Raw genomic sequence first — 227,295 nt, 5'->3', positions numbered from 1 at the left:
CGCCGACCAGTCGAAGCTCGTCGACACGCTCGGGCGCTTCCCGCTGCCCATCGAGGTCAACCGGTTCGGCCTCAAGGCCACCGAAATCGCCATCGCCAAGGCCGCCGCAAGGCTCGGCCTCAACGGTCCGCTCACGCTGCGTATGGCGGGCGGAACGCCCTTCGTGACGGACGGTGGACATTTCATCATCGATGCATCTTTTGGCCGTATTCCGGATACAAGAGCGCTGTCGGATGTGCTGCACGCCATACCCGGCGTCGTGGAACACGGTCTCTTTCTGGGTCTGGCTACCGTTGCCGTCATTGCTGGTGCCGACGGTGTCAGAACCGTCCACCCGGCCCGCTAAACAGGAGTTCTACTCATCATGATTTTGACAAACCGGCTTCGCCGCTTCTCCGTCATGGTGGCGGCTTCGGCATTCATGGCCACGGCATTTTCGGCGCAGGCCCAGGAGATCGCCGCTTCCCACCTCAAGGCTGCGCATGCCGCGATCTCTGCGATCCATGCGACGGATTCCTTCGATTCGATCCTGCCGCAGGCGGCCGCGGCGCTGAAGCAGCAGCTGATCCAGCAGAATCCCGACATGCAGGAGCTGATCACCCAGACCGTCGACGAAAAGACGCTTGAGCTCGCCTCGCGCCGCGCCGACCTGGAGAAGGAATCCGCGCTCGCCTATGCCCGCGCGTTCACCGAGCAGGAGCTCACCGAGATCGCTACCTTCTACAATTCGGAAGCCGGCAAGAAGCTGATCGAGAGCGGCCCGATCGCGACCCGCGAATTGGTCAAGGCCGCCGACATCTGGCAGAACGGCATCGCGCGCGATCTCGCCCAGCAGGTCGGCGAAAAGCTCAAGGCTGTCGCTGGGACCAAGGCTCCGACGGCCGAGGGCGCGGCTCCGGCGGAAGCGCCGAAGAACTGAGCGACCGCGACCATAGGTCACTTGAGCAAAGCCCGGCATCGCCGGGCTTTTCTTTTGGCACGGCTGCCACTACCTGTGGCGCACCACGCAGCCGCCAGCGGCTTGAGTGCCGGGCGCGATGCCGCCCGACCGTCCGGTTCAAAGCAGGAACGAAATAATGCCTCAGTACGACTACGATCTCTTTGTCATCGGCGGCGGTTCCGGCGGGGTGCGCGCGGCGCGCGTCGCGGCGGCGATGGGCAAGCGCGTGGCGCTGGCGGAGGAGTTCCGGTTCGGGGGCACATGCGTCATCCGCGGTTGCGTGCCGAAGAAGCTCTATGTCTATGCCTCGCAGTTCCCGGAGCATTTCGAGGATGCGGCCGGCTATGGCTGGACGGTGGGCGAGAGCAGCTTCGACTGGAAGACGCTCGTCGCCAACAAGGAGCGCGAAATCTCGCGGCTCGAGGCCATCTACAAGCGCAACGTCGACAATTCGGGCGGCGAGACGATCCATTCGCGCGCGACCCTGGTCGACAGGCACACGGTCCGCATCGAGGCGGACGGGCGCACGGTGACCGCCGACCAGATACTGATCGCGACGGGCGGCCGGCCGAGCACGCATCCGGCGCTGCCGGGGCACGAGCATTGCATCTATTCCAACGAGGTGTTCGACCTTCCCGAACTGCCCAAGGCGATCATGATCGAGGGTGGCGGCTACATCGCCGTGGAGTTCGCCAACATCTTCCACGGCCTCGGCGTGGAAACGACGCTCGTCTACCGCGGCAAGGAAATCCTGAGCCGCTTCGATATGGATCTCAGGCGCACGCTTCACGAGACGATGGAACAGAAAGGCATCAGGATCCTGCTGCATTCCGTGTCGCAGGAGGTCAGCAAGCGCGACGACGACCGGCTCGAGGTCAAGTTGAACACCGGTCGGTCGCTGACCGTCGACCAGGTGCTGCTCGCCATCGGCCGCACGCCGAATACCGAAAATCTCGGCCTCGAGGCGGCCGGCGTCGAGCTGGACAAGGCGGGTGCCGTCGTCGTCGACGCCTATTCGCGCACCAGCGCGGAAAACATCTGGGCCGTGGGTGACGTCACCAACCGCGTGCAGCTGACGCCGGTCGCGATCCACGAGGCGATGTGCTTCATCGAGACGGCGTTCAGGGGCAATCCAACCACGCCGGATCACGACACGATCGCGACCGCGGTGTTCTCGCAGCCCGAGATCGGCACCGTCGGCTTGTCGGAGGACGACGCCACCAAGCGTTACAAGAATCTCGAAATCTATCGGGCCAGCTTCCGTCCGATGCGCCACACGCTGTCGGGACGCCAGGAAAAGATGCTGATGAAGCTCGTGGTCGATGCCGACACGCGGATTGTCGTCGGCGCCCATATCCTTGGCCCGGATGCCGGCGAGATGGCGCAGCTTCTCGGCATTCCGCTCAAGGCACGGCTCACCAAGGAAGATTTCGACCGTACCATGGCGGTGCATCCCACGGCAGCCGAAGAACTGGTGACGATGTACAAGCCGAGCTATCTCGTGAAGGACGGCGTTCGCCTCGACGGATAGGCGCGCATCGATCGCGGCGCCCCTGGCTTCGTCGAACGGATCGGCGCGCCGGTTGTCGTTGCGGCAACAGATTGGTTGGCGAAGCCGGCGAACTTCGATTCGCTGGCAATCCGGGGTAGAATGCACGCCCTTCTTCGTGTAAGGAGCCCCGTTCCCGTAATAGGCGGGTCATAACGCGGGTGAGGTGCCCGCTGGCGAAACTTTTGGGTGCGAACATGACGAAATGGTCACCGAATTCCTGGAGAAGCATGCCGATCCAGCAGGTGCCGGCTTATCCGGACGCTGCGGCTCTCGCAGAAACGGAAGCTCGTCTCGCCACCTTTCCGCCGTTGGTTTTTGCAGGTGAAGCGCGAAAGCTGAAGAAGCAGCTGGCGGCGGTCGCCAATGGCGAGGCCTTCCTGCTCCAGGGCGGCGACTGCGCCGAAAGCTTCGTCGAGCATGGCGCCGATAACATCCGCGATTTCTTCCGCGTCTTCCTTCAGATGTCGGTCGTGCTGACCTTCGCCGGCGCACAGCCGGTGGTGAAGGTAGGCCGCATTGCCGGCCAGTTCGCCAAGCCGCGTTCGGCCGACAACGAGACCAAGGGCGACGTGACGCTGCCGAGCTACCGCGGCGATATCATCAACGGTCCGGCCTTCGACGAGAAGTCGCGCGTGCCGGATCCGGCCCGACAGGAGATGGCGTACCGCCAGTCGGCGGCGACGCTCAACCTTCTGCGCGCCTTCGCCCAGGGCGGCTATGCCAGCCTTGAGAACGTGCACAAGTGGATGCTCGGCTTCGTCTCCAACAGCCCGCAGGGCGAGCGCTACGAAGCGCTGGCCAACCGCATCACCGAGACGATGGACTTCATGAAGGCCGTTGGCATCACCTCGGAGACCAACTACGCGCTGCGCGAGACCGATTTCTACACCAGCCACGAGGCACTGCTGCTCGGCTACGAGCAGGCGCTGACCCGCATCGACTCGACGTCGGGCGACTGGTACGCGACCTCGGGCCACATGATCTGGATCGGCGACCGCACGCGCCAGGTCGACCATGCGCATGTCGAGTACTGCCGTGGCGTGAAGAACCCGCTCGGCCTCAAGTGCGGCCCGTCGCTGACGCCGGACGGCTTGCTGAGGCTGATCGACCTGCTCAACCCGGAGAACGAGGCGGGTCGCCTGACACTGATCGCGCGCTTCGGCCACGACAAGGTCGGCGAACACCTGCCGAAGCTGATCCGCGCCGTCGAGAAGGAAGGTCGCAAGGTCGTCTGGTCGTGCGATCCGATGCACGGCAACACCATCACCGCTGCCGGCTACAAGACGCGTCCGTTCGACCGCATCCTGAGCGAAGTTCAGAGCTTCTTCGACATCCACCGCTCCGAGGGCTCGCACCCGGGCGGCATCCATGTCGAGATGACCGGCAAGAACGTCACCGAGTGCACCGGCGGCGCCCGCGCCATCACGGCCGAGGAACTGCAGGATCGCTACCACACGCATTGCGACCCGCGCCTCAACGCCGACCAGGCCATCGAACTGGCATTCCTGGTTTCGGAGCTGCTGCGCAAGGGTACCGCGACCGAGCAGAAGCAGGCCGTCAACGCCTGATCCGCAGATCGGCGGTTCTTTCGAAGGCGCCGGTTTCGACCGGCGCCTTTTTCATTGGCGGATCCAGCGCATGTCCCGAAGGCGTGGATCGGCGGCGAAGCTTTCGCGGTCGAAGCCGATACGGAGTTCGGGGAACTCGCAGATGGCGTGAACGCCCGACGGGCCGAGGCGGATGCGCCAGGTCTGGCGGTCGACGGGGGCTGGCTTGGCGAAGACGGTGCAGGTGAGCAGCGCCAGATTGGCGCCGCCGGCCGGATCGCGCACGGAGCGGTAGCGGATCGCCTCGATGCCTCCGCTGCGCGCGTCGTCGGTCAACTGCTGGCATGCGGCATAGTCGGTCGGATGCGTCCAGCTCTCGGCATCTCGCGACAACGGCGGCATGGTCAGGTCGATCGCGTGTGCCGCTTTGAATGACGCCGCGAATGCCGTGTACTCGGCTGCGTCGCTCGGCCATGGCGTGCCGGGCGACTCCGAAAAGAACAGCAGCCGGTAGAAGGCCATCTCGGCCACCGCCGTCTGAACCCGCTGGGCGGCATAGTAGACGCCGAGCGACCTTCCGGCGCGCCGGAATCGCGAGCCGGTCGGATAGTTGGAGCCATAGCGAAAGGGCGTTGCCAGCAGATAGTGCAGATGGCTGCACTCCACTGGAATATTCGGCTTGGTGGTCTCGATCAACTGCTCCAGCAGCGCCTGCTCTTCGAGGCTGTCCACGAGCTTCAGCGTAGAGACGCGATGCTGGGCCTCCACCAGCCGCCAGCAGCGCCCTTCGAGCGGGCGGGCCTCAGACGAGAGCTCTGCGGGCGTCCAGATAGGCGATGACATCGACGAGCCCGGCTATGGTGATGATCCTGTCCACGGGGGCCGCGCCGAGCGCGGTGTTGCCGTTGCGCAGCCAGGCACGGGCGACGGGCGCTTCGCCGCCCACGATGGCGTCAAGGGCACGGAACATGCGGACGAACAGGACGGCGAGTTCGAACGGCTTGCCGCCGGCCTCGAGCACGAATTCCTGCTTGCGCATCCGCGAAACGGTAGCTTCCGAAACGCCGATGACCGCGGCAAGCACCTTGGCGGTGATGCCGAGCAGGTCGGCGGCGCGCAGCGTTGCCTTGGTTATGACGGCGCCGGGCTCCGCCGCCGCGGCCGGATGAGAGCGACTCCGCATGGCAGCTCCTTTCTCTGGCAAATATAGGCCAGAGAAATTTACATGGAAAGACCCGAGATCGCGGTTTGAGCGATCAGTCCTTCTTGTAGAGCAGCCAGTTCTTTCCCTGTCGCTCGGCGATGGTCGAGTAGCGCGTGACGCGGTTGCGGCCGATCAGCTTGGAGCGGTAGAGCGCCCGGTCCGCCTTGGCATAGAGGTCGTCGGCGCTGTCGGCGTCCGCCGCCATGCAGACCCCCATCGAGATGGTGACCTGGCCGCAGCCGGGCTGAACGTCCTTAAGCGAGGTTTGCGCCACCAGCATCCTGATGCGGTCGGCGATCTCGAAGGTTGCTTCCTCCGTCGTGCCCTCGACGATGAGGGCGAACTCTTCGCCGCCGGTGCGGGCAACGAAGATGTCCTGATGCACGCTGCTCTGGAAGATGTCGGCAATGATGCGCAGGATCTGGTCGCCGGCCGGATGGCCGTGGCGATCGTTGATCTCCTTGAAGCGGTCGATGTCGGCAAGGATCAGCGCGCTGAACAGAACACCGCGGTTGTCGTTGTAGATCTTCGCGATCCGCCTGTCGAAGGCGCGGCGGTTCCAGACGTGGGTGAGGGGATCGGTGTCGGCGAGCTTCTTGTATTCCTCGAGCTTCGACTTGACGGTCTCGAGTTCGGCGGACTTGTCGCCGAGCGTACTCGCCACCTGCTTGCCGTGATCGATGGTCGAAGCGGTCGCGACCGACATGACGCCGACGATCTTCTGCAGCAGCTCCTGCGACATGGCGGTTCGGCTGTTCAAGCCGCTCGACGTCTCGTCGAGGACCTTGCCGTAGCGCTCGATGTAGTTGCGCTCGCTGCGCAGCAGGGTCGCGACGCCCTCCAGTTCGCGGGCGATGATTTCGCGCGCCTGTTCGACGATGCCCTGCTCGTGGTTCTGCGCAAAGAACTTGCGGCCGATTTCGTCCAGCTGTTCCTGGGTCGGGCGATTGCCGAGCGCGATGACCTCCAGGCTGAGGGCGGGATTGGAGCCCGTCAGAGCCTCGTAGAAGATCTCGTAGTTTCGCGGCAGGCCGATGACGCCCATCTGGCCCATCGTCGCCACCACGGTGCTCGCAATGTCATTGCCCCGATCTGTCGGGGCTTGTGCGGTTTGCATCTATGTCCCGTTTCGATTGGCCAGCCGTCAGCCGGCACGCCGGCATTGTGCTGGCGGGCGACCGTTCGGGGGCGCGAGCGGTAAAAGTATGAATGCTTGCAACGCCGCAGGTCCCCTCTGCATCCGTCGCCTGTCTCCCGGCTTAATTTAGGCAGGCTAAAGTTTCCTTAATTTCCACGGTCGTGCGGCCGATTTTTCTACCAGAGGGTGTATTCTCCGACGCAACGGAAGCCTATCGGGGGCGCAGCAGTGTATCGGACGTCGCATTCGAGGGTTCGTCTTGCAGGGCGGCAGTCTATCTTGCAGCCTGGCGAGCAACGGAGGTGAGCCATGAGCCAATCACATCAAGGAGCCTGTCTCTGCGGCACCATACGCTTCAAGGCGCATGGTGAACTGCGCGGCGTCATCTATTGCCACTGCACGCAGTGCCGCAGGCAGAGCGGACATTACTATGCGGCCACCAACGTCGCCGACGACAGGATCGAGATCGAAGGCGGCGAGCACCTTACCTGGTATGCGGCATCCGATCTCGCCCGCCGCGGCTTCTGCAGCCGGTGCGGCTCGGTGATGTTCTGGAAGCCGAACGACAGGCCCTACGTCTCCATCATGGCTGGAGCCTTCGAGGACTCTTCGTCGCTGACGGGGCTGTGCCACATCTTCGTGGCCGAGAAGGGGGCCTACTACGACATCGACGACGAGTTGCCGCAGTTCGAGGGATCTTCCGCATCGACGGCATTGCCTGCATGCTGAACGAATATCCGAGCCTCGTTCATTTAAATTGAACGCTTCGTCGCAAAGCGGTGCACTGCCGCGCCAAGAGGAGCAGGCGTATATTCAGGGGCAAGGAGAAAGAACATGACTTCGCTGCCCACACTCTTCGTTTCCCATGGCGGTCCCGACATCGTGCTGGCCGACACGCCGGCGCGGCATTATCTCGAGACCGTATCGGAACTCATGCCCCGGCCGAAGGCCATCGTCATCGTCTCGGCTCATTTCGAGACCGACGGCGTTGCGGTCGTCACCGATCCGAAGCCGGGCATGATCTATGATTTCGGCGGCTTCGCGCCTGAACTCTACAAGATGGTCTATCCGGCCAAGGGCGAGCCGGCGCTGGCGGACAAGGTCTTCGCCATGCTCGAGGCGGCCGGGCTCAATCCGCACACCTATGAGAAACGCGGTTACGATCACGGAACCTGGACCCCGCTCAAGCTGGCGTTTCCGGACGCCGGCATCCCCATCGTGCAGGTGTCGATCGACCCCGGCCGCGACGCGGCCTGGCACTACGCCATCGGCAAGGCGCTGGCGCCGTTGCGCGACGAAGGCATCCTTTTGATCGGCTCGGGTCATATCACGCACAATCTGCGAGCCTATTTCACCACCGTGCGGCGCGGTGCCGCACTGGATCCGGTGCTCGCGGGCAAGGTGCATGCCTTCACCGAGTGGTTCGAGGAAAAGCTCTCCGCCGGCGATGCCGACGCGCTGATGCACTGGAAGGAGAGGGCGCCTTACCCGTCGGAGAACCACCCGACCGACGAGCATCTGATGCCGATCTTCTTCGCCTATGGCGCCGCTGGCGAAGGTGCGAAGGGCCGCCGGGTCCACAATTCAGTCGACTACGGGTTCTTCGCCAACGATTCCTATCTGTTCGATTGATCGCCGAGCCGCTACATGATGCCCCTCGATCGAACTCAAGGGGATTTTCATGGAGCGGCTGGTCAAGGCTTTCCAGAACTCGGTGCGCGCCTTCTCCAGGCTGATCCGCACCGAGGCGGCATTCCAGCAGGAAGTCATGCTGCTGATCGCGGCACTCCCCATCGGCTGGTTCGTCGCCGAAAGCTGGAGCGGCTACGCGCTGCTGATCGGCGCCATCCTGTTCCTGATAACCGTGGAAGTGCTCAACACCGGCATCGAGGCCGCCTGCGACGCCGTCAGCCGCGAATTCAACATCGACATCCAGCTCGCCAAGGATTGCGGCTCGCTCGCGGTGCTGATTTCGATCGTCATCGTGCTCGGCGTCTGGGGCTTTGCCATTGCCGAGCGTTTCTTCGGTCTTCCGATCTGAACGGGCATACCTATATGTCGGTTACCAAAGGAGACCGACATGGCTGAAAGGGCCCACCCCAATCACCACCTTGAAACCCGTAGCGGGTTGCCGGACGACCTGCGCTGGCTCGTCGAAAAGTACCCGCGCGAGGATTGGCTCGGCCACGACAACGTCCACGGCATGGCGTCGATGTGGCTCAAGCGGCACGACATGTTCCGCGAACTCGGCGGCATGCTGACCGAAGGTATCGGCGACTACCGCGAGGCGCGGCTGGATGCGCAGGGCTTCGCCCGCTGGTTCGCGCCTCGCCTCAGCTTCTTCCTCGGCAATCTCGACGGCCACCATAATGTCGAGGACCAGCATTATTTCCCGGTCTTCGCCGATGCGGAGAAGCGCCTCAAGCGCGGGTTCGAAATCCTCGATGCCGACCATCACCTCATCCACGAGGCGTTGGCACGCAACGCGGAGGCTGCGAACGCCTTCATCCGCGCGCTTGGCGAGGATGCCGACAGGCAGCGTTTCGCGGCAGATTCCTATGCAGACGAGAATGCACGCCTGATCGCCATGCTGACCAGGCATCTCGCCGACGAGGAGGATCTGATCATCCCGCTCATCCTGGACCGCGGCGAACGGGACCTCGGTATCGGCTGACGGCTACTCTTGCGGCTCTTTCCTGGCGACGTGGCGGGCAAGCAGCCATGCGCCGGCCGCGGCCACCAGGCCGATCCCGAGCGCGATGAACAGGCGCTGGTGGGCCTTCAGCGCTTCGCCCAGTATCTGCTCGGCGCCGACGCCGAAGACATAGCCGAGGCTCGTGAAAATGCCGGCCCACACGAGCGCCGACAGCGCATTGAGCGCAAGGAAGAGTGTAACGGGTATGCCCGATAGGCCCGCTGCGATGCCGCCCGCGAGCCGCATGCCGTAGATGTAGCGGTTGCCGAGCACAAAAAGCTTCGGATGCGTCTGCACCATCCTGTAGGCGTGGCTGAATCCGGGCCGCCGGCGCATCAGCCGCACCCATTTGTTGCCGGAAAAGCGTCGTCCGAGTACGAAGAACAGCGTGTCGCCGAAAAATGCACCCAGAAAGGCCGCTGCAAACGCCTGCCATGCGGCGAAAACCTGCTGGTGGGCGAAGAAACCGCCGAGAATGGCCACGCTCTCGCCTTCGGCCATGCAGCCGATGAACACGGCCAGCAGGCCGTAGCGCTCGACGAGATAGTGGATCGTGTCGGTCATCTGGCGGAGGCTTCGCCCGTGGGCTTGGCATCGGCAATCCGACCGATCTGCGCGGCAAGTGCATCGATGCGTTCGCGCAGCAGGATGATCTCCTGGAAGCGGATCTCGTCGAGCTTCTCGTGCAGCGCCATGATCTCGATCTCGGCCTTGAGGTTCACTGCGTAGTCGTGGGCGGCATCGATGCGGTCGCGCTCGGCCTGGCGGTTCTGCGACATCATGATGATCGGGGCCTGGATGGCCGCAAGCATGGACAGAACGAGGTTGAGGAAGATGAACGGGTAAGGATCGAAAGCCTCGCGCCCCAGCAACCAGGCATTGAGACCGGCCCAGGCCACCAGGAAGGCCAGGAAGCTGAGGATGAAGGTCCACGAGCCGCCAACGCGCGCGATCGAGTCTGCCAGGCGGTCGCCGCCGCTCTCGCGGCTCGCGACGCTTTCGTTGACGTTCCGGGCGACGGGCTTTCGGTCGATTGCGCTCTGCAGCACCTTGTGCTCGAGCTCGCTCAGGGCGTCGGCCTTGTGGGTCAGCCAGCGTCCGGCCAGTTCCGCGACGGTCTTGTTCATGTCCTGCTCCGAAATGGGCGGCTGTCTTGGCAGCGCAAGTTCCTTATACGAAGATAGTGCGAGGCTTTGCCACGGTGGCGGCAAGAGGAGGGCATATGCCGGATTTCGGTAAGATCAGGGTGCGGGCGGCAGAGCGCAAGGGCGGCGAAGCCGTGCTCGGGTCGTTGCTTGGGCCGGCGCCCGACAATGCAGCGCTCGCCAAGGTCACTGACGACAGGATTCTCTCGACCATGGCGGAACGCGTCTTCGCCGCCGGTTTCGTCTGGCGCGTCATCGAACAGAAATGGCCGGGCTTCGAGGAGGCCTTCCTCGGCTTCGAGCCCAGGCGGCTTTTGTTCCAGCCCGACGATTTCTGGCACGACCTTGCCTCCGACAGCCGCATCGTGCGCAATCCGCAGAAGATCAGGTCGGTGCGAGACAACGCCGCCTTCGTCGACAGCGTGTCGAAGGAGCACGGCAGCTTCGGCAAATTCCTGGCCGAATGGCCGGCGGATGACCAGGTCGGGCTCACGGCCTATCTCGGCAAGCACGGCAGCCGGCTCGGTGGCAACACCGGCCAGTACCTGCTGCGCTGGCTCGGCTGGGACACCTTCATCCTGTCGCAGGACATGATCCTGGCGCTGCGCGATGCCGGGCTCGACATCGGCGAGGCTGCCTCGTCGAAGAAGGACCTCGCCAGGGTGCAGATGCAGATCAACGACTGGGCGGCGGCAACCGGACTGCCCAGGGCGCACATCTCGCGCATCCTGTCGAAGTCGATCGGGGTCAACCATCCGGCCGACGAACTTCGCGCCTACATGGGCGAATGATGGCCCGATCGAACGGCATTGCCCGTCTTCAATACGCAGGCTAAACCGCTGACATGACGAAAAGATCTCCCGACATCCTGCGCATCGCAGTCGCCCAGCTCAATCCGACGGTGGGCGACATTCAGGGCAATCTCGCCAAGGCACGCGAGGCGCGGGCTGATGCTGCGCGCCAGGGCGCCGACCTCGTGCTGTTCACCGAGCTGTTCATCGCCGGCTATCCGCCGGAAGACCTGGTGCTGAAGCCGGCCTTCGTCACCGCCTGCGAGCGCGCCGCAGAGGAGTTCGCCGCCGAAACCGCCGATGGCGGCCCTGGCGTCATCATCGGCGTGCCGCTTAAGCGCAAGAGCGGCCTGCACAATTCGATCATCGTCGCCGATGGCGGCAAGATCATCGCCGAACGCTTCAAGGTGGACCTGCCCAACTATGGCGAGTTTGATGAAAAGCGCGTCTTCCAGGCCGGCCCCGACATGCCGGGGCCGATCAACTTCCGCGGCGTGCGGCTCGGCATCCCGATCTGCGAGGACATCTGGGGCGAGCTCGGCGTCTGCGAGACGCTGGCCGAGAGCGGAGCGGAAATCCTGCTCGTGCCCAACGGCTCGCCCTACTACCGCGCCAAGATGGACATACGCCATCAGGTGGCGATCCGCCAGGTGATCGAGAGCGGCCTGCCGCTGCTCTACGCCAACCAGCTCGGCGGCCAGGACGAGCTCGTCTTCGACGGCGCCTCCTTCGCCATCAACGCCGACCACTCGCTGGCCTTCCAGATGAGCCAGTTCGAGGAGACGGTGGCGATCACCACCTGGAAGCGTGGCCGCGACGCTGCAGGTGTGCAAGATCAAGGGCACGAGGGCTGGGCCTGCGTCGAAGGCCCGATGTCCAAGATCCCTGAGCGCGAGGAGGCCGACTACCGCGCCTGCCTGCTAGGCCTGCGCGACTACGTCAACAAGAACGGTTTCAAGAACGTCGTCCTCGGGCTGTCAGGCGGCATCGATTCGGCGATCTGCGCGGCGCTCGCCGTCGACGCGCTCGGCGAGGAACGGCTCAGGGCGATCATGATGCCTTATCGCTATACCTCCGCCGACTCGCTCAAGGATGCCGAGGATTGCGCCCGCGCACTCGGCTGCCGCTACGACATCGTGCCGATCCACGAGCCGGTCGAAGGCTTCCTGCATGCGCTGACGCAGCTGTTCGAGGGCACCAAGGAGGGCATCACCGAGGAGAATTTGCAGAGCCGTGCCCGCGGTACGATCCTGATGGCGGTGTCCAACAAGTTCGGCTCGATGGTTGTCACCACCGGCAACAAGAGCGAGATGTCGGTCGGCTACGCCACGCTCTATGGCGACATGAACGGCGGCTTCAACCCGATCAAGGACCTCTACAAGATGCAGGTCTATGCGCTGTCGCGCTGGCGCAACACGCATGTGCCGCCGGGCGCGCTCGGCCCGTCCGGCATCGTCATCCCGCAGAACATCATCGACAAGGCGCCGTCGGCGGAACTCAGGCCCAACCAGACCGACCAGGATTCGCTGCCGCCCTATCCAGTGCTCGACGACATCCTCGAATGCCTGGTCGAGAACGAGATGGGCGTGGACGAGATCGTCGCGCGCGGCCATGATCGGGACATCGTGCACAAGGTGGAGCACATGCTCTACATCGCCGAATACAAGCGGCGGCAGGCAGCGCCGGGCGTGAAGATCACCAGGAAGAATTTTGGCCGAGATCGCCGCTATCCGATCACGAACCGATTCAGGGATCGGGAATAAGCCCCTGAATCGAAATGAAATCTGTCAATCGGAGGAGCCTGTGGCCGAGGTCGAGGTCAGCTTTGATGTGTCCAGGATCGACTTCGACAAGACATCCGAGGTCATCAAGGCGAGCTATTGGGGTGACGACCGCAGCGACGACATCCATCGCCGCGCCTTCGCCAATTCCCTGTGCGTCGGCGCCTATCTCGACGGCGAGCAGGTGGGGTTCGCCCGCGTCATCACCGACTACGCCTGTTTCGCCTATGTCGCCGACGTCATCGTCTGGCCGGAGCGGCGCGGCCTCGGCATCGGCAAGAAGCTGATCCAGGCGCTGCTCGACCATCCTGAACTCGCGAGCGTGACCGGATTCTCGCTGCGGACGGCCGACGCGCACGGCCTTTACGAGAAATTTGGCTTCGTGACGGCCACGGACGGTTTGTATATGCGGCTGTCTCGGAAGCGCTTGCAGGCGGGATAGCATGTCTTACCTGACTTTCGTGCGCGACAATGCGCGCTGGCTTGCCGGCGGCCTTCTGCTCACGGGCTTCTCTACCTTCGGCCAGACGTCCTTCATCTCGCTGTCCGCGGGCCACATCCGCGCCGAATATGGGCTGTCGCACGGCACCTTCGGCACGCTCTACATGGCCGCGACCCTGGCGAGCGCGTTCACGCTGCCGTATCTGGGCCAGCTCGTCGACCGCCACAGCGTGCGCAAGGTCAGCCTCTTCGTCGTGCCGATGCTGGCTGTCGCCGCGATGGGCATGGCCTTTTCGCATCATCTCGCGCTGCTTTTCGCCAGCATCTACCTGCTTCGGCTGTTCGGGCAGGGCATGATGGTCCACGCTGCCTACACGGCCGCCGCGCGCTGGTTCTCGGCGCAGCGGGGGCGGGCGCTTTCCACCATCATTCTCGGGCACAATGCCGGCGATGCGGTGCTGCCCATCGCCTTCGTCACGGTCGCCGGCGCGCTCGGCTGGCGGCAGGGCTGGCTGATTGCGGCCTTCGCGCTGCTGCTCGTGGCGCTGCCTGCAATTGCCGTGCTCGTTTCCGTCGACAGGCACCCGCGTGCTTCCGATCCGTCGCCGCGCATCGTCGATGCCCGCGACTGGACCCGCGCCGAGGTGGTCCGCGATCCTGTCTTCTACCTGCTGATGCTCGGGGTGATGGCGCCCGCCTTCATCGTCACGTCGGTGTTCTTCCACCAGGTCCATCTGGTGGAAACGCGCGGCTGGTCGCTCGGCGTGTTCGCATCCTCCTTCGCCGTGGCGGCGGTCATCAACAGCATCTTCACGCTGGTGGTCGGGCAATTGATCGACAGGTATTCCGGCGTGGCGCTGCTGCCGGTCGTGCTGTTGCCTCTCGGCTTTGCCTGCCTGCTGCTCGGCAGCGTCGAGGCGCAGTGGAGCGCCTTTGGCTTCATGGCGCTGCTGGGCCTGTCCAACGGCTTGTCGACCACGCTGTTCGGCGCCGTCTGGCCCGAGGTCTACGGACTCAGGCACCTCGGTGCGATCCGGGCGCTGATCGTATCGGCCGGCGTCTTCGCCTCGGCGATCGGGCCGGGCCTCACCGGCTACCTCATCGACGGCGGCGTCAGTTTTCCGAGCCAGATTCTCGCCATGGGCGCCTATTGCTTCGCCGTATCGCTGCTGCTCCAAAGGGTGTCCCGGCGGGTACGCGACCGAAACCAGCCAGTGCCGCATCCGGCCACCGCCTGAGGCGGGCTACTTCACCGGAAGTCCCTCGACGATTTCGCGCCTGTCGTAGACATGGTCGACGATGCCCCAGTCGCGGGCTTCCTCCGCGGTGAAGAAGAAGTCGCGGTCGAGCACGCGCGCCACTTCCTCTTCAGTGCGGCCGCAATGCTCGGCGTAGAGGCGAGTCATCCGGCGCTTCAGCTTGAGGATGTCCTCGGCGTGGCGTTCGATGTCGGAAGCCTGGCCGCGGAAGCCGCCGGATGGCTGGTGCAGGATCACGCTCGAATTGGGCAGGGCGATGCGCCGGCCCGGCGCGCCGGCCGCCAGCAAGAAGGAGCCCATCGATCCCGCCGTGCCCATGCACAGCGTCGACACCGGGCAACGGATGAAGCGCATGGTGTCGTAGATGGCGAAGCCGCTGGTGACCACGCCGCCGGGCGAGTTGATGTAGAAGGAGATCTCCCGGTTCGGGTTTTCCGATTCCAGAAACAGCAATTGCGCGCAGATCAGCGAAGCCGACTGGTCGTTGACCTCGCCGTTGAGGAAGACGATCCGTTCGCGCAGCAGACGTGAAAAGATGTCGAACGAACGTTCGCCGCGGGGCGATTGCTCAACGACAATAGGGACGAGCTGCATCGTGTCGCGCATGCGCGAGTTCCTTTCCATGGTTTGGATCTGTCTGGGCTAGGCGGCGCGCGCCATGATCGGCGGGCTGTTCGAATTGGCCGCCGTGCCCTCTGTCCTTCGGCTGTTTTCGGCGCTGTGGGTCAGGCGGAACCATGTCCCGCCGCCCGGCTGCGCTTCGAGATCGAAGGTCACGTAGGTCTCAGGCGCGTTCGCCGCGGCGTCGTTCCAGGCGTAGCGGACGCGCGAGAAGGGCAGGGCCTCGACGATGCGGTAGGCCGGACCGGCCGTGTCCGCGGCCGCATCGCCCGCCGCCGGCACGTCGAGCCAGGCCGACACCAGTTCCGGCACGGTCAGCGCACGCCAGACCTTCTCCGGTTCCGCCTCGAGTTCGCATTCGACCACGATCGCGTCGCTCTTCTCGTCGGCTTCGAGACTGTCCGTCATTGGTCCATCTCCTTGAGCAGGGCCTTCAGCCGTTCGACGCGGTCCGGCCAGAAGGCGCGGTAGCGGGTGAGCCAGTCGAACAGCGGTTTCAGCCCGTCGGGGTTGACGCTGTAGTTCACGTGCCGGCCGGCCCGTTCTTCGTTGATCAGCCCGGCGCCGCGCAGCACGGCTAAATGCTGCGAAACGGCCGGCTGGGAGATTTCGAGCCCTTCGCGCAGCTCGGTCGCGTTCTTCTCGCCGGCCAGCAGCCGGTCGAGCACGGCGCGGCGCGTCGGGTCTGAGAGGGCACGGAAGACGTCGGATTCGTTCATGCGATTGAGATAAGCATAGGCTTATCTGATGCGCAAGCCGGCTGCCGGGAAAGCTGCCTTTCTGGCACAACCGGCTTCGGTCCAGCGCGGGGCTTGGCGAAGTACAAATGCTCGGTTATAAGCACATCTTTCGCGGCCACTAGCAGGGAGGTCTCAATGCCAGCATATGACATGTCCTCCCGGGGTTCGAACCGAGGTCGTTGACCTCGCGAGCCACCTTCGGCGTCCCTATTTCCTGACGCCGCCGTATCGCGACTTCCTGGTTCCGCAAGAATTATTCGTCGCGCCTTTGGACATTCTTTATTCGAGGATGGCGTCGGTTCCGGCGCCTCAATGACATCATGACTCGTTTTCGTATCGACCTGCGCGGCGGGGCGTTCCGCAGCGTTCTCGGATTCACCTTCCGGCACTGGCAACGTCAGCCGACGCGGCTCGCCATCATTTCGGCCGCCGTGCTGGTCTCGACCATGGCCGACGTGCTGACCCCGCTCTATTCCGGGCGCCTGATCGACGCCGTCGCCAGCGGCGCGGCCAGCGATGCCGTCGCCTGGAACGCCGCGATGGCTGCGTTCTTCACGCTCTTGGCGCTGGCTGGCGGCTCGCTGGTGTTCCGCCATATCGCCTTCAGCGGCATCATCGAGCTCACCTTGAAGATGATGTCGGACATCGCGTCCGATGCGTTCCACCGCGTTCAGCGCTTCTCCACCGACTGGCATGCCAACAGCTTCGCCGGTTCGACGGTGCGCAAGGTCACGCGCGGCATGTGGGCGCTCGACCTACTCAACGACACGCTGCTGGTGGCATTGCTGCCGTCGGTGGTCATGCTGGTCGGCTCGACCGTCCTGCTCGGATGGCACTGGCCGATGATGGGGCTCATCATCGCCGTCGGCTCGCTCCTGTTCATCGGCCAGACGGTGATGATGTCGCTCGGCTTCGTCGCGCCGGCCGCCAGCCTGGCCAACAGCTGGGACACGCGGCTCGGCGGCTCGTTGGCCGATGCCGTCAGCTGCAACTCGGTGGTCAAGGCATTCGGCGCCGAAGAGCGCGAGGAGGCGCGGCTGGCCAGAGTGGTCGGCAAGTGGCGGCACCGGACGGCCCGCACCTGGATGCGCGGCACCTTCAACGGAACGGCGCAGAACTTCACCCTGGCGGTGCTTCGTGCAGCGATCATCGGCTTTGCGCTCCATCTCTGGTCGAGCGGACAGGCGAGCGCGGGCGACCTGGCCTTCGTGCTGACCTCGTTCTTCCTGCTGCAGGGCTACCTGCGCGATGTCGGCATGCACATCCGCAACCTGCAGCGTTCGGTCAACGACATGGAGGAACTGGTCGACATCCAGGCGCAGCCGCTGGGCGTCGCCGATCGCTCTGATGCGGAGCCGATCAACATCCGCGACGGCAGCATCGAGTTCCAGCGCGTGACGTTCCACTACGGGACGCATGCGCAGCCGCTGTACCGCGACTTCTCGGTCAAGATCCGGCCGGGCGAGCGCGTCGGCCTGGTGGGGCACTCGGGCTCGGGCAAGACGACCTTCGTCAAGCTCGTCCAGCGCCTCTACGACGTGAGCGAGGGGCGGATCCTGATCGACGGGCAGGACGTCGCCCAGGCCGGGCAGTCGTCGCTGCGTTCTCAGATCGCGATCGTGCAGCAGGAGCCGATCCTGTTCCATCGCTCGCTGGCCGAGAACATCGCCTATGGCCGGCCCGGCGCGTCCCAGGCTCAGATCGAGCACGCGGCGAAGCTTGCCAGCGCGCATGATTTCATCCAGCGCCTGCCCAAGGGCTACGGCACGCTGGTGGGCGAGCGCGGCGTCAAGCTGTCGGGCGGCGAGCGCCAGCGCGTGGCGATCGCCCGAGCCTTCCTGGCCGATGCGCCGATCCTGATCCTGGACGAGGCTACCTCGAGCCTCGATTCGGAATCGGAGGTGCTGATCCAGGAGGCGATGGAGCGTCTGATGGTGGGGCGCACGACGCTGATCATCGCGCACCGGCTGTCGACGGTGCGGGCACTCGACCGGCTGCTCGTCTTCGACCGCGGCGAGATCGTGGAAGAAGGCCGGCACGAGGCGCTCGTCCGCCTCGACGGCGGCATCTATCGCCGCCTGTTCGAGCGCCAGGCTCTGGAACTCACCAAGGGGCTGGTCTGAGATCTCGTGGGCCGCGAGCGATCGCGGCCCATTTGTTGTTTCGCCGGTTATATTTAGCCCCTTTGGTCAGCTTCCATTCGGTAAGGCCTTGCTTTATCTCTGAACGCATGCGGCGGGGGTGCTGCTTGTCAACGTGGGAGCCATCCGCTACGCCCCGAACATGACAGTCACCGTTCGCTTTGCTCCTTCGCCCACCGGCCGCATCCACATCGGCAATGCGCGCACGGCCCTTTTCAACTGGCTGTTCGCCCTCAAGAACCGTGGCCGCTTCATCCAGCGCTTCGACGACACGGACACGGAGCGCTCGCGCCAGGAATTCGCGGATTCGATCCTCTACGACCTGCATTGGCTCGGCATCTTCCCCGATCAGACCGAGTATCAGTCGCGCCGGTTTGCGAGCTACGATGCCGCCGTCGAGAAGCTGAAGGCCGTGGGGCTGCTCTATCCCTGCTACGAGACGGCGGAGGAACTCGACCTGCGCCGCAAGGTGCGGCGCACGCGCGGTCTGCCGCCCGTCTACGGGCGCGAGGCGCTGAAACTGACCGAGGATGAGCGCGCTGCCCTGGAGCAGGATGGGCGCAGGCCGCATTGGCGCTTCCTGCTGCCCAACTTCGTCTCGGATCCGTTCGAGACCGACCGGACGGAAGTCCATTGGCAAGACCTCGTGCGCGGCGAGGAGACGGTCGACCTGGCGTCGCTGTCGGATCCCGTTCTGGTGCGCGAGGACGGTACCTACCTCTACACGCTGCCTTCGGTGGTGGACGATATCGAGATGGGTGTCACGCACATCATCCGGGGCGACGACCACGTCACCAACACGGGCGTCCAGATCGCGCTGTTCAAGGCGCTTGGCGCCGAGCCGCCGGTCTTCGGGCACCACAACCTTCTGACGACGACGTCGGGCGAGGGGCTGTCCAAGCGAACCGGCGCGCTGTCGATCGAGAGCCTGCGCGACGGCGGCATCGAGCCGATGTCGGTGGCGTCGCTCGCGGTGCTGGTGGGCACGTCCGAGAACGTGGCGGCAGCACCCCACCTTTCGGAACTCGCCGAGAAGTTCGATCCGGCAGCGACCTCCAAGTCCGCCGCCAAGTTCGACCCCGACGAACTCATCGTACTCAACCGGTCGCTGCTGCATCACATGCCGTTCGCCGAGGTGCGTGACCGGCTGATGCTGCTCGGCATCAGCGGCGAGCATGCGGAGACGTTCTGGATGGCCGTGCGCGGCAATCTCGACAGGCTCACCGACGCGGGCGCGTGGTGGCGCATCCTGCGCGACGGGCCGCAGCAGGCGGCGGATCTGCCTGAGGAGGACCGCGAATTCGTCGGCCAGGCGTTCGATCTTCTGCCTGAGGAGCCGTGGGACGGCAATGTCTGGAAGGACTGGACCGCCAAGGTGAGAAAGGCGACGGGGCGCAAGGGCAAGGCCCTGTTCATGCCGCTGCGGCTGGCGCTTACCGGGCTGGAGTCGGGCCCGGAACTCGCAGATCTGTTGCCCCTGGTGGGTCGGGAAGGAACTTTGGCCCGACGACCCTGACCTTGCGGTCCGGATCGGGCTTGGCTGCCGGCGTCGCCGGCGCCGGCATTTCGGTGGCAGCCGGCTCCTTGTTCGATTGCGGGATCGGCCTGCCTTCGCCCGCGAGGATCGAGAAGTTGCTGTCCTGCTTGGCGTTGCAGCCGCAATCCGGCGTGCGCGGCAGGTCTGTCCGCTTGTACCGATAGGCCGACGGCAGCTCGCGGTAAGGTTCGGCCGTGCGTGCGGACACCATGTCTTCCTGCGCTTCGCCGTCGGCAAGATGATAGTACAGCTCCGTGCCCGGGCAGGCCGCCTCGCAGTTCTTCTGGTCGCGCTCGAAGTCGGAAAGCGCTGCGCCGTTCGACATCGGGAAAAAATAACCGTCGCAGGTCCGGACGCAGAGCGTGCGGAATTCGCCGCCGCCCGATCCTTCGCCCTTGCCGATGACGATGCGCTTGGGATAGCGGCCGTCATCCGACGCTTCCTCGCTTGCCCCGCCGCGGATGATCGTGCCGCCCAAGACCTCCTCGAACAGGTCCTGGTCGCTCGCACCAGCCTCGGCCGGTTCCGGCCGGGGGCAGCCATTGGCGTCGAGCGCGTCCAGGAGCCTTGCCCGTTCGCGCGTCTCGGAAAGCTCGGCCAGCCGGCTCTCCAGGTCTTCGAGATTGCGGGCCATCTCGCCGATCTTGGCATTCAGGCCCGCGCATTCGGCGATCATCTCGCCGGCGATCGCCCGGTCGCAGCCGAAATCGGCGGCCTCGCCGCGCGCCAGCTCGATCTCGCTGCGTTGGATTTCCGCCGCTTCCTGGTATCGCGCCGCCTCCGGTGAGCCTTCCGCGGCGAGACGCGCCAGATCTGCCTGCAATTGTCGGCAAAGACGCGATGCCGCGGCCGCTCCGTCGGCCGCCAGCAGGGCCATTGTCACGCCGGCAAAGGCCGCCAACAGGCGGCCGCCGGAGCGTCCCTCATTGCCGCATCGCCAAAACATCCACCAGCCGCTCCTGCGGCGAAAGGCTAGCCTCGACCCGTTAACCGTTCCTTGGGGCCGCCGACGCCCTACGCCTGGGCCCGCTGCGAGGCCTCGACCACGGCCAGCGCTGTCATGTTGACGATGCCGCGCGAGGTGACGGAAGGCGTCAGGATGTGTGCCGGCTGGGCCGTTCCGAGCAGGATCGGGCCGACATGGAGCGCGTCCATCATCGTCTTGACCGTGGTCAGCGCGATGTTCGCGGCGTCGAGGTTCGGGAACACCAGGAGGTTGGCTTCGCCCTTCAGGCTCGAATGCGGATAGACGCGCTGGCGCAGCGCTTCGGAAAGTGCCGAATCGCCGTGCATTTCGCCGTCGCTGGCAAGCTCCGGGGCGAGGCGCTTCAGGATCGCCGCGGCCTCCCGCATCTTGAGTGCGCTGGCCGATTCGCGCGAGCCGAAATTCGAATGCGACAGCAATGCCGCCTTCGGTTCGATGCCGAAGCGGCGGATCTCGTCGGCCGCCAGCATGGTCATTTCGGCGATCTCCTCCGCAGTGGGATCGATCGTCACGTAGGTGTCGGTGAAGAACAGCACGCCGCGCTGGGTGATCAGCATCGACAGGGCAGAGAGGTCGCGGTCCTTGACGCCGTCGCGCACGCCGACGATCAGCTGGACGTTGCGGAGGTGGCGCTCGAAGCGGCCCTCCAGCCCGCAGATCATGGCGTCGGCGTCGCCGCGCTTGAGCGCAATCGCGGCGATCACCGTGTTATTGGTACGCACCATGGTGCGAGCGGCCTCAGGCGTGATGCCCCGCCGGCCGCCGAGTTCGATCAGGTGGTCGACATAGTGGCGGTAGCGCGGATCGTCCTCGGGATTGATAACCTCGAAGTCGATGCCCGGGCGGATGCGCAGGCCGTAGCGCTTCGACCGCACTTCGATGACGTGCGGGCGCCCGATGAGGATGGGTTTGGCCAGATTCTCCTCGATCACGACCTGGGCCGCGCGCAGCACGCGCTCGTCCTCGCCGTCGGCATAGATGACCCGCTTGGCCGCCGCCTGCTTGGCGTTGGAGAAGATCGGCTTCATCACCAGGCCTGAGCGGAAGACGAAGCGGTTGAGCTTGTCGACATAGGCGGCGAAATCGGTGATCGGCCGGCTGGCCACGCCGCTGTCGCAGGCCGCCTGGGCGACGGCAGGCGCGATACGCAGGATGAGCCTCGGGTCGAAGGGCGAGGGGATGAGGAAATCGGGCCCGAAGGTCGGCGTCTCGCCGGAATAGGCGCGGGCGGCGACGTCGGACGGCTCTTCGCGGGCAAGGGCTGCGATCGCCCGCACCGCCGCCATCTTCATCTCCTCGTTGATCGCCCGTGCACCGCAGTCGAGCGCGCCGCGGAAGATGTAGGGGAAGCAGAGGACGTTGTTGACCTGGTTCGGAAAATCCGAACGGCCGGTGCAGATCATCGCGTCGGGACGCGCCGCGCGCGCCTCTTCCGGCATGATCTCCGGCTTCGGGTTGGCGAGTGCCAGGATCAGCGGCCTTTCCGCCATCTCCGCCAGAAGTTCCGGCTTCAGCACACCCGCCGCGGACAGGCCGAGGAACACGTCGGCGCCGCCTATGACGTCGGCCAGCACGCGCGCGTTGGTGTCCTTGACGTAGGGGTCCTTCCAGCGGTCCATCTCCTCTGTCCGCCCCTTGTAGGCGACGCCGAAGCGGTCGGTGACCCAGATGTTCTCGACCTTGGCTCCGAGCGAGACCAGAAGATTGAGGCAGGCGAGCGCAGCCGCGCCCGCGCCCGACGTCACGATCTTGACGTCCTCGATCTTCTTGCCGGCGAGTTCGAGGCCGTTGAGGACGGCGGCCGCGACGATGATGGCCGTTCCGTGCTGGTCGTCGTGGAAGACCGGGATGTCCATCCTGGCCTTGAGCTGGGCTTCGACCTCGAAGCACTCGGGCGCCTTGATGTCCTCGAGATTGATGCCGCCGAAGGTCGGCTCGAGCGCGGCGATGGTCTCGACCATCTGGTCGATCTCGGGCGCGTCGATCTCGATGTCGAAGACGTCGATGCCGGCGAACTTCTTGAACAGGACCGCCTTGCCTTCCATGACCGGCTTGGAGGCCAGCGGGCCGATGTTGCCGAGGCCGAGCACGGCGGTGCCGTTGGAGATCACTGCGACCAGGTTGGCGCGGCCGGTATAGTCGGCGGCGGTCGCCGGGTCGTCCTTGATGGCGAGGCAGGGAGCGGCGACGCCGGGCGAATAGGCGAGAGCCAGGTCACGCTGGTTGCCGAGCGGCTTCGTGGCCTGGATCTCCAGCTTTCCCGGGACGGGGCTCTTGTGGAAGAAGAGCGCGGCCTGGTCGAGGTCCGACAGCGGCTCCTTCTTCTTGTCGTCCCCGGCCATGTCCTGCTCCTTCAAAATTAGTTTCAAAGGCCGTTATTAGCACGGCCGGCGCAATTTTCGAGGCATCAACGGCCAAACGGACGTTTAATCACTTTCAATTGCCGGAAGTGCAATCATTCCAGCCACTTGTGGGCGGCGGTTGAAATGCCGATTCGGTCTTTTGTGAGGCTGGGCGAGCGCAGCGCGTCCTTAGGACGCGCCGTCTGATCCGATGGCGGGGTGCCCCGGCCGTCGCCGCGGCTAGAAGGAGCTAACATAGAGGCCGCCGTCGACCGGTATGTTCTGCCCGGTCATGTAACCCGCGTGGACAGAACACAGGAAGGCGCAGATCTGGCCGAATTCTTCTGGCGTGCCGAGCCGGCCTGCGGGGATGCCGGCGCAGAGGCGGGCGCGCCTCGCCGCACCTTCCGCCGGGTCCTCGATGCTGCCGGGCTCGTGCGGGCCGCGCAGGCGGTCGGTATCCAGCTTTCCCGGAAGCATGTTGTTGATGGTCACGTTCCTGTCGGCGACCGTGCGCGCCACCCCGGCGAGGAAGGCCGTCAGGCCGGCCCGCGCGCCGGACGACAGGTCGAGCCCCGGAATTGGTGTGTAGACCGACAGCGAGGTGATGTTGACGATGCGGCCGAAGCCGCGCGCCGCCATGCCGTCGATCACGGCTTTGATGAGTTCGATCGGGGTGACCATATTGTTGGTGACGCCGGCCAGGATCTTCTCGCGATCGAGTTCGCGGAAATCGCGATAGGGCGGACCGCCGTTGTTGTTGACCAGGATGTCCGGCTCGGGGCAGGCGGCAAGCAGCGCGTTCTGCACCGCCGGATTGGAGATGTCGCCGACGATCTCGGTCACCTGTACCCCGTAGCGCTGGCGGATTTCGGTGGCGGTGCGGCTCAGGACGCCGGCGTCGCGTCCATTGAGGAAAAGCTCGCAGCCGGCCTCCGCCAGGGCCATGGCGCAGCCCTTGCCGAGACCCTTGCTCGAAGCGCAGACGATTGCCTTCTTCCCGCGGATGCCGAGATCCATGATGCGTTCTCCTGTCGGTGATGGCCCAGCCTAGAACCGCTGGGCCCGAGCCGCAACCGTCATACGCCTGTTGCATGAATCTGGGCATAGCCACGGCAAAAGCAACGGGTCGAATGCCATGTCCGGCACGAGCACACGCAATTTTCGCACGCTGTTCATCTCCGACGTGCACCTGGGGTCGAAGGCGGCGAAGGCCGAATTTCTCATCGACTTCCTGCGCCACCACGAGGCCGAGAAGATCTTCCTGGTCGGCGACATCGTCGACGGTTGGCGCCTGCGCCGGCAGTGGCACTGGCCGCAAATTCACAACGACGTGGTCCAGAAGCTGCTGCGCCAGGCGCGCAAGGGAACCGAGATCACCTACATCGCCGGCAATCACGACGAATTCGCCCGCAATTTCCAGGGCGTGCATTTCGGCGGCATCGTCGTCGCCGACCGCGTCATCCACGAGGCAGCCGACGGCAAGCGCTTCCTGGTCATCCATGGCGACCAGTTCGACGCCGTCGTCCAGAATGCCCGCTGGCTCGCCTATCTCGGCGATTTCGCCTATGACGCGGCGATGGCGACGAACCGCGTGATCGCCCGCTTCCGCCGTACCTTCGGCATGCCCTATTGGTCGTTCTCGTCTTGGGCCAAGGTTAAGGTGAAGAAGGCGGTGAACTTCATCGGCGCCTTCCAGCAGGTCCTGACCGAGGAAGCCCGCCGCTCGGAGGTGGAGGGCGTCATCTGCGGCCACATCCATCATCCTGCGATCGAGGATTTCGACGGCATCCAGTACATCAACACCGGCGACTGGGTGGAAAACTGCACCGCGGTCGCCGAGAATTTCGACGGTAGCTTCGTCATCCTGCGCTGGCCGCATGTGATGGCGGGTAGGCTGGTGAACGAACCCTTCGTGCCGGTGGCGATCGATCAGGCGGTAGGCAGGGCGGCCTGATCGGACCCTTCCATGTGCGATTCAACCCATAGGTCGCCCTGCTGGCGCGAGGGGCCTGGCCATGCCGCAATCGAGGCGGCACCGGTCGGTCTGCTGGTGCGACGGCACTCGGCTCGCCTAGGCGCCTGCGAACGACCGTCCGGCGAGATGACGAGCCCGCGGCGCAGGGCGCGTGGCCCAATCCTTGCGCTCCAGTCGAGAGCTTCCGCGCGACGGGCACCCGTGATAATGGATCGGGCAAATCGGTGAGGCTTGCATGGTTCGGGTCTGCACCCGGACCGAATGCCCGCCATGACCCTTCCGCCGCTCACGCCCGAACAGCAGATCAAGCCGCGCCGCTTCGAGTTGCGCATCTCGCTGCTCTTCGCCGCGCTTTTCGTGCCCATGGGCGTGCATCTGCCCTATTTCCCGCTGTGGCTCGAGGCCAAGGGGTTCGATCCGGAACAGATAGCCGTCATTTTGTCGGCGCCGATGTTCCTTCGCGTCATCACCACGCCGCTCATCGCCGCGATGGCCGATCGGGCGAAGGACCGCGCCAACGTGTTCCTGGTCCTGGCCGTCTCGTCGCTGTTGATTTCGCTCGGCTATTTCCTCGAGCCGACCTATTTCGTCGTGCTCGCGGTCTCGCTGGCATTGTCCGTCGTCTGGACGCCGCATGCGCCGATCGCCGATTCGCTGGCCCTGTCGGGCGTGCGCCGCTACGGCTCGGACTATGCGGCGATGCGCATCTGGGGCTCCATCGCCTTTCTCGGCGGCAGCCTCGGGGCGGGGTTCATCCTGTCGTTGACCGGAGCGGATGCCGTTCCCGCCATCATCTCCATCGGGCTGGTCGGCTGTTTCCTGATGTCGTTCGTCACGCCGCGCCTCGGCAGGCCTCGCCGGGCCTCGCCGCTGTCGGCCACCGACTTGCAGCAGCAGGCGCCCAAGTTGTTCAACCGCTATTTCCTGCTCATGGCTGGCGGCACCGGCGTCATCATCGCCAGCCACGGTTTTCTGTACGGATTCGTATCGATCTACTGGAAGTCGCTCGGCATCAACGAGACCGTGGTCGGGCTGCTGTGGAGCTGGGGCGTCGCTGCCGAGATCGTCATGTTCATGCTCTTCGCCCGGCTGTTCGGCGGACGCTCGACCGCGTTCGTGCTCGTGCTGGCCGGCGTGGGCGCAATATTGCGCTGGCTTGCCTATCCGCTGATCTGGCCGTTGGGGCTCGGCGTTGCAGGCTTCTTCGCCGTGCAAAGCCTGCATGCGCTGTCCACCGCCCTGGTGCTGATCGGCGTGCAGAAGCTGATCGCCGAGTCCGTGCCCGAGGAAAAGACGGGTGCCGCGCAGGGCGTCGCCTATTTCACCAACGGCATGTCGATGGCGGTGGTGACCTTGATTTCCGGACCGCTCTACGATCGCTTCGGCGCCAACGGCTTCTTCTTCATGGCAGGCGTCGCCGCCTTCGCCATCGGCCTGGTCCTGCTCGGCTCGCGTTCAACCCCACAGCTCGGGCGAGGGCGGAGCCACCATTGAGCCCTCGTAGGCGAGGCCGGGCTGGCGGTCCCGCGCCAGCAGCAGCGGCCCGTCGAGGTCGACGAATTCCGCGTCCTGGGCGAGCAGCACCGCGGGCGCCATGGCGAGCGACGTGCCCACCATGCAGCCGACCATCAGCTGGAAGCCGAGCGCGCGGGCGCGGTCGCGCAATTCGAGCGCCGCGGTCAGCCCACCCGCCTTGTCGAGCTTGATGTTGATGGCGTCGTAGCGGTCGCGCAGGGCATCGAGGTCCTTGGCGACATGCACGCTTTCATCGGCGCAGATCGGCACGGGATGGGGTATCCGGGCCAGGATCGAATCGGCGCCGGCGGGCAGGGGCTGCTCGATCAGGGCGATGCCCAGTTCGGCGGCGAGCGCGAGGTTCCCGGCGACATTGGCTTCGGTCCAGCCCTCGTTGGCGTCGAGGATGATCCGGCTGTTCGGAGCGGCCTGGGTGACCGCGCGCATGCGGGCGATGTCGTTGTCGCCGCCGATCTTGACCTTGAGCAGCGGCCGGGCGGCGTTGGCGCGTGCCTGCGCCGCCATCGCCTCCGGCTCCCCGAGCGACAGCGTGTAGGCGGTCTCCAACGCCTTCGGCTCCGTCGAGCCGAGCTTTGCGGAGGCACGGACGCCGCTCGCCTTCGCTTCCAGGTCCCAGAGAGCGCAGTCGACCGCGTTGCGGGCTGCACCGGCCGGCATGAGCTCGAGCAGGCCGGCGCGGGAGGCGCCGGCCTCGATCGCCCGTCGGGCCCGTTCGATCGCCGCGCGCACGCTCTCCATCGTTTCGCCATAACGCTTGTAGGGCACGCATTCGCCGCGGCCGACGCGGCCTGATTCGGCGATCGTGCAGGTGATTACCTCGGCTTCGGTCTTCGATCCGCGGGAAATGGTGAAAGTTCCAGCAATGGGGAAGCTCTCTGAAACAACCGAAAGGACACGAGACATGAAAAACTGCTCCGCAGGGATGCCGGTTCTGAGGTGCATAAATCGACATGCCGCAGCCGACGCGTTAAGTAGTGTGCCATGTTGACCATCGGCAAACGGGAAGCAAGCGGCGGGGCCGCCGGGGACGGCAACCACCGACCGCAGGTTGCGGCGGCGGAGCGCGACGGCGTGCTGGCTTGCGTGTTTACCGGCATCTGGACGACCCGTACCGTGGCCTTCGTCGACGCCGAGATGCGCAAGATCGAGGCGCGCACCGGATTTCGAGCGTTGGCGCTCGATCTCGCCGGTATCGAAAAGATGGACACCGCCGGTGCCTGGATCATCGACAGGCTGGTCAGCGCCAACGAAAAGAAGGGCGTGCGTATCAGCGTCGAAGGCCGCAGCGAAGCGGCTGATATCCTTCTGGGCGCGGTCGGCGAGGCGGCGCGCCGCGAGGCCGCCAGGGCCGAGGCGGAAAACCCCAACATCGCCATCCGCTTCCTGGAGACCATCGGACGACGCGTCTACGAGATGCGCGACGATTTTTTCGCTGCGATGAACATCCTGGGCGCAACCATCCGCGGCGCCCAGATGAAGCTTGGCCGGGGCCATGCGGTCAATCCCGCGGCGATCTTCCACCAGGTCGACCGCATGGGCGTCGGCGCCATCCCCGTCGTCCTGCTGATGTCGACGATCGTCGGTGCGATCGTCGCCCAGCAGGGCGCGTTCCAGCTCAGCTATTTCGGCGCCGACATCTTCGTCGTCGACCTCATCGGCGTGCTGGTGCTGCGCGAACTGGGCGTGCTGATGACGGCGATCATGATCGCCGGCCGTTCCGGCAGCGCGATCACCGCCGAGATCGGCTCGATGAAGATGCGCGAGGAGGTGGACGCGCTCACCGTCATCGGCCTCAATCCCATCGGCGTGCTGGTCTTCCCGCGCCTGGTCGCCCTAGTCGTCGCCCTTCCTTGCCTTTCCATCCTCGCCAACTTTGCAGCGCTCGGCGGCGGCATGGCCACGGCCTGGTTCTATTCGGACATTCCTCCAGCCGCCTTCATCGAACGCCTGCGCGTCGCCATCGACCTCAGCACCATCTTCGCAGGCCTGATCAAGGCGCCGTTCATGGCGCTGATCATCGGTACGATCGCTTCGGTCGAGGGCCTGAAGGTCGGCGGCAGCGCCGAGTCGCTCGGGCGCCACGTCACCGCCTCGGTGGTGAAGGCCATCTTCGTCGTCATCATCCTCGATGGCCTGTTTGCCATGTTCTACGCAGCGATCGACTTCTGATATGGGCAGCAGGACCAAGACCATCCAAGCCGAGATCCAGGATCCCGGAAGCAAGGGAGAGGTGCTGCTTTCGGTGCGCGACCTTACGGTCGCGTTCGGCGACAACGTCATCCTCGACGAGCTGTCGCTCGATATCCGGAGGGGCGAAATCCTCGGCTTCGTGGGCGCGTCCGGATCAGGCAAGTCGGTGCTTTTGCGCACCATCCTGGGCCTGATCCGCAAGCGGTCAGGAACGATCAGGCTGTTCGGCGTCGATCTGGAGAAGGCAAACGAGCTGGAGAGGCTCCGGATCGACATGCGGCTCGGGGTCCTGTTCCAGCACGGAGCGCTGTTTTCCGCGCTGACCGTGCTCGAAAATGTACAGGTTCCGATGCGCGAGTATCTAGACCTGCCGCGAAAGCTGATGGACGAACTCGCCAGGCTCAAGATCGACCTGGTCGGGCTGCCGCCGGATGCCGCGGACAAATATCCGTCGGAGCTGTCGGGCGGCATGATCAAGCGCGCCGCGCTGGCCCGGGCACTGGCGCTCGACCCCGACATCGTGTTCCTCGACGAGCCGACTTCGGGTCTCGACCCGATCGGCGCTGCCGAGTTCGACGAGCTGGTCGCCAAGATGCGCGACACCATGGGGCTCACCGTCTACATGGTCACCCACGACCTAGACAGCCTGTTTTCGGTGTGCGACCGCGTCGCCGTGCTCGGCAACAAGAAGGTGCTCGTCGAAGGAACGATCGACGACATGCTGAAGAGCGACGAGCCGTGGGTTAAGTCGTACTTCCGTGGAAAGCGTGCCCGCCAGCTTGATCTTGCGGCCAGGGTAGAGATGGAATGATGTGATGGAGACTCGGGCCAACTACGTCATCGTGGGCATCTTCACGCTGGTCGCGATCCTGGCTGCCTTTGCCTTCGTCTACTGGACGGCTGCCATCGGCGAGCGCGGCGAGACGGCGATGCTGCGCGTGCGCATTCCCGGTTCCGCCTCCGGCCTCAGCCGCGGCAGCTTCGTGCTGTTCAACGGCGTCAAGGTCGGCGACGTCAGGCGGGTCTATCTCGACGTCACCAATCCGCGCGTGGCGATCGCCGATGCCGAGATCGACAGGCTGACGCCGATCACGCAGTCGACGCAGGCAGACATCGGCCTGGCCGGCCTCACCGGCCAGGCCAACATCGAACTCAAGGGTGCCGACGTCAACGAGCCGAACCTGCTCGACCAGGCGGAGGCCGAAGGCAAAACCGCCGAGATCGTCGCCAACCCCTCGGCCGTCACCAACCTGCTGCAGACCGCCCAGGACATCTTCAAGCGCGCGGACACGGTGCTGACCAATCTCGAAGGGTTCACCAACGATGTCCGCGGCCCGCTGACCGAGACGGTCGCCAACGCGCAGAAATTCTCGCAGTCGCTGGCGCGAAATTCGGAAGGCGTCGACAAGTTTCTGGCGAGCGTGAGCGCGCTGTCTGAGGAACTGGCGGGCGTGTCGGGCAAGCTCGACGGCACCATCGAGGCCGCCGAAGGCATCCTCAAGTCGGTCGACCGGGACAAGGTCAAGAACATCGTCGCCAACGTCGACACCTTCACCACCAGGCTCGGCGAGCAGAGCGACCAGATCGACGACGTGGTCAAGGGTGTGAACACAGCCGTCGCGTCGATCAACGACTTCGCTCAGAAAACCCAGCAGACGCTCACCAAGCTCGATGGAGCGCTGGCAGGCGTCGATGCGGCCACCGTGCGCGAGTCGCTCGAAAATGTCCGCAAGGCCAGCGAGAACGCCAACAAGGTGGCGGCCGACATCGCCAAGGTCACCGACAAATTCGGCAACCGGGCTGAAGACATCGACCAGATCGTCACAGACGCCAAGGAACTGGCCTCGCGGCTCAACCAGGCCTCCACGCGGGTCGACGGCGTGCTGGCCAAGGTCGACAAGCTCCTCGGCACCGGCGAGGCCGAGGGCGTCATGTCCGATGCGAGCGAAACGCTCAAGGCCTTCAAGCAGGTCGCAGACACGCTCAATGCCCGGCTCGGCACGATCACCGATGGCCTCGCCCGCTTCTCCGGCCAGGGCTTGCGCGACGTCGAGGCGCTGGTCCAGGACAGCCGGCGTTCGGTCACCCGCATCGAAGAGGCGATCACCGAGCTGCAGCGCAATCCGCAACGCATCATCACCGGAGGCGAAGGCACGGTACGCGAATTCGACGGACGGGTGCGTCGTTGACATCGCCGGCCCGTCGCAGCATGACACGTCTGGAGGGTGGTTCGCGCATTACGCGAGTGAGTCGTGTCCGGGGACAACACGTGAAAGCTGGTGGAACTTCAACGCTGCTTGCTGTGGTCATGCTGGCGCTGTCGGGTTGCGCCTCGCTTCTCGTCAGCACGCCGCCGCCGCTCGACACCTTTGAGCTTTCCGCGCCGGCCGTCGACGGCCGTGACGGCCAGAGCCGCCGCCAGATCCTCATTGCCGAACCGTCGGCGCTGAAGGCGCTCGACGGCGAGCGTATCGTCATCAAGCCGGCACCCGGCTCCATCCAGTTCCTCAAGGGCGCGCAGTGGTCCGACCGACTGCCGCGCATCGTCCAGGCCCGGCTGGCGGAGACGTTCCAGCGCGCCGGCGGCTTCATAGGCATCGGCAAGCCCGGCGAAGGGCTGGCGATCGACTACCAGGTCATCGTGGAGATCCGCAGCTTCGAAATACGGGTCGGCGGTGGCGAGCGCGCCGATGTCGAACTGTTCGTCCGGCTGCTCAACGACCGCAACGGCCAGGTGCGCGCATCGCGCGTGTTCACGGCCGGCGTCCCGGTTTCGGGGGCGGGCAACGACGCCTATGTCGCCGCCCTCGACGCCGCCTTCGGGCAGGCCGCCGCCGAAATCGTCAAATGGACGGAATCCCTGATCTGAACAGGTCAGCAAGGGCATAGGGCGGTAAGGCAGCGGTGCCAGACGCCGAATTCCGCTCTCCTTGCATCAAGCCGCTACGTACCGTGCCTGATCGCGGGTCGGTCCATGCCGGCTGCCTGCAAGGGCAGCAAGTGCATGTGGCGAGGTAAACGTCGGCACTGCAGAACACGCAACCCAGATAGCGGAAAGGGCAGCAGGTGCCGAACCTGCTGCCCCATTGCCTTGGTGCCCTACTGCCTTCCGGCAGCCGCCTTACTTCAGACGGCCGGCCGCGTGGGCGAGCATCGTGTAGACCTTGCCCGTATCCGAGGTCAGGTAGGTCTGGGTCATCATGTTGTCGCGGTCGTTGCGCGACACGTCCTTGAGCAGCTTCTCGAAATCGTCGCAGTAGCGGTCGACGGCGGAGCGGAACTCGGCGTCGCCCTGATATTTGCGGCGGATCTCGTCGAATGTCTGCTGGCCCTTCAGAGTGTAGAGCCTGCGGGTGAAGACGTCACGCTCGCCACGACGATAGCGGTTCCACAGCTCTATGGAGGCGTCGTGGTCGATCGCGCGGGCGATGTCGACCGACAGCGAGTTGAGCGATTCGACCACATGCAGCGGCGAGCGTTGCGCCGGCACAGCGCGCGGCTCGGGCTGCATCGCCTGACGGGCCGGCTCCTGCTCGCGCGAGGCCCCGGTCAGGAGGTCGCGCACCCATCCACCCTGCTGGGCGCGGCTGGCCGGCTCACGCGCCGGCTGGGCCTGCTGGGTCGGAGCCGCCGGGCGCTCGATGTCGAGCGTGCCGCGCAGGCCGCTGCCGCTGAGCGGGACGTGCGGCTCACCGCGTTCCGGCTGGGGGGCAGGGCGGCGCGGCGCCTGCGGCGGCGTGCGCAGCGATGCGTCGGACACATCCACCGTGCGACCCGACTTGGCGACGATGGCCGAGAGCTCCTTGAGCGCGTTGATCTGCTCGGAGACCGCGCGGCGGATGGCCGTGGTCGATTCCTTGGCCTCCTGCGGCATGTCGAGCACGCCCTTCTTGAGCTCGGCGCGGGTGCTTTCGAGCTCGGTCTTGATCGATCCCGCGGTGCGGCGCATGTCGTCGGTCGCATCGGCGAAGCGCTTGGTGGCGGTCTCGACGACGTCGGCGATGGTGCTGCGGATCTTCTCTGCCGATTCCATCGTCTTGCCCTCGGCGCTTTCCAGCGTCTGGCCGACAAGGCGCTCGAACGACTGCATGACGCGCTCGAGCTCTTCCGACTTCTTGACCAGGCCGACGGCCAGGTCCTCCAGCGACGACTGCCGCTCGAGCGTGTGTTCGAGGTTGCTCTGGGCCGAGGCGAGCAGGTTGGAGGCGCTCGACAAAAGACGGCTGTGCTCATCGAACTTGGTGGCGATGGAGGCCACCTCGCGCAGCGTGCTCGACGACAGGTCGGTCAGGCGGTTCGTGTTCGAATCGACGAGGCGGGCAGCGCTTGCGAAGGTCTGCGCCGCCTTGTCGGTGGTCGCCGAGAAGGCCGTGGTGCTGCTCGTCAGGCGGTCGTCGACGGTCGCCAGGTTCTGCGCCGCGCGTTCGATCAGCTCGCCGAGCTGGTTGCTCGACGTCGACATGCGGCCGATGAGATCGGCGACGTTTTCGGCCAGCGTCGAACGGGCGCCCTCGACCGCCGACAGCGTTTCGGCGGTGCGGCTGGAAATGGCGTCGACAAGGGCCGCATTCTCGATGCGCAGCTTCTCGGTGGCGCGGGCGGTGGCTTCCTCCATGCTCCGCTGCAGCTCCGAGCCGCCCTCGGCGAAGCGCTCGACCAGCGGACGGGCGGTATCGTCGAGGATCTTGGCGATCTCGTTCGAGCGCTCGGTCAGCATGGCGTTGAGCTCGCGGGTGTTGGTGCCGATCGTGCGCGCGGCTTCGTTGGTGCTCTGGCCGATGTGCTGGCCGACGGCCGTGAAGGTCTCGGCGATCACGTTGGCGCGGGCGACCAGTTGAGCCTCCGCCTGGGCAACCTGCTCCGCAAGCTTCTCGCCCATCGTCTCGGCACCGTAGGCGAGGCGGTTCTGGGCGCTCGACAGGTGTTCGTCGATGCGCGCGCCGACGCCTTCCGCACCGCGGGCGAGGCGATCGTCGACATTGGCGAGCGTTTCCTCGATCGCCTTGGCGCGGGCGTCGAGTTCGGCTGCCGTGCGGTGGGCGCGTGCCACCACGCGCTGCTCCGTCTCGGTGAAGGCGTTGGCGATCTGCGCCGCGTGCTCGCCGATGCCCGAGGTGCTTTCGGCAATGCGGGCGGCAAGCTGCTGGCCGGCTTCGTCGAAGGCCTGGCCGACTTCGGTCGCCCGCCCCAGCAGGGACTGCGAGGTCAGGTCGATGCGTGCGGCGATGCGGCCGTCGGCCTCGTCGAAGGCGCGGCTGATCTCGGCAGCGCGTCCGAGCAGCGTATCGGCCGACTGTTCGACGCGCGCGGCGATCCGGCTGTCGGCGTTCTCGAAGGCGCTTCCGATCTCGGCCGCGCGGGTCGCCAGCACGTCGGCGGTCTGCGACACGCGGGCAGCGAGCCTTTCGTCGGCCTGCTCGAAGTTGCGGACGATTTCGCCGGCACGGCTGCCGAGCGTCGCCGAGCTGTCGGCGACACGGGCCGCGATGCGCTCGTCGGCGGCATCGAAGATGCGGCTGAGTTCGCCGGCACGGTCGCCAAGCGAATCCGCGCCTTCGGCGATGCGCGCCGCAAGCTTCTCGTCGGCGGTGTCGAAGATCCGGCCGAGTTCGGCGGCGCGTGCCGCCAGCGCGTCGGCCGATTCGCCGATGCGCAGGGCGAGCCGTTCATCGGCGGAGTCGAAGTTGCGCAGGATGTCGCCGGCACGCGACGACAGCGATTCCGCCGTCTCGATGGCACGTGCGATGAGCGAGCGGTCCGCCGAATCGAAGGTCCGGGCGATTTCGCCGGCCTTGGCCGACAGCGTGTCGGCGGTTTCCTCGGCGCGGGCGAGCAGCGAGCTCGACGTCTCCTCAGCGCGGGCGGCAAGCCTGCGATCCGCGTCCTCGAAGGCGCGGGCGATGTCCTCGGCGCGGGAGAGCAGTGCGCTCGACGTCTGCTCGGCACGCTCGGCGATCACCCGGTCGGCATCGGTGAAGGCCCTGCCAGCCTCCTCGTTGAGGGCGGCAGTGACTTCCATCACCTTGTCACGCAGCGCGCCGGCCACGTACACTGCGCTCTTTTCGAGCACGCCGCGGACATTGTCGATGCCGAGCGAAAGCGCCCGCTCCATGGTGCCCGTGCGCTCCTCGATGACGCCGGTCTGGCGCCGGAATGCATCCTCGATCTTCTCGATGTCGCCGGCGAGGGCGTCGGAGATGTCGGAGCGGCGGGCGGCGATCTGGTCGATATGTCCGGCGATTGCCAGGTCGACCTCGCGCCGCGCATCGGCGAGCTTGCCGAGGTCCTGTTCCAGTGCGCGGGCCAACGTGTCGCGGCCCTCGGCCAGCTTGCCGACGTGGCCGGTGACGATGCCGTCAATGGTGGCGCGGCTTTCGCTGAGCATGGCGAGGTCGGCTTCGAGCGCCTTGGTGAGCGTGTCGCGGCCGGCTGCTAGCTTGTCGACCTGGCCGAGCATCATGCCGTCGATCTTGGTGATATCGGCTTCGAGCGCGCGGCGCAGTATGTCGCGGCCCTCCGCCAGCTTCTCGACCTGGGCGGCGACCAGCCCGTCGATGCCCGATCGGCTCTCTGCCAGCTTGGCGAGGTCGTCCTCCAGCGCCCTGGAGAGTGCACCGCGTTCGGCCACCAGCCGATCGGCGTGACCCGACATCAGGCCCCGCACGTTGTCGAGGTCGGCTTCGAGCGCGCGGGCCATCGCTGCGCGGTCTTCGGCGAGCTTGTCCGACTGCGCCGACATCGAGCCGCGGATGGCGTTGAGGTCGGCCTCGAGCGCACGCTTGAGGATGTCGCGGCCCTCGGCCAGCTTTTCGACCTGGCCGGCGACGAGGCCGTCGATGCCGGCACGGCTCTCTGCCAGCTTGGCGAGGTCGTCCTCCAGCGCCTTGGACAGCGCGCCGCGTTCCGAAGCCAGGTTTTCGGCGTGGCTCGACACCAGGCCGCGGACCTTATCGAGGTCGGCTTCGAGCGAGCGGGAAAGCATGGCTCGATTCTCGCCGAGCTGCTCGGCCTGGGCCGACATGGTCGAGCGGATCGTGTTGAGGTCGGATTCGAGCGCCCGCTTGAGGATGTCGCGGCCCTCGGCCAGCTTCTCCACCTGGCCGGCGACGAGGCCGTCGATGCCCGCACGGCTCTCGGCCAGCTTGGCAAGGTCGGATTCCAGCGTCTTGGACAGGAGCGCACGCTCTTCCGACAGACGGCCGGCATGGGCCTCGATCAGGTTGTGGACGCCCGAGATGTCGGCTTCGAGGCTGCGCGTCAGTTCGGCGCGGTCGGCAACCAGCTTCGAGGAGTGACCATCGACCAGGGCCTTGATGCCGTCGAGGTCGGTCTCCAGCGCCTTGGCCAGGACTGCGCGGCCTTCGGCGATCTTCTCGACCTGGCCGGCGACAAGTCCGTCGATGCTGCTGCGGCTGTCTGCCAGCTTGTTGAGATCGGCCTCCAAGGCGCGCGACAGGATGTTGCGGCCCTCAGCCAGTTTCCCGACATGGCCGGCGACCATTTCGTCAATGTTCGTACGGGCTTGGACCAGCCGCTCAGAGTCTTCCATGAGCGCCTGGGCGAGTTGTTCGCGGCCCTGGGCGAGCTGCTTGAACTGGCTGCTGAGGGTGTCGTCGATGGATTGGCGCGACTGCTCGAGCTTGCGCATGTCGTCGTCAAGCGCTCGCGAGATCAGGCTGCGGCCTTCGGCCAGCTTCTGCACCTGGAAACCGACGGCGGCCTCGATGCTGGCGCGGCCCTCGGCGAACTTGCTGAGGTCGTCCTTGAGGGCCGCGGCCATGCGGTCGCGTGCTTCCGACAGCTTGCGGGTGTGATCCTCGACCGCCTGCTCGATGCCGACGCGAGCGTCCGAAAGGCGCTGGATGTCGCCGTCGAAGGCGCGCGACACATGCTGGCGTGCGGCCTCCATGCGGCCGGCGAAGTCGCTGGCGCGGGATTCCAGCATGGTCGAGGTCGAGGTGATGATGTCGGCGAGGTCGGTGCCGATCTGGGTCTTGCCCTGGTCGATCATGGCCGACAGCGAGTCGCGGCCCTCGACGAAGGTCGTGGCGATCTCGCGGGCGCGCTCGACCAGCGTTTCGTTGATCTGGCGGGCACGCGCTTCGAGTGCCGCGTTGAGCTTGGCGGTGCCGGTGTCCAGCGCCTCGGCGCGGGTCTGGAATTCGCCGATGAGCGCCTGGCCGCGCTCCGCCAGCGTCCGCTCGATGTTGTGCAGGCTGGTCTCGAACTCCGAATTGATCGTCCTGGCGGCACCGCCCAGCAGCGAAACCATGCCAGAAGTGCGGTCGTCGAGCAGTTCGGTCAGCGAACGGGTGACGTGATCGGTGCTCTGGGTCAGCTTTGCGATGCGCGTGTCGAGCAGGCTGGCGAAGGCTTCGCCGGAAGTCGACAGCCGGTCGCTGATCGAATCCAGGCGGCCGTCGATCGCCTCGAACAGGCCCATGCCGCCTTCGTTCAGGCGGTCGATCAGCGCGTCGCCGGAATTCGTGATGGTCATCGACAGCTTGGTCGACGCATTCATGATGCTGTCGCGGATGATGTCGCTGGCCGATCCGAGTTCGTCGCGCAGGGTCTCGTGAGCGCCGGCGATCGAGGCGCGGACGCGCTCTGCGTGGGAGACGACGGCTTCGCGCTCGCTGCCGAGCCCGTCGACGAGCGAACGGATGCGCGCGGCATTCTCCGAGTAGGAGCGTTCGATCTGGCTGACTTCGGTATGGACGAGCGTCTCGAGTTCGACGGCGCGCGCAAGCGTGCGCTCGATGCCTTCGCCCATGGCCGCGACTTCGCGGCGCACGGCCTGGCTGACCATCATGACGCGGTCCTGGGCCATGTTCTCCGGCTCCGTGAGCCGGAAGGCGACTTCGGTCATGGACTGCGCTGCCAGGCGCATCTCCTGGGCGCGGCGGACCATCGAGGCAAAGGCCCAGAACAGCGCTATCGGCACGGCCGTCGCGGTCGCGAATGCGAGCAGGCTGGGACGCGCGAGGATGTCGTCGAGCGACCTGATGTCCCAGATGCTGGGCGTGACGAAGCGGTCGGCCAGCGCAACGCCGCCGGCCGCCCATGCGACCGAAACGAACCCGACCGCCCAGTATACGGTGCTGGACGCACGCCGGTTGAGGCTGTGCAGCAGGTTCTTGTAATCCTTCTGGCGCTCGTCGTTGGCGGGCTTGAAGCCTTCTGGCTGAAGTGGCTGGCTGCTGCGCGTCTCGACGGGGCGCAACACGGTCGGCGGCTCCGCGACGACGCTTGCGGCCCGTGCCGGAGCCGGTTCGCTCTTCGGCTGCGCGGGCTTCTGCATATTGCTTTCGCGCGCGAGTTCTTCCGCCGCCTGCGAGATCTGTGCTTCCAGGTCTTCCATCGAGGCAGCCATGTCCAACCCGCCGTCATCGGCACCGGTCAGATCGAAGTCGAGGGCCTCTTCGAGCTCCTTGGCTACGTCAATATCGATGTTCTTGGTCGGAGTGGACTTCTTCGCCATGCCTTCGCTACCCTGTACTAACGACGCGGAATTGCTGGACTTTTTGTCCTATTTTTGTCCGCGTACGAGGCTCATTATGGACCGCCCGTATCGTAGTGACACAAACCGGTAAAGAAAACCTGCATTCGCCCGGATACGTAAAAGTTTAAATATAAGGTTAACACTGGAGTGATTATGAGCCCCGTTTCCGCGGGATTCCTGGCTTTGCGGGGTTAACTGGTTATCCACATGCGGCCCCTAGTCTACCAACCCATGGGCGAGTGGACGGACAGGGCTTCAATGGCAGCGCGCGAAACGGATTCCGTGGCCTTCGGCAAACCGGGCGGCGAATCTTCGGGCAGCGCAGGCGGGCGTCCGATCGACCTCGATCACCTCGGGCGGCAGTCGATGGGCGACCGCGAGATAGAGCGCGAAGTGCTCGATCTGTTCGTTCATCATGCGCTTTCGGTGCGCGACAGCCTGGCCTCGGCGGACCTTGCCGAGAAGCTCAGGCTGGCTCACGCGCTCAAGGGGTCGGCGCGCGGCGTGGGCGCTTTCGCCATCGCCGATTGCGTCGCCGAGATCGAAAGCCGGCCGGACGATCCGGCACCGGTGCAGCGCCTTTCGCGACTGATCGACGAAGCCCGCGACTACATCGCCGCCATCAATCGCTAGCGGTGTCCGCAAATCGACAGGACGCGGCGAAATCGCGCGGCTGTTGACTTGCCCGGTGGAGTGATTATCTGCCGGGTGACTTCTCTCAGGAACGAGCATGACCAAGCTTAGCTACATTGCCCATGACGGGACGCGTTTCGACGTCGAGGCGGAGAACGGTTCGACCGTGATGGAAAACGCGATCCGCAACGCCGTCCCCGGCATCGAGGCCGAGTGCGGCGGCGCCTGCGCCTGCGCGACCTGCCACGTCTATGTCGACGAAGAATGGATGCCGGTCGTCGGCGAACCCGAGGCCATGGAAGAAGACATGCTCGACTTCGCCTACGAGGTGCGGCCGAATTCGCGCCTGTCGTGCCAGATCAAGGTCCGGGACGAACTCGACGGGCTGGTCGTCACCGTGCCCGAGCGCCAGGGCTGACGGCGAGGCGACATTCGCTTCGCTTGGCATGAGCGGTCGCGTCATGCACAGTCCCGGTTGCGTGCGTGCGAGGCGAGGGTGGCCGTGAGCGAAATCACCAGGACCGACGTTCTCATCATCGGTGCGGGGCCCGTCGGGCTCTTCGCGGTGTTCGAACTCGGCCTGTTCGACATGCGCTGCCATCTGATCGACATTCTCGACCGGCCCGGCGGCCAGTGCGCCGAGCTCTATCCGGAAAAGCCGATCTATGACATTCCTGGCTATCCTGCGATCAATGCCCAGGAACTGGTCGATAGGCTGCTGCTGCAGATCGCGCCGTTCAAGCCTGATTTTACCTTCAACCGCATGGTCAGCGCCCTGCAGCGCCTGGAGGGCGGTGGCTTTCGCCTGACGACCGACGAGGGCGAGGTGTTCGAGGCGAAGGTGGTGGTGATCGCCGCCGGCGGCGGCTCGTTCCAGCCGAAGCGACCGCCGATCCCAGGCATCGAGGCCTTCGAAGGCGCAAGCGTCCAGTATGCGGTGCGGCGCATGGAGGACCTGCGCGGGCACGACGTGGTGGTGGTGGGCGGCGGCGACTCGGCGCTCGATTGGACCCTCAACCTCCAGCCCGTCGCCAGGCGGGTCACGCTGATACACCGCCGGCCGGAATTCCGTGCCGCGCCCGACAGCGTCAACAAGATGCATGCGCTTGCCGATTCAGGCGCGATCGACCTTGTCATCGGCCAGGTCTCGGGGCTCGACGGCGAAACCGGTCAACTGCGCTCGATCAAGGTCAAGGGATCGGACGGCGAGGTCGAGGTCGCGTGCACGCGGCTGCTGCCGTTCTTCGGGCTGACGATGAAGCTGGGGCCCGTCGCCGACTGGGGGCTGAACCTTCACGAGAACCAGATCCCGGTCGATACCGAGAAGTTCGAGACCTCCGTTCCGGGGATCTTCGCAATCGGAGATATCAACTGGTACCCGGGAAAGCTCAAGCTGATCCTGTCGGGCTTCCACGAGGCGGCGCTCATGGCCCAGGCGGCCAAGCACGTCGTCAGCCCCAAGGAGCGGATCGTCTTCCAGTACACGACCTCGTCGACCAGCCTGCACAGGAAGCTCGGCGTTCCCGACTGAGCTTCAGCCCTTGAGCTTGCCCGCGTCGATCCGCTCCAGCCTGTAGCGCAGCAGCCGCATGATCCGGCTTTCGAAGTTGATGCCTTCGATGCGGTCGAATTCCGCCTGGGCGCGGTCGTGCCGGCTGAGGATGCGCTCGCTCGTCGCCTTGGCCTCGGCTGCCGCGGCCTGGCAGGTCTTGTTCTTGCCGATGGCGCGCAACGCCTGTTCGAGTTCGCGCGCGTGGTTCTTGGCGATCACCACGTGGCTCTCCTCGTGGCGCTTGATGTCGGCCGACAGCGTGTCCCAGATCAGCCTGACCTCCTGGGCCGTCTTGCCGCTCTGCCGCCATCGCGGCAGGATGACCTTGGCCTTGACGGTGACGTGGGCCGACACGATGGCGCAGCCGCCCTTGACCTCGGAGTAGCCGATGCGGGTGGTGAACTCCATCTGCGTCGCCCCGGGGTGCCGCCCTCCGGTGCTCTTCACCTCGGGCCCGCGGGTCATGAGCTGGCTTTCGATCTCGTCGAGCGTTTTGCCGGTGATGGTAAAGTAGCTGTAGCTCTTCGATACATTGGCAGCCTGGGCCGGAAGGCCGGTGCCGACGGCAAGGATGGCGGCGAGGAGGAGATGCTTCATTAGTTGCCTCTTGGCCTACCTTGCGTTAGGGGCGGTGGCGGCGCAACGGAATTCAGGGCGCGCCGCAAAAAGTGACCGTCCGCGAATTGACGTGCGAAGCGTTGATAATTCGTGACGCGATCGATGCTTTGGATTTCTTTTGTGGCGACGACATGACCGGCAAACGATGGCAAATGGCGCACGGGCGCCACGTCGAGTTGGGCGACAAGGCGCTCGTCATGGGCATCCTCAACGTCACGCCGGACAGCTTTTCCGACGGCGGCCGCTTCGAAGGCTTCGGCCACGCCCTCGACCAGGCACGCCGCATGCGCGACGAAGGCGCGTCGATCATCGATGTCGGCGGCGAGTCGACAAGGCCCGGTGCGGCGCCCGTATCTGCGGCCGAGGAGCAGGACAGGGTCCTGCCGGTGATCGCAGCACTGGCCGCGGCCGGCGACACCCTGATCTCGATCGACACCTATCGCGAGGAGACCGCGCGGCTCGCGGTCGAGGCCGGCGCGCACATCGTCAACGACGTGTGGGGCCTGCAGCGCGAGCCGGGCATCGCCCGGGTCGCGGCGGAAACCGGGGCGGGGCTGGTGATCATGCATACCGGCCGCGAACGCGAGAAGCTGGCGGATGTGATCGACGACCAGTTGCTGTTCCTGCGGCGTTCACTGGAGATTGCCAGCCAGGCGGGCGTAAGCGAGGCGCAGATCGTGCTCGATCCGGGCTTCGGCTTCGCCAAGGAGGCCGACGAGAACCTCGACCTGATGGCGCGTTTCGAGGAGCTTTCGCAGCTGGGCTACCCGCTGCTCGCCGGCACCTCGCGCAAGCGGTTCGTCGGCAATGTCACCGGGCGTGAACCCGCCGACCGGGATGCCGGAACCGCAGCCACCAGTGTCATACTCCGCATGAAAGGGGCGCGTATATTTCGCGTCCACAATGTCGCAATCAACGTCGACGCGCTCGCCTTTGCCGATGCTATGCTGGCGCGCCAGACCAATCCTCGGGGAAGCTGACCGCCGATGTACCTGATCCGTATGAAGAACTGCGCCTTCTTTGCCAGGCACGGCGTGCTGGACGAGGAGGAGACGCTCGGCCAGCGCTTTTATGTCGACGCCGAGCTGACCGTCGATCCGGACCGTCCTCTCGACGAGGATTCCATGCAGAGCACCGTCGATTACGGCATCGCCTTCGAGGTGATCGAGAAGATCGTCACGGGCCAGCGGCGCTTCCTCATCGAGGCGCTGGCGCAGGAGGTCGGCAAGGCGCTCTGCGACAGGTTCTCGCAGATCAAGAAGGCGGAGATTACCGTCCGCAAGCCCAATGCGCCGGTGCGCGGCGTGCTGGACCACGTAGAGGTGACCGTTGTCTGGCCACGTTGAGGAGCGCGCCTTTCTCAGCCTGGGAGGCAATCTCGGCGACCCGGCGAAGACGATGGCTACGGCGCTGCACTTGCTCGACGCCAGCGGCAGTACGCGGGTGGTCTCCGTCTCGTCGCTGCACCGGACACTGCCCTGGGGCAAGGTCGACCAGCCCGACTTCCTGAACGTGACGGCGGAAGTGGCGACCTCGCTCGCGCCGCTCGAACTGCTCGAACTCTGCCTCGACGTCGAGCGCCGCCTCAAGCGCGTCCGCGTCGAGCGCTGGGGTCCGCGCCTGATCGACATCGACGTGCTCCTGCACGGCGACACGAATGTCAGCGACGTCGGGCTGGAGATTCCGCACCCGCGCATGCTCGACAGGGCTTTCGTGATGGTGCCGCTGGCCGAAATCGCGCCGGACCTCGTGCTGGCCGGCAAGACTGCCGCCGAATGGGCGCTCGGGCTCGACAGTTCCGGCATCGAAAAGCTCGACAGCGGGCGCGACTGGTGGCGCGCCTAGGGCCACGTGCCTGAAGTTCGCCGCTCTGGAGGCAACATCAACATGTCGCTCCAAGTGATTGTATTTTATCCTCGTTGAGTGATCGGAGGGCGGCCTCGCCCGGGGCGTCCTAGAGGCCGAGAGCCGCTGCTATCTTCACGGCGGCTTCGTCCCAATCGTCGGTCACGACGATGCCCTCGGGGAGCGGGGGCAGCAGCCGGCGCATGTCCCTAAAGGCCATCAGGTTGAACAGGTGCGCGTCGGCGACCGCCTCGCGCACCGACACCAGGTTGTGGGGAATGTCGTCGACAAAGGCGACGGGCCGGCCGCTGTCGCCCCTCAGCAACTTCAGCGCGGGGCACTTGGCGGTCTCGGTCGTCAGTAGCGGGTAGGGGAATCCCAGCGCGTCGAGATGGAGCCGCCGGACGTCGCGATACCGGTGCGGCATGGCCGTGAGCATCACGATCTCCGCCCCCGCCGCCAGCATCGCCACCGCCTCGGGGGCGCCTCGCGTCGCCGTCTGCCATTCGCGCTGGGCATGGAAGAATTCGTCGATCAGCGACCTGACCGCATCCTGGTCCAGTTCGCTGCCGCTCCGGCGGTCGACGATGTTGCCGGTCAGCCTGAACGACCTCAGCAACAGTTCGCACCCCTGCGCCTCGAGGAAGCGCATGAAAGGTGCGGTGAATTCGAGCAGCACCTCGTCCACGTCCAGCACCAGCAGCGGGCGGCTGTCTCGGGCGAGTTCGGCGATCTGGCGTGCGGTCTCGGGGTCGTCGCTCATGTCGAACGGTCGTAGTCGTCGTTTCCAAGCGGCAGGGCGCGCAGGGCCTTGGCGACCTCGCCCGGGGCGACGCCCGCCTCTTCCGCAAAGCGCAGCAGCGTCGGTTCATGCGCAAGCACGAAGTTCAGCACGCCCGCCATGAAACCCGGCTCGGTCGCGACGCGGCGGATCTGGTGCGGCTCTATGCCGGTGATGGCCAGGAAACGCGGCAGCAGCTCGGCATCTGATGCAACGAAGCCGAGCGCCCGGATGGCCAGGGCTTCGGCGTTTTCGCGCTGCTTGTCATCCTTGAACATGTGCGCTCCGACCGTTGCTACCCCTCACGGAGTAGCGGCAAGGCGGTCGCACGGCAACCCGCAAAGCGTGGTTCAACCTGCCGTGGGTTGGCAGCGGCGTTTTACGTTTCGTAATGTTCTTGAGTTAATGTCGGATTCGGGCTTGGTGTGCGCGGTCGCCGCGCAAGATGATTGCTGTCGAATCGCGGCGCGCAATCCGGACGGAAATTCGATGGCTAAGAAGGTGATGATCGTCGAGGATAACGAGCTCAACATGAAGCTCTTCCGCGACCTCATCGAAGCAAGCGGCTACGAGACCGTGCGCACGCGCAACGGCCTGGAGGCGCTCGACCTCGCCCGCAAGCATCGGCCCGACCTCATCCTGATGGATATCCAGTTGCCCGAAGTGTCGGGGCTGGAGGTCACCAAATGGCTCAAGGAGGATGACGACCTTCACACGATCCCGGTGATCGCCGTCACCGCCTTCGCCATGAAGGGCGACGAGGAGCGCATCCGCCAGGGAGGATGCGAGGCCTACATCTCCAAGCCGATCTCGGTGCCTCGTTTCATCGAGACGATAAAATCCTATCTCGGCGACGCCTGACATGCTCGCCGGTTGTCACAGGGTATCGGCATGACCGCTCGCATCCTCGTTGTCGACGATATTGCGGCAAACGCAAAACTGCTCCAGGCCCGGCTGCTCGCCGAATATTTCGAAGTCTCGACGGCGTCGAACGGTCCTGACGCCATTTCCGCGTGCGAGAACGGCAACGTCGATGTCGTGCTCCTCGACGTCATGATGCCGGGCATGGACGGGTTCGAAGTTTGCCGCCGGCTGAAGGCCGAGCCGGCCACCTCCCACATCCCCGTCGTCATGGTGACGGCGCTCGACCAGGCAGCGGACCGGGTGCGCGGGCTGGACGCAGGCGCGGACGATTTCCTCACCAAGCCGGTCAACGACCTGCAACTGGTGACGCGGGTCAGGAGTCTGGTGCGCCTCAAGATGCTGACCGACGAATTGCGCCTGCGCGCGTCGTCCACCCACAGGATCGGCGTCGAAGGTCTGCTGTCGCATTCCGGCCTGCTGCAGGATTCGCTGCCACGGGTGCTGTTGATCGACGAGCAGACTTCGTCCGCCTCCCACATATGCGCATTGCTCGACGGGGCTGCCGAAGTGGACCTTGCTCTGGACCCGCAGGCCGGCCTCTTCCAGGCTGCCGAGGGCGGCTATGAGTGCGTCATGGTCTCGACCGGCTTCGCTGCGTTCGACCCGCTGCGGCTGTGCTCGCAGCTGCGCTCGCTCGAACGCACGCGCTCGCTGCCGATCGTGCTCTTGGCCGGGACCAAGGAGGACGAGCGTATCATCAGGGGGCTTGAGCTGGGCATCAACGACTATCTCGTTCGCCCCCTCGACCCGCAGGAACTGATTGCACGCCTGCGTACGCAGGTGCGGCGCAAGCGCTACAACGACGAACTGCGCCAGAGCGTCAGCCAGACCATCGAGATGGCCGTCACCGACGGGCTGACCGGCCTGCACAACCGCCGCTATCTCGACGGTCACCTGCCGAAGCTGTTCGAGCGTGCCGTCGCCCGGCGGCGGCCGCTCTCGGTGATGATCACCGATCTCGACCGCTTCAAGCAGGTCAACGACACCTATGGCCACGACGGTGGCGACGAGGTGCTTCGCGAATTTGCGCGCCGATTGAGGAAAAGCGTCCGGGGCATCGACCTTGCATGCCGATTTGGCGGCGAGGAGTTCGTGATCGTGATGCCCGACACGGACGGAGCTCTTGCCGAGGTCGTGGCCGAGCGGATCCGCAAGGAGGTTGCCCAGACGCCGTTTGCAGTCAGCGGCGCGGCCAAGCCGATACCGGTCACCGTCAGCGTAGGTGTGTCGTCGCTGCGGCAGGAGGGCGACAGCGTCGCCGGCTTGATGAAGCGTGCCGACCTTGCGCTCTACGACGCCAAGACCGCTGGCCGAAATCGGGTGGTTGCAAGCGCTGCGTAGGGCTGCAACCTCCGAATGGCCAATAGAGCTAAGCTCAATTGTTTACCTTGTTCCGCGTGATTCGCAGCCGTGGTTAAGAAAGTGTTGATTTCCAAGTAATCTTGCGCGACTGTGGAAACGAGAAAACGAACGGACGTCGGCACGAGGAGCTAGGCCGGCAAGTTCGCTCGATACCCCATGATGCTCAGGTCCGCCGCATCTCCTGGGTCCGTGGGGTCGGCCGGCCGGCACTGGCACATAGTGGCCTCCTCGTACCGCTGCCAGATAGCCGACCGGCCCCCTTTATCTTCCAATTTGAGCGAATGTCGCAGCAAAGGGGCTCGGACGCTTGGCTGTGTGATGGCGTTTGGCTGCAGTGCCAAAAACAAAAACGCCGCCCGGGGGGCGGCGTTCGGCAATCGGATCTGGATCCGAATTACTTGATCTTCGTTTCCTTGAACTCGACGTGCTTCTTGGCGACCGGGTCGTACTTGCGGAACGACAGCTTCTCCGTCTTCGTGCGGCTGTTCTTGCTCGTCACGTAGAAGAAACCGGTGTCGGCGGTCGACAGAAGCTTGATCTTGATGTTTGCAGCCTTGGCCATGATTCTCGTCCGTTAGATGTCTGGTGTTGCAACCGCCTCATGACGGGAAACGACCCCGGACGCGGAAAACTTGGCGCGACACATAAAGATCGCGCCTGGAAAGTCAAGCCTCGGAGCGCGAAAGCCTCGATTTCACGGCGATCCGCCCCAGTCCGAGGGCCATGTAACCGGCGAAGAACACAGCCAGAGCCCAGCCGAATCCGTTGGGGCCGAACACGTCCATGAAGATGCCGATCGCCTGGGGGCCGAGGATCATGCCCAGGCCGTAGCAGAAGATGAAGGCGGCATTGGCGGAGGCAAGGTCGCGGCCGGACAGCTGCGCCCCCAGATGGGCGAGGCCAACGGTGTAGAGGGCGGCGACCACGCCGCCCCACACGAACAGCATGCCGGCCATGACGTGCCAGTTGCCGGCGATCCAGGGCATCGCGAGGGTTCCGGCCAGGCCGGTCGCGGCGCAGATGAGCAGCAGCGTGCGGCGATCGCGCACGCGGTCGCTGATCATGCCGATCGGAATCTGCAGGATGACGTTGCCGAGGCCGATCATGGTGAGCAGCATCGCCGCGTCGCCCTCGCTGTAGCCGATGCGCTGGCCGTAGACCGGAAACAGCGCGAAGCCGCCGGTTTCCACCGCGCCGAACACGAGCACGGCCGCCGTCGCGGTGGGCACGATCCAGATGTAGCGGAAGAAGCCGCCGCTGCCGCCTTCGGCCACGATCCGGGGGCTTTCGGCACGCGCGAGCAGCACCGGGATCGAAGCCAGCGTCACCAGTCCGAAAGCCAATCCAAAGGGCAGGAAGCCGTCGCTGCCGATCTGGGAAAAGATCCACGGGCCGGCGGCGAAGCCGAGCGATAGAACGGTGGCGTAGATGCCGAGCACGAGGCCGCGGCGGTGGGGCGGCGCGCAGGCACTGATCCAGAACTCCGACAGGATGAACAGCACGGTGAGCGCGAAGTGAAGGATGGCCCTGAGCGGAAACCACATCCAGAATGCGTCGACGAAGTAGAAGCCGACGAAGGCGAGGGCGCCCGCAAAGATCATTGCGAGCATGGTCCAGACCACACCGAAGCGCATGGCGATCGGCGTGGCGACAGGTGCCGCGGCGATCGAGGCGATGCCCGCGACGGCGGTGTTGAGCCCGATCATCGACGACGAATAGCCGCGCGATTCGAGAATCACGCTGAGCAGGGGAATGCCGAGCCCGATGGCTATGCCGACGACGCTGATCGAGCCGATGGCGGCTGAAATCGATCGCCAATGCACGCGCTCGTCGCTCTCGGCCTCCCGGATGGTCTCGTTCATAACAGGGCGGCCTACAGAATGACGCGCCGGAAGCGCTTGTTGAGCATGCGGTAGAAAGGCACCCGGCCACCGGGGCTGAGGTCCGGATCGCCCTCCAGCCGCTGCCTGAGATCGGCGAGCACCGACCGCGTGATCTCGGGAATGTCGGCCTGCATCGCCTGTTCGAGCGGCAGCCATACCAGTTCCTCGAGTTCGTTGGTCGGCCCGCCTTCCGGCAGTTCGACAGCCACGTCGCTGCGCCAGGCCGAAAGGAAGCGCGTGTCGAAGCGCCTGACGCGCCCCGGGGGCGTGATCGCGCGGGCGATGAAGCGCAGCGGGGCGAGGGCGGGCTCCACCCCCTGTTCGGCGAATCCCTGCCAGTCGGGCTTGGTGGTGGCGAAGGTGCTGCGCCGCCCGATCAGCAGGCCGGCCTCCTCATAGGTCTCGCGGATGGCCGACAGGGCGATTGCGCGGGCGCGGGCCTCGCTGACGCGTCCGATGCCGGCGCACAGTTTTTCCAGCTCGGCGGGATGCAGTTCATCGGCGACGCGGATGCGGCTGTCGGCCGGATCGGTGCGGCCGCCGGGGAAGACGAATTTTCCGGGCATGAAGGCGTGCTTCATGTGACGGCGTCCCATCAGCACCAGCACATCGCCGCCCTTGCGGTCGAGGAGGATGAGCGTCGCCGCGTCGCGCGGCCTGAGCGGAGCGGGGCCGTTCGCCATCTCGCGCGCCTCGATCCGGTCGAGTTCTGCTTTACTGATGCCATCCATCGCGGCTGTCCTAACGGAATGTCGGGGTGGAGGGAAGCGCTTGGCCGCAGGCGGGCATTGCGCCAGCGGGAGGTTCAGGCCTCGGGATGACCCTCGATCTCGTCGTCCTCGCCGCCGAAACCGTGCATGTAGAGCGCCCACTGCATGCCCACGACCCCTCCCTTGACGGGGCGCAGCAGGGCGAGGGCCGAAATGATGGTCAGCGGCACCCAGATCGCCAGGTGCTGCCAGGTGGAGAGCGAGGTCGTCGCCTCCACCGCCATGAAGGTCCCGACGACGATGTGACCGACGATCACCACGACGAGATAGGCCGGCAGGTCGTCGGCGCGGTGGTGGAAGATCTCCTCGCCGCAAACGGCGCAGCGGTCGACGGTCTTGACGAAGGATGCAAACAGCTTGCCTTCACCGCAGTTCGGGCACTTGCCCAACAGGCCCCGCTTGATCGCCGGCCACAGCGGGCGCGCCTGCCGGTCGACCTGCTGGTGTCCGCCGCCGAAAACCTGTTCTTCCATAGTCATCTCCTGCCGCGCGGTCCTCGTCTCGGCTGGGAGGCGCGGGCACGCGTTCGTTGCCCCTTCGCCTTGTGGAACGACCGCTTCGAGCCGGGCAGGGGCTTCGGTTCGGTCAGCATCTCGAAGCGCATGGCGCCGGCGAGCGGGGCGATTTCGACCAGCCTGACCTGAACGCGGTCGGCCAGCTGATATCCCTTGCCGGTGCGCTCCCCGAACAGCGAGCGGGCAGCTTCATCGAAATGATAATAATCGTCACCCAAGGATGACACGGGGATGAAACCATCCGCGCCATATTGCGGCAATTGGACAAATAGTCCCGCCTTGACGACGCCGGAGATGCGGGCATCGAAGGTCTCGTCGACACGCTCGGCCAGGAAGCCTGCGATCAGCCGGTCGACGGTGTCGCGCTCGGCCGCCATGGCGCGGCGTTCGGTCTGCGAGATCAGCCCGGCGATTTCTTCCAGCCGCGCCTCCTCGGAGGGCGTCAACCCGCCGGGGCCGAGGCCGAGCGAGCCGATCAGCGCGCGGTGGACGATGAGGTCGGCATAGCGGCGGATCGGCGAGGTGAAGTGCGCGTAGCGGCGCAGGTTGAGTCCGAAATGCCCGATGTTGTCGGGGTTGTATTCGGCCTGGCTCTGCGAACGCAGCACCACCTCGTTGACCAGTTGCTCGTTGTCTTCGCCGCGAACGCGCTCGAGGATGCCGTTGAACTGGCTCGGCCGCATCTGGGCGCCGCGGGCCAGCGACAGCCCGATCGTCTGCAGGAATTCGCGCAGCGATTCCTGCTTGGCGAGCGAGGGGCCGTCGTGGATGCGGTACACCAGCTTCTGCTTCTTGTTCTCCAGCGTCTCGGCGGCGGAGACGTTGGCCTGGATCATGAACTCCTCGATCAGCTTGTGGGCGTCGAGGCGGTCGGGCACGACGACGCTGTCCACGGTGCCATCCGGCTTGAGCAGGATCTTGCGCTCCGGCAGGTCGAGCTCCAGCGGCTGGCGCGCGTCGCGGCCGCGCTTGAGAACGTCATATGCCGCCCAGAGCGGCTTGAGGACGGTTTCCAGGATCGGCGTCGTCTTGTCGTCCGGCGTGCCGTCGACGGCGGCCTGGGCCTGCGGATAGGCGAGGCGGGCGGCCGACCGCATCATGACGCGGTGGAAGGAATGCCTGACCTTGCGGCCCTCGGCCGAGAAGGTCATGCGGACGGCGAGTGCCGGCCGGTCGACGCCTTCGCGCAGCGAGCACAGGTCGTTCGAGATCCGTTCCGGCAGCATCGGCACGACCCGGTCCGGGAAATAGACGGAGTTGCCGCGCTTCAGCGCCTCGCTGTCGAGCGCCGTGCCCGGCCGCACATAGGCCGCAACGTCGGCGATGGCGACGGTGACGATCACGCCGCCCTGGTTCTTCTCGTCAGTGTCCGGCTCCGCATAGACGGCGTCGTCATGGTCCTTGGCGTCGGCCGGGTCGATGGTGACGAGCGGCAGTTCGCGCCAGTCCTCGCGGCCGTCGAGCGTGGCCGGCCGGATGGCCTCGGCCTCGGCAATGACCTCCTGCGGGAAGATATGCGGAATTTCGTGGGCGTGGATGGCGATCATCGAGACCGCCTTCTCGTTGGTCAGCGAGCCCAGCACCGAGATGACCTTGGCGCGCGGCAGGCCGTAGCGGCTCGCGCGGGCCGGCTCGACCTCGACCAGGTCGCCCGGCCTGGCGCCGTTCTGGAATTCCTTGTCGACCACCAGCTCGGGCTGGCGGCGCTCGACCGGCTCGATGCGGAAGGTGCCGTCGGCGAGGATGCGGAAGATGCCGAGAACCGTGTCGGTTCGCTTCTCGAAGACCTTCATCACGCGCGCGGTGTAGGCCGGCTCGTTCTCGGGTTCGATGTGGTCCTCGATCGGAAAGGTCTTGGCGAGCACGCGGTCGCCGACGCCGGGCGTTGGCCCGTTGCCGCCACGCGGCAGCCTGATCTGGACGACGGGGCCATCCGGCTGCTCCGACGGGCGGGCCAGAAGCGCGCCTTCCTCGTCGCGGCCGAAAATGTCGAGCACCGCGACATGCGCGAGTTGCCCGACCCGGTGCAGGCGCTTGCGGCTCTTCTCGAGCAGCCCCTCGTCCTGCAAGTCGCGCAGCAGGCCCTTCAGCCAGATGCGGTCGTCGTTCTTGAGCGCGAAGGCCTTGGCGATGTCGCGCTTGCCGCTGTGATCCGGGTTCTCCGCGATGTAGCGGAGAACCTCGTCGCGCGAGGGGCGGTAGACATCCTTGCCCCTGACCTCGTCGCTTGCGGCGCGTCTGGAGCCGGCGTTTCGTCCGGAAATCTTGCGCGCCAAGGTGGGTCAGTCCTTCTTTTTGGCTTTGCTGGCCGGCTTTTTGGCCCCGCCGCGAGCCGGCTTCTTGGCCCCCCCGCCTTTCGCCTCTCGCTCGGCGATCAGGACGAGGGCTTCCTCCAGCGTCACCGAGGCGGGGTCCTTGCCCTTCGGCAAGGTAGCATTGACCTTGCCGAAATTGACATAGGGTCCGTAGCGCCCGTCGCGGACGGTGACGTTGCCGCCGCCGCCGGGGTGCGCTCCGAGGTCCTTGAGCGCTGCCGGCGTGCCGCCACCGCGCGCGCCCTTGCCCTTGGACTGCTTCTCGGCGAGCACGGTCACGGCCCGGTTCAGGCCGATCGAGAACACGTCCTCGATGCTCTCGAGATTGGCATAGGTGCCGTCGTGGAGCACGAAGGGTCCGTAGCGGCCGAGGCCGGCGGAAATCATCTTGCCGGTTTCGGGGTGCTGGCCGACGTCGCGCGGCAGCGCCAGCAGCGCCAGCGCCTTCTCGTGGTCGATGGTTGCCGGTGTCCACCCCTTGGGCAGGCTGGAGCGCTTGGCGTCCTTGCCGTCGCCGCGCTGGATGTAGGGGCCGAACCGGCCGCTGCGCAGCGTGATCTCCTCGCTGGTGTAGGGATCGGTGCCGAGAACCTTGGTTCCGTCTTCCAGGCCGCCGTTCTCGCCATTGCCGTTCGGGCCGTCGAGCTGGCGGGTGTAGCCGCATTCGGGATAGTTCGAGCAGCCGACGAAGGCGCCGAACTTGCCGAGCTTGAGCGACAGGTTGCCGGTGCCGCATTTCGGGCAGATGCGCGGGTTCGAGCCGTCCTCGCGCTCCGGGAAGACCAGCGGCGCCAGTTCCTCGTTGAGCGCGTCGAGCACGTCGGTGACACGCAGTTCCTTGATCTCGTCGACGGCGCCCGAAAAGTCCTTCCAGAAGTCGCGCAGCACGTCGCGCCAGGCGAGCTTGCCGTCCGAGACTTCGTCGAGCTTCTCCTCCAGCGAGGCGGTGAAGTCGTACTCGACATAGTGCTCGAAGAAGCTCTCCATGAAGGCTGTCACCAGCCGCCCCTTGGGCTGGGGTACCAGCTTGCGGTTGTCGATCTTCACGTAGTCGCGGTCTTCGAGCGTCTTCAGCGTCGCGACATAGGTCGACGGACGGCCGATGCCGAGCTCCTCCATCTTCTTGATGAAGCTCGCCTCGGAGTAGCGGGGCGGCGGCTCGGTCGTATGCTGGGTGGCGTTGATGGTTTCGCGCTTCAGCGTCTCGTCGGCGCGGATCTCGGGCAGCCGGCGGTTTTCCTCGTCCTCCGAATCCTCGTCACGCTGGTCGGTGTAGGCTGCGATGAAGCCGTCGAAGCGGGTGACCGAACCGATGGCGCGCAGGCCCGCGAGCTTGGCGCCGTTGCGCGCCTCGATCTCGACGGTCGTGCGCTCGATCTCGGCCGGCTGCATCTGGCTGGCGATGGCGCGCTTCCAGATCAGCTCGTAGAGCCGTGCCTGGTCGGCGTCGAGATATTTGCGCATCTCGGCCGGGCTGCGGTTGAAGTCGGTCGGCCGGATCGCTTCGTGGGCTTCCTGCGCGTTCTTGGCCTTGGTCGTGTAGAAGCGCGGCTTCTCAGGCAGGTACTTCGCGCCGAACATCTTGCCGATGGCGTCGCGGGCGGCACCGATCGCCTCGGGCGCCATCTGCACGCCGTCGGTACGCATGTAGGTGATCAGGCCGGTGGTCTCGCCGCCGAGGTCCATGCCTTCGTAGAGGCGCTGGGCAACCTGCATGGTCCGGGTCGCCGAGAATCCGAGGCGCGAGGAGGCCGCCTGCTGCAGCGTCGAGGTGGTGAAGGGCGGCGCGGGATTGCGCTTGGTCGGCTTCGCCTCGACCGAAAGCGCCTTGAACGATGCGCCTTCCAGCATGGCCTTGATGTCGTCGGCCTGGCCCTGCGAGGAGATGTCGAGCTTCTGCAGCTTCTTGCCGTCGTAGGCGACGAGCCTGGCTTCGAAGCTCTCGCTGCGCGGCGTGCCCAGGATCGCGGCGATCTGCCAGTACTCTTCGCGCACGAAGCGCTCGATCTCGGCCTCGCGGTCGCAGACGAAGCGCAGCGCCACCGATTGCACGCGGCCGGCCGAGCGTGCGCCGGGCAGTTTTCGCCAGAGCACCGGAGAGAGCGTGAAGCCGACGAGGTAGTCGAGCGCGCGGCGCGCCAGATAAGCATCCACCAGCGGCGGGTCGATCTCGCGCGGGTTGGCGATGGCGTCGAGCACGGCCTGCTTGGTGATCGAGTTGAAGGCGACCCGCTTGATCGACTTGTCCTTCAGCACTCGCTTTTGCTTGAGCACTTCGAGCACGTGCCAGGCAATGGCTTCGCCCTCGCGATCCGGGTCGGTTGCGAGGATGAGCCCGTCGGCATCCTTGACCGCCTTGGCGATGTCGGAAAGCCGCTTGGCAGACGCCGTGTCGACCGACCAGGACATGGCGAAGTCGTCATCCGGCTTCACCGATCCGTCCTTGGCCGGCAGGTCGCGGACGTGGCCGAACGAGGCCAGAACCTTGTAGTTCCGGCCCAGGTACTTGTTGATGCTCTTCACCTTGTTGGGTGACTCGACGACGACGACGTCCATATGCGGCTGATTTTCCACTGAAGCGCCTGACAACGGCTAGGGCGCGTGACGGACAGATTTCAATTCGCACGTCAAATGGCCGCCCTTTTTCGTCCGGTCAAGGGGAGGGGGGCAAAAACGGGCAGTTTGCCGAGTAATGCAACCTAGGGTTATTGATATGACAATGTTGCAATCTGTAGTCGTTTTGCTATATTTCCGCCATTGCCGGTTGAGCAACTCTCGCCGGCGGATGCCGTGGCGCGTACTGGGACCCGTCAGGCACTTTCGAAGGACAGTGATGCCATGCATCAGAGTGCGCCCGTCCGACGGCGGGCCGAAACCTTGGACTATATGCAGTCGATGCTCGGTCAGCTGCGGCAGATGGCCGAAGCCGAGCGTTGCCACATGCTCGCCTACCTCATCGAGATGGCATACATCGAGACGGGCGACATCCTGCGCGGCGAGCGCCCGTCAGTCGTCCGGCGTGACGAGCGAAACCCGTCCGCCTGAGTGGCGTTCGAGACGGCCGGCCAGGTCGAGCTCCAGCAACACCATGAATATCTGCGCCGGGTGCAGTCCGGTATGGCGAATGAGTTCGTCGACTTCGACCGGGACCGGACCCAGGGCTTCGACGATGCGCGCTCGGTCGCCTTCGGCGGGCGGCGGTGCCGCGGCGAAATCCGGGGGCTCCTCGACCTTCGGCGGCGTCGCCGGCAACTCGCCGCCGGCGAGTGGGGCAAGTGCCTCGATCACGTCCGAGGCATCCGTCACCAGCGTCGCCCCCTCCTTGAGCAGGCCGTTGGTCCCGGCCGCGCGCGGATCGAGCGGCGATCCGGGAACGGCGAATACCAGGCGGCCAAGTTCCGCCGCGAGCCGCGCGCTTATCAGCGAACCGGAGCGCGTCGCCGCCTCGACCACCACCAGCCCGAGCGCCAGGCCGGCGACGATTCGGTTGCGCCGGGGAAAATCCTGCGCCCGCGGCTCCCAGCCGAACGGCATTTCGGAGACGATCGCGCCGCGGCTGGCGATCTCGTCGCACAGGTCGCTGTTTTCCGGCGGATAGGGTCGGTCCAGGCCGCCGGCCAGCACCCCCACGGTCCCGGTGTCGAGGCTGCCATGGTGGGCGGCCGTGTCGATGCCGCGCGCCAGGCCCGAGATCACGGCATAGCCGTTGCGGCCGAGCTCGGCGGCCAGCGTGCGCGCCATCTTGATGCCGGCGAGCGAGGCGTTGCGGGCGCCGACGATGGCCACCGGCGGCAGGTGCAGGACGGCGGCCGTTCCCTTCAGCGCGAGGAGGGGAGGCGGGTGGTCCATCCGCCTGAGCATCGGCGGGTAGTCGGCCTCGCCGATGGCGACGAACCGGGCGCCGAATCGGCGGGCCGCTTCCAGTTCGGCCTCGGCTTCGGCCACGGAGGGGATGCGCACGCTGCGCTGGGTGCCGCCCGCGCGCATGACCTCGGGCAGCATCTCGATCGCCGTCTCGGCCGAGCCGAATCGGTTGACGAGGTCGCGGAAACTCGCCGGACCCACATTGGGCGTGCGGATGAGGCGCAGCCAGTGAAGCCGCTGCCGGTCGCTCAGTTGCGGCCCGGCGGCGGCTTGGCTCATCCCTTGGCTCCGATCCGCGATTCGGTGCCGGAAAGCAGCCGCGCGATATTGGCGCGGTGGCGAATGAACACGATCACGCTCATCAGCGCGAGCAGGCCCGCGGCCTTGGGAAGGTCCATCACGTAGAGGGCGACGGGGATGACCACCGCCGCGGCGAGGGCGGCGAGCGAGGAGTAGCGGCTGACGAGTGCAACCAGCAGCCAGGTGGCGGCGAAGATCAGCGCGCCGAGATAGGAGAGGCCGAGCAGGACGCCGAGATAGGTGGCGACGCCCTTGCCGCCCTTGAAGCCGAGCCAGATCGGATAAAGGTGACCGATGAAGGCGCCGAAGCCCGCGAAGATCGCGGCGTCGTGGCTCCAGCGGCTGGCGATCATGACCGCGACGGTGCCCTTGAGCGCATCGAGCAGCAAGGTCGCGGCAGCCAGCTTCTTGTTGCCGGTACGCAGCACGTTGGTGGCGCCGATATTGCCGGAGCCGATCTTGCGCACGTCGCCGAGGCCGGCCGCGCGCGTCAAGATCAGGCCGAACGGGATCGAGCCGAGCAGGTAGCCGAAAACGGCAGCCGCGATCAGCACGCTCACCGCCGTCGGAAAAATGTCGTCCGGCATCAAGATACTTATTCTCCCCCGTGGCCGTCAGGCCGCGAATACTGTGCGACCGGCGACCATGGTTTGCAAGACCTTGCCCTGGAGCCGAGCGCCTTCGAAGCAGGTGTTCTTGGAGCGCGAGCGGATGTCCGTTTCGCGCACGATCCACGGCTCGTCGAGGTCGACGAGCGCGAGGTCGGCTGAGGCGCCCGGCCGCAGCGTGCCCCCGGGCAGGCCGAACAGCCTGGCGGGTGCCGTCGACAGCGCCTCGATGATTCGGATGAGCGGTACGTCGCCGTTGTGATGCAGACGCAGCGCCACCGCGAGCAGCGTCTCGAGCCCGATCGCACCCACGGCTGCGTCGGCGAAGGGCAGGCGCTTGGTGTCGACGTCCTGCGGGTCGTGCGAGGAGACGATGATGTCGACGACGCCGTCCCTCAGCGCCTCGATCATGGCCAACCGGTCCTCCTCGGCGCGCAGCGGCGGCGCCAGGCGGAAGAAGGTGCGGTACTCGCCGACGTCGTTCTCGTTGAGCGACAGGCTGTTGATCGACACGCCCGCGGTGACCTTTGCGCCATCGGCCTTGGCGCGCGCGACCGCGCCCGCCGCCATCGCCGTCGAGATCTTGGCGGCATGGTAGTTGCCGCGCGTCAGCCGGGCCAGCGCCAGGTCGCGCTCGAGCGGGATGGTTTCGGCTTCGCGCGGGATGCCGGACAGGCCGAGCCAGCTGGCGTAGAGGCCTTCGTTCATCACGCCCGACGAGGCAAGGTCCGCATCCTGCGTCTCGTGGGCGATGACGGCGCCGAAGTCGCGCGCATAGGTCAGCGCCCGGCGCATCATCAGCGAATTGGCGATGGTGTGGCGCCCGTCGGTGAAGGCGACGGCACCCGCCTCGCGCAACAGGCCGAATTCGGTCATCTCGTGGCCGTCGAGGCCCTTGGTGATCGCGGCTGCCGGGAAGACGTTGATCGACGCCGTTTCCTTGGCGGTGCGCAGCACGAACTCGACGAGTGCGACATTGTCGATCACCGGGTCGGTGTCGGGCATCATCACGATGGACGTCACGCCGCCCGTGGCTGCGGCAACGCTTGCCGATGCGATGGTCTCGCGATGTTCGGCACCAGGTTCGCCTATGAAGACGCGTCCGTCGACGAGGCCCGGGACGATCGCCTTGCCGGCGCAGTCGATGACCTCGGCGCCCTCGGGCACACCCTGGTTCAGGGCCGCCGCACCAGCCGCCGCGATCTTCTTGCCGTCGACGATGACCGAGCCGGTCTCGTCGATGCCGCGCGAGGGATCGACGACGCGGGCGCGCTGGAAAACCGTGATGCTCATGCGTTCATTCCGTCGCGATTGCGGCGCGGGTCGAGCAGCGCCTCCATCACCGCCATGCGCACGGCGACGCCCATCTCCACCTGTTCCTGGATGACGCTCTGCGGGCCGTCGGCGATTTCGGAGGCAATCTCGACGCCGCGATTCATCGGGCCGGGATGCATGACGAGCGCGTCTTCCTTGGCCGCCTTCAGCTTCTCTGCATCGAGGCCCCAGTAGCGGAAATATTCGCGTACCGACGGCACGAAGGCGCCGGCCATGCGCTCGCGCTGCAGGCGCAGCATCATCACCACGTCGGCGTCCTTGAGGCCCTCGGCCATCGACTGGGTCACCTCGACGCCCATCTGGGCGATGCCCGAGGGCAAGAGCGTCGAAGGGGCGACGACGCGGACGCGGGCGCCGAGCGCGTTGAGCAGGAGAATGTTGGAACGGGCGACGCGCGAATGCAGGATGTCGCCGCAGATCGCCACGGTGAGGCGTCCGATCCTGCCCTTGGCGCGGCGGATGGTGAGGGCGTCGAGCAGCGCCTGGGTCGGATGCTCATGCGCGCCGTCGCCGGCATTGACCACCGAACAGCCGACCTTCTGGGCGAGCAGGGCGGCAGCACCCGCCGACTGGTGGCGGATGATGAGGATGTCGGGCCGCATCGCGTTCAGCGTCATCGCCGTATCGATCAGCGTCTCGCCCTTCTTCACCGACGAGCTTGCCACCGACATGTTCATGACGTCGGCGCCCAGCCGCTTGCCGGCGAGCTCGAAGGACGATTGCGTGCGCGTCGAGGCTTCGTAGAAGAGGTTGATCTGGGTGCGCCCCCTCAAGGTCGAGGTCTTCTTCTCGGACTGGCGCGAGATTGACACGGCTGCGTCGGCACGATCGAGCAGCAAGTCTATGTCGGAGGGGGAAAGGTCGCGTATGCCAAGAAGATGGCGGTGCGGGTAGAGCGGCAGGTGCGGAGCGTCGGTCATCTCAAGCCGCTGCTATAGGCTGTGCTTAAGTGACCCGCAAGCCGACTTTTGGATGCCGAAAGTTGTCCCCCGGGATTTTCGTCGCAAGAAAGCTGCGCCATAAGCTATCGATAAGCATTTCGGCTATAAAGCCGGCCAAGGGCAGCGGATTCGTGCCGTCGCCAGACCGATGAAGGACAAGCGTGACGCAGGACGTGCCGAACCAGCCCCCACCGCTGACGGGCAGCAATGCCTGGCGCGGCGACCCGCTGCTGATCCAGATCGCGGAGAATTTTTCGGAGCCGGTCCGGCGCGATCTGGACGGGCTGGGACGCTTCGTCTTCACCCACGAGGCGCAGGATCTGGCGCGGCTCGCCAACAGCGAGGTGCCGAAGCTCAAGACCCATGACCGGCAGGGACGCCGCATCGACCAGGTCGAGTTCCACCCGGCCTACCATGCCCTGATGCGGCGTTCGATCGCCGGTGGCCTGCACTCGTCGGTGTGGGAAAACGGCGAGGCTGAGACGGGCCGCAGGCACCAGGTCCGCGCGGCGCGCTTCTATCTCACCGCCCAGCTCGAATGCGGCCATCTCTGCCCGATCACCATGACGAGCGCTTCGCTGGCCGCGCTGATGGCGAGCCCGAAGCTGTTCCGCGAATGGGCACCGCGGGTGACCACGCGCAAATACGACCAGGCGCAGAAGCCGCCGGTGGAAAAGACCGGCCTGACGCTCGGCATGGGCATGACCGAGAAGCAGGGCGGCACCGACGTGCGCGCCAACACCACCAGGGCCGAGCGCGCCGGCGGCAGCTTCTATCGGCTCAACGGCCACAAATGGTTCATGTCGGCGCCGATGTCCGACGCCTTCCTGATGCTGGCGCAGGCGCCCGAGGGGCTTTCCTGTTTCCTGGTGCCGCGCATCCTGAGCGACGGTTCCGCCAACGGGCTGCAGTTCCAGCGCCTCAAGGACAAGCTCGGCAACCGCTCAAACGCTTCGTCGGAAGTCGAGATCCAGGATGCCATCGGCGACCTGGTGGGCGAACCCGGCGGCGGCGTGAAGACGATCATGGACATGGTGACGCTGACGCGCCTCGACTGCGCGGTGGCGTCATCGGCCATCATGCGGGCGGGGCTTGCCGAGGCGGTTCATCACACGCGCCATCGCCAGGTGTTCGGCAAGAACCTGATCGACCAGCCGCTGATGCAGCGGGTGCTCGCCGACATGGCGCTCGACGTCGCCGGCGCGACCGCGCTCGCCTTCCGCCTGGCGCGTTCCTTCGACGAAGCCGCCAGCGACCGCAGCGAGGCAGCGTTCGCGCGCGCCATGACGCCGGTGGTGAAATACTGGGTGTGCAAGATCTCGCCGGCGCTGCTCTACGAGGCCATGGAGTGCCTGGGCGGCAACGGCTACGTCGAGGAGATGGCGATTGCGCGCCATTATCGCGAGGCGCCGGTCAACGCCATCTGGGAAGGTTCCGGCAACGTCATGGCGCTCGACGTCCTGCGCGTCCTCGGCAGGGCTCCGGGCCTGTTCGACGACGTTCTGGCCAGCATCGAGCGCGATCTCGGCGCGGGCGGGCGCAGCATCCTGGGCGTGCTCCGCGCGGCCATGCAGGTGGCCAATTCCGACGAGGGCTCGGCCCGCATCCTGACCGAGCAGCTGGCCATCTCGGCGGCGGCCGCGGAGTTGCGCCGCATGGGGGCAGGGCGCATCGCCGACGCCTTCATCGAGACGAGGCTCGCCGGCCAGTGGCGCGGCACCTACGGCATGCTCGACGCGCGCCACGATTCCCGCCTGATCATCGACACGCTCTATCCCCAGTCGAACTGAGCTCGCCGGGGGAAGCCGCCGCGACGCAACCTTGTATCCTCCGTCGCGCCGTTAACCTTAACGAATGGTTTACGTTGCGCGGCGGGGACGCAAGGGTCACAGTCTTCCGCGAACAGGCGGTATTCCCCCATGCGCGTTTCAAGGCACCAGCCGGACATCGGCGAACTCCAGGGCTCCCAGGCCCGGGACGGCATGTGATGCGCTATATTTTCGCGGCCTGGGCCACGCCACTGGTGCTCTTCTGGGGCTGGTACTTCCTGTCGATCAACGACATCAACTTCGGCACCCCGTGGTTCAGCCGGGCGCTGAACCTCGCGATCTTCGACCTCTACGGCGAGGTGCTGGGCGTCGACCCGGCCGCGATCCCGTGGATGATCGCCAAAGCCTGCGTCATCGACTCGCTGATCCTGCTGGCTATCTGGGCGTTCCGCCGCCGCAAGGCCATCTCGGTGAAGTTGCGGTCGTTGCGGGCGCGCTATTTTCCGGCGGAATCCGCCCCCAGCGCCTGAAGCCGGTCCAGCACGCCCTGGAGGATGAAGGCGGCGGCGGCCGAATCGATCCGCTCGTCGCGCTTCCGGCGCGAGACGTCCATTTCGATAAGGACCCGCTCCGCCGCCACCGTCGACAACCGTTCGTCCCAGAAGGCGAAGGGAAGTTCGGTCAACGTCGAGATGTTGCGCACGAAGGCGCGCGACTTCTGGGCGCGGGGGCCCTCGGAGCCATCCATGTTGATGGGAAGCCCGATCACGACGGCTGCGACATTCTCCTTGGTCAGGAGCCCGATAAGGGCGCCGGCATCCAGCGTGAACTTCTTGCGCATGATGACCGGACGCGGGTGCGCGAAGGACAGCCCGCGGTCCGAAACGGCCACGCCGATCGTCTTGTCGCCGAGGTCGAGGCCGGCGAGCGTCTTGCCGCCGGCGAGCAGGGCTGGAAGCTGTTCAATGGTGACGACGGCCACGCGGCTTTCCTTTTGACATGCGATCGCGGCGTTCTATCCTCTGGCCGGACAAATAGCGAGGAGTGCCGGACGAATGAAACTGACCTGGTACGGACATTCGGCGTTCCGCATCGAGGCGGCGGGCGCGAAGATCCTGATCGACCCGTTCCTGACCGGCAATCCGTCCTGGGGCAAGTCGTGGGAGCAGGCGGCCGAGGGCGTCACCCACGTGCTCATCACCCATGGGCATGACGACCACATCGGCGACGCCGTGGCGGTCCTGAAGAAGACGGGCGCCATGCTGGTCGCCAACTTCGAGATCTGCATGTACCTCGTCGGCAAGGGCGTCAGCGACAGGAAGATCAATCCGGGCAATCTCGGCGGCACCGTCGATTGCGGCGGGTTCACCACCACCTTCGTCAACGCGCTGCATTCGTCCTCCGCCGGTGGCGCGGGCGGGTCCAACACCTATCTGGGTAACCCCGCTGGGCTGATCCTGCACTTCCCGGACGAGCGCACGCTCTATCACATGGGCGACACCGACATCTTCTCCGACATGGCGCTGATCAACGAGTTGCACGAGCCCAAGGTCGGCATCGTGCCGATCGGCGACCGCTTCACCATGGGCGGGGCCGTGGCGGCACTAGCCTGCCGGCGCTTCTTCAATTTCGAGACCGTGCTGCCCAGCCACTACGGCAGCTTCCCGATCATCGACCAGACGGCAGACAGATTCGTCGCCGGGCTCGAGGGCTCGGGCGTCGAGGTGGTGCTGCCGAAGGTGGGCGAGGCGAGGGAAATCTGAAAGCGGCGGCCTGCCGCTGCGCCAAGGGGGGGCTTCGATGCGTGATTGGCGACTGCTTGCAGCCGTTGCGGCGCTTTTCCTGGGTGTCCAGATCGCGGCGGCCGAGGAATTCGTCAAGGGCGTCTACCTGCAATCCGAGGAGCTCTGCGCCAAGGCCAAGAAGGAGACGCTGCAAGCGGTCATCGACGACGGCAACCTGGTACTGTCGGCCAACGGCATCGAAAGCGTCGAGTACAATTGCGAGTTCCTGAACATCGCAAGGGGAGCGCGCTCGCCGGCATGGGCTGTCACCGCGCTCTGCCAGGAGCCGGGTCACCTGTTTCCGGACGTGTTGTCGATCCTCGAACTCAGCCCGACGCAGCTCGATCTGGTATCGGTGCGGACCGTCGATGCCGAAAGCGGCCAGACCAGCAATGCCGGCACCTACTACCTCTGCGACGGCGTCACCATGCCGTGAGTGCGATCATGCGTGTTGCGCCGCGCGCGCCGCGCCGTTATAGCCGCCAATGATCCTTTCCCCCGGTCTGCCGGAGTTTTTCGATGTCCGTTGATCTCAAGACAGTCAAGCGCGTCGCGCATCTCGCCCGCATTGCGGTGAGCGAGGAGGATGCCGAGCGCATGACCGGCGAACTGAACGCCATCCTCGGCTTCGTCGAGCAGCTCAACGAGGTCGATGTTTCCGGTGTCGAGCCGATGACCTCGGTGACGCCCATGGAGATGAAGAAGCGCGTCGACACCGTCACCGACGGCAACAAGGCCGCCGACATCGTCGCCAACGCACCGGCGACCGACGAGAACTTCTTCCTGGTGCCCAAGGTGGTGGAGTAAGCCCCGGTGGCCATCGATATCGCGGTCGAAAGCCCGTTGCAGGATGAGGTTCGCGGCCTGATCGCCGAGCTCAACGCGACCCTGCTCGAGCTGACGCCGCCGGAATTCTGCTTCCATATGACGGCCGAGCAGATGGCCGAGCCGGATACCACGGTTTTCATTGCCCGCGACAACGGCGAGGCGGTCGCCTGCGGCGCCCTGAAGCGCCACGACGATTGCGTTGGCGAGGTCAAGCGCATGTACACGCGCCCGCCCCACCGCGGCAAAAGGATCGGCGCCGACATCGTCGGCCGGATCGAGGCAATGGCGCGCGAGGAAGGCATTACCCGCCTGGTGCTGGAGACGGGCGACCGTCATCCGGCCGCCTGGGCGGTCTATGAGGGCGCCGGCTTCAGCCGCTGCGGCCCGGTACTCGACTATCCCGACTCGCAATGGTCGGTTTTCTACGAAAAGAATCTTTCGAGCTGAGCACATGACCGATCTGACCAGACTGACGATTGCCGAAGCGCGCGGGAAGCTGCGCGGCAAGGAGATCACCGCTTCGGAGCTGACCGAGGCCTATGTGTCGGCCGTCGAGCAGGCCAATCCGACCTTCAACGCCTATGTCGCGACGACGCCCGACAAGGCGCGCGAGATGGCCAAGGCATCGGATGCCAGGCTCGCCAGGGGCGAGGGCGGGGCGCTCGAAGGCATTCCGCTCGGCATCAAGGATCTGTTCGCCACCGAAGGCGTCCACACGCAGGCCTGCAGCCACGTGCTCGACGGCTTCAAGCCGCGCTACGAATCGACCGTCACGGCCAATCTCTGGGCCGACGGCGCGGTCATGCTGGGCAAGCTCAACATGGACGAGTTCGCCATGGGCTCGTCCAACGAAACCTCCTACTACGGCCCGGTGGTCAACCCGTGGCGCCGCTCGCGCCTCGACCAGGTCGTGACGCCGACCACCCATCAGGGCGACGGCGGCTTCGTTTCCGCGGGCGGCGCCAGGACGGCGCGCACGCTCGACAACGCCCAGCTGGTGCCGGGCGGCTCTTCCGGCGGCTCGGCCGCTGCCGTTGCCGCCTGGCTCTGCGCCGGTGCCACGGCCACCGACACCGGCGGCTCGATCCGCCAGCCGGCCGCCTTCACCGGCACCGTCGGCATCAAGCCGACCTACGGCCGCGTGTCGCGCTGGGGCACCGTCGCCTTCGCCTCGTCGCTCGACCAGGCCGGTCCGATCGCCCGCGACGTGCGCGACGCCGCCATCCTGCTCAAGTCGATGGCTTCGGTCGATCCAAAGGACACGACATCCGTCGACCTGCCGGTGCCGGACTACGAGGCGGCCATCGGCAAGTCGCTCAAGGGCATGAAGGTCGGCATCCCGAGGGAATACCGCGTCGACGGCATGCCGGACGATATCGAGGCGTTGTGGCAGAAGGGCATTGCCTGGCTCAAGGACGCCGGTGCCGAGATCGTCGACATCTCGCTGCCGCACACCAAATACGCGCTACCCGCCTACTACATCGTGGCGCCTGCCGAAGCCTCGTCCAACCTCGCCCGCTATGACGGCGTCCGCTACGGCCTGCGCGTGCCGGGCAAGGACATCGTCGAGATGTACGAGAACACGCGCGCCGCCGGCTTCGGCCGCGAGGTCAAGCGCCGCATCATGATCGGCACCTATGTGCTGTCGGCCGGCTACTACGACGCCTACTACCTGCAGGCGCAGAAGGTGCGCACGCTGATCAAGCGCGACTTCGAGCAGGTCTTCGCCGCCGGCGTTGACGTCATCCTCACCCCCGCAACGCCTTCGGCCGCCTTCGGCATCGCCGACCAGGACATGGCCTCCGATCCGGTCAAGATGTACCTCAACGACATCTTCACCGTCACGGTGAACATGGCCGGCCTTCCGGGCATCGCCGTGCCTGCCGGCCTCGACGGCCATGGCCTGCCGCTCGGCCTGCAGCTGATCGGGCGGCCGTTCGACGAGGAGACGCTGTTCCAGACCGCGCATGCGGTCGAGCAGGCGGCCGGACGCTTCGCGCCGGAGAAGTGGTGGTAGGCGCTTCGCGCCTGCCTTGAGGCGATGTTCTTCTACCTCTCCAAAATCTTCTGGTTCTTCGCCCAGCCGCTCAATTTCGCGATCCTCCTGCTGGCGTTCGGGCTCGCCGCCAGCTTCTTCAGGCGGCGCCGCCTTCTCCGAACGGCGTCGTTCCTGGCCTTCCTGATCCTTGCGATCGCGGCCTGGACCTCGCTCGGCGCCGCCCTGCTGACCCCGCTCGAAGAGCGCTACCCGCGGCCAGCCGCACCGGACAACGTCGCCGGCATCGTCGTGCTCGGCGGCGGCTTCGAGGGTGCGATCAACCTCGCCCGCGGCGGCTACGAGCTCAACAGCGGCGGCGATCGCTTCGTCGAAACGGCCGTTCTGGCGCGCCGTTACCCGCAGGCGAAGATCGTCGTCTCGGGCGGCACCGGCACGCTGGTCCTCGACGGCGAGGGCGATGCCGATACGGCGCCGCGCCTGCTCGAGGCGCTCGGGGTCTCGCGCGACCGGCTGATCCTCGAGAACCGCTCCCGCAACACCTACGAGAACGCGCTCTATTCGAAGCAACTGGTGTCGCCGAAGCCGGGCGAGACCTGGCTGCTCGTCACCTCGGCCTTCCACATGCCGCGCTCGATGGCGCTGTTTGCGAAGGCTGGGTTTGCCGTCGTTGCGTGGCCCGTCGACTACCGCACGTCCGGCCAGGAGGGTATCGGCCTGTTCGCCGACAACCCGGCCGATTCGCTGCAGAACACGACGATGGCCTTGCGCGAATGGACCGGGCTGCTCGCCTACTGGCTGTCCGGGCGTATCGACGAGCCTTTCCCCGGTCCCTGAAGCAGGACGGCCCGCCGGGCTTCGGAGAAGAACTGGCGCCGGACCAGCACCGCCAGCAGCACCATGGTGGTGACGAAGAAGACGCTGGCGTCGACGAACCAGCCGAGGTAGCCGAGCGAGAAGAACACGCCGCGCAGCCCGGCGTTGAAATGCTTGCCGCCAAGCACGTTCATGCGCGTGGCCCGCATCACCGCCAGGCCGATCTCGTCATCGGGCTCGCCGCCGGCGCGAAGCTGCGGCACCGCGCCGATCAGGATCGAGCAGTAGTTGAACAGGCGATAGGCCCAGCCGAACTTGAAGAACGAATAGGCGAGCACGACGATCAGGCCGAAGACCTTGATCTCGAACAGCGGCCGCGCCGTATCGCCCGCCAGCGGCACGTCGCTCAGCACCGCCAGCACGCGGTCGGACGCACCCAGCAGGGCGAAGCAGCCGCCGATGGCGATCAGCGAGCTCGACGCGAAGAAGGCCGTGCCCTGCTGCAGGCCGTTCATGATCGAGGTGTCGACGATGCGGACCTCGCGGCGCGCCATGGTCGCCATCCAGGCGGCCCGCTGGGCATTCATCGCCCGCGTGAGCGACATGCGCTTGACGATATAGCCCTCGGCCGCCGCGGCGTGAAACACCCAGCCGGCGACGAAGAACGCCAGCGCGGCCACGTCGAGTGTGCTCATCAGGCCGAGGATCGAGAAGGAATCGCCGTTCATCCGCTAGAGATAGCACGGCGGGAAGCGCGTTTTCGAGAGCGCCTGTCTGCCACGCCGTCGCCGCACATGCTGATGATTTATGAACCAATACGTCGGCTTAAATCTATGAATCCATTAAGGTGATGGCCTCGATGGGCGGCGGCGTACGCATGCTTGCCATGGTTTCGCCATCTTTGGCCGTTGCGAAATCCCCGGCAAGGGCGTATCCAGCAGTCCCACTCGGGACAGGCTGCATGGCCGGCGAAATCGCCGGCCCGCCCAACGACAAGGGTCTTGCGACACATCATGGACGACGGCGTTCAGAAATCCTGCTGGGGCTTGACGGCCAAGGCAGTGCTCGGTTTTGCGGTTTTTCTCCTCCTCGCCTGGCTCGTCAGCGGCAATGCCGAAAAGGTGGCGGCCGTGACTGCCGGATGATCCAATCATAGAGAAAAATGGATACAGAAAGCGCGGCGGAGCCGCGCTTTTTTGCTATGTGGCAAATGTCGCGCGATGATCAGGCGGCGTCGGAGCGTGCCAAGCATTGGTGTAGAATGGGCGGGAAGATCGCATGGATACGCGACCGTCGCCGCAGGGGAGTGAAACTTGTTCCTATCGGTATTTGACCTGTTCAAGATCGGCATCGGTCCGTCGAGTTCGCACACGATGGGGCCGATGACGGCGGCGGCGCGCTTCCTCGACGAGGTTCTCAACGGCGACTGGCCCCGCCCGGCCGGCGCCAGGGTCGACAGGCTGGCGGCCAGCCTGCACGGCTCGCTTGCCTACACCGGCGTCGGCCACGGCACCGACAGGGCCGTCATCCTCGGCCTGACCGGATTGACGCCCGTGACGGTCGATCCGGACAAGACCGACGCGATCATCGACGAGGTCTCGGAGGACAAGAGGGTCTCTCCCCCCGGCCATCCGTCCTATCGATTCGACCCCGCCGTCGACCTCGTGCTCGACAAGAAGACGCCGCTGCTCGGCCACGCCAACGGCATGGCCTTCTATGCCTATGATTCCGGCGACCGGCTGCTGCTCAAGCGCATCTACTATTCGATCGGCGGCGGCTTCGTCGTCTCCGAGGAACAACTGCAGCGCATGAAGGCCAAGACCGCGGCGCCCGCCCAGGGCAAGCGCGTGCCATATCCGTTCTCCAACGCCGTCGAGATGCTGGCCATGGCGGCGCGGAGCGGGCTCTCCATCGCCGAGATGAAGCGGGCCAACGAGGAAGTTCACATGCCGCGGGGCGACCTCGACGCCGGCCTCGACGCGATCTGGGACGCCATGAGCCGCTGCATCGACCGCGGCTTGTCGCAGGACGGCATCATGCCGGGCGGGCTGAAGGTGCGCCGCCGGGCGCGCCAGCTGCACGAAAAGCTGCAGGAGCAGTGGAGCCAGAACCGGCCCAATCCGCTGCTCGCCAACGACTGGCTGTCGATCTACGCCATGGCGGTCAACGAAGAGAACGCGGCCGGCGGGCGCGTCGTCACCGCGCCGACCAACGGGGCGGCCGGCACGCTGCCGGCGGTACTGCGCTACTGGCTGCACTTCCATGTCGAGGCCGACAAGGAAAGCATCCGCGACTTCCTGCTGACCGCAGCCGCCGTCGGCGGCATCATCAAGACCAACGCGTCGATCTCGGGCGCCGAGGTCGGCTGCCAGGGCGAGGTGGGGTCCGCTTCGGCGATGGCCGCCGCCGGGCTGTGCGCCGTCATGGGCGGCACGCCGGAGCAGGTGGAGAACGCGGCCGAGATCGCGCTCGAGCACCATCTCGGCATGACCTGCGATCCTGTCGCCGGCCTCGTCCAGGTGCCGTGCATCGAGCGCAACGCGCTCGGCGCGGTGAAGGCCGTCACCGCCGCATCGCTGGCGATCAAGGGCGACGGCAAGCATTTCGTTCCGCTCGACGCCGCAATCGAGACCATGCGCCAGACCGGCATGGACATGAGCGAGAAGTACAAGGAAACCAGTCTCGGCGGCCTCGCGGTCAACGTCGTGGAGTGCTGAAGCTTTCCTTCTCCCCGTTCACGGGGAGAAGGTGGCCCGAAGGGCCGGATGAGGGGCGGCGCATCGATCTGCGAGGGTGGCTCAGTCCGTCTTCCGCCTGCCCGTCGCGGTGATGGTTGCCGGAGCCGAAAGCAAAAGCCTGGACGAACGGCTGTCGGAGGCGATCGAGCGCGCCGCAGGCGCTGCCTGAGCTGTGGGCGAGAGCCTGTTCGTTGTTGACCGCAGCACTTGTCGCGCCCATGTTCGAAACATGTCACTCAACCTGATTAAGCTCTGCGTCGGCTGCGACAGCGTCGAGGATCTCGAGGAATGGATCGCCTTCCGCCTCGACGAACGGCGCCGTGCCGGCGAGCCGGTGGAGCAGTACCACACCACCCGGATGGTGCCGACGCGAGGCACGGAACTTACCGACGGTGGTTCGCTCTACTGGGTGATCAAGGGCTCCGTGCAGTGCCGCCAGCGCCTGCTGGAAATCCGCCCGTTCATCGATTCCGAAGGCATCTCGCGTTGCCACCTGGTGCTCGAGCCGACGGTCGTGCGTACCGAATGGCAGCCGCGCCGCGCCTTCCAGGGCTGGCGCTATCTCAAGCCCGAAGACGCCCCGGCCGATCTTGGCCAGGGCAACGCCGCGCTCGCAGAAATGCCGCCCAAGCTCAGGCTGGAATTGGCCGAACTCGGCCTGCTCTGACGGCGCCGCGCCGCCGTATCGACGGGCTTGCAAGCCGGCGCGCGCCGCCACATCTTGATGGGTGATGAGCGACGACCGAAAGCCACTCGCACCGTCCGCGAACCGCCCTCCGGCGGAGCGCCGTTCAGATGCTGTGGAGATCGATGCATTCGTGCGCCAGGCGCGCGCGCTGGCGGGGGCCAAGGCCAACGGCCGTCTGATCCTCGCGCTCGATGCCACCATGAGCCGCCAGCCGACCTGGGACCTTGCCTGCGAATTGCAGGGCCAGATGTTCGACGCCGTCGGCAAGGCCGGCAAGCTCAACGTGCAGCTCGTCTATTTTCGCGGACTGGGCGAATGCCGGGCTTCGAAGTTCGTCGCCGATACAACTGCCCTGAAGGGCCTGATGACCTCGATCCAGTGCCGCAGCGGCCAGACCCAGATCGGCAAGGTGCTCAGCCACGCCCTCAACGAGACGGCGGTCGCCAAGGTGGATGCACTCGTCTATATCGGCGACGCGATGGAGGAAAATGTCGACGAGCTCGCCGAGAAGGCCGGCCGGCTGGGCCTGCGCGGTGTTCCGGCCTTCGTCTTCCAGGAAGGGCACGATGCCGAGGCCGAACGCGCGTTCAAGGAGATCGCGCGGTTGTCCAAGGGGGCATGGTTCCGCTTCGACCGCAAGGCTGCGGCAACGCTGTCCAGGCTGCTTTCGGCGGTCGCCGTCTTTGCGACGGGCGGCATCAAGGCTCTGGAGGCGAGGGGGCGGCCGGAGGACGTGCTGATGATCGAGCACCTGAGAGGGCGCAGTTCGTCATGACCGCGTTCGCCGTCATCGCCTTCATCCTGCTGACCTCGGCTGCGCTGATCGCCCTGCTTGTGCGGGCCGATGCGGCCAAGCTCGCCCGGGCGCTGAAAATGGCCGGTCCGATCGCGCTGGGCAGCGTCGGTCTCGTCCTGCTGCTCCTGGGCCGCGCCGCAGTCGGCGGCGGGCTCATCTCGGCCGCGCTGGCCTGGTATGCGGCGGGCCGGAGAGCCGGCTCGTCAGTCAGGACGCCGGGGCGCCGATCCACCGTTCGGACGGCGGCCCTCGAAATGGAACTCGATCACGACAGCGGTGTTCTGACCGGGATCGTCCTGGCCGGTCGCCAGGAGGGGAAGTCGCTTGCCTCGCTCGGTCTCACCGAACTGAAGGGACTTCTCGCCGAGCTCTCCGGCGATCCGGAGAGCCGGCAGCTACTTGAGACCTACCTTGACGGCAGGTTTCCCGTTTGGCGCGAAGACGCGAAGCCTGACGGTCACGAGGGGCTGGGTGTTCCGCCAGGTTCTGGCGCCATGACTAAGGAGGAGGCCTACAAGATCCTTGGTCTTGAAGCGGGGGCTGCCGCGGCGGATGTCCGCAAGGCCCACCGCCGACTGATTCAGCGCCTGCATCCCGATCTCGGCGGATCGTCTTTCCTGGCGGCGCGGATCAACGAAGCCAAGGACGTCCTTCTCTCCGATCATCACTAACTCTCCTTCGACTCGATACAATTCAGGAGATTGGCGACCGCCTATTGCGCGATGGCGTAGCAGGCGATCTTCTTCTTCTTCAGCGCGCTGCAGGCGCTCCAGGCGGCGTCCTTCGAATCGAAGCCGGCGAAGCGGGCGCGGAAATAGGTCACGCCGCCCTTCTCGAAAGGCACCGTGAATGCGGATGCGTCGGCAAGGACCTGCGGAACCTGCTTGGCGGCCTTGTCGAGGATGGTGCGGGCTTCCGCGTCACTCGGCGACGAGGCGATCTGGACGGCCCAGCCGGTCGGCACGGAGGCGGTCTTGAAGGCGTCCACGGCCGGAGCCTCGGACGGCTCCGCGAATGCCTGCTCGACGGCCTCGGCGGCGTTGCTCGGCACGGCTTCCTTGGACTTGCGGATCTGGAACGGGATGTTGCCGCCGAAGCGCTCGGCCGAGGCCATCGCGATCTTGGGCTTGGCGGCGAGGCCGATGGTCGGCTTGGGCGCAGGCACTGCCGCCGGAGCGACTTCGGCCGCTGCGGCCGGCGCGTCGTCGGAAACGGCTGCGACCTCGACCGGCTGCTCCACCTGCGGACGGCGATCGGGCGTCGGCACTTCCTGCTTGGGCAGCGCGACTTTGGCGATGACCGGCTCGGGGGCGCTCACGTCGGCCTTGGCGATCAGATCGCCGCCACCGCCGCGCCTGGACGCCTGCGGAAGATAGGTCTTGATCAGTTCGGCCATGCGGCTGTCGCGGCCGGCGCCGCTGGCACCGCCCATGACGACGGCGACCAGGCTGCGGTTGCCGTCCTGCACCGAGGAAACCAGGTTGAAGCCGGAGGCGCGGGTATAGCCGGTCTTGATGCCGTCGACGCCCTTGACGCGGCCGAGCAGGCGGTTGTGGTTGGCGATCCGCTGGCGGCCGAAGGCGAAGGAGCGGGTCGAGAAATAGCCGTAGTACTGCGGGAAATGCTCGCGCAGCGCGATGCCGAGCGTCGCCATGTCGCGCGCGGTGGTGAATTGCGCGGTGTTGGGCAGGCCGTTGGCGTTGCGGAAGACGGTGCCCTTCATGCCGAGGCTGCGCGCCCTGGCGGTCATCATGCGGGTGAAGTTCTCCTCGGAACCGCCAATCATCTCGCCAAGCGCGGTCGCTGCGTCATTGGCCGAGCGCGTCACGAGCGAAAGGATCGCGGCCTCGACCGTGATCGAGCCGCCGGCCTTGACGCCGATCTTGGTCGGCGGCTCGGACGCTGCGTTCTGGGAGAAGACGACCGGCGTATCCTTGCGGATCTTGCCCTTCGCGAGTGCTTCGAAGGTCATGTAGAGCGTCATCATCTTGGTGAGCGAAGCCGGATAGCGCCGGGAATCGGCACTCGTCGAATGCAGCACCTTGCCGGTGTTGGCGTCGATGACGATGGCTGCGTATCTGCTGTCCTTCGCTGCCGAAGTGGGGGCGACCGACGACAGCCCGATCGCTGCCGCGAGCGTGTAAACCATCATGGATTTTAATGAGATAGCCGCCTTGAAGAGCTTACCCGGCAACGCCTGACGCACTGTTTCACCCTTGGATTATCGTTGCGTTCGGGGCGGCAAAGGTTCCTGCCCCATATCCGCGCACTCTAAGGGCGGCAGCGTTACCAATCCGTTTATGGTAACTGCCCCGTTCACACTTTTGCTCGGGCTTAAATCGAAATTTAGGGAATGGCGGGGGCCCGCAAATGACGCAGGGTCAGTTGACAATTTGTGCGGTGCACAATATGTAGGCTGCATCGCACAATCGCATAGCGCAGCGCTCCCAACCCGAAAGGATGCAGCGATGACTCAGACCTATGAAGATTTCAGCAAGTACGGCAAGGAATTCGTGGACACCGGCCTGAAGAGCTACGCCTCGCTCTCCAAGGGTGCCCAGGCGATCGCCACCGAGGCGACCGACTACACCAAGAAGAGCTTCGAGACGGGCGCTGCCGCCTTCGAGAAACTGCTCGGCGTCAAGTCGTTCGACAAGGCCGTCGAGATCCAGGCCGACTACGTCAAGCAGGCCTACGAGGGCTTCGTCGCCGAGGCGACCAAGCTCGGCGAGCTCTACGCCGAGCTGGCCAAGGACGCCTACAAGCCCTTCGAGTCGCTCGTCGCCAAGGCGAAGTGACCGACCCCAACTAGTGGGGGGCGGATCTCAGCATCCGCCAAGAAAGACCCGGCTGCGCCTCCGCAGCCGGGTTTTTTGTTGCAAGAGCGGTCGGCCGCTTCACGAAAGAGGCAAAACGCTCTGGGTAGTCCCATGGCCATATTGTCAGCACGTTAGAAGGGCTTAAAATCCTCCCGGTGACACCTACATGACGAGGTGGGTCGGAATTGACGAAGGGCAGGACCACGGTGACTATCGGCTTGGAGGCCACACGGCTTGATGTGGCGCGGATGCAGAACGGTGACGAGGGCGGCAACGGCCCCGGCCGCGGAACGGCAGTCATCACCCGCAGCAAGACCAAGACCAAGCGGCCGAGCCTCTACCGGGTTCTCATTCTCAACGACGACTACACCCCGATGGAGTTCGTCGTGCATGTGCTCGAACGCTTCTTCCAGAAGGACCGGGAGGCCGCGACCCGCATCATGCTGCACGTCCACAACCATGGCGTCGGCGAGTGCGGGATCTACACCTACGAGGTGGCCGAGACCAAGGTGTCTCAGGTCATGGATTTTGCCAGACAGAACCAGCATCCGCTACAATGCGTGATGGAGAAGAAGTGAGGTATTGAATGCCGGCTTTCTCCCAAGGCCTTGAAAAGGCGCTGCACCAGGCGCTGACGCTCGCCAACGAGCGTCACCACGAATACGCGACGCTAGAACATCTGCTGCTCGCATTGATCGACGACACCGAGGCTGCCGCCGTCATGCGCGCCTGCAACGTCGATCTCGACGAACTGCGCCAGACGGTGCTGACCTACATCGACACCGAGCTCGACAACCTCGTTACCGGCTATGACGAGGACTCCAAGCCGACGGCCGGATTCCAGCGCGTCATCCAGCGCGCGGTCATCCATGTGCAGTCGTCCGGCCGCGAGGAAGTGTCGGGCGCCAACGTGCTCGTGGCGATTTTCGCCGAGCGCGAGAGCCACGCCGCCTACTTCCTGCAGGAACAGCAGATGACCCGTTACGACGCGGTCAACTACATCTCGCACGGCATCGCCAAGCGTCCCGGCGCCTCCGAGGGCCGCACGCCGCGCGGCGCCGATGAGGAACAGCACGGCCCCGGCAACGAGGCGGGCGAGGAAAGCGCCAAGACCAAGAAGCAGCAGGACGCGCTGACGGCCTATTGCGTCAACCTCAACGCCAAGGCGCGCGCCGGCAAGATCGATCCGCTGATCGGCCGCGAGGCCGAGATCAACCGCACCATCCAGGTGCTGTGCCGACGGTCGAAGAACAATCCGCTCTATGTCGGCGATCCCGGTGTCGGCAAGACGGCGATCGCCGAGGGCCTGGCCAAGCGCATCGTCGAAGGCGACGTGCCGGAAGTGCTCGAGGATGCCACCATCTTCGCCCTCGATATGGGCACGCTGCTCGCCGGCACGCGCTATCGCGGCGACTTCGAGGAGCGGCTGAAGCAAGTCGTCAAGGAACTCGAGGAGTATGCCGGCGCGGTGCTGTTCATCGACGAGATCCACACGGTGATCGGCGCCGGCGCCACCTCGGGCGGGGCGATGGATGCTTCCAACCTGCTCAAGCCGGCCCTGTCGTCGGGCGCCATCCGCTGCATCGGTTCAACGACTTACAAGGAGTTCCGGCAGTTCTTCGAGAAGGACCGGGCGCTTGTCCGCCGATTCCAGAAGATCGACGTCAACGAGCCGACGGTCGCCGATGCCATCGAGATCATGAAGGGCCTGAAGCCCTATTATGAAGACTTCCACAAGGTGAAGTTCACCAACGAGGCGATCAAGGCCGCGGTGGAACTGTCGGCGCGCTACATCAACGACCGCAAGCTGCCGGACAAGGCGATCGACGTCATCGACGAGACCGGCGCCTCGCAGATGCTCCTGCCCGAGGGCAAGCGCAAGAAGACCATCGGCATCAGGGAGATCGAGGCGACCATCGCCACCATGGCGCGGATCCCGCCGAAAACCGTCTCCGCCGACGACGAAAAGGTGCTTGCCGGCCTCGAGACCGAGCTCAAGCGCGTCGTCTACGGCCAGGACACGGCGATCGAGGCCCTGGCTGCATCGATCAAGCTGGCGCGTGCCGGGCTGCGCGAACCGGAGAAGCCGATCGGCTCCTACCTGTTCTCCGGCCCGACCGGCGTCGGCAAGACCGAGGTCGCCAAGCAGCTCGCAGCCTCGCTCGGCGTCGAACTGCTGCGCTTCGACATGTCCGAATACATGGAACGCCACACGGTCAGCCGCCTGATCGGCGCGCCGCCCGGCTATGTCGGCTTCGACCAGGGCGGCCTGCTCACCGACGGCGTCGACCAGCATCCGCACTGCGTGCTGCTGCTCGACGAGGTCGAGAAGGCACATCCCGACCTGTTCAACATCCTGTTGCAGGTCATGGACCACGGCAAGCTGACCGACCACAACGGCAAGCAGATCGACTTCCGCAACGTGATCCTGATCATGACCACGAATGCGGGCGCCTCCGACATGGCCAGGGCGGCCATCGGTTTCGGCTCGTCCAAGCGCGAAGGCGACGACATGGAGGCGATCAACCGGCTGTTCTCGCCGGAGTTCCGTAACCGTCTCGATGCCATCATCCCGTTTGGCTCGCTGCCGGTGCCGGTCGTTCACCAGGTGGTGCAGAAGTTCGTCATGCAGCTGGAGACCCAGCTCTCCGAACGCGGCGTCACCTTCGACCTGTCGGAAGAGGCCGTCGCCTGGCTGGCCGACAAGGGCTACGACGAGCGCATGGGCGCGCGTCCGCTCGCCCGTGTCATCCAGGAGCACATCAAGAAGCCGCTGGCCGAAGAGGTCCTGTTCGGCAAGCTCAAGAAGGGCGGAACGGTTCGCGTCACCGTGGAGAAGAAGGAGACCGGCGAAACCGGCCTCAAGCTCGAAACCGTGGCCGACGACGTGCCGGTCAAGCCGAAGAAGGAAGAGCCCGCCGACCGGCCCAAGACCAAGCGGACTGCCGCCAAGAAGCCCGCGGCCAGGAAGGTCGTGGCCGCCAAGCCGAAGTCCGACCCCAAGGGCAAGGACGGAGGCAAGCGGAGCCTGGTTCCGCAACTGCCCAGAAAGGGTTGAAATCAGACGAGAAAGCCCCGGCAACGGGGCTTTCTTTTTTGGCATTCCACCAGCGATCAGTCCAGGATTGCGCTCTCGACGCGGTTGCGCCCCCGCCGCTTGGCCTCGTAGAGCCACTTGTCGGCGTCCTTGGTCATCTCCTCGACGGTCGCCGGACCGCCCTCGACAGTGGTGATGCCGACGCTGACGGTGGCGCGCATGCCGAGATCGGTGACGCTGGCCGACGCGACCGCGGCGCGCAGGCGTTCGCCCATGACCGCGGCATCGCCCGCGTGCAGGTCCTGGCAGATCGCGGCAAATTCCTCTCCGCCGTAGCGGAAGAGGTAGTCGCCGCTGCGCAGTGAGCCCGCCAGCGCATGCGCCACGTCCTTCAGCACCTTGTCGCCGGTCACGTGACCGAACTGGTCGTTGATGTTCTTGAAATGATCGATGTCGATCATCAGCAGGCTCACGGGCTTGCCGGCGCCAATGGCCCGGTCGACCAGCGACTGCGCCATCGATTCGAACTGGCCGCGGTCGCGCGCGCCGGTCAGCGAATCGATGCCTGTGCGCTGCAGCAGGTCTTCGTAGCGGTGCCGAAAGGTGAGCCTGTCGAAGACCTTGAGCAGCGGCTCTGGACTGGCAGGCGTTGGGCGGGTCTCAACATAGCGCAGATAGCCGACGAGCAGCAGGCTGTAGAGCGCGGCCGCGCCCATCTTGGCAATCCATCCGCCGTAGAGCGCGCTCATCGGCACGCCCGTGACCAGTCGCAGGCCGGCGAAGAAGAGCAACTGGTCGAAGGTCAGCACCACCGCAAGGCTCAGGAATGCCCGCTTGAAAAGCGTGCCGGCTATGCGCTGGCCGAGCTTTTCGTAAAGCAGGATGAGGGCGATGCTGTCGAAGAACAACAAAAGCGTGCCCCACACCATCAGCAGGCCCATCTGGCCGAGGAAGGTGAGGTCCGGCTGGTAGCCGGGCAGTTGGGCGACGCTGGCGTAGAGGCGCAGGACCAGGGCGAGCGCCACCATCAGGCAGTTGCCGATCAGCAGGCCGTAGATCGGCTGGCGGACGGTCTCGGCGTCCTCCTTGATGTAGAGGAGCAGGAACATCACCAGCTTGCCCGAGAACATGACGGTCGAGCCCGGCGAGATGAGGCCGAAGGGCAGTGATAGGAAGAAGACCGCGGCCAGATAGGTTTCGAGGAAATGCATCACGCCCAGCACGCAGAGGAAGATGCCGATGCCGAACCTGTGCCGGGCGTGGAACACGGCCGCCATGGTCGCGAAATAGATCAGCGCCTGCACCACTAGCAGAATCGTGCCGGACATGACTTCCTCGCTTCCCCGGAAGACTTCTCTACATGTTGACGCCGCGTAAGTTGTCAATACGCCGTCGCCGCGTTCTGCAATTTTGACATGGCTTGGGGACCGAGGGCCTATCGGCAGGTAGAACCGTCACATGGGTCGGGCGGCGGCGCTGACTTGGCGCAATGCCCGTGCTATCGGCTTGGCATGGCTACCGCGACCCACCACCGCCCGTGCCGAGCATGACCTCACGCCGTCTCTGGTATCTGCGCGGCGCTCGAACGGCGGTTTCCATCCCGGGCCTCATCCTGGCCAGCGCCTTCGTCGGCTTCGCCGGCCTCGCCAAGGAAGCGGGGCTGACTCTGGCAGAGACCGTGTTCATGGTCGGCATGGTCTGGGCCTTGCCCGCCAAGGTCGTGCTCGTCGGCGCCATCCTGTCCGGGGCCTCGCTGCCCGCCGCCGCCTTTGCGGTGGCGCTTTCGTCCATTCGCCTCGCACCGATGGTGGTTGCCCTGGTTCCCGAACTGCGCGGGCCGAAAACCCCGCGCTGGGTGCTCTACGTGCTTTCGCATTTCGTCGCGGTCACCTCGTGGGTGCTGGCCATGGAGCGGCTGCGCGGCATCCCGCGCGACATGCGCACCAGCTACTATGCCGGGCTCGGCTCGACTCTGGTGCTGGTCAACATGGGCGTGGTGGCGATCATGTTCCTGGTGGCCGACAGCTTGCCGCCGGCGGTTTCGGCAGCCCTTTTCCTGCTGACGCCGATGTATTTCCTCACCTCGCTGTGGGGCTCGGCGCGCGAGCGCGCAGGGCACGTGGCCATGGTCATCGGGCTGGTCGTCGGCCCCTTGCTCCACCTCGTGGTGCCGGGATTCGACCTTCTGGGGGCAGGGCTGATCGGCGGTGGCGCCGCATTCATGTTCCACAAGCTGTCGCGTCGGCGGGCGCCGGCGTGACGTTTCAATCGCTCGACGCCTGGTGGTGGCCGTTCCTGTTCATCCTGGTGGGCGGCTGGCTGGCCACTGACGTCTGGCGCTTCCTCGGCGTCTATCTGGGAGACCGCCTCTCGGAGGCTTCCGACCTGCTCGTGCTGGTCCGGGCGCTTGCAACCGCCCTTGTCGCCGCCGTCATCGGCAACCTCATTGCCGTTCCCAGCGGAGCATTGGCCGAAACATCGCTTGCTCTGCGCTTGGCCGCCGTCGCGGCAGGCTTCGCCGCCTACATGCTGTTGGGGCGCAAGGTCATCGTCGGCATCATCGCGTCGGAAGCCGTGCTGCTCGGGGGGATCCTGGCGACCTGACCTGAATATCCGCCGGCCTGGCGCAAGTCGGCATGAGAGGTTCACGCCCCCTTAACGGCGTTCTGGCATACCGGAGCGGGTTGGAGTATACGGGATGCGTCTGTACGCAGCCGAAAAGCTCAGTGCAGTCGTGACTGGGCTGTTGTTCCTGATCGACGGCACGATCATCGTCTTAGGCCAGCGGTCCGTCGATGTGAAAGCCTATGCCGGCATGGTCGCCATCGGCGTTGGCGTCGTCCTCGTCGGACAATTCTACCGTCGCTACCGCCCGAACGAACGCATTGCCTCGGCCCTGACGGCGACCGGCGCCTTCGTGCTGTTCACGCTTGCCGCCTCGCTCTTCAACTATCTGCTCCTGCCGGTGGGTGGTGATAGGTGGGTCGATGCTCTGTTCATCGATATCGACGCACGCGTGGGCTACAGATGGGCCGATCTCGTCGATTTCGCCGCGCAGTTCCCGGTCGTCAGCGCACTCTTGCGCGCAATTTATCTCAGTTCCCTGCCGCAGATCGTCATGGTCATCATTTTCCTTGGCTTTTCCCGTCGATTTGCCGACCTCCACTTGTTTCTGCTGACCGGGATTTTCGCGGCGCTCGCGACAATCCTGATCTGGTACGCTCTGCCGAGTTCGGGGCCTTCGGCCTATCAGGTCGTCGCCCCGGATGTCGCGGCGCGTGCCAGGCTGGTGGTGGACTCGGGCTATGGCGCGGAACTGACCAGGCTGATGCTCGAAGGTCCGACCTTCATTACCCCTCGGGATACCCTCGGTCTCATCGCCTTTCCCTCGTTCCACACCGTCATGGCCTGCCTTTCGGTCTGGTTCATGGCCGGGTTTCGCAGGGTCTTTCCGCTGGTGCTTGTCGTCAACGCGCTGATGCTGCCTGCCATCCTGGTGCATGGCGGCCATCATCTGGTGGATGTCGCAGGCGGGCTGGCCGTCTTCGCGCTCGCGTTTTGCGGTGCGAAGGCATTGCTTGGGTCGGCGCGTTTTGCACACATGCCGGAAACAACCGCTGCGACGGGGCAGGCGGAGATGAGCCGCCTGCGTTCCGCCCGGTTGCCAACGTGACCTCGGATACGATGGCGACGAGCGCCGTGCCGAAAGCGATGGTCTAAGATCAGACGGAAAGCGCCGCCCTGATCCTCTCGGCGTTGGCCGCGAGGATTTCCGGCTTTTCCATCGGCCCGCCCGGGGCCTTGAGCGCCACGCCGTCGAATCGCGGGATCACATGCACATGCAGGTGGAAGACCACCTGGCCGCCGGCGCTTTCGTTGAACTGGTGCACCGTGACGCCTTCGGCGTCGAAAGCCTTCTTCACCGCGCGCGCCAGCTTCTGCGCCGTGCGCATCACCGCCGCCAGGCTCTCCGACTCCACGTCGAGGATGTTGCGCGCCGGCTGCTTTGGAAGCACCAGGCAGTGGCCTTCGCCGCGCGGCATGATGTCCATGATGGCGACCGTGTCGGCGTCCTCGTAGAGCTTGTGCGACGGCAATTCGCCACGCAGGATCTTGGCAAAGACGTTGTTTGGATCGTAAGCGACGCTCGACATGGCCTATCCCGTTCGATGCTGATACGTGGTGGATGTTTCGGCGCTGGCGCCGACCGCGTCAAGCCGCGAGAGGCCGAGAGGAGCGAAGTTGAACTACGTCTATTTGATTGTTGCGATTGCCTTCGAGGTCGTCGCCACCTCGGCGCTGAAGGAAACCCAAGGCTTTACCAAGCTGATACCGTCGGTCATAGCGCTCGCGGGCTACGGCTTCGCCTTCTACTACCTGTCCCTGGTGCTGAAGGTCGTCCCGGTCGGCATCGTCTACGCGCTGTGGTCGGGGGCGGGCATCGTCTTCATCACAGGGATCGCCTGGGTGTGGTTCCGCCAGGCGCTCGACCTGCCGGCGCTGCTCGGAATCGGCCTCATCATGGCAGGCGTGGTGGTCATCAACCTGTTCTCGAAATCGGTCGCGCACTGAAGGTCAGCCGCGCCGGAACGGGCCGTGGTCTTCCAGATACGCGCCGATTTCGGCGACCTCTTGCCGCTCGCGCTCGAGATATTCGGCCACGGCCCGGCGCAGGCCGGGATGCACGATGTAATGGGCTGACTGGGTGGTGGCGGGGCGATAGCCGCGCGCCAGCTTGTGCTCGCCCTGGGCGCCGGCCTCGACGACCTTGAGCTTGCGCTCGATGGCGAAGTCGATGGCCTGGTGGTAGCAGACCTCGAAATGCAGGAACGGGTGGTCCTCGATGCAGCCCCAGTTGCGGCCGAAGAGCGTATCCGATCCGATGAAATTGATCGCACCGGCGACATAGCGCCCGCCGCGGCGGGCCATGACGAGCAGCACGTCGTCGGCCATGCGTTCGCCGATCAGCGAGAAGAACGTCCGGTTGAGATAGGGCCGGCCCCATTTGCGGCCGCCCGTGTCCATGTAGAAGGCGAAGAAGTCGTCCCAGACCGCTTCAGTCAGGTCGCGGCCGGTCAGCCATTCGATCGAGATGCCCGGGGCCAGCGCCTCGCGCCGCTCCTTCTTCAGCGCCTTGCGCTTGCGCGAGGCCAGCGTGGCCAGGAAGTCGTCGTAGCAGGCAAAGCCTTCGTTGATGAAGTGGAACTGCTGGTCGGTGCGGCGCAGGAAGCCGGCCGCCTCGAGGACTTCGACCTCGTCCGGCGGGGCGAATGTCACATGCGCCGAGGAGACGCCCAATCCCTCGGCGACGCTGCGCAAGGCGGTCGCCAGCGCCGATCTCCCTCTCGCGCTATCGGTCTCGGCCACCGTGAGCAGGCGCGGGCCGGTGGCCGGCGTGAACGGAACCGAGCACTGCAGCTTGGGATAGTAGCGTCCGCCGGCGCGCTCGAAGGCGTCGGCCCAGCCATGGTCGAACACATACTCGCCCTGGCTGTGGGATTTGGCGTAGCAGGGAAGGGCGCCGAGAAAGGTGCCGTCCGAGGCTTCCAGCCGCAGATGATGCCCCTGCCAGCCGGTTTTGCGGACGGCGCAGCCGGACTCTTCCAGGATGTTCAGGAAATCGAATGAAACGAAGGGGTTGTAAGGCGTTCCTGACTGGCCCTTGGCCGCGCCCGACAGCCTGCTCCATTCGTCGCGGCTGAACTCTGCGATCGAGGCGGCGACGCGGACGGCGTATCCGCCATCCGCCAATTTCGCCCCGGCGTCGCTCGCATTGGTCATTGGCCTTACTTACGCTCGAAAGCCGCCGTTGCAAGAGGCTAGGCGACCGGCGCCTCGTCGGGCAGGAACCCTTCGAAGGTCATCTGGTCGGCATGGGCGAAAGTCCTCTCGACCGCGTTGCGGTCGCGCACCGTCCAGGTGATGACCGGCATGCCGAGACGCCCGCGCACGAAGCCGATGAAACGGTTGGGCAGATGATCGACCGCGTAGGAAACGAATGAGATTCCGTGCGCGAGCATGGAGAAATGCGCCTCGAGTTCGTGATCCTTCTCGCCCCATGCGGTCAGTCCGCCGGGAATGCCCGGGGCATATCTGGCGAAATCCCGGATCAGCCAGTGGTCGAAGGACATGATCGCCGCCTTGCCGTGGTAGCCGCGCAGGGCTGCGCCTACTTTGGCGACGAGGCCGTCGTCCTTGCCCGGAATGCCCTTGAGTTCGATCACCAGCGGCACGCGGCCGTCGACGAGCCTGAGCAGTTCATGGAGCGTGGGCACGTGGTCGGCGGTGCCGCCGATGCGGAGCGCGCCCAATTCGGCGGCCGTCCGCTGCCAGACATAGCCTTCCGTGCCGGTGAGGCGGTCGAGCGCATTGTCGTGGAAGACGACCACGTCGCCGTCCGCCGTCAGATGCACGTCGCATTCGATCGCGTAGCCGCGCTGGGCGGCCCTTTCGAATGCCGACAGCGTGTTTTCCCAGCACTGCTTGTTGAGGTCGTGCAGGCCGCGGTGGGCGATGGGGCGGGCCGTGAGCCAGGCAAAGTCGGTCATCGGAACTATCCGTTCACTCGGTTTCGACGATCGCTTCGATCTCGACCGCTGCATTGAGCGGCAGCGAGGCCACGCCGACCGCCGACCGCGCATGCTTGCCGCGCTCGCCGAGCACGGCAACGAGGAAATCGGAGGCGCCGTTGGCGACCAGGTGCTGCTCGGTGAAGTCGGGCGTGGAGGCCACGAAGACGGTGATCTTGACGATGCGGCGGATCTTCTCGAGGTCGCCGAGGGCTGCCTTCACCTGGGCCAGGATGTTGACGGCGCACTGCTTGGCTGCGTCCTTGGCGCCCGCCGTGTCTACGTCGCGGCCGACCAGGCCGGAGGCGATGAGCTTGCCATCCTTGAGCGGCAGTTGTCCGGCGGTGAAGACGTAGCTGCCGGTCTGCATGAACGGCACGTAGTTGGCCGCAGGTGCCGCGGCGGCGGGCAGCGCGACGCCGAGATCGCTTAGCCGCTTTTCGATTGTTTCGCCCATTGTCTTTCCTTATCTCTGAGTCTGGCGTGGAAGGTGAGTTGGCGCCGAAACTGCTATTTTTGCCTCGCTTCCGCCACGACTTTTTTTAAGGTGGACCATCATTCCCAGCGGTCTGTCAGGCCGCGCCGACCGGAGCCTCATATATGCGCGCAGCGCGCCTTGCCCTACTTGCCATCCTGTCCGCCCCGGCCTTCGGCGCAATACCTGCCTTTGCCGCCCCCGTGGCGCTCGCTCCGCACCGCGCGGTCTATGACCTCGTGCTCGACCAGGCCTCCGACCGGTCGGGAATCACCGGCCTGACGGGCCGCATGGTCTATGAATTCAACGGCTCGCCCTGCGAGGGCTATACGGTCAAGTTCCGTTTCGTCACGCAGATCGCGACGCGCGAAAATACCCGCCTGACCGACCAGCAGACGACGACCTTCGAGGATGCGGAAGGAAAAACCTTCTCCTTCGTCACCAAGTCCTTCGTCGACCAGGCCCTCGACCGGGAGGTGAAGGGCACTGCGACGCTCGAGCCCAACGGCGTGAAGGTCGAGCTGGAGAAGCCGCAGGCCGGCGTGGTGGACCTGGCGAAGACGCAGTTCCCCACCCAGCACCTGGTCGAACTCATCGGCAAGGCGGAGAAGGGCGAGACCTTCTACGAGACCAGCCTGTTCGACGGTTCCGAAGACGCCGACAAGGTGATGACCACCACCGTCATCGTCGGCAAGAAGAGCCAGGCGCCGAGCGGCGATCCGGAGCTGCCGGTGCTGGCGGGGCTCGCCAAGGACCAATATTGGCCGGTCGACATCGCCTATTTCGACCTGAGCAAGGGCAGCGGCGAGGAAGTGCCGGAGTACCGCATCAGCTTCAAGCTGCACGAGAACGGGCTGACCCGCGACCTCGTCATGGACTACGGCGATTTCTCGATGACCGGCAAGCTGGTCAATCTCTCCCTGTTCCCCACGCCCAAGGGCGAGTGCAAGCGGTAAGCGGGCGCCGGTGGCGGTCTATGTCGACGCGGCTATCTGGAAGTGGGTGGGCCACCGCTGGTGCCACCTGCTCGCCGACGACACGGCGGAGCTGCATCGTTTCGCCGCGCAGCTGGGCCTGAAGCAGTCCTCCTATCAGGGGCCGCCCAAGACGTCGGCGCCGCACTACGACATCACCGGTTTCGAACGTGACCGCGCCGTCAGGCTCGGCGCGGTCGAATGCAGCCGCGAGGAGATCGTGGCGGTGTTCCGGCGGGTCCGCATCCGCAACTTCAAGCGGCGCGATCCGAAGCCCTCGGAGAAGATGGCGCCGCACGAGCCGACGCTTTCCCGATGGGCCGCCGGCAGCTGAACGGCCCGGGCGGAGCGGGCAGGGCAGGCGATGCGGTCCGCGGGGTTGCCTTCGCAGCGCAACACGTCTATATGCCGCCGCATTCCACACACGGACTTTGGTTTCCGACCGGGAGAAATCCGGCTGAGACCTCCGGTGGCGTTTAGAGCATCCAGCGAAAGCGTCATGGTCCGTGGAGGCTAACCGGAAAGGAAAATGACAGATGGCATTGCCTGATTTCAGCATGCGCCAGCTTCTCGAAGCTGGTTCTCACTTCGGCCACCAGACCCACCGCTGGAACCCGAAGATGGCGCCCTACATCTATGGCGCCCGCAACAACATCCACATCATCGACCTGTCGCAGACGGTTCCGCTGCTGCACCAGGCGCTGAAGCAGGTCTCGGACGTCGTGTCGCGCGGCGGCCGCGTGCTGTTCGTCGGCACCAAGCGCCAGGCTTCGGACATCGTTGCCGACGCCGCGCAGCGCTCGGCCCAGTACTACGTCAATTCGCGTTGGCTCGGCGGCATGCTGACCAACTGGAAGACGATCTCGAATTCGATCCAGCGTCTGCGCAAGCTCGACGAGATGCTCGCCGGCGAAGCCCAGGGCTTCACCAAGAAGGAGCGCCTGAACCTCGACCGTGAGCGCGAGAAGCTCAACAAGGCCCTCGGCGGCATCAAGGACATGGGCTCGACCCCGGACCTGATGTTCGTGATCGACACCAACAAGGAAGCGATCGCCATCCAGGAAGCCAAGCGTCTCGGCATCCCGGTCGTCGCGATCATCGATTCGAACTGCGACCCGGACAAGATCGACTTCCCGATCCCGGGCAACGACGACGCCGCCCGTGCGATCCAGCTGTACTGCGACCTGGTCGCCAAGGCTGCCATCGACGGTATCGCCCGCCAGCAGGGCGCGCTGGGCGTCGACACCGGCGCTGCGGCCGAAGCTCCGGTCGAGCCGGCTCTCGACAATTCCGCTTCGGGCGAAGCCGAGGCGTAATCGCGAAGGCCGGGTGACCGGCCTTCCTTTCAGGATTTGGCGCATACCTCGCGCCGGCGTACGGCGCATCATCGAACCCTCGGTGGTGCGCCAGCGCATTTAGAAACAAAGAGGCCACAATGAGCATTTCGGCAGCACAGGTTAAGGAACTCCGCGAACTCACCGGCGCGGGCATGATGGATTGCAAGGCGGCGCTGGCCGAGACCGGCGGCGACATGGAGGCCGCGGTCGACTGGCTGCGCAAGAAGGGCATCTCCAAGGCCGACAAGAAGGCCGGCCGCACGGCGGCCGAAGGCCTGATCGGCGTCGACGCCGGCGTCCGCGAAGCCGTCGTCGTCGAGGTCAACTCCGAGACCGACTTCGTCGCCCGCAACGCCGCCTTCCAGGAGATCGTCGCCAACGTCGCCAAGGTCGCGCTCGCCTACGGCACGACCGAGGCCGTCGCCGCGGCCAAGTATCCGGGCTCCGACAAGTCGGTCTCCGACACGATCAAGGACGCCGTCGGCACCATCGGCGAGAACATGAGTTTCCGTCGTTCGGCCAAGCTCTCGGTTTCGGAAGGCGTGGTTGCGACCTACGTCCACAACGCCGTCGCCGACAACCTCGGCAAGCTCGGCGTCCTGGTCGCGATCGAGACCGCCGGCAACCATGATGCGGCCCGCGCCTTCGCGCGTCAGGTCGCCATGCACGTCGCCGCGACCAACCCGCTCGCCCTGACCCCCGACGAGGTCGACGCCGCTCACGTCGAGCGCGAAAAGGCGATCTTCGCCGACCAGGCCCGCCAGTCGGGCAAGCCGGAGAACATCATCGAGAAGATGGTCGAAGGCCGCATGCGCAAGTTCTACGAGGAAGTCGTGCTGCTGAAGCAGGCTTTCGTGCTCAACCCCGATCTGACGGTCGAGGCAGCACTGAAGGACGCCGAGAAGCAGATCGGCGCGCCGGCCAAGATCACCGGCTACATCCGCTTCGCGCTCGGCGAGGGCATCGAGAAGGAAGAGAGCGACTTCGCAGCCGAAGTCGCAGCCGCCGTTAAGGGCTAAAAAGCAGCGCTGCATCAAGCGCTTCCTGAGGATAGCCGAAGGGCGCCGCGTGACATCGCGGCGCCCTTCGTGTATCGGAACTCCCGATCTTTCAACCGCCGCGAGGAATTCATGACCGCCAAGCCGCTCTACAGGCGTGTTCTGCTCAAGGCCTCCGGCGAAGCCCTGATGGGCGACCAGCATTTCGGTATCGACGTGTCGGTGGTGGACCGCATCGCGTCCGACATCGCAGAGGCAAGGGCGCTCGGCGTCGAGGTCGGCGTGGTCATCGGCGGCGGCAACATCTTCCGCGGCGTGGCCGTTGCGTCGAAGGGCGGCGACCGCGTCACCGGCGACCACATGGGCATGCTCGCCACCGTCATCAACTCGCTGGCGCTGCGCACGTCGCTGGTCAAGATCGGCGTGGATGCCGTCGTGCTGTCGGCCATCGCCATGCCGGAACTCTGCGAGAGCTTCTCCCAGCGCCAGGCGACCGCCTATATGAACGCCGGCAAGGTGGTTATCTTCGCGGGTGGCACCGGCAACCCGTTCTTCACCACGGATTCGGCCGCGGCCTTGCGCGCCGCCGAGATCGGCGCGGATGCGCTGTTCAAGGGGACGCAGGTCGACGGCGTCTATTCCGCAGATCCCAAGAAGGACCCGAGCGCCACGCGCTTCGAGCGCATCACCCATGCCGAAGTGATAAACCGGGGCCTGACCATCATGGATACGGCGGCGATTGCGCTTGCGCGGGAAAACAACATTCCGATAATCGTCTATTCGATCCACGAAAAAGGCGGTTTCGGCGAAATATTGAAGGGTGGCGGCCACTGCACGGTTGTTGCGGACGTCTGAGGATATGAACGGTGGCCCCGGGCTTCGGGACCAAGGAGACTGCTATGAGCCTTGACTACAACGATCTTCAGCGGCGCATGGACGGCGCCATCAGCGCTTTCAAGCACGACCTTGCTTCGCTGCGCACGGGTCGCGCCTCGAGCAACCTCCTCGATCCGATCCACGTCCAGGCCTACGGCTCGGCGATGCCCATCAACCAGGTCGCCACGGTTTCCGTGCCGGAGCCGCGCATGATCTCGGTCTCCGTCTGGGACAAGTCGATGGTGGGCGCGGTCGACCGCGCCATCCGCGAGGCCAATCTCGGCTTCAATCCGATCGTCGACGGCACCAATCTGCGCATCCCGCTGCCGGAGCTCAACGAGCAGCGCCGCAAGGAACTGGTGAAGATCGCGCATGGCTATGCCGAGAATGCCAAGGTTGCGGCCCGCCACGTGCGCCGCGACGGCATGGAGGCGCTCAAGAAGGCTGAGAAGGACGGCGACATCAGCCAGGACGACCATCGTGTCAGGTCCGAAAAGGTGCAGAAGCTGACCGACGACACCATCAGCCAGATCGACAGCCTGCTCGCCGGCAAGGAAGCCGAGATCATGCAAGTCTGAGCCGACGAAGAGCCGGCCCGAAAGCGAACTGATGACTACGCCCGCGCATGTCGCGATCATCATGGACGGCAATGGCCGCTGGGCAAAAGCCCGTGGCCTGCCGCGCGTTGCGGGGCATCGCGCTGGCGTGGAAGCGTTACGCAAAACGGTCCGCGCCGCCAGCGATCTCGGGATTTCCTGGCTGACCGTCTACGCCTTTTCGTCGGAGAACTGGTCGCGCCCGAAGTCGGAAGTCACCGATCTGCTGGGTCTGCTGAAGCTGTTCATCCGCCGCGACCTTGCCGAATTGCACAACGCCGGCGTCAGGGTTCGCGTCATCGGCGACCGCCAGACGCTGCAGTCGGACATCCGGAGCCTGCTGGAAGAGGCCGAGACACTGACGGCCGGCAACTCGGCGCTGAATCTGGTCATCGCTTTCAACTACGGTGGACGCGACGAGATCGCGCGCGCCGCGCGACAGCTCGCCGAGGCCGTCCAGAGAGGCGAGCTCTCGAGCGACGAGATCACGCCCGAGCTGTTTGCCGAGCGTCTCGATACCGCGGGCATCCCGGATCCGGATCTGGTGATCAGGACCAGTGGCGAGGTCAGGCTTTCGAATTTCCTGCCCTGGCAGTCGGCCTACAGCGAACTGGTCTTCCTGCCCTGCTACTGGCCCGATTTCACGCGCGAGCATTTGGCCGAGGCGGTGCGCGAGTTCACCGGCCGCGAGCGTCGCTTCGGCGGGCTTGCGGCCCGCGACATCGCCTTGTGAGGCGGCAGCATGAGCAATCTTCAGCTCCGGACCATTTCAGCGGTCGTCCTGGCCATCGCCGCGCTCGTGCTGACCTGGGCCGGCGGCCTGCCTTTCAGGCTGCTTTCTGCGGGTATCGCGCTCGGCATCTTCTACGAATGGTCGCGCATGTCGCGGACCCGGGCGGAGGGCGCATGGGCACCGGGCCAGCTCGGTTTCGTGCCGGAGGCATTGATTCTTGTCTTCGCGGTTGCCCTGGCGCTGGGTGCGCCGGCCATCGTGCTCATCGGGCTGGCGGTCCTGGCTACGGCCGTGCTGTGGCTGCTCGGACGGATTCGCGAGGCCGGCGCGTGGGACGCCGCGGGATTCGCCTATGCCGCCCTTTCGGGACTCTCGCTCGCGCTACTGCGCGGTAATGACGCAGCCGGCCTTGCCGCCATCCTGTTCCTCTTTGCAGTGGTGTGGTCGACCGACATCTTCGCCTATTTCGTCGGCCGCAGCGTCGGCGGGCCGAAGCTCGCGCCCGCCATTTCTCCCGGCAAGACGCGCAGCGGTGCCGTCGGCGGTGCCGTCGGCGGTGTCGTGGCGGGCGTTCTGCTCGGGCTCGCGGTCGGCGCCGGCAACGTCGCGATGCTCGCCGGGGTGGCGTTGCTCCTGTCGGTGATCTCGCAGGCGGGCGATCTTTACGAGTCCTGGGTCAAGCGGCGGCATGGCTACAAGGATTCAGGTTCGATCATCCCCGGTCACGGCGGCGTGATGGACAGGGTGGACGGGCTTGTCGCGGCGGCATTTGCCCTATACGTCATCGGGTGGCTGTCTGGTTCGGCCGATCATCCGGCACAAGTCCTGTTTCCGGCCTGACCTGCCGGCGGTGGCCGGTGCCCCAAGGGTGCCAGGCGGAAGGGTGATGCGGCGGTTCGTGGTTGAGGGCATGACTTGAGCGAGTATCTTCCCGCATTCCTGAGCACGGATGGCCTGCTGCTCGGCACGATCGTTCCCTTCCTGTTCGTGCTGATGATCGTCGTGTTCGTGCACGAGATGGGGCACTACCTCGTCGGCCGCTGGTGCGGCATCGGTGTGAAGGCTTTCGCGGTTGGTTTCGGGCCGGAGCTGATCGGCTTCAACGACCGGCGCGGCACGCGCTGGAAGCTCTGTGCCATTCCACTCGGCGGCTACGTCAAATTCGTCGGCGACATGAACGTCACCAGCTCGCCCGAGGGTGGCGAGGCGGAAAGGCTGAGTGCAGCCGAACGCAAGGTTGCCTTCCACACCCAGCCCGTCTGGAAGCGCGCCGCAACGGTGTTTGCCGGGCCGCTGTTCAACTTCCTGCTCACGATCGCCGTCTTCACCGTGCTGTTCACGGCCTATGGCCGCTACGTCATGGAGCCGACGGTGGCCGAGGTGCGCGCCGAAAGCCCGGCGGCCAGGGCCGGCATCCAGCCGGGCGACCGATTCGTCAGCGTCGACGGCAGGCAGGTCGAGACCTTCTCCGACGTCCAGCGCCTGGTGTCGGGCCGCGGTGGCGATCCGATCGCCTTCGTCATGATGCGGGACGGCAAGGAGGTTTCCGTCACCGCCGTGCCGGAACTCATGGAGCAGCAAGACGCCCTTGGGAACAAGGTCAAGGTCGCCGTCATCGGGGTGGTCAACAACGAGGAGCTGGGGCAGCCGCGGCTCATCACCTACGGCCCGGGCGGAGCCTTCGTTCAGGCCGTCACCGAGACCGGCCAGATCATCGCCCGGACTGGCCAGTTCCTGAAGCGTTTCGTCTTCGGGCGCGAGGACAAGTGCCAGCTCGGCGGACCGGTCAAGATCGCCGACATGGCCGGCAAGGCCGCCAAGCTGGGCTTCGGCTGGCTGGTGCAGCTGGTTGCATTGCTGTCGGTTGGAATCGGGTTCCTGAACCTGCTGCCGATTCCGCCGCTCGATGGCGGCCACCTGGCCTTCTACGCGGTCGAGGCGGTCATCCGTCGCCCTGTTTCCGAACGGGCCATGGAGGCTGTATACCGGGTGGGAATGATTCTGGTTCTTGCGTTCATGGGGTTCGTTTTCTGGAACGACCTATTTGGATGTTGAATTCATGAAGAAAATCGACGCGGAGAGGGCGTCTGTTGAGGGACCATTTACCATCCCGGTCGGTATGAGTGACGCGAAAGTCACGCTCGCTGGGTAAGTAAGTGCAAATTAACCAGAACCCTTGCGTGTAGGGAAAATCCGGTTATTACGGTACGGGAAAATTTACCGCGACGTCCGGTTTTCTCGCCGTGGGGACTTCGAGAAAAGGTTGTAAAGGCCGATGAAGGCAGCATTTAAGTTTGCGAGCGCCGCGTCCGCGGTGGCTCTGTCCGCCGCTCTGGCTGTGCCTGGCGCGGTCGTTGTTCAGTTTGCCGCCGTTTCGGCGGCGGAAGCTGCCGTCGTCAACCGGATCGAGGTGCGCGGCAATCAGCGCGTCGACGCCGAGACGATTCGCAACTACATCACCATCAAGCCCGGCAAGACGTTCTCGAATGCCGACATTGACGAGGCGGTGAAGTCGCTGTTCGGCAGCGGCCTGTTCTCCGACGTCCGCATCAACCAGGTCGGGTCGACGCTCGTCGTCCAGGTCTCCGAATACCAGGTCGTCAACAACGTCCTGTTCCAGGGCAACAAGAAGCTGAAGGACGCCCAGCTGGGCGCCGCCGTCCAGCTCAAGCCGCGCGGCGCCTTCTCGCAGGCGACGATGGAGGCCGACGCCGAGGCGATCAAGGAAGCCTACAAGCGCGTCGGCCGCGACGACGTGACCGTCAAGACCCAGGTCATGGATCTCGGCGAAAACCGCGTCAACGTGGTCTACGAGATCAACGAAGGCGGCCGCACCAAGATCGCCGCGATCAATTTCGTCGGCAACAACGCCTATGGCGATCGCCGTCTGGCGGACGTGATTTCTACCAAGCGCTCGTCGTTCCTGTCGTTCATGCTGCGCGACGACATCTATGACGAGGATCGTCTGCGCGCCGACGAGGAAGCGCTGCGCCGCTTCTACTTCAACCGCGGTTATGCCGACTTCCAGGTTGTCTCCGCCTTCGGCGAGCTCGACGAGGCGACCAACCAGTACACGATCACCATCACGGTGGACGAGGGCCAGCGCTACACCTTCGGCGACGTGTCGGTGGAAAGCACCATCCCCGAGATCGACGGCGCCACGCTGCAGTCGCTGGTCGAGACCCGCAAGGGCGACGTCTACAACGCCAAGAACGTCGAAGATTCGATCATCGCGATCACCGAGAACGTCGCCGGCAAGGGCTATGCCTTCGCCAAGGTGACCCCGCGCGGCGACCGCAACTTCGAGACCCGCACGATCAACGTCGTCTACACGGTCGACCAGGGCGCCAAGGCCTATGTCGAGCGCATCGAGATCCGCGGCAACGAGCGCACGCGTGATTTCGTCATTCGTCGCGAGTTCGACGTCAGCGAAGGCGATGCCTTCAACCAGGTTCTTATCCAGCGCGCGAAGAAGCGGCTCGAAGCTCTTAATTTCTTTGAGCGTGTCGAGATTTCGACGGCGCCCGGCTCGCAGCCCGACCAGGTCGTGCTGGTGGTCGATCTGGTCGAGAAGTCGACCGGCGAGTTCTCGATCGGCGCTGGCTATTCGACGGGTGGCGACAATGCCGGTCCGTCGGTGGAAGGCTCGATCACCGAGCGCAACTTCCTCGGCCGCGGCCAGTTCATCAAGTTCTCCGCCGGCGGCGGCAAGAACTCGCGTGACTACAGCTTCTCGTTCACCGAGCCGTATTTCCTCGGCCGCCGTATCGCTGCGGGCTTCGACATCTATCGTCAGACCCGCAAGTATGACGAGTACGAGAGCGACATCACCGGCGGCACGGTCCGCTTCGGCCTGCCGATCACGGACAACATCTCGACGCAGCTGGCGTACAACATCTCGCAGGAGGAATATTCCTTCACGGATAGTTGCGACGGCGCAACGGATCCCAACAGCCCGGATCTTGATTGCGACGTGTCGCCTGCGATCATAGATGGCGTCGAGCGCAGCCCGTGGATCAAGTCGTCGGTCAGCGGCACGCTGGTCTACAACACCATCGACGACATGAAGAACCCGCGTAACGGCATCTACGCCAACTTCACGACCGAAGTTGCCGGCCTCGGTGGCGATGCGAAGTTCGTCAAGTTCACGGGCCGCGGCAGCTACTACCAGACGATCTCCGAGGAGATGGACATCGTCGGTCTGGTTTCGGTCGGTGGCGGTCACATCCAGGGCTTTGGCGACGACGGCCTGCGCGTGTTCGACCACTTCAAGAACAACGACCGCATGATCCGCGGCTTCAAGTACAACGGCATCGGTCCGTTCGATAAGAATGGCGAGGATCACCTCGGCGGCACGACCTATTTCAATGCGTCCGCCGAAGCACAGTTCCCGATCCCGGTCGTTCCCGAGAGCTTCGGCCTGCGTGGTGCGGTGTTCGCGGATGCCGCCACGCTCTACGGCAACAAGGTCGATGTCGCGGATACCGATATCGTTTCGACGGGCATGGAGTGGCGTGCCTCGGTCGGTATCGGCCTGCTCTGGGCGTCGCCCTTCGGCCCGCTGCGTATCGACTACGCGGTGCCGGTCAAGAAGGAAGACACCGACGACACCCAGGAATTCAACTTCGGCATTTCGACCCGCTTCTAATCGCGTGGAACGATGCTTCCGGGCCGCAACGGCCCGGAAGCCCGCCCGGCTCAGCTGGAAAAGCACTTCATGACGGACCCGGTGTTCTTTGTGCCGTCACGCCGCTTGACCGCGGGCGAGGTGGCCGAATTGACCGGCGCCGTGCTCGCAGATCCCGGCCATTCCCAGATCATCATCACGACCATCGCCTCTGCCGTCGAAGGCGGCGAGGGCGCGTTGGTGTTCGTCGACGGCAAGCGCAATGCCGCCCCCCTGGCGACGCTCAAGGCGGCGGCGGTGCTGTGCACGGCGGACGTCGTCGGCCTTGTCCCCGCCGGCATCGCCGCACTCGTCACGCCCAGGGCCCAGCAGGCCTTCGCCCGTATCGGCCGCATGCTTTACCCGGCAGCCGAGCGCCCCGTGGGATCGACCGGCGAGACCGGCATCTCGCCACATGCCCATATCGACCCGACGGCCCATGTCGAGGCGGGTGCGATCGTCGAGGCCGGCGCCGTCATCGGTCCTCATGCCGCAGTGGGCGCGGGTACCGTGGTTGCAGCCAACGCGGTCATCGGCCGTTCCGCGCAGGTCGGCCGCGACTGCTACATCGGGCCGCACAGCTCGATCCAGTATGCGCTGCTCGGCAACGGCGTCATCGTCCATGCCGGTGCGCGGATCGGCCAGGACGGCTTCGGGTTTGCCGGCGGCCCCAAGGGGCCTGAGCGGGTGCCGCAGATCGGCCGGGTCATCATCCAGGACAATGTCGAGATCGGCGCCAACACCACCGTCGACCGTGGTGCGCTGGCGGACACGGTCATCGGCGAAAACACCAAGATCGACAATCTCGTCCAGATTGCCCACAACGTGCGCATCGGTCGCAATTGCGTCATCGCCGGCCTCACGGGTATTTCGGGCTCCTGCGTGATCGGCGACAACGTGATGATGGGCGGCGGCGTCGGGCTGGCCGACCATCTTACCGTCGGCGACGGCGCCAAGCTGGCGGCGCGCAGCGGCTTCATGAACAACGTGCCGGCAGGCGAGGTCTGGGGTGGTTTCCCTGGCAAGCCGATGAAGGAAATGATGCGCGAGTTCGCGGTGCTCAGGAAGCTGGCCAGGGCCAGGACCAAAGAGGGTGGGAGCAATGACTGACCAGGCAACAACGATGCTCGAGGCCGTTGATATCCTCGGCCTGTTCGAGCTGCTGCCGCATCGCTATCCGTTCCTGCTGATCGACCGCATCGTCGAGATAGACGGCGACGACTCTGCCGTCGGCATCAAGAACGTCACCTTCAACGAACCGCATTTCCAGGGACATTTTCCCGGCCAGCCGGTGATGCCAGGCGTGCTCATCATCGAGGCGATGGCGCAGACCGCGGGCGCGATCTGCCTGCGCCAGGTGGTCGATGAAAGCCCGTCGCTGGTCTACCTGATGACCGTCGATGCGGCGAAGTTCCGCAAGCCGGTCGTGCCGGGCGACCAGTTGCGAATCCACGTCAAGAAGATCAAGAAGCGCGGCAACATCCTGAAATTCGCCTGCGACGCGCGGGTGGACGGCGCGACCGTGGCGGAGGCCGAGGTTGCCGCGATGATGGTGCCCAAGGAATAGTACCTATCGTCATGCAGACCGAGACATTCATCCATCCTGCAGCCGTCGTCGAAGCCGGTGCCAAGCTGGGCGCGGGCGTTCGCGTCGGGCCCTTCTGTCACATCAGCGCCGATGCCGTGATCGGCGACCGGGTCGAACTGGTCAGCCATGTCGCGGTCATGGGGGCGACGACGCTCGGCGAAGGGTGCAGGGTTTTCCCGCAGGCCACGCTGGGGGCTGCGCCGCAGAACAACAAGCATAAGGGCGGGCGCACCACGCTGGTGGTCGGCAGGAACTGCACGATCCGCGAAGGCGTGACCATGCATCTCGGCAGCGACAGCAGCCGCGGCGAGACGACGGTCGGCGACAACGGCCACTTCCTCGCCTATTCGCATATCGCGCATGACTGCGTCGTCGGCGACAACGTCACCATGGCCAATGTCGCCACCCTCGGCGGCCATGTCGAGGTCGGCAACAACGTCACGCTCGGCGGCCTCGTCGCCGTGCACCAGATGACGCGCATCGGCCATCACGCCTTCGCCGGCGGTGCCGCGATCATCGACGGCGACATCATTCCCTACGGCATGGTCATGGGCAATCGCGCTCGCCTGCGCGGGCTCAATGTCATCGGCATGAAGCGCTCCGGCGTTGCGCGCGCCGAAATCTTCGCGCTGCGCAAGGCCTACAAGATGATCTTCGACCCGTCCCGGGCGGTGGCCGAGAACATCCCCGAGGTCGAGAAGCTGTTCGGCACGTCGCCGATCGTCCGCGACATGCTTGATTTCATCCAGGCGCGCGGCAAGCGCCACTTCACCGTCCCGCCGCTGCGCAACGCCGTCTCCGACGACGCCGCCGATGACGAAAGCTGAGGCTGGACGGAAGGTAGTCCTTGCCGCGGCCGACAAGGTCGCCATAGTCGCCGGCAGCGGCCGGCTGCCCGTCAATGTCGCCGAGAGCCTTGCCCTGGCCGGGCATGCGCCTTTCATCGTGCGCATCGCCGGCGAGACCGACGCCGGCACCAGCCTCGATACCTATCCTGGCTCGACGCTTGCAGTGGAGCAGTTCGCCGGGCTTCTGCCGCTGCTCAGGCGCCGGGACATCACCCATGTCGTGCTTGCGGGCGGGGTGAGCCGGCGGCCGATGTGGCGCGCCATACGCCCCAGCCTGTCGCTGCTGTCGATCCTGCCGCGCGCCATCCTGGCCCTGCGGCGCGGCGACGACGGGCTCCTGCGCACTCTGGTCGACCTCATCGAGGACAACGGCATCAAGGTGGTCGGTGCCCACCAGCTCGTGCCGGAATTGCTCGCGGTCGAGGGGCGCATGGGCGCGCATGCACCGATCGCGGCCGATTGGGACGACCTGCGGGCAGGCCTGGAAGCTGCCCGTGCCATCGGTGCGCTCGATATCGGGCAAGCGGCCGTCGCCATCGGCGGCCGCGCGATTGCGCTCGAGGGCATCGAAGGAACGGATCTTCTGCTCGAACGTGTGCGTGACCTGCGCGATAACGGCCGCATCGCCGGGCGAAGGCGTGGCGTGCTGGTCAAATGCGCGAAACCCGGCCAGGAACTGCGCGCCGACCTGCCGACGATCGGTCCCGCGACCGTCGATGCCGCACATGCAGCCGGGCTTGCCGGCATCGGCGTCGAGGCCGGACGTTCGCTCATGCTGGATTTCGGCGAACTCGTGGAGCGCGCCGACCGCCTCGGCCTGTTCGTCGTCGGCCTCACCGGCAAGGAGACGGCACAATGACCCAGCCGCCGCTCAAGATCGCGATCGTGGCGGGCGAGGAATCGGGCGACCTGCTCGGGGCCGATCTCGTGCGGGCGCTGCGCCAGATGAGCGGGCGCGACGTGCGGCTGGTTGGTTTGGGCGGCAGGCATCTCCAGGGCCTGGGGCTTTCGCCGCTCTTCAATGCCGGCGAAATCGCCCTGATGGGCCTGTCGGCGATCCTGCGCGACCTGCCGCGCCTCATCCGGCGGATCGGCGAGACGGCGCGTTTCGTCGCGGCCGAGAAGCCGGATTGCCTGATCACCATCGACAGTCCCGATTTCTCCCTCCGCGTCGCCAGGAAAGTGCGCGCGCTGGCCCCCGGCATCCCGATCGTCCACTATGTCTGCCCGAGTGTCTGGGCGTGGCGACCCGGCCGCGCCAAGGCCATGCGGCCGCATGTCGACGAAGTGCTCTGCATCCTGCCGTTCGAGCCGAAGGAACTTGCCAGGCTGGACGGACCGCCCGGCACCTACGTCGGCCATCGGCTGACCAGCGATCCCGGCGTGCTGATTGCGGCTGCAATGCAGGAGCACGGCAGCGGTCCGGCGGAACAAGGCGGCGAGAAGACCCTCCTGCTGCTGCCGGGCTCGCGCCGCAGCGAGGTCCGCGCGTTGCTGGGGCCGTTCGGCGAGACGGTTTCGATCCTCAAGGCGCGCGGGCATCGCCTGCGCCTCCTGCTGCCCACGGTCCCGCATGTCGCCAACATGGTCACGTCGATCACGGGCCAATGGCCCGACAAGCCGGAAATCATCCTCGACGCGCAGAAGAAATGGCAGGCCTTCGGCGAGGCCGACGCTGCCCTGATCGCCTCGGGCACGGTGTCGCTCGAACTGGCGCTCGCCGGCGTGCCGATGATGTCGTGCTACAAGCTCGATGCGGTGATGCGCATGGCCCAGCGCCTGATCACGGTGTGGAGCGCCTCGCTGCCCAACCTCGTCGCCGACCGCACGGTGGTCATCGAGGCCTACAACGAGTATGTGCGGCCGCAGTGGATGGCCCGCCATCTCGAGGGGCTCCTGACCGACAGCGCGCTGCGGCAGTGGCAGAAGGACGGCTTCGCCGAAGTCAGGCGCCGGTTCGCGACCGAGCGCCCCTCCGGCGAGTTGGCCGCCCAGGTTGTCCTCAAGCATATCCGCAAATGAAAACGCCCGCCGAAGGGCGGGCGTTTCACATTGATGTCGTACCGGCTCAGCGCTTGGCGATCGGCACGTAGTCGCGCTCGGGCGCGCCGGTGTAGAGCTGGCGCGGGCGCCCGATCTTCTGGCGCGGATCCTCGATCATCTCCTTCCACTGCGCGATCCAGCCGACCGTGCGGGCGAGAGCGAACAGCACGGTGAACATGGTGGTGGGGAAGCCCAGCGCCTTCAGCGTGATGCCCGAGTAGAAGTCGATGTTCGGGTAGAGCTTCTTCTCGATGAAATATTCGTCGGTCAGCGCGATGCGCTCGAGCTCCATCGCCACGTCGAGCATCGGATCGTCCTTGATGCCGAGTTCGCCGAGCACCTCATGCGTGGTCTTCTGCATGATCTTGGCGCGCGGATCGTAGTGCTTGTAGACGCGGTGGCCGAAGCCCATGAGGCGGAACGGGTCGTTCTTGTCCTTGGCGCGGTTGATGAATTCCGGGATGCGGTCGACCGAGCCGATCTCGGAGAGCATGTTGAGCGCGGCCTCGTTGGCGCCGCCGTGAGCCGGGCCCCAGAGGCAGGCGATGCCCGCCGCGATGCAGGCGAACGGGTTGGCGCCCGACGAGCCGGCGAGGCGCACGGTCGAGGTCGAGGCATTCTGCTCGTGGTCGGCGTGCAGGATGAAGATGCGGTCCATGGCACGTGCCAGCACCGGATTGACCTTGTACTCCTCGCACGGCACGGCAAAGCACATGTGCAGGAAGTTGGCGGCGAAGTTCAGCTCGTTCTTCGGGTAAATGAAGGGCTGGCCGATGTGGTACTTGTAGGCCATCGCGGCGATCGTCGGCATCTTGGCGATCAGGCGGATCGAGGCGACCATCCGCTGGTGCGGATCGGAGATGTCGGTCGAGTCGTGGTAGAAGGCCGACAGCGCGCCGACCACGCCGCACATGACCGCCATCGGGTGGGCGTCGCGGCGGAAGCCGGTGAAGAAGCGCGACATCTGCTCATGCACCATGGTGTGGCGCGTGACGCGATAGTCGAAGTCGTCCTTCTGGGCCTTGGTCGGCAGTTCGCCGTAGAGCAGCAGGTAGCAGACCTCGAGGAAGTCGCCGTGCTCGGCGAGCTGGTCGATCGGGTAGCCGCGGTGCAGCAGCACGCCGGCGTCGCCGTCGATGAAGGTGATCTGCGACTCGCAGCTTGCCGTCGAGGTGAAGCCGGGATCGTAGGTGAACGCGCCTGTGGTGGAGTAGAGCGAGGCGATGTCGATGACATCCGGCCCGACCGTCCCGCCTCGGACCTTGAACTCGTGGGTCTGGCCGCGGAACTCCAGTTTGGCGGTTGAATCTGTCATCGCATACTCCTTAGTGCTGAGTTGCCGCTGGGCGGCGCAATCTTGTTAACAAGCAACCCGATAGGTCCGGAACGCTCGGTCTCGCCCTCCAGCTTTCCCGCTGCTGTCAAATTGGCCTGTTGCCGCAATGTTGCACCGCAAAAGCCTCATTACAATGCAAAATTAGGAAAGCACTGCTGACCTAATCGATTTGATCGGAAATGCGGGCCAGACTTTCGTCGCGGCCCAGAACGGCCAACACATCGAACACCCCGGGAGAGGTGCTTTTGCCTGTCAAAGCGGCACGCAAAGGCTGGGCGACCCCGCCCAATTTCACATTTTCGCGACCGGCGAACTCGCGGACCGCAGCCTCGGCGGAGGCCGCGTTCCAGTCTGCGCCCGCCACCGTCGAGAGGGCTGCATGCGCACCCTTGAGGATGTCCTTGGCCGGACCAGCCAGCAGACCGGCTGCCTTCTCATCGACGGCCAGCGGGCGCTGGGCGAACAGGAAGGCGGCACCGTCTGCCAGCTCGACCAGCGTCTTGGCACGCTCCTTCAGGCCGGGCATTGCCGCCAGCAGTTGCACCTTCGTGCGGTCGCTGAGGCCCTCGGCGACGATTGCGCCATTGGGCAGGTAGGGCAGGGTGGCGATGAAAATGTCGAGCAGCCTGGCATCGTCCATCTGACGCATGTGGATGCCGTTCAGCGCTTCGAGCTTGGCGAAGTCGAAGCGCGCGGCGCCCTTGTTGACGTCCTCGATCTCGAACCAGCTGATCATGTCGGAAATGCTCATCACCTCGTCGTCGCCATGGCTCCAGCCGAGGCGGGCGAGATAGTTGAGCAGTGCCTCCGGCAGGTAGCCCATGGCGCGATAGGCGTCGACGCCGAGCGCGCCGTGGCGCTTCGACAGCTTGGCGCCGTCGGCGCCGTGGATCAGCGGGATGTGCGACATCACGGGCACGTCCCAGCCCATGGCATCGTAGATCACCGTCTGGCGCGCGGCGTTGGTCAAATGGTCGTCGCCGCGGATGATGTGGGTGACGCCCATGTCGTGGTCGTCGACGACCACGGCATGCATGTAGGTCGGCACGCCGTCCGAACGCAGGATGATGAAATCGTCGAGATCCTTGTTGGGGAAACGCACGTCGCCCTGCACGCGGTCGCGCACCAGCGTCTCGCCCTCGGTCGGCGCCTTGATGCGGATGACCGGCTTGACGCCCTCCGGCGCCTCGGACGGATCGCGGTCGCGCCAGCGGCCGTCATAGCGGGGCGGCCGGCCCTCGGCGCGGGCCTTCTCGCGCATCTCGTCGAGTTCGGCCGGCGTCGTGTAGCAATAATAGGCCTTGCCCAGGCGCACGAGCTCCTCGGCCACCTCGCGGTGGCGCGGCGCGCGCTCGAACTGCGAGATCGGCTCGCCTTCCCAGGTGAGTCCCAGCCAGGTCAGTCCATCGAGGATCGCCGCGGTCGCCGCGTCGGTCGAACGCTCGCGGTCGGTGTCCTCGATGCGCAGCAGCATCTTGCCGTCGGTATGGCGGGCGTAGAGCCAGTTGAAGAGCGCGGTGCGGGCCCCGCCGATATGCAGGTAGCCGGTGGGCGAGGGGGCGAAGCGGGTGACGACGGGCATGGCGAATTCCAAGGCAGGCATGGCGTCGCCCGGCCGGAGACCGGCGGCGCATGGCGTTTCGGTGGCGTTGATGTAGCATAGAAGGTCTGGGGCGCAAGGGGCATGCCCGATGGGCGACCACGTGCGGGAGGGGCGAGCCGGCGAAAGACCGGTCGCGGAAACGGCCGAGCGCGTCCTGCTCGCCGGCGGCGAGTTGTCGTCCCCGCTCGTCTGGGGGCGCCGGGGCGACCTGCAACCATCGCCCGCAAGCGAACGTCACGTCTCGCCGGCGAGCCTGCGATCGCGGCTCCGGGTCCCCATGGCCGTCGTCCAAGCACGGTTCACGGTCCGCACATTGGCCGCGGCCGTCGAGACCGAGCTCGACCGCGGCGCGGCGTTCCTGCTCGTTCCGGTGTTCCTGGCGATCGGGGTGCTGGTCTATTTCGGCCTCGCCGAAGAACCGGCCTCGCTGCCGATCGCGTCGGCGGCCCTGGCCATGGCGGCGGTGGCGTTTGCCGCGCGCACGAGCAGGTGGCTTCACTATGGGCTGGCTGCTGCGGCCTTCTGCCTGGTCGGCATGGCCGCGGCAAAGCTCGAAACCGCCCGGCTGGGCACGAAGATGCTCGGCGCCGAGATCTCGACGCAATTGAAGGGCCGGGTCGTGGAGATCGACCGGCTCGACAAAGGGCGCGTCCGCCTGACCATCGATGTCGTCGCCACCGTGCGGCCAACGCTCCGCTACGCGCCGGATCGCGTGCGCCTGACGGCACGCCGGGCGCCGGCGGGGCTCGCGGCGGGATCACTGGTCGGCGGCTATGTCCGCCTGATGCCGCCCTCCGGCCCGATCCGGCCCGACAGCTACGACTTTTCCTTCGAAAGCTATTTCGACGGCATCGGCGCCAGCGGGTTCTTCATGAAGGGACCGGAACTGGTCGCGGACGCGCAGCCTGTTCCGCTCGCCCTTGCGATCGAGGCCTGGCTTGGAAACCTGCGCGACCGCATTGCCCAGCGCGTCCGCGACCGGATCGGCGGCGTGGAGGGCGAAATCGCCGCGGCACTCATGGTCGGCGTGCGCGGCGGCATTCCGGAGGAGGTCAACGAAGCGCTGCGGCGGACGGGCCTCTACCACATCATCTCCATTTCCGGCCTGCACATGGCCATGGTCGCCGGAACCGTCATGCTGGGCCTGCGGCTCGGTTTCGCGGCCTTTCCGGCCTTCGCGTCCCGGCATCCGGTCAAGAAATACGCCGCCCTGGCGGCCCTGGCCTCTTCAGGCGGCTACCTTTCCATCTCCGGCGCCGAAGTGGCGGCGCAGCGCAGCTTCATCATGCTTGCGGTGATGCTGACGGCCGTGCTGTTCGACCGCGTCGCCCTGACCATGCGCAACCTTGCGATCTCGGCCATCATCGTCATTCTCGTATCCCCGCACGAGGTGGTCGGTCCGAGCTTCCAGATGTCGTTTGCGGCCACCGCGGCGCTGGTCGGCGCTTACGGCTGGTGGTCGGACAGGCAGGCCGAGCGGGTGCAGCCGGCGATCCAGCGTTCGCTTGCGGGCAATTTGTGGCGCAAGCTCTGGACGCTGGCGGTCGGGCTTCTTGCGACCTCGCTGATCGCCGGGCTGGCGACCAGCGTGTTCGGGGCCTGGAATTTCCAGCGCATCTCGCCGCTCAGCCTTTTCGCCAACCTGGCCGTGATGCCCATCGTCTCGGTGCTGGTGATGCCCTTCGCGGTTGCTGCCGGCGTGCTGATGCCGCTCGGCCTGGACGGCCTGTTCCTCGACACGATGGGGCGCGGCCTGGCCACCATGGTCGCCCTGGCGCAATGGTTCTCCGAGCGGTCGCCGGTCGACGCCGTCGGCCTGATCTCCGCCCGCGCGGTGATCCTGGTGTCGGTCGCGCTCTGCATCGCCTCGATGGCGACCACCTGGCTCAGATTCGCAGCCCTGCCATTCGCCGCAAGCGGATTGCTGCTGCTCGGCGAGGCAAGGATCCCAGACATACTGATCTCCGAAGACGGCCGGCTGGTCGGGGTGCCGACGGCGGGCGGCAGGCTGGCGGTCAACCGCGCACGTCCGAGCGACTTCATCACCGACAGCTGGAAGAGGGCCCTGGTTGCGGAGGAACTGGTCGGCCCGGTTGGCGCGGGCGGCAAGCCTTCGACCGTAACGGCCGCAATCGCAAAGTCGGATGCTTCGACGCCGCGCGAGCCAGCCTTGCCCCAGGAAGGAGGAGAAAAAGCGGACCGCAGGGAAGCCTTCGTTTGCGACGGTGGCCTCTGCACCATCGAGCACCCTTCAGGCGCCGTGATCGCCCATGCCGGCAATGCGGCGGCAGCCAAGCGTGCCTGCGCCGTGGCGAGCCTGATCGTGATCGACGATGCGACGGCGCGGGCTCCCTGCGCGAATTCGGCGGCGACCGTCGTCAGCAAGCGCGACCTGGCGCGTTTAGGCAGCGTCGCCGCGTACCTGCCTGAAAAAGGAGAGGCGGCGGTCCGTCAAATCGAAATCCAGAAGGCGATAGCCGCGCCCTACCGGCCGTGGCATGAGCACCGGGCATTCTCGCGCGAAGCACGCGGACTGCCGCCATTCCGCCGGGACCGTGCAAAGCCGCCGCCGGAGAAGGCCGCGCCATGAAGCATCTCGCAGCCCGACGGAATCGTCGGGCGTCGCATGAACAAGGCCAAGAAAAAGCAGCGGGAGCCATTCCCGGAAAAATGCGAGGCGGTTTGCCGTCGGAGTTGCTCGGACCAAAGAGATAGGCCGTTTTGGCTTTTCGATCAAAAGCGGCAACGCTCTTGGCTGCGGAATTGCATTCGTCGGAATGCCCGCCGCTCTGGCCCGGCCTCGCTGCAACCCAGAAAGATGACGATCCCGACCGGCCCGAGGCGGGATCAGGGCATTTCCTCCATTCATCGGACCGCGAAGACGCTCCATCTCTTTGGTCCGAGCAATTCCGGACGGAAACCGCTGCGCACTTTTCCTGGAATTGCCCTAGTAGCGCCGGATCAGCCCGACCAGCTTGCCCTGTACCTTGACCCGGTCGGGGCCGAAGATGCGGGTTTCATAGGCGGGATTGGCGGCCTCGAGCGCGATCGAGGCGCCCTTGCGGCGGAAGCGCTTGAGCGTCGCCTCCTCGTCGTCCACCAAGGCAACGACGATCTCGCCCGGATTGGCGCTATTGGCATTGCGGATGATGACCGTGTCGCCGTCGAAGATGCCGGCCTCGATCATCGAATCGCCCTTGACCTCGAGCGCATAGTGCTCGCCGCCCGAAATCATGTCCGGCGGCACCGAGATCGAATGCGTCCTGTGCTGGATGGCGTCGATCGGCACGCCGGCGGCGATGCGTCCCATCACCGGGATGGCGACCGCCGCGCCTGCATCGTCGTCATTGCCGGCCGAAAGCGCGCGTGACGGCTCGGGCTTGCGCCCCAGGCTGCCTTCGATGACGCTGGGCGAAAACTTCCTGGCGGCGTTGAGGCCCGGCGCGATCGAGTCGGGCAGGCGGATGACTTCCAGCGCGCGCGCGCGGTTCGGCAGGCGCCGGATGAAGCCGCGCTCCTCGAGCGCGGTGATCAGGCGATGGATGCCCGATTTGGAAGCGAGGTCCAGCGCCTCCTTCATCTCGTCGAAGGACGGGGGGATGCCCGCCTCCTTCAGCCGCTCATGGATGAACAGCAGAAGCTCGTGTTGTTTGCGCGTCAGCATCGCTGCCCCCAAGGGAATCGAAAGAAAAACAAACCCGGAACAAACACTATATGTTCCAGTTGTGTTCCGCAACCGATTAAATTTTGGTGAAGGCGCCGAGGGGCGCTCAGCGCAGCATCAGCACCAGGCAGCCAGTGCCAGATTCGGCGGCCGCTGCGAAGGGCTCGCGGATGATGACGCAATTGGCGTCGGCCAGTGTCCGCAGCATCGACGAGTCCTGGACCCCGAAGGGCACGGCGACGAGGCCGGCGTCGGTCTTGCGCACCACGCCGCGCACGTAGTCCTGGCGCAGGTCGTTTTCCTTCATGGGCGCCCCGAGCACGGCCTCGCGGATGTCCGGCGCATAGGGCCGCCCGCCGAGCTTCGCCAGAACCGGTTTCAGGAAGAGGTGCGAGCAGATGAGGCTCGCCACCGGGTTGCCGGGCAGGCCGATGCAGCGGGTGTCACCGAGCCGTCCGAACATCAGCGGCTTGCCCGGGCGCATGGCGATCTTCCAGAAATCGAGCTTCATGCCGAGGCCGGTCAGCACGCCGTGCACCAGGTCATGGTCGCCGACCGAGGCGCCGCCGAGGGTGACGATCACCTCGGCTCCGGCGTCGAGCGCCTGCCGGACGAGTGCCGAGATCGATCCGGTCTTGTCGGCCGCTATGCCGAGATCGAGGACGCGGGCGCCGACCGAGCGGGCAATGGCCGCCACGCCGTAGGCGTTGGACGAGATGATCTGGTCGGGGCCGGGCGAGCTTCCTGGCGGCAGCAGTTCGTCGCCGGTGGCGATGATCGCGACCAGCGGCGCGCGCTGCACCTCGAGCGTCGGATGGTTGGCGGCCGCCGCGAGCGACAGCGCGGCGGGGTCCATCAGGCGGCCGGCGTCGAGGATCAGGTCGCCTTCGCTGAAGTCGAGGCCCTTGAGGCGGATGTTGCGGCCGGGCGCGGTCGGCTCGACCACCTCGACCTCGCCGTTGCCGAGATCGCGCACGTTTTCCTGGATGACCACCGTGTCCGCGCCGGCCGGCACCGGCGCGCCGGTGAAGATGCGCACGGCCTGGCCGCGCGCGATTTTCCCTGCGAACTGCCGCCCGGCAGCCGCCTCGCCGATCACCGCAAGCCGGGCGGGCAGGTCGGCGATGTCCTGCGCGATCACCGCATAGCCGTCCATGGCCGAGGCATCGAAGGGGGGCTGGGTGCGCAAGGCGCGGAGCGGCGCGCCAAGCACACGTCCGGAAGCCTCGTCGAGGCCGATACGTTCGGTACCCGCCGGGGCAGCGCCTTCGAGCAAGCGTTCAAGCGCGTCGGCGACCGGCAGCAGCGCCATCTAGTCGACAGCCTTGTAGTCGCCCGACTTGCCGCCCGTCTTCTCGATCAGGCGGATGCCGGAAATCACCATGCCGCGGTCGGCGGCCTTGGCCATGTCGTAGATGGTCAGGCATGCGACGGAGGCTGCGGTCAGCGCCTCCATCTCGACGCCGGTCTTGCCGGTCACGCGCGCCAGCGCGGTCACCCTGAGGCCGGGCAGCGCTTCGTCCGGCTCGATCTCGACCGACACCTTGGTCAAGAGGATCGGATGGCACAGGGGCACCAGCTCGTGCGTGCGCTTGGCGGCCATGATGCCGGCAATGCGCGCCGTGCCCAGCACGTCGCCCTTCTTGGCGTTGCCGGACAGGATCAGCGCCAGCGTCTCGGGGCGCATCGTGACGGTGCCCTCGGCGACCGCCGTGCGGGTCGTCTCGGCCTTGTCGCCCACGTCGACCATGTTGGCCTCGCCGGTGGCGCCGATATGGGTGAGGGTTGCCATGTCAGGCGCTCGCCGCGAGCGGGCTGCCTTCGAGCAGCGCCCGCGTGGCGGCAGCCACGTCGGCCTGACGCATCAGGCTCTCGCCGACGAGGAAGCTGCCGATGCCCGACTTTTCCAGCCGCCGGCAGTCCTGGTGGGTGAAGATGCCGCTCTCGCCAACGAGCAGGCGGTCCGCCGGGACCATCGGCGCCAGGCGCTCGGATGTCTCCAGGCTTACCTCGAAGCTGCGCAGGTTGCGGTTGTTGATGCCGATCAGGCGCGAGGCGAGCTTCAGGGCCCGCTCCGTCTCGGCTTCGTCGTGGACCTCGATCAGCGCATCCATGCCGAGTTCGAATGCCGTGTCCTCGAGCCGGCGGGCGTCGTCGTCGCCAAGGCTCGCCATGATGATGAGGATGGCGTCGGCGCCCCAGGCGCGGGCCTCGTGCACCTGGTAGGGCTCGAACATGAAGTCCTTGCGCAGGGCGGGCAGGGTGCAGGCGTCGCGGGCGGCGGTCAGGAACTCCGGCGCGCCCTGGAAGGACGGCGTATCGGTCAGCACCGAAAGGCAGGCCGCCCCGCCCTCGGCATAGGCGCGGGCGAGCGCCGGCGGATCGAAATCGGCGCGGATCAGGCCTTTCGACGGGCTCGCCTTCTTGATCTCGGCGATCAGCCCGAAGCGGCCCTGGCCGCGCTTCGCCTCGAGCGCCGCGAGGAACCCCCTGGGCGAGGCGACGTCGCGCGCCCGTGCCTTGAGGTCGGCAAGCGGCGTGAGAGCCTTGGCGGCGGCGATCTCGTCGCGCTTGTAGGCCTCGATCTTGCGCAGGATGTCTGCCATGCCGCTACCCGTTCGACACCGCAACGAGGCGCTCGAAGACGGCGCGCGCGCGTCCACTGTCGATCGCATCGGCGGCAAGCTTGATGCCGTCGCCGATCTCGGCGACCTTGCCTGCGACGACGAGGCCCGCGCCGGCGTTCATCAGCACGGTGTCGCGATAGGCGCCCGGGGCGCCTTCGAGGACGGCGCGCAGGGCAGCCGCGTTGTAGGCCGAGTCGCCGCCACGCAGCTCTTCGCGGCTGTGCCGAGCGAGGCCCACCTGCTCGGGCGTCAGCGTGAAGTTGCTGATCTTGCCGCCAGCCAGCGCGGCGACACTGGTCTCGCCGGTGGTGGTGATCTCGTCGTAGCCGTCGCCGTGCACGACCCAGGCGCTCTCCGTGCCGAGTTCCTTCAGCGTCTCCGCCACGGGCTCGACCCATTCGGGCGAAAACACGCCGACCAGCTGCCGGCTGACGCCGGCCGGGTTGGAGAGCGGGCCGAGCAGGTTGAAGATGGTACGGGTGCCGAGTTCCACCCGGGTCGGGCCGACATGCTTCATCGCCGGATGATGCGCGGGCGCGAACATGAAGCCGACGCCGGCCTCGTGGATGCAATGGCCGATCGCCTCGGGCGTCAGGTCGATCTTGACGCCGAGCGCGGTGAGCACGTCGGCGGCACCCGTCAGCGAGGACAGGCCGCGGTTGCCGTGCTTGGCAACGGGCACGCCGGCGCCGGCGATGACGAAGGCCGAGGCGGTCGAGATGTTGACGCTGTGCGAGCCGTCGCCGCCGGTGCCGACGATGTCGACGGCATCCGCAGGTGCTTCGACGCGCAGCATCTTGTCGCGCATGGTGGCGACGGCGCCGGAGATTTCGGCGACGGTCTCGCCGCGCACCCTGAGCGCCATCAGGAAGCCGCCGATCTGGCCGGGCGTTGCTTCACCCGACATGATGATGTCGAAGGCCTCGCGCGCCTCCTCGAAGGTGAGCGGGGTGCCCGCCGCGACCTTGGCGATGTGTGGCTTCAGTGCGCTCATGGCGTTCCCACCGCAAGAGCGCGGGTGATCGCGTTCTGGTCGACGGTGACCGCATATTCGCTCTGCAGTTGCGCCACGAGCTGGTCGAGCAGGTCGTCCGACATTCCCGAGGCGAAGGTCTTCTGCACGTCCTCCGGCACCGAGGCGGCGTCCGCGCCAGCCGGCTCGAACACTTCGGCCACCTTGAACAGGATCTGAGCATCGCCGGTGGGAGCGGGGATCACGCCGGTGCCGCCCTGGCCCATGGCGAACATGGCGGCCGCGCCGTCGCGGCCGAAGTCGGCGTCGTCGGTGTCGCGCTTGAGGCCGCGCTTGGTCTGCTTCTCGAGCTTGAGCTCGGCGGCGATGACGTCGAGTGCGGTGCCGTCCTTGACCCGCTTCTCCAGTTCGCCCGCCTTCTCGTCGAGGCGCTTCTTCGCCTCTGCCGCGGTCCAGTCGGCAACGACCTTTTCGCGGACCTCGTCGAGCGTGCGGTCGCGCGCCGGAGTGATGCCTTCCACCTCGTAGAACACGAAGCCGTTGGTGCCGATGTTGAGCGGCTGGTTCTCGATGCCGGCCTCCGCCTCGAAGGCAGCCTCCATCAGGTTGCGCGAGGCGGGCAGGGTGTCGACCACGCTACCGTCGGGCCGCTGTCCGGCGCGGTCGATGGCGTCGATGGTGACGACCTTGAGCTTCAGCTTTTCGGCCGCCGCCTGCAGCGACTCGCCGCCCGCGCGCGCATCCTCGTAGGAGTCGTGCACGTCGAGCAGGATGCGGTTGGCTTCCGCCAGCGCCAGGTCCTTGCGGATCTGGTCCTTCACCTCGTCAAACGCCTTCGTCGCCGCGGGCGTGATCTCGCTGACGCGCACGATCACGGGGCCGAAATTGCCCTGGATGACGTCGCTGACCTGGTTGGCCTGCATGGCGAAGGCGGCATCGGCGACGGCCTTGTCGCCGACCTTGTCCTTCGTCACGTTGCCGAGAAGCACGTCGTGCGATGTCTTGCCCTGGTCGGCTACGATCTTGTCGAAGCTCGCGCCGCCCTTGATCGCGTCGGACGCCGCCTTGGCGGCCTCGGCGGTGGGGAACACGAGCTGCTCGATCTTGCGCGTCTCGGGCGTCGTGAACTGGGCCTTGTTCTGGTCGTAGTCCTTGCGGATCTGCTCGTCCGTCACCGAACCGAGGTCGACGATGTCCTCGGGTTCCAGCTTCGCATATTTCAGCTTGCGGTACTCGGGCGCCGCATAGGTCTTCTTGTTTTCCTCGAACCATGCCTTGAGCACGTCGTCGGCAGGTGCCGCGATCGGCTCGACCAGCGACTTGGGCAGCGCCAGGTAGTCGATCGTGCGGTCTTCGCCGCGGTAGAGCGCGACTGCGCGCAGAAGCGTGTCGGGCGCCTTCAGTCCGTCGGAAACCGCTTCCACGATCTGCTGGCGAACGGCCACCTGGGCGCGGTTCTTGAGGTAGTCCTCGGGACGCATTCCGATCTGCCTGAGGATGAAGTCGAAGGCCTGGCGGTTGAACTGGCCGTCCGGGCCCTGGAAGGCCGGATCCTGCCAGGTCAGCTGCGCCAGGCTGTCCTTGGAGAGGCCGAGGCCCAGCTTGCGGGCCTGTTCGTCCAACACCGCGCCGGCCACCAGCTGGGCGAGGACCTGGTTGTCGATGCCGAAGGCCCGTGCCTGGTCGCGCGTCAGCCGCTGGCCGAACTGCTGCGAAAGCACGCTGATCTGGCGATCGTAGGCGAGGCGGTACTCGACGCCGGAAACGCTGGTCTTGCCGGCGGTGACGATCTTGTCGCTGCCGAAGCCGCCGAGCATCGAGCCGGAAATACCCCAGATCGCGAAGCTCACGACGAGCAACAGCAGCAGAAGTTTTGCCACCCAGGTTCCGGCAGCATTTCTAAGCGTGTCGAGCATTTTCCGTTCCGGTCTTCGGGCGTCTGCGACGCTTGATATGAACGAAGCGCAATAGCGCCCTTCAGCGCCAGTGTCGATTGCTTTGTGGCTTGTTTTTGGTAGTGAGGGTGCCCGAACGAAGATCGTTTCCGAAGGAAGAGCACATGACGCCAGGAATTCGCCCACTCGTCGCCGGAAACTGGAAGATGAACGGGACGAGCGCATCTCTCAACGAGTTGCGAGGCATAGCCAACGGCTTCATGGGTGGTCTCGACGCCGATACGGAGGCGCTGATCTGCGTGCCGGCGACACTTTTGTCGCGGGCCGCCGAAATTCTCCACCGCACCCCGGTCAAGGCCGGCGGCCAGGATTGCCACGCCAAGGAAAGCGGCGCGCATACCGGCGACATCTCGGCTGAGATGCTGAAGGACGCGGGCGCCAGCCACGTCATCGTCGGGCATTCCGAGCGCCGGACCGATCATGGCGAAAGCGACGCGGTCGTTCTGACCAAGGCGGAGGCTGCCTGGCGGGCGGGGCTGGTCGCCGTCATCTGCATCGGCGAGACGCGCGAGGAGCGCGAGACCGGGGCGACGCTTTCTGTGCTGTCCAGGCAGGTTGCCGGCTCGATCCCGACGACGGCGACGCCGGCCAATGCGGTGATCGCCTACGAGCCGGTCTGGGCGATCGGCACGGGGCTCACGCCGACCGCCGATGACGTGGCCCAGGCGCATGCCCATATCCGCGCCCGGCTGACGGAACTGCTTGGAGCACCGGCGGCGAAAATGCGCATCCTCTATGGCGGCTCGGTCAAGCCGTCCAATGCCGCCGAACTGCTGGCGGTGGCCAATGTCGACGGCGCGCTCGTCGGCGGGGCCAGCCTCAAGGCGGCCGATTTCCTCGGTATCGCCGAGGCCTACCGCAAGCTCTGAATTTCGGGCGGCGGCGGTTGCAATGCCAGGGTGTCGCCCCATATTCGGGCGGCGGGCTTGGAAAAGCCGTGAAAGCATTGTAATGAGCCGCCTCCGGAATGCCTGGCGCGAGTGCGCGCCGGCGAAATCCCGCCAGGAAAGATCCCAGGACGCCCAATGGAAACCATCCTCATCGTCATCCACCTGATGATCGTGCTCGCGCTCGTCGGCGTGGTGCTCCTGCAGCGTTCGGAGGGCGGTGGCCTCGGCATCGGCGGCGGTTCGGGCTTCATGACCGCACGCGGCGCCGCCAACGCGCTGACGCGCGCGACCGCGATCCTGGCCACGCTCTTCTTCGTCACCTCGCTGACACTGTCGATCATCGCCCGCTATGGCGAGAAGCCCATCGACATTCTGGACCGCGCTCCGGCCACCCAGGGCGGCAGCACGACCGGCGGTAAGGGCGTTCTCGATCAGCTCGGCGGCTCGACCCCGGCGTCGGGTACGACGGCTCCCGCTACGACGACCGAGCCCGCGGCTCCGGCGACGGCGCCTGCGGCGTCCGGAACCACCGAGCAGCCCGCGTCCGGCACCGCGCCCGCGCCTGCCACGCCCCAGGTTCCGAACCAGTAACGAACCGTCTGCGCCGCAACCTGTTGTTGTTTGAACACAGTTGCGGCAAATGCTGCAAAATCTTCGAATTTCCCTTGTGTAGCCGGAGCCGTCTCCCTTGAGGCGGCTCCGGCTATTCGATTATAGCTGAACCGCGGCGAATGGACGGGGGCCTTTGGGGGCACCGCGCGTTGCCGCGCATTTCTTGTCGCGCTGAACGTTCGGGATCCTTCGCCATGCAGCTCCGCCGCATCCTTTTAGCAGGTCTATGCGCCACCCTCATGGGCTCGGCCGCCATCGCCGCCACGCCGGCCGGCACGGTTGCGCCGCCGCAGCCGCAGGTTGCGGGCGACGTCGTGGCAATCGCCGCGAAGAGCGACGCCTCGGAGCTGAAGGCGCTCACGAAAAAGAAGAAGCCGACAGACGCCGATCTGGCGCGCATCCGCGAGCTGGAAGCCAAGATCAAGGCCGACAAGGAAACGGCCCGGCTGAAAATGCTCGAGGCCAAGAAGATGGCCATGCGCGAAGCCGCCAAGCAGAAGGCGGAGCAGGCGCGCGAGCTCGCCCGTGTCAAGAAGGCGGAGAAGGCCAGCACCCAGCTTGCCTCGGCCGCTCCGGCTGCCACACCCACGCCCAAGCGGGATCTGAAGCCGCTGGACGTCTCGCAGCCGGTTGCGCCGCTCGCGCCCGACGCCATGGAAGTCGCATCGGCCGGCAACAGCGGCGAGCTGCGCAGCGAAAGCGCGGCGGCTCCGAAGCAGGCCGGCCTGTTTGCCGGGTTGTTCGGCGGTGCGGTGCAGCAGCCTTCGATGCTGCCGCAGACACGCGCTCTCGATGCCGTGCTGCAGGCCAAGCAGGCAAAGAAGCAGTTCAAGGTGAAGTCCGATTTCGAGCCGCAGGAAGTGGCGTTCTCGGGCTATGAACGCGGCCAGATCGTGGTCGATACCGGCGCGCGCTACCTCTATCTGATCGAGTCGTCCTCGACCGCCCGCCGCTATGCCATCGCGGTCGGCCGCGAAGGCCTCGAGTTCAAGGGCAAGGCCACCGTCGGCGACAAGCAGGAATGGCCGCGCTGGATCCCGACCAAGGAGATGCAGGAGCGCGAGCCGAAGAAATACGGCCAGTACAAGGACGGCATGAACGGCGGCCCCGACAATCCGCTCGGCGCGCGCGCCATCTACCTTTACCAGGGCAAGAAGGATACCCATATCCGTATCCACGGCACCAACCAGCCTCAGACGATCGGCACCAACTCCTCGAACGGTTGCTTCCGCATGGTCAACGACCATGTCATGGACCTCTACAACCGCGTGAAGATGGGCACCGAAGTCATCGTCATGTAGGCCGTTTCCGGAGAGACTTTCGCAGTCCTCCCGAAGCGAAGAGAGCGGGCCGGCGGTCACGCCGGCCTTTTTGTTTGCGTTCCTTCCGGGTCGCAGCACCGAACAGCCAGATAGGGAAAAGTCCGACGCGGCGGATTTTTCTCTGGCGGAATCGATTTGGCCGCGTTAAGCGATGACTCCCATGGCGCGATATGTTTTCATCACCGGCGGCGTGGTTTCTTCCCTTGGAAAAGGCATTGCCGCAGCGGCTCTCGGAGCCCTTCTGCAGGCACGCGGTTATCGCGTGCGCATCCGCAAGCTCGATCCGTATCTGAACGTCGACCCCGGCACGATGTCGCCTTACCAGCACGGTGAGGTGTTCGTGACGGACGACGGGGCGGAGACCGACCTCGATCTCGGACATTACGAGCGGTTCACCGGACGTTCGGCGAACCAGAGCGACAACATCACCACCGGCCGCATCTACAAGAACATCATCGAACGCGAGCGGCGCGGCGACTATCTCGGCGCGACCGTGCAGGTCATTCCGCACGTCACCGACGAGATCAAGAACTTCATCCTCGACGGCAACGACGAATACGATTTCGTGCTCTGTGAGATCGGCGGCACGGTGGGCGACATCGAGGCGATGCCCTTCCTCGAGGCCATCCGGCAGCTCGGCAACGACCTGCCGCGGAACAATGCGGTCTACGTTCACCTGACGCTGATGCCGTACATTCCGACGGCCGGCGAACTCAAGACCAAGCCGACCCAGCACTCGGTCAAGGAACTGCGCTCGATCGGCATCGCTCCGGACATCCTGCTGGTCCGTGCCGACCGCGACATTCCCAAGGAAGAGCGCCGCAAGCTGTCGCTGTTCTGCAACGTGCGCGAATCGGCGGTCATTCAAGCGCTCGACGTCGGCCACATCTACGACGTGCCGCTCGCCTACCACAAGGAAGGCCTGGATTCGGAAGTGCTCGCCGCCTTCGGCATCGACCCGGCGCCCAAGCCACGCCTCGATGCCTGGCAGAACGTGTCGCAGCGCATCCACAACCCCGAGGGCGAGGTCACCATCGCCGTCGTCGGCAAGTACACAGGCCTCAAGGACGCCTACAAGTCGCTGATCGAGGCGCTGTCGCATGGCGGACTCGCCAACAACGTCAAGGTCAAGCTGGACTGGATCGAAAGCGAGATCTTCGAGAAGGAAGACCCCGCGCCGTTCCTCGAAAAGGTGCACGGCATCCTGGTGCCGGGCGGCTTCGGCGAGCGCGGTTCGGAGGGCAAGATCCTGGCGGCCAAGTTCGCCCGCGAGCGCAAGGTGCCTTATTTCGGCATCTGCTTCGGCATGCAGATGGCCTGCATCGAGGCGGCTCGCTCGCTCGCCGGCATCGAGAATGCCTCGTCGACCGAATTCGGCCCGACCAAGGAGCCGGTCGTCGGCCTGATGACCGAATGGCTCAAGGGCAACATGCTCGAGAAGCGCAAGGTGACCGGCGATCTCGGCGGCACGATGCGGCTCGGCGCCTATGATGCCAAGCTGACGGCAGGCTCGAAGATCGCCGAGGTCTACGGCGACACCGACATTTCCGAGCGCCATCGCCACCGCTACGAAGTCAACATCGACTACAAGGACCGCCTCGAAGAGTGCGGCCTGGTCTTCGCCGGCATGTCGCCGGATGGCGTGCTGCCGGAGACTGTCGAATATCCCGACCATCCCTGGTTCATCGGCGTCCAGTACCATCCGGAATTGAAGAGCCGGCCGCTGGAGCCGCATCCGCTGTTTGCGAGCTTCATCGAGGCCGCCGTCGAGCAGAGCCGGCTGGTCTGATCTCATGCGCGCCGACGTGAATTCGCCGGCGCGCAATTTCCTGCGGTGGCTGCGCCGCGCATGACCACCTATGTCGCGCTCCTCTACAGCATCGTCCTCGGCCCCGGCCGGCGCCTCGTCATGTCCGACCTGCGCGAGATGGCCGACGACCTCGGCCTCGGCAATCCGCGCACGCTGGTTGCGACCGGAAATCTCCTCTTTGAAGCTGATGGTATCTCCGTTCCCGAGCTGGAAAGGTCGCTCGAGGCGGCCTTCGCCAAAAAATTCGGCAAGCATGTCGACATCATCGTGCGCGGCGCCGAGGCATGGCTGAAGCTCGTCGCCGCCAACCCGTTTCCCGAAGAATCCGGGCGCGATCCCGACCAGGTGGCGGTGCGCGTGATGCGCGAGCCTGTGGCGCCAGAGGCCATCGAACGACTTCGGCCCTATGTCGCGGCCGACGAGAAACTCGCCGCCGTCAACGGCGACATCTGGCTCTATTTCTCGCGCAGTGCCGGATCGTCCAGGCTGCTCGGCGCGCTCACGCCCCGGCGCGCCGGCGGCATCGGCACGTCGCGCAACTGGAACACGGTGCGCCGCCTCGGCGAGATGGTCGCCGGGTGAGGGGCCGGCCCAAAACCTTGCGCGAAATGACGATTTGAGGCACAGCGCTGGCCGATGACCAATAACGTCCAAGCCGGGCCACGCGCCCTCGACCATGTGGTCCTGCCGACCGCCGACCTTGCGGTGGCGCGCGCACGCCTGTCTTCGCTCGGCTTCACCGTGGCGCCAGTGGGCGTCCACCCCTTCGGCACGGTCAACGCCTGCGTCTACCTCGCCGACGGCACCTTCCTGGAACCGCTGGCCGTGGGCGATGCCTCGGCCGCCGACAGGGCCGTTTCGGAAAACAACGTCTTCGTGGCGCGCGACCGTTCGTTCCGCGCAGCCCATGGCGACGAAGGCTTCTCCGCCGTCGTCTTCGCCTCCGACGATGCCGATGCCGACCATCTCGAATTTGTCGAGGCAGGCGTCTCGGCCGGCCCGCGTCTCGATTTCTCGCGGCCCTTCGTCGATGCCACGGGGCGCGCCGACGTCGCTTCCTTCCGGCTCGCTTTCGCGGCCGAGCCGACGGGTGACGCGTTCTTCTTTGCCTGCGAGCGCGCCAATGCGCCCAAGGTTGACCGCAGCGCCCTGCAAATCCACGCAAACGGTGTCCGTCGGGTCGTCGCCGTCGAAGCGGATGCGGGTGATACCGCGGCGGCCACAGCCTTCCTGTCGACGCTCGCGCGCAGCAAGACCGAGACGAAGCCGGACGGCTTCAAGGTTGCGCTTGCCAATGCCGGTTTCGTCGTCCGGGCCGCTGCAGGCGGCGACAATATCCGCCTCGGCGGCATCGTCTTTGCCGTCGGCGACCTGGCTGCGGCGCATGCTCTCCTTGCAGGTCGCGGCATCGAGCACGATCTAAGCGGCCATCGGCTGGTGATTCCGCCGGCACCCGGGCAGGGTACAGCCTTCATCTTCGAGGAACAGAAATGACCAAGCCGAATGCAAACGTTACGGTCGGCAAGACCCTCTTCGCCAACGATGCGCCGCTGTCGCTGATCGCCGGACCGTGCCAGTTCGAATCGCGCCAGCACGCCTTCGACATGGCCGGCAGGCTCAAGGAGCTGACCCAGAAGCTCGGCATCGGCTTCGTCTACAAGTCGAGCTTCGACAAGGCCAACCGCAGCTCGCTGTCGAGCACGCGCGGTGCCGGCCTCGACGCGGCCTTGCCGGTCTTTGCCGACCTGCGCAAGGAGCTCGGCGTCACCGTCATCACCGACGTCCACACCGAAGAGCAGTGCGCCATCGTCGCCGAAGTGGTCGACGTGCTGCAGATCCCGGCCTTCCTCAGCCGCCAGACCGACCTGCTCGTGGCCGCCGCCCGGACCGGCAAGGTCGTCAATGTCAAGAAGGGCCAGTTCCTGGCGCCCTGGGACATGAAGAACGTGGTCGCCAAGGTCACCGGCTCGGGCAATCCGAACGTGCTGGTGACCGAGCGCGGCGCCTCCTTCGGCTACAACACGCTGGTCTCCGACATGCGTGCGCTGCCGATCATGGCCGACATCGGCGCACCAGTGATCTTCGACGCCACCCATTCGGTGCAGCAGCCGGGCGGGCAGGGCGCCACCTCGGGCGGCGAGCGCCGTTTCGTCGAGACGCTGGCGCGAGCCGCGGTCGCAGTCGGCGTTGCCGGCGTCTTCATCGAGACGCACGAGGATCCCGACAACTCGACCTCGTCGGATGGCCCCAATATGGTGCCGTTCAAGGACATGCCGGCGCTGCTCGAGCGGCTGATGGCCTTCGACCGCATCGCCAAGGGATGAAGCGCCGCCCCGGGATTCGGGGCGTCCCGCCTGCAACTCCAGCTTGAGCCCGGCCTTGGCCGGGCGTAGGCTTTGCTCGTGACTGAGCATTTCAGCAGGAGGAGTTCCATGTCTGTTGCCCGCGTTACGGAAATCACCTCGTCGTCGACCAAGAGCTTCAAGGACGCCATCGAAGAGGGCATCGCCCGCGCCTCGAAGACGCTGAAGAACGTCGAGGGCGCCTGGATCCAGGACCAGAAGGTCGTCGTGGAGAACGGCAAGATCGTTGCCTACCGGGTCAACATGAAGGTGACCTTCATTCTCACGGACTGACGCTTCCGCACCAGCGTCTGCGACCGAAAATCACCGGAACCTGTCCGCCGGGGCATCGTTAACCCTGCATCCCGTAACCAAACAGGAGCAGGACCATGACGACTGTCACCGGCCATACCGAAGCCATACCCGCATCGCGGGTCATCGGCACCAATGTCTACAACGCCGCCGGCGAATCCATCGGCAGCATCGAGGACGTCATGCTGGGGAAGACGTCCAACGACATCATGTTCGCCGTCGTGGGCTTCGGCGGCTTCCTCGGCATCGGCGAGAAATATCATGCCGTTCCGTGGTCCACGCTGGACTATGACACGAGGCTTGGCGGCTATGTGGTGCCGTTCTCGACCGATCAGCTGAAGGCCGCGCCGGCCTACTCCGTCAAGGAGCTGACCGAAGACGACGGTCGGGTGGCGCGCGATGCCTCTTTCGCCCATTACCATGTCGAGCCCTACTGGCTTTGATGGGATCGGCCTTGCCGGAAAGAGAAAAGCCCCGCGGTTGCGGGGCTTTTCGAGTGAGCGCTGCGGTTACTTGGTACTCGGAATAATCCGGATCTGCGACGAGCCCTGAGGGGGCGGCTGGCTGTCGCAGGAAGTAAGGAACGCCGCGGCGATGAAGAACAAACTCAGGATACCGCTCAACTGGCTCATGGCGAAACTCCCTCTGTTTCGCCCCGCGCGTCGCCAATTTACCCGAAAGTGTTGGCCGATGCCTGCCTGTTGAGATGAAATATGATGACAGGCCATCGCCGAAAGTGAATCCGCGCCTGACGTTGCGTGATATTTCGGCCGGCGCGATTGCCTTTTCCTCTGCTTTGGCTAAGACGGGCGCGGAAATCCAACCGCTCCATCTAGTCGCACAGATCCCGGGGATGCCTTTATGACTGCAATCATCGAAATCGTAGGTCGCGAGATTCTCGACAGCCGCGGCAATCCCACCGTCGAGGTGGACGTCGTTCTCGAAGACGGCTCGATGGGCCGCGCCGCGGTGCCCTCGGGCGCATCCACCGGCGCCCATGAGGCGATGGAACTGCGCGACGGCGGCCCCCGCTATCTCGGCAAGGGCGTCGAGCGCGCCGTCGAAGCCGTCAATGGCGAACTGTTCGAGGCGATCGGCGGCATGGAAGCCGAGAATCAGATCCACATCGACCAGACGATGATCGAGCTGGACGGCACCCCCAACAAGAGCCGCCTCGGCGCCAACGCCATCCTCGGCGTGTCGCTCGCCGTCGCCAAGGCCGCGGCCGAGTCGTCGGGCCTGCCGCTCTACCGCTATGTCGGCGGCCCCAACGCCCGCGTCCTGCCGGTGCCGATGATGAACATCATCAACGGCGGCGCCCATGCCGACAATCCGATCGACTTCCAGGAATTCATGATCATGCCGATCGGCGCGCCAAGCTTGCGCGACGCCGTGCGCTGGGGCTCGGAGATCTTCCACACCCTGAAGAAGGGGCTGAAGGAAGCCGGCCACAACACCAATGTCGGCGACGAGGGCGGCTTCGCGCCGAACCTCAAGAGCGCCCAGGCCGCGCTCGACTTCGTCATGGCCTCGATCGAGAAGGCCGGCTTCAAGCCGGGCGAGGACGTGGCGCTGGCGCTCGACTGCGCTGCCACCGAGTTCTTCAAGGACGGCGCCTACGTTTATGAAGGCGAGAAGAAGACGCGCGACCCCAAGGCCCAGGCCAAGTACCTGGCCAAGCTCGCCGCCGACTACCCGATCATCTCGATCGAGGACGGCATGTCCGAGGACGACTGGGAAGGCTGGAAGTATCTGACCGACCTGTGCGGCGACAAGGTGCAGCTGGTCGGCGACGACCTGTTCGTCACCAATTCGGCCCGCCTGCGCGACGGCATCAAGATGGGCGTCGCCAACTCGATCCTGGTCAAGGTCAACCAGATCGGCTCGCTGACCGAGACGCTCGACGCCGTCGAGACCGCGCACAAGGCCCGCTACAGCGCCGTCATGTCGCACCGCTCGGGCGAGACCGAGGATTCGACCATCGCCGATCTCGCGGTCGCCACCAACTGCGGCCAGATCAAGACCGGCTCGCTGGCCCGCTCGGACCGTACCGCCAAGTACAACCAGCTCATCCGCATCGAGGAAGAGCTCGGCCCGCAGGCGCGCTTTGCCGGAAGGTCGATCCTGCGCGGCTGATATCGCTGTGATCCAGACCGGAAGAGGCGGGGCTTGCCCCGCCTTTTTTGTTGCGCGTGCGCTTCCGCATCCCCGGCTCGTAACCGTCCATTAAGCACAATGGAGCGACAAGAGCACAGAAGAGGGGACGGGCCATGTGGACACGCCATCACAAGCAGAGGAATACGGGTCGCCTGATCGTCCCGGCGCTTGCGGCGGTCTTCCTCTCCTATTTCGGTTTCCACGCCTACAACGGCGAATTCGGCATCTATTCGAAGTACCGCTACCAGGCCCGGGCCGTCGAACTGCAGGCGCGGCTCGACACCGTCAAGGCGCAACGGACAGAGATCGAGCGCCGGGTGCAGATGCTCTATGACGGCAGCCTCGAGAAGGACATGCTTGACGAACAGGCGCGCAGGACGCTCAATGTGTCCGGTGCCGACGAGCTGACGATCATGCGGCCGTTCGCGCGCGCGAATTAACTCGAAGTCAGTTAATCGCCAAGAAATCCAGTAATTCTAGGCCCTTAACCGCATGCCTGCTATGCATTTTTCCGCATGGCGTAAGGGCATCCTCCGTGCTAGCGTCAACTACATGGAGAGGAGGGCAATGCATGATCTCCTCGAATGTCCGTAAAGAGACGATCATAGGGAGTGATGCATGGCTACAGCCGCGAAACGTGCGCCCGCCAAAGCCAAGTCGGATTCTAAATCGGGTCCAGTAGCACCCAAGCCAACCGAATTCTCAAAGGAGCAGGAACTCTCCGCCTGCCGCGAGATGCTGCTCATCCGCCGCTTCGAGGAAAAGGCCGGCCAGCTTTATGGCATGGGCTTCATCGGCGGCTTCTGCCACCTCTATATCGGTCAGGAAGCGGTCGTCACCGGCCTGCAGATGTCGCTGATCGAAGGCGACCAGATGATCACCGCCTATCGCGACCACGGCCACATGATTGCCATGGGCCTGTCCGCGCGCGGCGTGATGGCGGAACTCACGGGGCGCAGGGGCGGCTTGTCGAAAGGCAAGGGCGGCTCCATGCACATGTTCTCCAAGGAAAAGCACTTCTACGGCGGCCACGGCATCGTCGGCGCCCAGGTGTCGCTCGGCACGGGTCTGGCCTTCGCCAACCGCTACCGCGAGAACCCGAATGTTTCGGTGACCTATTTCGGCGACGGCGCGGCCAACCAGGGCCAGGTCTACGAGAGCTTCAACATGGCCGCGCTGTGGAAGCTGCCGGTGATCTACGTCATCGAGAACAATCGCTACGCCATGGGCACCGCCGTTACGCGCGCTTCGGCCGAGACGGATTTCTCGCAGCGCGGCGTCTCCTTCAAGATTCCGGGCATCAAGGTCGACGGCATGGACGTGCGCGCGGTCAAGGCTGCCGGCGACATGGCGACCGAATGGTGCCGCTCGGGCAACGGCCCGATCATCCTCGAGATGGAGACCTACCGCTATCGCGGCCACTCCATGTCGGACCCCGCCAAGTACCGCTCGAAGGACGAAGTCCAGAAGATGCGCTCCGAGCATGACCCGATCGAGCAGGTCAAGGCGCGCGTGCTCGCCAAGAAATGGGCGAGCGAGGACGACCTCAAGGCCATCGACAAGGATGTCCGCGACATCGTGGCCGATGCCGCCGATTTCGCCCAGACCGATCCCGAGCCGGACGTTTCCGAGCTCTGGACCGACATCGTGATCTAAGGGAGGGCGAAAGATGCCGATCGAAATTCTCATGCCTGCGCTCTCGCCGACGATGGAAGAGGGCAATCTGTCCAAGTGGATAAAGAAGGAAGGCGACAAGATCGTCGCCGGCGACGTCATCGCCGAGATCGAGACCGACAAGGCGACGATGGAAGTCGAGGCCGTTGACGAAGGCACGCTTGGCAAGATCCTGATCGGTGCCGGCACCGAGGGTGTCAAGGTCAACACGCCGATCGCGGTCCTGCTCCAGGACGGCGAAAGCTCCGCCGACATCGGCAAGGCTGCCGCTCCGGCCAAGGCCGAGGCGCCTGCCGCCGAGGCTGCGCCTGCGCCGGCCACGAGCGCCGCACCTGTCGCTGCCGCGCCCAAGACCGAAGTGGCTGCCGACCCGGACATCCCCGCCGGCACCGAGATGGTGTCGATGACGGTGCGCGAAGCGCTCCGCGACGCCATGGCCGAGGAGATGCGCCGTGACGCCGACGTCTTCATCATGGGCGAGGAGGTCGCCGAGTACCAGGGCGCCTACAAGATCACGCAAGGCCTGCTGCAGGAATTCGGCCCGCGCCGCGTGGTCGACACCCCGATCACCGAGCATGGCTTCGCCGGCGTCGGCGTCGGTGCCGCGATGGCCGGCCTCAAGCCGATCGTCGAGTTCATGACCTTCAACTTCGCCATGCAGGCGATCGACCAGATCGTCAACTCGGCGGCGAAGACGCTGTACATGTCGGGCGGCCAGATGGGCGCGCCGATCGTGTTCCGCGGCCCGAACGGTGCCGCGGCCCGCGTCGCGGCCCAGCACTCGCAGTGCTACGCCGCCTGGTACGGCCACATCCCCGGCCTCAAGGTCGTGATGCCCTACACGGCGGCCGACGCCAAGGGTCTGCTCAAGGCCGCCATCCGCGATCCGAACCCGGTCATCTTCCTCGAGAACGAAATCCTCTACGGCCAGCACTTCGACGTGCCGAAGCTCGACGATTTCGTCCTGCCGATCGGCAAGGCGCGCATCCACAAGCCGGGCAAGGACGTCACCATCGTGTCCTTCGGCATCGGCATGACCTATGCGGTCAAGGCCGAGGCCGAGCTCGCCGCCATGGGCATCGACGCCGAAATCATCGATCTCCGGACCATCCGTCCGCTCGACCTCGACACCATCGTCGCCTCGGTCAAGAAGACCAACAGGCTGGTGGTCGTCGAAGAAGGCTTCCCGCAGTCCTCGGTCGGCGACTTCATCGCCAACCAGGTGTCGCAGCGCGCCTTCGACCATCTCGATGCGCCCGTCGTCACCATCGCCGGCAAGGATGTGCCGATGCCCTACGCCGCCAATCTCGAAAAGCTCGCTTTGCCGAATGTCGGCGAAGTGATCGAGGCGGTCAAAGCCGTCACTTATCGCTGAGACGGGCGGGAGGACATCATGCCGATCAATATCACCATGCCCGCGCTTTCGCCGACCATGGAAGAGGGCAACCTCGCCAAGTGGCTGGTCAAGGAGGGCGACAAGGTTTCGCCCGGCGACGTGATCGCCGAGATCGAGACCGACAAGGCGACGATGGAAGTGGAAGCCGTCGACGAGGGCACCGTTGCCAAGATCGTCGTTCCGGCCGGCACCGAAGGCGTCAAGGTCAACGCCCTGATCGCCATTCTTGCCGGCGAGGGCGAGGATGCGTCCGCCGCAGCCAAGGGCGGCAACGGCGCCCAGGCTGCCAAGGCTGAGGCTCCGAAGGCCGAGGCTGCTCCGGCGGCTGCCGCTGCCCCTGCCGCGGCACCTGCGCCCGCCGCAGCCGTCCCGGCTGCGAAACCTGCAGCCACCAACGGCGCTGCGGCCACGGGCGAAGGCCGTACCTTTGCTTCGCCGCTCGCCCGTCGCATCGCCAAGGACGCCGGCGTCGACATCGGCGCGGTTGCAGGCACCGGCCCGCATGGCCGCGTCGTCAAGGCCGACGTCGAGGCTGCCATCGCCGGTGGCGGCGCCAAGGCTGCCCCCGCTGCCAAGGCCCCGGCTGCTGCTCCCGCGGCTGCACCCGCTGCCAAGGGCATGTCGGACGACCAGGTGCTCAAGTTGTTCGAAGCGGGCAGTTACGAGCTCGTCCCGCACGACAACATGCGCAAGACCATCGCCCGCCGCCTGGTCGAGGCGAAGAGCACCATCCCGCACTTCTACCTCACGCTCGACTGCGACATCGATGCGCTGCTGGCGCTGCGCGCCCAGCTCAACGCCGCCGCACCGACCGTCAAGACCGAGAAGGGCGAGGTTCCGGCCTACAAGCTGTCGGTCAACGACATGGTCATCAAGGCGATGGCGCTTGCGCTCAAGGCCGTGCCGGATGCCAACGTGTCGTGGACCGACCAGGCCATGGTCAAGCACAAGCACGCCGACGTCGGCGTCGCCGTGTCGATCCCCGGCGGCCTGATCACCCCGATCATCCGCCAGGCCGACATCAAGACGCTGTCGGTCATTTCCAATGAAATGAAGGATCTTGCCGGCAGGGCCCGCAACCGCAAGCTCAAGCCCGAGGAATACCAGGGCGGCACGACCGCGGTCTCCAATCTCGGCATGTTCGGCATCAAGGACTTCTCCGCCGTCATCAACCCGCCGCACGCCACTATCCTGGCGGTCGGCGCGGGCGAGGAACGTGCGGTCGTCAAGAACGGCGAGATCAAGATCGCCAACGTGATGTCGGTCACGCTGTCTACCGATCACCGCGCCGTCGATGGCGCGCTCGGCGCCGAGCTGCTCGCCGCCTTCAAGCGCTACATCGAAAACCCGATGGGCATGCTGGTGTAAGGCTTTCGCCCTCCTCGTCCGCGGGGAGGGCATTCGCCTTCAGCGGCCGAAGGGGCAGCGACCGAGGACCCTTTCATGAAAACCGTTCTTTGCTACGGCGACTCGCTGACCTGGGGCTATGACGCCGCCGGCCCCGGCCGTCACGCCTTCGGGGACCGCTGGCCAAGCGTCCTTCAGGCCGAACTGGGCGAGGGTGTCAACGTCATCGCCGAGGGCCTGAATGGCCGGACCACTGCCTTCGACGACCATCTTGCCGGCACGGACCGCAACGGCGCGCGCGCCTTGCCGACCATCCTCGGCACCCACACACCGCTCGACCTCGTCATCATCATGCTCGGCGCCAACGACATGAAGCCGTGGATCCACGGCAATCCGCTTGCCGCCAAGCAGGGCATGGCGCGGCTGGCGTCGATCGTCCGCACCTACGATCACGGCATGGACTATCCGGCGCCGGAAATCCTGCTGGTTTCACCGCCGGCCGTCAGCCGTACCGACAATGCCGAGTTCAAGGACATGTTCGCCGACGGCGACAAGGCCTCGCACAAGCTCGCGCCGCTCTATGCGCAGCTCGCCGACGAGATCGGCTGCGGCTTCTTCGACGCCGGCTCGGTGGCCGTCACCACGCCGCTCGACGGCGTGCATCTCGATGCAGAAAACACACGGAAAATTGGCCATGCGCTCGCGCCCATCGTGCGCGTGATGCTGGAACTCTAGGACTGGAGAAACGCCTTGGCTGAGAATTACGACGTCATCATCATCGGCTCCGGCCCCGGCGGCTACGTCACCGCGGTCCGTGCCGCCCAGCTCGGCTTCAAGACGGCGATCGTCGAGCGCGAGCATCTCGGCGGCATCTGCCTCAACTGGGGCTGCATCCCGACCAAGGCGCTCTTGCGTTCGGCCGAGATCAAGCACTATGCCGAGCACGCCAAGAACTACGGCCTCAAGATCGACGGCACCGTGACCGCCGACGTCAAGGCGGTGGTCGAGCGTTCGCGCGGCGTCTCCGCCCGCCTCAACGGCGGCGTCGGCTTCCTGATGAAGAAGAACAAGGTCGACGTGATCTGGGGCGAGGCCAAGCTCACCAAGCCGGGCGAGATCGTCGTTTCCAAGTCGTCGAAGAAGCCGATGGAGCCGCAGCACCCGGCGCCCAAGAACACCAAGGGCGAGGGCACCTACACCGCCAAGCATATCATCCTGGCCACCGGCGCGCGGCCCCGCGCGCTGCCGGGCATCGAGCCGGACGGCAAGCTGATCTGGACCTATTTCGAGGCCATGGTGCCGCAGGAGATGCCGAAGTCGCTGGTGGTCATGGGTTCGGGCGCCATCGGCATCGAGTTCGCCAGCTTCTACCGCACCATGGGCGCCGAGGTGACCGTGGTCGAGCTGCTGCCGCAAGTGATGCCGGTCGAGGATGCCGAGGTCTCCACCTTCGCCAAGAAGCAGTTCGAGAAGCAGGGGATGAAGATCATCCTCGACGCCAAGGTCACCAAGGTCGAGAAGGGCGCCAGCTCGGTCACCGCCCATGTCGAGATGAAGGACGGCAAGGTCGAGAAGATCACCGCCGACCGCCTGATCTCGGCCGTCGGCGTTCAGGGCAACATCGAGAACCTCGGCCTGGAAGCGCTCGGCGTGAAGACCGACCGCGGCTGCGTGGTGGTCGACGGCTACGGCCGCACCAACGTGCCGGGCGTCTATGCCATCGGCGACGTCGCCGGCCCGCCCATGCTCGCCCACAAGGCCGAGCACGAGGGCGTCATCTGCGTCGAGAAGATCGCCGGCCTGCCGGGCGTGCACGCGCTCGACAAGTCGAAGATCCCGGGCTGCACCTACTGCAACCCGCAGGTCGCTTCCGTCGGCCTGACGGAAGCCAAGGCCAAAGAAGCCGGCCATGACATCCGCGTCGGCCGCTTCCAGTTCGGCGCCAACGGCAAGGCGATCGCGCTCGGCGAGGACCAGGGCTTCATCAAGACCATCTTCGACAAGAAGACCGGCCAGCTGCTCGGCGCCCACATGATCGGCGCCGAGGTCACCGAGCTGATCCAGGGCTTCGTCGTCGCCATGAACCTGGAGACGACCGAGGAAGAGCTGATGCACTCGGTCTTCCCGCACCCGACGCTGTCGGAAATGATGAAGGAAAGCGTGCTCGACGCCTACGGGCGTGCGCTCAACGCATAGCGGCCACGCGCCGGCGCGCCTTTCGCGGCGCGCCGGTTGGCACTATATGCTGGGCTGCGTGTCTGTTGGCCCGGCGAGACCTGGCCGGAGAGGAGCGATGGAGCCAAGCTACGGAATTCTCGGCATGCCCGGTGTCGGATTCTTCGGCATGCTGCTCATCGGCTTCCTAGCCGGCTATGTCGCCGAACGCACCATGAACCGCGACCACGGCTTCCTCACCAACATGCTGGTGGGCGTTGCCGGATCATTTGTCGGCGGCACACTGGCGGGGCTGCTCGGCATCAATTATTACGGGTTCGCGGGCAACCTCATCGTCGCCATCGCCGGCGCGATACTGCTGCTCTGGATTTTCGGCCGCTCGCAACCGCCGCGGCCTCAGTAGGAAGAACCGATGGTCACTGTGCTCGATCTCAAAGACCGTCCGCGCGCGCGGCACCCGGAAAAGGCCCACCGGCCCGACCAGGAGGTTCTGCGCAAGCCCGACTGGATCCGCGTCAAGGCGCCGGTCTCGCGCGGCTACCAGGAAACGCGCGAGATCGTGAAGTCGCACAAGCTGGTCACTGTGTGCGAGGAGGCCGGCTGCCCCAACATCGGCGAATGCTGGGAAAAGAAGCACGCGACGTTCATGATCCTCGGCGAGATCTGCACCCGCGCCTGCGCCTTCTGCAACGTCGCCACCGGTATCCCGACCGCGCTCGACCCCAATGAGCCGGAGAGCGTCGCCAAGGCCGTAGCCCAGATGGGCCTGACCCATGTCGTCATCACTTCTGTCGACCGCGACGATCTCGCCGACGGCGGCGCCCAGCATTTCGCCCACGTCATCCACGCCATCCGCCGGCTGACGCCGCAGACGACCATCGAGATCCTGACGCCCGACTTCCTGCGCAAGGAAGGCGCGCTCGAGATCGTCGTCGCTGCCAAGCCGGACGTGTTCAACCACAACCTCGAGACCGTGCCGTCGAACTACCTGACGGTTCGTCCGGGCGCGCGCTACTTCCACTCGATCCGTCTCCTGCAGCGGGTGAAGGAACTCGATCCGTCGATCTTCACCAAGTCGGGCATCATGGTCGGCCTCGGCGAGGAGCGGAACGAGGTGCTGCAGCTGATGGACGACCTGCGCACCGCCAATGTCGACTTCATGACCATCGGCCAGTATCTGCAGCCGTCGAAGAAGCATCATCCGGTCAAGAAGTTCGTCACGCCGGAAGAGTTCGAGTCCTACGCCACCATCGGCAAGACCAAGGGCTTCCTGCTCGTGGCGTCCAGCCCGCTGACGCGCTCGTCGCACCATGCCGGCGACGACTTCGCCAAGCTGCGCGCCGCGCGCGAGGCGATGCTGGCGAAGCGGGCCTGACGTTCGCCAGCGGATGCCGAAGTTCGAGACCACCCGCCACGTCGGCCATTCGCCGGACGAGATGTTCGCCCTCGTGGCCGACATCGAGAAATATCCCGAGTTCCTGCCCTTGTGCGAGGCGCTCAACGTGCGCACCCGCCGCGAGCGCGACGGCCGCGAGGTTCTCGTGGCCGACATGACGGTGGGCTACAAGGCGATCCGCGAGACCTTCACGACCCAGGTGCTGCTGACGCCGGCCGAAAACACCATCGACGTCAAATATCTCGACGGCCCCTTCCGCTACCTCACCAACGAGTGGAAATTCGTCGACGCGCCCGGCGGCGGCGCGGAAGTACTGTTCTTCATCGACTACGAGTTCAAGAGCCGCATCCTCGGCGCGCTGATGGGCACGATGTTCGACCGCGCCTTCCGCATGTTTTCGGAAGCCTTCGAGAAGCGTGCGGACACGATCTACGGGGCCGCGTAGCCGGCCTGGCCCGTAGCCTTCAGTCCAAGCCCCAGCGCCGTCCTCACCGTTTCGTGGCGGATGAAGTCGCGGCCCTTGTCCTCGAACAGGCGGAACTCGGCCTCCGCCGGCATCCCTTTTCTGGCTATGCCGAACCAGACGAGGCCGACCGGTTTTTCGGCCGAGCCGCCGCCCGGGCCGGCAATGCCGGTCACGGCGAGCGCGAGGCTTGCGCGCGAATGGGCGAGTGCGCCGGCGGCCATCTCGAGCGCGGTTTCACGCGAGACCGCGCCATGCGCCTTGAGCGTCGCCTCGGAGACGCCGAGCATCTCCATCTTCGCTTCATTGGAATAGGTGACGAAGCCGCGGTCGACCACGGCCGACGAGCCGGCGATGTCGGTCAGGGCCGCAACGATCAAGCCGCCCGTGCAGCTCTCGGCTGTCGCGATCATCAGGCCGTGTGCCTCGCAGGCTTCGAGCAGCGCGGCTGCGAGCGCGCTCGTGTCGCTCATTCGGGCAGCTCTCCGGGATAGACCACGCTCGCGGTGGCGATCGCGGCAATGCCTTCCTCGCGGCCGACGAAGCCCAGCTTCTCGTTGGTGGTCGCCTTGATCGAGATGCGCTCGGGCGCGATGCGCAGCATGTCGGCGAGCTCGGCCGTCATCGCCGCCCGGTGCGGCCCGACGCGCGGCGCCTCGCAGATCAGCGTGATGTCGGCATTGGCGATGCGGCCGCCGCGCGAGCGCACGATGGCCGCCGCATGCTCGACGAACAGGCGCGAGGCCGCCCCCTTCCACTGCGGATCGGAAGGCGGGAAATGCGTGCCGATATCGCCGGCGCCGCAGGTGGCGAGCAGCGCGTCGGTCAGCGCGTGCAGGCCGACATCGGCGTCGGAGTGGCCGTTGAGCCTCCTCGAATGCGGGATCTTCACGCCGCACAGGGTGACGTGGTCGCCGGCCTCGAAGGAGTGCACGTCATAGCCGTTGCCAGTGCGGACGTCGGGAAAATGCGGAATCTGGCCGGAAAGGCGCTGGTCGGCCATGGTGATGTCCCGTGCCCAGGTGAGTTTGACGTTGTCGGGCGAGCCGAGCACCAGCCGGACGGGAATGCCCGCCCATTCGGCGATGGCGGCATCGTCGGTGAAGTCGCTGCGCCCGGCCTCGAAGGCCCGCTGGTGGGCGGCAAAGATCGGCGCGAACGGAAAGCCTTGCGGCGTCTGCGCCGAATGGAGGCCGGCGCGCGGCACCGTCTCCGCCACGGTGCGGTCGAAGGCTTCCTTCTTCAGCGTGTCGGAAACGGGCAGCGACGGCAGCGAGCCGTGCTTGTCGTCGATGCCGGCGATCGTCCTGTCGATGACCTCGGCGCCGACGAAGGGCCGGACCCCGTCATGGATGAGGACCGCGGCGGGGGCTGCGTCCTTGATCGCGAGCAAGGCGAAGCGGGTCGAATCCTGCCGCGTCGCGCCGCCGACCACGGTCGTGACGCGGGCGGCGTATTCTCCCGCGGCCACGGCGAACAGCTCGGCGTCGTCGGCGTGGATGGCGACCGCGACCGGGCCGATCCGCGGATGCTCGAGAAATGCCTTCAGCGTGTGCCAGATGACGGCCTTGCCGCCGATCCTGCGATATTGCTTGGGGCCGTCGGCCTGGCCGGCGCGCTCGCCGCGTCCGGCCGCGACGATGACGGCGGCGACGGTCGGAGGACGGCTTGTGGGCAAGGCTCTGTCGTTCATGAGGTGAGGCTTAGTCGCGCGCATCGTAGAAGGCCAGAGGAATCCCGAAAGCGCCTCATTCGGCTGTCATTTCGCAGTTGCACAATAGGGCGAACCTGTCTACTCATTGTGCAGAGGCGAACGATGCTTTGTTTTTGTGCATGATTGATCTGGCGAAACTCGGCGAACCGTTGTCGATCGGCGACGTGACGATCCGCAATCGCGTGTTCTTGGCGCCGATGTCGGGCGTGACCGACGAGGCATTCCGCACGCGCGCCCATGCGCATGGCGCCGGCCTCGTGGTTTCGGAGATGGTCGCCAGCGGCGAACTCGCCAAGGGGCGGGGCTCCAGCGGCTTCCGCATCCGCCATTCCGGCCTGCCGGTCCACATGGTGCAGCTTGCCGGACGCGAGGCCGCCCATATGGCCGAGGGCGCCCGCATCGCCGCCGGCGAGGGTGCCGATGTAATCGATATCAACATGGGCTGCCCGGCCAAGAAGGTGACCGGCGGCTATGCCGGCTCGGCGCTGATGCGCGATCTCGACTTCGCGCTGACGCTGATCGATGCTGTGGTCGGGGCGGTCGACGTGCCGGTGACCGTCAAGATGCGGCTCGGCTGGGACGACGACGCGCTCAACGCTCCGGAACTTGCCCGTCGCGCCGAACAGGCCGGCGCCAAGATGGTCACCGTGCATGGCCGCACGCGCTGCCAGTTCTACCAGGGCAGGGCCGACTGGCGCGCGATCGCCCGCGTCAAGCAGGCGGTGGGCATTCCCGTGGTCGCCAATGGCGACGTCGCCACGCCCGAGGATGCGGCCGAAATTCTCGCGCAGTCGGGCGCCGATGCGGTGATGGCGGGGCGTTCGCATTACGGCGCGCCCTGGACGGCGGGCGCGATCGCAGCTGCTGCGACCGGCGGGGCGGCGGGCGGCTTGCCGGCCGGAACCGGCGCGATGGCCGACTACGTCGTTTCCCACTACGAGGACATGCTCGCGCTCTACGGTACCGAAAGCGGCCTGCGCCAGGCGCGCAAGCACCTCGGCTGGTATCTCGACCGCCATACCCTCGGCGTGCCGGACCATCTGCGTCGCGGGGTGCTCACCTCGTTCGAGCCGAAGCAGGTGATTTCGTCGTTGCGTGAAGCCCTTGCGTCGTTCGGCGGAAGTTTTCCCGAAAGGAATGCGGCATGAGCTCCAGCATGGTTCCGGCCGCCGCCGATGCCGCGCAGATCGTGCTCAACACGATCCGCCGCCCCGTCATCATGATCGGGCCCGACAACTTCATCACCTTCGCCAATGCCGACGCCGAGGACTTCTTCCGCTCCAGCGCCGCCGTGCTGGCGCGCAGCGAGCTGTCCCGCTTCGTCCCCTTCGGCAGCCCTATCCTGACGCTGGTCGATCAGGTGCGCGAGCGCAACACGCCGGTCAACGAGTACCGCGTCGACGTCTCCTCGCCGCGTCTCGGCATCGAGAAGATGGTCGACATCTATGTATCGCCCGTGCCGGAATTGCCGGGGTCGGTGGTGCTGATGCTGCAGGAGCGCTCGGTGGCCGACAAGATCGACCGCCAGATGACGCACCGGGGTGCGGCGCGCTCGGTGACGGGACTTGCCGCCATGCTGGCGCACGAGATCAAGAACCCGCTCTCGGGCATTCGCGGCGCGGCCCAGCTGCTCGAGCTCTCCGCCTCAGACGAGGACCGGGCGCTGACGCGGCTGATCACCGACGAAACCGACCGCATCGTGGCGCTCGTCGACCGCATGGAGGTGTTTTCGGACGAGCGGCCGATCGACCGCTATCCGGTCAACATCCACGTCGTGCTCGACCATGTGAAGGCCATTGCCCGCAACGGTTTTGCCAACGGCATCAAGATATTGGAGGATTACGATCCGTCGTTGCCTCCGGTCTATGCCAACCGCGACCAGCTTGTGCAGGTCTTCCTCAATCTGGTGAAGAACGCCGCCGAGGCCATCGGCCACCAGCCGGGCGGCGAGATCACCCTGTCGACCGCTTTCCGCTCAGGCATCCGCATGTCGATCCCCGGCACCCAGGACCGCGTGTCGCTGCCGCTCGAATTCTGCGTCCACGACAACGGTCCCGGCGTCTCCGAAGACATCCTGCCGATCCTGTTCGACCCCTTCATCACCACCAAGCCGAACGGTTCGGGGCTCGGCCTGGCGCTGGTGGCCAAGATCGTCGGCGACCATGGCGGGGTGATCGAATGCGATTCGACCCCGAGGGGCACCACCTTCCGCATCCTGTTGCCCGCCTGGAAGGAATTGCAGGCGCCGGACGCCGACATCCAGGGAGAGCACGCATGAGCCAGCGCGGAAACATCCTCGTCGCCGACGACGACGCCGCCATCCGCACGGTGCTCAACCAGGCGCTGTCGCGCATGGGCCACGACGTGCGGGTGACGTCGAATGCCGCCACGCTGTGGCGCTGGGTGGCGGCGGGCGAGGGCGACCTCGTCATCACCGACGTCGTCATGCCCGACGAGAACGCCTTCGACATGCTGCCGCGCATCAAGAAGGCGCGGCCCGAGCTGCCGGTCATCGTCATGAGCGCCCAGAACACCTTCATGACCGCGATCCGCGCCTCCGAGACCGGCGCCTACGAGTATCTGCCCAAGCCCTTCGACCTGACCGAGCTGCTCAGCATCGTCAATCGCGCGCTCGCCGAGCCGCGTCGGCCCAAGCTCGACGCGCGCCACGACGAGCAGCCCGATGCCATGCCGCTGGTCGGCCGCTCGGCGGCGATGCAGGACATCTACCGCATGCTGGCCCGCATGATGCAGACAGACCTCACGGTCATGATCACCGGCGAGTCGGGCACCGGCAAGGAACTGGTGGCGCGCGCGCTGCATGAATATGGTCGCCGCCGCAACGGTCCGTTCGTAGCGATCAACATGGCCGCTATCCCGCGCGACCTGATCGAATCGGAGCTCTTCGGCCACGAAAAGGGCGCCTTCACCGGCGCGCAGAACCGCTCGACCGGCCGCTTCGAGCAGGCCGAAGGCGGCACGCTGTTCCTCGATGAGATCGGCGACATGCCGATGGAGGCCCAGACCCGGCTGCTGCGCGTGCTCCAGCAGGGCGAATACACGACCGTCGGCGGGCGCACCCCGATCAAGACCGACGTCCGCATCGTCGCCGCCACCAACAAGGACCTGCGTACGCTGATCAACCAGGGCCTGTTCCGCGAGGACCTGTTCTACCGCCTCAACGTGGTGCCGCTGCGGCTGCCCGCCTTGCGTGAAAGAGCCGAGGATATTCCGGATCTTGTGCGCCATTTCTTCAAGCAGGGCATGAATGAGGGCCTGCAGGCCAAGCGCATTTCCGTCGCAGGCGTGGAGCTTATGAAGCGCTATCCCTGGCCGGGCAACGTGCGCGAACTCGAGAACCTGGTGCGGCGCCTCGCTGCGCTCTACCCCCAGGACGAGATTTCGGCCGAGATCATCGAAGCGGAACTCAAGACCGGCGAGCAGCAGCCGGTCGTGCCCGGCGGCAATCTCATCCCCGACGACCTGTCGGTCGGCCAGGCCGTCGAGCATTTCCTGCAGCGCTACTTCGCCATGTTCGCCGGCGAGCTGCCGCCGCCCGGCCTCTACCAGCGGATCCTCGCGGAAGTCGAATATCCGCTGGTGCTCGCCTCGATGACCGCGACGCGCGGCAACCAGATCAAGGCCGCCGAGCTTCTGGGGCTCAACCGCAACACGCTGCGCAAGAAGATCCGCGAACTCGGCGTCAACGTCTACAAATCGTCGCGCGTCAGCTGATCGCCACCTCCGAATCCAGCTGTCGATAGGCCGACGAAACATTTTCGCCGGCGGCGGAAATGTTGCACAATCGCCACAATGCGTTGCATAGATGTGACGCATTCGCGTCTCAACAAGGCAGCATGGCGATTCAGGCTCCATCTCTGAAGCAACCGATCTTTAGCCCGCGCGGCGCGCAGGACGGCCGCCGTCTGCTCGCGCTTCCTGGGGTGGTGGCGATCGCCGCGGCTCTGGTCACGGCGGCGGTTTCCTTCGCGATTCTGGTCGGTGTGACGCCGATCACGCCCGATTCGACGACCACGCTGACACTGATCGCCATCAATGCCGGCTTTGTCCTGATCCTCGTCGGACTGATCGTCTTCGAGGTGCGCCGCATCGTCATGGCCCGGCGCCACGGCAAGGCGGCGTCGCGCCTGCATGTGCGCATCGTCACCATGTTTGCGCTGGTGGCGGCGCTGCCGGCGCTGCTCGTCGCCATCGTCGCCTCGATCACGCTCAACATCGGCCTCGACCGCTGGTTCGAGATCCGCACCAAGACGATCGTCAATTCGTCGCTGTCGATCGCCGAAGCCTATGTGCAGGAAAACGCCCGCAACCTGCAGAACACCACGCTGTCTATGGCCAACGACCTCGACAATGCGCGGTCGCTCTATGGCCTCGACCGCGGCGGCTTCCTCGACTTCATGGGCCGGCAGGCGCAGCTGCGCGCGCTCGCCCACGCAGCCCTGATCAAGCCCGACGGCTCCTTCGTCATGAGCGCCAAGACCGGCGCCGACTTCGCCATGCCGGAGCCGCCGGCAGCGGCGGTGGAAGCCGCTGCCGACGGCAAGCCGGTGCTGATCGATCCGAGGACACGCAACATCGTCGGCGCGATCATCAAGCTGCGGGAGATCGACGGGCTCTACCTCTACACCATCCGCCTGGTCGACCCCGACGTGATCAGGGCGCGCCAGATCGTGACTGCCAACACCGAGGAGTATCGCGACCTCGGCGCCAACCGGCGTACCACTCAGATCGCCTTTGCCTTGCTCTATCTCGGGCTGACGCTGATCGTGGTGCTTTCGGCAATCTGGACCGGCATCGCCGTCGCGGACCGCCTGGTGCGGCCGATCCGGCAGCTCATCGGCGCGGCCGACGAGGTCGCCACCGGCAATCTCGACGTCTCGGTGCCGGTGCGGCCGTCGGATGGCGACGTAGCGGCGCTTGCGGGCACGTTCAACAAGATGCTGCAGGAGCTCAAGTCGCAGCGCAACGAGATCCTCACGGCCAAGGACGTCATCGACGAGCGGCGGCGCTTCTCGGAAGCGGTGCTCTCCGGTGTGACGGCCAGCGTCATCGGCGTCGACCCCTATGGCAGCATCACCATCGTCAACCGGTCCGCCGAGGCCATGCTGGCGCTGCCGGCCGATGCGTCGCTCGGGCAGAACCTCTCGGTTCTCCTGCCGCATGTCGGCCGCGTCTTCGAGATCGGCCGCAGGTCGGGGCGCCCGGTCTATCGCGAGCAAGTCACCTTCTACCGTGCCGGGGCGGAGCGCACCTTCAACGTCCAGGTCACCGTGGAAGAGGGCGACAAGGAAACCGACGACAAGTCCTTCGTCGTGACCGTCGACGACATCACCGACCTCGTCACCGCGCAGCGGACCTCGGCCTGGGCGGACGTGGCGCGGCGCATCGCCCACGAGATCAAGAACCCGCTGACCCCGATCCAGCTGTCGGCCGAGCGCATCCGCCGCCGCTACGGCAAGGTCATCACCGAGGATCGCGAGGTCTTCGACCAGTGCACCGACACCATCATCCGCCAGGTCGGCGACATCGGCCGCATGGTCGACGAATTCTCGGCGTTCGCGCGCATGCCGAAGCCGGAAATGAAGGTCGTCGACATCCGCGAGCCGCTGCGGGAGGCCTCGTTCCTGGTCGAGGTGAGCCGTTCGGACATCGCCTTCGAGCGTGACGTGCCGCCCGGACCGCTCAAGGGCACGTTCGACAGCCGCCTGATGGCGCAGGCCTTCGGCAATGTCATCAAGAACGCCGCCGAAGCCATCGAGGCGGTGGAGCGCGAGAGCGGCGAGGGCGGCGTCATCAGGATCCGCGCCAGGCGGGACGGCCGGACGATCCGCATCGACGTGACAGACAACGGCAAGGGCCTGCCGCGGGAGAACCGCCAGCGCCTGCTCGAGCCTTATATGACGACGCGCGAAAAAGGCACGGGCCTCGGCCTCGCTATCGTCAAGAAGATCGTCGAGGACCATGGCGGAAGATTGGAGCTTCACGACGCGCCTGCCGATTTCCACGGCGGCCGCGGCGCGATGATCAGCATGATCTTGCCTGCGGCGGCCGAAGAGGCCCCCCCGGCCGATACCGGAGACGCAGCGCAGGACGGACAAAACGAAAAGGTCGGAAATGGCGTCTGATATTCTCATCGTCGACGACGAGGAAGACATCCGTGAACTGGTCGCCGGCATCCTGAGCGACGAGGGCCACGAGACCCGCACCGCGTTCGATGCCGACAGCGCGCTCGCCGCGATCGCGGATCGCGCGCCGCGCCTGGTGTTCCTGGACATCTGGCTGCAGGGCTCGCGCCTGGACGGGCTGGCCTTGCTCGACGAGATCAAGACATTGCACCCCAGTCTGCCGGTGGTGATGATCTCGGGCCACGGCAACATCGAGACCGCCGTTTCGGCAATCCGGCGCGGCGCCTACGACTTCATCGAAAAGCCGTTCAAGGCCGACCGGTTGATCCTGATCGCCGAGCGCGCGCTCGAGACCTCGAAGCTCAGGCGCGAGGTCTCCGAGCTGAAGATGCGCAGCGGCGACACCCAGGACCTGATCGGCATGTCCTCGGCGATGAGCCAGCTGCGCCAGACCATCGATCGCGTGGCCCCGACCAACAGCCGCGTGATGATCATCGGGCCGTCCGGTTCGGGCAAGGAGATGGTGGCGCGCGCCATCCACGCGCATTCGGGCCGCAAGGCGGGGCCGTTCGTGACGCTGAACGCCGCGACGATCACGCCCGAGCGTATGGAGATCGAGCTGTTCGGCACCGAATCGAACGGTGGCGAGCGCAAGGTCGGCGCGCTCGAGGAGGCGCATCAGGGCATCCTCTATCTCGACGAGGTCGCCGACATGCCGCGCGAGACGCAGAACAAGATCCTCCGCGTGCTGGTCGACCAGCAGTTCGAGCGCGTCGGCGGCACCAAGCGCGTCAGGGTCGACGTGCGCATCATCTCGTCGACGGCGCAGAATCTCGAGGCGATGATCGCCGAAGGGCGGTTCCGCGAGGATCTCTACCATCGCCTGGCCGTCGTCCCGGTGATGGTGCCGGGGCTCGCCGAGCGGCGCGAGGACATTCCCTATCTCGTCGACAATTTCATGAAGCAGATGGCCAAGCAGGCGGGCATCAAGCCGCGCCGCATCGGCGACGACGCGCTGGCCGTGCTCCAGGCCCACAACTGGCCGGGCAATGTCCGCCAGCTGCGCAACAACATCGAGCGGCTGCTCATCCTCGCCCGCGGCGACGATCCGGAGGCGCCGATCACCGCCGACCTCCTGCCGTCCGAGATCGGCGACGTCATGCCGCGCGCGCCGAGCCAGTCCGACCAGCACATCATGGCGCTGCCGCTCAGGGAGGCGCGCGAGATGTTCGAGAAGGAATATCTCATCGCCCAGATCAACCGCTTCGGCGGCAACATCTCCAAGACGGCCGAATTCATCGGCATGGAGCGTTCCGCCCTGCACCGCAAACTGAAGTCGCTGGGCGTCTGAACGCCGCCGGCCAGCCAGGATAGACATCCCACATGCGCGTGATCATCTGCGGAGCGGGGCAGGTCGGCTACGGCATAGCCGAGCGGCTGGCGGCCGAAAAGAACGACGTCTCGATCATCGACACGGCGCCGGAGCTCATCCAGTCGGTCCGGGATTCGCTCGACGTCCGCGGCTATGTCGGTCACGGCTCGCATCCCGAGGTGCTGGAGGCCGCGGGCGCGCAGAACGCCGACATGATCATCGCCGTCACCTTGTTCGACGAGGTCAACATCGTCGCCTGCGAGGTCGCGCACGCGCTGTTCAACGTGCCGATGAAGGTGGCGCGCATCCGTTCCCAGGCCTATCTGCAGCCGCACTATCAGGACCTGTTCTCGCGCGATCACCTGCCGATCGACGTCATCATTTCGCCGGAGCTCGAGGTCGGCGAGATGGTGCTGCGGCGCATCACGCTGCCGGGGGCCACCGACGTCGTGCGCTTCGCCGAGAACCGCATCGTCATGGTGGCGATCGAATGCCTCGATGATTGCCCCGTCATCAACACGCCGCTGGGCCAGCTCACCGAGCTTTTTCCCGATCTGCCGTCGACCGTGGTCGGCGTCAGCCGCAACGGCCAGCTGTTCATCCCGCATTCGGCCGATCAGCTCATGGCCGGCGATCTCGCCTATGTCGTCACCACCAAGGACCAGGTGCGCCGCACGCTCGGCCTGTTCGGCCACGACGAACAGGAGGCGACGCGCATCGTCATCGCCGGCGGTGGCAATATCGGGCTCTATGTCGCGCGCACCATCGAGCAGCGTCAGGGCCGCACCAGGATCAAGATCATCGAGGCCAGCAAGGAGCGTGCGGTGAAGGCGGCGGATGCGCTGCGCCGCACGGTGGTGCTCAACGGCAGCGCGCTCGACCAGAAGCTCCTGCTCGAGGCCGACATCCAGGACGCCGACCTCATGGTGGCGCTGACCAACAACGACCAGGTCAACATCCTGTCGAGCGTCATGGCCAAGCGCCTGGGCTGCAAGGGCAACCTCGCGCTCATCAACAGCCCGTCCTATCACGACCTGACCAAGTCGCTGGGCATCGACGCCTATGTCAATCCGAGCGCGGTCACCATTTCGCGCGTGCTCCAGCATGTCCGCCGCGGCCGTATCCGGCAGGTGCATTCGGTGCAGCGGGGGGCTGCCGAGATCATCGAGGCGGAGGCGCTCGAAACCTCGCCGCTGGTCGGAGCCCAGCTGCGCGACCTCGAACTGCCCGACGGCATGCGCATCGGCGCGATCTACCGCGACGGCCAGGTCATCAAGCCGGGCGGCTCCGTCAAGATCAAGCCGAAGGATCGCGTCGTCATCTTCGCGCTCGACAAGGCGGTCAAGCAGGTCGAGCAGATGTTCCGCGTCAGCCTGGAATTCTTCTGACCTGGATCACCAGTATCTCCGTTGCTGCCCGGCCGAGATCGGGTAGAACGCCGCAAACTTGCCGAGGGGTTCGAACCATGCCGCGCATCGCCTATGTCAACGGCCGCTATCTCCCGCATGCCTATGCCAGCGTGCACATCGAGGACCGCGGCTACCAGTTCGCCGACGGCGTCTACGAGGTCTGCGAGGTGGCGCGCGGCTTCATCGTCGACAGCAAGCGGCACCTCGACAGGCTCGACCGCTCGCTCTCCGAGCTGCGCATCGAATGGCCGCTCAAGCGGGCCGTGCTCGTCCACGTCATGCGCGAGGTCATCCGCCGCAACCGCGTCGTCAACGGCATGGTCTACCTGCAGGTCACCCGTGGGGTGGCGCCGCGCGATCACGTCTTCCCGGTGGCGGGAACCCGCCCTGCGCTGGTCGTGACCGCCAAGCGCACCGACCCTGCCGCCGCCGCCAGGAAAGTCGCGGCCGGGCTCAAGGTGATCACGGTTCCGGAAAACCGTTGGGACAGGGTCGACATCAAGTCGGTAGGCCTGCTGCCCAACGTGCTCGCGCGCCAGCAGGCAAAGGAGGCCGGCGCCCAGGAAGCCTGGTTCGTCGATCCCGACGGCACGGTTAAGGAAGGGGCGGCGACCAATGCCTGGATCGTCACCAAGGACGGCCAGCTGGTCACACGGCCCGCCGACCACGGCATCCTCAGGGGCGTCACCCGCACCACGCTGATGGAAGTGGCGGCAAAGCTCGGCCTAAGGGTCGAGGAGCGCGGCTTCACCGTCGACGAGGCCAAGGCTGCGCGCGAGGCTTTCATCACCGCGGCGACGACGCTGGTCATGCCGATCGTCGCGATCGACGGCCAGCCGGTCGCCAACGGCCATCCCGGCTCGGTGGCACTTTCCCTGCGTGAGGCGTTTTTTGACGTTGCGGAAAAAATCCAAGCCTGATAACCGCTTGGGCGTAAATGGTTAAATTCATCTCGTTCAGCTTGCTGCAGGTTGTGGCAAGGGGGTGTCTGCCGGCTTGACATGGGCCGTGTAATTTGGCGCATTGGCGGGCAGACAGGGATCGGCGAAAGAAAAAAACAATGGCGGAACGATCGCAGAATCTTCAGGACCTTTTCCTGAATTCAGTTCGTAAGAGCAAAAACCCACTCACCATTTTCCTCATTAACGGCGTGAAGTTGACCGGGGTCGTTACCTCCTTCGACAATTTCTGTGTTTTGTTGCGCCGCGACGGACATTCCCAGCTCGTCTACAAGCATGCCATCTCGACGATCATGCCGAGCCAGCCGGTTCAGATGTTCGACGGCGAGGAAAGCCAGGGCGGCTGATTGGCGCGCGATAGGAATTCCGGCTCCAAGGCCGGTGCCAGCAACGGACCCGATTCGGTAGGGGGCGACAAAGCCCCCACGCGTGCGGTCGTCATCGTGCCGGTGCTCACGCGCCAGGCCAAGGGTGACGACGACAGCGCGCGGCCGCGCCTGTCGCGCTCGTCCGATGCGCGTCACGACGAGGCGGTCGGCCTGACCAAGGCAATCGATCTCGAACCCGTGCACACGGCGGTCGTGGCGGTTGCCGATCCGCGGCCGGCGACCCTGCTCGGCAGCGGCAAGGTCGAGGAATTCGCCGAGATCGTGAAGGAGCGCGGCGCCGAGCTGGTCATCGTCGACCATCCGCTGACGCCGGTGCAGCAGCGCAACCTCGAAAAAGAGATGAATGCCAAGGTGCTCGATCGCACCGGCCTGATCCTCGAGATCTTCGGCCGGCGGGCGCGCACCAAGGAAGGCACGCTGCAGGTCGAGCTCGCCCACCTGAATTACCAGAAGGGCCGGCTCGTGCGCAGCTGGACCCACCTCGAGCGCCAGCGCGGCGGTGCCGGCTTCCTCGGCGGTCCTGGCGAAACCCAGATCGAGGCCGACCGGCGCGCGCTCCAGGAAAAAATCCTCAAGCTCAAGAAGGAGCTTGAGACGGTGCGCCGCACACGCGACCTGCACCGCGCCAAGCGGCGCAAGGTGCCGTTCCCGGTCGTCGCCATCGTCGGCTACACCAATGCCGGCAAGTCGACGCTGTTCAACCGTCTGACCGGCGCCGGCGTACTTGCCGAGGACATGCTGTTCGCCACGCTCGACCCGACGCTGCGCCGGGTGCGGCTGCCGCACGGCACGCCGATCATCCTGTCCGACACGGTCGGCTTCATCTCCGACCTGCCGACGCACCTGATCGCCGCCTTCCGCGCCACCCTCGAAGAGGTGGTCGAGGCCGATCTGGTCATCCACCTCCGCGACATTTCCGATCCCGACACGGCAGCCCAGGCCGACGACGTCGAGCGCATCCTCGCCGATCTCGGCGTCGATGCCGGCGACACCGACCGCGTCATCGAAGTCTGGAACAAGATCGACCAGCTCGACGAGGGCAATCGCGAGCGCCTGCTTTCGGACAGCTCCGGCGACCGCGGGACGCCGCCGATCGCGATCTCGGCGATCACGGGCGAGGGCATTCCGGCCCTGACCGCGCTCATCGAGCAACGGGTCTCGGGCGAGCTGGAAACGATCGACGTGATGCTCGAGCCGAGCCAGCTCGGCCAGATCGACTGGCTCTACCGCAACGGCGACGTGGTCAGGCGCACCGACAACGACGACGGCAGCGTGTCGATGACCATCAGGGCCACGGCCTCGGCACGCGAAGAGATCGCGGCGCGGATTCTCCGCAAGGGCAGGCACTGAGTTCGCCTCCGCTTGCCCCTTCTCCCCGTTGACGGGGAGAAGGTCCCGGCAGGGGGATGAGGGGCAGTGCGAGAAACCTACTTCGCCGTCTTCGCCCGCTGCCAGAGCGCTTCCATCTCGTCGAGCGTCGCCGCTTCCAGGCTGTGGCCTGCCTCGTCCAGCGCCTTTTCGACATAGTGGAAACGCGTGCGGAACTTGTCGTTGGTGCCGCCGAGCGCCGCCTCTGAATCGAGCTGCAGGTGGCGGCCGAGATTGACCAGCGCAAACAGCATGTCGCCGAATTCGTCCTTGATCGCCGCCTGGTCGCCCTTGGCCATGGCCTCGCGCAATTCGCCGATCTCTTCCTCGATCTTGTCGAGGATGGGTGCTGCCTCGCCCCAGTCGAAGCCTACGCGCGCCGCCTTCTCCTGCAGCTTCAGCGCCCGCGTCAGCGCCGGTAGAGCTACCGGCACGGAGTCCAGAAAGCCGTTGCCGTGGTCCTCGGGGTCGAGCCCGCGCGCGATGCGGGCCGAACGCCTCTCGGCCTTCTCCTCGGCCTTGATCTTCTCCCACATGCCCTTGGCCGAACGCGCTTCGCGCGCCTCGGCGTCGCCGAAGACATGCGGGTGGCGGCGGATCATCTTGGTGGTGATGCCCTGCACCACGTCGCCGAAGGAGAATTCGCCTGCCTCCTCGGCCATCTGGGCGTGGTAGACCACCTGCAGCAGCAGGTCGCCGAGTTCCTCGCGCAAATGGTCGATGTCGTTGCGCGAAATCGCGTCGGCGACCTCGTAGGCCTCCTCGATGGTGTAGGGGGCGATCGTCGCGAAATTCTGCTCGATGTCCCACGGGCAGCCGGTTTCCGGCTCGCGCAGGGCTGCCATGATCTCGATCAGGCGGGTGATGTCCTTGGAAGGCTGCATGAAAGCGATGCTATTACCCGCTTGCGCCCGACCCAACAATGGCCTTGGCGGCCGAAGGCTTGTCCACAACGTAGTTGGGATGCCCGCCGGCCCCGCTTCCAACCCCGAGCGGGCCTCGTACGGCGCATTGCCCATTGACGTCCATGGCGCGCGCAGGCAGGTAGTCGCCATGCTGCATCTATCTCTCGTTGCAATGGGCGGCGCCATCGGCGCCTCGCTGCGCCATCTGGTCAACCTGGTGTCGCTGCGCCTGTTCGGCCCGAACTTTCCCTGGGGCACGATGGTCATCAACATCGTCGGGTCCTTCGCCATGGGGCTGTTCATCGGCTGGCTGGCGCGCCGCGCCGGCGCATCGAACGAATTGCGGCTGTTCGTGGCCACGGGGATCTTCGGCGGCTTCACGACCTTCTCTGCCTTTTCGCTCGACGTCGCGACGCTTTGGGAGCGTGGCGCGACCGTTTCGGCGGCGGGTTATGCGCTCGCGAGCGTGATCGGCGCGGTCCTGGCGCTGTTTTGCGGCTTGTGGCTCGCAAGAAGCATCGGCTGATGCTATTGGGCCGCTTCGAAACGTACAGGTGAATGATGGCAGGCGTCGAACAGATCACGGTGGAAGCCGGCGAAGCGGGCATGCGGCTCGATCGCTGGTTCAAGACCCATTTTCCCGGGCTCGGCTTCGGCCACCTGCAGAAGCTGCTGCGCTCCGGCCAGATCCGCGTCAATGGCGGCCGCGCCAAGGCCGACACGCGCGTCGAGCCGGGACATGTGATCCGCATTCCGCCGCTCGACGTCGACAAGAAGGGCGAGGGGCCGCTGACCGCGCGCACCATGCGCAACCAGGACGACGGCGACGTGCTCGCCCAGATGCTGCTCTACGAGGACCCCAAGGTCTTCGTCTTCAACAAGCCGGCCGGCCTTGCCGTGCAGGGCGGTTCGGGCGTCTCCCGCCATCTCGACGACATGCTCGAAGCCTGGCGCAACAAGAAGGGCGAGAAGCCGCGCCTCGTCCACCGGCTCGACCGCGACACCTCGGGCGTGCTCGTTGTCGCGCGCACGCGCCTTGCGGCGATGAAGCTCGCCGAGGCCTTCCGCGCCCGTGAAACCAGGAAGACCTACTGGGCCCTGGTCAAGGGCGTGCCGCCCAAGCGCGAGGACAAGATCTCGACCTGGCTGATCAAGGAACAGACGCCGGACGGTGACCGCATGCGTATCGCCAAGCACGGCGAAAAGGGCGCAGATCACGCCGTTTCCTACTATCGCATCCTCGAGCAGGCGGCCCAGGCGCTGACCTGGCTCGAAATGGAGCCCTATACCGGGCGCACCCACCAGTTGCGCGTGCACGCCGCCCATATCGGCTGCCCGATCATCGGCGATCCGAAATATTTCGAGCACGACACCAACTGGGAATTCCCCGGCGGCATCCAGAACCGCCTGCACCTGCATGCCCGCCGCATCGTCATCCCGCATCCCGACCAGGGCGTGATCGACGTCACCGCGCCGATGCCGCCGCATATGCGCCAGAGCTGGAACCTGATCGGCTTCGACGAGGAAAGCGGCTCGCCCGAGTGAGCCCTGGACGACCATGAAACTCGTACTTTTCGATTGCGACGGCACGCTGGTCGACAGCGCCGACATCATCCATGCCTCGATGGTGGCGACGTTTCGCGAGGCCGGCCTGCCGCTGCCGACGCCCGCCGCCACCAAGGGCATCATCGGGCTGACGCTCGACATCGCGATCGCCGCCCTTTTGGAGCGTCCGCTCGACGACGAGTGCCGGCAACTCGCTGCCCGCTACAAGGAACATTTCAATGCCACGCATCGCCGGCCCGACTTCGAGGAGCCGCTGTTCGACGGCATTGCACAATTATTGGGCACATTGGCGGCCCGTGACAATGTGCTGATCGGGATGGTCACCGGCAAGTCGCGGCGCGGCGTGCGCCGCGTGCTCGAAGCGCATGGCTTCGAACGCTATTTCGTCACCGTGCGCACGGCGGACGACTGTCCGTCGAAGCCGCATCCGGCCATGGTGCTGGAATGCTGCGCTGAGATGGGCGTCGACCCAGCCTCGACTTTGGTGGTCGGCGACGCCATCTATGACATGCAGATGGCCAAGAGCGCGGGTGCACGCGCGGTCGGCGTGTCGTGGGGCTATCACCACCGCGAAGGCCTGTTCGCCACCGGCGCGGATGCGGTGATCGATACGCCCGCCGAACTGCTGGCCCTCATCGACTGACAGGAACAAACCATGCGCGACATTCTGAGCGACCTCGAAGCCGGCCCGCAGCTGTCCGATCCCGATCCGATCCGCCGGGCGCAGATCCAGATGCGCACGCCGCTGCCCAAGCGCTTCTACAAGGCGGCATCGGTCGCGGAGGTGGACGGCGCCCATGCCGTGCAGCTCGACGGCAAGTCGGTGCGCACGCCCGGCAAGGCCCTGCTCGCGCTGCCCACCGCGGCGGCGGCGCAGCTCGTCGCCGACGAATTCGCCGCCCAGGCCGAAATCATCGATCCGTTCACAATGCCCGTGCTGCGGCTCGTCAACACGGCGATCGACGGTGTCGCCGCCGACCCGCAGGCGGTGCTCGAGGACATCCTGCGTTTCGCGTCGTCGGATCTGCTGTGCTATCGCGCCGACAGCCCCGAAAAGCTGGTCGAGCGCCAGTCCGACGCCTGGGATCCGGTAATCGACTGGGCAAGGGCGTCGCTGGGCGCGCGTTTCGTGCTCGCCGAAGGCGTGATGCATGTCGACCAGCCGCGCGAGGCGATCGCGGCGCTCGGCGTCCATCTTTCGCAGCGGTCGGAGCCGATGCGGCTCGCCGCCCTGCATGTCATGACGGCGCTGACCGGTTCGGCGCTGCTGGCGCTCGCCGTGGAGATGGGCGAACTCGACGTCGAGGAGGCCTGGACGGCCGCTCATGTCGACGAGGACTGGCAGATCGAGCATTGGGGCCAGGATTCCGAGGCTGTCGCCCGCCGCGCCAACCGCAAGCGCGACATGCAGGCGGCCGTTGCCCTGCTGACCGCGCTGAAGCCGGCCTGACCCGCCGGGGCGGCGCAGCACGCCGCTTGAGCAGGACGAGCCGGAGACCGGCATCCATCTGCCTAATTGTTGTGCACTTCAATCGCGTGCCGTCGTGCCAAGCCTTGCATCAGCTGCATTTTGAAGTTGGCACGGGGCTTGCTTATCCTATGTCGGCAAAACAGCCGCTCCCGGCGGCAGCACGACACTGAGAGGACAGCATGACGAAGTACAAGCTCGAGTACATTTGGCTGGACGGATACACGCCGACCCCCAATCTTCGCGGTAAGACGCAGATCAAGGAGTTCGCGGAATTCCCCAAGCTCGAGCAGCTTCCGCTGTGGGGCTTCGACGGCAGCTCGACCCGGCAGGCCGAAGGCCGCAGCTCCGACTGCGTGCTGAAGCCGGTCGCCGTCTATCCCGATCCGGCCCGCACCAACGGCGTGCTGGTGATGTGCGAAGTAATGATGCCCGACGGCGTCACCCCGCATCCGTCCAACAGCCGCGCCGGCATCCTCGACGACGAGGGCGCTTGGTTCGGCTTCGAGCAGGAATACTTCTTCTACAAGGACGGGCGCCCGCTCGGCTTCCCGGAGAGCGGCTTCCCGGCTCCGCAGGGCGAATACTACACCGGCGTCGGCTACAAGAACGTCGGCAACATCGCCCGCCAGATCGTCGAGGAGCACCTCGACCTCTGCCTGGCCGCCGGCATCAACCATGAAGGCATCAACGCCGAGGTGGCCAAGGGCCAGTGGGAATTCCAGGTCTTCGGCAAGGGCTCGAAGAAGGCGGCCGACGAGATCTGGCTGGCGCGCTACCTGCTGCAGCGCCTGACCGAGAAGTACTGCATCGACATCGAGTACCACTGCAAGCCGCTCGGCGACACCGACTGGAACGGCTCGGGCATGCACGCCAACTTCTCGACCGCCTACATGCGCGAAGTCGGCGGCAAGGCCTATTTCGAGGCGCTGATGGCAGCCTTCGGCGAAGCCCGCGCCGACCACATCGCCGTCTACGGCCCGGACAACCACCTGCGCCTCACCGGCAAGCACGAGACCGCCTCGATCCACGTCTTCACCTGGGGCGTGGCCGACCGTGGCGCTTCGGTCCGCGTGCCCCACAGCTTCGTGCGCAACGACTACCGCGGCTATCTCGAGGATCGCCGCCCGAACTCGCAGGGCGACCCCTACCAGATCGCCTCGCAGATCCTGAAGACGATCGCCTCGGTGCCGACCAGCATCGAAACCAAGGAAGCTGCATAAGCTTTAGCTGTTTGATGTCAGGCTTTGATGGGGCACCCTAGTCCTCCGAATCGAAGGATGGGCTAGGTTCTCCATGGGAGCGCCAGGACGACAGAGGCGGTCCGTCGAGCGATACAACATAGTCAAGAGAGCCTGAGAGCCCTGGGCAAGCGCTACGGGGTCAACCACGGTCGCGAAGTGGCGGCAGCGGACTTCGACAGCCGACCTTCCGACGGGGCGGAAAGAGCCGCGGTCAACGGTTCTTTCCGTTGAGGAGGAGGCGGTCATCGTCGCCTTCCGGCGCCATACGCTGCTGCCGCTCGACGGCTACCTCTATGCGCTGCAGCCGACGATTCCGCAGCTGACGCGCTCGTCATTGCACCGCTGCCTGCAGCGCCACGGCATCGGCCGCCTGCCCGAAGTCGAGGGCGACAAGCCGACGTCGAGGGCGACAGGCCGGCGAAATGGAAGTTCAGGAGCTACCCGATCGGCTACTTCCACATCGACGTCGCCGAGGTGCGCACCGAACAGGGCAAGCGACACATGTTCGTGGCCATCGACCGCACCTCGAAGTTCGCCTTCGTCGAACTGCACGAGAAGGCCACCACCGCCGTCTCCAGGGAGTTCTTGCTGCGGCTGATCGCGGCGGTTCCCTACAAGATCCACACCGTGCTCACCGACAACGGCATCCGGTTCACCACGCCTGGTGCAGGAGGGGCGGCCGTGCCGCTGATCAAGGAGGCCATCGCCAACGGCGAGCGCTTCCGAGCGCACGCCTTCGAATACGCCTGCGCCACAAACGACATCGACCACCGCACCACCAAGGCCAGGCACCCGTGGACCAACGGTCAGGTCGAGAGGATGAACCGCACCATCAAGGACGCCACCGTCAAGATCTACCACTGCGACGATCTGCAAAGCCTAAAGGCCCATATCCTGACTTTCGTTACCGCATACAACTTCGCCAAGCACCTCAAGGCCCTGAGATGGAAAACACCCTATCAGGTGATCTGCGATGCATGGACAAAGGACCCATCAAGCTTCAAGTTCAACCCGCACCATCTCATTGCGGGACCAAACAGCTAGTCCGAACGGACCTGTAAGCCGGTGGCGGCCACGACATCTTGGACGGATCGACCGCCAGCGCAGGATGTATCATGAAGTCGCGCCAATATGTCTGCAGTTCCCACACCATAAGCGGGGTCGTGCCTGGTGGCCCGGTCGCGTCCCGGCATGGTTTTGCCGAGCGGGTCGAGGCATGCGCCAACGCCGGCTATTCCGGCATGTGCCTGCATTTTCGCGACTATGCCGAACAGCGAGCCAAGGGCCTCGGCGATGAGGAAATGCGCGCGGTGCTCGACCGGCACGGCATGAGGCATGTTTCGATCGAGTTCCTGACCGATTGGTTCATGGACGGCGAAGCCGGAGAGGCGTCGCGGCGCAACGAGGAGATCGCCTTGCGGGCTGCGCGGGCCCTCGGCGCAGGTGTGCTGAACGTCGGTCCCGACCTCGTTGGGCGAGGCATTACGCCGGAAACGATGCGGCGGAAGTTCACCGAACTCTGCCGGCGTGCCGAGCGGCACGGCATTGCGGTCGCGCTCGAGCTCGTGGCTTGGGGCACTGTCCGCGACGTCGACACGGCCCTGGGCATGGTCGACGGCATTGCCAATGCCGGGTTGGCAATCGATTGCTGGCACATCTTCCGCGCCGGCGTGCAGCTTGGCGATCTGAATTGGATCCCGGCGGAAAAGGTACTCTGCGTCCAGGTCAATGATGCGGACCGGGATCCGCTTCAAAGCCTGGCAGCCGATACGATGAACCGCAGGCTGTGCGGGCAGGGCGCCTTCGACCTCGAGGGCTTTGGCTCGACGCTCGACGCGATGGGCGTCACCGTGCCCTACAGTGTCGAGGTGATTTCCCCCGTACTGGCCGCCCTCGGCCTCCGGGAGGCAGCGAAAGCGTCGTTCGATGCGGCTCGGGGCTGTTTCTCTTAGGCAACCCGGAACGGGCCGAGCGCCGGGGTTGTGCGCATTTGTCGTTAGTCCGTTCGAACGATGTTGCGACTGCTGCTGCCACGCATAAGCTCACGTCAAAATACCCCTTCCTCGTCAGCGTTCCGGGCTCGCCCGCGGTGCAGGCAGGGCGGGTTCATAAGTGAGGTCAGGGAGGCGAGCTTATGCTCAGCGAAATACTGATCATCGTGATACGCGGGATCGCCATCGGCTCGATCTTCGCCACCATCGCGATGAGCTTCAACATCGTCCACGGCGCTACCAACATCTTCAACTTCGCCCAGGGCAACATGTTCATCCTGGGCGGTTTCGCGGCATACTTCCTGGCAAACCAGGTCGGCCTCGGGCAGTGGGGGCTGATGCTGGTGCTGACCGGACTGGCGATAGCGGCCGTAGTCGCCTTCCAGGGCTATATAACGCTCCTGCCGCTGCGCTCGTCGGTCGAGCAGGACAGCTGGCTGATTTCGACGGTGTCGGTTTCGGTGATCGTCGCGGCCCTGCTGATGATCACGCAGGGGCCGTTCGCCTATTCGGTTCAAAGCGTGGTGCCAAGCTTCCGCATCCTGGGAACGCGCACGCCCGGCGCCTACGCGCTGGCGATCGTCGCGATGGTGTTCTGGTTCTTCGCGCTGCGCTTCTTCCTGCGCCGCACCTTCATCGGCCTCGCCATCAGCGCGCTGTCGCAGGATTTCGACGCCGCCCGCGCCGCCGGCCTGCCGGTGCGCCGGCTGCAGCTCATTGCCTTTGCGATCAGCGGCCTGATGGTCGGCACCGTCGGCTTCCTCGTGGCGCCCGTCATCTCGGTCAGCCCTGACGCCGGCCTGAAATATGTGCTCAACGGCTTCGTCGCGGCCGTCGTCGGCGGCATCGGCTCCAACGCCGGCACGCTGATCGGCGGTCCGCTGGTCGGCGTGGTGGCGATGCTGACCGCCTACAAGGTCGGCGGCGCCTACCAGGATCTCGCTTCGCTCCTGGTGCTGGTGCTGATCCTCATGTTCCGGCCGCAGGGCCTCTTCGGGCGCGTCGGCGCGAGGCGGGTGTGACCATGCAGGCCGCGACCAACGTACAAACCGGACCCGTCCCCATGGCCGAAACCAAGCCGAAAGGCCGCTTCAACTCCGACCTCACGCAGGTGTGGATCGGCGTCGCGCTGATCGCCATCACCGGTTTCGGGCCAGTGATCGCCGGCAATTCCTACTGGATCCACACGTTCCAGCTGGTCAACATCTACATTGCCGCCGCGATCTTCCAGAACATGCTGTTCGTCGATGCCGGCCAGAAGTCGTTCGGCCAGGGCGCCATCCTCGGCCTGGCGGCCTATGTCGCCGCGATCCTTTACGGTCTGCACGGCTGGTCTTTCGCCGCCGCGTCGCTGGGCGGCGTCGTCGCCGCCATGCTCGGCGGCCTGCTGTTCGCTCTGCCTGCGCTGCGCGTCCAGGGCTTCCACCTCGGCTTCGTCACCATGAGTGCGGCGATCGTCTTCCCGCAGCTGCTGGTGACGCTCGACAAGTGGACCAACGGCATCAACGGCATCAGCGTCACCGTTCCCGCGCTGACCGACCCCGCCGTCTTCGGCATGTCGCCGCTGGCTATCGCGGTCGCCGTGTTCCCGATGATCGCGCTGTTCGTGCACTACGGCATCCGCCGCTCGAAGCTCGGCCGCAGCATGTTCGTCGCCGCTCTCAGCCCCGAGGCGGCGCGCTCCCTCGGCATCAAGCCGGGCGTGATGCGCTTCATCGCCTTCGTCATCGCTGCCATCGGCACCGGCATCTGCGGCATCCTCTATCTGCCGACGGTTGCCTTCGTCAGCCCGCAGGGCTTCAACATCGAGCTGTCCTTCGTCTTCTTCTTCGCCGTCGTCGTCGGCGGGCGCGGACAGATGCTCGGCCCGATCATCGGCATCTGGATCGTCTTCATCCTGCCCAACATCCTGCTCGCGCAGTTCGTCGAATACCGCCTGCTGATGTACGGGACCCTGACGCTGCTGGCCGTGATGGCATTCCCCGATGGCATCGTCGGCTCGATCGAGCGCCTGCGCGCCAAGCGCAAGCAGACCGGTGGCGGCGAGCAGGCCTTCCGCATCGACGGCTTCCTGGCCGACCTGCAGGCCGGCAAGGCGTCGCGCGAGCCGAGCGAGGAGATCGCCGTCGAGGTGCGCAACGGCACCAAGAAGTTCGGCGAGGTGGTTGCCGTCAGCGCCGTCGACCTCAAGGTCCGCAAGGGCGAGGTGCATGGCCTGATCGGTGCCAACGGCTCGGGCAAGACCAGCCTGCTCAACGTACTGAGCGGCCTGTCGCGCCTGAATTCGGGCTCGTTCATGATCAACGGCGTCGACGCCACCAGCATGGCCGCCGACCGCATCGCCAACATGAGCCTCGGCCGCACCTTCCAGGCGCCGCGCATCTTCAGCCAGATGTCCCTGTGGGACAATCTCAAGATCGGCATGGATGCCCGAGTCGGCCCGGCCAGCGCCGACATCACCTCGCTCGCCAAGGCGATGGAGGAGAGCTTCGGCCAGGACAGCGCCACGCTGCTGTCGCATGGCCAGCGCCGTCTGGTGGAGGTGATGCGCACGGTGCTCAAGGAAGCGACCATCGTGCTGTTCGACGAGCCGGCCGCCGGCCTGTCGCAGAGCGAGCGCACCAACTTCGCCAATCTCGTCAAGTTCCTGAGCCGCCAGATGGGCAAGACCGTCATCCTCGTCGAGCACGACCTCGACCTGGTGTGGGGCATTGCCGACACCATCACGGTGCTGGAGCAGGGCCGGGTGGTTTCCTCGGGTAAGCCGGACGTGGTCGCCAAGGATCCGGCGGTGCAGCATATGTTCGTGGGGTCGCGCCATGCTTGAGGTCAAGAATCTGGTAGCCGGCTACGGCACCATCCCGGTGCTGCGCGACGTGTCGCTGACGGCCAAGGCGGGCGAGATCCTGCTGATCGGCGGCGAGAATGGCGCCGGCAAGTCGACGCTGATGCGGGCGATCGCCGGCTTCAACAAGCCCGACAGCGGCGAGATCCTGCTCGACGGCAAGCCGATCGGCGGGAATGCGCCGGAAAAGGTGGCGCAGTCGGGCCTGCGGCTGGTGCTCGACGGGCACCGGGTGTTTCCCGAGTTGAGCGTCTTCGACAACCTGCGCATGGGCGCCGCCGCCCGCCGGGGCGATCGCGCCGGCTTCAACAATGCGGTCGAGGAGATCTACTCGGTCTTCCCGATCCTGAAGGAGAAGCAGAAGCTTTACGCCCGCGACCTCTCCGGCGGCCAGCAGCAGATGCTGGCGCTCGGACAGGCCTTCATTGCCCAGCCCAAGGTGCTGCTCTGCGACGAACCATCGATGGGCCTCGCCCAGGCGCTGCTGCCGCCGATCCTCGCCTTCCTGCGCCGCTGGGCGCAGACGGGCACGGCAGTGGTCATCGTCGAGCAGCATCTGGCGGTGACGGCACCATACGCCGACCGCGCCATGATCATCGAGCGCGGCCAGGTGAAGTTCTCGTGCCTTGCCTCCGAGCTCGACGAGAAGCTGAACGCCCCGGCGACCGCAGCGGCGGAGTAAGGGCATGTACGGGGACGAGGCTTTCGGCGCCACTGCCGGAGATGCCGAAAACGCACCGCGCCCCTACATCAGCTTCCGGGGCAAGGTCGAGCCGCACTGGCTCGACGTGAACCGGCACATGAACGTGTCCTGGTACGACCGGGTTTTCGACATCGCCGAAAGCGACTTGTTCGAGGTTTTCGGTATCCATGACGACTACATCAGGCACACCAGCTACAGCTTCTTCAGGCTGGAGAAGAGCGTTCGCTACGAGCGTGAGCTGATGCCCGACGCACGGCTCGAGGCGCGCAGCGTGGTGCTGTGGACCGACCTCAAGCGCGTCCACCATTTCCACGAATTGTGGAATGTCGACCAGAACTACCGCGCGGCGACCGTCGAGGGCCTGTCGATCCATGTCGACCTGCGCCTGCGCAAGGCGGCCAGGATCGTCGAGCGCGACGTCGCCGATCCGCTGACGAGGCTTGCCGCAGAGCACGCGCGCCTGCCATGGCCGAATGGCGTGGCACGACGAGACTTCAGGAAATAGACGTGACGTTTGCCGCCGATCTAGAATTCGACTACGTCGTCGTCGGCGCGGGCGCCGCCGGCTGCGTGCTTGCCGCCCGCCTGTCCGAAAACCCGAACGCGCGGGTCGCGGTCATCGAGGCCGGCGGGCTGGACAAGGGCATGCTGATCCGCATTCCCGGCGCCAATGTCGTGACCGGCACGCATCCGGCTTACAACTGGAGCTACGAGAGCGAGCCGGTGCAGGCGCTGGGCGGGCGCAAGCTCTATTGGGCGCAGGGCAAGATCGTCGGCGGGTCGAGCTCGATCAACGGCATGATGTACATGCGCGGGCATCGGCGCGACTACGACAACTGGAAGGCGCTCGGCAACGACGGCTGGGGTTATGACGACGTCCTGCCGTATTTCAGGAAATCGGAGACCAACGAGCGCGGCGCCAGCGACATCCATGGCGACAGCGGGCCGCTGCAGGTTTCCAGGGGGCAGGGCACCGCGCCCGTCTGCGACATGTTCCTCGACGCAGCCGCCCAGGAAGGCCTGCCGCTGACCGACGACCTCAACAAGGACGCGGCGGAAGCCTTCGGCCATGTCGACCTGACCGTCGGGCGTGGCAGGCGCTCGAGCACTGCTTCCGCCTTCCTGCACCCGGCGTCGAAGCGGCCCAACCTCACGCTGATCGTCGACGCGCCGGTGCTGCGCGTGGTGATCGAGGCCGGCATGGCGACAGGCGTGGTGTTCGCACATGAGGGGCGGACACGGGTGGCGCGGGCGGTGAAGGAAGTGATCCTGAGCGGCGGGGCGGTGAACTCGCCGCAGCTGCTGATGCTGTCCGGCGTGGGCGAGGCGGGCAGCTTGCAACGCCTGGGCATCAAGGTCGCCGCCGACCGGCCCGAAGTGGGGCGGAACCTGCAGAACCATCCCATGTACCGGCTGATGTACACCACGACCAAGCCGGTCAGCGCCTACAGTCACGTCAGCCCGTGGGGCGCGCTGAAGGCCGGCGCGCAGTACGCGTTGCGGCGCCGAGGCGTTCTGAGCCGCGGGCTGTTTCCGACATCGGGCTATTTCCACGCCATCGAGGGCGATCCGGGCAGCGAGATCCAGGTCTGCATGGCGCCGGCGACTGTGATCCGGCGCGGGCCGGGCGTGCTCGGCATCCTGCCGCGCGAACACGGCTTCACGCTGCTGCTCAACCACGGTTCGCCCTACAGCCGCGGGCAGGTGACGCTGAAATCGGCCGAGCCTTTGGCGCACGCGGCGATCTCGCCCAACTATTTCTCCGACCCACGCGACCTCAGAATCCTGGCCGAAGGCGCCGACCGGACACGCGCCATCGTCAACCAGCCAGCGCTGCGCGGCTTGCTCGACAAGGAATTGCTGCCGACGCGCCCGATCCGCTCGCTCGACGATATCGCCGACGACATCCTGGCGACCGCGGTGACGCACTACCACGCCGCCGGCACCTGCCGGATGGGCGCGGATGCGGACTCCGTGGTCGATCCGCAGCTGCGCGTTCGTGGCGTCGACAGGCTGCGCGTCGCCGACGCCTCGGTCATGCCGGTGCTGGTCAATGGCAACACTTATGCGGCAACCGTCATGATCGCCGAGAAGGCGACCGACATGATCACGGCAGCGGCCTGAAACTAAGCAAACGAATTCATTGATTTAGCGATTAGAGATGATGGAGTAGACGAGATGGAAAAGCGCGTTCTCGGCCGCACGGGCCTCGAGGTTTCGGTCGTCGGCCTTGGCTGCAACAACTTCGGCGGCATGATCAGGTCGCTCGACACCGATGCCGCCCGCAAGGTCGTGCACGCCGCGCTCGACGCCGGCATCACGCTGCTCGACACCTCCGACTCCTATGGCGTCAACGGCGGCTCCGAGATCACGCTGGGCGAAATCCTCGGCGACCGGCGCAAGGAGGTGTTTCTTGCGACCAAGTTCGCCTCGCCGCTGAACCGCGAGAAGAGCAACCGCTACAACGGCTCGCGCGGTTACGTCATGGGCGCCGTCGAGGACAGCCTGCGCCGGCTCAAGACCGACTACATCGACCTCTACCAGTATCATTTCCCGGACCCGCAGACGCCGGTCGAGGAGACACTTCGCGCGCTTGATGATCTCGTGAAGCAGGGCAAGGTGCGCTATCTCGGCTGCTCGAACCTGCCGGCGTGGATGCTGGTCGATGCCAGCTGGACCTCGCGACACCATAATCTGCACGGCCTGCAGTCCACGCAGGCCGAATACAACCTCATCTCGCGCGCCACCGAGACCGAACTGTTCCCGGCGATGCGCCGCACCGGCATGACGCTGCTGCCCTATTTTCCGCTGGCGAGCGGCCTTTTGACCGGCAAGTACCGCAAGGGCCAGGCCATGCCCGAGGACACGCGCATGAGCATGGCCTATTTCAAGGCCGGCCTGACCGACGCCAATCTCGACAAGGTCGAGAAACTGGTCGCCTTCAGCGAAGCGCGCGGCCGGACCATCCTCGAACTGGCGTTCTCGTGGCTCGCCTGCCAGCCGATCGTTTCCAGCGTGATCGCAGGTGCGACCCGCCCGGAGCAGGTTGTGGCCAATGCGGCGGCGGCCTCGTGGAAGCTGTCGACTGCCGAACTCGCGGAGATCGATACGATCTGCCAGTGATTGTGCGGCGCACAAAGTTGCCTCGCCGTTAGTCCCTTTGGACGATTGCACCCCTTGGCGGGGAGCGTAGTTTCCCGTCAGCTACCAAGTTGAATTGTCAGCGGAAACCCTTGAAATGAGCGATCTGGTTGAGCCGCGCACGGCAGACATCACCTATGAGACGGCCGAGCCGGTCCTCTACGAGACCGAGGGGCCGATAGCCTGGGTGACGATGAACCGCCCGACGTTCAACAACGCCCAGAACTCGCAGATGACCTATGCGCTCGACGACGCCTTCAAGCGCGCCGTCGACGACGATGCCGTGAAGGTCATCATCCTGCGCGGGGCGGGCAAGCATTTTTCGGCCGGCCACGACATCGGCACGCCGGGCCGCGACGTCAACAAGACCTTTGACCGCCGCCTGATGTGGTCCGACCACACCAACAAACCGGCAGCCGAAATGCTCTATACCAGGGAGCACGAGGTCTATCTCGGCATGTGCCGCCGCTGGCGCGACCTTCCCAAGCCGACGATCGCGCTGGTGCAGGGCGCCTGCGTCGCCGGCGGGCTGATGCTCGCCTGGGTCTGCGATTTCATCGTCGCCACCGACGATGCCTTCTTCCAGGACCCGGTCGTGCGCATGGGCATTCCGGGCGTCGAGTATTTTGCGCATGCATTCGAGCTGCCGCCGCGCGTTGCCAAGGAATTCCTGATGATGGGCGAGCGCATGCCTGCGGCACGCGCCGAGCAGTTCGGCATGGTCAACAAGGTGGTAACCCGCGACGAGCTCGAGGGTGCCGGCCGGGCCATGGCCGAGAAGCTGGCGCAATATCCGCGCCTCGGCCTCTGGCTGTCGAAGCAGGCGATCAACCATGTCGAGGACCTGCGCGGCAAGCGCACCGCCATGGACGCGCACTACCACATGCACCATTTCGCCCATGCCCAGAACGACCTGACCACCGGCAACACGCTGGGCGGGCAGGACGCCAGGAGCATGGCCGCCGCCAACAAGAAGCAGGCCGGCGAGGCCTGAGCCCGCCGCTGCCGACCAACGGGAATTTCCAAGCGTGGATCTGTACTACACCGACGAGCAGAAGGCCTTCCGCCAGGAAGTGCGCTCCTGGCTCGAAAAGCATGTGCCCGAAACGCCGCTGCCGTCCTTCGACGCCAGCCGCGAGGGTTTTGAGGCGCACCGCGCCTGGGAGCGGGTTCTGGCCGACGGCCGCTGGGGCATGGTGACCTGGCCGGAAAGCTACGGCGGGCGCGGCCTCGACCTGATCCAGTGGCTGATCTTCGAGGAAGAATATTATCGGGCCGGCGCGCCGCTGCGCGTCAACCAGAACGGCATCTTCCTGCTCGGCCCGACGCTGATGGAATATGGCACCGACGAGCAGAAGGCCCGATTTCTGACCTCCATGGCCTCGGGCGACGAGATCTGGGCGCAGGCCTGGTCCGAGCCGCAGGCGGGTTCCGACCTGGCGTCCGTGCGCGCGACAGCCGTGCTCGAAGGCGACGAATATGTGCTGAAGGGCCACAAGATCTGGTCGTCGCGCGCCGTCTTCGCCGACTGGGCCTTCGGCCTGTTCCGCACCGATCCTGCCTCGCAGCGCCACAAGGGCCTGTCGCTGATCTTCTTACCGCTCGACGCACCCGGCGTGCGGGTGCAGGCGATCCCGCAGATCGATGGCGAGACCGGCTTTGCCGAAATCTTCCTCGATGACGTCCGCGTTCCGGCCTTCAACCGACTTGGCGGCGAAGGCGAGGGCTGGAACATCTGCATGGCGACCGCCGGCTTCGAGCGCGGCCTGATGCTGCGCAGCCCGGCGCGCTTCCAGGTGGCGGCGCGCAAGCTGGTCGAGCTCCACAAGGCGCATGAGGCCGAAGTCGAGCCGACGGTGCGCGCGGCGGTGCTGCAGTCGTGGATGGACGCCGAGGCCTATGCGCTGTCGATCTATGCGACAGCCTCGCGCCTTGCCGCCGGCGGCCACATCGGCGCCGAGGCCAGCACCAACAAGATCTTCTGGTCGGAAATGGACATCGCCATGCACAAGGCGGCATTGTCGATCCTGGGCGCGCGCGCGGAACTTTTGCGCTCCGCACCCGAGGCCGGCGACATCGGCCGCTGGCTGGACGGCTATTTCTTCTCGCTGGCCGGGCCGATCTATGCCGGCTCGAACGAGATCCAGCGCAACATCATCGCCGAGCGCATGCTCGGGCTGCCGCGCGCATAAGGAGGGACGAAAAGATGGATTTCCGTTTCTCCGAAGAGCAGACGATGACGGCGGATGTCGTCCGCGAACTGCTCACCGACGTCTGCCAGCCGGCCGACCTGCGCCGCCTGATGGGCGAGGGCGCTGCCCGTGACGAGGCCCGCTGGGCCAAGATCGTGGAGATGGGTCTTGCCGGCGCGCTGGTGAGCGAAGACCGGGGCGGGCTTGGCCTCAAGGCAATAGACTTCGTCCAGATCGCCGAAGCCTGCGGTTATGCTGGATTGCCGGAGCCGCTGGTCGAGAACGCCGGCGTGGCGCTGCCGCTGCTTGCTGCATTTTCCGGCAACGCCCGTGCAGCTGCCTTGCTGGAACGAGCGCTTGCGGGCGAGGTGACGGTGACCGTCGCCCATCCGGCCAATCCGTTCGTCGCCGATGCCGACACTGCCGAAGCCGTGCTCGTCGTTCGCGACGGTGCCGTGCATCTGGTCGAAACTGCCAGGGCAAAGATCGTGGCGCAGCCGAGCGTCGATCCGTTCCGCCGGCTGTTCACCGTCGAGTTCGAGCCGAGCGCCGAGACGCTGATCGCCGGCACAGACGAGGCGGCGGCACCGCTTGCCGCCGCGCTCGACCGCGGGGCCCTGGTCGCCGCCGCGCAGATGCAAGGCATCGCCCAGCGCTGCGTTGACCTCGGCGTTGCCTATGCCAAGGAACGGCAGCAGTTCGGCAAGCCGATCGGCTCCTACCAGGCTGTGAAGCATCATCTGGCGACCGCTCAGGTGAAGATCGAGTTCGCCCGGCCGGTGCTGCATGCGGCGGCCGCCCAGCTGGAGCAGGGCGATCTCTACAGCCGCGCCCGCATCTCGCAGGCCAAGCTCGCCTGCGCGGATGCTGCGGACGTTGCAGCCCGCACCTCGATCCAGGTGCATGGCGCCATGGGCTATTCCTGGGAGGTGGATGTCCACTTCTTCCTCAAGCGTGGCATCGCGCTGACAAGTTGGTGGGGCGGCACTGCCTTCCACCGCGAGCGTGTCGCCGCCCGGGTCTTTGCGCGTCCGCTCGGACCTGAACACACCTTTGCCAGAGAGGCGGAAAATGCCTGAAGCCTATATCGTCGACGCCATCCGCACGCCGGTCGGGCGCAAGAAGGGCTCGCTTGCCGGGTTGCATTCGGCCGATCTCGGTGCCCAGCCGATCAAGGCGCTGATGACGCGCACCGGCATCGACCCGAACGCGGTCGACGACGTCATCTATGGCTGCACCGACACGATCGGCTCGCAGGCCGGCGACATCGCCCGCACCTGCTGGCTGGTGGCTGGATTGCCCGACCATGTGCCGGGCGTGACCGTCGACCGCCAGTGCGGTTCGGCCCAGCAGGCGGTGCATTTTGCGGCGCAAGCCGTGATGAGCGGCACGCAGGACCTGGTGATCGCCGGTGGCGTGCAGAACATGAACATGATCCCGATGGCGTCGGCCATGCTGGTCGGTCCGCAATTCGGCATCTCCGATCCGTTCAGCACTTCGCCGGGCTGGATCGCGCGTTATGGCGACCAGGAGGTCAGCCAGTTCCGCTCGGCCGAGATGATCGCCGAGAAGTGGCAGTGCAGCCGCGACGAGATGGAGCAGTTCGCGCTCGAAAGCCACCAGCGCGCCATTGCCGCCATCGACGCGGGCCGTTTTGCCGGCGAGATCGTGCCGGTTGGTGACTTCGCCATCGACGAGACGCCGCGCCTCGACACCTCGCTCGACAAGATGGCGACGCTGAAGACGCTGATCGAGGGTGGTCGCGTGCATGCCGGCGTGGCCAGCCAGAATGCGGATGCCTCGGCGGCGCTGCTGATCGCCTCGGAGCAGGCGGTGAGGGATCACAACCTCAAGCCGCGCGCCCGCATCCACCACATCAGCGTGCGTGGCGACGATCCGGTGTGGATGCTGACGGCGCCGATCCCGGCGACCCGCCACGCGCTGGCCAAGACCGGCCTCAAGATCGAGGACATCGACCTGTTCGAGTGCAACGAGGCCTTCGCCTCGATCCCGCTGGCCTGGATCAAGGACCTCGGCATTCCGCGCGACAAGGTCAACGTCAATGGTGGCGCCATCGCGCTCGGCCATCCGCTGGGTGCCACCGGCGCGCGCATCATGACGACGATGCTCAACGAACTCGAGCGCCGCAACGGCCGCTACGCGCTGCAGACCATGTGCGAAGGCGGCGGCCAGGCCAACGTGACCATCATCGAAAGGCTCTGACCATGCCGTGCTATGCCTTCGAGGGCATCGTGCCGGTGGTCGATCCGACCACCTACCTGCACCCGACGGCGGTGCTTATCGGCGACGTGACCATCGGGCCGCGCTGCTACATCGGCCCCGGTGCCTCGCTGCGGGGCGATTTCGGCCGCATCACCGTTGTCGGCGACGCCAGCGTGCAGGACAATTGCACACTGCACACCGGTTCGGGTTCGGACTGCATCGTCGGGCGCGGCGCGACGGTCGGCCATGGTGCGATCCTGCATGGCTGCACGGTGGGCGAGAATGCGCTGATCGGTATGAATGCCGTGGTGCTGGATGGAGCCGTGATCGGCGACGACAGCCTGGTGGCGGCGCTCAGCCTGGTGAAGAACGAGGTGGTGACTCCTCAGCGCAGCCTGGTCGCCGGCAATCCTGCCAAGGTGATCAAGGAAATGCCGGAACAGGCGATCATCTGGCGCAATAATGGCGACGGCGAATACCAGCGGCTGGCCGACCGGTCGCTCGCCGACCTCGTGGAATGCGAACCGCTCCGTACCCCGGAGCCCGACCGCAAGCGCAATGCCGGCCAGGCGCGCGCCGTGCGGCTGTCGACCAAGACAAAGTGAGAAGGACTGACATGGCAGGGATCTGCGAAAACAGGGTTGTGATCGTCACCGGCGCCGGCCGCGGCCTCGGCCGCGCCTACGCGCTGGGACTGGCGGCCGAGGGCGCCAAGGTCGTGGTCAACGATCTCGGCGTAGGCACCCATGGCGACGCGACGGCGGAGACGCCAGCGCAGCAGGTGGTCGACGAGATCAGGGCCATGGGCGGCCAGGCCGTCGCCAACTATGACGATGTCACCGATTTCGAGGCCGGCGGCCGCATCGTCAAGGCCGCGCTCGACGCCTTCGGCGGGCTGCATGCCGTGGTCAACAATGCCGGTTTCGTGCGCGACCGCATGTTCGTGTCCTGCACGCCCGACGAATGGGACGCGGTGCTGCGCGTGCACCTGCGCGGCCATTTCTGCGTCAGCCGCCACGCGGTCGACTACTGGCGCGCCCAGCAGAAGGCCGGCAAGCAGGTCGACGCACGCATCATCAATACCTCGTCGGGCGCAGGCCTGCAGGGCAGCATCGGCCAGAGCGCCTATTCGGCGGCCAAGGGCGGCATCGCCTCGCTGACGCTTGTGCAGGCTGCCGAGTTGCGCCGCTACGGCATCACCGCCAACGGCCTGGCACCGAATGCGCGTACCCGCATGACCGAAACCGCGTTCGCCGAGGCGATGCAGGCCAAGGACGGCGAGTTCGACATTTTTGCCCCCGAAAACACGGCACCTCTGGTCGCCTGGCTGTGCAGCTCGGCGTCTGCCGACGTGACCGGCCAGGTCTTCGAGCTGATCGGCGGCAAGATTCGGGTCTGCCTCGGCTGGAACGACGGCCCCGAGTTCGACAAGGGCAGCCGCTGGGAAGCGGCCGCGCTAGGCGACAAGATCAAGGATCTGGTGGCGGCGCGTCCGGCCGCGAAGCCGGTCTACGGCTCGTAAGCCAGCAGCATCGCCGACAAGCATCGAGGGCGTCGGGCAACCGGCGCCCTTTTTCTTTGTCCCGCTGCGTTGCCTCGCGCGCCCCAGTTGACGGTATGCGAATAGCAAGACGGGACGGCGCCTTCGCACCCTCCCGTCTGATGTCGTCCGAAAAATCAGCTGGCTGCGCCGAATCCCTTGTCAGGGCGCAGATCTGCGCGTCAGGCGGCGTTGCCGGCGGGCACCTCTTCGCGCAGGACGTTCTTGAGCACCTTGCCCTGCGGGCTGGTCGGCAGCGAGGTCCGGATATCGACGCTGCGCGGGCACTTGTAGTTGGCCATGTTGGCGCGCGACCAGTCGATGATTTCTTTTTCGCTCGCCGTCGTTCCCGGACGTAGCACCACATAGGCCTTGCCAACCTCGCCGAGGCGCTCGTCGGCCACGCCGATGACGGCAACGATGCCGATCGCCGGATGCTGACTCAGAATGCGCTCGATCTCGGCCGGATAGCAGTTGAAGCCGCCGGTGATGTACATGTCCTTGAGACGGTCCTCGATGCGCAGATTGCCGTTGGCGTCGAAATAGCCGATGTCGCCGGTGTGCAGCCAGCCATCCGGGTCGATGGTCTTGGCGGTTGCCTTGGGGTCGTTGAAATAGCCCTTCATGACGATATAGCCGCGGATCACCACCTCGCCGGGCTTGCCGTCGGGCTGGAATTGGCCGTCTTCGCCCAAAATGCGGACCTCGACGCCCGGCGAGGGCTTGCCGGCGGTGTTGGCGATGACGTCGTCAGGGTCGGAGGCCAGGCACATGGTGCCGTAGCCGCCACATTCGGTCAGGCCATAGCCATTCACCACGCCGGCGATGCCGAGATCCTCGCGCATGCGGCGGATGAGGATCGACGGCACGACCGCGCCGCCGGTGACGCCGAGGCGCAGGCTGGAGGTGTCGAAAGACTTCAGTTCCGGATGCTGCAGCATGCCCTGGAAGATGGCCGGCGGTCCGGGGATGACGCTGATCTTTTCCTCGGCCACGCGCTTGAGGATCTCGCCGGCATCGTAGGTGAGATGCGGCATCAGCACCGCGCCGCGCATCAGGGAGACGATGGCGCCGGAACGGTAGCCGAAGGCGTGGAAGAAGGGCGGGATGACGAGGATGCGGTCGTGCTCGCGGATGCCGACGCGCGTCGCCCAGGCGTCGATGGCCTGGAGGCACTGCCGGTGGCCGTACATGACGCCCTTCGGATAGCCCGTGGTGCCGGACGTGAAGAGCATGTCGCAGAGATCGTCGGGCCCGACCGATGCCTCCCGCTCGGCGAGCTCGGAATCGCTGACCGTGTCGCCGGCAGCAACGAAGCTGTCCCACTCGGCCTCGCCACCGCGCGGATCGCCGATGACCACCACCTGGCGCAGCAGTTCGCGGGTTTCCGGCTTCAACTGGTCCGGATAGTAGGTGCCCAGGAACTCGCCCACCGAAAACAGCATCGATGTGCCGCTGCGCTTGACCAGTTCGGCGATCTCGGCGCCCTTGAAGCGCGTGCTGGCAGGGATGAGGACGGCACCGACGCTCACCAGGCCGAGCGCGGTTGCAAACCATTTCCAAGTGTTGGGCGCCCAGATCATGATCCGGTCGCCCTTCTGCACACCGGCTGCGATCATCGCCTTGGCGACGCGCTTGCGCATGGCGTCGAGCTCGACGAAGTTCAGCTTGACGCCGTCCTCGATGGCCGTCCGCGTGCCGTAGACCGTGGCCGCTCGCGCGCAGAGCGCGGGGATGGTGGTGAACTTCCAATCTGCGTCTTCGATGATCATCAATCTACCTGGAGGCGCGGCATATGAGACGGTTCGGCTGGGCGGATGCGCGGCAGCCGGGCTGGTTCGGCCGGAACATAGGCGTCGGCTGCCGGCCGGCATCGTCCGAAGGGACGAATAAACCTTACGACGGCCGACTTAAAGGCGTGTAGGACTACACGCAACAGCGTGTGAGAGACGATGCCAGAGCACGCCTGGAGTGACGACATGAGCAATGCCCCTGAAGGTTCGGCCAGCTTCGCGGGAAGGGTGGTGATCGTGACCGGCGGTACCAAGGGCATCGGCCGGGCCATCGCCGAAGGCTTCCTCGGCGCCGGCGCGACCGTGGTCGTCTGCGCCCGCACCGAGCCCGACAGCCTGCCCCATGCGGGCGGGCGCCGTGCGATCTTCATGCAGTGCGACGTGCGCACGGCACAGGCCTGCAAGGAACTGGTCGACCGCGTCGGCGAGGAGCATGGCCGCATCGACGTGCTGGTCAACAATGCCGGCGGCTCGCCGCATGTCGATGCAGCGACCGTGTCGCCGCGCTTCTCCGATGCCATCGTCAACCTCAATCTCATGGCACCGATCTACCTGTCCCAGGCGGCCTACCAGTGGATGGCGAAGCTGCCGGAGGGCGGCAGCATCGTCAACATCGCCAGCCTTTCCGGGCGCCGCCCTTCGCCTGGCACGGCCGCCTACGGTGCGGCCAAGGCAGGCCTCCTCAGCCTGACCACCAGCCTGGCCCAGGAATGGGCGCCGAAGGTGCGCGTCAACGCCATCGTCGTCGGCCTGACCGAGACCGAGAAGTCCGATGAGACTTATGGTTCGAGCGAGGCGCAGCAGGCGATCGCCGCCTCGGTGCCGATGAAGCGCATGGGCCGCGGCGACGACATCGCCAGGGCGGCACTCTATCTCGCCAGCCCGGCGGCCACCTTCGTGACGGGTGCCACGCTCGAGGTCCATGGCGGCGGCGAGACGCCGCTGTTCCTCGACCTCATCAAGCGCCACGCGCCTCCGGCGGTGGAATGACCGCTGGCCCAGGCCAGCACGACCGATGGCGCAGGCCCTTCCGGCGCGCATCCAGTGGTCCTAATGGACGATGCGCGGTGCCGTCGCTCGGAGGAGAGCACAGGCCGCAATTTTCAGGAGTGAGACGAGACATGACTTCCAGCATTCTGAGCCGGCGCGCGCTGTTCGCGGCCCTGATGTCGTTCACCGCGCTCGGCATGGGCGCGGCCCGGGCCGAGGAGACGATCAAGATCGGCGGCATCATGTCGCTCACCGGCTCCGGCGCCTCGATCGGCAAGAATGCCGAGGTCGCCTGGAAGCGGGCGATCGACGACATCAACGCGGCCGGCGGCATCCTCGGCAAGAAGGTCGAGCTGGTTCTGGCCGACACCATGACCGACCCGACCCATGGCGTGAGCGAGATGCGCCGCCTGATCGAGAGCGAAAAGGTGCAGGCCGTCGTCGGCCCGGCGACCAGCCAGGAAACCACGCCGCTGATGCCGATCGGCACCGAGGCCAACATCGCCCAGATCTCCAGCGCCGCCTCGACCCAGCTCACGCCGCAGGTCGGTCCATACCATTTCTCGACCTCGCCGATCGGCGCGAACCAGATGATCCCCAACATCGCCTATGCGCTCGATGTGCTGAAGCTGAAGAAGCTGGCGCTGATGTCCGACAATGGCGGCATGTCGAAGGCCGCCATCTCCGACATCGTCGCCTACATGAAGGGCAAGGGCGTCGAGCCGGTCGCCGTGCAGGAATTCGCCTTCCGCACCGAGGATATGACCCCGCAGCTGTTCTCGCTGCGCAATTCCGAGGCCGAGGCGGTGCTCCTGATCAACTCGATCGGCGACGATTCGCGCAAGATGCTGGAAAACCGCTACGACATCGGCTGGGACGTGCCGGTTCTGGCCAGCCTGACCATGACCAACTATGCCGTCGGCAACGCCGCCACGATCGGCAACGAGCCGTTCGAAGGCGTCTATTCGGTGCAGTTCGAGGGCATGACCTATTGCCCGGGCGATGCGCTCGGCGAGAAGGAATTCGCCAAGTTCGCGGCCAAGGCGAAGGCGGAGATTGCGGATCTCGATCGCATGGGCGGGCCCTCGGCCCTGGTGCCGTATTACATCCAGCCCTTCATCCTGGCCGCGGCCATGAACGGCTCGGGCAAGACCGACGGCAAGTCGATCGCCGCGTGGATCGAGGCCAATGCCGGCGAGATCAGGACGCTGACCGGCAAGCTGGCGGCGAGCGCGGACAGCCACTTCCTGCCTGCGGTGGAGAGCCTGAAGGTGGTGAAGAACCCCTATCAGCTGCGCGAGGACGGCCTGGTCGAGCGCGCCGACTGCGCGCAGTAGGCACGCCTGCGCTTCAACTATCCAAGGGCGTCGCCGGTCATCCGGCGGCGCCCTCTTTCGCTGTCTCATTCGATCGAACGATGCGTGGTGCACCGCGCCAAGCCATTCGTTCCTCTCGGGAAACCTTGCGGGGGCTGCCGATGGGAGATGGGCAACATCACCCCATCGCCTTGCAGTGAGGAGCTGACATGCCGCCCGCGCCTGGGGCAGCGGCGACGGCAATGCCTGGGCAGACGTATTTACCCAAGACGGTGTCTTCTGCGGCCACTACGATGTGCGCTACCGCAGGACCGAGGCGGGCTGGCGGATGGTTCACCGGCTCGAGGACCAGCACGCGATGCCCGGGGTCGTCGCTCAGCCTCGCGGCCAAAACGCAGCCGGCCGAACCGGCGCCGACGATGATCGTATCGAAATCGCTCATGCCGCGATGTCTTGCTCTCGGGCGCCGGCTCGCATCCCGCAAACGAACTAGCCCAGGCGAGGGTCGTGCCGGTCCAGCCCGGCATATGCGCTAGTCCGCATGGACGATGTTCGGCCCTCCCGCATCCTGTGATTTCTCCTTGAGGAGTCTCCGCGCCGAGAGTGCGTGGCGGCCTTGCGCGCACATCAATGCCGGCGCGCATCCAACCGGCAGCAAAGCCTACGTTCCTGGGGAGGAATGACATGAAGAAGTCCATTCTCGCGGCAGCCCTGCTGTTGTCGACCGCGCTGACTGCCGCTGCGCAGGACGCCAGCGTCAAGCTCGGCGTGCTCAACGATCAGAGCTCGTCCTTCTCGGCACTTGGCGGTACCGAGGTGGTCGAGGCGGTAAAGCTCGCCATCTCTGACTTCGGCGGCGAAGCTCTGGGCAAGCCGATCGAGTTGGTCTCGGCGGACCACCAAAACAAGCCGGAAATCGCTCTCTCCATCGCCCGCGAGTGGTTGGAGCGCGACAATGTCGATGCGATGTTCGATATCACCAACTCGGCGATCGCACTCAGCATCAACACGCTGCTCGGCGAGCAGAAAAAGCTCGGCTTCTTCGTGTCGCCGATGACCGACAAGATGACCGAGGCCGACTGCAACGGCTACGGGCTTGCCTGGGCCTATGATGCCTATTCGCAGGTGCGCTCGTCGGTCAGCGCCCAGCTCAAGGCTGGCGGCGAAACCTGGTTCATCCTGTCGCCCGACTACGAGGCCGGCAAGGTCATGGAAGCCGGCGTGAAGACGGCCGTCGAAGACGAAGGCGGCAAGATCCTCGGCCAGGTTCGCGCGCCGCTCGGCACCACCGACTTCTCCTCTTACATCCTCCAGGCCCAGGCTTCGGGTGCAAAGGTCCTGGCGCTCACCGTCAACGGCCCCGAGTTGGTCAATGCGCTGAAGCAGGTGCAGGAGTTCGGCCTGATCGACCAGGGCATGCGCGTGGCCGTCACCGTGCTGCACCAGTCGGATGCCCGTGCCATCGGCCTCGAGGCGCTGAAGGGCATCCAATTCGCGGCTGCCTGGTACTGGAACACCGACGACGCTTCCAAGCACTTCAAGGAAGAGATGCAGAAGAAGACCGGCAACGCGCCGGGCTGGGTCGCGGCGGGCGCCTATTCGGCCGCCACCAACTACCTGAACGCGGTCAAGGCCGCAGGCACCGACGAGCCGACCGCCGTGCTCGCCAAGCTTCGCGAGGGCAAGATCAACGACCTGTTCGCCAAGAACGCGACGCTGCTGCCCAACGGCCGCCTCGTGCATGACATGCAGCTTTTGGAAGTGCGCGCGCCAGGCGAGGCATCCGATGCGCAGGACGTGTTCAAGGTGGTGACCACGGTTCCGGCCGACGTCGCCTTCCGCTCGATCGACAAGAGCGCCTGCAAGCTGGCCAAGCAGTAAGGGACCGGATGCCGGGTTGCAGCCTTGCGGCCCGGCATTGCCGTCTCAGGGGAGCGACGACGTGCCCGGCTATCTGATCTTCGAGATCGAGGTCACCGACGAGGCGACCTGGAAGCACTACCGCGAGGTTGCCGGGCCGATCATGGCCGCCGGCGGCGGCCGCTTCGTGCTGTCGAGCGACCGCATCGACAGCCTTGAGGGCGGCTGGCAGCCGGCATCGATCTCGGTGGTCGAGTTCCCGAGCGCCGAGGATGCCCGGCGCTTCTACCACTCGGACGACTACCAGAAGGTCATGGCGCTGCGGCAGCTCGCATCTCGCGGCAAAGGCATCCTCGTCGACTCGTGAAGTGGCGAGAGCGGCACAGGTCGCACACATCCGAAAGCATAGTGGAGGACAAGGTGCGACAAGGCACTGCGGACGACTACATCATCGAGGCGTCTGGGCTCAGCCGGTATTTCTACGGCTTCGCAGCCGTGAAGGACGTCGACCTCAAGGTCCGGCGCAACACCATCCACGCCCTGATCGGCCCCAACGGTGCCGGCAAGACGACGACGTTCAACCTGATCACCAAGTTCCTGCAGCCGAGCGAAGGCACGATCCGCTACAACGGCGAGGACATCACCGCGCTGAAGCCGGAAGAGGTGGCGCGCAAGGGCATCGTCCGCTCGTTCCAGATCTCGGCAGTGTTTCCGCGCATGAGCGTGCGCGAAAACGTGCGCATGGCGCTGCAGCGTCCCACGGGCACCTCCTACCGCTTCTGGCAGAGCGAACGCTCGCTCGGCGTGCTCGACGACCGCATCGACGAGTTGCTCGACGCCGTCGGCATGCTGAACTATCGCGACCACGTCGCCGTCAACCTGCCCTACGGGCGCAAGCGCGCGCTCGAGATCGCCACCACGCTGGCGCTCGATCCCGAGATGCTTTTGCTCGACGAGCCGACCTCGGGCATGGGCCACGAGGACGTCGACCGCATCGCCGAGCTGATCCGCAAGGTTTCCGCCGACCGCACCATCCTCATGGTCGAGCACAATCTGTCGGTCGTTGCCGCCCTTTCCGACACCATCACGGTGCTCGCGCAGGGGCGCGTGCTGGCCGAGGGCAATTACGAGACCGTGTCGCGCGACCCGCGCGTTGTCGAAGCCTATATCGGTGGCGCAGATGACTGAGACTTCCAAGGTGGTGCTCGACATCGCCGACCTGCATGCCTGGTACGGCGAGAGCAAGGCGCTGCACGGCATGAACTTCGACATCCGCGAGGGGGAACTCGTGACCCTGCTGGGCCGCAACGGCGCCGGCAAGACCACGGCACTGCGCTGCATCATGGGCCTGGTACGCAAGAAGACCGGCGCCATCACCTATCGCGGCGAGAACGTCGCTGTGCGCGCGCCCGAGATCATCGCCCGGCGCGGCATCGCCTATTGCCCGGAGGATCGCGGCATCTTCTCGAGCCTGTCCGTGGCCGAAAACCTGGAATTGCCGCCGGTCATCGCCAGGGGCGGGATGACGGTTGACGAGATCCTCGAACTGTTCCCCAACCTCAAGGCACGCTGGCAGAGCCCGGGCACGAAGCTTTCGGGCGGCGAGCAGCAGATGCTGGCCATCGGCCGCATCCTGCGCACCGGCGCGAAGCTTTTGATCTTCGACGAACCGACCGAGGGCTTGGCGCCCGTCATCGTCAAGCAGATCGCGGTCGTGCTCGAAAAGCTGAAGGCGAGGGGCTTCACCATCCTTTTGGTCGAGCAGAACTTCCGCTTCGCCTCGAAGCTCGCCGACCGGCATTTCGTCGTCGACCACGGCAAGGTGGTCGAGCGCTTCAGCCGCGACGAACTCGCCGGCAACGAAGCCAAGATTCAAGCTTATCTCGGGGTGTGACAGCCATGCTGGACCTGATTGGCGTTCCGCCAACCCTTCTCTTCGGCCAGCTGCTCGTCGGCCTGATCAACGGCTCGTTCTACGCCATGATGAGCCTGGGCGTGGCGATCATCTTCGGCATGCTGCGCATCGGCAACTTCGTCCATGGCGCGCAATACATGCTGGGCGCCTTTGGCGCCTGGTACCTGCTGCGCCTGCCCGAGCTGTTTCCCGGGCTCGGCCTGCCTTCCATCGGCTACTGGTGGGCGCTGGTCATCGTGCCGCTGGTGGTGGCCGTCATCGGCGCGCTGATGGAGCGCATCTTCATCCGCCGCGTCTACGACCTCGACCATGCCTACGGCCTGCTGCTCACCGTCGGTCTCGCCATGGCGATCGAAGGTGCGTTCAACGTCTATTACGGCGCTGCCGGCCAGATGTATTCCGTGCCCGATACGCTGAAGGGCGGCATCAATCTCGGCTTCATGTTCCTGCCGACCTATCGCGCCTGGGTCATCGTTGCGGCGATCGTCGTCTGCTTCGGCACCTGGTACACGGTCGAGCGCACCAAGCTCGGTTCCTACCTGCGAGCCGCCACCGAAAACCCCGATCTCGTCCGGGCCTTCGGCATCAACGTGCCGCGCCTGCTGATGCTGACCTATGCCTTCGGCGTCGGCCTCGCCGGTTTCGCCGGTGTCATGGCGGCACCCATCTACCAGGTCAGCCCGCAGATGGGGCAGGGCATCATCATCACCATCTTCGCGGTGGTGGTGATCGGCGGCATGGGCTCGATCTTCGGCGCCATCGTCTCCGGCCTGATGCTGGGCGTGATCGAGGGTCTGACCAAGGTGTTTTATCCGCAGGCTTCGTCGACGGTGATCTTCGTCATCATGGCGCTGGTGCTGATCTTCCGCCCGGCCGGCCTGTTCGGCAAGGAAACCACGAGCCATTCGGTCGCCGACGTGTCTTCGGGGCGCTCCGGCAGCTTCCTGGAGAACGGCCGCCTGTGGCTGGCGATCTTCACCATCGGCGGCGGCGTGCTGCCGTTCGTGATCTACCCGGTCATGGGCATGAAGATCCTGGTGCTGGCGCTGTTCGCGCTCGCCTACAATCTGATCTTCGGTTACGTCGGCCTGCTCGCCTTCGGCCATGCCGCCTTTTATGGCGCGTCGGCCTATGTCACCGCCCATGCAGCGGCGGCCTGGGGCCTGCCGACCGAACTCTGCATCCTCATGGGCGTTGCGGTTGCCACCGCCATCGGCGCGCTGTTTGGCTGGATGGCGATCCGCCGGCAAGGGTTGTACTTCGCCATGATCACGCTGGCGCTGGCGCAGATCATCTATTTCTACGCAATTCAGGCGCCCTGGACCCATGGCGAGGACGGCATCCAGTCTGTGCCGCGCGGTACCTTGTTCGGCGTCATCGACCTCTCGAACACGCTGAACATGTATTACGTGACGCTCGTCGTGTTCCTGGTCGGCTTCGCCTTCGTCTGCCGCATCGTGCACTCGCCCTTCGGCCAGACGCTGAAGTCGATCCGCGAGAATGAGCCGCGCGCCATTTCGCTCGGTTACTCGACCGACCGCTTCAAGCTGATTGCGTTCACGCTTTCGGCGATGCTGTCGGGCGTGGCAGGCGGCCTCAAGGCGATCATCTTCCAGCTGGCGTCGCTGGCCGACGTGTTCTTCATGACCTCGGCCGACGTGCTGCTGATGACGCTGATCGGCGGCGTGGGCACGCTGCTCGGACCGGTGTTTGGCGCAGCCGTGCTAGTGACGCTGCAGCGTGAACTGGCTACGCTCGGAGCCTGGGTCGTCGTCGTCCAGGGCGTCATCTTCGTGCTGTGCGTCTTGTTCCTGCGCAAGGGCATCGTCGGCACGCTGGAGGAATTCCTGGCAAACCGCGCCGAGCGCAAGGCACAGGCGAGTGCCAAGCGGCGTGAACCCGCCGCCAAGGTCGAGGTGGCGCAATGAGCGCGCCATCGACAATCGTCATCGGCATGGGGCCTGGTCTTGGCCAGGCGCTGGTCAGGAAGTTCGCATGCGAGGGCCATCGTGTCGCCTTCGTCGGGCGGCGCGCCGAGGCGATCGTGCGTTACGAGCAGGAGCTGCTAGCCGAAGGGCTCGACGTGGCAGGTTTTACCGGCGACGCCGGCAGACCCGAGGACATGGACCGTGTGCACGCCGCGATCCGCGAGCGGCGCGGCGATGCCGAGGTGCTGATCTACAACGCAGCGATCATCGAGCCGGCGCGGTTCGCCACGCCGTCGCGGCTGGGCGAGGTGAAGTACGGCACCGCTGACGGCTGGCGCTCGCATGGCGAGGCTGCCAGCGTCGACTATGTCGTGGACGCCTTCCGGACCAATGTTGCTGGCGCGCTGCACGCGGCTCAGGCGGTGGCGCCCGGCATGATCGAACGCGGTCGCGGCACGATCCTTTTCACCGGCGGCGTGCTCGCCTTCGGCCCATGGATCGAATGGGGCGTGACGTCGATGGGCAAGGCGGCCCTGCGCAGCCTCGGGCACTCGCTGGAGAAGGAGCTGTCGCCGTCGGGCATTCATGTCTCGACCGTCGCCATTCACGGCACGATGCAGGCGGGCACACCCTACGACCACGACCTGGTCGCCAAGGCCTACTGGAAGCTGCACGTCCAGCCGCGCAAGCAATGGCAGCCGGACTTCCATTTCAAGCAGGATGCCGAGGACGGCGGGGATCCCGACGCATGAACAGCCCTTCGATCCGGTTTGACGGCAAACGGGCGCTGGTGACCGGCGGCGCCAGTGGTATCGGCGAGACGGCGGCGAAGCTGCTGGCCGATCTTGGCGCAAGCGTCGTCATCGCCGATCTCAATCGCGAGCGATTGGATGAGGCCGCGGCGCGCACCGGATCGGTCGGTGTCACCCAGGGTGATGTCGCGAGCGAGGCTGACGCCGAGCGCATGGTCCAGGAAGCGATCTCGAAGCTCGGCGGAATAGACCTCGTCTTCAATTCCGCCGGCATCGGAGACGATCTGGTGCCCGTGCACGAGCAGTCGGTGGAGCGCTGGCAGAGAGTGGTCGACGTCAACCTGAAGGGCACCTACCTGATGTGCCGCGCGGCGTCGCGGCCGATGCTCGCCCAGAGGAGCGGCGCCATCGTCAACGTGTCGTCCATCGTCGGGCTCGGCGGATTTCCGCGCCGCTCGGCCTATGCCGCGGCCAAGGCCGGCATCAACCACCTGACGCATACGCTGGCCTGCGAATGGGGCCCGTCGGGCATCCGCGTCAACGCCATCGCGCCGGCTTACACGCGCACGCCGATGGTCGAGGCGCTGCTCGAGCGCAAGGCGTTCGATCCGACCATTCTTGAACGGCGTACGCCACTGGGCCGCCTGGCGCTGCCGGCCGAGATGGCGCAGGCGGCCGTGTTCCTGCTGTCGGACTGGGCGTCCTACATCACCGGGACGGTGCTGCCCGTCGATGGCGGCTGGAGCGCTTTCGGCGGCGCGGGCGAAGTCGCAACCGCCTGAGACGGTTTCAATCGACGTTGAACTTATACTCGCAACTTGCTGACTTCGAAAGAAAAAGGCCGCACAGTGTGAGACCTTTTCGCTGCTGGGTACCAGAAGCTCACTTGCTCCGGAAGTTGTCCAGCCTGTTTTCGCGCAACGCCAGCACCAGTTCGCGCTTGCGGATTTTGGCTGCCTCGACCGGCATGGTGTCGATGAAATGCACTGCGCGCGGCGCCTTGTAGGCGGCGAGGCTTTCGCGGCAGTAGCGGATCAGCTCTTCCGCCGTGGCATCCTGGCCCGCGGTCTTGACGATGACCGCGACCGGAATTTCGCCCTTGCTCTCGTCGGGCGCACCTACCACCGCGCACATGGCGACCGCCGGGTGCTTGTAGAGCAGTGCCTCGATCTCGAGCGGATAGACGTTGTGGCCGCCGGCGATGATGACGTCCTTCTTGCGGTCGACGATGAAGAGATAACCGTCCTCGTCGACATAGCCGAGATCGCCCGATTTCCAGCCGCCGTTGCCGAATGCTTCCGCAGTCGCCTTCTCGTCCATCCAGTAACCCTGCGAGACGCAATCGCCCGAGATGATGACCTCGCCGATCTCGCCCTGCGGCACGGCATTGCCCTCGTCGTCGACGATCGAGATGCGCGAGCTGCCGACCGGCAGGCCGGCCGAGCCCGGCTTGCGGATGCCAGCGGTCGGCTCCATCACGTTCTGGCCGCTGGTCTCGGTCGAGCCGTAGACCTGGGTGACGCGTGCGCCCGACAGCTCCTCGAAACGGCGGATGACCGGCTGCGGCACCGGCGAGCCGCCGGTCGTGCAGATACGCAGGGACGACAGGTCGTGTTTCGCCGGATCGACCTCGTTGACCATGTAGACATACATGGTCGGCGTGCCGCCGAAATAGGTGGCCTTATAGCGGCCGATGTCGGCGAGCACGCGGGCAGTATCCCAGCGCTCGTGCAGCACGATGGTGCCGCCGGTGTAGAGACACAGGTTGAGCGTCACCGTCAGGCCGAAATTGGTGAACAGCGGCACGGCACAGAGATAGGTTTCGTCGGCGAAGCGCGTGCGGTGCGACACCATCATGTCGCGCAGCGTCGAGCACTGGTTGAACTGCGACTGTGCCGCGCCCTTGGGCGCGCCCGTCGTGCCCGAGGTGAAGAAAAGGGCGCAGATATCGTCGATGTGGCAGGCGGCATCCTCGAAGGTCGAAGGCGCTGCTGCCATCAGCGTGGCGAGATCGTCGGCGCTGCCGTCACCTGACGCGACCAGGCAATGGGCGAGGTCGGGGAACTCGGCACGGATTTCGGAGAAGTAGGACCAGGTCGAACCATCCGCGATCAAAGCCTTCATCCCGGTCTGGGCGACGATCTTGCGTAACTCGGCATGGCGGAACATGGCGCTGAGCGGGGCAGGGATCGCACCGAGCCGCTGGCAGGCCCAGAAGCCGATGGCCATCATCGGCGTGCTCGGCAGATAGAGGCCGACGCGGTCGCCCTTGGAAACGCCGCGAGTCTTGAGAACATTGGCCAGCTGGGCCGTCAGTTCGGAAAAGCGCGCATAGGTGATCGTTTCCTTGTCGGTGACGATGAAGTTGCGCTCGCCGATCAGCCGCGCGTTCCGCGCCAGCACCTGGCTCAGGATTTCCATGCTCGTATTCCTGCAGTCGAAATTGGGACTTTTGGGGCGACTTCAAGACCCGGCGGTCGGTACAGACATCGTCTGCACAGACTAAGCCAGGTCAGGGGCACCGGTCACGAAATCAGGATGCCGCCGTCGATGGGGAGCTGATGGCCGGTCATCTTCCGCGATTCGTCGGAAGCCAGGTAAAGGGCCGCATTGGCCACATCGATTGGTTCGGCGATGCCGAGCAGATAGGCATCGAACTGTGCCTTGAGGTGCGGTTCGCGCTCGAAGAAGCCAAGCACGCGGTCGGTGGCGACGGCACCGGGCACCAGCACGTTGACGCGGATGTTGTCCTTGGCGAACTCGACCGCCATCGATCGCGTCAGCGAGATGATGCCGCCCTTGGCCGCAGAATAGGCGTCGCGGTTGGGAATGCCCATGGCGCCGACGATGGACGAACAATTGATGATCGAGCCGCCGCCGGATTTCTGCATCAGCGGGATGGCGTTGCGGCAGCAGACCCAGGTGCCGAACAGGTCGAGCTTGATGCAGCGCCAGAACTCCTCGAACGGCGCGACAGTCACCGGGCCGTCTGCCGAGCTCGAGCCGCCGGCGTTGTTGTAGAGCACGTCGAGCCGGCCCCAGGCGTCCATCACCGTCTTGAACGAGGCCTCGACGCTGTCTGGCTCGGTGACGTCGGTCTCGACATAAAGGGCCGCGCCACCCGATGCGTTGATGGAGGAGGCGATGGCCTCGCCCTTCTCGCGGCTGCGGCCGGCGACGGCGACCTTGGCGCCTTCCTGTGCAAACAGCCTTGCGGCTGCCTCTCCGATGCCGCCGGTTGCCCCGGTGATGAATGCGACCTTGCCTGCCAGACGGGCCATGTTTGTTCTCCTCGAAACTGTACCCGCGAACCTGCGCGCGCGAGCGTCGGCAACATCGTCCGAAGGGACTAAAATTGCCGCGCAATTCCGCCGTTTTGCGCGCGAAAAGCAGGGTTCCTTGCGACTAGTCCCATCAGACGATGTTAGCGGTCTGCCCCTGTCCCATTCCTTGCCTCGATTGAAGAATTTGGCAGTGCCGAGATGGCAGCAGGAAGCGGCGTAAGGACATGAAGGCAGTGATCTGCAGGGAGTTCGCCCCAAGGGCGGAACTCAGGATCGAGGAGATCCCCGAACCGGTGGCAAAGCCGGGGCAGGTGGTGATCCGCATCGAGGCATGCGGGATCAACTTTTTCGACGGGCTGATGGTCGAGGGCAAGTACCAGACCAAGCCCGAGCTGCCGTTCACGCCGGGCAGCGAAGCCGCCGGCACGATCATCTCCGTTGGTGAGGGTGTCGAGCGCCTGAAGGTCGGCATGCGCGTCCTGGCGTTCGCCGGCATCGGCGGATATGGCGAGCAGGTCGCGGTCGATGCCTGGAAGGTGTTCCCGATCCCGGCCGAGATGAGCTTCGTCGAAGCGGCTGGTTTCCTGATCACCTATGCGACCTCACATCACGCTCTCAAGGATCGTGCGCAGATCAAGCCGGGCGAGACCCTGCTGGTTCTGGGCGCTGCCGGTGGCGTCGGGCTGACGGCGGTCGAACTGGGCAAGCAGATGGGCGCACGCGTCATCGCCGCGGCCTCCAGCGACGAGAAGCTTGAGCTCTGCCGCCAATACGGTGCCGACGAAACGATCAACTACTCGACCGAGGACCTGCGCCAACGGCTCAAGGATCTGACCAACGGGCAGGGCGTCGACGTTGTCTATGACCCGGTCGGCGGCGCGATGACGGAAACGGCCGTTCGCGGGCTCGCGCTGTTCGGCCGGCTGCTTGTCATCGGTTTTGCCGCCGGGGACATCCCGAAGATCGCGCTCAACCTTCTGCTGCTCAAGCAGTCGGCGTTGATCGGCGTGTTCTGGGGCGCCTTTGCGCGCTCGGCGCCGGACAAGAACGCCGAAAACATCGCCGAGCTGATGGACTGGTTCGCCAGGGGCAAGCTCAGGCCGCACATCTCGGCGGAATATCCGCTCGACCGCTTCGCCGAGGCGCTCGACGTCGTCATGGAACGCGCCGTCAAGGGCAAGGTCGTTCTGGTGACGGGCAATTCAGGACATAGCAGGGAAGGAGTGCCGGCATGACCGAGCTGCTCGCAAAGGCCGTTTCGGTCGCCAAGCAAGGCAACATTCTGGTCGCGACCGTCGACAACCCGCCGGTCAATGCGCTGTCGCATTCGGTGCGCTCGGGCCTGATCGAGGCCGTGAACGCGCTGGAGGGCGACGCCGATGCCCGCGCGATGGTCATCCTGTGCGAAGGACGGACCTTCATCGCCGGTGCCGACATCCACGAGTTCAAGAAGCCGATGGTGGCGCCGTTGCTCGGCGAGTTGATCGATACGCTCGACGCCGCGACCAAGCCGATCGTCGCCGCGATCCATGGCACCGCACTTGGCGGCGGCCTCGAAGTTGCGCTCGCCTGCAGCTACCGCATCGCGCTCGAAGGCTCGAAGGTCGGCCTGCCGGAAGTCAAGCTCGGCATCCTGCCCGGTTCGGGCGGCACGGTCCGCCTGCCGCGCCTCGCAGGTGTCGAAGAGGCGCTGAAGATGATCAGCGAAGGCGGCCAGATCTCGGCGCGCGACGCCCGCGACAAGGGCATCCTCGATGAAGTCGTCTCGGACGACCTCAAGGCCGCGGCCATCGCATACGCCGAGAAGGTCGTCGCCGACGGCGCCAGACTGCGCCGCACCAGCGACCTGCCGGTGCCGGCGTTCGACGCGGCCGTACTCGAGACCAGCCGCGCGGCATTGGCCAAGAAATACAAAGGTTTCAAGGCACCTCTTGTCGCCGTGGATCTGATCAAGATGGTGACCGAGACCCCGGTCGCCGAGGCCATCGCGCTCGAATACAAGACCTGCAAGGAACTGCTGGTGTCGCCGCAGTCGAAGGCGCTGCGCCACATCTTTGCCGCCGAACGCGAAGCGCTGAAGATCGGCGGCGTCGATGCCGAGGTGAAGCCGCGCGACGTCGGCAAGGTCGCCATCGTCGGTCCCGGCACCATGGGCCGCGGCATCGCTGCATGTTTCCTCAACATCGGCATTCCGGTGACGCTGATCGGTCTGTCGGACGAAGGCCTGGAGTCTGCAGCCAAGTCGATCGGCAAGATCTACGAGGGCAGCGTCAAGCGCGGTTCGATGACGGCCGACGAGATGGAGCGCCGCATGGCGCTGCTGTCGCCGACGACGGCCTACGACACGCTCGGCGACGTCGACCTGGCGATCGAGGCGGTGACCGAGGACATGGCGGCCAAGAAGGACGTGTTCGCCAAGCTCGACGCGGTGCTGCGCGACGACGCGATCATCGCCACCAACACCTCGTTCCTCGACATCGAGGTACTGGCGGGCTCATCGAAGACCCCGGCGCGCGTCGCCGGCATGCACTTCTTCAACCCGGCCAACGTCATGAAGCTGCTCGAGAACGTGCGGGCGGCGAAGACGGCTCCCGACGTGCTTGCCACGACGACGGCGCTGGGCAAGCGCCTGGGCAAGGTGCCTGTGATGGTCGGGCGCTCCGAAGGTTTCGTTGCCAACCGCATGCTCTCCAAGCGCACGCGCGAGGCTCAATTCCTGCTCGAGGACGGTGCGACGCCGCAACAGGTCGACCGCGTGCTGACCGCCTTCGGCTTCCCGATCGGCCCGTTCGCGCTGGCCGACCTCGCCGGCATGGACATCATGGCCGCGGCGCGGGCGGCACGCGTCGCCCGCATGTCGCCGCGCGAGCAGCAGTGCAACATCGTCGACCGGCTGGTGGCGGCAGGCCGCCTCGGCCAGAAGTCAGGCGCGGGCTATTACGTCTATGACGAGAACCGCAAGGCTTCGCACGATCCGGCTGTCGACGAGCTGCTCGACGCGCACCGCAAGGAACGCGGCTTCACCGCGCGCACCATCACCGACGAGGAAATCCTCGAACGCTGCCTGTTCGCAATGGTGAACGAGGCGGCCAGGATCCTCGACGAGGGTGCAGCAGCGCGGCCTGGAGACATCGACGTCATCTGGACCAACGGCTTCGGTTTCCCGACTTATCTGGGCGGACCGATGTTCTACGCCGACCAGATCGGCCTGCCCAAGGTCAAGGAGGCGCTCGACAAATACGCCGGGCTCGTGGGCGACCAATATTTCAAGCCGGCCGCGCTGATCGAACGGCTGGTTGCCGAGGGCAGGGGCTTCTACGGCTGAGCCGTATCCCCGCCGAACCAAGAATGAAGAACAGACGGACTAGGATGCTATGAACAAGGAAATGGACCTGAAAGCGGTCGTCGCGCAGCTTCGCGACGGCATGACGATCGGCTTCGGCGGCTGGGGTCCCCGGCGCAAGCCGATGGCGCTGGTGCGCGAAATCCTGCGCTCGGACCTGAAGGACCTGACGCTGGTGGCCTATGGCGGGCCGGAGATCGGCATGCTCTGCGCCTCGGGCAAGGTCAAGAAGCTGATCTACGGCTTCGTCTCGCTCGACGCGATGCCGATCGAGCCCTACTTCCGCAAGGCGCGCGAAGCCGGCTCCGTGACGGTCAGCGAACTGGACGAAGGCCTGTTGCTGCTCGGCCTCCAGGCTGCCGGCCACAACCTGCCGTTCGCTGCGACCCGCGTCGGCCTCGGCTCCGACGTCATGAAGTACAATCCTGATTTCAAGACGGTGAAGTCGCCCTACGCTGACGGCGAGGTGCTGCTCGCCATGCCGGCGATCAAGCTCGACGTTGCGCTGATCCACGTCAGCCGCGCCGACCGCCTGGGCAACACCCAGACCGACGGTCCGGACCCGTTCTTCGACGGCCTGTTCGCCCGTGCCGCCGACAAGGTGTTCGTCACCACCGAAGTGCTGGTCGACCGCATCGACGCCGAATATTCCGACAAGGCCAAGAGCCAGCTTTTCGAGCGTTGCCTGGTCACCGGTGTCGTCTCGGCTCCGCTCGGCGCGCACCCGACCGCCTCGCATGACGCCTATGGCTGGGACATGGGCCACCTCAAGGACTACGCCGCATCGGCGACCGAAGAGGGCGGCTGGCAGCGCTATTTCGACCAATATGTGAAGGGCGGCGAGGCCGGCTACGCCGCGAGCGTTGGCGGCGAAGCCAAGATCCGCGCCCTGCCGCTTCCCATTTTCTGATCGGACACGACATGACGACTGCAAAAGAATTCACGCTTGCCGAACTGATCGTAGCGGCCGGAGCGCAAGCCTGGGCCAACGACGGCGAAATTCTCGCGACCGGCATCGGCCCGCTGCCGCGCCTGGCGGCCGGCCTCGCCAAGCTGACCTGCGCCCCCGGTATCATGATGACCGACGGCGAGGCCTATCTGGTCGAGGACCCGATCCCGCTCGGGCCGCGCGGCGACTACAAGCCGAAGTTCTCCGGCTGGATGCCCTATGGCCGCGTGTTCGACAGCGTCTGGAGCGGCCGCCGCCACGCCATGGTGACCCCGGTGCAGGTCGACCGCTACGGCCAGGGCAACATCTCCGCGCTCGGCGGCGAGTTCCAGAAGCCCAAGGTCGCCATGCTCGGCGTGCGCGGTTTCCCCGGCAACTCGATCTGCCACAAGAACTCGATGTTCCTGCCCAGCCACTCCAAGCGCACCTTCGTCGAAGGCGAGGTCGATGTGGTGGCGAGCGTCGGCTACAACGCCAGGAACTGGCCGGAAGGCACCAAGCCCGCCGACGTCAAGCTCGGCGTGGTCATCACCGACCTTTGCGTGTTCGACTTCAATGGCCCCGACCACGCGGCCCAGGTGCTGTCCCTGCATCCGGGCGTGACCTTCGAGCAGGTGCAGGACGCCACCGGCTTCCCGCTGCTGCGCGCGGAGGGCATGACCATCACGGCCGCCCCGACCGAGGCGCAGCTGGAGATCATCGCCAGGCTCGACCCGCACAATGTCCGCGCCACCGTGCTGAAGGGCAATCCCGCCGGCGTCCGCGCCGCGTGACGACATCGGCCGCCGGCATCGTTTCCGCCGGCGGCTTCTTCCCGGAATAGCAGTGGCGGACGTGAGATGGACTTCGAATACAGCGCAAAGACCAAGGACCTGCTCGAAAGGCTGAACGCCTTCATGGACGAGCATGTCTATCCCAACGAACGCCGCTACCACGAAGAGGTCGAGGCCGATCGCTGGGGCCATCCGCCTGTTCTCGAAGTACTCAAGGCCAAGGCCAAGGCCGCAGGCCTCTGGAACCTGTTCCTGCCCGATTCCGAACACGGCGCGGGCCTGACCAACACCGAATATGCGCCGCTCTGCGAAGTCATGGGCCGGGTACATTTCTCGTCGCAGATCTTCAACTGCTCGGCGCCCGACACCGGCAACATCGAGACCATCGAGCGTTACGGCACCGAGGAGCAGAAGGCGCGCTGGCTGCCAGGCATGCTCGACGGCACAGTGCGCTCCGCCTTCGCCATGACCGAGCCGGACGTGGCGTCCAGCGACGCGACCAATATCCAGAGTTCGATCGTCCGCGACGGCGACGACTATGTCATCAATGGCCGCAAGTGGTGGATTTCGGGCGTCGGCGATCCGCATTGCGAATTGCTGATCTTCATGGGCAAGACCGATCCGGGTGCTGCCAAGCACCAGCAGCAGTCGATGATCCTGGTGCCGATGGACACGCCAGGCATCAAGGTGCTGCGTCCGATGTCGGTGTTCGGCTACGACGACGCGCCGCACGGCCACATGGACATGCTGTTCGAGAACGTGCGTGTGCCCGCGTCCAACATGCTGCTCGGCGAGGGCCGCGGCTTCGAGATCGCGCAAGGGCGCCTCGGACCTGGCCGCATCCATCATTGCATGCGCCTGATCGGCCTTGCCGAGCGCTGTCTCGAACTGATGTGCCGCCGCGTGAAGAGCCGCGTCGCTTTCGGCCGGCCGATCGGCGAGCAGTCCGTGACGCTGGAGCGCATCGCCGAATCCCGCATCCTGATCGACCAGGCACGCCTGCTGACGCTGAAGGCCGCCTACATGATGGATACCGTCGGCAACAAGGCGGCGCGCGCCGAGATCGGCATGATCAAGGTCGCGGCCCCGAACATGGCCTGCAAGGTCATCGACTGGGCCATCCAGGCGCATGGCGCGGCCGGCGTGTCGCAGGACTTCGTGCTCGCCAACTACTATGCGCATGCCCGCAAGCTGCGCTTCGCCGACGGGCCGGACGAGGTGCACCGCAACCAGATCGGGCGCCTCGAGCTCGCCAAATACGCCGACTGACCGGGGAGGGCGCGCCATGGATGCCAGCCGTTTCGTCGGCACCGAGCCGCTCGCCGCCGACAGCAAGATCGACGTCGCGCGGCTGCATGCCTACCTCAGGGCCAACATCGATGGCTGCGAGGGGGAGCTTTCGGTCGAGCGCTTCCGCGGCGGCCAGTCCAATCCGACGATGCTGCTCAGCTTCGACGGCAAGCGCAGGCTGGTGCTGCGCAAGAAGCCCGACGGCAAGCTGTTGCCCTCGGCCCATGCCGTCGACCGCGAGTTCCGGGTCATCAGCGCGTTGCGCGAGACCGACGTGCCGGTGGCCGGCGCACGGCTGCTCTGCGACGACGAGACGATCGTCGGCGCGATGTTCTACGTCATGGACTTCGTCGAAGGGCGCTCGTTCTGGGCGCCGGCCTTGCCCGACCAGTCGCCGGCCGAGCGCAAGGCGATCTACATGGAGATGAACCGCGTCGCGGCTGCCCTCCACAAGACAGACTACAAGGCGGTGGGCCTCGAGGATTTCGGCAAGCCTGGCGACTATGTCGCGCGCCAGGTCGCGCGCTGGACCAAGCAGTACCGGGCCTCCGAGACCGAGACCATCGAGGCGATGGATCGGCTGATCGAATGGCTGCCCGGCAACATTCCGCCGGAGACCCGCACCTCGCTGATCCACGGCGATTTCCGCATCGACAACATGCTGTTCCACCCGACCGAAGCGCGGGTGCTGGCGGTGGTCGACTGGGAGCTGTCGACGCTGGGCGAACCGATGGCCGATTTCGCCTACCACATGCTGACCTGGCGGCTGCCCAACACGCCCTATCGCGGGCTCGGCGACCTCGATATCGAAGAACTCGGCATTCCCGATGAGCGCAGCTACCGCGATGTCTACCTCAAGGCGACGGGGCAGGAGGGCGTGTCGGATCGCCACTGGTACGCCTATCTGGCCTACAGCCTGTTCCGCGTCGCAGGCATCCGGCAGGGCATCATGAAGCGCGTGGTCGACGGCAACGCCGCGAGCGCCCATGCCCGTGAAGCAGGCGCCCTGGCGCGGCCGGTGGCCGAGTTCGGCTGGCGCTACGCCGAACTCGCGATGAAATCATAAGGGAGGATCGACATGAGCGGACTGTATCCGGCCGAGGGAGCGGCCATCGTCATCGGCGGCAGCGGCGGCGTCGGCGCCGAGATCTGCCGCGTTTTGGCGCGCGACGGCTGCGACGTGGCGCTGACCTACCACAGCAACCAGGCCAAGGCCGAAGCCGCCGCGGAAGCCGTGCGTGGCGAGGGCCGCAAAGCGTCCATCCACAAGCTCAACATCGAGGACGTCGAGGCGACCCGCGCCTTCATCGACGGCGTCGCCGAAGCCAATGGCGGCGTCCACACCGTGGTCTATGCCGCCGGGCCGCTGGTGCCGCTGATCCATCTCAGCAAGATCGAGCCCGAACAGATGCGAAAGCACCTGATGCAGGACGCGTTCGGCTTCTTCAATGTGATCCATTACGCAATCCCGCATCTGCGCAAGGCGCGCGGCTCGATCGTCGCCTGCCAGAGTTCGGCGCAATATCGCTTCGCCGCCGCCGATGGTCTGTCTGTCGTGCCGAAATCGGCGGTGCATGCGCTCATGAAGGGCGTCGCCAAGGAAGAGGGCCGCTACGGTATCCGCGCCAACGGCGTGGCCCTCGGACTCATCGAGACCGGCCAGCACACCGAGCTCAGCAAGCTCGGCTACATCGACGACAAGTACATGCAGGCCGCCGCCATGGCCACGCCGCTGCGCCGCAACGGCAAGGCGATCGACATCGCCGAGGCCGTTTCCTTCCTCGCCTCCAGCCGAGCCGGCTTCATCTCCGGCGAAGTCATCAACGTCGATGGCGGTTATCACGTCTGATCGTTTCCTCGGCGCGGGCTCCGGTGTCCGCGCCGCCGTCTCCGCAGCGGGCTTTCGCAATTGATGCGTTGCGGATCCGCCGTTAGTCTTTTCAGACGATGTTCGGTGGCCCCGTCGCTCCTAGCAAGTAGTTGGAAAACTTCGGTTCCGGGCGCTTCGCAGCAGAAATGACCTGCGCATTTGCTGCCCGGTTCCCCGCCGAAAACAACTGTTCTGGAGCAATCCTTTGCGCGAAGCCGTCATCGTTTCCGTCGCCCGCACTCCCATCGGCAAGGCCTTCCGTGGTGCCTTCAACGACACCGAGGCCCCGGCGCTCTCCGGCCACGCCGTGCGCGAGGCTGTGATCCGCGCCGGCATCGCGCCTGATGCGGTCGAGGATGTCGTCATGGGTTGCTCGGCACAGCAGGGCACCCAGGGCTACAACATCGGTCGCCTGACGGCCGCCGCCGCCGGTCTGCCCGACAGCGTGCCCGGCATGTCGATCGACCGCATGTGCTCGTCGGGCCTGATGGCCGTGTCGATCGCGGCCAAGCAGATCATCGTCGATGGCATGGAGACCGTCGTCGCCGGCGGTGTGGAATCGATCAGCCTGACCCAGAACAAGCACAAGAACAGTTTTCGCGCCCGTTCGCAGGCCGTCACTTCGCAGTGGCCGCACATGTACATGACGATGATCGAGACCGCCGAGATCGTCGCGAAGAAGTACGGCATCAGCCGCGAGGCACAGGACGAGTTCTCGCTGGCGAGCCAGCTGCGCACCGCCTCCGCCCACCAGGCCGGACGCTTCGACGACGAGATCGTGCCGATGGCGTCGCGCAAGCTGGTGGTCGACAAGGAGACCAACGAGGCCAGCTTCCACGACGTGACGCTGACGCACGACGAAGGTTTCCGCGCCGACACCAATCTCGAGGGCCTGGCCAGGTTGAAGCCGGTCTTCGCCGACGGCGAGGTGATCAAGCTTGGCGAATACGTCACCGCCGGCAACTCGTCGCAGCTGTCCGACGGTGCCGCCGCGCTCGTGGTCATGGAAGCCAGGCGCGCCGAACAGCTTGGCCTCAAGCCGCTGGGCGCCTATCGCGGCATGGCGGTCGCCGGCTGCGCGCCCGAGGAAATGGGCATCGGCCCGATCTTCGCCGTGCCGAAGCTGTTGCAGAAGCACGGCCTCAAGGTCGACGACATCGGGCTCTGGGAGCTCAACGAGGCCTTCGCCAGCCAGGCCGTCTATTGCCGCGACACGCTGGGCATCGACCCGGACAAGCTCAACGTCAATGGCGGCGCCATCGCCGTCGGCCATCCGTTCGGCATGACCGGCGCCCGCACCACCGGCCATGTGCTGATCGAGGGCCGCCGTCGCGGCGTAAAATACGGCGTCGTCACCATGTGCGTCGGCGGCGGAATGGGCGCTGCAGGCCTGTTTGAAATCTTCAACTGACCGGACAAGTCCAAGACATCGGCCGTGCGCCCGGCGGGCGCGCGACGCACCTTGGGGAGGGGAAGATGACCACAACCGATCTTGGACAGGCACAGGGGCTGAAGCCCATCCTCGGTCCCGCGATCCAGCTCGGCTTCGTCGTCCGCGATATCGAAAAGGCAATGCGTCACTGGATCGACGTCTTCGGCATCGGTCCCTTCATCTTCATGGAGCGCGGCGTCAGCCAGCCCGTAAGCACGACGTACCATCGCGGCCAGCCGGTCGAGGTCGAACTGCGGCTTGCCTTCGGCTACATGGGCGACGTGCAGATCGAGCTGATCGAGCAGACCAACGACGCCTCGTCGCCCTACACGGAATTTCTCGCGTCCGGCCGCGAGGGCCTGCAGCATCTTGGCTTCTGGGTGCATGACCACGCCGAGGCGACCGCCAAGGTGGAAGCCGCGGGTTATTGGCGAGACTACGAAATCCGCGTCGCCGGCCAGGATCAGTCGATCCTCTACTATCGCTCGCCCGACCTCTACGGGCCGATGCTGGAGATCGTTCCGCCGATGTGGCGCCGCTCGCGCCAGGCGGTGCTGGATCATATCCGCGCCTACACCGGCTCCGACCCCGTCATCCGCTTCGACACCTACAGCGCCTTCATCCAGCACGCCGGCGTGAAGTTCGATTGAACTGATCGCGCCAAGCCATTGGCCCGAAGTGGGAATTTGTCGCCGATTCTTACTTCACCAGCTTTTCCAGCTCGTCGATCTGCAGGCGCAGGCCGGCAATCGTCTGGCGTACCGCCTCGGCGTCGCGCGGGCGATCGTCATGGGCGCGCAGGCCGGCCAGCGCCATGTCGGCGATGATCTCGCCGATCTCCATGGGGGTCTTGGCGCCTGACGGCGAGTACCAGCGCGACGTCCAGTTGGCCATGCCGATCACGGCAAAGGCCGTGACTTTGGGGTCGACGGTCCGAAACTCGCCACTGGCGATGCCATCGGAAATGCAGCGCACGTAGAAGTCGTAGATGTGCCGGCGACCCTGATTGTAGATCGGCCCGAGCGCCTCGGGGATCTGGGTTTCGAGCCGCGACAGAAGGATGAAGCGCGAGCCCGAGGAGAGGCGCCGAACGATGCCGTCGACAATGGCGCGGCGCAGCCGCTCCGAAGCCGACAGGCCGGGTTCCTCCATCAGTTCCTGCAGCCGGTGCGAAGGCGTCAGCGCCTCCGATTCGACCAGCGCCGCCAGCATCTCCTCCTTGTTGCGGAAGTAGTGGTAGACGGCCGAGCGTCCCAGGCCGAGCGCCTGGGCGATGTCGTTGATGCTCGTCTGGGCATAGCCCTTGCTGTCGAACAGCTCGGCGGCGATGTCGATGAGCTGCTCGCGCACCAGTTCCTTGCGCGGGTTCGTGGCGGCGCGCGCCAGGCCGTCGCGATCGAGGGTGTCCGTGCCGTTCCCGCCTGCGTCCATCTGCGCCATACGCACCATCCTGCTCACCGCCAGACCTCCCGTCCCGTGGGGCGTGCAGCCCGCGATCCCGAAGCGATCAACCTTGGGTCGAATCGTTCGCCGCCCTGGCTTCTGGCGCCACGGAGTATAATACGGTTCGCCACCGTGTAAGCCTGCGGCGAGGCAGGAATTGTCGCACGCTCGACAGGCATCGTCATTGGTCCGCATTCTCGGTATGTGAAATGGGCTGGTAGAGAGGCGTGCCGAACAGCGGGCGGCGTGATTCCGGGCGGCGCCCGTCGGCATCCACGACACCGTAGCGGCTGGCGAGTTCGGTCGAATAGAAGGTGCCGCCGCTGAGCATCATGGCATCGCCCGCCTTGTGGATCGCCGCCAGGATGCGCCCGATGAAGAACGGCGTTTCGATATGCGGCAGGTTGCCGGCGTTGTCGCCGACCACGCCGCCCGCCGCGATGCCGGCAAGCGTACGCTCGGTGCCGATCAGCCCTGGCCAGAGTGAGATCGCCGCGACGTTGAAGGGCCGCAGCTCATGGGCCATGTCGTGGGCCAGCTTGTCCTGGCCGGCCTTGCCGACGCCGTAGGGCAGGCTGTGGCGATAGACCTTGCCGCCGGGCCCGGAGGTGTTGGCGATGAGGCCGGACCGCCGGCGGACCATGAGAGGTGCGGCGAAGTGGCTTGCGGCATAGCTTGAGCGCAGCCCGACATCGATCATGTCGCGCCACAGCGACAGCGGGCGCTCCCAGAAGTTGCCGTCGGGCACGGCCCAGTCGGGCATGGCGAAGGCGTTGTTGACGAGCAGGTCGAGCCGGCCCTGTTCGGCGGCGACGCGCTTGAACAGCGCTTCGGTCTGGCCGTCATCGAGATGATCGCACAGCGCGACGACGCCCTTGCCGCCGGCCTGGTCGACCGCTTCGGCAGTGTCGCGCACCGTGCCGCCCCACGGGCCGATGGCCTTGCGGTCGCTGCGGCCGGTGCAATAGACGGTGAAGCCGGCCTCGCCGAGGGCAATGGCTATGCCTCGGCCGAGACCCCGGCTCGCGCCGGTGACGACCGCGACCGGCCGGGTGCTTTCTGCGCTGCTCAATTCGGCTTCCTTGCATAACCGAGGCCGAGCGGCTGCTGGTTGCGGACGAGCGTCTCGGCGAAGGCTGCGCCTACCGCCTCGTAGCTCCAGTCGCCCTCGAGCACCGGCTCGGCGATCAGCGGATGGGTGACGAAGGACAGCTGCTTGCCGGCAATGCGGACGACCTGGCCGTTGATCTTTTCGGCGGCGTCGGAAAGCAGGTAGCTGACGACCGGCGCATTGACGCCGGCGTCGGGCAGGGCGGCATAGTGCACCTCGCGGCTGGCAGCCTGCTCGGCCATCAGCGCCTTGTTCTGGGCGGCCATTGCCGTTTCGGCCAGAGGCGACAGCGCATTGACGCGCACGCCGGTGCCGCGCAGTTCCATGGCCCAGCTGTAGGTGAGGGACGCCACGCCGCCCTTGGTGGCGCCATAGCCGCCGAGGGCGACGTCGCCGGCCTGCGAGCCCGATGCGACGTTGATGATCGAGCCGCCCTTGCCGGCGGCGAGCATACGCCGTGCCGCATGGCTGGCGCAGGCTGCGGTGCCGATCAGGTTGATCTCGACCATGCGGCGCATGTCGGCCTCGGTGAGGTCGAGGATCTTGCCGATGCGCAGGATGCCGGCGTTGTTGACGATGCCGGTGATGGCGCCGAAGGCATCGATGCAGGCGTCGACGAGCGACTGTGCATAGCTCCAGGACGAGATGTCGCCGGCATGCGCGACGGCCTTGCCGCCCGCGCTCGCGATCGAATCGACCGTCGACTGAGCCGCTTTCGCGCCGATGTCGTTGACGACGACCGCCGCACCTAGCCCGGCCGCGTGGCGCGCATAGGCAGCGCCCAGGCCCGAACCGGCGCCGGTGATGACCACCGCCTTGCCCTCGAGTGATTTCATGTCGTGTCCTCCGGACGGCCACCATGACGGCACGTGCCGGTCCGTACATCCCACGTTCGGACGATGCCAGCAGGGACGCCTGTTGGGCCTCAGCCTTCCCGTTTCACACCACTCGACAGCAGGTCTCGGGCCTCAGGCTGACCGTTGAGCAGGCGGTTGACACGGTTCTGCACGCGCCATCCCTCAGGCGTGCGGACGAGCTCCCAGCGATTGGCGCTGGCCCGTTCGACGCGCCAGTGGTCGCCCTGGTTGAGGTAGACGCGCGAATAACCTGTCGCCACCGCCTTGTCGCCGTCAATGGCAACGTGCGGCATGCTCAGCACATGGGCGCAGCCGTCGGCGACGTAGTGGACATGCGGCTCGATATCGACCAGCGAACCGACCTTCGCCGCGCCGACCAGCGGATCGCCGCCGAAGTCGTAGGCGCCGTCCTCGGCCCAGAGCGATGCCGTGACACTGCCGGTGCGACTGTCGACGGAGGGACCGTAGGTCGCGAACAACTGGTAGATGGCCAGTTGGTCCTCCAGTCCTTTGATGCGCGCTTCGAGTGCCACGAACCGCGCTTCTATGTCCGACATGTCTTCTCCTCCGTTTGGGCAGTCGGCCCATAGCTGCCGCCCTGGATGCGTCCGCCATCGTTCGTTTGGAGGATGAACCCGTTTTCGACAGACGCGACGCTGGCCCGATTTCAAGGGAGGACGAACATGGACCTGGCAGATCGGATCGCGGCCGAGCATGAATGCGCCAGGCTGGTGCAGCGCTATTGCATCCTCATCGACGACTACCGGCACGAGGAACTGGTCGCGCTATGGGCGCCCGACGGGTTGTGGGAAACCTGGAAGGGCCCGCTCAAGGGCCATGCCGAAATGCGCGCCTATCTCGACGCCAAGGCGCAGACCGACACCACGATCCACATGGCGCACAACATCGTCATCGACCTGATCGACCCTGACCATGCGACCGGCGTCGCCTGCTTCACCTATCACGGCACCAGCCACGACGATCCCAAGGCGACCGTGGCGCGGGTCGTCGGGCGCTATTTCGACCGTTTCGTACGCACTGCCGATGGCTGGCGCTTCGCCCACAGGCGCACCGACATGACCTTTCGCGCCGGCTGACCCTGCTCAGCCGACCGTCTGGGCGCCGTCGACGACAAGGACGGCGCCGGTGACGAAACAGGCTTCGTCGGACGCCAGATAAGCGAAGGCACTGGCGATGTCCTCCGGTTCGCCGCTTTGCTTGCCGGCGAGCTTGGGCGGCTTGACCATTATGTCGGGGTCCTGGTCGTCGATCGGCGCAAGGCCGGTGCCGATCTCGGTACGGACACGGCCGGGGCAGATGGCGTTGAAGCGCACGCCCTTGGGCGCATATTCAGTCGCCAGCGACTTGGTCATGGCGATGATGCCGGCTTTCGACGCCGCATAGGCGGCGGCGTAGGCGATGCCCTGCAGGCCGGCGGTGGAGGCTGTCGACACGACGTTGCCGCGGGATGCGACGAGCGCCGGTAAGGCCTGGTGCACGACATGGAAGACACTTTCGAGGTTGATGCCGAAGACCAGCGACCAGTCGTCGCCGGTCTGGTTGGCGAAATGGTCGCGACGATAGATGCCGGCATTGTTGATGAGGCTGTCGAGGCGGCCATGTAGTGCAAGTGCTGCGTCGACCATCCGGCGCGCCGAGGCCTTGTCGGCAGCGTCATAGGCAAGCGCATCCGCGCGGACGCCATATTGCTCATTGGCAGTGGCGCAAACCTGCCTTGCACCTTCGAGGTTGCGGTCGGCGAGGATCAGCGTCGCCCCCTCTGAGGCGAGGCGCAGGGCGGTGGCGCGACCTATGCCCGATGCTGCGCCGGTGACCAGCACCACCTTGTTGTCGAAACGCTTGAGCCCCATAGTCTCCTCCAGTGCACTGCGCGACCGCTTCGCGCCGGCCGTCGGCAGCGAGTAGACTAGTCGGGGCCAAGCGCCAGCATCCCACATTTGGACGATGTTGCTGGCGCCGGCCGGTGGCATCCGGCATGAAGCGCTTCGTTGCCGCATCAGGCGCAACGGCGTCGCTCCAATCCGTGCCCGACAGGACCGCATGCTCGAATTCACACCAGACCAGCAGATGATCCGCGAGGAAGCCCGGCGTTTCCTGCGCGAACAATCGTCCTCCGAAGCGATCCGTCGCGTCGTCGACGCGGGCGCCAGCCACGACGCTGCGTTGTGGACCAGCATTTCGAGCGAGCTCGGCTGGTGCGCCATGGCAATCCCGGAGGAATTCGGCGGGCTGGGACTTGGCGCCATCGAGGTGGCGATCCTGATGGAACTCACCGGTGCGCGTCTTGCCTGCGTGCCCTTCTGGTCGACGGTGTGCCTGGCGGCACCGCTGTTGCAGTCGGCCGGAAACGAGGCTGCCAAGGCCAAGTATCTTGCAGCCATCGCCGCAGGCGAAATGGCCGTGACCGTCGCCTATGCCGATCCTTCTGCGGCCGATCCGGCGGCGACGGTTGCGGTCAAGGCGACGCGCACTGCGACAGGTTACAGGCTGGACGGCAGGGTCGCCCACGTCGTCGATCTCGAAGTGGCCGATGTCGTGCTGGTGCCGGCGGCGCTCGAGGATGGGACGACGGCGTTGTTTGCGATGTCACGGGGGTCTGGCCAGACCATCACGCCGTTCAAGGTCCTGGACGGCACCCGGCCGATCGCTTCGCTCGATCTCGCCGTGGATGTTCCTGAGGACAGCCGTATCGACGATGGCGGCGTGGGCGCCGACCAGTTCGGGCAGGCGCTGGCCTTTGCCAATCTGGGGCTCGCGGCGGAACAGCTCGGAGCCGCGCAAGGCGCGCTCGACGTTACGCTCGCCTATATCGCCGAACGCGTGCAGTTCGGCCGCACGATCGCCTCGTTCCAGGCGGTCAAGCATCGCTGCGCCAGGCTGGTGGTCGATGTCGCCGAGGCGCGGTCGCTGGTTTTCGGGGCGGCGGCCAGCCTGGGCGAAGGCTCCGACAGCGCCCTTGAGATTGCTGGTGCGCGCGTGCTGGCCTCCGACCTGCAGTTCCGTGCTGCCGAGGAGGCGATCCAGCTGCATGGCGGCGTCGGCTTCACCTGGGAATACGACCCGCACCTCTATTTCAAGCGAGCACAGGCGAGTGCGGCGTTGCTCGGTTCGCGCGACGCTCACCTCGACAGCATTGCCGCATCTGTCTTCGGTGACGGAGGCCTGAAATGAGCGACCTGACCGCATTCCGCACAGAGGTGCGCGAGTGGATGGCAAGCCATCTCACCGGCAAATTCGCCGAGTTGAAGTATCGCGGCGGTTCGGGCGAGGGCGATGTCCTGCCGGAACTGCGCAAGGAATGGGAACGCGAGCTTGCCGCAGGCCGGTGGACCTGCCCGGGCTGGCCGCAGGAGCATGGCGGGCGCGGACTGTCGGTCGCCGAGCAAATTGCCTTCCAGGAAGAATATAGCCGAGCGGGCGGTCCGGGCCGCATGGGGCATATCGGCGAGGGCCTGATGGGGCCGACGCTGATCACCTTCGGCACCGAAGAGCAGAAGAAGCGCTTCCTGCCGGGCATCCTGAGCGGGACCGAGTTCTGGGCACAGGGATATTCCGAGCCGAGCGCAGGCTCCGACTTCGGCAACATCAAGACCCGCGCCAAGCTCGACACAGAGACCGGCGACTGGATCGTTTCGGGCCAGAAGGTCTGGACGTCGCTCGCGCATCTGTCGGACTGGATCTTCGTCGTGGCGCGCTGCGAGGAAGGCTCGGTCGGCCGCAACGGCCTGATCTTCCTTTTGATGCCGCTTGCCCAGCCCGGTGTCGACATCCATCCGATCAAGCAGATCGGTGGCGGCGCCGAGTTCAACTCGGTGTTCTTCGACGGCGCCCGCGCCAAGGCCGGGGACGTCGTCGGACAGCCCGGCGACGGCTGGAAGATCGCCATGGCGCTGCTCGGCTTCGAGCGCGGCATCTCCACCCTTGGCCAGCAGATGAGCTTCCAGCAGGAGCTCGACCTGATCGTGGAGATCGCCAAGGAGAACGGTTCCGACCGGTCGCCAGTGATCCGCCAGCGCGTCGCCTATGCCTGGGCCGGGCTGCGGGCCATGCGCTACCTCGCCATGCGCGTTCTGAGCGACGACCAGTCGGCCGAAACGCGCCGCGAGGCGCTGACCTACAAGTACCAGTGGTCGAACTGGCATCGCGACCTCGGCCGCCTCGCCATGGACGTGCTGAAGATGGACGCCAACGTCGTCTCCGACGATCCGCGCCGCGAGCGCCTGCAGCAGATGTTCCTGTTTGCCCGCGCCGACACGATCTACGGCGGCACCAACGAAATCCAGCTCAACATCATTGCCGAGCAGGGACTCGGCATGCCCAGAGAGCCGCGCGGCAAGCTGTAAGCGGCAAGGACGCGCCTGGGCCAGGGAGGAAATTGGCATGGGCATTCGGGAGGCAGACTTGAGCGAGCTTGCGGCGCGCGACGCGTTGCGGCGGCTGGTGACGGCCTATTCGCGGGCGGTCGACCGGCGCGATTTCAAGCTGCTGCGCGGCCTCTATCACGACGAGGCCTTCGAGGAGCATGGCGACATGTTCGTGGGCGGGCCGGACGAATACATGGCCTTCGTCGAGAAGGCGCTGTCGAACTATGCCGCGACCGCGCACTACGTGGTCAACACCAGCTTCGAGATCGATGGCGACCGCGCCGAGGGCGAGGTCTACAAGATCAACTACCACCGCACGCACGGCCCCGACGCGCACGAAGTGATCACCGGCGGCCGCAGCCTCGACCGCTACCGGCGCGACGACGGCGAATGGCGTTTCCTCGGCCGCTCGATCACGCTCGACTGGTCGACCAGGCGCGCCGTCGACCCTGACGCCTACGGCGACTTCGCCGCCGGCAGCCCGCTCGGGCGGCCCGGGCCTGACGACCTGTCTTACCGGGTGCTTGCGCTTTTCGGCCGCCATGGCTGACGATTTCACCCATTCGCAGACGAGATTTCCGCAGGGAGGGAAAGCATGACTGACCAGAGACAGTTTGCCGGCAAGATTGCCGTGGTGACCGGTGCCGGCAACGGCATCGGCCGCGCCGCGGCGATCGCCTATGCGCAGGAGGGCGCCGATGTCGCGATCCTCGACCGCGAGGCCGAGGCACTGGCCGAAACCGCCGAGCTGGTACGCGCCCTGAACGTCAAGGCGCTGCCGCTCGTGGGCGACATGATGAACCAGGAGGTCGTGACTGACAGCTTCGCCCGCATCAAGCGCGAGCTTGGTCCGGTCGACATGCTGCTCAACAACATCGGCCAGACCGCGCGCGAGAACTATTCCGAATTCTGGCAGGCCAAGCCCGAGACGCTGCAGTTCGTGATCGGCGTGTCGCTGATGACGACGCTGATGTGCACGCGCCAGGTGGTCGAGGACATGCGCGAGCGGCGCTCGGGCAAGATCGTGTCGATCTCGTCGGATTCGGCCATGAACGGCGACATCGGCACCGTCGACTACGCTTCGGCCAAGGCGGGCGTGCTCGGCTTCACTCGCGCACTCGCCCGTGAGCTCGGACCGTTCAAGGTCAACGTCAACGCCGTCTGCCCCGGCCCGACCAACACGCGCGCCATGCAGCGCATCCCCAAGGATGCCTATGAGCGGGCCAAGAACATGATCCCGCTCGGCGAACTGAGCGAGCCGGAAGACATTGCAAACGCTGTGATTTTCCTGTCGAGCGAGAAGTCGCGCTTCATCACCGGCCAGACGCTGATGGTCAATGGCGGACGCGTCTTCTACTGATCGTTTTCGTTAGTTCATTCAGACGATGTTCCGCCTTGTGCGGCGCATCAATTGAAACAAGACAGTGCGATCGCCCTCATGCAATCTGGCAACGGGCGGTCGCCGGAACTTCCAGCGAGAGAGAATGCCCATGAGCCTGCATACCGTCTTGTGCGAACGCCTCGGCAGCCGCTACCCGGTGGTGCAGACGGCCATGGGCTGGGTCGCCGACGCCAATCTCACGGCTGCGACCTGCAATGCCGGCGGCTTCGGTTTCTTCGCCGGTGCGACCACCGAGCCGGGCGACGTCGAGAACCAGATCCTCGCCATCAAGTCGAAGACAGACCGTCCCTTCGGCGTCAATTTCCACATGTTCCAGCCCAACGCCGAGGAAGTGATCTCGGTCGTCATCAAGCACAAGGTGCGCGCCGTGAGCTACGGCCGCGGGCCTGATGCGAAGACGATCAAGCGGCTGAAGGATGCCGGCGTCGTCTGCATGCCGACCGTCGGTGCGGTCAAGCATGCGGTCAAGGCGGTGGAACTCGGCGCCGACATCATCACCGTGCAGGGTGGCGAGGGCGGCGGCCACACCGGTGCCGTACCGACGACCATCCTGTTGCCGCAGGTGCTGGATGCGGTGAAGGTGCCGGTGGTTGCCGCCGGCGGCTTCTTCGACGGGCGTGGCCTTGCCGCTGCGCTTAGCTATGGCGCTGCCGGCATCGCCATGGGCACGCGCTTCCTGATGACCAAGGAATCGCCGGTGCCGCGTTCGGCGCTCGACCGCTACCTCGCTACCAAGGATCCGACGCTGATCCGCACCACAACCGCCGTCGACGGCCTGCCGCAGCGCTTCATCGAGAACGCCGAGATCAAGCGGCTCGAGAACATGAGCCTGCCGGCGCGCCTCGCTATGAGCATGAAATATGCCCGCCAGTGGGGCAAGGAGAGCGGGCTCGGGCCCATCGCCATGGCCAAGCTCGGCCTCAAGGTGCTGTCGAGCGGCGAAAACAGCTTCGCCCAGACCGTGATGGCGCCGAACCTGCCCACCCTGGTGCAGCGCGGCGTGGTCGAGGGCAACACCGAAACCGGCCTGCTGCCATCCGGCCAGGCCGCCGCCATGATCGACAGGCTCGAAAGCTGCGAAGAGCTGATCGCCCGCATCGTCAGCGAGGCGGAATCGCGGATCAAGGCCGTCTCGGCGCTCGTCGCCGCCAACTGATTGGAGAGAATTCGATGAGCGACCAATTCTGGACCAGGATCGAAGACGGCATCGCCGAGCTGGTGATCGAGAACGCCCCCGTCAATGCGCTCGACAGCGTCGGCTGGCGCAGGCTTTCGCAGGAGATCGACGCGCTGAACGCCAACGCCGAGGTGCGCGTGATCGTCATTCGCGCCGAGGGCAGGGGTTTTTGTGCCGGCGTCGACATCAAGGAGCTGCAGAAGCAGCCCGAGCGCATTCCCGAAGTGAATGCCGGCAACTGGGAAACCTTCCGCGCCATCCATCGCGGCTTGAAGCCGGTGATCGTGGCCGCTCATGGCTACATCCTCGGCGGCGGCATCGGCATCTGCGGCTCGGCCGACATCGTCCTGTGCTCGCCTGACGCGACCTTCGGCGTGCCCGAGGTCGACCGCGGTGCGCTCGGCGCCGGCGCCCATCTGCAGCGCCTGTTCCCGGTGCAGAAGGTCCGCCAGATGTACTTCACCGGCGAGCCGATCGATGCGGCGGAAGCCTATCGCCTCGGTGCCGTCGAGAAGGTGGTGCCGCGCGAGGAGCTGCGCGACGCGGCCATCAAGCTCGCCAAGACCATCGCCGCCAAGAGCGCGATCATGATCCGCCTCGCCAAGGAAGCGTTGAACGGCATCGAGGACGGCGATCTCGAGAAGAAATACCGCTGGGAGCAGGGTTTCACGGCCCAGGCCTACCTCACCCAGGAATCGCAGGAGGCGCGCGACGCCTTCGTCGGCAAGCGCGACGCCGACTTCAAGAAGTAATCAGACCAGGACGCCCCCACCATGACCGCCACCAAGATCCAACCAGTTCCGCCCTATGTCGAAGGCCACGGCCTGCTCAAGGGTCGCTCCGTGCTCATCACCGCGGCCGCTGGTGTCGGCATCGGTTTCGCTGCAGCCCGCAAGGCGATCGAGGAGGGCTGCCGCGCCATCATGATCTCCGACGTGCACGAGCGTCGCCTTGCGGAAGCGGCCGAGAAGCTGCGCGAGATCTCGGCGACGGTCGAGATCTACAGCCAGCTCTGCAACGTCACCGACGAAGAGCAGGTGCAGGCGCTGGTTGACGCCGCCGACGAGAAGCTCGGCGGCATCGACGTGCTCATCAACAATGCCGGCCTCGGCGGCCTCAAGCCCGTCATCGAGATGACCGACGCTGAATGGAACCTGGTGCTCGACGTCACCTTGACGGGCACGATGCGCATGACGCGCGCGGCTCTCAAGAAGATGCAGCCGCGCGGCAAGGGCGCCATCGTCAACAACGCCTCCGTGCTCGGCTGGCGGGCCCAGAAGGGCCAGTCGCATTATGCCGCCGCCAAGGCCGGCGTGATGGCCTTCACCCGCTGCTCGGCGGTGGAAGCTGCCGAATATGGCATCCGCATCAATGCGGTCTCGCCGTCGATCGCCATGCACGATTTCCTCAAGAAGTCGGCGCCGCAGGACCAGCTCGATGCGCTGGCGAGCCTCGAAGCCTTCGGCCGCGCGGCGGAAGTGTGGGAAATCGCCAACGTCATGATGTTCCTCGCCAGCGACTATGCCGGCTACATGGTCGGCGAGATCGTCTCCGTCTCCAGCCAGAGGGCCTGACGATGGGCCTCGTCTTCTCCTCGCCCGACGAGGCGGTGGCGGCAATCGGCCAGAACCTCGGCTCGACCGACTGGCTCACCATCGACCAGTCGCGCATCGACATGTTCGCCGAGGCGACCGGCGATCGCCAGTGGATCCATGTCGATCCCGTGCGCGCCAAGGACGGCCCGTTCGGCGGAACGGTGGCGCATGGCTGCCTGACGTTTTCGCTGATCAACGGCTTCCTGCCCGACCTGTTCAAGGCGGAAGGCATGAAGATGGGCATCAACTATGGCTGCGACCGGCTGCGCTTTCCCGCACCCGTGCCGGTGAACTCCAGGGTTCGCGCCACGGGCGAGCTGGTCAACGCCGAGCTTCTGCCCGGCAACGCCGTCCAGACCACCGTGCGCGTGGCCATCGAGATCGAGGGCTCGGTGAAGCCCGGCTGCGTCGCCGACATGGTCGGCCGCTACTACTTCTGAGGCGCCAAGCGCTTCAGCCACCGGAGGTGACTATGGACAAGACGAGCGACGCGCAGGCCGAGATCCTGGCGCGGCTGGACAGGCTCGAGTCGCGCGACGAGATCCGCCAGCTGATTTCCAAATATTCGCTGGCGCTCGACATGCGCGACATGAACGCCATGGCCTCGCTGTTTGCGCCCAACGTCAAGGTCGGCGGCGGCAAGTCGGGCAGGGCGGCGCTGCGCGACTGGCTCGACGAGACCATGCGCAAGCAGTTCGACGGCACCTCGCACCATGTCGGCTCGACGATCATCGAGTTCGTCGACGCCGACAATGCGGTGGGCGTGGTCTATTCCAAGAACGAGCACGAATGCGGCGCCGAGTGGGTCATCATGCAGATGATGTATTACGACCGCTACGAGCGCATCGACCGGCGCTGGTTCTTCCGCCGCCGCCAGCCGCTCTACTGGTACGCCACCGACCTCAACAAGCCGCCCGTCGGTTCGCGCAAGATGCGCTGGCCGGGTCGCGAGCCGTATGAGGGTTCGTTCCACGAGCTGTTTCCGTCCTGGAAGGAGTTCTGGGCCCGTTCGGGTCCCGACGAGGCATTGCCGGAACCGGCGCCGCTCGAAGCCTTCATCGAAACCATGCGCAAAGGCAATGAGATCCGTGGCAACCGCGTGCGCTGACACCATGATCGCCGACAAGCTGTTCCGGCCGATCAAGGTCGGCAACCTGGAGCTTGCCAACCGCATCGCCATGGCACCGATGTCGCGCTACCTCTGCCCCGAGGGCATCCCGCACGAAAAGGTGTCGGCCTACTACGCGCGCCGCGCGCTGAACCAGGTCGGGCTGATCATCACCGAGGCGACCTATATCGGCCACCCCACGGCGCCGAGCTACGAGGGTGTGCCCTACTTCGCCGGCGAGGCTGCCCTTGCAGGCTGGGCCAAGGTGCGCAAAGCGGTGCATGCCGCCGGCGGCAAGATCTTCCCGCAACTCTGGCACACCGGCAGCTTCCGCAACTCGTCCATGGCGCCTCGGCCGGGTGTGCCTGGCGTCGGCCCGTCGGAAAACCTCAACGCCTTCACCGGTCATGCCGAACCGACCAAGGCGATGACCGAGAAGGAGATCCTCGAGGTCATCGAGGCCTACGCAGAGGCGGCGGAAGCGGCGCAGCGGCTGGGCTTCGACGGCGTCGAGATCCATGGCGCGCATGGCTACCTGATCGACGAGTTCTTCTGGGCGACCTCCAACCGCCGCGCCGACCGCTACGGCGGCAACCGGCGCGAGCGCGCGCGCTTCGCGGTCGAGGTCATCGAGGCGATGCGCGACCGTGTCGGGCCTGACTTTCCGATCTCGTTCCGATATTCGCAATGGAAGCAGCAGGACTACAAGGCGGTGCTGGGCAAAACACCGGCTGAGCTCGCGGAGGTACTGGAACCGCTGGTCGACGCCGGCGTCAGCATCGTGCATTGCTCGACGCGGCGCCTTTGGGAGCCGGGCTTCCCGATCGAGAACGACATGACGCTCGCCGGCTGGACGAGAAAGATCACCGGCCTTCCGGTCATCGCCGTCGGCGGCACCGGCCTCGACCGGCCTGGCCTCAATGCAGCCGAGGCCGCCTCGCTCGACGTGATCGAAAAGCCGCTCGCGCGGAACGAGTTCGATATCCTCGCCGTCGGCCGTGCATTGCTCGCCGATCCGGCCTGGGCGCTGAAGGTCCGGCAGGGCCGGGCCGTCGAAGGTGTGGGCTACTCCAAGGAACAGCTCAAGTCGCTGTTCTGATCGCAAAAGGCGCCGTTTGCGGCGCCGTTTCCTTTTTGCGGCCAAGCCTGCCGTCTCCAGTCATTCACTGCAGCCAGCAAAGAAGAAGCGCCGGGGACTTTGTCCGCCGGCGCTGTCAGCTTGGGTCAATCAGGAGGAATGCCGGTCAGGCCGCCTGGCGCGGACCATGGCCGAGGATGACGGCGCTGTTGAGCACGAGCCGCACGAGCTCGGTCTGCCGCGTGATGCCGCTCTTGGAGAAGATCGAGCGCAGGTGCGCGCGTGCGGTATTACGGCTGATGTCGAGCGAGCTTGCGGCGTCCTCCAGCGACAGGCCCGCGGTCAGGCGGCGGGCGACGGCAGCCTCGGCCGGGGTGAGGTCGAAGAGCTGGCGCACGAGATCGCCCTCGACCTCGGAATTGGCCTCCGGGTCGCGGATGTACACCGCAACCGCCGAATTGGCCGCTGCCGCGTTGTCCTTGCTGCCGCGGATCGGCCGGACGATGACGCCGAGATTGCGCGAGCCCGACTGCTTGGTCAGCGACAGCCCGCGCGAGACGGTACCCTCGTCGTCGGCCGCGCTCTGCATGGCGATCTTCACCAGGTTCTGGAAATCGCGGTCTTCCTTGGCCGAGGTGGCGCGCAGGCGATTGCTCTGGATCTGCAGCCCGTCGCGGGTCTGCAGCAGCTTGAGCGCCGCATCCGAGGCGCGGACGATCTTGCCGGAATGGTCGAGGATGACGACGCCGACATAGAGCTTGTCCATGACATCGGAATAGAGCCTGCGCTCGACCTCCGTGGCGCCCATCCGCCACGACGTTTCGACACCCCGGACGAGTTGCGAGACGAGGATCTCGCAGACGGAAGCCGCGTCGTCGTCGAACTTTGCGCCGGCACGGTCGCGGAACACCCAAAGCGTGTAGCGCGCGGCGTCGTCGGCGGTCACGTGCGTCGCTGTCATGGGCTGGCAGCGTTCCGCCAGATAGGCGAGCTGCGCCGGGCGGGCGAGGGGAGCGCCGGCGGCGTCCAGCATCGGCTCGTTGATTTCGGTAAACGCGTAGTAGGTCTCGCCGGTACGCGCCCGGTCCTCGATCACCAGCACTGCGGCATAGGCATCGAACTGCTCGCGGATGAGTTCGAGCGAGCTGCGCAGCGGCTTGCCGTTGAGCAGGCTGTCCGAAACCCTGTTCAGGAAATGGCCGAATTCGACGATGGAGCGGGCGTGAAAGGTCATCTTAGGCTCTCCCAAATATCCGTCGCACGAGCGTGCGGTGTCCTTGCCCGGCGGCCGTCGCGCCGGGAGGTCAAACGAGAATGAGTTCGTGGTTCAGGCGGGCGTAGGGCCTGCCCGGACTTCGGCTTTCAGGATGGTGGGAGGAAACCGGGTCGTGCCTGCGACCGGACAATCGCTGACCCAACTGCCATGCGCATGCTGCTCGGTCCGGTCATCGCGCTTCCTCCCGAATGCGAAATGATTAACGTCGACACAATGTCATTAAATTGACGGTGTGTCAAACGATGAGTGGCGTGCGTGGAATTTTTGACATGGTGTCAGCGGAGAATGGCGCCCTCGCGACAAAGCAAACGGGCCAGGTCTCGCGACCCGGCCCGTGATGTGTCTGATCCGCGTTGGCGGTTCAGTCGCCGCAGTTGGCGCGTTCGACCAGCCCGTCCTCGCGCGGCTTGTAGGGGTTCTTGACCACCTTGATCGATTCCGGCGCCGGCAGGAAGTGGCTCTTGGCGCTCGCCTGGATCGGGCCGGTGAGCATTTCCACCTTGGAGGCGTTCTCCTGCAGCCATGCGGCGATCGACGGACCGTCGGTCTTGCCCGAACCGTTGATGGCCGCCGCCAGCACCATCGGCTGGATGTAGTAGGGGATCAGCGCCGAGGCGCCGCCCATGCGGTCGACGTCGGCTACCTGCTCCCTGGCGCGCTTGACGAACTTGGCGAAGGGCGACGCGCCGACCGGATCGTTGGCACAGTAGGTCATGCCGACGAACTGCACGCTGTAGACGTCCTTGAAGGCTTCCTCGCCGACGACCGCGGCATTGCCCACTGCGTAGTTGGTCATCGTCTGGTTGGCCAGAACGGGCACGTCCCAGCCGATGTCGGCCCGGTTCTCGAGCAGCTTGCGCGAATCGTCGCCGATCGAGTTGATCAGCAGGATCGCCTCGGCGCCCGAATTGCGCATCTGGAACAGCTGCGGGGTCATGTCCTCGGTGCGGAAGGCGAATTCCTGCACCGCGGTCGGCTCGACGCCCTTGGATTTCAGGTAGTCGACGATCTCGACCACGGCGGCCTTGGACATGCCGCCATTGTCGGAGATGAGCGCCAGCTTCTTGAGCTTGAGCACGTCGATGGCGAAGTCGATATTCGGCTTCATCTGGTTCAGCCCGGTGACCGAGCCCGAGAAGTGGAACGGACCGGCTTCGGGGGTGAGCTGGGTGGAGGCGGCCGACGAGACCTGCGCGATCTTCTTTTCCGTCGCCACCGGCACGACCGGGATCGTTTCCTGGCTGGTGGCCGGGCCGACGAGGGCCTCGACCTTCTCGTTTTCGATCAGGCGACGGACCTCGCTGACGGCATGCGTCGGGTCGGTCATGGTGTCGCCGAGCACCAGCTCGGCCTTCTTGCCGAGGATGCCGCCCGCGGCGTTGATGTCCTCGATCGCCAGCTTCCAGCCGACTTCGGCGGTCTTGCCGATCGATGCGCCGCCGCCGGTGAGCGACATGATGCCGCCGATCTTCATCGTCTCCTGCGCCGGGGCATGGCCGGCCGAAAGGGCCAGCGCTGCCGCCGAGGCCATGCCGATGGTCAGACGTCTGGTAATGGAACCATTCCACTGGAAGTGCATGCGTTTCTCCTCCGCTTACTTCGACCGTCAGCAGTCACGACCATGGGTCCAAGGGCATCGTCCGCTTGGACGATGGAACACCGGGGGCAGGCAGAAATTGTTCAGGTCGCGCTAAAATAAGATGTCGCCAATGTGCCAAACGGGCCACGCTCAGCGCGGCGACTTCCGGACGACGACCGCCCGTGCCAGCTCAGGCTCCGGCAATTTCCGCCACGCCAGCCAGGCAAGGATCGCGCCGAGCCCCATAAGCGGCACGACGACCGACATGCCTCTCACGGCATCGCCGAGGAGACCCGCGAGCACGGTTCCCGCAAGTCCACTGCCCATCTGCATGAACCCGCTCAGCGACGCGGCCGCGCCGGCATTCTCCGGAAAGGCGGCGACGGTGGCAGCCGACATCGCCGGCATGACGAAGGAATTGCCGAAGACGAACATCGCCATCGGAACCATGACCGAGGCGAAAGTCGGATCGTACAGGCCCAGGAAGATCGCCATGGCGAGCGCGCCGAGGCCGCTGATCGCCAGACCGACCGGGACCATGCGATAGGCGCCGTAGCGCGGAATGAGGCTGCGCATCACCAGCGAACCGGCGATGAAGCTCGCCGACTGGAACAGCATCGCGAGACCGAACTGCGCCGGCGTCAGCCCGAGCCGATCCATCAGGATGAAGGGCAGCACGGTCGCCTGCGTGTAGTAGGCGCCCAGCGTGCCGGCGATGACGAGGCTGGAAAACAGGAAATAGCCGCTGCCGAGCAAATTCCCGTAGGTCTTAATGACCGCCCCTGGCCGCACTCGGCTCGGGTCGCGCTCCACGGTTTCGACCAGTGCGAACCTGACCGTCAGCAGGGCGGCGATGCCCATCAGGAACATGATCGAAAAGATCGCATGCCAGCCCGCGATTTGCATGACCAGCCCGCCGATGGTCGGCGCCAGCGCCGGTGCCAGCGCAAGGATGAGGGTGATGAGATTCAGGATGCGTGCGCATTGCTCGTGGGCGAACAGGTCGCGCACGATGGCGCGCGAGAGCGAAAGCCCGACCGCGGCTCCCGCCCCCTGCAGCAGGCGCGAAAGGATCAGCACTTCGATGGAGGGAGCCAGCAGCGCGCCCAGGCTGCCGACGAGGTAGATGCCGAGGAACGCCAGCGTCACCGGCTTGCGGCCGTAGCCGTCGGCCAGCGGGCCGCAGACGAGCTGGGCGACGGCGAAGCCTGCGAAATAGAGCCCGAGCGTCATCTTCACCGCGTCCTCGGTCGTGCCGAAGGCATGCACGATCTCCGGCATCGCGGGCGTGAAGAGCGACAGCGAGGCCGGACCGAGCCCGGCCAGCACCGCACTGACGATGGTCACGCGCCGCTCGCTCATCACGCCGGCCGGACGCTCGCTGGGATGTTCGTATTTCATGGCGCGGGCCCCGGCTGGAATGAACGGCAGGCGCCTGTTTGGCAGAGTGCCCATGTCCCATTCCAACCGCGGCCGCGAAAGAACATCTGCCGTTCGGACTATTCCGGTGTCGGGTCGCCGGCGGACATCAAAACAGCAGAAAAGAAAAGGGCCGCTGCTGCGGCCCCTTCTTGGAGATCAGACGGCCTGGCCGTGCAGGTCGTAGGCGTCGGCGCGGTCGACCTTGACGGTGACGATGTCGCCGACGCGCAGCGGGCGGCGCGACTGGATGTGCACCGAACCGTCGATCTCGGGCGCGTCGTATTTGGTGCGGCCCTTGGCCATGGTGCCGTTGGCCTCGTCGATGATCACCGGCAGGCGCTTGCCGACCTTCTTCTGCAACTGGGCCGCGGAAATCTTCTGCTGGCGCTGCATGAAGCGGTGCCAGCGGGCTTCCTTGACCTCTTCAGGCACCTGGTCGAGGCCGAGGTCGTTGGAACGGGCGCCCTTCACCGGCTCGTATTTGAAGCAGCCGGCGCGGTCGATCTTGGCTTCGTCGATCCAGTCGAGCAGCATCTCGAAGTCTTCTTCCGTCTCGCCCGGGAAGCCGACGATGAAGGTCGAACGGATGGCGAGATCGGGGCATACGTCGCGCCAGCCGCGGATGCGCTCGAGCGCCTTTTCGCCATGCGCCGGGCGCCGCATGTTCTTGAGCACCTGCGGCGAGGCGTGCTGGAAGGGGATGTCGAGATAAGGAAGTATCTTGCCCTCGGCCATCAGCGGGATGACGTCGGCGACGTGCGGGTAGGGGTAGACATAGTGCATGCGCACCCAGATGCCGAGTTCGCCGAGCTCCTGCGACAGGTCGAGGAATTTTGCGCGGACCTCGCGCTCCTTCCAGGTCGACGTCGCATATTTGATGTCGATGCCGTAGGCGCTGGTGTCCTGGGAGATGACAAGCAGTTCCTTGACGCCGGCATTGGCCAGCTTCTCGGCCTCGCGCAGCACGTCGGCCGCGGGCCGCGAGACGAGGTCGCCGCGCAAGGCCGGGATGATGCAGAAGGTGCAGCGGTTGTTGCAACCCTCTGAAATCTTGAGATAGGCGTAGTGGCGCGGGGTGAGCTTGACACCCTGCGGCGGCACCAGGTCGGTGAACGGGTCGTGCGCCGGGGGGGCGGCCTCGTGCACGGCGGCCATGACGCTCTCATAGGCTTGCGGGCCGGTGATGGCGAACACGTTGGGGTGCTTCTCGCGGATCAGCTCCGGCGTCGCCCCCATGCAGCCGGTGACGATGACCTTGCCGTTTTCCTTCATCGCCGTGCCGATGGCGTTCAATGATTCATCGCGCGCCGAATCCAGGAAGCCGCAGGTGTTGACCACCACGAGGTCGGCGCCGTCGTGTTTTCGGGCGATCTCGTAGCCCTCGGCGCGGAGTTGGGTGAGGATGCGTTCGGAATCGACGAGCGCCTTCGGGCATCCGAGGCTGACAAAACTGACGCGGGGTGCTGCGGTCATGGGCGGCTTCCAATGGACGCGGGCCGGCTACCCTGGGGTCCGGCCCGGAAATCTTGCGATGTATCGATCTGTTTGCTCTGGCACGAGCTCAATTCGGGCGGCGCAATAGCACAGTTCTGGCTTCAAGCAAACCGGCTGGTGCGGCATGTGGAACGGGCCGGCTTCACCGGCCCGCAAATCCCGTCGCCTCAAAGGCCGCCGACGCTCGGCCCGAACCAGGGCGCCAGGAAGGCGAACTGCTCGGGGAACTGCTGAACTGCGCCATCGAGCAGCATCTTGACCGCGACGTAGAGGATGATCAGCAGGCCGATATAGGCGATCCAGCGGAACCTGTGCAGCAGGCGCGCCACGAAGGAGGCGGCAAAGCCCATCAGCGCGATCGACAGCGCAAGACCGATGATGAGGACCGTCGGGTGCTCCATGGCCGCGCCGGCGACGGCCAGCACGTTGTCGAGCGACATCGAGACGTCGGCGATGACGATCTGCCAGGCCGCCTGGGCGAAGGTCTTGCGCGGCCCCTTGCCGGCGACGGTTCCGTCCTTGTCGTAATCGACCTCGGAGAGGGCTTCGGTCGCGGCTTCTTCCTCTTCGTGGCTGACGCGCAGCTCGCGCCACATCTTCCAGCAGACCCACAGAAGCAGTAGGCCGCCGGCGATCAGCAGCATCGGCCCGATGGCCAGCAGCGATTGCGTGATCAGCGCGAAGATGATGCGCAGCACGGTGGCAGCGCCGATACCGACCAGGATGGCCTTCTTGCGCTGGTCGGAGGGCAGGCCGGCTGCGGCGAGGCCGATGACGATGGCGTTGTCACCTGCCAGAACCAGGTCGATGGCAATGACCTGCAGAAGGGCCGAAAAGCCCGCAGCCGTGAATATTTCCATGAGACGAGACCTCTCCGTAGCGCGTCAGGAATGGGGCTATAACGCGCAAGGCTTCGCCGTCAACCGACAAGCCGGACGTTTTGGTGAATTCGCGCAAAACTGCGGGAAAGCTGACGCCAGGCTGACGAAATCTGCTGAAAAGCGGCCGTTTCGGGCTGTCGTACGCGGCGGGCCGGGCGCTCAGTCGCAGACGTATCTGACCCGGCCGCCGGCGCCGGCGACGTTGCGGCATGACAGCGGCTTGCCTGCCTGGGCGGATGCCGGAGCTGCGGTACGGCGGGACGGAGCAGCGTGCGGACCGGGTTCCTGCTCGACGAAACGGATGTCCTGCCCGGTCGGGAAGGTCGACGCCTGCGCACGCTCGGCGGCGGCGCGCCTGGCTTCGTCGTCCTGCCAGAAGCGTCGCGAGTCCAATGGCCTCGGGATCACCACCGTGCCGTCGGACGAGCGGGCGCAGCCGCTGAGTGAGACGGCAAACAGTAGGGTCGATAGCGCAAGGACAAGTCGCGAGAGCATCATGATGGGTCTTCTATAGCCTGCCGCATATCCTTGGAAAAGACCAACATTACAGTAAGTTGCGCAAACAACTGCATGCCGTCGCCGTGCCGGGGCGGTTGAGCCTTGCCAACGAGATCGCGCCGCGGGCTCAAAGCGCGTTCTCGGCCAGCGTCAGGGTCGCCGTGATGACCTCCTTGTACTTCTCGAACTCCGGCGAGGTCTGGCGGATTTCCTGCACCGGGGGACTGGTCGCGGTGGGCTGTGTCGGCGGTGCCCTGCCGCGCATCTTCTTTTCCGCCCATGCCACGACGTAGCTGGCGTTCTTTCCGGTCAGGAACGGATTCGCCTTGATGACGCTCGCCCCCAGGAGGTCGACCAGCATGGCCTCCTGCGGCGCGGACAGCACCTGGTTTGCGCCCTCCATGCCGAGGAAATGCGCCAGATAGAGCCGACCGGCAGTGATCTGGTGGCCGCGCGCCTTGAGGTAGGCCTCGCCCTCCCGCGCCAGGTTGCGCACCATTTCGCGCGAGATCGTCGGATCGTACCGCAGCGCCAGCAGCTCTTCGGTCGAAAGCGATTTGGCGAGGTCGGGCCGGTAGGTGTTGATCATGCGCAGCCAGGTCTTGCTGATGAACTGGCCGAGGCCGGTCGCCGAGGAGAGGGGGTTCTTCGCGGTGGCGCTGCCGCCGCTCTCGACACGGACGATGCGGTCGGTGAGCAGTTCGATGGCCGAGTCGTCCGAGGCGACGACGGTCACGTTGCCGAGGGGGTCGACGGCCTGTCCGTCCTGGTAGAGTTCGAAATGCAGGTGCGGCCCGGTCGACAGGCCGGTGGTGCCGACATAGCCGATGACGTCGCCGGCCTTCACCTGCGACCCGACGCTGATTCCCGCCGCGAAGCGCTGCATGTGGGCATAGCGGGTCTCGCGGTTGCCGGCGTGCGCGATGCGAACGAGGTTGCCGTAGCCCTTCCCGTCGCCCTCGAAGACGATCTGGCCGTCGAAGGCGGCGGCGATCGGGGTACCGACCGGCGCTGCCCAGTCCACGCCCTTGTGGATGCGGACCGTCTTGAGGATGGGATGCATGCGCGGGCCGAAAGTCGAGGTCATCACGCCCTTGACCGGGGTGAAGAGGCCGCTCGTGGCTGCCAGCGAGCGAACCTGGTCGTTCTGGCTTACGCAGGCGAACTGCCCGTCGGATTGCTGGAAGACGAAACACTCCAGGCTCTTGCCCGCGCCGCGCACGCCGACATAGAGCACCCTGCCGCTCGACCCGTCCTTGCCGCGGGCGGTGTCCGAATACATCAGCACGAGGCGCTGGTCCTCGCTCGCGAAGGCGTTCAGGTCCTCGCCGCGCGAGAGATACATGATGGCCTCGCCCAGCACGCCGGTCGGCACCTGGTTGCGGGCGGCCGTCGAATAGATGGCATCGAGCAGCCGGTACTGGCGCTTGCGCCCGCTCGTGTCCGGGGCGCCCGAGTAGTTGAACAGGTCGTCCCGCACCCATGGGTCGACGCCGGAGGCGAATTGTCCGGTCGAGGCGCGCGCCAGCGTGCCGACGAACTTGTTCCTGGCGTAGATGGAGACCTGCATGAGGGCGAGCGCGGCATTGCGCCGGGGCCTGAAGCCGCGCATGGCCACGACATAGCCCGGCTCGAGCTTCTCCATGCCGAACAGCGATTTCAGCGAGGCGCCTGCCAGCGTCGCCTCGTCGGCGGCAAATTTCGCCTCCGCGACCACGCTGTCGAGGCTTCGCTCGGACAGAACCTTGACGAAGATGTCCTCCGTCGCCTCGAAGCGGTCCTGTTCCGATGCGACCGCCGCCACGCTCGTGTTGTCTTCGACCGCCGTCTTCTGGAAGGCGGGCAGGGCGGCTTCGCCCTCGTCGATCGTCTCGCCCCAGCCGGCGCCCAGGTCCGCATCCGGGCCGGCCTCCGCCTCGGCGTCGCTGGGCGGCAAAGCCTCGTCTTCAGGCATGCCGGCCTCGGGAAGCGCCGGCTGCACCGGCGAACCTCTTTGCGCCTGGAAGAACGCGAAATCCTCCTGCGACGACGGTATCGCCGTCATGAAGCGCTCGCTCGAACTCAGCATCGCGTCGGAGAGAAACTCGATCCGCGGCGATATCCCGCCGTCCCGGAGGTCGGCCGGTCTCGCGATGCTGCGCCGCTTCGTGTCGGTGCCGGCATCGCGAGCGAGGTTGATCCACATCGGGTCGCCGGCGAGGTCGACGATGGCGGGCACATAGACCGGCGCATCGGCGGGAACGATGTCCGCATCCTCGGAAACCTGCAGGTCGCCTTCATATTCCTCCGGCGGCTGCAGATAGTCCGACATCAGGTAGATCGCGGCGACGGCACCGATCAGTGCGAGGAGCGCGACCGCCGCCAGCGCCCGGCGCAAGCGCGCCCGCCGTTTCCTGGCCGCCCGATCCTGCTTGCGCATCCGGAAGCTCGAGTCGATGCCATGCGTCATGGCGAAGCCCCGGTGAGGAAGAAAGTCCACCGGACCTGGGCCTGCGTGTCGACTTCCTGGAACCGCGCCGCGATATGCCCGCGCAGCCAGCACTCCTCGATGCCGCGAATGGTGAAGCGCCGGCGCTCGACGCACATGTCGGTCGTGCCCGCGAGGATTGCATTGCCGAAAACGTCGGTCGCGTAGACGTAGACGAAGCGGTTGGTCAGTTCCTCGCGGATGACGTTGACGCATTGGTTGGCGCCGATGGTCCACCACCCGTCGGTCTGGAAGACGCCTTCGACCTCCTGGCCGACGGCCAGGTTGACCACGTCGAGCGTCTGGTTGCAGACGGTGAATTCGGCCTCGGCCCTGGTTGGAAACAACAACAGCATCAGGGTGATGGCGGCACTTGCTGATCCGAATCGAAGCGGCCGGCGTTCACCTGCCGGCCCGGACGTTTCGGCCTGCCGCCGCCAGCCCCTAGCGGCCTCCCTCCGAAGGCTTGGTCTCAGCACTTGCGCCCCGCATCCGCACCAGCACGATGGTCACATTGTCGGTTCCGCCGCGCTCCAGAACCTTCGCCAGCAGCGCTTCGCAGGCTGCTTGCGGCCCGGCGGAGCTCGCCGCCGATGCGATCTCCACGTCCGACACATGCGCGGTGAGCCCGTCGGTCCCCAGCACGAATACGTCGCCTGGGTGGATGTCGCCCTGGCGGAAATCCACCGTGATGTCGTCGCTGACGCCGATCGCCCGGGTGATCACGTTGCGACGCGGCCAGCTTCGCGCTTCTTGGGGCGTGATCGCGCCGCGGTCCACCAGTTCCTGGACTTCGGTGTGGTCGTGCGAAACCTGCACGATCGACCCGTCGCGCACCAGGTAAAGCCGACTGTCGCCGAGCCACAGTCCGGCAAACTTGCCGTCCATGGCCAGCAGGGCAGCCACCGTGGAGCCGATGGTGACGCCGCGCTTGGCGGAGATCTGGCGGATTTCCGCATGCGCCTGCCTCAGCCGGTCCTCGAAGCGGGCGCGCAGGTCCGGTGCCGAGGAAGCGATGCCGATGGTCGCGAGATGGTCGACGATGCAGGCCGAGGCGATCTCGCCCGCGTCATGGCCGCCCATTCCGTCGGCGACCACCCACAGGCCGCTGCGCGGCTCGATCAGATAGCTGTCTTCATTGGTCTGGCGGACGCAGCCCTGATGGCTTACGCCGAAGCTCTCGAAGAGGAGGGCGACATCGGTCAATTGCGTCGGCGCTTTTCGGGCGCCCCTCTACGGTACGGTCTCCCACGCGCAGACCCACTCTGCCACAGAGGCGGGGAATGGAATATCGAAATCAGCAGTCCGGCCGGTACCCCCATTGGCGGCTTCACAGCCCGTCCGGACAGCTGAATTCGGCAAAGGCCGGCAGCGCGAACGGATTGCCGGGCGGGTTCGTCTGCAGCCGGTAGGCGACGTCGCGCCCACCGATCACGAAGCGCAACTCAAGGGCCTCGCCTGTGGGTGTCGCGGTCGCCGCGTCGAGCAGGCGCTTCAGGGCCCAGGGGCCTTCGAACTTGAGGGCGGACTCGCGCCCCGGCAGCTCCGGCGTCAGGCTGAGATGGGCCGTTCCGGCCTGCAGGCTGCCCGGCCAGGTCACCACGCCGGCGCTGCTGCCGCTCTGGTAGCTCTGCACGACCTGGCCGTTCACGTCGAGCAGGGCCATGTCGGCATCGGTGTGCAGCGAAAACGGCGTGAAGGTGAGGTTGACCGACGGCATCGAGCCGCCGAGCGGAAAGAAGGCGTCCCTGATCGCGGCGGCCCTCTGGAATTGCTTCAGGCTCGCCACCGAAAGCCCGCGGCCGATGGGGGTATCCGGTTTCCACGACCAGTCGGTCCCGGAGGTATCGGCGAGCGAAGCGAGGTTCTGCGCGAAGAACCGGTCCATGATGCCGCCGGGGGCGAAAAGCCGCGCGAAGTCCGCGATCGGCACTTCGTCCGCGGCGCCTGCCGCGAATGGAAAGCGGTTGGCGATCGCCTGGTCGCAGGCGGCGCTGACCGTTTCCTTCAGCGTGCTGTCCAGCTGGGCGACCGACGCCGAGGCCACGTCGCCCTCGAACTCGTCGGCGGCGGCGCGGACCATCCTCGCCAGCGCCTTCGGCAGGCGCGATGCGTTGATGCCTAGGTTGGAGATCTGCATGCGCAGGTTGGCGTTCGCCTGGCCGGCCTGGGCAGGTGCCGCGGCCGATATCGCAAGGCTCTGCTGGATGGCGCGGAAGTTCTGGATCAGGGCGTCGATCGGCCGCTGCCCGGGGCGGCCGTCGACCAGCAGCTGGAACGGTCGGAACTGCGCCTCGATGTTGGCCCCCAGCACCTGTCCCGGTTGCGCAGCAGTGCCGGCGCGGTTCGCCGACTTCTGACCGGCGACCTCGATGCCGATGCGGGCCAGGCCTTCGATGCGCGCCGCATCCATGGCAGGCGCGTTGCGGGTGAGGGCGGTCTCCCGGGCAATCGCCTCGAACAGCTGTGCGAGCGGCGAGTTGGGCGCGCCCGCCGCCGACAGTGCCAGGTAGTCGGGCTTGTCTGCCGCCAGCGGCTTGAATTTCAGCCGGTCGAGGACGTCGTTCCAGGCCCTGGCGAAGTCGGCGCTATAGCGATCGAGAAGCTCAGGACCGAGCCGCAAAAGGTCCTGTTCGATGTCGCCCTGCTCGCCGCCCGCACCGATCACCCAGCCGTCGTCCCGAAGCTGGCCGGCGATGCCGGAGAGTTGCTCGAGGTAGACGTCGTGGAAGCCGGCATAGGTGTAGATGCCCGGGATGCGCAGGCCGGAAAAATTACTGCCGTCGACGGTCTCGAACACCAATGGGCCCTCGGGGCCGCTGCGGCCCGCAACGGAAAAATCCTCCGGAGCCTTAGCCGACGTCGAGGCCTGGATCAGCGCCGCGGCCCGGTCGGCCACCGTCATCCGGCCGAGCGAACGCTGCGCCGCCTCCACCAGCTGCCGGTCGAGCGCGACAGTCGGGCCATAGGCATCGTCGAGCGCGAGCATGGCGCGAAGGTGCCGTTCGAGCGCAACCCGGCCGTCGCGGTTCTGCGGGCCCGGATAGAGGTTCCGTTCCCAGTCCTTGGCCAGCCACGCGACAACCGCCTCGTCGTCGGTTCTGGGCGCGCTGCCGCCCAGCATCAGATAGGTCTTCAGCGGCTCGTAGAGCGCGGCGGGATCGTTCATCCGCTCGGCGATGATTTGTTCCAGATGGACAAGCAGCCTGGGCCGGAACAAGCGCTCCAGTGCCTGCCTGTAGGCGCTCACCGAGGCGGACTGCAGCCGCTCGCGCTGGCTGAGGCCGAGCGTTTCCTGCGCCGGTACGGGCTGCTCGCGGGTCTCGTAGCCGACGGGAAGGTTGCGGACGGCCTCCAGTGCATCGATGACCGTGCCCAGGTCCGCATCCGCCACGGTTGCGGCTGCGAGCTGGGCATCGGCGGTGGCCCGGTATTGCTCCGCCGCCTGCTCGGTGCGATGGATCAGGTCGCGATTGGCCTTGAAGCTTGCCCCGAACGCCCCGAGCGTGGCCAATGCCGCAATCACGATCCCGCCGATGGCAAGCGAACGCCCGAGTCGGGCCCGCCTGTCGGCCGAACTGTCGAACGACACCCAGCCGGATTCGCCGAAGACCACCTTGGCGAGCACGTCGTGCAGGAAGAAGCTCTTGCCGGTCCCTGAGAGCTGCGGCCGCGGCGCGCCGGCGAGACCTCTTTCCATCGCCCCCAGCACGCGGTCGATCGGCGTGCCTTCCTGGGTGCCCGAAGAGAAATAGAAGCCACGCAGGATGGCACCGGCCCGGTTCCGGGCTGCAAAGACCGTCGCGATGAATTCCGCGCAGCGCTGTTCGAGCGAGGCGAACTGCGCCGGAAAACCGAAGATCGCGATCCGCGATACCGGATCGGCCTCTTCCTGCAGCCGGTCCGGCAGCTCTTCCCCGAGGCGCTGCACGAGCGCTTGGAACTCGCCCGGCACGTCGCCGGGCAGGCTTCTCGATCGGTCGGCGCCCTGGAAGGTCGCCCCCCACACCGCCTGCCTGCGTCGCTCGTCGAAATCACCGAAATAGTCCATGAACCCGGCGATCAGGTCGGCCTTGGTGAACATCACATAGACCGGGAAGCTGATCTTCAGCGTGTCGCCTATTTCCTGCAGCCGGTTTCTGATCTCGATCGCGCGGGCCTCCGCTTCCTGGCCGCCGGCGAGCATCAGGTCGGAAAGGCTGATGGCGACGATCACCCCGTTGATCGGCTGGACGGCGCGGTGCTGCTTGAGCAGCGACAGGAAGGCCAGCCAGTCGCCGCGATCGCGCTCCGGATCGGAATCCTGCGTTGCGTAGCGCCCGGCGGTGTCGATCAGCACGGCGTTGTCGGTGAACCACCAGTCGCAGTTGCGCGTGCCGCCGACGCCGGGCACCGGCTGGGCCGTGCCGGAGACCGCCAGGGGAAAATTCAGTCCGGAATTGACCAGCGCCGTCGTCTTGCCCACAGCCGGGGGGCCGATGACCAGATACCACGGCACCTCGTAGAGGAAGTTGCGCCTGCCGCTGGCCCGCTTCAGCTTGGCGATGGCATCCTGCATGCCCCTTTCCAGCGCCCGCGCGTCGCCCGCGGCGTCGGACGGACGCGAAGCCGCCGCTTCCAGCGCACGCTGTGCGTCGCGAGCCCTGAGGAGGCGAAACAGCTGGTAGCCGCCGAGCAACGCGATCGCCGCGCCGACGATCGAAAGGCGCACCCACGTCGAGCCGAGCGGACGCGCTTCGCCGAAACCGATCAGCGGACCCGCGTACCAGACGGCCGCGGCAAGACCTGCGAGGGCGAGCGCGCTGATCACCGGCATCAGCCAGTTCGCCGGCGCCCGTGTTTTCGGGCTGCGGCGCGCGCTCACTGGCTGGCTTCCCTGCCGATCATGACGTCGACGCGCCGGTTCCTGGCCCGGCCTTCCGGCAGGGCGTTGTCCGCGATCGGTTCATCTTCTCCCTTGCCCTCGACCGCAATGCGCGACGGGTCGCCGACGAGCGGCGCAAGCAATGCCGCTACCGCCTGCGCGCGGGCGACCGAAAGGTCGTAGTTGGATTTGAACGGGCTCGTCCGGCCCGGCCGCAGATTGTCGGTATGGCCGACGATCCGGATCGGCCCTTGTTCGGCTTGCAGCGCAGCGCCGATCCGCGCTGCCACCGGGGCGAATTCCGGCTTCGTGTCGGCGCCGCCGGGTTCGAACAGCAGCCTGTTGTCGATGGCCACGACGATGAAGTCGCCCCTTGGATCGACCTTCAGTGCGCCGCTTTCGATGTCGGGGGCGAGCGTGCCGCGGATGCGCTCGATCTGCGAGGTCACGGGTGGCGCCGGCTCTTCCTCCGCCGGAGGTGCTGGCATTGCCCGCTCGATGGTTACCTGAGCGGCGGGCGCGAGCGCAAGCAGCCGGCCGGCGAGGGCCTCGCCTTCGTCGGTCACCTCCGCCCGCATCCAGAAGAATGCGCCGGTGACGGCGGCAATGATGGTTGAGGCGATCGCCCACAGGGGCAACGCCCGCGAACGCCTTGCCGTCGCCGTCGACTGGCCTTGCCAGCGCGGCGACAGGTCGATGCCGTCGCGCGGCCGGAAGTAGCGGAGCGCGTTGAACACGTCCTGCCGAACCGGCTCGAGGCTCTGTCCGCCCCGCGCCGTGCCGCGATAAGGCCCCTCGAAACCAAGCGACAGGCATGCATGGATCAGTTCGAGCAGGTCGCACCGCTCGTCCGGCGCGCCGAGCACGGTGTTGAGGGCGTCCAGGAAACCGTTGCCGGGCGCTTCGAGCTGGTAGAAACGCCACAGCAGGCTGTGCGGCTGCCAGGCGTCCCTGCCGATGCCCGGCAGGTTGCCCGCAATGTCGTCGGCGGTCTCGCAGAGCGCATATTTGGCGATGCGGGCGTCTTCGTCGGCGACACCCGCTTCCGCCGCCCGGCGGTCGAATGTATCGACGAGCTCGCTCAGGTGCCGGCCAAATTCCTCTGCGCCCGCCTCGGGACCGGCGACGCGCAAGCGCCCGATCATCATCAGCAGCGGCGCTGCTGCTGCGATGAGCGGGTTCGAAGCCGTGAAATCGATGTGCTGGTAGACATCGTAGGCCGGTCGTTCGGCTCGCCCGGAGGCGGGGCGCTCGGCCTGCCGCCTGCCGCCGGCCGGAAATCCGGCCCCGTGGAACACCGTGCCCGAGCCCTCGGCCGCCGGGCCGGCTGCATAAAAGATGGTCGGATCGGAAGGAGCGGCTGGCGGGCGTTCTTCGCCTGCGCTCCGCGCTGCGCGATGCGGCGCGGATCGAACGATGGTCCTGCCGCCGGAGCCGGAAGGATCGTCCTTCGAACTCATCGCCGATCACCCCGTTCTCGCGCGGCGGCAATGCGCTGAAGCCGGCGTTTCCCGCAGGCCGCGCGCCGGAGGTGAGCCATCCTCGCTGCTTCGGCCCGCCGCTTGGATACATGGTAGTGCAAGCATCTGGCGATGCAACGGGCATGCGCGCCGGCGGCTGGCAACGCAGGCAGGTGCCGGCGCGTTACTTCTGGCCGGCCGATTTGGCGTAGGCCTCGGCGAAGTAGGCGAGGAAGACGTCGAGCATGCCGTTTTCGTGAGCGTCCTCCTTTGCTTCCCACGTCGCCACATAGGCATCCCAGGCGCGCCCCTTCTTCGAGACGAACGATGGCGGGGCCTTGCGCTCCATGGCCTCGGGCGACAGCTCAGAGAGCAGCCGCGACAGCGCCGCCTGCATGGCGGCGTAGGTGGCGATTTCGTGCGACTTGAGATCGCGGAACGCGTCTTCGATGCTGCGCCGGGCATCGAGATAGCCCGCGTGCCGCCGCGCGAACATGATCTCGAGGATTTCGTCGGCGCGCGGAATGAACTTGAGCGGATTGTTGTCCACGCCGCCGATCATGGTGCGGTGGCTGCTCTTGGCCAAGGCCTTCGCCGCCGCCCGCGCCTTGAGCAGCTGGGCAAGCTCGTCGACGACCGCGCGCAGCACCGAGCCGATCTCGGCCGCCACGTCCTGCGGGTCGCGTTGGGTGAATACCTCGGGTGCCACGCCGGCGCCCGCCGCGATCAGCCTGAGCAGTTCCGTGGCGTCGGCCTGCGGCCGGGCAGGGGTGCTTTGTGGCGCCGGAGATATCTGCCTCGCCTCTGCGGCGGGCGTTGCCCTCGCCGGGGGCGCGGGCCGGGCAGCCGGCGGTGCGAAGAACGGGTCGACGGCCTGCGGCGCGGGCGAGGGGCCGAAGTCCCCGCCGCCGTGGTAGGGCGCGCTGGCCCATTCGCCTGCGCCGACCGCATCGGCCTGGCGGTCGTCCTCGATCGACACGGCAACGATGTAGCGGCCGATCCAGATGCGGTCGCCGTCGCACAGGCGGTAAGGCGAGGCCAGGCGCTCGCTAGTACCGTTGACGAAGGTGCCGTTGCGCGAAACGTCGTGCAGCCAGAAGCTGCCGCCGTCATATTGCACCTGGCAGTGCAGGCCCGAGATGAAGAGATTGGGATCGGGCAGGTTCCAGTCGCGCCGCTCGCGGCCGATTTCGAAACTTCGGCCGTTCGAACTGAAGCTGATCGGCCCGCCATTCGGCAGCCTGTCGACGTTCTCGATAGTCAGACTGATGAACATCCGAATTTGCCCGCCAGATCTCCGGTAGCCAGCAGCCTCGTTGTAAATCTCCTTTTCATTCTAGCAGTTTGCGGCCCGTGGAGCACAGCGGCATTTCAGGCGGCCGCATCCAGCGCCGTGCGAGCGGCATTTTGGCCGCCCGATAAACTTATGCTAAGCTTCCAGGGAAGGTCCGGCCGTCCCTGGAGAGGCACGACGCCATGGCTAACGATCGTGCGACAGTGGTCCGGACACCCCTTGGCGCCGATACGTTGACCTTCACCCATCTCACCGGCCGGGACGAGGTGAGCCGCTGCTTCGGCTATACCGTCGGCTTCGTGAGCCCCGATCCCGACATCGACCCTCTCGAGATGCTGGGCGGCGCCGTTTCGGTCGAAGGCGAATCCGATCCCAAGCGCTGGTTCAGCGGCCTGGTCTCGGAGTTCCGTCTCACCCGCATCGAGGACCGGCTGGCCTATTACGAGGCCATGGTCAGGCCGTGGCTCTGGTTCCTCGGCAACACCACAGACTGCCGCATCTTCCAGAACATGACGGCAATCGAGATCGTCGAGAAGATCTTCTCGAAATACGGCGCGGCGAAGTTCGAGAAGCGGCTGCAGGGCTCCTATCCCTCGCGCGAATATTGCGTCCAATACGACGAGAGCGACCTCGATTTCGTGCAACGCCTGCTCGAACACGAGGGCGTCATGTACTTCTTCGAGCACGGCGACGGCGAGCACAAGCTGATCCTCGCCGACGCCATGAGCAAGCTGAAGCCTTCGCCCGGCTACGAAAAGGTTCCCTACCACTTCGAGGGTGAGGTGACGCGCCGCGACGTCGAATACATCACCGAATGGGTGCCCGGCAGTTCCGTCCGGCCCGGCGCCTACGCCCATACCGACTATGACTTCCAGAAGCCCGGCGCCGACCTGATGGCCAAGTCCGAGCAGGCGTTCGGCCACAAGCTCGCCTCGGGCGAGCACTACCGGCAGCCCGGTGCCCATCTCGACGTCGGCCGCGGCGACGCCATAGCCTTGCTCCGCCGCGAGGAACTGCAGGCGGTCCACCAGCGCATCGCCGCCGCCGGCACCGTGCGCGGCCTCTTGTCCGGCTGCACCTTCAAGCTGGAAAACTTCCCGCGCGACGACCAGAACCAGGAATATCTGGTGCTGAGCGCGGATTATCGGCTGTTCGATCCGAACTACCGGGCAGGTATCGATACCGAGGGAGAGAATTTCACGGTGGTTCTGGGCGTGGCGCCGACGAGTCTGCCATACCGGCCGCCGCGCATCACGCCGCGCCCGATCATGCGCGGGCCGCAGACGGCGACCGTGGTCGGGCCGTCGGGCGAGGAGATCTTCACCGACAAATACGCCCGCGTGAAGGTGCAGTTCCACTGGGACCGCGAGGGCAAGAAGGACCAGAACAGCTCCTGCTTCGTGCGCGTCTCGCAGACCTGGGCCGGCAGCGGCTACGGCTTCATCCAGATCCCGCGCATCGGCCAGGAGGTGATCGTCGACTTCATCGAGGGCGACCCGGATTGGCCAATCATCACCGGGCGCGTCTACAACGCCGCCCAGATGCCGCCCTATGGCCTGCCCGGCAACGCCACGCAGTCGGGCTGGAAGTCTGACTCCTCGAAGGGCGGAGGCGGCTACAACGAGCTGATGTTCGAGGACAAGGCGGGCTCCGAGCTGGTCAATTTCCAGGCGCAGAAGGACCACAAGCTACTGATCAAGCACGATCGCACCAAGCTCGTGCAGCACGACCAGTCCGACCGCATAGATCACGACGCCAAGCATTCCGTCGGCCATAATCTGGATGAGGACGTCGGCAACAACAAGACCGTCAAGGTCGGCGTCGACCAGAAGACCGACATCGGTTCGAACGATACCGAGACGGTTGGCAAGAACCGATCGCTGACCGTCGGCTCCAACGAGACAATCAGCATCGGCTCCAATTCGACCGAGACCATCGGCGCCAATCATGCGCAGACGGTGGCCATCGCCCAGGCGATCACGGTGGGCGCCGCCCGCGTCGACACCGTCGGTGCGACCGAGACGCGCAGCGTCGGTGCCGCCCAGACCAACACCATCGGCGCCACCCGCTCGGTAAGCGTCGGCTCGGGCCAGAGCCACCAGATCGGCGCTTCCGACAAATGGACCGTCGCCGCCAGCCAGGATGTCACGATCGGCGCCGACCAGAACTTCACCGTGGGCGGCGGCCATTCTTCGCAGGTCGGCAAGGCGCGCCTTGCCAGGATCGCGGCGGACGAAGGCATCGAGGTCGGCGGCGGCTATTCGCTGAAGGTCGCCAAGGCGAGCACCGTCAATGTCGGCGAAGACGGCGTCATGAAGTTCGGCAAGAAGCTCTACATCGAGGCGGCCGACGAGATCACGCTGAAATGCGGCGACGCCAGCATCGTGCTCAAGAAGGACGGCACGATCAGCGCCAAGGGCAAGGACATCAGGCTCGACGGCAGCGGCGACATCGACGTCAAGGCCGACGGCAAGACCAAGATCAAGGGCAGCAGTGTTCACAACAATTGAGGGCCGGACGATGGACGTTGTGGAGCGAATTGACGGCGTGGTCATCGGGCTATTGATCGGCTTCAACGGCGACCAGCCGCTCGTGGTTTTTGTCGGCAACCCCAGCGACAAGGCGCTCAAGGCGCGCAGCCTCGCCGCGCTCGACGGCTCCGCCGTCGGCTCGGAAGTGGCGCTGCTGTTCGAGGCGGGCGACCCCGCCCGGCCGCTCGTAGTCGGGCGGATCGTCGATCCGCGCCGCGATCCGCAAACGGTCGAGGCGCTGCGTGACGGCGACACGGTGATCCTCAACGCGCGCGACCGCATCGAACTCAGGTGCGGCCTGGCATCCATCATCCTCGAGAAGAACGGGCGCGTCTCCATCCGCGGCACCCAGCTCAACAGCCAAGCGACGGGCACGAACCGCATCCGTGGGGCGGCCGTCCACCTGAATTAGCCGAGCCCATGCAGCGCCTCGCCACGATCCCGGCAATCGTCGAGCAGCACGCCGAGGACGCGGCCTTCCTCTGGTCGCGACGGCGGCGGGAGATCGACGGGCCGATTCTGGGCGAAGCCGACATCGGCCGCATCGACCAGCGGCTGGATGCCAATCTCGAGGGCCTGTTCGCCTCGGGTGAGGCCGCGTGGGACATGGCAAAGGCGCGTTTCTCCGACTATCCGGAAGCCCCGGAACTCTTCGTCATGGCCTGCCTGGCGCTCCATTGGAGTTCGGAAAAACCGCTTGCCGAGGTGATCGAAGCGGCAGCGTCGCTCGGCGAGGCCGGCACCACGGGCATGTCCGGCGCCATTGCGCGGACGCCGCGCGAACAACTCCGGCCCTTCGTCGCCAAATGGGTCGATAGCCGCGAAACGATGCTCAAGTGCCTCGGCCTCGCGGCACTCTGGCATTACCGCGCCGATGCCGGGCCAAGGCTCGGCGACCTCATCGCGAACGGCCAGGCCGAGGTCCGCATCCGGGCGCTGCGCCTGGCTGGCGCGATGCGCCGCCGCGATCTGGTCGCTGCGGTCTCCGAGCGCCTCGCCGCCGACCAGCCGCGGGAGCGGCTGGCGGCCTCGGCCGCCGCCTGCCTGCTCGGCGCGGGCCACATGGCGCTGCCGGTTCTCGACGAACTGCTCGCCTCGGCAAGCGTCCCCCCGGCCGAAGTGATCGACATGCGCCTGCTCGCCTCGTTGCGAACGGCAGCCAAATCCTGGCTTCGGAAATGCCTGACCGAACCGTCCTTGCGACAGCCGGCGATAGCCGCCCTTGGCGTGCTCGGCGACAGGTCGGTGGTGCCGTGGCTGATCGAACGCATGGGCGAGCCTCGGTCCGTCTGGACGGCGGGCCTCGCCTGGCGCGACCTGTTCGAGGTCGATTTCAACGACACCGACGTCTTCACCGTCGATCCGGCGCCGCTTGGCGACGGTTTCGCCGAGATCGAGGAGACGCCGCTTGCCGTGGCCGACCGCGCGAGCGCCTGGTGGGACGAGGGGCGAGGACCCGGCAGGCATGCCCCGTTCCATTCGATGCGCCGGCAGCGGCTTGACGCCATGCGCGCCGCTCTCGAGAATCCCGTCCTTCCCCTGGCCGACTGGCGGCGTACGCGGCGCTTTCCCGCCTGGATGTAGCTCAGGCCGACCTGACCTGGCTGACCAGTGCCGCGGCGCGAAAGCCGGCTTCGGACGCGACCTCGCACATCGCCACCGGACCGGGCGCATAGCCGGCGGTGAAGCTGTCGGCCGCGACCAGCAGGGCGAGTGCTCCGCCTGCAGCACCCGTCTCGCCGACGGTCATGGCCGGGTAGGCGATGGGCAGGATCTCGCGCCGCGTGCGGTAGAAGCGCGACCGCGCGATGTTCGCCTCCCAGCCGCTGTAGCGCTCGCCATTGCCGTTGCTGACCACAAAGACGATGTCGGGTTCGCGCGGCCCGTTGCCGGTCCCGTTCAGCGCGGCTCGAAGCGAGCCGAGCAGCGCCTTGCCCTGGCTGTAGCGCTCGGTCAGGACGGAATCGGCCTCCGGGGCAAATCCGGCACCGTGAATGGCGGCAAGACCTGGCGACTTCGGATCGGGGCGCGATTGCAGGCAGACGAAGGCTGCCGCCTCTCCCGGAACCAGCCCCTGGGCATTGTCGGAGCCTTTCAGCCGTCCCGCCTGGGCAAGCCGGTCGATGTCCCTGTCGTTGACCAGGCTGTCGACGCCGCCGAGCAGGACGCGCTCGACGCCGGGCTGGGTGAGGATCTCGGCCGCCTGGCCGAGCACGCCGATGCTTGCGGCCGCGCCGCCGTCGATGGCGCGCGATGCTGCATGAAACGGGCCGCCGCATGCGCGCGAGACCGCATCCAGGAAGCCCGAGGGATCGCGCTCCTCGAACGCCGGATGGTTCCTGAACTGCTCCGGCAAGGCCAGCATCAGCGCGCTGGAGCGCGGATCAGCCGCCGGCGGCGCGAGCGCATCCATGATGGCGCGCGCGGCCATGTTCACCAGCCAGTCCCACTCCGTGCTCCTCAGCGACCAGTGGGTCGGGATGCGCGAGACGGTCTGCGTCTCCCCCATCGGCTGTTCCAGCAGGTATTCCTCGAAGGCCGAGAGCCCGGCGCGGATCGCGGCAAGCGTTTGCCGCCGGTTCAGGCCGGCGGGCGTCACGGCGCCGCCGCCGCAGACATACAGCGGCCGCTTCATGGCAGCCATGCCGGACGGTCGGTGATGGTGCCGTCGGTCCCGCGCAGCGCGATGTAGTTCTTGCCCTTTAGCTTCGCCGCGATCAGCGCCGGCGTGACATGGCCGAAGACGATCTCGCGCAGCGCCGGCCGGTTGCGCCGCGTCGTCACGGCCACCCGCGCCTTCAGCGTCACCCGCAATATGTCGGGTTCGATGATGATCGTGTCCGGCTTGAAGACCTGGTCCTCGACGCGGTCGTCGAAGATCAGGCGGATGGGCGCCGCCACGCGCGGCAGCCTGAAGCTCCAGCGGCCACCGGGCGTGAGCCCGATCAGCGTGGCCTGTTCGCCGCCGTTCAGATGCGGAAGCTGCTGGTCGAGCGGCGCCGCGAGATTGTAGCGCGGGTCGAAGTCCTTCGGCGGCAGCGGCCATTGGGTGTCGATCCAGGCCTGGTCGTAGGTCCCCGCCAGCGGCAGGCGCGGCTGCCACCCACGCCCGAGCGCCCCGAAACCCGCCGGCCGCGGCTTGTCCGAAGGGCTCGTGAACGGCTCGGCCGGGTAGGTAATGTTCGGCGCCTGCGTCCGGACCGCCGGATCGGCCGAGTGGGCATGGGCGAATCCCACGCCCAGCGGATTGCGCGGATCGGTCTTCTGGTCGGCGGTGGTCCCGCCATAGGCGCGCTCATAGACGATGGGCATCCGGGTGAACGGATGCGGGGCGCTGTAGCTGCCGGCGTCGTAGATGCGGTCGCCGACGACGTTGAGCACCTTCTGCAGCGGCCCGAACTTGATGCCCGCCTGCATTTCGCGGACCGGCTTGCCGTTCGGCGCATGGGCAGTACCGTTGACGATGACGTCGACGCCGGGCTTCACCGCCGCGATGTCGGCCTCGTAGCGCGTCGATGAACAGGAAGGATCGCCGAAGAAGACGTCGCCGAGCGTCACCGGCAATTGCTCCTTGGCCGGTTCAAGGGCGCTCATTTCGTCCAAACCTGCAAAACTAGCCGAGAAAAGTCCCAGGAAGACCTCCTGGCCGTCTGCGTCCGGCACCGCATAGGAGCCGACTGCAAAGGGGGTGCGATTCTCCAGCCAGACAGCGAAGCTCATGGCTCAGCACCAGGCGCCGTTGGCGTCCATGCCGACCGGCCAGTATGGCATGCAGGCGATCAGCCGCACCAGTTCGTCTTCCTCGACGTCGACCAGCCATTGCAGCAGCAGGGCTTCGGGGTAGACGACGCTGCCGGTTTGCTTGTTGATCTCGCAGCAATCGAGCCAGTAGTTGCGCACGATCCAGATCACGTTGCCGTGCGCGGCAGCACCCGCGGCTCGCTTCATGAAGGCTTCGCGGATCGCTGCGTCGCGGCTGAGGCCCAGCTGCAGCTGCGCGGCGACCGTATTGGCCCACCAGTGCGCCGCGATCTCATAGGCGGTCCGGATGTCGTCCCGATAGCCGTCGAAGAGCGCCTGGTGCCGTTCGGAACTCTCGCCGAGCTTGCGGGCCGCCACCTTCGCGTCCCTGGGCTCGACATGGCCCGGCTGGCGCAAAAGTCGACGGATCCCGCGTTCCGTTTCGAAGAAGGTGATCAGCGACATCAGGTGATCTCGTCGTCCTGGTCGAGCCCGATCGGTACGAACACGAAACCATTTACGACCTCGACCAGGTCGGGCGCCTTGCTGGGAATGTCGTCGATCAGCAGATCTATGTGGCCGGCATAGCGGGGGCTTTCGCCGATGTCGTCGACGCCCCATTTCTCCTCCGGCGCCTTCTCCGCTTGTTCGACGAAGTCGTGCTCGTTCTTCCGGTTCAGGTTCTCGATCTCGAAATAGAACTTTCGGAAGACGTGCAGGAAGCGTGGATGCCCCGAAATTCCGGTCGGCCAGGTCAGTGAGGCCATTTCGTAGCCTTCAGCCGCGACGATGCCGCTCCACCAGGCCTTGATCTCGGGCAGGATCGCACGCAGTTCGGCAATGTAGCGTTGCTGGATGTCGTTGTAGCTATTGGCGATCGCAATCATGGCCCGCCCCCTCAAAGCGTCGCCGCATAGGCGTCGGCCTGACTTCCCTGGCTGCGGTAATGCGCTTCGCAGTGGGGTTTGACCCGGCTTGCCCGCTCGAAATACTTCTTGAAATCCGCTAGCTTCATGTTGCATCCGCCGAGCGCCCAGGCCACGCACAGCGGCGGCTGGTGGTCGTGGGTCATGTGGCCCTTGCCGCGCGCCATGTCCTTTCCGTGGACGGGGTCCTCGTAGCGCACGATCGCTCCGGTGCTCGATCGCTCGGTGCGCCAGTGCGCGCGCGAGACACGTTTGTCGTCTCGCTTGCACTCCCAGCACGGCTTGTTGCGCACCGCCTTCTTCTGGGCCGGGGAGGGGTCCTTGTCCGGCCGGTGGACGTCTGCGTCATAGGGCTTGCTCGGGCATGGGCCAGGCTTGATGCCCTTGCGCCTCAGCAGCGCCTTGAAGGTGTTGATCGCCGTCTGGTCGATGCAGTTGGGTATGTCGCTGGCCGTGTTCTGGGCCATCATGTCGCCGTGGCGGTCGACGCCCTTGCCCTCCGCCTTGACCGTGAACGACCACAGCTTGAAAACGCCCTTGCCCTTGATCTTGTGGGTGATGACGCCGGCGCCGAGGCCCTGCGTCGCCGGCTCGTTGCCGGTGCTGGTCGATATCTCCGAGGAGTTCTCGATCGCCGTCGGCTCGCTGTCGATCTTGACGCTCTTGGTGCCGTTGGACAGGTCCGAGGAGGACAGCATGTTGACGTAGGGCACCGGCACCGGGCCTGCGGGCGGCGACGGCGGCGACAGGCACACGTCGCCCGGTGCGATGCCCTTGCCGTTGCTGCCCTTGTGGAAGAAGCCCATGTTCTCGGCAAAGACGGTGATCGCCATGATCAGCCTTCCTCCGCCGGCAGGGGCACCGTGCGCATGGCCGGCAGGCCGTTGTCGGCAAGGTCATGGATGTCCCTGAAATGGCATTCGTGCACGTGCCAAGCCTCGCACCAGAACACGATACCGGGTTCCGCGTCGCCGGCGGCCGGCAGCGGAACGGCGCCGAGCCGTTCTGCGATCATGGCGCTCGTCCAGTAGCGCGACACCGCGTTGCCCGCGATCGCGGCGACCATTTCGAACCATGCGTCGTCCTTGCGTGGCGCCTGTCCGACGGCGGCGACCACAAACGGGTATCTGCGCCCGGCGCGATCCTCGCTCATCCGCCACGCCCCGGCGCCCGGCTGGTCGCAGAAGATGCCGGCCGGCACCGTGAACCGCCACACGCGCGGATCGAGTTCGCCCTCGTCGGGACGCGCCCTGAGCTCCATCGACATCCAGCGGTCCCAGCGGTCGACGAAGCTGCGCGGCAGGTTCCAGGAAACGAAGTCCCCCGTCGCCGGAATCTTGCCGAAGAAGCCCAAGGTCACAGCTGCGGCGGGCATGTGAACCTCTTGAACATCTGCAGATTGTAGGGGTTCTCGACGCTTGCCGCCTTGAGCTCGAAATCCGCATAGAAGTTCTTCGCCCCAAGGCGAAGATTGTAGACGTCGGGCAGGGCCGTGCCCGAGAACCGGCCGTTGCTCAGCATCCTGAGCCATGCCCAGCTGCCGGTCTCGTTGACGATCACCTCGGGCGAGCCGTCGATCGGCTGGAACGCCAGCGAGATCGTGCCGGTGCCGTCCTTGCCCGGCCAGGTCATCGGCTGCGGGCGCGTGGCGTTGTTGGAATAGACGAGGTTCTGGCCGTCGAGGTTGAGCGTCACGCGCACCACGCTCGGCGACAGGTCCTTGGGCTCGAGCGTAAAGCTCATCACCGGCCCGGTGCCGCCGGGGAAGAGGTCGTCGCGGATGCGCCGCGCCTGTTCGAAGGCGGCCAGCGCCGCGGAATCGAGACCGAAGTCGGCACGCCACGTCCACGGCTGCCTGGCCGTGTCGACATAGCTGATCAGATGGTCGTTGGTGAAGCTGTCGATCAGCCCGCCGGGCCCGAACAGGCGGGCGAAGTCGCGAACGTTGACGTCGACGGCACTGTCGGGGCTGAACGGATAGCGGTCGGTCAGCGCCGCCTGGCAGAAGGGCAGGATGTCGGCGCGCCAGATGGCGTTGAGCTCGGAGGTCACCGCCCTTTCGGTGAGGCCGCTGGTGTCGCCGGCGATGCCGCCGAGCCAGTCGTCGATCGGGTCGGGCAATATCTGCGCCTGCCTTGCCACCGCGCCGGTGAGTTCGGCGAGGCCGCCCTGCTTCTTGATCGCGTCCTGCGGATCGGGGCTGGCGGTCACCGTCTGCAGCACGTTCGAAAGCGCGGTCAGCGCCACGACCGCCGAGTCGAGCGCCGGCGGCTGACCGTCGACCTCGGCGACTGCGCCCTTGAGCGGCTTGAAGTGCTCGGCGACCAGCGTGCCTGTCATGTCGACCTCGTCGGCGGAGCCGGCGCGTGGCAAGAGCTTTGCCCCGGCCTTGGCGAGCTTGCCGACCTTGCCGAGCTTGCCCAGAAGCTTGGACGCGCCTTTGGAGCCCGCCTTGTTGTCGGCCGGCTCCTCCTCGTCCGAGCGGGTCAGGTCGGTCTCGCGCACGACGGCGGTGACCAGCCGCTTGAGTGCCGAATCCGCGCTCGACAGGTCCTTCAGGTTCTCGCTGGCAACGTTGAGGTCGGTCAGCGGCGCGAGCCGGATGTCGCGCAGCATGCTGTCCCACTGGGCGATGAAGTCCTCGTAGTAGAGTTTGAGGATGTCCTGGGAGAGCGCCGACACCGATGTCTCGGCATTTTCCTCGCAGCCCCCGGCGAACACGGCGCGGTCGAGCGCGGCCTGGGCCGCGACGTCCTCCAGCCTGTCCAGGATGACGTCGTGGAAGCCGGCATAGGTGAAGGCTCCGGATACCCCCATGCGCAGGGTCTTGTCCGAGCGGCGGGCGAACACCTTCGAGCCGTTCGGACCGGCGAAATTGGCGGGTATCCACTCCTTGAGTTCGGCGACCGCCGGATCGCCCAGCAGCTGCTTGTAGGCGCGGGCGGGCAGCGAAATGGTGCACACGCTCTTCAGCGCTTCGCCGACGAGCGCCTGGTCGGGTGCGACATAGCTCACGTCGACGGCCATGCGGCGGATTGCGGCGAGCTGGTGCTCCTCCGCGTCCGGGGTCGGGAAGGGGGCGACCGGCGCATAGTCCGGCAACTGATTGACCCACCAGTCCTGCGCGAAGTCCGTGTCCATCTGCGACAGGCCCGTCATCATCCGGTAGGTCTTGAGCGCGCCCAGCATGAATTCGGGATCGCGGACCTGCCGCCACATCGTGGTTTCGAGCAGCGCCACCATGCGCGGCTCCAGTATGTTGCGCAGGGCGTGGTCGTAGGCGTCCGTCTGCGCCCGCAGCAACTCGGGGGAGGCGCTCGGTCCGATGAAATCGCGGGCGCCGCCGGGCGGCACGGTCCGGGCATTGGCGACCTCCGTCATCGCCGCAAGGGCCACGTCGATGTCGGGCGTGTCGACTGGGGCAGGGCTCGCCGCCATCGGCGCCAGCGGTCCCTGCAGCGCCTCGAACTGGCCCGCCTGCGCCGAAATCGCGTTGCGGTTGTCGTAGTAGGACAGCCCGAACACCAGCGCGGCGACCAGCGCGGCGGCGGTCGAGGCCGCGGCCGCTCCGCGCCAGATCCAGGTCCGGCGGCGCTGCGCCAGCGGGTCGAACGTGCCCAGCCCGGCTTCCTTGAAGATCACCTCGGTGAGCAGGTTCTTGAGGAAGAAGCTGCGCTTCTCGACACGGGGCGAGGACATCATGCGCCGCTGCGGCAGGCCGAAGGCGGCGGACAGTGCGGCCGTCAGCCGGTCGATCGGCGCGCCCTCCTGGGTTGCCGAGGTCAGGTAGACGCCGCGCAACCACGCGCTTTCCTCATAGCGGCTTTCGCCGAAGATCGTCTCGACCAGCAGCCTGACCGGATCGGACAGGCTTTGCAGCTGCGCCGGAAACCTGAAGATCTCGGCCCGCGCGGCGAGGTTGTCCTCTTCTTCCAAGCGTGGCACCAGCCAGCGTTCGAGTTCGCCGCCCAGCGCCGATATCCCTTCGGCCACCATCTTGCCGTCGACGCGGGCGTCGGGGGCGTAGGTGGTGCCCCAGACCTGCTCGCGCGCCGCGGTCGAAAGCCCGTCGAAGAAGGGCTCGAACCCCTTGATGAGGTCCGCCTTGGTCAGCATCAGATAGACCGGCAGGCGGATTTCGAGCCGTTCGTTGAGTTCGGCCAGCCGCCGGCGGATCTTGCGGCCATGCGCCTTCACCGCCTCGTCGCCCTCGGAGAAGGCGTCGACCGAAAGCGCCACGATCACCCCGTTGAGTGCGCGGCGGCCGCGATGCTTCTTGAGCAGGTCGAGAAAGCCCAGCCATTCGGCGGCGTCGACGTCCGGCTGGCTTTCCTGCTGCACGTAGCGGCCGGCGGTGTCGATCAGCACCGCGTTCTCGGCGAAGAACCAGTCGCAGTTGCGCGTGCCGCCCACCCCGTGCAGGTCGTCGCCGAGGTCGATGGGGAAGCTCAGGCCCGACTGCCGCAGCGCCGTGGTCTTGCCGGTGGCAGGGGGGCCGACGATCACGTACCACGGCATGTCGCGCAGCAGCTTGCGGCCGCCCAGCTTGCGGCGCTTCAGCTCGTCCATCAGCCCCTGGAACCTGGCGCCTATGGCGGCGACTGAGAACGGCGGTGGAAAACTAGACCACGGTAGCGGCGGGATTGTCCGGCTGCGGGCGGCGTAAAAGTCGTCCACTTTTTCCCTTTTCTGCGTGG

At 65.9% G+C, this 227,295-nt stretch carries 214 protein-coding genes and 5 pseudogenes (1 of these 219 only partly in view); 145 read left to right on the top strand and 74 right to left on the bottom strand.

The features are described from left to right. The 4 genes from rpiA to J2X50_RS01080 form a co-directional block, all read left to right on the top strand. Nucleotides 1-346, top strand: partial view of a ribose-5-phosphate isomerase RpiA gene (gene rpiA / locus J2X50_RS01095; protein ID WP_429090726.1) — the end only. It extends 353 nt beyond the left edge of the window; only the last 346 of its 699 coding nucleotides appear in the window; its start codon lies beyond the left edge, outside the window; it ends in the stop codon at nt 344-346. An 18-nt stretch (nt 347-364) separates the two neighbouring features. Further along, on the top strand, nt 365-919 hold the full coding sequence (locus J2X50_RS01090; protein WP_429090724.1) for a DUF2059 domain-containing protein: 555 nt from the start codon (nt 365-367) through the stop codon (nt 917-919). Between the two features lie 157 nt (nt 920-1,076). Then, on the top strand, nt 1,077-2,471 hold the full coding sequence (gene gor / locus J2X50_RS01085; protein ID WP_429090722.1) for a glutathione-disulfide reductase: 1,395 nt from the start codon (nt 1,077-1,079) through the stop codon (nt 2,469-2,471). 215 nt (nt 2,472-2,686) lie between these two features. Continuing rightward, nucleotides 2,687-4,060 carry a class II 3-deoxy-7-phosphoheptulonate synthase gene (locus tag J2X50_RS01080; RefSeq protein WP_429090720.1) on the top strand — a complete coding sequence of 458 codons (1,374 nt, stop codon included), beginning with the start codon at nt 2,687-2,689 and terminating at the stop codon, nt 4,058-4,060. Between the two features lie 51 nt (nt 4,061-4,111). On the opposite strand, the gene J2X50_RS01075 is transcribed toward J2X50_RS01080, so the two are convergent. From J2X50_RS01075 to J2X50_RS01065, 3 genes are all read right to left on the bottom strand, one after another. After that, nucleotides 4,112-4,882: an RES family NAD+ phosphorylase gene (locus J2X50_RS01075; RefSeq protein WP_429090718.1), complete on the bottom strand. Its 771-nt coding sequence runs from the start codon at nt 4,880-4,882 to the stop codon at nt 4,112-4,114. Continuing rightward, the gene (locus tag J2X50_RS01070) at nt 4,842-5,222 is read right to left on the bottom strand and encodes an antitoxin Xre/MbcA/ParS toxin-binding domain-containing protein (protein WP_429090716.1); all 381 of its coding nucleotides are present in this window, start codon (nt 5,220-5,222) and stop codon (nt 4,842-4,844) included. The genes J2X50_RS01075 and J2X50_RS01070 overlap by 41 nt, the downstream gene beginning before the upstream one ends. Nucleotides 5,223-5,295: 73 nt before the next feature. Beyond that, nucleotides 5,296-6,360: a GGDEF domain-containing protein gene (locus J2X50_RS01065; RefSeq protein ID WP_429090715.1), complete on the bottom strand. Its 1,065-nt coding sequence runs from the start codon at nt 6,358-6,360 to the stop codon at nt 5,296-5,298. Nucleotides 6,361-6,690: 330 nt separating this feature from the next. Between J2X50_RS01065 and J2X50_RS01060 the strand changes: the two genes are divergently transcribed. From J2X50_RS01060 to J2X50_RS01045, 4 genes are all read left to right on the top strand, one after another. Beyond that, nucleotides 6,691-7,110: a GFA family protein gene (locus J2X50_RS01060; RefSeq protein WP_429090713.1), complete on the top strand. Its 420-nt coding sequence runs from the start codon at nt 6,691-6,693 to the stop codon at nt 7,108-7,110. 105 nt (nt 7,111-7,215) lie between these two features. Next, nucleotides 7,216-8,013 carry a DODA-type extradiol aromatic ring-opening family dioxygenase gene (locus J2X50_RS01055; protein WP_429090711.1) on the top strand — a complete coding sequence of 266 codons (798 nt, stop codon included), beginning with the start codon at nt 7,216-7,218 and terminating at the stop codon, nt 8,011-8,013. A gap of 49 nt (nt 8,014-8,062) precedes the next feature. Next, nucleotides 8,063-8,422 carry a diacylglycerol kinase gene (locus tag J2X50_RS01050; RefSeq protein WP_429090710.1) on the top strand — a complete coding sequence of 120 codons (360 nt, stop codon included), beginning with the start codon at nt 8,063-8,065 and terminating at the stop codon, nt 8,420-8,422. A 39-nt stretch (nt 8,423-8,461) separates the two neighbouring features. Further along, nucleotides 8,462-9,055 carry a hemerythrin domain-containing protein gene (locus J2X50_RS01045; protein ID WP_429090709.1) on the top strand — a complete coding sequence of 198 codons (594 nt, stop codon included), beginning with the start codon at nt 8,462-8,464 and terminating at the stop codon, nt 9,053-9,055. Nucleotides 9,056-9,058: 3 nt separating this feature from the next. Here J2X50_RS01045 and J2X50_RS01040 read toward each other — a convergent pair whose 3' ends face one another. Both J2X50_RS01040 and J2X50_RS01035 read right to left on the bottom strand, forming a co-directional pair. Further along, the gene (locus J2X50_RS01040) at nt 9,059-9,640 is read right to left on the bottom strand and encodes a DedA family protein (protein ID WP_429090707.1); all 582 of its coding nucleotides are present in this window, start codon (nt 9,638-9,640) and stop codon (nt 9,059-9,061) included. Further along, nucleotides 9,637-10,203 carry a DUF1003 domain-containing protein gene (locus tag J2X50_RS01035; RefSeq protein WP_429090706.1) on the bottom strand — a complete coding sequence of 189 codons (567 nt, stop codon included), beginning with the start codon at nt 10,201-10,203 and terminating at the stop codon, nt 9,637-9,639. Before J2X50_RS01035 ends, J2X50_RS01040 begins: the two co-directional genes overlap by 4 nt. Before the next feature lie 95 nt (nt 10,204-10,298). Here J2X50_RS01035 and J2X50_RS01030 point away from each other — a divergent pair, with 95 nt between their 5' ends. Genes J2X50_RS01030 through J2X50_RS01015 form a run of 4 tightly spaced genes read left to right on the top strand, consistent with a single transcriptional unit; the run spans nt 10,299 to nt 14,472 of the window. Continuing rightward, the gene (locus J2X50_RS01030) at nt 10,299-11,012 is read left to right on the top strand and encodes a DNA-3-methyladenine glycosylase I (RefSeq protein WP_429090704.1); all 714 of its coding nucleotides are present in this window, start codon (nt 10,299-10,301) and stop codon (nt 11,010-11,012) included. Nucleotides 11,013-11,065: 53 nt separating this feature from the next. Next, nucleotides 11,066-12,775, top strand: coding sequence for an NAD+ synthase (locus J2X50_RS01025; protein WP_429090702.1), 1,710 nt, complete (start codon nt 11,066-11,068; stop codon nt 12,773-12,775). Nucleotides 12,776-12,815: 40 nt separating this feature from the next. Continuing rightward, a complete protein-coding gene (locus J2X50_RS01020) occupies nt 12,816-13,235 on the top strand; it encodes a GNAT family N-acetyltransferase (RefSeq protein WP_429090700.1) in 420 nt (139 codons plus the stop codon). Nucleotide 13,236: 1 nt separating this feature from the next. Continuing rightward, complete coding sequence (locus J2X50_RS01015) at nt 13,237-14,472, top strand: MFS transporter (RefSeq protein ID WP_429090699.1); 1,236 nt, start codon at nt 13,237-13,239, stop codon at nt 14,470-14,472. Nucleotides 14,473-14,478: 6 nt separating this feature from the next. On the opposite strand, the gene J2X50_RS01010 is transcribed toward J2X50_RS01015, so the two are convergent. The 3 genes from J2X50_RS01010 to J2X50_RS01000 are packed head-to-tail and all read right to left on the bottom strand — an operon-like array spanning nt 14,479 to nt 15,833. Next, the gene (locus J2X50_RS01010) at nt 14,479-15,099 is read right to left on the bottom strand and encodes an ATP-dependent Clp protease proteolytic subunit (RefSeq protein WP_347965296.1); all 621 of its coding nucleotides are present in this window, start codon (nt 15,097-15,099) and stop codon (nt 14,479-14,481) included. A 36-nt stretch (nt 15,100-15,135) separates the two neighbouring features. Then, nucleotides 15,136-15,522, bottom strand: a complete 387-nt coding sequence (locus J2X50_RS01005) for an SRPBCC family protein (RefSeq protein WP_429090697.1) — start codon at nt 15,520-15,522, stop codon at nt 15,136-15,138. Next, complete coding sequence (locus J2X50_RS01000) at nt 15,519-15,833, bottom strand: ArsR/SmtB family transcription factor (RefSeq protein ID WP_429090695.1); 315 nt, start codon at nt 15,831-15,833, stop codon at nt 15,519-15,521. The genes J2X50_RS01005 and J2X50_RS01000 overlap by 4 nt, the downstream gene beginning before the upstream one ends. Before the next feature lie 341 nt (nt 15,834-16,174). On the opposite strand from J2X50_RS01000, the gene J2X50_RS00995 reads away from it, so the two are divergent. After that, a complete protein-coding gene (locus tag J2X50_RS00995; protein WP_429090693.1) occupies nt 16,175-17,977 on the top strand; it encodes an ABC transporter ATP-binding protein in 1,803 nt (600 codons plus the stop codon). A 160-nt stretch (nt 17,978-18,137) separates the two neighbouring features. After that, nucleotides 18,138-19,511 carry a glutamate--tRNA ligase gene (gene gltX, locus J2X50_RS00990; RefSeq protein ID WP_429091806.1) on the top strand — a complete coding sequence of 458 codons (1,374 nt, stop codon included), beginning with the start codon at nt 18,138-18,140 and terminating at the stop codon, nt 19,509-19,511. On the opposite strand, the gene J2X50_RS00985 is transcribed toward gltX (J2X50_RS00990), so the two are convergent. The 3 genes from J2X50_RS00985 to J2X50_RS00975 form a co-directional block, all read right to left on the bottom strand. Then, nucleotides 19,429-20,478: a DUF2865 domain-containing protein gene (locus tag J2X50_RS00985; protein WP_429090692.1), complete on the bottom strand. Its 1,050-nt coding sequence runs from the start codon at nt 20,476-20,478 to the stop codon at nt 19,429-19,431. The genes gltX (J2X50_RS00990) and J2X50_RS00985 overlap by 83 nt on opposite strands. A gap of 68 nt (nt 20,479-20,546) precedes the next feature. Further along, entirely contained in the window at nt 20,547-22,859 is a 2,313-nt protein-coding gene (locus J2X50_RS00980; RefSeq protein WP_429090690.1) for an NADP-dependent malic enzyme, read from the bottom strand. Nucleotides 22,860-23,099: 240 nt separating this feature from the next. Next, nucleotides 23,100-23,879, bottom strand: a complete 780-nt coding sequence (locus J2X50_RS00975) for an SDR family oxidoreductase (RefSeq protein ID WP_429090689.1) — start codon at nt 23,877-23,879, stop codon at nt 23,100-23,102. Between the two features lie 118 nt (nt 23,880-23,997). Between J2X50_RS00975 and J2X50_RS00970 the strand changes: the two genes are divergently transcribed. Then, nucleotides 23,998-24,816 carry a UDP-2,3-diacylglucosamine diphosphatase gene (locus J2X50_RS00970; RefSeq protein ID WP_429090687.1) on the top strand — a complete coding sequence of 273 codons (819 nt, stop codon included), beginning with the start codon at nt 23,998-24,000 and terminating at the stop codon, nt 24,814-24,816. A gap of 291 nt (nt 24,817-25,107) precedes the next feature. Continuing rightward, a complete protein-coding gene (locus tag J2X50_RS00965) occupies nt 25,108-26,331 on the top strand; it encodes an MFS transporter (protein ID WP_429090685.1) in 1,224 nt (407 codons plus the stop codon). Here J2X50_RS00965 and dgcA read toward each other — a convergent pair. Further along, a complete protein-coding gene (gene dgcA, locus J2X50_RS00960; protein WP_429090683.1) occupies nt 26,293-27,276 on the bottom strand; it encodes an N-acetyl-D-Glu racemase DgcA in 984 nt (327 codons plus the stop codon). The genes J2X50_RS00965 and dgcA overlap by 39 nt on opposite strands. A 78-nt stretch (nt 27,277-27,354) precedes the next feature. Here dgcA and J2X50_RS00955 point away from each other — a divergent pair, with 78 nt between their 5' ends. From J2X50_RS00955 to J2X50_RS00940, 4 genes are all read left to right on the top strand, one after another. Further along, a complete protein-coding gene (locus J2X50_RS00955; RefSeq protein WP_429090681.1) occupies nt 27,355-28,542 on the top strand; it encodes an MlaE family ABC transporter permease in 1,188 nt (395 codons plus the stop codon). Nucleotide 28,543: 1 nt separating this feature from the next. Further along, nucleotides 28,544-29,374: an ABC transporter ATP-binding protein gene (locus J2X50_RS00950; protein ID WP_429090679.1), complete on the top strand. Its 831-nt coding sequence runs from the start codon at nt 28,544-28,546 to the stop codon at nt 29,372-29,374. A gap of 4 nt (nt 29,375-29,378) precedes the next feature. Beyond that, nucleotides 29,379-30,752, top strand: a complete 1,374-nt coding sequence (locus J2X50_RS00945; RefSeq protein WP_429090677.1) for an MlaD family protein — start codon at nt 29,379-29,381, stop codon at nt 30,750-30,752. An 80-nt stretch (nt 30,753-30,832) separates the two neighbouring features. Beyond that, complete coding sequence (locus J2X50_RS00940; protein WP_429090675.1) at nt 30,833-31,432, top strand: ABC-type transport auxiliary lipoprotein family protein; 600 nt, start codon at nt 30,833-30,835, stop codon at nt 31,430-31,432. A 252-nt stretch (nt 31,433-31,684) separates the two neighbouring features. On the opposite strand, the gene J2X50_RS00935 is transcribed toward J2X50_RS00940, so the two are convergent. Continuing rightward, entirely contained in the window at nt 31,685-38,044 is a 6,360-nt protein-coding gene (locus J2X50_RS00935; RefSeq protein WP_429090673.1) for a kinesin, read from the bottom strand. Between the two features lie 279 nt (nt 38,045-38,323). Here J2X50_RS00935 and J2X50_RS00930 point away from each other — a divergent pair, with 279 nt between their 5' ends. From J2X50_RS00930 to J2X50_RS00920, 3 genes are all read left to right on the top strand, one after another. Next, the gene (locus J2X50_RS00930) at nt 38,324-38,698 is read left to right on the top strand and encodes an Hpt domain-containing protein (protein ID WP_429090671.1); all 375 of its coding nucleotides are present in this window, start codon (nt 38,324-38,326) and stop codon (nt 38,696-38,698) included. A gap of 97 nt (nt 38,699-38,795) precedes the next feature. Further along, nucleotides 38,796-39,116: a 2Fe-2S iron-sulfur cluster-binding protein gene (locus tag J2X50_RS00925; RefSeq protein ID WP_347965311.1), complete on the top strand. Its 321-nt coding sequence runs from the start codon at nt 38,796-38,798 to the stop codon at nt 39,114-39,116. 84 nt (nt 39,117-39,200) lie between these two features. Beyond that, entirely contained in the window at nt 39,201-40,229 is a 1,029-nt protein-coding gene (locus tag J2X50_RS00920; RefSeq protein WP_429090669.1) for an NAD(P)/FAD-dependent oxidoreductase, read from the top strand. A gap of 3 nt (nt 40,230-40,232) precedes the next feature. Here J2X50_RS00920 and J2X50_RS00915 read toward each other — a convergent pair whose 3' ends face one another. Further along, nucleotides 40,233-40,847 (bottom strand): DUF922 domain-containing Zn-dependent protease, encoded by a 615-nt coding sequence (locus J2X50_RS00915; protein WP_429090667.1) that lies wholly within the window; start codon nt 40,845-40,847, stop codon nt 40,233-40,235. A gap of 152 nt (nt 40,848-40,999) precedes the next feature. Here J2X50_RS00915 and folP point away from each other — a divergent pair, with 152 nt between their 5' ends. Genes folP through folK form a run of 3 tightly spaced genes read left to right on the top strand, consistent with a single transcriptional unit; the run spans nt 41,000 to nt 42,713 of the window. After that, nucleotides 41,000-41,848 (top strand): dihydropteroate synthase, encoded by an 849-nt coding sequence (folP, locus tag J2X50_RS00910; protein WP_429091803.1) that lies wholly within the window; start codon nt 41,000-41,002, stop codon nt 41,846-41,848. Between the two features lie 6 nt (nt 41,849-41,854). Then, complete coding sequence (gene folB / locus J2X50_RS00905) at nt 41,855-42,214, top strand: dihydroneopterin aldolase (protein ID WP_429090665.1); 360 nt, start codon at nt 41,855-41,857, stop codon at nt 42,212-42,214. Next, nucleotides 42,198-42,713, top strand: a complete 516-nt coding sequence (gene folK, locus J2X50_RS00900) for a 2-amino-4-hydroxy-6-hydroxymethyldihydropteridine diphosphokinase (protein ID WP_429090663.1) — start codon at nt 42,198-42,200, stop codon at nt 42,711-42,713. The genes folB and folK overlap by 17 nt, the downstream gene beginning before the upstream one ends. Before the next feature lie 109 nt (nt 42,714-42,822). On the opposite strand, the gene J2X50_RS00895 is transcribed toward folK, so the two are convergent. Both J2X50_RS00895 and J2X50_RS00890 read right to left on the bottom strand, forming a co-directional pair. After that, complete coding sequence (locus J2X50_RS00895) at nt 42,823-43,476, bottom strand: hypothetical protein (RefSeq protein WP_429090661.1); 654 nt, start codon at nt 43,474-43,476, stop codon at nt 42,823-42,825. Next, entirely contained in the window at nt 43,473-43,772 is a 300-nt protein-coding gene (locus J2X50_RS00890) for a DUF3572 domain-containing protein (RefSeq protein WP_429090659.1), read from the bottom strand. Before J2X50_RS00890 ends, J2X50_RS00895 begins: the two co-directional genes overlap by 4 nt. Nucleotides 43,773-43,983: 211 nt before the next feature. Between J2X50_RS00890 and J2X50_RS00885 the strand changes: the two genes are divergently transcribed. Together J2X50_RS00885 and J2X50_RS00880 are read left to right on the top strand one after the other, a co-directional pair. Further along, a complete protein-coding gene (locus tag J2X50_RS00885; RefSeq protein ID WP_108607955.1) occupies nt 43,984-44,355 on the top strand; it encodes a response regulator in 372 nt (123 codons plus the stop codon). Nucleotides 44,356-44,385: 30 nt separating this feature from the next. Next, nucleotides 44,386-45,759: a PleD family two-component system response regulator gene (locus J2X50_RS00880; RefSeq protein WP_429090657.1), complete on the top strand. Its 1,374-nt coding sequence runs from the start codon at nt 44,386-44,388 to the stop codon at nt 45,757-45,759. Nucleotides 45,760-46,174: 415 nt separating this feature from the next. Here the strand turns inward: J2X50_RS00880 and rpmG are convergent, their stop codons facing one another. The 6 genes from rpmG to topA all read right to left on the bottom strand — a co-directional run bounded on the left by rpmG (nt 46,175) and on the right by topA (nt 53,819). After that, nucleotides 46,175-46,342 carry a 50S ribosomal protein L33 gene (gene rpmG, locus J2X50_RS00875; protein ID WP_019173400.1) on the bottom strand — a complete coding sequence of 56 codons (168 nt, stop codon included), beginning with the start codon at nt 46,340-46,342 and terminating at the stop codon, nt 46,175-46,177. A 103-nt stretch (nt 46,343-46,445) separates the two neighbouring features. Continuing rightward, a complete protein-coding gene (locus tag J2X50_RS00870; protein WP_429090655.1) occupies nt 46,446-47,642 on the bottom strand; it encodes an MFS transporter in 1,197 nt (398 codons plus the stop codon). Between the two features lie 11 nt (nt 47,643-47,653). After that, on the bottom strand, nt 47,654-48,394 hold the full coding sequence (locus J2X50_RS00865) for an NUDIX hydrolase (RefSeq protein WP_429090653.1): 741 nt from the start codon (nt 48,392-48,394) through the stop codon (nt 47,654-47,656). A 74-nt stretch (nt 48,395-48,468) separates the two neighbouring features. Next, nucleotides 48,469-48,906 (bottom strand): DUF983 domain-containing protein, encoded by a 438-nt coding sequence (locus tag J2X50_RS00860; protein ID WP_429090651.1) that lies wholly within the window; start codon nt 48,904-48,906, stop codon nt 48,469-48,471. Between the two features lie 2 nt (nt 48,907-48,908). After that, the gene (gene rnr, locus J2X50_RS00855) at nt 48,909-51,224 is read right to left on the bottom strand and encodes a ribonuclease R (protein ID WP_429090649.1); all 2,316 of its coding nucleotides are present in this window, start codon (nt 51,222-51,224) and stop codon (nt 48,909-48,911) included. 6 nt (nt 51,225-51,230) lie between these two features. Continuing rightward, entirely contained in the window at nt 51,231-53,819 is a 2,589-nt protein-coding gene (gene topA / locus J2X50_RS00850; protein WP_429090647.1) for a type I DNA topoisomerase, read from the bottom strand. 282 nt (nt 53,820-54,101) lie between these two features. On the opposite strand from topA, the gene J2X50_RS00845 reads away from it, so the two are divergent. Beyond that, nucleotides 54,102-54,308 (top strand): hypothetical protein, encoded by a 207-nt coding sequence (locus J2X50_RS00845; protein WP_429090645.1) that lies wholly within the window; start codon nt 54,102-54,104, stop codon nt 54,306-54,308. Here J2X50_RS00845 and dprA read toward each other — a convergent pair. From dprA to J2X50_RS00825, 4 genes are read right to left on the bottom strand one after another with little or no spacing between them, the layout of a single operon-like run. Next, nucleotides 54,270-55,406 carry a DNA-processing protein DprA gene (dprA, locus tag J2X50_RS00840; protein WP_429090643.1) on the bottom strand — a complete coding sequence of 379 codons (1,137 nt, stop codon included), beginning with the start codon at nt 55,404-55,406 and terminating at the stop codon, nt 54,270-54,272. The genes J2X50_RS00845 and dprA overlap by 39 nt on opposite strands. Next, entirely contained in the window at nt 55,403-56,014 is a 612-nt protein-coding gene (gene plsY, locus J2X50_RS00835) for a glycerol-3-phosphate 1-O-acyltransferase PlsY (protein ID WP_429090641.1), read from the bottom strand. The genes dprA and plsY overlap by 4 nt, the downstream gene beginning before the upstream one ends. Nucleotides 56,015-56,041: 27 nt before the next feature. Continuing rightward, nucleotides 56,042-57,328: a dihydroorotase gene (locus tag J2X50_RS00830; protein WP_429090640.1), complete on the bottom strand. Its 1,287-nt coding sequence runs from the start codon at nt 57,326-57,328 to the stop codon at nt 56,042-56,044. Continuing rightward, nucleotides 57,325-58,290, bottom strand: coding sequence for an aspartate carbamoyltransferase catalytic subunit (locus J2X50_RS00825; protein WP_429090638.1), 966 nt, complete (start codon nt 58,288-58,290; stop codon nt 57,325-57,327). Before J2X50_RS00825 ends, J2X50_RS00830 begins: the two co-directional genes overlap by 4 nt. Before the next feature lie 182 nt (nt 58,291-58,472). Between J2X50_RS00825 and J2X50_RS00820 the strand changes: the two genes are divergently transcribed. Continuing rightward, nucleotides 58,473-60,101: a DNA alkylation response protein gene (locus J2X50_RS00820; RefSeq protein WP_429090636.1), complete on the top strand. Its 1,629-nt coding sequence runs from the start codon at nt 58,473-58,475 to the stop codon at nt 60,099-60,101. A gap of 197 nt (nt 60,102-60,298) precedes the next feature. Next, a complete protein-coding gene (locus tag J2X50_RS00815; protein WP_429090634.1) occupies nt 60,299-60,610 on the top strand; it encodes a DUF6105 family protein in 312 nt (103 codons plus the stop codon). Here the strand turns inward: J2X50_RS00815 and ruvX are convergent. Further along, nucleotides 60,577-61,062 carry a Holliday junction resolvase RuvX gene (ruvX, locus tag J2X50_RS00810; protein WP_429090633.1) on the bottom strand — a complete coding sequence of 162 codons (486 nt, stop codon included), beginning with the start codon at nt 61,060-61,062 and terminating at the stop codon, nt 60,577-60,579. The two genes, J2X50_RS00815 and ruvX, sit on opposite strands and share 34 nt — an antisense overlap. 73 nt (nt 61,063-61,135) lie before the next feature. Here ruvX and J2X50_RS00805 point away from each other — a divergent pair, with 73 nt between their 5' ends. The 6 genes from J2X50_RS00805 to J2X50_RS00780 all read left to right on the top strand — a co-directional run bounded on the left by J2X50_RS00805 (nt 61,136) and on the right by J2X50_RS00780 (nt 65,525). Beyond that, nucleotides 61,136-61,843, top strand: coding sequence for a metal-dependent hydrolase (locus tag J2X50_RS00805; RefSeq protein WP_429090631.1), 708 nt, complete (start codon nt 61,136-61,138; stop codon nt 61,841-61,843). 37 nt (nt 61,844-61,880) lie between these two features. Continuing rightward, the gene (locus tag J2X50_RS00800) at nt 61,881-62,300 is read left to right on the top strand and encodes a hypothetical protein (protein ID WP_429090629.1); all 420 of its coding nucleotides are present in this window, start codon (nt 61,881-61,883) and stop codon (nt 62,298-62,300) included. Nucleotides 62,301-62,383: 83 nt separating this feature from the next. Continuing rightward, nucleotides 62,384-62,671 carry an Asp-tRNA(Asn)/Glu-tRNA(Gln) amidotransferase subunit GatC gene (gene gatC, locus J2X50_RS00795; RefSeq protein WP_429090627.1) on the top strand — a complete coding sequence of 96 codons (288 nt, stop codon included), beginning with the start codon at nt 62,384-62,386 and terminating at the stop codon, nt 62,669-62,671. Between the two features lie 6 nt (nt 62,672-62,677). Next, a complete protein-coding gene (locus tag J2X50_RS00790) occupies nt 62,678-63,139 on the top strand; it encodes a GNAT family N-acetyltransferase (protein ID WP_429090625.1) in 462 nt (153 codons plus the stop codon). A 4-nt stretch (nt 63,140-63,143) separates the two neighbouring features. Further along, nucleotides 63,144-64,709, top strand: coding sequence for an amidase (locus tag J2X50_RS00785; RefSeq protein ID WP_429090623.1), 1,566 nt, complete (start codon nt 63,144-63,146; stop codon nt 64,707-64,709). 24 nt (nt 64,710-64,733) lie between these two features. Beyond that, complete coding sequence (locus J2X50_RS00780) at nt 64,734-65,525, top strand: YdcF family protein (protein WP_429090622.1); 792 nt, start codon at nt 64,734-64,736, stop codon at nt 65,523-65,525. On the opposite strand, the gene J2X50_RS00775 is transcribed toward J2X50_RS00780, so the two are convergent. Further along, on the bottom strand, nt 65,480-66,232 hold the full coding sequence (locus tag J2X50_RS00775; protein ID WP_429090620.1) for a DUF599 domain-containing protein: 753 nt from the start codon (nt 66,230-66,232) through the stop codon (nt 65,480-65,482). The genes J2X50_RS00780 and J2X50_RS00775 overlap by 46 nt on opposite strands. 285 nt (nt 66,233-66,517) lie before the next feature. Between J2X50_RS00775 and J2X50_RS00770 the strand changes: the two genes are divergently transcribed. The 5 genes from J2X50_RS00770 to J2X50_RS00750 all read left to right on the top strand — a co-directional run bounded on the left by J2X50_RS00770 (nt 66,518) and on the right by J2X50_RS00750 (nt 70,397). Beyond that, nucleotides 66,518-66,649 (top strand): hypothetical protein, encoded by a 132-nt coding sequence (locus J2X50_RS00770; RefSeq protein ID WP_347965339.1) that lies wholly within the window; start codon nt 66,518-66,520, stop codon nt 66,647-66,649. Between the two features lie 168 nt (nt 66,650-66,817). Then, nucleotides 66,818-68,221, top strand: a complete 1,404-nt coding sequence (locus J2X50_RS00765; protein ID WP_429090618.1) for an L-serine ammonia-lyase — start codon at nt 66,818-66,820, stop codon at nt 68,219-68,221. 250 nt (nt 68,222-68,471) lie between these two features. Continuing rightward, the gene (locus J2X50_RS00760) at nt 68,472-68,909 is read left to right on the top strand and encodes a DUF1489 family protein (RefSeq protein WP_429090616.1); all 438 of its coding nucleotides are present in this window, start codon (nt 68,472-68,474) and stop codon (nt 68,907-68,909) included. A gap of 133 nt (nt 68,910-69,042) precedes the next feature. After that, entirely contained in the window at nt 69,043-69,705 is a 663-nt protein-coding gene (locus J2X50_RS00755) for a VWA domain-containing protein (RefSeq protein WP_429090615.1), read from the top strand. After that, nucleotides 69,702-70,397, top strand: a complete 696-nt coding sequence (locus J2X50_RS00750; RefSeq protein WP_429090613.1) for a DnaJ domain-containing protein — start codon at nt 69,702-69,704, stop codon at nt 70,395-70,397. Before J2X50_RS00755 ends, J2X50_RS00750 begins: the two co-directional genes overlap by 4 nt. 41 nt (nt 70,398-70,438) lie before the next feature. Here J2X50_RS00750 and J2X50_RS00745 read toward each other — a convergent pair whose 3' ends face one another. Further along, nucleotides 70,439-71,878, bottom strand: a complete 1,440-nt coding sequence (locus tag J2X50_RS00745) for a D-alanyl-D-alanine carboxypeptidase (RefSeq protein WP_429090611.1) — start codon at nt 71,876-71,878, stop codon at nt 70,439-70,441. A 316-nt stretch (nt 71,879-72,194) separates the two neighbouring features. On the opposite strand from J2X50_RS00745, the gene J2X50_RS00740 reads away from it, so the two are divergent. The 3 genes from J2X50_RS00740 to clpA all read left to right on the top strand — a co-directional run bounded on the left by J2X50_RS00740 (nt 72,195) and on the right by clpA (nt 75,603). Next, nucleotides 72,195-72,524: a phasin family protein gene (locus J2X50_RS00740; protein WP_347965345.1), complete on the top strand. Its 330-nt coding sequence runs from the start codon at nt 72,195-72,197 to the stop codon at nt 72,522-72,524. A gap of 269 nt (nt 72,525-72,793) precedes the next feature. Then, nucleotides 72,794-73,123 (top strand): ATP-dependent Clp protease adapter ClpS, encoded by a 330-nt coding sequence (clpS, locus tag J2X50_RS00735; RefSeq protein ID WP_340041485.1) that lies wholly within the window; start codon nt 72,794-72,796, stop codon nt 73,121-73,123. 8 nt (nt 73,124-73,131) lie between these two features. Further along, nucleotides 73,132-75,603 (top strand): ATP-dependent Clp protease ATP-binding subunit ClpA, encoded by a 2,472-nt coding sequence (gene clpA / locus J2X50_RS00730; RefSeq protein ID WP_429090610.1) that lies wholly within the window; start codon nt 73,132-73,134, stop codon nt 75,601-75,603. A 56-nt stretch (nt 75,604-75,659) separates the two neighbouring features. On the opposite strand, the gene J2X50_RS00725 is transcribed toward clpA, so the two are convergent. Next, nucleotides 75,660-76,910: a diguanylate cyclase gene (locus J2X50_RS00725; protein ID WP_429090608.1), complete on the bottom strand. Its 1,251-nt coding sequence runs from the start codon at nt 76,908-76,910 to the stop codon at nt 75,660-75,662. Between the two features lie 218 nt (nt 76,911-77,128). On the opposite strand from J2X50_RS00725, the gene J2X50_RS00720 reads away from it, so the two are divergent. The 3 genes from J2X50_RS00720 to J2X50_RS00710 all read left to right on the top strand — a co-directional run bounded on the left by J2X50_RS00720 (nt 77,129) and on the right by J2X50_RS00710 (nt 79,255). Next, nucleotides 77,129-77,842 (top strand): AzlC family ABC transporter permease, encoded by a 714-nt coding sequence (locus tag J2X50_RS00720; RefSeq protein ID WP_429090606.1) that lies wholly within the window; start codon nt 77,129-77,131, stop codon nt 77,840-77,842. Next, nucleotides 77,839-78,186 carry an AzlD domain-containing protein gene (locus J2X50_RS00715; RefSeq protein WP_429090604.1) on the top strand — a complete coding sequence of 116 codons (348 nt, stop codon included), beginning with the start codon at nt 77,839-77,841 and terminating at the stop codon, nt 78,184-78,186. The genes J2X50_RS00720 and J2X50_RS00715 overlap by 4 nt, the downstream gene beginning before the upstream one ends. Nucleotides 78,187-78,328: 142 nt before the next feature. Further along, the gene (locus J2X50_RS00710) at nt 78,329-79,255 is read left to right on the top strand and encodes a phosphatase PAP2 family protein (protein ID WP_429090602.1); all 927 of its coding nucleotides are present in this window, start codon (nt 78,329-78,331) and stop codon (nt 79,253-79,255) included. Nucleotides 79,256-79,304: 49 nt separating this feature from the next. Here the strand turns inward: J2X50_RS00710 and J2X50_RS00705 are convergent, their stop codons facing one another. Then, nucleotides 79,305-79,736 (bottom strand): HIT family protein, encoded by a 432-nt coding sequence (locus J2X50_RS00705; RefSeq protein ID WP_429090600.1) that lies wholly within the window; start codon nt 79,734-79,736, stop codon nt 79,305-79,307. Nucleotides 79,737-79,824: 88 nt separating this feature from the next. On the opposite strand from J2X50_RS00705, the gene J2X50_RS00700 reads away from it, so the two are divergent. Beyond that, nucleotides 79,825-80,154 carry a DMT family transporter gene (locus tag J2X50_RS00700; RefSeq protein WP_429090598.1) on the top strand — a complete coding sequence of 110 codons (330 nt, stop codon included), beginning with the start codon at nt 79,825-79,827 and terminating at the stop codon, nt 80,152-80,154. Between the two features lie 3 nt (nt 80,155-80,157). On the opposite strand, the gene J2X50_RS00695 is transcribed toward J2X50_RS00700, so the two are convergent. Genes J2X50_RS00695 through J2X50_RS00685 form a run of 3 tightly spaced genes read right to left on the bottom strand, consistent with a single transcriptional unit; the run spans nt 80,158 to nt 82,608 of the window. Further along, nucleotides 80,158-81,363 carry a GNAT family N-acetyltransferase gene (locus J2X50_RS00695; RefSeq protein ID WP_429090596.1) on the bottom strand — a complete coding sequence of 402 codons (1,206 nt, stop codon included), beginning with the start codon at nt 81,361-81,363 and terminating at the stop codon, nt 80,158-80,160. Between the two features lie 38 nt (nt 81,364-81,401). Further along, nucleotides 81,402-82,130 carry a glycerophosphodiester phosphodiesterase gene (locus tag J2X50_RS00690; RefSeq protein WP_429090594.1) on the bottom strand — a complete coding sequence of 243 codons (729 nt, stop codon included), beginning with the start codon at nt 82,128-82,130 and terminating at the stop codon, nt 81,402-81,404. 13 nt (nt 82,131-82,143) lie between these two features. Further along, nucleotides 82,144-82,608, bottom strand: a complete 465-nt coding sequence (locus J2X50_RS00685; RefSeq protein ID WP_429090592.1) for a RidA family protein — start codon at nt 82,606-82,608, stop codon at nt 82,144-82,146. A 143-nt stretch (nt 82,609-82,751) separates the two neighbouring features. Between J2X50_RS00685 and J2X50_RS00680 the strand changes: the two genes are divergently transcribed. The 15 genes and pseudogenes from J2X50_RS00680 (at nt 82,752) to lpxB (ending at nt 97,264) form a co-directional block, all read left to right on the top strand. Further along, nucleotides 82,752-83,582, top strand: coding sequence for a cell envelope integrity EipB family protein (locus J2X50_RS00680; protein WP_429090590.1), 831 nt, complete (start codon nt 82,752-82,754; stop codon nt 83,580-83,582). A gap of 10 nt (nt 83,583-83,592) precedes the next feature. Then, nucleotides 83,593-83,865: pseudogene (locus J2X50_RS00675) on the top strand (DUF4031 domain-containing protein); the annotation flags it as partial. A gap of 271 nt (nt 83,866-84,136) precedes the next feature. Beyond that, complete coding sequence (gene rpsB, locus J2X50_RS00670; protein ID WP_429090588.1) at nt 84,137-84,916, top strand: 30S ribosomal protein S2; 780 nt, start codon at nt 84,137-84,139, stop codon at nt 84,914-84,916. A 119-nt stretch (nt 84,917-85,035) separates the two neighbouring features. Beyond that, on the top strand, nt 85,036-85,956 hold the full coding sequence (tsf, locus tag J2X50_RS00665; RefSeq protein ID WP_429090586.1) for a translation elongation factor Ts: 921 nt from the start codon (nt 85,036-85,038) through the stop codon (nt 85,954-85,956). Nucleotides 85,957-86,067: 111 nt separating this feature from the next. Further along, the gene (gene pyrH / locus J2X50_RS00660; RefSeq protein WP_429090584.1) at nt 86,068-86,790 is read left to right on the top strand and encodes a UMP kinase; all 723 of its coding nucleotides are present in this window, start codon (nt 86,068-86,070) and stop codon (nt 86,788-86,790) included. Between the two features lie 44 nt (nt 86,791-86,834). After that, nucleotides 86,835-87,389, top strand: a complete 555-nt coding sequence (frr, locus tag J2X50_RS00655) for a ribosome recycling factor (protein WP_429090582.1) — start codon at nt 86,835-86,837, stop codon at nt 87,387-87,389. Nucleotides 87,390-87,408: 19 nt separating this feature from the next. Next, nucleotides 87,409-88,140 (top strand): annotated as a pseudogene (locus tag J2X50_RS00650) (isoprenyl transferase); the annotation flags it as partial. Nucleotides 88,141-88,149: 9 nt separating this feature from the next. Then, entirely contained in the window at nt 88,150-88,980 is an 831-nt protein-coding gene (locus tag J2X50_RS00645; RefSeq protein WP_429090580.1) for a phosphatidate cytidylyltransferase, read from the top strand. Between the two features lie 75 nt (nt 88,981-89,055). After that, the gene (rseP, locus tag J2X50_RS00640; protein WP_429090578.1) at nt 89,056-90,195 is read left to right on the top strand and encodes an RIP metalloprotease RseP; all 1,140 of its coding nucleotides are present in this window, start codon (nt 89,056-89,058) and stop codon (nt 90,193-90,195) included. A 220-nt stretch (nt 90,196-90,415) separates the two neighbouring features. Further along, on the top strand, nt 90,416-92,788 hold the full coding sequence (gene bamA / locus J2X50_RS00635; RefSeq protein ID WP_429090576.1) for an outer membrane protein assembly factor BamA: 2,373 nt from the start codon (nt 90,416-90,418) through the stop codon (nt 92,786-92,788). Between the two features lie 69 nt (nt 92,789-92,857). After that, on the top strand, nt 92,858-93,916 hold the full coding sequence (gene lpxD, locus J2X50_RS00630) for a UDP-3-O-(3-hydroxymyristoyl)glucosamine N-acyltransferase (RefSeq protein WP_429090574.1): 1,059 nt from the start codon (nt 92,858-92,860) through the stop codon (nt 93,914-93,916). Further along, the gene (gene fabZ / locus J2X50_RS00625; RefSeq protein WP_429090572.1) at nt 93,909-94,373 is read left to right on the top strand and encodes a 3-hydroxyacyl-ACP dehydratase FabZ; all 465 of its coding nucleotides are present in this window, start codon (nt 93,909-93,911) and stop codon (nt 94,371-94,373) included. Before lpxD ends, fabZ begins: the two co-directional genes overlap by 8 nt. Before the next feature lie 11 nt (nt 94,374-94,384). Then, on the top strand, nt 94,385-95,221 hold the full coding sequence (lpxA, locus tag J2X50_RS00620) for an acyl-ACP--UDP-N-acetylglucosamine O-acyltransferase (RefSeq protein ID WP_429090570.1): 837 nt from the start codon (nt 94,385-94,387) through the stop codon (nt 95,219-95,221). Beyond that, nucleotides 95,208-96,101: an LpxI family protein gene (locus tag J2X50_RS00615; protein ID WP_429090568.1), complete on the top strand. Its 894-nt coding sequence runs from the start codon at nt 95,208-95,210 to the stop codon at nt 96,099-96,101. Before lpxA ends, J2X50_RS00615 begins: the two co-directional genes overlap by 14 nt. Next, complete coding sequence (gene lpxB, locus J2X50_RS00610) at nt 96,098-97,264, top strand: lipid-A-disaccharide synthase (protein ID WP_429090567.1); 1,167 nt, start codon at nt 96,098-96,100, stop codon at nt 97,262-97,264. The genes J2X50_RS00615 and lpxB overlap by 4 nt, the downstream gene beginning before the upstream one ends. Nucleotides 97,265-97,310: 46 nt before the next feature. Here lpxB and gltA read toward each other — a convergent pair whose 3' ends face one another. Next, entirely contained in the window at nt 97,311-98,600 is a 1,290-nt protein-coding gene (gene gltA / locus J2X50_RS00605) for a citrate synthase (protein ID WP_429090565.1), read from the bottom strand. A gap of 181 nt (nt 98,601-98,781) precedes the next feature. Beyond that, a complete protein-coding gene (gene gltX / locus J2X50_RS00600; RefSeq protein ID WP_429091800.1) occupies nt 98,782-100,203 on the bottom strand; it encodes a glutamate--tRNA ligase in 1,422 nt (473 codons plus the stop codon). Between the two features lie 109 nt (nt 100,204-100,312). Here gltX (J2X50_RS00600) and J2X50_RS00595 point away from each other — a divergent pair, with 109 nt between their 5' ends. After that, nucleotides 100,313-102,814 carry a ComEC/Rec2 family competence protein gene (locus J2X50_RS00595; RefSeq protein WP_429090563.1) on the top strand — a complete coding sequence of 834 codons (2,502 nt, stop codon included), beginning with the start codon at nt 100,313-100,315 and terminating at the stop codon, nt 102,812-102,814. Between the two features lie 357 nt (nt 102,815-103,171). On the opposite strand, the gene lexA is transcribed toward J2X50_RS00595, so the two are convergent. The 6 genes from lexA to J2X50_RS00565 all read right to left on the bottom strand — a co-directional run bounded on the left by lexA (nt 103,172) and on the right by J2X50_RS00565 (nt 109,404). Continuing rightward, on the bottom strand, nt 103,172-103,888 hold the full coding sequence (gene lexA / locus J2X50_RS00590; RefSeq protein ID WP_340041400.1) for a transcriptional repressor LexA: 717 nt from the start codon (nt 103,886-103,888) through the stop codon (nt 103,172-103,174). Between the two features lie 106 nt (nt 103,889-103,994). Beyond that, on the bottom strand, nt 103,995-105,200 hold the full coding sequence (locus J2X50_RS00585) for a molybdopterin molybdotransferase MoeA (RefSeq protein WP_429090560.1): 1,206 nt from the start codon (nt 105,198-105,200) through the stop codon (nt 103,995-103,997). Then, nucleotides 105,201-105,680, bottom strand: coding sequence for a cyclic pyranopterin monophosphate synthase MoaC (moaC, locus tag J2X50_RS00580; protein WP_429090558.1), 480 nt, complete (start codon nt 105,678-105,680; stop codon nt 105,201-105,203). It lies immediately after the preceding gene. 1 nt (nt 105,681) lies between these two features. Beyond that, nucleotides 105,682-106,494, bottom strand: a complete 813-nt coding sequence (trpC, locus tag J2X50_RS00575) for an indole-3-glycerol phosphate synthase TrpC (RefSeq protein WP_429090556.1) — start codon at nt 106,492-106,494, stop codon at nt 105,682-105,684. A gap of 4 nt (nt 106,495-106,498) precedes the next feature. Then, nucleotides 106,499-107,509 carry an anthranilate phosphoribosyltransferase gene (gene trpD, locus J2X50_RS00570; protein WP_429090554.1) on the bottom strand — a complete coding sequence of 337 codons (1,011 nt, stop codon included), beginning with the start codon at nt 107,507-107,509 and terminating at the stop codon, nt 106,499-106,501. Further along, entirely contained in the window at nt 107,506-109,404 is a 1,899-nt protein-coding gene (locus J2X50_RS00565; RefSeq protein ID WP_429090552.1) for a peptidyl-prolyl cis-trans isomerase, read from the bottom strand. Before J2X50_RS00565 ends, trpD begins: the two co-directional genes overlap by 4 nt. A 143-nt stretch (nt 109,405-109,547) precedes the next feature. Between J2X50_RS00565 and tpiA the strand changes: the two genes are divergently transcribed. The 9 genes from tpiA (at nt 109,548) to J2X50_RS00520 (ending at nt 117,174) form a co-directional block, all read left to right on the top strand. After that, nucleotides 109,548-110,312: a triose-phosphate isomerase gene (gene tpiA, locus J2X50_RS00560; RefSeq protein ID WP_429090551.1), complete on the top strand. Its 765-nt coding sequence runs from the start codon at nt 109,548-109,550 to the stop codon at nt 110,310-110,312. 156 nt (nt 110,313-110,468) lie between these two features. Next, a complete protein-coding gene (gene secG, locus J2X50_RS00555; protein WP_429090549.1) occupies nt 110,469-110,924 on the top strand; it encodes a preprotein translocase subunit SecG in 456 nt (151 codons plus the stop codon). Nucleotides 110,925-111,139: 215 nt separating this feature from the next. Next, entirely contained in the window at nt 111,140-112,246 is a 1,107-nt protein-coding gene (locus tag J2X50_RS00550; protein ID WP_429090547.1) for a L,D-transpeptidase family protein, read from the top strand. 172 nt (nt 112,247-112,418) lie between these two features. Continuing rightward, nucleotides 112,419-114,056 (top strand): CTP synthase, encoded by a 1,638-nt coding sequence (locus J2X50_RS00545; RefSeq protein WP_429090546.1) that lies wholly within the window; start codon nt 112,419-112,421, stop codon nt 114,054-114,056. A gap of 60 nt (nt 114,057-114,116) precedes the next feature. Beyond that, nucleotides 114,117-114,659, top strand: coding sequence for a DUF1697 domain-containing protein (locus J2X50_RS00540; RefSeq protein WP_429090544.1), 543 nt, complete (start codon nt 114,117-114,119; stop codon nt 114,657-114,659). Nucleotides 114,660-114,713: 54 nt separating this feature from the next. Next, nucleotides 114,714-115,571 (top strand): VOC family protein, encoded by an 858-nt coding sequence (locus J2X50_RS00535; protein WP_429090543.1) that lies wholly within the window; start codon nt 114,714-114,716, stop codon nt 115,569-115,571. Beyond that, nucleotides 115,568-116,401 carry a 3-deoxy-8-phosphooctulonate synthase gene (kdsA, locus tag J2X50_RS00530; protein ID WP_429090541.1) on the top strand — a complete coding sequence of 278 codons (834 nt, stop codon included), beginning with the start codon at nt 115,568-115,570 and terminating at the stop codon, nt 116,399-116,401. The genes J2X50_RS00535 and kdsA overlap by 4 nt, the downstream gene beginning before the upstream one ends. Nucleotides 116,402-116,509: 108 nt before the next feature. Further along, the gene (locus tag J2X50_RS00525; protein ID WP_347965382.1) at nt 116,510-116,713 is read left to right on the top strand and encodes a dodecin family protein; all 204 of its coding nucleotides are present in this window, start codon (nt 116,510-116,512) and stop codon (nt 116,711-116,713) included. Between the two features lie 95 nt (nt 116,714-116,808). Further along, nucleotides 116,809-117,174, top strand: coding sequence for a PRC-barrel domain-containing protein (locus J2X50_RS00520; RefSeq protein ID WP_429090539.1), 366 nt, complete (start codon nt 116,809-116,811; stop codon nt 117,172-117,174). A 66-nt stretch (nt 117,175-117,240) separates the two neighbouring features. On the opposite strand, the gene J2X50_RS00515 is transcribed toward J2X50_RS00520, so the two are convergent. Further along, nucleotides 117,241-117,363 carry a hypothetical protein gene (locus tag J2X50_RS00515; RefSeq protein ID WP_429090537.1) on the bottom strand — a complete coding sequence of 41 codons (123 nt, stop codon included), beginning with the start codon at nt 117,361-117,363 and terminating at the stop codon, nt 117,241-117,243. A 229-nt stretch (nt 117,364-117,592) separates the two neighbouring features. Between J2X50_RS00515 and eno the strand changes: the two genes are divergently transcribed. The 10 genes from eno (at nt 117,593) to J2X50_RS00465 (ending at nt 127,321) form a co-directional block, all read left to right on the top strand. Then, a complete protein-coding gene (gene eno / locus J2X50_RS00510) occupies nt 117,593-118,867 on the top strand; it encodes a phosphopyruvate hydratase (RefSeq protein ID WP_429090535.1) in 1,275 nt (424 codons plus the stop codon). Between the two features lie 134 nt (nt 118,868-119,001). After that, nucleotides 119,002-119,328 carry an FtsB family cell division protein gene (locus J2X50_RS00505; RefSeq protein WP_429090534.1) on the top strand — a complete coding sequence of 109 codons (327 nt, stop codon included), beginning with the start codon at nt 119,002-119,004 and terminating at the stop codon, nt 119,326-119,328. Between the two features lie 178 nt (nt 119,329-119,506). Then, entirely contained in the window at nt 119,507-120,544 is a 1,038-nt protein-coding gene (gene pdhA / locus J2X50_RS00500; RefSeq protein WP_429090532.1) for a pyruvate dehydrogenase (acetyl-transferring) E1 component subunit alpha, read from the top strand. Nucleotides 120,545-120,557: 13 nt separating this feature from the next. Then, nucleotides 120,558-121,937 (top strand): pyruvate dehydrogenase complex E1 component subunit beta, encoded by a 1,380-nt coding sequence (locus tag J2X50_RS00495; RefSeq protein ID WP_429090531.1) that lies wholly within the window; start codon nt 120,558-120,560, stop codon nt 121,935-121,937. 18 nt (nt 121,938-121,955) lie between these two features. Then, nucleotides 121,956-123,326: a pyruvate dehydrogenase complex dihydrolipoamide acetyltransferase gene (locus J2X50_RS00490; RefSeq protein WP_429090529.1), complete on the top strand. Its 1,371-nt coding sequence runs from the start codon at nt 121,956-121,958 to the stop codon at nt 123,324-123,326. A 75-nt stretch (nt 123,327-123,401) separates the two neighbouring features. After that, on the top strand, nt 123,402-124,040 hold the full coding sequence (locus tag J2X50_RS00485; protein WP_429090527.1) for an SGNH/GDSL hydrolase family protein: 639 nt from the start codon (nt 123,402-123,404) through the stop codon (nt 124,038-124,040). Nucleotides 124,041-124,055: 15 nt separating this feature from the next. Beyond that, a complete protein-coding gene (gene lpdA, locus J2X50_RS00480; protein ID WP_429090525.1) occupies nt 124,056-125,501 on the top strand; it encodes a dihydrolipoyl dehydrogenase in 1,446 nt (481 codons plus the stop codon). Nucleotides 125,502-125,598: 97 nt separating this feature from the next. Further along, nucleotides 125,599-125,883 (top strand): GlsB/YeaQ/YmgE family stress response membrane protein, encoded by a 285-nt coding sequence (locus J2X50_RS00475; RefSeq protein WP_347965392.1) that lies wholly within the window; start codon nt 125,599-125,601, stop codon nt 125,881-125,883. Nucleotides 125,884-125,892: 9 nt separating this feature from the next. After that, nucleotides 125,893-126,855: a lipoyl synthase gene (gene lipA / locus J2X50_RS00470; RefSeq protein WP_429090523.1), complete on the top strand. Its 963-nt coding sequence runs from the start codon at nt 125,893-125,895 to the stop codon at nt 126,853-126,855. A gap of 13 nt (nt 126,856-126,868) precedes the next feature. Next, nucleotides 126,869-127,321, top strand: a complete 453-nt coding sequence (locus tag J2X50_RS00465) for a type II toxin-antitoxin system RatA family toxin (protein WP_429090522.1) — start codon at nt 126,869-126,871, stop codon at nt 127,319-127,321. Here the strand turns inward: J2X50_RS00465 and J2X50_RS00460 are convergent. Further along, entirely contained in the window at nt 127,306-127,812 is a 507-nt protein-coding gene (locus J2X50_RS00460) for a CinA family protein (RefSeq protein ID WP_429090520.1), read from the bottom strand. The genes J2X50_RS00465 and J2X50_RS00460 overlap by 16 nt on opposite strands. Beyond that, a complete protein-coding gene (locus J2X50_RS00455) occupies nt 127,809-129,032 on the bottom strand; it encodes a bifunctional 2-C-methyl-D-erythritol 4-phosphate cytidylyltransferase/2-C-methyl-D-erythritol 2,4-cyclodiphosphate synthase (RefSeq protein WP_429090518.1) in 1,224 nt (407 codons plus the stop codon). The genes J2X50_RS00460 and J2X50_RS00455 overlap by 4 nt, the downstream gene beginning before the upstream one ends. 140 nt (nt 129,033-129,172) lie before the next feature. Here J2X50_RS00455 and dusB point away from each other — a divergent pair, with 140 nt between their 5' ends. The 9 genes from dusB to hflX all read left to right on the top strand — a co-directional run bounded on the left by dusB (nt 129,173) and on the right by hflX (nt 140,678). Then, complete coding sequence (dusB, locus tag J2X50_RS00450) at nt 129,173-130,201, top strand: tRNA dihydrouridine synthase DusB (RefSeq protein WP_429090516.1); 1,029 nt, start codon at nt 129,173-129,175, stop codon at nt 130,199-130,201. Beyond that, the gene (locus J2X50_RS00445) at nt 130,198-131,331 is read left to right on the top strand and encodes a two-component system sensor histidine kinase NtrB (RefSeq protein WP_340041457.1); all 1,134 of its coding nucleotides are present in this window, start codon (nt 130,198-130,200) and stop codon (nt 131,329-131,331) included. Before dusB ends, J2X50_RS00445 begins: the two co-directional genes overlap by 4 nt. Next, the gene (ntrC, locus tag J2X50_RS00440; protein WP_340041459.1) at nt 131,328-132,788 is read left to right on the top strand and encodes a nitrogen regulation protein NR(I); all 1,461 of its coding nucleotides are present in this window, start codon (nt 131,328-131,330) and stop codon (nt 132,786-132,788) included. The genes J2X50_RS00445 and ntrC overlap by 4 nt, the downstream gene beginning before the upstream one ends. 122 nt (nt 132,789-132,910) lie before the next feature. After that, nucleotides 132,911-135,199, top strand: a complete 2,289-nt coding sequence (locus J2X50_RS00435) for an ATP-binding protein (RefSeq protein WP_429090514.1) — start codon at nt 132,911-132,913, stop codon at nt 135,197-135,199. Then, on the top strand, nt 135,189-136,550 hold the full coding sequence (locus tag J2X50_RS00430) for a sigma-54-dependent transcriptional regulator (RefSeq protein WP_429090512.1): 1,362 nt from the start codon (nt 135,189-135,191) through the stop codon (nt 136,548-136,550). Before J2X50_RS00435 ends, J2X50_RS00430 begins: the two co-directional genes overlap by 11 nt. A gap of 32 nt (nt 136,551-136,582) precedes the next feature. Next, nucleotides 136,583-137,959, top strand: coding sequence for a Trk system potassium transporter TrkA (gene trkA / locus J2X50_RS00425; protein ID WP_429090510.1), 1,377 nt, complete (start codon nt 136,583-136,585; stop codon nt 137,957-137,959). A 77-nt stretch (nt 137,960-138,036) separates the two neighbouring features. Then, nucleotides 138,037-138,900 (top strand): D-amino-acid transaminase, encoded by an 864-nt coding sequence (locus J2X50_RS00420; protein WP_429090509.1) that lies wholly within the window; start codon nt 138,037-138,039, stop codon nt 138,898-138,900. 140 nt (nt 138,901-139,040) lie between these two features. Continuing rightward, entirely contained in the window at nt 139,041-139,286 is a 246-nt protein-coding gene (gene hfq, locus J2X50_RS00415; RefSeq protein ID WP_018428055.1) for an RNA chaperone Hfq, read from the top strand. Continuing rightward, nucleotides 139,287-140,678, top strand: coding sequence for a GTPase HflX (gene hflX / locus J2X50_RS00410; protein ID WP_429090505.1), 1,392 nt, complete (start codon nt 139,287-139,289; stop codon nt 140,676-140,678). Between the two features lie 77 nt (nt 140,679-140,755). Here hflX and mazG read toward each other — a convergent pair whose 3' ends face one another. Continuing rightward, entirely contained in the window at nt 140,756-141,580 is an 825-nt protein-coding gene (mazG, locus tag J2X50_RS00405; RefSeq protein ID WP_429090504.1) for a nucleoside triphosphate pyrophosphohydrolase, read from the bottom strand. A gap of 169 nt (nt 141,581-141,749) precedes the next feature. Between mazG and crcB the strand changes: the two genes are divergently transcribed. The 19 genes and pseudogenes from crcB (at nt 141,750) to J2X50_RS00310 (ending at nt 160,496) form a co-directional block, all read left to right on the top strand. Next, entirely contained in the window at nt 141,750-142,127 is a 378-nt protein-coding gene (crcB, locus tag J2X50_RS00400; protein WP_429091797.1) for a fluoride efflux transporter CrcB, read from the top strand. Nucleotides 142,128-142,162: 35 nt separating this feature from the next. Next, nucleotides 142,163-143,146, top strand: coding sequence for an RluA family pseudouridine synthase (locus tag J2X50_RS00395; protein ID WP_340041488.1), 984 nt, complete (start codon nt 142,163-142,165; stop codon nt 143,144-143,146). A 13-nt stretch (nt 143,147-143,159) separates the two neighbouring features. After that, nucleotides 143,160-143,810 carry an HAD family hydrolase gene (locus J2X50_RS00390; protein WP_429090502.1) on the top strand — a complete coding sequence of 217 codons (651 nt, stop codon included), beginning with the start codon at nt 143,160-143,162 and terminating at the stop codon, nt 143,808-143,810. A gap of 12 nt (nt 143,811-143,822) precedes the next feature. Further along, nucleotides 143,823-144,617, top strand: coding sequence for an ATP12 family chaperone protein (locus tag J2X50_RS00385; protein WP_429090500.1), 795 nt, complete (start codon nt 143,823-143,825; stop codon nt 144,615-144,617). 200 nt (nt 144,618-144,817) lie between these two features. Further along, nucleotides 144,818-145,858 (top strand): glutamine synthetase beta-grasp domain-containing protein, encoded by a 1,041-nt coding sequence (locus J2X50_RS00380; RefSeq protein WP_429090498.1) that lies wholly within the window; start codon nt 144,818-144,820, stop codon nt 145,856-145,858. 111 nt (nt 145,859-145,969) lie between these two features. Continuing rightward, nucleotides 145,970-146,923 (top strand): annotated as a pseudogene (locus J2X50_RS00375) (IS481 family transposase). A 71-nt stretch (nt 146,924-146,994) separates the two neighbouring features. Continuing rightward, the gene (locus J2X50_RS00370) at nt 146,995-147,831 is read left to right on the top strand and encodes a sugar phosphate isomerase/epimerase family protein (RefSeq protein WP_429090496.1); all 837 of its coding nucleotides are present in this window, start codon (nt 146,995-146,997) and stop codon (nt 147,829-147,831) included. Nucleotides 147,832-148,013: 182 nt separating this feature from the next. After that, entirely contained in the window at nt 148,014-148,892 is an 879-nt protein-coding gene (locus J2X50_RS00365) for a branched-chain amino acid ABC transporter permease (protein WP_429090494.1), read from the top strand. A 41-nt stretch (nt 148,893-148,933) separates the two neighbouring features. After that, nucleotides 148,934-150,697: an ABC transporter permease subunit gene (locus J2X50_RS00360; RefSeq protein ID WP_429090493.1), complete on the top strand. Its 1,764-nt coding sequence runs from the start codon at nt 148,934-148,936 to the stop codon at nt 150,695-150,697. After that, nucleotides 150,690-151,397: an ABC transporter ATP-binding protein gene (locus tag J2X50_RS00355; RefSeq protein ID WP_429090491.1), complete on the top strand. Its 708-nt coding sequence runs from the start codon at nt 150,690-150,692 to the stop codon at nt 151,395-151,397. The genes J2X50_RS00360 and J2X50_RS00355 overlap by 8 nt, the downstream gene beginning before the upstream one ends. A gap of 4 nt (nt 151,398-151,401) precedes the next feature. Then, the gene (locus tag J2X50_RS00350; RefSeq protein WP_429090490.1) at nt 151,402-151,923 is read left to right on the top strand and encodes a thioesterase family protein; all 522 of its coding nucleotides are present in this window, start codon (nt 151,402-151,404) and stop codon (nt 151,921-151,923) included. A 2-nt stretch (nt 151,924-151,925) separates the two neighbouring features. Continuing rightward, nucleotides 151,926-153,542 carry a GMC family oxidoreductase gene (locus tag J2X50_RS00345; RefSeq protein ID WP_429090488.1) on the top strand — a complete coding sequence of 539 codons (1,617 nt, stop codon included), beginning with the start codon at nt 151,926-151,928 and terminating at the stop codon, nt 153,540-153,542. Between the two features lie 54 nt (nt 153,543-153,596). After that, nucleotides 153,597-154,541 carry an aldo/keto reductase gene (locus J2X50_RS00340; RefSeq protein WP_429090486.1) on the top strand — a complete coding sequence of 315 codons (945 nt, stop codon included), beginning with the start codon at nt 153,597-153,599 and terminating at the stop codon, nt 154,539-154,541. Between the two features lie 115 nt (nt 154,542-154,656). Continuing rightward, a complete protein-coding gene (locus J2X50_RS00335; protein WP_429090484.1) occupies nt 154,657-155,553 on the top strand; it encodes an enoyl-CoA hydratase in 897 nt (298 codons plus the stop codon). 34 nt (nt 155,554-155,587) lie between these two features. Further along, a complete protein-coding gene (locus J2X50_RS00330; protein WP_429090482.1) occupies nt 155,588-156,751 on the top strand; it encodes an acyl-CoA dehydrogenase family protein in 1,164 nt (387 codons plus the stop codon). Nucleotides 156,752-156,765: 14 nt separating this feature from the next. Beyond that, entirely contained in the window at nt 156,766-157,830 is a 1,065-nt protein-coding gene (locus J2X50_RS00325; protein WP_429090480.1) for an acyl-CoA dehydrogenase family protein, read from the top strand. Beyond that, entirely contained in the window at nt 157,823-158,974 is a 1,152-nt protein-coding gene (locus tag J2X50_RS00320) for an acetyl-CoA C-acetyltransferase (protein ID WP_429090478.1), read from the top strand. Before J2X50_RS00325 ends, J2X50_RS00320 begins: the two co-directional genes overlap by 8 nt. Nucleotides 158,975-158,976: 2 nt before the next feature. Then, nucleotides 158,977-159,579, top strand: coding sequence for a gamma carbonic anhydrase family protein (locus tag J2X50_RS00315; RefSeq protein WP_429090476.1), 603 nt, complete (start codon nt 158,977-158,979; stop codon nt 159,577-159,579). 11 nt (nt 159,580-159,590) lie between these two features. After that, nucleotides 159,591-160,496 (top strand): SDR family oxidoreductase, encoded by a 906-nt coding sequence (locus J2X50_RS00310; RefSeq protein WP_429090474.1) that lies wholly within the window; start codon nt 159,591-159,593, stop codon nt 160,494-160,496. A gap of 200 nt (nt 160,497-160,696) precedes the next feature. Here J2X50_RS00310 and J2X50_RS00305 read toward each other — a convergent pair whose 3' ends face one another. Further along, a complete protein-coding gene (locus J2X50_RS00305; protein WP_429090472.1) occupies nt 160,697-162,286 on the bottom strand; it encodes a FadD3 family acyl-CoA ligase in 1,590 nt (529 codons plus the stop codon). Nucleotides 162,287-162,493: 207 nt separating this feature from the next. Between J2X50_RS00305 and J2X50_RS00300 the strand changes: the two genes are divergently transcribed. Beyond that, a complete protein-coding gene (locus tag J2X50_RS00300) occupies nt 162,494-163,297 on the top strand; it encodes an SDR family oxidoreductase (protein ID WP_429090470.1) in 804 nt (267 codons plus the stop codon). Between the two features lie 131 nt (nt 163,298-163,428). Continuing rightward, a complete protein-coding gene (locus tag J2X50_RS00295) occupies nt 163,429-164,634 on the top strand; it encodes an ABC transporter substrate-binding protein (protein WP_429090468.1) in 1,206 nt (401 codons plus the stop codon). 319 nt (nt 164,635-164,953) lie between these two features. Here J2X50_RS00295 and J2X50_RS00290 read toward each other — a convergent pair. Next, nucleotides 164,954-165,055: pseudogene (locus J2X50_RS00290) on the bottom strand (NAD(P)-binding protein); the annotation flags it as partial. A gap of 242 nt (nt 165,056-165,297) precedes the next feature. Here J2X50_RS00290 and J2X50_RS00285 point away from each other — a divergent pair. The 8 genes and pseudogenes from J2X50_RS00285 (at nt 165,298) to J2X50_RS00250 (ending at nt 171,850) form a co-directional block, all read left to right on the top strand. Beyond that, the gene (locus J2X50_RS00285; protein WP_429090467.1) at nt 165,298-166,494 is read left to right on the top strand and encodes an ABC transporter substrate-binding protein; all 1,197 of its coding nucleotides are present in this window, start codon (nt 165,298-165,300) and stop codon (nt 166,492-166,494) included. Between the two features lie 61 nt (nt 166,495-166,555). Then, a complete protein-coding gene (locus J2X50_RS00280) occupies nt 166,556-166,840 on the top strand; it encodes a DUF1330 domain-containing protein (protein WP_429090465.1) in 285 nt (94 codons plus the stop codon). Nucleotides 166,841-166,893: 53 nt separating this feature from the next. Further along, nucleotides 166,894-167,661: an ABC transporter ATP-binding protein gene (locus tag J2X50_RS00275; protein ID WP_429090463.1), complete on the top strand. Its 768-nt coding sequence runs from the start codon at nt 166,894-166,896 to the stop codon at nt 167,659-167,661. Then, nucleotides 167,654-168,367: an ABC transporter ATP-binding protein gene (locus tag J2X50_RS00270; RefSeq protein WP_429090461.1), complete on the top strand. Its 714-nt coding sequence runs from the start codon at nt 167,654-167,656 to the stop codon at nt 168,365-168,367. Before J2X50_RS00275 ends, J2X50_RS00270 begins: the two co-directional genes overlap by 8 nt. 5 nt (nt 168,368-168,372) lie before the next feature. After that, a pseudogene (locus J2X50_RS00265) lies at nt 168,373-169,281 on the top strand (branched-chain amino acid ABC transporter permease); the annotation flags it as partial. A gap of 126 nt (nt 169,282-169,407) precedes the next feature. After that, nucleotides 169,408-170,316 carry a branched-chain amino acid ABC transporter permease gene (locus J2X50_RS00260; protein WP_429091795.1) on the top strand — a complete coding sequence of 303 codons (909 nt, stop codon included), beginning with the start codon at nt 169,408-169,410 and terminating at the stop codon, nt 170,314-170,316. Continuing rightward, entirely contained in the window at nt 170,313-171,068 is a 756-nt protein-coding gene (locus tag J2X50_RS00255) for an SDR family NAD(P)-dependent oxidoreductase (protein ID WP_429090459.1), read from the top strand. Before J2X50_RS00260 ends, J2X50_RS00255 begins: the two co-directional genes overlap by 4 nt. Beyond that, on the top strand, nt 171,065-171,850 hold the full coding sequence (locus tag J2X50_RS00250; RefSeq protein WP_429090457.1) for an SDR family NAD(P)-dependent oxidoreductase: 786 nt from the start codon (nt 171,065-171,067) through the stop codon (nt 171,848-171,850). Before J2X50_RS00255 ends, J2X50_RS00250 begins: the two co-directional genes overlap by 4 nt. 100 nt (nt 171,851-171,950) lie before the next feature. On the opposite strand, the gene J2X50_RS00245 is transcribed toward J2X50_RS00250, so the two are convergent. Beyond that, nucleotides 171,951-173,489 carry a class I adenylate-forming enzyme family protein gene (locus tag J2X50_RS00245; RefSeq protein ID WP_429090455.1) on the bottom strand — a complete coding sequence of 513 codons (1,539 nt, stop codon included), beginning with the start codon at nt 173,487-173,489 and terminating at the stop codon, nt 171,951-171,953. Nucleotides 173,490-173,593: 104 nt separating this feature from the next. Further along, nucleotides 173,594-174,349: an SDR family NAD(P)-dependent oxidoreductase gene (locus tag J2X50_RS00240; protein ID WP_429090453.1), complete on the bottom strand. Its 756-nt coding sequence runs from the start codon at nt 174,347-174,349 to the stop codon at nt 173,594-173,596. Between the two features lie 227 nt (nt 174,350-174,576). Between J2X50_RS00240 and J2X50_RS00235 the strand changes: the two genes are divergently transcribed. The 9 genes from J2X50_RS00235 to J2X50_RS00195 all read left to right on the top strand — a co-directional run bounded on the left by J2X50_RS00235 (nt 174,577) and on the right by J2X50_RS00195 (nt 184,659). Continuing rightward, nucleotides 174,577-175,587, top strand: coding sequence for an NADPH:quinone oxidoreductase family protein (locus J2X50_RS00235; protein ID WP_429090451.1), 1,011 nt, complete (start codon nt 174,577-174,579; stop codon nt 175,585-175,587). Further along, a complete protein-coding gene (locus J2X50_RS00230) occupies nt 175,584-177,677 on the top strand; it encodes a 3-hydroxyacyl-CoA dehydrogenase NAD-binding domain-containing protein (protein WP_429090450.1) in 2,094 nt (697 codons plus the stop codon). Before J2X50_RS00235 ends, J2X50_RS00230 begins: the two co-directional genes overlap by 4 nt. A 49-nt stretch (nt 177,678-177,726) precedes the next feature. After that, nucleotides 177,727-178,605 carry a CoA transferase subunit A gene (locus J2X50_RS00225; protein ID WP_429090448.1) on the top strand — a complete coding sequence of 293 codons (879 nt, stop codon included), beginning with the start codon at nt 177,727-177,729 and terminating at the stop codon, nt 178,603-178,605. Between the two features lie 11 nt (nt 178,606-178,616). Beyond that, nucleotides 178,617-179,417 carry a CoA-transferase subunit beta gene (locus J2X50_RS00220; protein ID WP_429090446.1) on the top strand — a complete coding sequence of 267 codons (801 nt, stop codon included), beginning with the start codon at nt 178,617-178,619 and terminating at the stop codon, nt 179,415-179,417. A gap of 66 nt (nt 179,418-179,483) precedes the next feature. After that, nucleotides 179,484-180,686, top strand: a complete 1,203-nt coding sequence (locus J2X50_RS00215) for an acyl-CoA dehydrogenase family protein (protein WP_429090444.1) — start codon at nt 179,484-179,486, stop codon at nt 180,684-180,686. Nucleotides 180,687-180,702: 16 nt separating this feature from the next. Then, nucleotides 180,703-181,773, top strand: a complete 1,071-nt coding sequence (locus J2X50_RS00210) for a phosphotransferase (protein ID WP_429090443.1) — start codon at nt 180,703-180,705, stop codon at nt 181,771-181,773. 12 nt (nt 181,774-181,785) lie between these two features. Beyond that, complete coding sequence (locus J2X50_RS00205; protein WP_429090442.1) at nt 181,786-182,556, top strand: SDR family NAD(P)-dependent oxidoreductase; 771 nt, start codon at nt 181,786-181,788, stop codon at nt 182,554-182,556. A 226-nt stretch (nt 182,557-182,782) separates the two neighbouring features. Beyond that, the gene (locus J2X50_RS00200; protein ID WP_429090440.1) at nt 182,783-183,988 is read left to right on the top strand and encodes an acetyl-CoA C-acyltransferase; all 1,206 of its coding nucleotides are present in this window, start codon (nt 182,783-182,785) and stop codon (nt 183,986-183,988) included. 65 nt (nt 183,989-184,053) lie between these two features. Then, the gene (locus J2X50_RS00195) at nt 184,054-184,659 is read left to right on the top strand and encodes a VOC family protein (protein WP_429090439.1); all 606 of its coding nucleotides are present in this window, start codon (nt 184,054-184,056) and stop codon (nt 184,657-184,659) included. Between the two features lie 49 nt (nt 184,660-184,708). Here J2X50_RS00195 and J2X50_RS00190 read toward each other — a convergent pair whose 3' ends face one another. The 4 genes from J2X50_RS00190 to J2X50_RS00175 all read right to left on the bottom strand — a co-directional run bounded on the left by J2X50_RS00190 (nt 184,709) and on the right by J2X50_RS00175 (nt 187,977). After that, entirely contained in the window at nt 184,709-185,449 is a 741-nt protein-coding gene (locus tag J2X50_RS00190) for a TetR/AcrR family transcriptional regulator (RefSeq protein WP_429090437.1), read from the bottom strand. Nucleotides 185,450-185,633: 184 nt separating this feature from the next. After that, complete coding sequence (locus J2X50_RS00185) at nt 185,634-186,524, bottom strand: SDR family NAD(P)-dependent oxidoreductase (RefSeq protein WP_429090436.1); 891 nt, start codon at nt 186,522-186,524, stop codon at nt 185,634-185,636. Next, complete coding sequence (locus J2X50_RS00180; protein ID WP_429090434.1) at nt 186,521-187,399, bottom strand: SDR family NAD(P)-dependent oxidoreductase; 879 nt, start codon at nt 187,397-187,399, stop codon at nt 186,521-186,523. Before J2X50_RS00180 ends, J2X50_RS00185 begins: the two co-directional genes overlap by 4 nt. 89 nt (nt 187,400-187,488) lie before the next feature. Next, nucleotides 187,489-187,977, bottom strand: coding sequence for a nuclear transport factor 2 family protein (locus J2X50_RS00175; RefSeq protein WP_429090432.1), 489 nt, complete (start codon nt 187,975-187,977; stop codon nt 187,489-187,491). A 126-nt stretch (nt 187,978-188,103) separates the two neighbouring features. Here J2X50_RS00175 and J2X50_RS00170 point away from each other — a divergent pair, with 126 nt between their 5' ends. Continuing rightward, a complete protein-coding gene (locus J2X50_RS00170; RefSeq protein ID WP_429090430.1) occupies nt 188,104-188,517 on the top strand; it encodes a nuclear transport factor 2 family protein in 414 nt (137 codons plus the stop codon). 6 nt (nt 188,518-188,523) lie between these two features. Here J2X50_RS00170 and J2X50_RS00165 read toward each other — a convergent pair whose 3' ends face one another. Continuing rightward, nucleotides 188,524-189,291 carry an SDR family NAD(P)-dependent oxidoreductase gene (locus J2X50_RS00165; protein ID WP_429090428.1) on the bottom strand — a complete coding sequence of 256 codons (768 nt, stop codon included), beginning with the start codon at nt 189,289-189,291 and terminating at the stop codon, nt 188,524-188,526. 190 nt (nt 189,292-189,481) lie between these two features. Here J2X50_RS00165 and J2X50_RS00160 point away from each other — a divergent pair, with 190 nt between their 5' ends. The 10 genes from J2X50_RS00160 (at nt 189,482) to J2X50_RS00115 (ending at nt 198,186) form a co-directional block, all read left to right on the top strand. Next, nucleotides 189,482-190,612 (top strand): acyl-CoA dehydrogenase family protein, encoded by a 1,131-nt coding sequence (locus J2X50_RS00160; protein WP_429090426.1) that lies wholly within the window; start codon nt 189,482-189,484, stop codon nt 190,610-190,612. After that, complete coding sequence (locus J2X50_RS00155) at nt 190,609-191,784, top strand: acyl-CoA dehydrogenase family protein (RefSeq protein ID WP_429090424.1); 1,176 nt, start codon at nt 190,609-190,611, stop codon at nt 191,782-191,784. Before J2X50_RS00160 ends, J2X50_RS00155 begins: the two co-directional genes overlap by 4 nt. Before the next feature lie 58 nt (nt 191,785-191,842). Next, nucleotides 191,843-192,355, top strand: coding sequence for a nuclear transport factor 2 family protein (locus J2X50_RS00150; protein ID WP_429090422.1), 513 nt, complete (start codon nt 191,843-191,845; stop codon nt 192,353-192,355). A 45-nt stretch (nt 192,356-192,400) separates the two neighbouring features. Continuing rightward, a complete protein-coding gene (locus J2X50_RS00145) occupies nt 192,401-193,165 on the top strand; it encodes an SDR family NAD(P)-dependent oxidoreductase (protein ID WP_429090420.1) in 765 nt (254 codons plus the stop codon). A gap of 130 nt (nt 193,166-193,295) precedes the next feature. After that, complete coding sequence (locus J2X50_RS00140; protein WP_429090418.1) at nt 193,296-194,363, top strand: NAD(P)H-dependent flavin oxidoreductase; 1,068 nt, start codon at nt 193,296-193,298, stop codon at nt 194,361-194,363. A gap of 14 nt (nt 194,364-194,377) precedes the next feature. Further along, a complete protein-coding gene (locus J2X50_RS00135; RefSeq protein ID WP_429090417.1) occupies nt 194,378-195,136 on the top strand; it encodes an enoyl-CoA hydratase family protein in 759 nt (252 codons plus the stop codon). A 21-nt stretch (nt 195,137-195,157) separates the two neighbouring features. Then, complete coding sequence (locus J2X50_RS00130; RefSeq protein ID WP_429090416.1) at nt 195,158-195,958, top strand: SDR family oxidoreductase; 801 nt, start codon at nt 195,158-195,160, stop codon at nt 195,956-195,958. A 2-nt stretch (nt 195,959-195,960) separates the two neighbouring features. Next, the gene (locus J2X50_RS00125; RefSeq protein WP_429090414.1) at nt 195,961-196,419 is read left to right on the top strand and encodes a MaoC family dehydratase; all 459 of its coding nucleotides are present in this window, start codon (nt 195,961-195,963) and stop codon (nt 196,417-196,419) included. A gap of 32 nt (nt 196,420-196,451) precedes the next feature. Next, complete coding sequence (locus tag J2X50_RS00120; protein ID WP_429090412.1) at nt 196,452-197,087, top strand: nuclear transport factor 2 family protein; 636 nt, start codon at nt 196,452-196,454, stop codon at nt 197,085-197,087. Next, complete coding sequence (locus J2X50_RS00115; protein ID WP_429090411.1) at nt 197,068-198,186, top strand: NADH:flavin oxidoreductase; 1,119 nt, start codon at nt 197,068-197,070, stop codon at nt 198,184-198,186. Before J2X50_RS00120 ends, J2X50_RS00115 begins: the two co-directional genes overlap by 20 nt. Before the next feature lie 145 nt (nt 198,187-198,331). Here the strand turns inward: J2X50_RS00115 and J2X50_RS00110 are convergent, their stop codons facing one another. The 12 genes from J2X50_RS00110 to tagH form a co-directional block, all read right to left on the bottom strand. Next, complete coding sequence (locus J2X50_RS00110; protein ID WP_429090409.1) at nt 198,332-199,399, bottom strand: helix-turn-helix transcriptional regulator; 1,068 nt, start codon at nt 199,397-199,399, stop codon at nt 198,332-198,334. 403 nt (nt 199,400-199,802) lie between these two features. Then, on the bottom strand, nt 199,803-201,020 hold the full coding sequence (locus J2X50_RS00105) for an ABC transporter substrate-binding protein (protein WP_429090407.1): 1,218 nt from the start codon (nt 201,018-201,020) through the stop codon (nt 199,803-199,805). 150 nt (nt 201,021-201,170) lie between these two features. After that, entirely contained in the window at nt 201,171-202,475 is a 1,305-nt protein-coding gene (locus J2X50_RS00100; RefSeq protein WP_429090405.1) for a multidrug effflux MFS transporter, read from the bottom strand. Nucleotides 202,476-202,598: 123 nt separating this feature from the next. Continuing rightward, on the bottom strand, nt 202,599-203,915 hold the full coding sequence (gene rimO / locus J2X50_RS00095) for a 30S ribosomal protein S12 methylthiotransferase RimO (protein WP_429090403.1): 1,317 nt from the start codon (nt 203,913-203,915) through the stop codon (nt 202,599-202,601). A gap of 188 nt (nt 203,916-204,103) precedes the next feature. Beyond that, nucleotides 204,104-204,796 (bottom strand): TerC family protein, encoded by a 693-nt coding sequence (locus J2X50_RS00090; protein ID WP_429090400.1) that lies wholly within the window; start codon nt 204,794-204,796, stop codon nt 204,104-204,106. Nucleotides 204,797-204,976: 180 nt separating this feature from the next. Continuing rightward, nucleotides 204,977-205,315: a hypothetical protein gene (locus J2X50_RS00085; RefSeq protein ID WP_429090398.1), complete on the bottom strand. Its 339-nt coding sequence runs from the start codon at nt 205,313-205,315 to the stop codon at nt 204,977-204,979. A gap of 127 nt (nt 205,316-205,442) precedes the next feature. Then, complete coding sequence (locus J2X50_RS00080) at nt 205,443-207,764, bottom strand: M23 family metallopeptidase (RefSeq protein ID WP_429090395.1); 2,322 nt, start codon at nt 207,762-207,764, stop codon at nt 205,443-205,445. Further along, a complete protein-coding gene (locus tag J2X50_RS00075) occupies nt 207,761-208,138 on the bottom strand; it encodes a DUF1036 domain-containing protein (RefSeq protein WP_429090394.1) in 378 nt (125 codons plus the stop codon). Before J2X50_RS00075 ends, J2X50_RS00080 begins: the two co-directional genes overlap by 4 nt. 88 nt (nt 208,139-208,226) lie before the next feature. Continuing rightward, entirely contained in the window at nt 208,227-208,988 is a 762-nt protein-coding gene (locus tag J2X50_RS00070) for a PP2C family protein-serine/threonine phosphatase (RefSeq protein WP_429090392.1), read from the bottom strand. Nucleotides 208,989-209,112: 124 nt separating this feature from the next. Beyond that, nucleotides 209,113-212,646, bottom strand: coding sequence for a type VI secretion system membrane subunit TssM (gene tssM, locus J2X50_RS00065; RefSeq protein WP_429090390.1), 3,534 nt, complete (start codon nt 212,644-212,646; stop codon nt 209,113-209,115). Further along, nucleotides 212,643-214,106 carry a type VI secretion system protein TssL, long form gene (gene tssL, locus J2X50_RS00060; RefSeq protein WP_429090388.1) on the bottom strand — a complete coding sequence of 488 codons (1,464 nt, stop codon included), beginning with the start codon at nt 214,104-214,106 and terminating at the stop codon, nt 212,643-212,645. The genes tssM (J2X50_RS00065) and tssL overlap by 4 nt, the downstream gene beginning before the upstream one ends. A gap of 184 nt (nt 214,107-214,290) precedes the next feature. Beyond that, nucleotides 214,291-215,382 carry a type VI secretion system-associated FHA domain protein TagH gene (gene tagH, locus J2X50_RS00055; protein WP_429090387.1) on the bottom strand — a complete coding sequence of 364 codons (1,092 nt, stop codon included), beginning with the start codon at nt 215,380-215,382 and terminating at the stop codon, nt 214,291-214,293. A 200-nt stretch (nt 215,383-215,582) separates the two neighbouring features. Between tagH and tssI the strand changes: the two genes are divergently transcribed. Genes tssI through J2X50_RS00040 form a run of 3 tightly spaced genes read left to right on the top strand, consistent with a single transcriptional unit; the run spans nt 215,583 to nt 219,515 of the window. Further along, nucleotides 215,583-217,910, top strand: a complete 2,328-nt coding sequence (tssI, locus tag J2X50_RS00050; RefSeq protein WP_429090384.1) for a type VI secretion system tip protein TssI/VgrG — start codon at nt 215,583-215,585, stop codon at nt 217,908-217,910. Nucleotides 217,911-217,920: 10 nt separating this feature from the next. Further along, entirely contained in the window at nt 217,921-218,343 is a 423-nt protein-coding gene (locus J2X50_RS00045; RefSeq protein WP_429090382.1) for a DUF6484 domain-containing protein, read from the top strand. A gap of 8 nt (nt 218,344-218,351) precedes the next feature. Beyond that, nucleotides 218,352-219,515 (top strand): hypothetical protein, encoded by a 1,164-nt coding sequence (locus J2X50_RS00040; RefSeq protein ID WP_429090380.1) that lies wholly within the window; start codon nt 218,352-218,354, stop codon nt 219,513-219,515. Nucleotide 219,516: 1 nt separating this feature from the next. Here the strand turns inward: J2X50_RS00040 and J2X50_RS00035 are convergent, their stop codons facing one another. Genes J2X50_RS00035 through tssM (J2X50_RS00005) form a run of 7 tightly spaced genes read right to left on the bottom strand, consistent with a single transcriptional unit; the run spans nt 219,517 to nt 227,167 of the window. Next, on the bottom strand, nt 219,517-220,566 hold the full coding sequence (locus J2X50_RS00035; RefSeq protein WP_429090378.1) for a hypothetical protein: 1,050 nt from the start codon (nt 220,564-220,566) through the stop codon (nt 219,517-219,519). After that, entirely contained in the window at nt 220,563-221,651 is a 1,089-nt protein-coding gene (locus J2X50_RS00030) for a DUF2169 family type VI secretion system accessory protein (RefSeq protein WP_429090376.1), read from the bottom strand. Before J2X50_RS00030 ends, J2X50_RS00035 begins: the two co-directional genes overlap by 4 nt. Before the next feature lie 3 nt (nt 221,652-221,654). Continuing rightward, the gene (locus tag J2X50_RS00025; RefSeq protein WP_429090373.1) at nt 221,655-222,137 is read right to left on the bottom strand and encodes a hypothetical protein; all 483 of its coding nucleotides are present in this window, start codon (nt 222,135-222,137) and stop codon (nt 221,655-221,657) included. Next, on the bottom strand, nt 222,137-222,559 hold the full coding sequence (locus J2X50_RS00020; RefSeq protein ID WP_429090371.1) for a hypothetical protein: 423 nt from the start codon (nt 222,557-222,559) through the stop codon (nt 222,137-222,139). Before J2X50_RS00020 ends, J2X50_RS00025 begins: the two co-directional genes overlap by 1 nt. An 11-nt stretch (nt 222,560-222,570) precedes the next feature. Then, complete coding sequence (locus tag J2X50_RS00015; protein WP_429090368.1) at nt 222,571-223,431, bottom strand: DUF4150 domain-containing protein; 861 nt, start codon at nt 223,429-223,431, stop codon at nt 222,571-222,573. A 2-nt stretch (nt 223,432-223,433) separates the two neighbouring features. Then, on the bottom strand, nt 223,434-223,973 hold the full coding sequence (gene tagF / locus J2X50_RS00010; RefSeq protein WP_429090365.1) for a type VI secretion system-associated protein TagF: 540 nt from the start codon (nt 223,971-223,973) through the stop codon (nt 223,434-223,436). After that, complete coding sequence (tssM, locus tag J2X50_RS00005; RefSeq protein WP_429090362.1) at nt 223,955-227,167, bottom strand: type VI secretion system membrane subunit TssM; 3,213 nt, start codon at nt 227,165-227,167, stop codon at nt 223,955-223,957. The genes tagF and tssM (J2X50_RS00005) overlap by 19 nt, the downstream gene beginning before the upstream one ends. Between the last annotated feature and the right edge of the window lie 128 nt (nt 227,168-227,295).

The sequence above is a fragment of the Aminobacter sp. BE322 genome (assembly GCF_050433525.1).
Taxonomy (GTDB): Bacteria; Pseudomonadota; Alphaproteobacteria; order Rhizobiales; family Rhizobiaceae; genus Aminobacter.
The sequence above is the reverse complement of the archived record's forward strand: the minus strand, read 5'-3'. Positions and strand labels throughout refer to the sequence as shown.

Coding starts and splice junctions, on each gene's coding strand:
- J2X50_RS01090 (WP_429090724.1), top strand. CDS start 365: ATGATTTTGACAAACCGGCTTCGCCGCTTCTCCGTCATGGTGGCGGCT.
- gor (WP_429090722.1), top strand. CDS start 1,077: ATGCCTCAGTACGACTACGATCTCTTTGTCATCGGCGGCGGTTCCGGC.
- J2X50_RS01080 (WP_429090720.1), top strand. CDS start 2,687: ATGACGAAATGGTCACCGAATTCCTGGAGAAGCATGCCGATCCAGCAG.
- J2X50_RS01075 (WP_429090718.1), bottom strand. CDS start 4,882: ATGTCATCGCCTATCTGGACGCCCGCAGAGCTCTCGTCTGAGGCCCGC.
- J2X50_RS01070 (WP_429090716.1), bottom strand. CDS start 5,222: ATGCGGAGTCGCTCTCATCCGGCCGCGGCGGCGGAGCCCGGCGCCGTC.
- J2X50_RS01065 (WP_429090715.1), bottom strand. CDS start 6,360: ATGCAAACCGCACAAGCCCCGACAGATCGGGGCAATGACATTGCGAGC.
- J2X50_RS01060 (WP_429090713.1), top strand. CDS start 6,691: ATGAGCCAATCACATCAAGGAGCCTGTCTCTGCGGCACCATACGCTTC.
- J2X50_RS01055 (WP_429090711.1), top strand. CDS start 7,216: ATGACTTCGCTGCCCACACTCTTCGTTTCCCATGGCGGTCCCGACATC.
- J2X50_RS01050 (WP_429090710.1), top strand. CDS start 8,063: ATGGAGCGGCTGGTCAAGGCTTTCCAGAACTCGGTGCGCGCCTTCTCC.
- J2X50_RS01045 (WP_429090709.1), top strand. CDS start 8,462: ATGGCTGAAAGGGCCCACCCCAATCACCACCTTGAAACCCGTAGCGGG.
- J2X50_RS01040 (WP_429090707.1), bottom strand. CDS start 9,640: ATGACCGACACGATCCACTATCTCGTCGAGCGCTACGGCCTGCTGGCC.
- J2X50_RS01035 (WP_429090706.1), bottom strand. CDS start 10,203: ATGAACAAGACCGTCGCGGAACTGGCCGGACGCTGGCTGACCCACAAG.
- J2X50_RS01030 (WP_429090704.1), top strand. CDS start 10,299: ATGCCGGATTTCGGTAAGATCAGGGTGCGGGCGGCAGAGCGCAAGGGC.
- J2X50_RS01025 (WP_429090702.1), top strand. CDS start 11,066: ATGACGAAAAGATCTCCCGACATCCTGCGCATCGCAGTCGCCCAGCTC.
- J2X50_RS01015 (WP_429090699.1), top strand. CDS start 13,237: ATGTCTTACCTGACTTTCGTGCGCGACAATGCGCGCTGGCTTGCCGGC.
- J2X50_RS01010 (WP_347965296.1), bottom strand. CDS start 15,099: ATGCGCGACACGATGCAGCTCGTCCCTATTGTCGTTGAGCAATCGCCC.
- J2X50_RS01005 (WP_429090697.1), bottom strand. CDS start 15,522: ATGACGGACAGTCTCGAAGCCGACGAGAAGAGCGACGCGATCGTGGTC.
- J2X50_RS01000 (WP_429090695.1), bottom strand. CDS start 15,833: ATGAACGAATCCGACGTCTTCCGTGCCCTCTCAGACCCGACGCGCCGC.
- J2X50_RS00995 (WP_429090693.1), top strand. CDS start 16,175: ATGACTCGTTTTCGTATCGACCTGCGCGGCGGGGCGTTCCGCAGCGTT.
- gltX (WP_429091806.1), top strand. CDS start 18,138: ATGACAGTCACCGTTCGCTTTGCTCCTTCGCCCACCGGCCGCATCCAC.
- J2X50_RS00985 (WP_429090692.1), bottom strand. CDS start 20,478: ATGTTTTGGCGATGCGGCAATGAGGGACGCTCCGGCGGCCGCCTGTTG.
- J2X50_RS00980 (WP_429090690.1), bottom strand. CDS start 22,859: ATGGCCGGGGACGACAAGAAGAAGGAGCCGCTGTCGGACCTCGACCAG.
- J2X50_RS00975 (WP_429090689.1), bottom strand. CDS start 23,879: ATGGATCTCGGCATCCGCGGGAAGAAGGCAATCGTCTGCGCTTCGAGC.
- J2X50_RS00970 (WP_429090687.1), top strand. CDS start 23,998: ATGTCCGGCACGAGCACACGCAATTTTCGCACGCTGTTCATCTCCGAC.
- J2X50_RS00965 (WP_429090685.1), top strand. CDS start 25,108: ATGACCCTTCCGCCGCTCACGCCCGAACAGCAGATCAAGCCGCGCCGC.
- dgcA (WP_429090683.1), bottom strand. CDS start 27,276: ATGTCTCGTGTCCTTTCGGTTGTTTCAGAGAGCTTCCCCATTGCTGGA.
- J2X50_RS00955 (WP_429090681.1), top strand. CDS start 27,355: ATGTTGACCATCGGCAAACGGGAAGCAAGCGGCGGGGCCGCCGGGGAC.
- J2X50_RS00950 (WP_429090679.1), top strand. CDS start 28,544: ATGGGCAGCAGGACCAAGACCATCCAAGCCGAGATCCAGGATCCCGGA.
- J2X50_RS00945 (WP_429090677.1), top strand. CDS start 29,379: ATGGAGACTCGGGCCAACTACGTCATCGTGGGCATCTTCACGCTGGTC.
- J2X50_RS00935 (WP_429090673.1), bottom strand. CDS start 38,044: ATGGCGAAGAAGTCCACTCCGACCAAGAACATCGATATTGACGTAGCC.
- J2X50_RS00930 (WP_429090671.1), top strand. CDS start 38,324: ATGGCAGCGCGCGAAACGGATTCCGTGGCCTTCGGCAAACCGGGCGGC.
- J2X50_RS00925 (WP_347965311.1), top strand. CDS start 38,796: ATGACCAAGCTTAGCTACATTGCCCATGACGGGACGCGTTTCGACGTC.
- J2X50_RS00915 (WP_429090667.1), bottom strand. CDS start 40,847: ATGAAGCATCTCCTCCTCGCCGCCATCCTTGCCGTCGGCACCGGCCTT.
- folP (WP_429091803.1), top strand. CDS start 41,000: ATGACCGGCAAACGATGGCAAATGGCGCACGGGCGCCACGTCGAGTTG.
- folB (WP_429090665.1), top strand. CDS start 41,855: ATGTACCTGATCCGTATGAAGAACTGCGCCTTCTTTGCCAGGCACGGC.
- J2X50_RS00895 (WP_429090661.1), bottom strand. CDS start 43,476: ATGAGCGACGACCCCGAGACCGCACGCCAGATCGCCGAACTCGCCCGA.
- J2X50_RS00890 (WP_429090659.1), bottom strand. CDS start 43,772: ATGTTCAAGGATGACAAGCAGCGCGAAAACGCCGAAGCCCTGGCCATC.
- J2X50_RS00885 (WP_108607955.1), top strand. CDS start 43,984: ATGGCTAAGAAGGTGATGATCGTCGAGGATAACGAGCTCAACATGAAG.
- J2X50_RS00880 (WP_429090657.1), top strand. CDS start 44,386: ATGACCGCTCGCATCCTCGTTGTCGACGATATTGCGGCAAACGCAAAA.
- rpmG (WP_019173400.1), bottom strand. CDS start 46,342: ATGGCCAAGGCTGCAAACATCAAGATCAAGCTTCTGTCGACCGCCGAC.
- J2X50_RS00870 (WP_429090655.1), bottom strand. CDS start 47,642: ATGAACGAGACCATCCGGGAGGCCGAGAGCGACGAGCGCGTGCATTGG.
- J2X50_RS00865 (WP_429090653.1), bottom strand. CDS start 48,394: ATGGATGGCATCAGTAAAGCAGAACTCGACCGGATCGAGGCGCGCGAG.
- J2X50_RS00860 (WP_429090651.1), bottom strand. CDS start 48,906: ATGGAAGAACAGGTTTTCGGCGGCGGACACCAGCAGGTCGACCGGCAG.
- topA (WP_429090647.1), bottom strand. CDS start 53,819: ATGGACGTCGTCGTCGTCGAGTCACCCAACAAGGTGAAGAGCATCAAC.
- J2X50_RS00845 (WP_429090645.1), top strand. CDS start 54,102: ATGCATCAGAGTGCGCCCGTCCGACGGCGGGCCGAAACCTTGGACTAT.
- dprA (WP_429090643.1), bottom strand. CDS start 55,406: ATGAGCCAAGCCGCCGCCGGGCCGCAACTGAGCGACCGGCAGCGGCTT.
- plsY (WP_429090641.1), bottom strand. CDS start 56,014: ATGCCGGACGACATTTTTCCGACGGCGGTGAGCGTGCTGATCGCGGCT.
- J2X50_RS00830 (WP_429090640.1), bottom strand. CDS start 57,328: ATGAGCATCACGGTTTTCCAGCGCGCCCGCGTCGTCGATCCCTCGCGC.
- J2X50_RS00825 (WP_429090638.1), bottom strand. CDS start 58,290: ATGACCGACGCTCCGCACCTGCCGCTCTACCCGCACCGCCATCTTCTT.
- J2X50_RS00815 (WP_429090634.1), top strand. CDS start 60,299: ATGCGCTATATTTTCGCGGCCTGGGCCACGCCACTGGTGCTCTTCTGG.
- J2X50_RS00805 (WP_429090631.1), top strand. CDS start 61,136: ATGAAACTGACCTGGTACGGACATTCGGCGTTCCGCATCGAGGCGGCG.
- J2X50_RS00800 (WP_429090629.1), top strand. CDS start 61,881: ATGCGTGATTGGCGACTGCTTGCAGCCGTTGCGGCGCTTTTCCTGGGT.
- gatC (WP_429090627.1), top strand. CDS start 62,384: ATGTCCGTTGATCTCAAGACAGTCAAGCGCGTCGCGCATCTCGCCCGC.
- J2X50_RS00785 (WP_429090623.1), top strand. CDS start 63,144: ATGACCGATCTGACCAGACTGACGATTGCCGAAGCGCGCGGGAAGCTG.
- J2X50_RS00780 (WP_429090622.1), top strand. CDS start 64,734: ATGTTCTTCTACCTCTCCAAAATCTTCTGGTTCTTCGCCCAGCCGCTC.
- J2X50_RS00775 (WP_429090620.1), bottom strand. CDS start 66,232: ATGAACGGCGATTCCTTCTCGATCCTCGGCCTGATGAGCACACTCGAC.
- J2X50_RS00770 (WP_347965339.1), top strand. CDS start 66,518: ATGGACGACGGCGTTCAGAAATCCTGCTGGGGCTTGACGGCCAAGGCA.
- J2X50_RS00760 (WP_429090616.1), top strand. CDS start 68,472: ATGTCACTCAACCTGATTAAGCTCTGCGTCGGCTGCGACAGCGTCGAG.
- J2X50_RS00750 (WP_429090613.1), top strand. CDS start 69,702: ATGACCGCGTTCGCCGTCATCGCCTTCATCCTGCTGACCTCGGCTGCG.
- J2X50_RS00745 (WP_429090611.1), bottom strand. CDS start 71,878: ATGATGGTTTACACGCTCGCGGCAGCGATCGGGCTGTCGTCGGTCGCC.
- J2X50_RS00740 (WP_347965345.1), top strand. CDS start 72,195: ATGACTCAGACCTATGAAGATTTCAGCAAGTACGGCAAGGAATTCGTG.
- clpS (WP_340041485.1), top strand. CDS start 72,794: ATGCAGAACGGTGACGAGGGCGGCAACGGCCCCGGCCGCGGAACGGCA.
- clpA (WP_429090610.1), top strand. CDS start 73,132: ATGCCGGCTTTCTCCCAAGGCCTTGAAAAGGCGCTGCACCAGGCGCTG.
- J2X50_RS00725 (WP_429090608.1), bottom strand. CDS start 76,910: ATGTCCGGCACGATTCTGCTAGTGGTGCAGGCGCTGATCTATTTCGCG.
- J2X50_RS00720 (WP_429090606.1), top strand. CDS start 77,129: ATGACCTCACGCCGTCTCTGGTATCTGCGCGGCGCTCGAACGGCGGTT.
- J2X50_RS00705 (WP_429090600.1), bottom strand. CDS start 79,736: ATGTCGAGCGTCGCTTACGATCCAAACAACGTCTTTGCCAAGATCCTG.
- J2X50_RS00695 (WP_429090596.1), bottom strand. CDS start 81,363: ATGACCAATGCGAGCGACGCCGGGGCGAAATTGGCGGATGGCGGATAC.
- J2X50_RS00690 (WP_429090594.1), bottom strand. CDS start 82,130: ATGACCGACTTTGCCTGGCTCACGGCCCGCCCCATCGCCCACCGCGGC.
- J2X50_RS00685 (WP_429090592.1), bottom strand. CDS start 82,608: ATGGGCGAAACAATCGAAAAGCGGCTAAGCGATCTCGGCGTCGCGCTG.
- J2X50_RS00680 (WP_429090590.1), top strand. CDS start 82,752: ATGCGCGCAGCGCGCCTTGCCCTACTTGCCATCCTGTCCGCCCCGGCC.
- rpsB (WP_429090588.1), top strand. CDS start 84,137: ATGGCATTGCCTGATTTCAGCATGCGCCAGCTTCTCGAAGCTGGTTCT.
- tsf (WP_429090586.1), top strand. CDS start 85,036: ATGAGCATTTCGGCAGCACAGGTTAAGGAACTCCGCGAACTCACCGGC.
- pyrH (WP_429090584.1), top strand. CDS start 86,068: ATGACCGCCAAGCCGCTCTACAGGCGTGTTCTGCTCAAGGCCTCCGGC.
- frr (WP_429090582.1), top strand. CDS start 86,835: ATGAGCCTTGACTACAACGATCTTCAGCGGCGCATGGACGGCGCCATC.
- J2X50_RS00645 (WP_429090580.1), top strand. CDS start 88,150: ATGAGCAATCTTCAGCTCCGGACCATTTCAGCGGTCGTCCTGGCCATC.
- bamA (WP_429090576.1), top strand. CDS start 90,416: ATGAAGGCAGCATTTAAGTTTGCGAGCGCCGCGTCCGCGGTGGCTCTG.
- lpxD (WP_429090574.1), top strand. CDS start 92,858: ATGACGGACCCGGTGTTCTTTGTGCCGTCACGCCGCTTGACCGCGGGC.
- fabZ (WP_429090572.1), top strand. CDS start 93,909: ATGACTGACCAGGCAACAACGATGCTCGAGGCCGTTGATATCCTCGGC.
- lpxA (WP_429090570.1), top strand. CDS start 94,385: ATGCAGACCGAGACATTCATCCATCCTGCAGCCGTCGTCGAAGCCGGT.
- J2X50_RS00615 (WP_429090568.1), top strand. CDS start 95,208: ATGACGAAAGCTGAGGCTGGACGGAAGGTAGTCCTTGCCGCGGCCGAC.
- lpxB (WP_429090567.1), top strand. CDS start 96,098: ATGACCCAGCCGCCGCTCAAGATCGCGATCGTGGCGGGCGAGGAATCG.
- gltA (WP_429090565.1), bottom strand. CDS start 98,600: ATGACAGATTCAACCGCCAAACTGGAGTTCCGCGGCCAGACCCACGAG.
- gltX (WP_429091800.1), bottom strand. CDS start 100,203: ATGCCCGTCGTCACCCGCTTCGCCCCCTCGCCCACCGGCTACCTGCAT.
- J2X50_RS00595 (WP_429090563.1), top strand. CDS start 100,313: ATGGGCGACCACGTGCGGGAGGGGCGAGCCGGCGAAAGACCGGTCGCG.
- lexA (WP_340041400.1), bottom strand. CDS start 103,888: ATGCTGACGCGCAAACAACACGAGCTTCTGCTGTTCATCCATGAGCGG.
- J2X50_RS00585 (WP_429090560.1), bottom strand. CDS start 105,200: ATGGCGCTGCTGCCGGTCGCCGACGCGCTTGAACGCTTGCTCGAAGGC.
- moaC (WP_429090558.1), bottom strand. CDS start 105,680: ATGGCAACCCTCACCCATATCGGCGCCACCGGCGAGGCCAACATGGTC.
- trpC (WP_429090556.1), bottom strand. CDS start 106,494: ATGGCAGACATCCTGCGCAAGATCGAGGCCTACAAGCGCGACGAGATC.
- trpD (WP_429090554.1), bottom strand. CDS start 107,509: ATGAGCGCACTGAAGCCACACATCGCCAAGGTCGCGGCGGGCACCCCG.
- J2X50_RS00565 (WP_429090552.1), bottom strand. CDS start 109,404: ATGCTCGACACGCTTAGAAATGCTGCCGGAACCTGGGTGGCAAAACTT.
- tpiA (WP_429090551.1), top strand. CDS start 109,548: ATGACGCCAGGAATTCGCCCACTCGTCGCCGGAAACTGGAAGATGAAC.
- secG (WP_429090549.1), top strand. CDS start 110,469: ATGGAAACCATCCTCATCGTCATCCACCTGATGATCGTGCTCGCGCTC.
- J2X50_RS00550 (WP_429090547.1), top strand. CDS start 111,140: ATGCAGCTCCGCCGCATCCTTTTAGCAGGTCTATGCGCCACCCTCATG.
- J2X50_RS00545 (WP_429090546.1), top strand. CDS start 112,419: ATGACTCCCATGGCGCGATATGTTTTCATCACCGGCGGCGTGGTTTCT.
- J2X50_RS00540 (WP_429090544.1), top strand. CDS start 114,117: ATGACCACCTATGTCGCGCTCCTCTACAGCATCGTCCTCGGCCCCGGC.
- J2X50_RS00535 (WP_429090543.1), top strand. CDS start 114,714: ATGACCAATAACGTCCAAGCCGGGCCACGCGCCCTCGACCATGTGGTC.
- kdsA (WP_429090541.1), top strand. CDS start 115,568: ATGACCAAGCCGAATGCAAACGTTACGGTCGGCAAGACCCTCTTCGCC.
- J2X50_RS00525 (WP_347965382.1), top strand. CDS start 116,510: ATGTCTGTTGCCCGCGTTACGGAAATCACCTCGTCGTCGACCAAGAGC.
- J2X50_RS00520 (WP_429090539.1), top strand. CDS start 116,809: ATGACGACTGTCACCGGCCATACCGAAGCCATACCCGCATCGCGGGTC.
- J2X50_RS00515 (WP_429090537.1), bottom strand. CDS start 117,363: ATGAGCCAGTTGAGCGGTATCCTGAGTTTGTTCTTCATCGCCGCGGCG.
- eno (WP_429090535.1), top strand. CDS start 117,593: ATGACTGCAATCATCGAAATCGTAGGTCGCGAGATTCTCGACAGCCGC.
- J2X50_RS00505 (WP_429090534.1), top strand. CDS start 119,002: ATGTGGACACGCCATCACAAGCAGAGGAATACGGGTCGCCTGATCGTC.
- pdhA (WP_429090532.1), top strand. CDS start 119,507: ATGGCTACAGCCGCGAAACGTGCGCCCGCCAAAGCCAAGTCGGATTCT.
- J2X50_RS00495 (WP_429090531.1), top strand. CDS start 120,558: ATGCCGATCGAAATTCTCATGCCTGCGCTCTCGCCGACGATGGAAGAG.
- J2X50_RS00490 (WP_429090529.1), top strand. CDS start 121,956: ATGCCGATCAATATCACCATGCCCGCGCTTTCGCCGACCATGGAAGAG.
- J2X50_RS00485 (WP_429090527.1), top strand. CDS start 123,402: ATGAAAACCGTTCTTTGCTACGGCGACTCGCTGACCTGGGGCTATGAC.
- J2X50_RS00475 (WP_347965392.1), top strand. CDS start 125,599: ATGGAGCCAAGCTACGGAATTCTCGGCATGCCCGGTGTCGGATTCTTC.
- lipA (WP_429090523.1), top strand. CDS start 125,893: ATGGTCACTGTGCTCGATCTCAAAGACCGTCCGCGCGCGCGGCACCCG.
- J2X50_RS00465 (WP_429090522.1), top strand. CDS start 126,869: ATGCCGAAGTTCGAGACCACCCGCCACGTCGGCCATTCGCCGGACGAG.
- J2X50_RS00460 (WP_429090520.1), bottom strand. CDS start 127,812: ATGAGCGACACGAGCGCGCTCGCAGCCGCGCTGCTCGAAGCCTGCGAG.
- J2X50_RS00455 (WP_429090518.1), bottom strand. CDS start 129,032: ATGAACGACAGAGCCTTGCCCACAAGCCGTCCTCCGACCGTCGCCGCC.
- dusB (WP_429090516.1), top strand. CDS start 129,173: ATGATTGATCTGGCGAAACTCGGCGAACCGTTGTCGATCGGCGACGTG.
- J2X50_RS00445 (WP_340041457.1), top strand. CDS start 130,198: ATGAGCTCCAGCATGGTTCCGGCCGCCGCCGATGCCGCGCAGATCGTG.
- ntrC (WP_340041459.1), top strand. CDS start 131,328: ATGAGCCAGCGCGGAAACATCCTCGTCGCCGACGACGACGCCGCCATC.
- J2X50_RS00435 (WP_429090514.1), top strand. CDS start 132,911: ATGGCGATTCAGGCTCCATCTCTGAAGCAACCGATCTTTAGCCCGCGC.
- J2X50_RS00430 (WP_429090512.1), top strand. CDS start 135,189: ATGGCGTCTGATATTCTCATCGTCGACGACGAGGAAGACATCCGTGAA.
- trkA (WP_429090510.1), top strand. CDS start 136,583: ATGCGCGTGATCATCTGCGGAGCGGGGCAGGTCGGCTACGGCATAGCC.
- J2X50_RS00420 (WP_429090509.1), top strand. CDS start 138,037: ATGCCGCGCATCGCCTATGTCAACGGCCGCTATCTCCCGCATGCCTAT.
- hfq (WP_018428055.1), top strand. CDS start 139,041: ATGGCGGAACGATCGCAGAATCTTCAGGACCTTTTCCTGAATTCAGTT.
- mazG (WP_429090504.1), bottom strand. CDS start 141,580: ATGCAGCCTTCCAAGGACATCACCCGCCTGATCGAGATCATGGCAGCC.
- crcB (WP_429091797.1), top strand. CDS start 141,750: ATGCTGCATCTATCTCTCGTTGCAATGGGCGGCGCCATCGGCGCCTCG.
- J2X50_RS00395 (WP_340041488.1), top strand. CDS start 142,163: ATGGCAGGCGTCGAACAGATCACGGTGGAAGCCGGCGAAGCGGGCATG.
- J2X50_RS00390 (WP_429090502.1), top strand. CDS start 143,160: ATGAAACTCGTACTTTTCGATTGCGACGGCACGCTGGTCGACAGCGCC.
- J2X50_RS00385 (WP_429090500.1), top strand. CDS start 143,823: ATGCGCGACATTCTGAGCGACCTCGAAGCCGGCCCGCAGCTGTCCGAT.
- J2X50_RS00380 (WP_429090498.1), top strand. CDS start 144,818: ATGACGAAGTACAAGCTCGAGTACATTTGGCTGGACGGATACACGCCG.
- J2X50_RS00370 (WP_429090496.1), top strand. CDS start 146,995: ATGAAGTCGCGCCAATATGTCTGCAGTTCCCACACCATAAGCGGGGTC.
- J2X50_RS00365 (WP_429090494.1), top strand. CDS start 148,014: ATGCTCAGCGAAATACTGATCATCGTGATACGCGGGATCGCCATCGGC.
- J2X50_RS00360 (WP_429090493.1), top strand. CDS start 148,934: ATGGCCGAAACCAAGCCGAAAGGCCGCTTCAACTCCGACCTCACGCAG.
- J2X50_RS00355 (WP_429090491.1), top strand. CDS start 150,690: ATGCTTGAGGTCAAGAATCTGGTAGCCGGCTACGGCACCATCCCGGTG.
- J2X50_RS00350 (WP_429090490.1), top strand. CDS start 151,402: ATGTACGGGGACGAGGCTTTCGGCGCCACTGCCGGAGATGCCGAAAAC.
- J2X50_RS00340 (WP_429090486.1), top strand. CDS start 153,597: ATGGAAAAGCGCGTTCTCGGCCGCACGGGCCTCGAGGTTTCGGTCGTC.
- J2X50_RS00335 (WP_429090484.1), top strand. CDS start 154,657: ATGAGCGATCTGGTTGAGCCGCGCACGGCAGACATCACCTATGAGACG.
- J2X50_RS00325 (WP_429090480.1), top strand. CDS start 156,766: ATGGATTTCCGTTTCTCCGAAGAGCAGACGATGACGGCGGATGTCGTC.
- J2X50_RS00320 (WP_429090478.1), top strand. CDS start 157,823: ATGCCTGAAGCCTATATCGTCGACGCCATCCGCACGCCGGTCGGGCGC.
- J2X50_RS00315 (WP_429090476.1), top strand. CDS start 158,977: ATGCCGTGCTATGCCTTCGAGGGCATCGTGCCGGTGGTCGATCCGACC.
- J2X50_RS00310 (WP_429090474.1), top strand. CDS start 159,591: ATGGCAGGGATCTGCGAAAACAGGGTTGTGATCGTCACCGGCGCCGGC.
- J2X50_RS00305 (WP_429090472.1), bottom strand. CDS start 162,286: ATGATCATCGAAGACGCAGATTGGAAGTTCACCACCATCCCCGCGCTC.
- J2X50_RS00300 (WP_429090470.1), top strand. CDS start 162,494: ATGAGCAATGCCCCTGAAGGTTCGGCCAGCTTCGCGGGAAGGGTGGTG.
- J2X50_RS00295 (WP_429090468.1), top strand. CDS start 163,429: ATGACTTCCAGCATTCTGAGCCGGCGCGCGCTGTTCGCGGCCCTGATG.
- J2X50_RS00285 (WP_429090467.1), top strand. CDS start 165,298: ATGAAGAAGTCCATTCTCGCGGCAGCCCTGCTGTTGTCGACCGCGCTG.
- J2X50_RS00270 (WP_429090461.1), top strand. CDS start 167,654: ATGACTGAGACTTCCAAGGTGGTGCTCGACATCGCCGACCTGCATGCC.
- J2X50_RS00260 (WP_429091795.1), top strand. CDS start 169,408: ATGGGCATGAAGATCCTGGTGCTGGCGCTGTTCGCGCTCGCCTACAAT.
- J2X50_RS00255 (WP_429090459.1), top strand. CDS start 170,313: ATGAGCGCGCCATCGACAATCGTCATCGGCATGGGGCCTGGTCTTGGC.
- J2X50_RS00250 (WP_429090457.1), top strand. CDS start 171,065: ATGAACAGCCCTTCGATCCGGTTTGACGGCAAACGGGCGCTGGTGACC.
- J2X50_RS00245 (WP_429090455.1), bottom strand. CDS start 173,489: ATGGAAATCCTGAGCCAGGTGCTGGCGCGGAACGCGCGGCTGATCGGC.
- J2X50_RS00240 (WP_429090453.1), bottom strand. CDS start 174,349: ATGGCCCGTCTGGCAGGCAAGGTCGCATTCATCACCGGGGCAACCGGC.
- J2X50_RS00235 (WP_429090451.1), top strand. CDS start 174,577: ATGAAGGCAGTGATCTGCAGGGAGTTCGCCCCAAGGGCGGAACTCAGG.
- J2X50_RS00230 (WP_429090450.1), top strand. CDS start 175,584: ATGACCGAGCTGCTCGCAAAGGCCGTTTCGGTCGCCAAGCAAGGCAAC.
- J2X50_RS00225 (WP_429090448.1), top strand. CDS start 177,727: ATGAACAAGGAAATGGACCTGAAAGCGGTCGTCGCGCAGCTTCGCGAC.
- J2X50_RS00220 (WP_429090446.1), top strand. CDS start 178,617: ATGACGACTGCAAAAGAATTCACGCTTGCCGAACTGATCGTAGCGGCC.
- J2X50_RS00215 (WP_429090444.1), top strand. CDS start 179,484: ATGGACTTCGAATACAGCGCAAAGACCAAGGACCTGCTCGAAAGGCTG.
- J2X50_RS00210 (WP_429090443.1), top strand. CDS start 180,703: ATGGATGCCAGCCGTTTCGTCGGCACCGAGCCGCTCGCCGCCGACAGC.
- J2X50_RS00205 (WP_429090442.1), top strand. CDS start 181,786: ATGAGCGGACTGTATCCGGCCGAGGGAGCGGCCATCGTCATCGGCGGC.
- J2X50_RS00195 (WP_429090439.1), top strand. CDS start 184,054: ATGACCACAACCGATCTTGGACAGGCACAGGGGCTGAAGCCCATCCTC.
- J2X50_RS00190 (WP_429090437.1), bottom strand. CDS start 185,449: ATGGCGCAGATGGACGCAGGCGGGAACGGCACGGACACCCTCGATCGC.
- J2X50_RS00180 (WP_429090434.1), bottom strand. CDS start 187,399: ATGAAATCACTCGAGGGCAAGGCGGTGGTCATCACCGGCGCCGGTTCG.
- J2X50_RS00175 (WP_429090432.1), bottom strand. CDS start 187,977: ATGTCGGACATAGAAGCGCGGTTCGTGGCACTCGAAGCGCGCATCAAA.
- J2X50_RS00170 (WP_429090430.1), top strand. CDS start 188,104: ATGGACCTGGCAGATCGGATCGCGGCCGAGCATGAATGCGCCAGGCTG.
- J2X50_RS00165 (WP_429090428.1), bottom strand. CDS start 189,291: ATGGGGCTCAAGCGTTTCGACAACAAGGTGGTGCTGGTCACCGGCGCA.
- J2X50_RS00160 (WP_429090426.1), top strand. CDS start 189,482: ATGCTCGAATTCACACCAGACCAGCAGATGATCCGCGAGGAAGCCCGG.
- J2X50_RS00155 (WP_429090424.1), top strand. CDS start 190,609: ATGAGCGACCTGACCGCATTCCGCACAGAGGTGCGCGAGTGGATGGCA.
- J2X50_RS00145 (WP_429090420.1), top strand. CDS start 192,401: ATGACTGACCAGAGACAGTTTGCCGGCAAGATTGCCGTGGTGACCGGT.
- J2X50_RS00140 (WP_429090418.1), top strand. CDS start 193,296: ATGAGCCTGCATACCGTCTTGTGCGAACGCCTCGGCAGCCGCTACCCG.
- J2X50_RS00135 (WP_429090417.1), top strand. CDS start 194,378: ATGAGCGACCAATTCTGGACCAGGATCGAAGACGGCATCGCCGAGCTG.
- J2X50_RS00130 (WP_429090416.1), top strand. CDS start 195,158: ATGACCGCCACCAAGATCCAACCAGTTCCGCCCTATGTCGAAGGCCAC.
- J2X50_RS00125 (WP_429090414.1), top strand. CDS start 195,961: ATGGGCCTCGTCTTCTCCTCGCCCGACGAGGCGGTGGCGGCAATCGGC.
- J2X50_RS00120 (WP_429090412.1), top strand. CDS start 196,452: ATGGACAAGACGAGCGACGCGCAGGCCGAGATCCTGGCGCGGCTGGAC.
- J2X50_RS00110 (WP_429090409.1), bottom strand. CDS start 199,399: ATGACCTTTCACGCCCGCTCCATCGTCGAATTCGGCCATTTCCTGAAC.
- J2X50_RS00105 (WP_429090407.1), bottom strand. CDS start 201,020: ATGCACTTCCAGTGGAATGGTTCCATTACCAGACGTCTGACCATCGGC.
- J2X50_RS00100 (WP_429090405.1), bottom strand. CDS start 202,475: ATGGGCACTCTGCCAAACAGGCGCCTGCCGTTCATTCCAGCCGGGGCC.
- rimO (WP_429090403.1), bottom strand. CDS start 203,915: ATGACCGCAGCACCCCGCGTCAGTTTTGTCAGCCTCGGATGCCCGAAG.
- J2X50_RS00090 (WP_429090400.1), bottom strand. CDS start 204,796: ATGGAAATATTCACGGCTGCGGGCTTTTCGGCCCTTCTGCAGGTCATT.
- J2X50_RS00085 (WP_429090398.1), bottom strand. CDS start 205,315: ATGATGCTCTCGCGACTTGTCCTTGCGCTATCGACCCTACTGTTTGCC.
- J2X50_RS00080 (WP_429090395.1), bottom strand. CDS start 207,764: ATGACGCATGGCATCGACTCGAGCTTCCGGATGCGCAAGCAGGATCGG.
- J2X50_RS00075 (WP_429090394.1), bottom strand. CDS start 208,138: ATGCTGTTGTTGTTTCCAACCAGGGCCGAGGCCGAATTCACCGTCTGC.
- tssL (WP_429090388.1), bottom strand. CDS start 214,106: ATGAGTTCGAAGGACGATCCTTCCGGCTCCGGCGGCAGGACCATCGTT.
- tagH (WP_429090387.1), bottom strand. CDS start 215,382: ATGTTCATCAGTCTGACTATCGAGAACGTCGACAGGCTGCCGAATGGC.
- tssI (WP_429090384.1), top strand. CDS start 215,583: ATGGCTAACGATCGTGCGACAGTGGTCCGGACACCCCTTGGCGCCGAT.
- J2X50_RS00045 (WP_429090382.1), top strand. CDS start 217,921: ATGGACGTTGTGGAGCGAATTGACGGCGTGGTCATCGGGCTATTGATC.
- J2X50_RS00040 (WP_429090380.1), top strand. CDS start 218,352: ATGCAGCGCCTCGCCACGATCCCGGCAATCGTCGAGCAGCACGCCGAG.
- J2X50_RS00035 (WP_429090378.1), bottom strand. CDS start 220,566: ATGAAGCGGCCGCTGTATGTCTGCGGCGGCGGCGCCGTGACGCCCGCC.
- J2X50_RS00030 (WP_429090376.1), bottom strand. CDS start 221,651: ATGAGCTTCGCTGTCTGGCTGGAGAATCGCACCCCCTTTGCAGTCGGC.
- J2X50_RS00025 (WP_429090373.1), bottom strand. CDS start 222,137: ATGTCGCTGATCACCTTCTTCGAAACGGAACGCGGGATCCGTCGACTT.
- J2X50_RS00020 (WP_429090371.1), bottom strand. CDS start 222,559: ATGATTGCGATCGCCAATAGCTACAACGACATCCAGCAACGCTACATT.
- J2X50_RS00015 (WP_429090368.1), bottom strand. CDS start 223,431: ATGGCGATCACCGTCTTTGCCGAGAACATGGGCTTCTTCCACAAGGGC.
- tagF (WP_429090365.1), bottom strand. CDS start 223,973: ATGCCCGCCGCAGCTGTGACCTTGGGCTTCTTCGGCAAGATTCCGGCG.
- tssM (WP_429090362.1), bottom strand. CDS start 227,167: ATGGACGAGCTGAAGCGCCGCAAGCTGGGCGGCCGCAAGCTGCTGCGC.